215 protein-coding genes, 2 tRNA genes and 1 riboswitch (2 of these 218 cut by a window edge) are annotated in these 229,557 nt (G+C 53.7%); of the genes, 136 read left to right on the forward strand and 81 right to left on the reverse strand.

The genetic code is table 11. The features are described 5' to 3' along the window. The 6 genes from CULFRC11_RS03465 to rpmB all read right to left on the reverse strand — a co-directional run. Positions 1-72: the 5' end (the start) of a TetR/AcrR family transcriptional regulator gene (locus tag CULFRC11_RS03465; RefSeq protein ID WP_013911081.1), read on the reverse strand. 612 nt of this gene lie to the left of the window's left edge; the window shows 72 of its 684 coding nt (coding positions 1-72); its start codon is at positions 70-72; its stop codon lies off the left edge, out of view. Positions 73-246: 174 nt separating this feature from the next. Further along, positions 247-1,143 carry a putative nucleotidyltransferase substrate binding domain-containing protein gene (locus CULFRC11_RS03470; protein WP_031270136.1) on the reverse strand — a complete coding sequence of 299 codons (897 nt, stop codon included), beginning with the start codon at positions 1,141-1,143 and terminating at the stop codon, positions 247-249. A gap of 226 nt (positions 1,144-1,369) precedes the next feature. Then, positions 1,370-1,618, reverse strand: coding sequence for a 30S ribosomal protein S18 (gene rpsR, locus CULFRC11_RS03475; protein WP_013911083.1), 249 nt, complete (start codon positions 1,616-1,618; stop codon positions 1,370-1,372). 14 nt (positions 1,619-1,632) lie between these two features. Beyond that, the gene (rpsN, locus tag CULFRC11_RS03480) at positions 1,633-1,938 is read right to left on the reverse strand and encodes a 30S ribosomal protein S14 (RefSeq protein ID WP_013911084.1); all 306 of its coding nucleotides are present in this window, start codon (positions 1,936-1,938) and stop codon (positions 1,633-1,635) included. Positions 1,939-1,941: 3 nt separating this feature from the next. Continuing rightward, positions 1,942-2,106: a 50S ribosomal protein L33 gene (gene rpmG, locus CULFRC11_RS03485; protein ID WP_003858439.1), complete on the reverse strand. Its 165-nt coding sequence runs from the start codon at positions 2,104-2,106 to the stop codon at positions 1,942-1,944. Positions 2,107-2,109: 3 nt separating this feature from the next. Next, positions 2,110-2,346: a 50S ribosomal protein L28 gene (rpmB, locus tag CULFRC11_RS03490; protein WP_013241513.1), complete on the reverse strand. Its 237-nt coding sequence runs from the start codon at positions 2,344-2,346 to the stop codon at positions 2,110-2,112. A gap of 578 nt (positions 2,347-2,924) precedes the next feature. Here rpmB and CULFRC11_RS03495 point away from each other — a divergent pair. The 7 genes from CULFRC11_RS03495 (at position 2,925) to CULFRC11_RS11005 (ending at position 8,348) form a co-directional block, all read left to right on the forward strand. Then, positions 2,925-3,191, forward strand: a complete 267-nt coding sequence (locus CULFRC11_RS03495; RefSeq protein ID WP_013241514.1) for a type B 50S ribosomal protein L31 — start codon at positions 2,925-2,927, stop codon at positions 3,189-3,191. An 18-nt stretch (positions 3,192-3,209) separates the two neighbouring features. Beyond that, positions 3,210-3,383, forward strand: coding sequence for a 50S ribosomal protein L32 (gene rpmF / locus CULFRC11_RS03500; RefSeq protein ID WP_013911085.1), 174 nt, complete (start codon positions 3,210-3,212; stop codon positions 3,381-3,383). A 143-nt stretch (positions 3,384-3,526) separates the two neighbouring features. After that, on the forward strand, positions 3,527-4,219 hold the full coding sequence (locus CULFRC11_RS03505) for a response regulator transcription factor (protein WP_013241516.1): 693 nt from the start codon (positions 3,527-3,529) through the stop codon (positions 4,217-4,219). After that, on the forward strand, positions 4,216-5,760 hold the full coding sequence (locus tag CULFRC11_RS03510) for a HAMP domain-containing sensor histidine kinase (protein ID WP_038620434.1): 1,545 nt from the start codon (positions 4,216-4,218) through the stop codon (positions 5,758-5,760). Before CULFRC11_RS03505 ends, CULFRC11_RS03510 begins: the two co-directional genes overlap by 4 nt. A 199-nt stretch (positions 5,761-5,959) precedes the next feature. Continuing rightward, on the forward strand, positions 5,960-7,429 hold the full coding sequence (locus CULFRC11_RS03515) for a S1C family serine protease (protein WP_023635380.1): 1,470 nt from the start codon (positions 5,960-5,962) through the stop codon (positions 7,427-7,429). A gap of 97 nt (positions 7,430-7,526) precedes the next feature. Continuing rightward, the gene (locus tag CULFRC11_RS03520; RefSeq protein WP_014836156.1) at positions 7,527-8,126 is read left to right on the forward strand and encodes a MogA/MoaB family molybdenum cofactor biosynthesis protein; all 600 of its coding nucleotides are present in this window, start codon (positions 7,527-7,529) and stop codon (positions 8,124-8,126) included. Positions 8,127-8,141: 15 nt separating this feature from the next. Then, a complete protein-coding gene (locus CULFRC11_RS11005) occupies positions 8,142-8,348 on the forward strand; it encodes a hypothetical protein (RefSeq protein ID WP_080669058.1) in 207 nt (68 codons plus the stop codon). Positions 8,349-8,418: 70 nt separating this feature from the next. On the opposite strand, the gene mscL is transcribed toward CULFRC11_RS11005, so the two are convergent. From mscL to CULFRC11_RS03535, 3 genes are all read right to left on the reverse strand, one after another. Further along, positions 8,419-8,832, reverse strand: a complete 414-nt coding sequence (gene mscL / locus CULFRC11_RS03525) for a large conductance mechanosensitive channel protein MscL (protein WP_023635381.1) — start codon at positions 8,830-8,832, stop codon at positions 8,419-8,421. Between the two features lie 84 nt (positions 8,833-8,916). Further along, positions 8,917-9,669: a hypothetical protein gene (locus tag CULFRC11_RS11450; protein ID WP_023635382.1), complete on the reverse strand. Its 753-nt coding sequence runs from the start codon at positions 9,667-9,669 to the stop codon at positions 8,917-8,919. A gap of 15 nt (positions 9,670-9,684) precedes the next feature. Beyond that, a complete protein-coding gene (locus CULFRC11_RS03535) occupies positions 9,685-10,293 on the reverse strand; it encodes a 5-formyltetrahydrofolate cyclo-ligase (protein WP_031270141.1) in 609 nt (202 codons plus the stop codon). 130 nt (positions 10,294-10,423) lie between these two features. On the opposite strand from CULFRC11_RS03535, the gene CULFRC11_RS03540 reads away from it, so the two are divergent. The 6 genes from CULFRC11_RS03540 to CULFRC11_RS03565 all read left to right on the forward strand — a co-directional run bounded on the left by CULFRC11_RS03540 (position 10,424) and on the right by CULFRC11_RS03565 (position 16,058). Beyond that, entirely contained in the window at positions 10,424-11,353 is a 930-nt protein-coding gene (locus CULFRC11_RS03540; protein WP_023635384.1) for a UTP--glucose-1-phosphate uridylyltransferase, read from the forward strand. 255 nt (positions 11,354-11,608) lie between these two features. Continuing rightward, complete coding sequence (glp, locus tag CULFRC11_RS03545) at positions 11,609-12,874, forward strand: molybdotransferase-like divisome protein Glp (RefSeq protein WP_013911094.1); 1,266 nt, start codon at positions 11,609-11,611, stop codon at positions 12,872-12,874. Between the two features lie 19 nt (positions 12,875-12,893). Then, positions 12,894-13,610 (forward strand): GNAT family N-acetyltransferase, encoded by a 717-nt coding sequence (locus CULFRC11_RS03550; RefSeq protein WP_023635385.1) that lies wholly within the window; start codon positions 12,894-12,896, stop codon positions 13,608-13,610. Positions 13,611-13,771: 161 nt separating this feature from the next. Further along, positions 13,772-14,950, forward strand: coding sequence for a divisome protein SepX/GlpR (gene sepX / locus CULFRC11_RS03555; RefSeq protein ID WP_031270144.1), 1,179 nt, complete (start codon positions 13,772-13,774; stop codon positions 14,948-14,950). Positions 14,951-14,974: 24 nt separating this feature from the next. Next, complete coding sequence (locus CULFRC11_RS03560; protein ID WP_023635387.1) at positions 14,975-15,388, forward strand: DoxX family protein; 414 nt, start codon at positions 14,975-14,977, stop codon at positions 15,386-15,388. Beyond that, positions 15,375-16,058: a zf-HC2 domain-containing protein gene (locus CULFRC11_RS03565; protein WP_023635388.1), complete on the forward strand. Its 684-nt coding sequence runs from the start codon at positions 15,375-15,377 to the stop codon at positions 16,056-16,058. Before CULFRC11_RS03560 ends, CULFRC11_RS03565 begins: the two co-directional genes overlap by 14 nt. Positions 16,059-16,116: 58 nt before the next feature. On the opposite strand, the gene CULFRC11_RS03570 is transcribed toward CULFRC11_RS03565, so the two are convergent. Continuing rightward, the gene (locus CULFRC11_RS03570) at positions 16,117-17,844 is read right to left on the reverse strand and encodes a protein O-mannosyltransferase (RefSeq protein WP_023635389.1); all 1,728 of its coding nucleotides are present in this window, start codon (positions 17,842-17,844) and stop codon (positions 16,117-16,119) included. A 396-nt stretch (positions 17,845-18,240) separates the two neighbouring features. On the opposite strand from CULFRC11_RS03570, the gene CULFRC11_RS03575 reads away from it, so the two are divergent. The 14 genes from CULFRC11_RS03575 (at position 18,241) to ppk2 (ending at position 34,825) form a co-directional block, all read left to right on the forward strand. Further along, on the forward strand, positions 18,241-20,232 hold the full coding sequence (locus tag CULFRC11_RS03575) for a BCCT family transporter (RefSeq protein ID WP_023635390.1): 1,992 nt from the start codon (positions 18,241-18,243) through the stop codon (positions 20,230-20,232). 151 nt (positions 20,233-20,383) lie between these two features. Beyond that, positions 20,384-21,913 (forward strand): YkvI family membrane protein, encoded by a 1,530-nt coding sequence (locus CULFRC11_RS03580; protein WP_023635391.1) that lies wholly within the window; start codon positions 20,384-20,386, stop codon positions 21,911-21,913. 136 nt (positions 21,914-22,049) lie between these two features. Beyond that, positions 22,050-22,955 (forward strand): 16S rRNA (cytidine(1402)-2'-O)-methyltransferase, encoded by a 906-nt coding sequence (gene rsmI, locus CULFRC11_RS03585; RefSeq protein ID WP_023635392.1) that lies wholly within the window; start codon positions 22,050-22,052, stop codon positions 22,953-22,955. Between the two features lie 20 nt (positions 22,956-22,975). Next, positions 22,976-24,808: a methionine--tRNA ligase gene (metG, locus tag CULFRC11_RS03590; RefSeq protein WP_023635393.1), complete on the forward strand. Its 1,833-nt coding sequence runs from the start codon at positions 22,976-22,978 to the stop codon at positions 24,806-24,808. A 67-nt stretch (positions 24,809-24,875) separates the two neighbouring features. Beyond that, positions 24,876-25,718: a TatD family hydrolase gene (locus CULFRC11_RS03595; protein ID WP_023635394.1), complete on the forward strand. Its 843-nt coding sequence runs from the start codon at positions 24,876-24,878 to the stop codon at positions 25,716-25,718. Positions 25,719-26,055: 337 nt separating this feature from the next. Further along, positions 26,056-27,207 (forward strand): resuscitation-promoting factor, encoded by a 1,152-nt coding sequence (locus tag CULFRC11_RS03600; protein WP_013911105.1) that lies wholly within the window; start codon positions 26,056-26,058, stop codon positions 27,205-27,207. A gap of 192 nt (positions 27,208-27,399) precedes the next feature. Then, positions 27,400-28,272: a 16S rRNA (adenine(1518)-N(6)/adenine(1519)-N(6))-dimethyltransferase RsmA gene (gene rsmA, locus CULFRC11_RS03605; protein ID WP_023635395.1), complete on the forward strand. Its 873-nt coding sequence runs from the start codon at positions 27,400-27,402 to the stop codon at positions 28,270-28,272. A gap of 8 nt (positions 28,273-28,280) precedes the next feature. Further along, entirely contained in the window at positions 28,281-29,240 is a 960-nt protein-coding gene (locus tag CULFRC11_RS03610) for a 4-(cytidine 5'-diphospho)-2-C-methyl-D-erythritol kinase (protein ID WP_023635396.1), read from the forward strand. A gap of 13 nt (positions 29,241-29,253) precedes the next feature. Beyond that, complete coding sequence (locus CULFRC11_RS03615; protein ID WP_023635397.1) at positions 29,254-31,068, forward strand: ABC-F family ATP-binding cassette domain-containing protein; 1,815 nt, start codon at positions 29,254-29,256, stop codon at positions 31,066-31,068. Positions 31,069-31,117: 49 nt separating this feature from the next. Beyond that, complete coding sequence (locus CULFRC11_RS03620; protein ID WP_013911109.1) at positions 31,118-31,441, forward strand: putative quinol monooxygenase; 324 nt, start codon at positions 31,118-31,120, stop codon at positions 31,439-31,441. Positions 31,442-31,596: 155 nt separating this feature from the next. Beyond that, positions 31,597-32,034 (forward strand): hypothetical protein, encoded by a 438-nt coding sequence (locus CULFRC11_RS03625; protein ID WP_023635398.1) that lies wholly within the window; start codon positions 31,597-31,599, stop codon positions 32,032-32,034. Between the two features lie 143 nt (positions 32,035-32,177). After that, positions 32,178-32,693: an RNA polymerase sigma factor gene (locus tag CULFRC11_RS03630; protein WP_031270148.1), complete on the forward strand. Its 516-nt coding sequence runs from the start codon at positions 32,178-32,180 to the stop codon at positions 32,691-32,693. Then, the gene (locus CULFRC11_RS03635) at positions 32,690-33,916 is read left to right on the forward strand and encodes a hypothetical protein (RefSeq protein WP_023635400.1); all 1,227 of its coding nucleotides are present in this window, start codon (positions 32,690-32,692) and stop codon (positions 33,914-33,916) included. Before CULFRC11_RS03630 ends, CULFRC11_RS03635 begins: the two co-directional genes overlap by 4 nt. 45 nt (positions 33,917-33,961) lie before the next feature. Next, complete coding sequence (gene ppk2 / locus CULFRC11_RS03640) at positions 33,962-34,825, forward strand: polyphosphate kinase 2 (protein ID WP_023635401.1); 864 nt, start codon at positions 33,962-33,964, stop codon at positions 34,823-34,825. 77 nt (positions 34,826-34,902) lie between these two features. Here the strand turns inward: ppk2 and CULFRC11_RS03645 are convergent, their stop codons facing one another. After that, positions 34,903-35,613 (reverse strand): nicotinamide mononucleotide transporter family protein, encoded by a 711-nt coding sequence (locus CULFRC11_RS03645; RefSeq protein WP_038620437.1) that lies wholly within the window; start codon positions 35,611-35,613, stop codon positions 34,903-34,905. A gap of 27 nt (positions 35,614-35,640) precedes the next feature. Next, the gene (locus tag CULFRC11_RS03650; protein WP_014525523.1) at positions 35,641-36,459 is read right to left on the reverse strand and encodes a Cof-type HAD-IIB family hydrolase; all 819 of its coding nucleotides are present in this window, start codon (positions 36,457-36,459) and stop codon (positions 35,641-35,643) included. Positions 36,460-36,643: 184 nt separating this feature from the next. On the opposite strand from CULFRC11_RS03650, the gene CULFRC11_RS03655 reads away from it, so the two are divergent. Continuing rightward, on the forward strand, positions 36,644-37,714 hold the full coding sequence (locus CULFRC11_RS03655) for an enoyl-CoA hydratase/isomerase family protein (RefSeq protein WP_023635403.1): 1,071 nt from the start codon (positions 36,644-36,646) through the stop codon (positions 37,712-37,714). Here CULFRC11_RS03655 and CULFRC11_RS03660 read toward each other — a convergent pair. The 3 genes from CULFRC11_RS03660 to CULFRC11_RS03670 form a co-directional block, all read right to left on the reverse strand. Beyond that, entirely contained in the window at positions 37,711-38,961 is a 1,251-nt protein-coding gene (locus CULFRC11_RS03660; RefSeq protein ID WP_023635404.1) for a DUF6882 domain-containing protein, read from the reverse strand. The two genes, CULFRC11_RS03655 and CULFRC11_RS03660, sit on opposite strands and share 4 nt — an antisense overlap. A 349-nt stretch (positions 38,962-39,310) precedes the next feature. Continuing rightward, positions 39,311-39,477, forward strand: a riboswitch (cobalamin riboswitch). Further along, a complete protein-coding gene (locus CULFRC11_RS03665) occupies positions 39,475-39,696 on the reverse strand; it encodes a hypothetical protein (RefSeq protein ID WP_023635405.1) in 222 nt (73 codons plus the stop codon). Its footprint overlaps the riboswitch before it by 3 nt. 334 nt (positions 39,697-40,030) lie before the next feature. Beyond that, on the reverse strand, positions 40,031-41,461 hold the full coding sequence (locus CULFRC11_RS03670) for a glyceraldehyde-3-phosphate dehydrogenase (RefSeq protein ID WP_023635406.1): 1,431 nt from the start codon (positions 41,459-41,461) through the stop codon (positions 40,031-40,033). 564 nt (positions 41,462-42,025) lie between these two features. Between CULFRC11_RS03670 and CULFRC11_RS03680 the strand changes: the two genes are divergently transcribed. Next, entirely contained in the window at positions 42,026-42,679 is a 654-nt protein-coding gene (locus CULFRC11_RS03680; protein ID WP_013911121.1) for a membrane protein, read from the forward strand. 80 nt (positions 42,680-42,759) lie between these two features. Then, the gene (gene pip / locus CULFRC11_RS03685; RefSeq protein WP_023635407.1) at positions 42,760-43,779 is read left to right on the forward strand and encodes a prolyl aminopeptidase; all 1,020 of its coding nucleotides are present in this window, start codon (positions 42,760-42,762) and stop codon (positions 43,777-43,779) included. A 62-nt stretch (positions 43,780-43,841) separates the two neighbouring features. Here the strand turns inward: pip and CULFRC11_RS03690 are convergent, their stop codons facing one another. From CULFRC11_RS03690 to pth (CULFRC11_RS03700), 3 genes are all read right to left on the reverse strand, one after another. After that, the gene (locus CULFRC11_RS03690; protein ID WP_013911123.1) at positions 43,842-45,476 is read right to left on the reverse strand and encodes a peptide chain release factor 3; all 1,635 of its coding nucleotides are present in this window, start codon (positions 45,474-45,476) and stop codon (positions 43,842-43,844) included. Between the two features lie 100 nt (positions 45,477-45,576). Continuing rightward, positions 45,577-46,431, reverse strand: a complete 855-nt coding sequence (locus CULFRC11_RS03695) for an SDR family NAD(P)-dependent oxidoreductase (RefSeq protein ID WP_023635408.1) — start codon at positions 46,429-46,431, stop codon at positions 45,577-45,579. A gap of 13 nt (positions 46,432-46,444) precedes the next feature. Beyond that, positions 46,445-47,092 (reverse strand): aminoacyl-tRNA hydrolase, encoded by a 648-nt coding sequence (gene pth, locus CULFRC11_RS03700; protein WP_023635409.1) that lies wholly within the window; start codon positions 47,090-47,092, stop codon positions 46,445-46,447. A gap of 29 nt (positions 47,093-47,121) precedes the next feature. Here pth (CULFRC11_RS03700) and CULFRC11_RS03705 point away from each other — a divergent pair, with 29 nt between their 5' ends. Together CULFRC11_RS03705 and CULFRC11_RS11455 are read left to right on the forward strand one after the other, a co-directional pair. Next, a complete protein-coding gene (locus tag CULFRC11_RS03705; RefSeq protein WP_023635410.1) occupies positions 47,122-48,144 on the forward strand; it encodes a nitronate monooxygenase in 1,023 nt (340 codons plus the stop codon). 58 nt (positions 48,145-48,202) lie between these two features. Further along, complete coding sequence (locus CULFRC11_RS11455; protein WP_013911127.1) at positions 48,203-48,382, forward strand: hypothetical protein; 180 nt, start codon at positions 48,203-48,205, stop codon at positions 48,380-48,382. Here CULFRC11_RS11455 and pth (CULFRC11_RS03715) read toward each other — a convergent pair. From pth (CULFRC11_RS03715) to glmU, 5 genes are all read right to left on the reverse strand, one after another. After that, positions 48,360-48,920, reverse strand: coding sequence for an aminoacyl-tRNA hydrolase (gene pth / locus CULFRC11_RS03715; protein ID WP_023635411.1), 561 nt, complete (start codon positions 48,918-48,920; stop codon positions 48,360-48,362). The genes CULFRC11_RS11455 and pth (CULFRC11_RS03715) overlap by 23 nt on opposite strands. 76 nt (positions 48,921-48,996) lie before the next feature. Next, positions 48,997-49,620, reverse strand: a complete 624-nt coding sequence (locus CULFRC11_RS03720; RefSeq protein ID WP_013911130.1) for a 50S ribosomal protein L25/general stress protein Ctc — start codon at positions 49,618-49,620, stop codon at positions 48,997-48,999. 268 nt (positions 49,621-49,888) lie between these two features. Next, positions 49,889-51,766: a type I pullulanase gene (pulA, locus tag CULFRC11_RS03725; protein ID WP_023635412.1), complete on the reverse strand. Its 1,878-nt coding sequence runs from the start codon at positions 51,764-51,766 to the stop codon at positions 49,889-49,891. A 97-nt stretch (positions 51,767-51,863) separates the two neighbouring features. Continuing rightward, a complete protein-coding gene (locus tag CULFRC11_RS03730; RefSeq protein WP_013911132.1) occupies positions 51,864-52,844 on the reverse strand; it encodes a ribose-phosphate diphosphokinase in 981 nt (326 codons plus the stop codon). 11 nt (positions 52,845-52,855) lie between these two features. Beyond that, the gene (gene glmU, locus CULFRC11_RS03735) at positions 52,856-54,319 is read right to left on the reverse strand and encodes a bifunctional UDP-N-acetylglucosamine diphosphorylase/glucosamine-1-phosphate N-acetyltransferase GlmU (RefSeq protein WP_023635413.1); all 1,464 of its coding nucleotides are present in this window, start codon (positions 54,317-54,319) and stop codon (positions 52,856-52,858) included. 274 nt (positions 54,320-54,593) lie between these two features. Between glmU and CULFRC11_RS03740 the strand changes: the two genes are divergently transcribed. From CULFRC11_RS03740 to mfd, 4 genes are all read left to right on the forward strand, one after another. Then, complete coding sequence (locus tag CULFRC11_RS03740) at positions 54,594-56,162, forward strand: multicopper oxidase family protein (RefSeq protein WP_023635414.1); 1,569 nt, start codon at positions 54,594-54,596, stop codon at positions 56,160-56,162. A gap of 94 nt (positions 56,163-56,256) precedes the next feature. Then, the gene (locus CULFRC11_RS03745; protein ID WP_038620441.1) at positions 56,257-57,411 is read left to right on the forward strand and encodes a TDT family transporter; all 1,155 of its coding nucleotides are present in this window, start codon (positions 56,257-56,259) and stop codon (positions 57,409-57,411) included. A 288-nt stretch (positions 57,412-57,699) separates the two neighbouring features. Continuing rightward, the gene (locus tag CULFRC11_RS03750) at positions 57,700-58,347 is read left to right on the forward strand and encodes a TetR/AcrR family transcriptional regulator (protein ID WP_014525535.1); all 648 of its coding nucleotides are present in this window, start codon (positions 57,700-57,702) and stop codon (positions 58,345-58,347) included. Between the two features lie 125 nt (positions 58,348-58,472). Continuing rightward, positions 58,473-62,222: a transcription-repair coupling factor gene (gene mfd, locus CULFRC11_RS03755; protein WP_181878575.1), complete on the forward strand. Its 3,750-nt coding sequence runs from the start codon at positions 58,473-58,475 to the stop codon at positions 62,220-62,222. A 140-nt stretch (positions 62,223-62,362) separates the two neighbouring features. Here mfd and CULFRC11_RS03760 read toward each other — a convergent pair whose 3' ends face one another. Further along, on the reverse strand, positions 62,363-63,853 hold the full coding sequence (locus CULFRC11_RS03760; RefSeq protein ID WP_023635416.1) for an amino acid permease: 1,491 nt from the start codon (positions 63,851-63,853) through the stop codon (positions 62,363-62,365). Positions 63,854-64,115: 262 nt separating this feature from the next. Between CULFRC11_RS03760 and CULFRC11_RS03765 the strand changes: the two genes are divergently transcribed. The 11 genes from CULFRC11_RS03765 (at position 64,116) to CULFRC11_RS11425 (ending at position 72,687) form a co-directional block, all read left to right on the forward strand. Further along, positions 64,116-64,721, forward strand: coding sequence for a MazG nucleotide pyrophosphohydrolase domain-containing protein (locus CULFRC11_RS03765; RefSeq protein WP_014525537.1), 606 nt, complete (start codon positions 64,116-64,118; stop codon positions 64,719-64,721). 96 nt (positions 64,722-64,817) lie between these two features. After that, on the forward strand, positions 64,818-65,603 hold the full coding sequence (locus CULFRC11_RS03770) for a lytic transglycosylase domain-containing protein (protein WP_023635417.1): 786 nt from the start codon (positions 64,818-64,820) through the stop codon (positions 65,601-65,603). A 232-nt stretch (positions 65,604-65,835) separates the two neighbouring features. Further along, the gene (gene eno / locus CULFRC11_RS03775; protein WP_023635418.1) at positions 65,836-67,113 is read left to right on the forward strand and encodes a phosphopyruvate hydratase; all 1,278 of its coding nucleotides are present in this window, start codon (positions 65,836-65,838) and stop codon (positions 67,111-67,113) included. Between the two features lie 182 nt (positions 67,114-67,295). Beyond that, positions 67,296-67,838, forward strand: a complete 543-nt coding sequence (locus tag CULFRC11_RS03780) for a septum formation initiator family protein (RefSeq protein WP_013911142.1) — start codon at positions 67,296-67,298, stop codon at positions 67,836-67,838. A gap of 62 nt (positions 67,839-67,900) precedes the next feature. Next, positions 67,901-68,467, forward strand: a complete 567-nt coding sequence (locus CULFRC11_RS03785; RefSeq protein WP_013911143.1) for a DUF501 domain-containing protein — start codon at positions 67,901-67,903, stop codon at positions 68,465-68,467. Then, positions 68,464-69,435 carry a Ppx/GppA phosphatase family protein gene (locus CULFRC11_RS03790; protein WP_023635419.1) on the forward strand — a complete coding sequence of 324 codons (972 nt, stop codon included), beginning with the start codon at positions 68,464-68,466 and terminating at the stop codon, positions 69,433-69,435. The genes CULFRC11_RS03785 and CULFRC11_RS03790 overlap by 4 nt, the downstream gene beginning before the upstream one ends. Positions 69,436-69,488: 53 nt before the next feature. After that, positions 69,489-69,562: transfer RNA gene (locus tag CULFRC11_RS03795), tRNA-Leu, on the forward strand. 248 nt (positions 69,563-69,810) lie between these two features. After that, a complete protein-coding gene (locus CULFRC11_RS03800) occupies positions 69,811-70,023 on the forward strand; it encodes a hypothetical protein (protein ID WP_052099791.1) in 213 nt (70 codons plus the stop codon). A gap of 281 nt (positions 70,024-70,304) precedes the next feature. Next, positions 70,305-71,306 (forward strand): helix-turn-helix domain-containing protein, encoded by a 1,002-nt coding sequence (locus CULFRC11_RS03805; RefSeq protein ID WP_023635421.1) that lies wholly within the window; start codon positions 70,305-70,307, stop codon positions 71,304-71,306. Positions 71,307-71,423: 117 nt separating this feature from the next. After that, on the forward strand, positions 71,424-72,245 hold the full coding sequence (locus CULFRC11_RS03810) for a Bax inhibitor-1/YccA family protein (protein WP_023635422.1): 822 nt from the start codon (positions 71,424-71,426) through the stop codon (positions 72,243-72,245). Positions 72,246-72,552: 307 nt separating this feature from the next. Then, entirely contained in the window at positions 72,553-72,687 is a 135-nt protein-coding gene (locus tag CULFRC11_RS11425; protein WP_258863418.1) for a hypothetical protein, read from the forward strand. Positions 72,688-72,819: 132 nt separating this feature from the next. Here CULFRC11_RS11425 and greA read toward each other — a convergent pair whose 3' ends face one another. After that, a complete protein-coding gene (gene greA, locus CULFRC11_RS03815; RefSeq protein ID WP_013911150.1) occupies positions 72,820-73,341 on the reverse strand; it encodes a transcription elongation factor GreA in 522 nt (173 codons plus the stop codon). Positions 73,342-73,608: 267 nt separating this feature from the next. After that, on the reverse strand, positions 73,609-74,070 hold the full coding sequence (locus tag CULFRC11_RS03820; protein ID WP_023635424.1) for a DUF4307 domain-containing protein: 462 nt from the start codon (positions 74,068-74,070) through the stop codon (positions 73,609-73,611). Between the two features lie 212 nt (positions 74,071-74,282). Here CULFRC11_RS03820 and mca point away from each other — a divergent pair, with 212 nt between their 5' ends. The 4 genes from mca (at position 74,283) to CULFRC11_RS03840 (ending at position 77,159) form a co-directional block, all read left to right on the forward strand. Continuing rightward, on the forward strand, positions 74,283-75,173 hold the full coding sequence (gene mca, locus CULFRC11_RS03825; RefSeq protein WP_013911152.1) for a mycothiol conjugate amidase Mca: 891 nt from the start codon (positions 74,283-74,285) through the stop codon (positions 75,171-75,173). A gap of 334 nt (positions 75,174-75,507) precedes the next feature. Beyond that, positions 75,508-75,795: a hypothetical protein gene (locus CULFRC11_RS03830; RefSeq protein WP_014525544.1), complete on the forward strand. Its 288-nt coding sequence runs from the start codon at positions 75,508-75,510 to the stop codon at positions 75,793-75,795. 69 nt (positions 75,796-75,864) lie between these two features. Further along, complete coding sequence (locus tag CULFRC11_RS03835; protein ID WP_023635425.1) at positions 75,865-76,662, forward strand: isoprenyl transferase; 798 nt, start codon at positions 75,865-75,867, stop codon at positions 76,660-76,662. Beyond that, positions 76,659-77,159, forward strand: a complete 501-nt coding sequence (locus tag CULFRC11_RS03840; protein WP_023635426.1) for a flavodoxin domain-containing protein — start codon at positions 76,659-76,661, stop codon at positions 77,157-77,159. Before CULFRC11_RS03835 ends, CULFRC11_RS03840 begins: the two co-directional genes overlap by 4 nt. Here CULFRC11_RS03840 and coaA read toward each other — a convergent pair. After that, on the reverse strand, positions 77,156-78,082 hold the full coding sequence (gene coaA, locus CULFRC11_RS03845; RefSeq protein ID WP_013911156.1) for a type I pantothenate kinase: 927 nt from the start codon (positions 78,080-78,082) through the stop codon (positions 77,156-77,158). The genes CULFRC11_RS03840 and coaA overlap by 4 nt on opposite strands. A 250-nt stretch (positions 78,083-78,332) precedes the next feature. Between coaA and glyA the strand changes: the two genes are divergently transcribed. Beyond that, positions 78,333-79,622: a serine hydroxymethyltransferase gene (glyA, locus tag CULFRC11_RS03850; protein WP_023635427.1), complete on the forward strand. Its 1,290-nt coding sequence runs from the start codon at positions 78,333-78,335 to the stop codon at positions 79,620-79,622. A gap of 81 nt (positions 79,623-79,703) precedes the next feature. On the opposite strand, the gene CULFRC11_RS03855 is transcribed toward glyA, so the two are convergent. From CULFRC11_RS03855 to CULFRC11_RS03865, 3 genes are all read right to left on the reverse strand, one after another. Next, the gene (locus CULFRC11_RS03855) at positions 79,704-81,410 is read right to left on the reverse strand and encodes an MDR family MFS transporter (RefSeq protein WP_023635428.1); all 1,707 of its coding nucleotides are present in this window, start codon (positions 81,408-81,410) and stop codon (positions 79,704-79,706) included. A gap of 63 nt (positions 81,411-81,473) precedes the next feature. Continuing rightward, a complete protein-coding gene (locus CULFRC11_RS03860; protein WP_029974991.1) occupies positions 81,474-82,103 on the reverse strand; it encodes a TetR family transcriptional regulator in 630 nt (209 codons plus the stop codon). A gap of 268 nt (positions 82,104-82,371) precedes the next feature. Beyond that, complete coding sequence (locus tag CULFRC11_RS03865) at positions 82,372-82,803, reverse strand: DUF5997 family protein (RefSeq protein WP_031270159.1); 432 nt, start codon at positions 82,801-82,803, stop codon at positions 82,372-82,374. On the opposite strand from CULFRC11_RS03865, the gene CULFRC11_RS03870 reads away from it, so the two are divergent. The 3 genes from CULFRC11_RS03870 (at position 82,802) to CULFRC11_RS03880 (ending at position 84,911) form a co-directional block, all read left to right on the forward strand. After that, on the forward strand, positions 82,802-83,497 hold the full coding sequence (locus CULFRC11_RS03870) for a LysR family transcriptional regulator substrate-binding protein (protein ID WP_031270161.1): 696 nt from the start codon (positions 82,802-82,804) through the stop codon (positions 83,495-83,497). The genes CULFRC11_RS03865 and CULFRC11_RS03870 overlap by 2 nt on opposite strands. Positions 83,498-83,633: 136 nt before the next feature. Then, positions 83,634-84,272 (forward strand): LGFP repeat-containing protein, encoded by a 639-nt coding sequence (locus CULFRC11_RS03875; protein WP_023635432.1) that lies wholly within the window; start codon positions 83,634-83,636, stop codon positions 84,270-84,272. 78 nt (positions 84,273-84,350) lie between these two features. Further along, entirely contained in the window at positions 84,351-84,911 is a 561-nt protein-coding gene (locus CULFRC11_RS03880; RefSeq protein WP_013911162.1) for a GNAT family N-acetyltransferase, read from the forward strand. Positions 84,912-84,979: 68 nt separating this feature from the next. On the opposite strand, the gene CULFRC11_RS03885 is transcribed toward CULFRC11_RS03880, so the two are convergent. The 4 genes from CULFRC11_RS03885 to glpX all read right to left on the reverse strand — a co-directional run bounded on the left by CULFRC11_RS03885 (position 84,980) and on the right by glpX (position 90,008). After that, entirely contained in the window at positions 84,980-86,554 is a 1,575-nt protein-coding gene (locus CULFRC11_RS03885) for an MDR family MFS transporter (protein WP_023635433.1), read from the reverse strand. Then, positions 86,551-87,201 (reverse strand): TetR/AcrR family transcriptional regulator, encoded by a 651-nt coding sequence (locus tag CULFRC11_RS03890; protein ID WP_023635434.1) that lies wholly within the window; start codon positions 87,199-87,201, stop codon positions 86,551-86,553. Before CULFRC11_RS03890 ends, CULFRC11_RS03885 begins: the two co-directional genes overlap by 4 nt. A gap of 139 nt (positions 87,202-87,340) precedes the next feature. After that, positions 87,341-88,744: a class II fumarate hydratase gene (locus CULFRC11_RS03895; RefSeq protein ID WP_023635435.1), complete on the reverse strand. Its 1,404-nt coding sequence runs from the start codon at positions 88,742-88,744 to the stop codon at positions 87,341-87,343. 253 nt (positions 88,745-88,997) lie between these two features. Then, a complete protein-coding gene (glpX, locus tag CULFRC11_RS03900; protein ID WP_014525554.1) occupies positions 88,998-90,008 on the reverse strand; it encodes a class II fructose-bisphosphatase in 1,011 nt (336 codons plus the stop codon). Positions 90,009-90,308: 300 nt separating this feature from the next. Here glpX and CULFRC11_RS03905 point away from each other — a divergent pair, with 300 nt between their 5' ends. Further along, positions 90,309-90,878 carry a DUF4245 domain-containing protein gene (locus tag CULFRC11_RS03905; RefSeq protein ID WP_029974982.1) on the forward strand — a complete coding sequence of 190 codons (570 nt, stop codon included), beginning with the start codon at positions 90,309-90,311 and terminating at the stop codon, positions 90,876-90,878. Between the two features lie 24 nt (positions 90,879-90,902). Here CULFRC11_RS03905 and CULFRC11_RS03910 read toward each other — a convergent pair whose 3' ends face one another. Both CULFRC11_RS03910 and xseA read right to left on the reverse strand, forming a co-directional pair. Beyond that, positions 90,903-91,193 carry an exodeoxyribonuclease VII small subunit gene (locus CULFRC11_RS03910; RefSeq protein WP_023635437.1) on the reverse strand — a complete coding sequence of 97 codons (291 nt, stop codon included), beginning with the start codon at positions 91,191-91,193 and terminating at the stop codon, positions 90,903-90,905. A gap of 51 nt (positions 91,194-91,244) precedes the next feature. Continuing rightward, the gene (gene xseA, locus CULFRC11_RS03915) at positions 91,245-92,486 is read right to left on the reverse strand and encodes an exodeoxyribonuclease VII large subunit (protein ID WP_023635438.1); all 1,242 of its coding nucleotides are present in this window, start codon (positions 92,484-92,486) and stop codon (positions 91,245-91,247) included. A 98-nt stretch (positions 92,487-92,584) separates the two neighbouring features. Here xseA and CULFRC11_RS03920 point away from each other — a divergent pair, with 98 nt between their 5' ends. Continuing rightward, on the forward strand, positions 92,585-93,610 hold the full coding sequence (locus tag CULFRC11_RS03920) for a 4-hydroxy-3-methylbut-2-enyl diphosphate reductase (protein WP_014525557.1): 1,026 nt from the start codon (positions 92,585-92,587) through the stop codon (positions 93,608-93,610). A 71-nt stretch (positions 93,611-93,681) separates the two neighbouring features. On the opposite strand, the gene CULFRC11_RS03925 is transcribed toward CULFRC11_RS03920, so the two are convergent. Next, positions 93,682-94,569 (reverse strand): phage holin family protein, encoded by an 888-nt coding sequence (locus tag CULFRC11_RS03925; RefSeq protein WP_023635439.1) that lies wholly within the window; start codon positions 94,567-94,569, stop codon positions 93,682-93,684. 75 nt (positions 94,570-94,644) lie between these two features. Further along, positions 94,645-96,219: an AI-2E family transporter gene (locus CULFRC11_RS03930; RefSeq protein WP_031270167.1), complete on the reverse strand. Its 1,575-nt coding sequence runs from the start codon at positions 96,217-96,219 to the stop codon at positions 94,645-94,647. A gap of 136 nt (positions 96,220-96,355) precedes the next feature. Here CULFRC11_RS03930 and ychF point away from each other — a divergent pair, with 136 nt between their 5' ends. After that, complete coding sequence (ychF, locus tag CULFRC11_RS03935; protein ID WP_014836193.1) at positions 96,356-97,441, forward strand: redox-regulated ATPase YchF; 1,086 nt, start codon at positions 96,356-96,358, stop codon at positions 97,439-97,441. Positions 97,442-97,564: 123 nt separating this feature from the next. Here ychF and merB read toward each other — a convergent pair whose 3' ends face one another. After that, positions 97,565-98,104, reverse strand: coding sequence for an organomercurial lyase (merB, locus tag CULFRC11_RS03940; RefSeq protein WP_023635441.1), 540 nt, complete (start codon positions 98,102-98,104; stop codon positions 97,565-97,567). Between the two features lie 131 nt (positions 98,105-98,235). Here merB and CULFRC11_RS03945 point away from each other — a divergent pair, with 131 nt between their 5' ends. Continuing rightward, a complete protein-coding gene (locus CULFRC11_RS03945) occupies positions 98,236-98,622 on the forward strand; it encodes a zinc ribbon domain-containing protein YjdM (protein ID WP_014525562.1) in 387 nt (128 codons plus the stop codon). A gap of 65 nt (positions 98,623-98,687) precedes the next feature. Here the strand turns inward: CULFRC11_RS03945 and CULFRC11_RS03950 are convergent, their stop codons facing one another. The 4 genes from CULFRC11_RS03950 to CULFRC11_RS03965 all read right to left on the reverse strand — a co-directional run bounded on the left by CULFRC11_RS03950 (position 98,688) and on the right by CULFRC11_RS03965 (position 105,528). Further along, the gene (locus CULFRC11_RS03950; protein WP_031270170.1) at positions 98,688-100,328 is read right to left on the reverse strand and encodes an amino acid ABC transporter ATP-binding/permease protein; all 1,641 of its coding nucleotides are present in this window, start codon (positions 100,326-100,328) and stop codon (positions 98,688-98,690) included. Between the two features lie 14 nt (positions 100,329-100,342). Then, complete coding sequence (locus CULFRC11_RS03955; RefSeq protein WP_023635443.1) at positions 100,343-102,037, reverse strand: ATP-binding cassette domain-containing protein; 1,695 nt, start codon at positions 102,035-102,037, stop codon at positions 100,343-100,345. Positions 102,038-102,081: 44 nt separating this feature from the next. Next, positions 102,082-104,406 (reverse strand): ATP-binding cassette domain-containing protein, encoded by a 2,325-nt coding sequence (locus tag CULFRC11_RS03960; RefSeq protein ID WP_023635444.1) that lies wholly within the window; start codon positions 104,404-104,406, stop codon positions 102,082-102,084. Positions 104,407-104,601: 195 nt separating this feature from the next. Next, positions 104,602-105,528, reverse strand: coding sequence for a DUF808 domain-containing protein (locus tag CULFRC11_RS03965; RefSeq protein ID WP_038620451.1), 927 nt, complete (start codon positions 105,526-105,528; stop codon positions 104,602-104,604). Between the two features lie 99 nt (positions 105,529-105,627). Between CULFRC11_RS03965 and CULFRC11_RS03970 the strand changes: the two genes are divergently transcribed. The 13 genes from CULFRC11_RS03970 to CULFRC11_RS04030 all read left to right on the forward strand — a co-directional run bounded on the left by CULFRC11_RS03970 (position 105,628) and on the right by CULFRC11_RS04030 (position 120,040). Then, a complete protein-coding gene (locus tag CULFRC11_RS03970; RefSeq protein ID WP_023635445.1) occupies positions 105,628-106,512 on the forward strand; it encodes a 2-dehydropantoate 2-reductase in 885 nt (294 codons plus the stop codon). Between the two features lie 151 nt (positions 106,513-106,663). Then, positions 106,664-107,278: an ECF transporter S component gene (locus CULFRC11_RS03975; protein WP_023635446.1), complete on the forward strand. Its 615-nt coding sequence runs from the start codon at positions 106,664-106,666 to the stop codon at positions 107,276-107,278. A gap of 298 nt (positions 107,279-107,576) precedes the next feature. Then, positions 107,577-108,977: an ABC transporter ATP-binding protein gene (locus CULFRC11_RS03980; RefSeq protein WP_023635447.1), complete on the forward strand. Its 1,401-nt coding sequence runs from the start codon at positions 107,577-107,579 to the stop codon at positions 108,975-108,977. Further along, the gene (locus CULFRC11_RS03985) at positions 108,974-109,729 is read left to right on the forward strand and encodes an energy-coupling factor transporter transmembrane component T family protein (protein WP_014525568.1); all 756 of its coding nucleotides are present in this window, start codon (positions 108,974-108,976) and stop codon (positions 109,727-109,729) included. The genes CULFRC11_RS03980 and CULFRC11_RS03985 overlap by 4 nt, the downstream gene beginning before the upstream one ends. Then, positions 109,726-110,193: a nucleoside/nucleotide kinase family protein gene (locus CULFRC11_RS03990; RefSeq protein WP_013911184.1), complete on the forward strand. Its 468-nt coding sequence runs from the start codon at positions 109,726-109,728 to the stop codon at positions 110,191-110,193. Before CULFRC11_RS03985 ends, CULFRC11_RS03990 begins: the two co-directional genes overlap by 4 nt. Continuing rightward, on the forward strand, positions 110,190-110,576 hold the full coding sequence (locus CULFRC11_RS03995) for an NUDIX hydrolase (protein ID WP_014525569.1): 387 nt from the start codon (positions 110,190-110,192) through the stop codon (positions 110,574-110,576). The genes CULFRC11_RS03990 and CULFRC11_RS03995 overlap by 4 nt, the downstream gene beginning before the upstream one ends. 252 nt (positions 110,577-110,828) lie before the next feature. Continuing rightward, positions 110,829-112,409 (forward strand): peptide ABC transporter substrate-binding protein, encoded by a 1,581-nt coding sequence (locus tag CULFRC11_RS04000; RefSeq protein ID WP_014525570.1) that lies wholly within the window; start codon positions 110,829-110,831, stop codon positions 112,407-112,409. Between the two features lie 92 nt (positions 112,410-112,501). After that, positions 112,502-113,428, forward strand: a complete 927-nt coding sequence (locus CULFRC11_RS04005; protein WP_023635448.1) for an ABC transporter permease — start codon at positions 112,502-112,504, stop codon at positions 113,426-113,428. After that, positions 113,421-114,380 carry an ABC transporter permease gene (locus CULFRC11_RS04010; protein ID WP_013911189.1) on the forward strand — a complete coding sequence of 320 codons (960 nt, stop codon included), beginning with the start codon at positions 113,421-113,423 and terminating at the stop codon, positions 114,378-114,380. The genes CULFRC11_RS04005 and CULFRC11_RS04010 overlap by 8 nt, the downstream gene beginning before the upstream one ends. Positions 114,381-114,385: 5 nt before the next feature. Next, positions 114,386-116,062 (forward strand): dipeptide ABC transporter ATP-binding protein, encoded by a 1,677-nt coding sequence (locus tag CULFRC11_RS04015; protein WP_023635449.1) that lies wholly within the window; start codon positions 114,386-114,388, stop codon positions 116,060-116,062. A 167-nt stretch (positions 116,063-116,229) separates the two neighbouring features. After that, a complete protein-coding gene (locus tag CULFRC11_RS04020) occupies positions 116,230-116,766 on the forward strand; it encodes a PadR family transcriptional regulator (protein WP_023635450.1) in 537 nt (178 codons plus the stop codon). Beyond that, a complete protein-coding gene (locus CULFRC11_RS04025) occupies positions 116,763-117,449 on the forward strand; it encodes an ABC transporter ATP-binding protein (RefSeq protein ID WP_023635451.1) in 687 nt (228 codons plus the stop codon). Before CULFRC11_RS04020 ends, CULFRC11_RS04025 begins: the two co-directional genes overlap by 4 nt. After that, the gene (locus CULFRC11_RS04030) at positions 117,449-120,040 is read left to right on the forward strand and encodes an FtsX-like permease family protein (RefSeq protein ID WP_023635452.1); all 2,592 of its coding nucleotides are present in this window, start codon (positions 117,449-117,451) and stop codon (positions 120,038-120,040) included. Before CULFRC11_RS04025 ends, CULFRC11_RS04030 begins: the two co-directional genes overlap by 1 nt. A 74-nt stretch (positions 120,041-120,114) precedes the next feature. Here the strand turns inward: CULFRC11_RS04030 and CULFRC11_RS04035 are convergent, their stop codons facing one another. The 4 genes from CULFRC11_RS04035 to CULFRC11_RS04050 are packed head-to-tail and all read right to left on the reverse strand — an operon-like array spanning position 120,115 to position 122,440. Continuing rightward, entirely contained in the window at positions 120,115-120,855 is a 741-nt protein-coding gene (locus CULFRC11_RS04035) for a S1 family peptidase (protein WP_023635453.1), read from the reverse strand. After that, complete coding sequence (gene arsC / locus CULFRC11_RS04040) at positions 120,856-121,200, reverse strand: arsenate reductase (glutaredoxin) (protein ID WP_023635454.1); 345 nt, start codon at positions 121,198-121,200, stop codon at positions 120,856-120,858. Then, positions 121,197-121,730 carry a ribonuclease FAU-1 family protein gene (locus CULFRC11_RS04045; protein ID WP_023635455.1) on the reverse strand — a complete coding sequence of 178 codons (534 nt, stop codon included), beginning with the start codon at positions 121,728-121,730 and terminating at the stop codon, positions 121,197-121,199. Before CULFRC11_RS04045 ends, arsC begins: the two co-directional genes overlap by 4 nt. Next, positions 121,730-122,440 (reverse strand): Rv1157c family protein, encoded by a 711-nt coding sequence (locus CULFRC11_RS04050; RefSeq protein ID WP_014525574.1) that lies wholly within the window; start codon positions 122,438-122,440, stop codon positions 121,730-121,732. Before CULFRC11_RS04050 ends, CULFRC11_RS04045 begins: the two co-directional genes overlap by 1 nt. Before the next feature lie 371 nt (positions 122,441-122,811). On the opposite strand from CULFRC11_RS04050, the gene typA reads away from it, so the two are divergent. From typA to CULFRC11_RS04085, 7 genes are all read left to right on the forward strand, one after another. Next, positions 122,812-124,722, forward strand: a complete 1,911-nt coding sequence (typA, locus tag CULFRC11_RS04055) for a translational GTPase TypA (RefSeq protein ID WP_023635456.1) — start codon at positions 122,812-122,814, stop codon at positions 124,720-124,722. A gap of 10 nt (positions 124,723-124,732) precedes the next feature. Beyond that, the gene (locus tag CULFRC11_RS04060) at positions 124,733-126,289 is read left to right on the forward strand and encodes an ABC transporter family substrate-binding protein (RefSeq protein WP_023635457.1); all 1,557 of its coding nucleotides are present in this window, start codon (positions 124,733-124,735) and stop codon (positions 126,287-126,289) included. Further along, positions 126,289-127,173 carry an N-acetyl-1-D-myo-inositol-2-amino-2-deoxy-alpha-D-glucopyranoside deacetylase gene (gene mshB / locus CULFRC11_RS04065; protein ID WP_023635458.1) on the forward strand — a complete coding sequence of 295 codons (885 nt, stop codon included), beginning with the start codon at positions 126,289-126,291 and terminating at the stop codon, positions 127,171-127,173. The genes CULFRC11_RS04060 and mshB overlap by 1 nt, the downstream gene beginning before the upstream one ends. Positions 127,174-127,177: 4 nt before the next feature. Continuing rightward, positions 127,178-127,579 (forward strand): hypothetical protein, encoded by a 402-nt coding sequence (locus CULFRC11_RS04070; RefSeq protein WP_023635459.1) that lies wholly within the window; start codon positions 127,178-127,180, stop codon positions 127,577-127,579. A 48-nt stretch (positions 127,580-127,627) separates the two neighbouring features. Then, positions 127,628-127,945 carry a ferredoxin gene (fdxA, locus tag CULFRC11_RS04075; protein WP_013241627.1) on the forward strand — a complete coding sequence of 106 codons (318 nt, stop codon included), beginning with the start codon at positions 127,628-127,630 and terminating at the stop codon, positions 127,943-127,945. Between the two features lie 22 nt (positions 127,946-127,967). After that, a complete protein-coding gene (dapC, locus tag CULFRC11_RS04080) occupies positions 127,968-129,062 on the forward strand; it encodes a succinyldiaminopimelate transaminase (protein WP_023635460.1) in 1,095 nt (364 codons plus the stop codon). Between the two features lie 213 nt (positions 129,063-129,275). Further along, the gene (locus CULFRC11_RS04085) at positions 129,276-129,833 is read left to right on the forward strand and encodes a GtrA family protein (protein WP_023635461.1); all 558 of its coding nucleotides are present in this window, start codon (positions 129,276-129,278) and stop codon (positions 129,831-129,833) included. 1 nt (position 129,834) lies between these two features. On the opposite strand, the gene CULFRC11_RS04090 is transcribed toward CULFRC11_RS04085, so the two are convergent. The 5 genes from CULFRC11_RS04090 to CULFRC11_RS04110 form a co-directional block, all read right to left on the reverse strand. Further along, the gene (locus tag CULFRC11_RS04090; protein ID WP_023635462.1) at positions 129,835-131,007 is read right to left on the reverse strand and encodes an HNH endonuclease signature motif containing protein; all 1,173 of its coding nucleotides are present in this window, start codon (positions 131,005-131,007) and stop codon (positions 129,835-129,837) included. Between the two features lie 77 nt (positions 131,008-131,084). Next, complete coding sequence (locus CULFRC11_RS04095) at positions 131,085-132,494, reverse strand: amino acid permease (protein ID WP_014836206.1); 1,410 nt, start codon at positions 132,492-132,494, stop codon at positions 131,085-131,087. A gap of 94 nt (positions 132,495-132,588) precedes the next feature. Continuing rightward, a complete protein-coding gene (dapD, locus tag CULFRC11_RS04100; protein WP_023635463.1) occupies positions 132,589-133,563 on the reverse strand; it encodes a 2,3,4,5-tetrahydropyridine-2,6-dicarboxylate N-succinyltransferase in 975 nt (324 codons plus the stop codon). 10 nt (positions 133,564-133,573) lie between these two features. After that, positions 133,574-134,938: an amino acid permease gene (locus CULFRC11_RS04105; RefSeq protein WP_014525582.1), complete on the reverse strand. Its 1,365-nt coding sequence runs from the start codon at positions 134,936-134,938 to the stop codon at positions 133,574-133,576. An 84-nt stretch (positions 134,939-135,022) separates the two neighbouring features. Continuing rightward, entirely contained in the window at positions 135,023-135,937 is a 915-nt protein-coding gene (locus CULFRC11_RS04110) for a DapH/DapD/GlmU-related protein (protein ID WP_031270176.1), read from the reverse strand. An 82-nt stretch (positions 135,938-136,019) separates the two neighbouring features. Here CULFRC11_RS04110 and dapE point away from each other — a divergent pair, with 82 nt between their 5' ends. The 7 genes from dapE (at position 136,020) to CULFRC11_RS04140 (ending at position 140,931) form a co-directional block, all read left to right on the forward strand. Further along, on the forward strand, positions 136,020-137,093 hold the full coding sequence (gene dapE / locus CULFRC11_RS04115; protein WP_023635465.1) for a succinyl-diaminopimelate desuccinylase: 1,074 nt from the start codon (positions 136,020-136,022) through the stop codon (positions 137,091-137,093). A gap of 8 nt (positions 137,094-137,101) precedes the next feature. Further along, entirely contained in the window at positions 137,102-137,893 is a 792-nt protein-coding gene (locus CULFRC11_RS04120) for an LOG family protein (RefSeq protein WP_038620456.1), read from the forward strand. Beyond that, positions 137,886-138,743 carry a dihydropteroate synthase gene (folP, locus tag CULFRC11_RS04125; protein ID WP_023635466.1) on the forward strand — a complete coding sequence of 286 codons (858 nt, stop codon included), beginning with the start codon at positions 137,886-137,888 and terminating at the stop codon, positions 138,741-138,743. Before CULFRC11_RS04120 ends, folP begins: the two co-directional genes overlap by 8 nt. Beyond that, positions 138,740-139,474, forward strand: a complete 735-nt coding sequence (locus CULFRC11_RS04130; protein WP_023635467.1) for a glucosyl-3-phosphoglycerate synthase — start codon at positions 138,740-138,742, stop codon at positions 139,472-139,474. Before folP ends, CULFRC11_RS04130 begins: the two co-directional genes overlap by 4 nt. A 28-nt stretch (positions 139,475-139,502) precedes the next feature. Then, positions 139,503-139,790 (forward strand): DivIVA domain-containing protein, encoded by a 288-nt coding sequence (locus tag CULFRC11_RS04135; RefSeq protein ID WP_023635468.1) that lies wholly within the window; start codon positions 139,503-139,505, stop codon positions 139,788-139,790. A 77-nt stretch (positions 139,791-139,867) separates the two neighbouring features. Beyond that, the gene (locus CULFRC11_RS11020; RefSeq protein WP_013911214.1) at positions 139,868-140,035 is read left to right on the forward strand and encodes a DUF3117 domain-containing protein; all 168 of its coding nucleotides are present in this window, start codon (positions 139,868-139,870) and stop codon (positions 140,033-140,035) included. Positions 140,036-140,064: 29 nt separating this feature from the next. Further along, positions 140,065-140,931 (forward strand): methyltransferase domain-containing protein, encoded by an 867-nt coding sequence (locus CULFRC11_RS04140; protein WP_023635469.1) that lies wholly within the window; start codon positions 140,065-140,067, stop codon positions 140,929-140,931. Between the two features lie 79 nt (positions 140,932-141,010). On the opposite strand, the gene CULFRC11_RS04145 is transcribed toward CULFRC11_RS04140, so the two are convergent. From CULFRC11_RS04145 to glgA, 3 genes are read right to left on the reverse strand one after another with little or no spacing between them, the layout of a single operon-like run. Further along, the gene (locus tag CULFRC11_RS04145; protein WP_023635470.1) at positions 141,011-142,462 is read right to left on the reverse strand and encodes a glycoside hydrolase family 32 protein; all 1,452 of its coding nucleotides are present in this window, start codon (positions 142,460-142,462) and stop codon (positions 141,011-141,013) included. Between the two features lie 11 nt (positions 142,463-142,473). Beyond that, a complete protein-coding gene (budA, locus tag CULFRC11_RS04150) occupies positions 142,474-143,214 on the reverse strand; it encodes an acetolactate decarboxylase (protein WP_023635471.1) in 741 nt (246 codons plus the stop codon). Positions 143,215-143,262: 48 nt separating this feature from the next. After that, positions 143,263-144,435 (reverse strand): glycogen synthase, encoded by a 1,173-nt coding sequence (glgA, locus tag CULFRC11_RS04155; RefSeq protein WP_023635472.1) that lies wholly within the window; start codon positions 144,433-144,435, stop codon positions 143,263-143,265. A 42-nt stretch (positions 144,436-144,477) separates the two neighbouring features. On the opposite strand from glgA, the gene glgC reads away from it, so the two are divergent. Then, complete coding sequence (gene glgC / locus CULFRC11_RS04160) at positions 144,478-145,755, forward strand: glucose-1-phosphate adenylyltransferase (protein WP_374188453.1); 1,278 nt, start codon at positions 144,478-144,480, stop codon at positions 145,753-145,755. A gap of 49 nt (positions 145,756-145,804) precedes the next feature. Here glgC and CULFRC11_RS04165 read toward each other — a convergent pair whose 3' ends face one another. Further along, the gene (locus CULFRC11_RS04165; protein WP_023635474.1) at positions 145,805-146,461 is read right to left on the reverse strand and encodes an O-methyltransferase; all 657 of its coding nucleotides are present in this window, start codon (positions 146,459-146,461) and stop codon (positions 145,805-145,807) included. A gap of 161 nt (positions 146,462-146,622) precedes the next feature. On the opposite strand from CULFRC11_RS04165, the gene sigE reads away from it, so the two are divergent. The 3 genes from sigE to tatB are packed head-to-tail and all read left to right on the forward strand — an operon-like array spanning position 146,623 to position 148,175. Further along, positions 146,623-147,264, forward strand: a complete 642-nt coding sequence (sigE, locus tag CULFRC11_RS04170; protein WP_013911221.1) for an RNA polymerase sigma factor SigE — start codon at positions 146,623-146,625, stop codon at positions 147,262-147,264. Between the two features lie 35 nt (positions 147,265-147,299). Beyond that, entirely contained in the window at positions 147,300-147,731 is a 432-nt protein-coding gene (locus tag CULFRC11_RS04175) for an anti-sigma factor family protein (RefSeq protein WP_013911222.1), read from the forward strand. 9 nt (positions 147,732-147,740) lie between these two features. Then, the gene (gene tatB, locus CULFRC11_RS04180) at positions 147,741-148,175 is read left to right on the forward strand and encodes a Sec-independent protein translocase subunit TatB (RefSeq protein ID WP_023635475.1); all 435 of its coding nucleotides are present in this window, start codon (positions 147,741-147,743) and stop codon (positions 148,173-148,175) included. Here the strand turns inward: tatB and CULFRC11_RS04185 are convergent. The 3 genes from CULFRC11_RS04185 to CULFRC11_RS04195 are packed head-to-tail and all read right to left on the reverse strand — an operon-like array spanning position 148,172 to position 151,215. After that, a complete protein-coding gene (locus CULFRC11_RS04185; RefSeq protein ID WP_023635476.1) occupies positions 148,172-149,314 on the reverse strand; it encodes an Mrp/NBP35 family ATP-binding protein in 1,143 nt (380 codons plus the stop codon). The genes tatB and CULFRC11_RS04185 overlap by 4 nt on opposite strands. A 5-nt stretch (positions 149,315-149,319) precedes the next feature. Then, a complete protein-coding gene (locus CULFRC11_RS04190) occupies positions 149,320-149,919 on the reverse strand; it encodes a DUF1003 domain-containing protein (RefSeq protein ID WP_023635477.1) in 600 nt (199 codons plus the stop codon). Between the two features lie 3 nt (positions 149,920-149,922). After that, a complete protein-coding gene (locus CULFRC11_RS04195) occupies positions 149,923-151,215 on the reverse strand; it encodes a magnesium transporter MgtE N-terminal domain-containing protein (protein WP_023635478.1) in 1,293 nt (430 codons plus the stop codon). A gap of 162 nt (positions 151,216-151,377) precedes the next feature. Between CULFRC11_RS04195 and CULFRC11_RS04200 the strand changes: the two genes are divergently transcribed. Further along, positions 151,378-152,040, forward strand: coding sequence for a hypothetical protein (locus tag CULFRC11_RS04200; protein WP_023635479.1), 663 nt, complete (start codon positions 151,378-151,380; stop codon positions 152,038-152,040). A 63-nt stretch (positions 152,041-152,103) separates the two neighbouring features. Here CULFRC11_RS04200 and CULFRC11_RS04205 read toward each other — a convergent pair whose 3' ends face one another. The 4 genes from CULFRC11_RS04205 to CULFRC11_RS04220 form a co-directional block, all read right to left on the reverse strand. Then, entirely contained in the window at positions 152,104-155,790 is a 3,687-nt protein-coding gene (locus CULFRC11_RS04205) for a multifunctional oxoglutarate decarboxylase/oxoglutarate dehydrogenase thiamine pyrophosphate-binding subunit/dihydrolipoyllysine-residue succinyltransferase subunit (RefSeq protein ID WP_013911228.1), read from the reverse strand. 161 nt (positions 155,791-155,951) lie between these two features. After that, a complete protein-coding gene (locus tag CULFRC11_RS04210; RefSeq protein ID WP_023635481.1) occupies positions 155,952-159,644 on the reverse strand; it encodes an ABC transporter ATP-binding protein in 3,693 nt (1,230 codons plus the stop codon). A gap of 20 nt (positions 159,645-159,664) precedes the next feature. Then, the gene (locus CULFRC11_RS04215; RefSeq protein ID WP_013911230.1) at positions 159,665-160,492 is read right to left on the reverse strand and encodes a membrane protein; all 828 of its coding nucleotides are present in this window, start codon (positions 160,490-160,492) and stop codon (positions 159,665-159,667) included. A gap of 181 nt (positions 160,493-160,673) precedes the next feature. After that, complete coding sequence (locus tag CULFRC11_RS04220) at positions 160,674-161,489, reverse strand: shikimate 5-dehydrogenase (protein WP_023635482.1); 816 nt, start codon at positions 161,487-161,489, stop codon at positions 160,674-160,676. Here CULFRC11_RS04220 and CULFRC11_RS04225 point away from each other — a divergent pair. Genes CULFRC11_RS04225 through CULFRC11_RS04235 form a run of 3 tightly spaced genes read left to right on the forward strand, consistent with a single transcriptional unit; the run spans position 161,488 to position 164,720 of the window. Beyond that, the gene (locus CULFRC11_RS04225; RefSeq protein WP_023635483.1) at positions 161,488-163,107 is read left to right on the forward strand and encodes a carboxylesterase/lipase family protein; all 1,620 of its coding nucleotides are present in this window, start codon (positions 161,488-161,490) and stop codon (positions 163,105-163,107) included. The genes CULFRC11_RS04220 and CULFRC11_RS04225 overlap by 2 nt on opposite strands. After that, complete coding sequence (locus tag CULFRC11_RS04230; protein ID WP_023635484.1) at positions 163,104-163,898, forward strand: (2Fe-2S)-binding protein; 795 nt, start codon at positions 163,104-163,106, stop codon at positions 163,896-163,898. Before CULFRC11_RS04225 ends, CULFRC11_RS04230 begins: the two co-directional genes overlap by 4 nt. 33 nt (positions 163,899-163,931) lie before the next feature. Continuing rightward, complete coding sequence (locus tag CULFRC11_RS04235) at positions 163,932-164,720, forward strand: hypothetical protein (RefSeq protein ID WP_023635485.1); 789 nt, start codon at positions 163,932-163,934, stop codon at positions 164,718-164,720. A 51-nt stretch (positions 164,721-164,771) separates the two neighbouring features. Here the strand turns inward: CULFRC11_RS04235 and CULFRC11_RS04240 are convergent, their stop codons facing one another. Further along, a complete protein-coding gene (locus CULFRC11_RS04240) occupies positions 164,772-165,341 on the reverse strand; it encodes a hypothetical protein (RefSeq protein WP_023635486.1) in 570 nt (189 codons plus the stop codon). 350 nt (positions 165,342-165,691) lie between these two features. On the opposite strand from CULFRC11_RS04240, the gene CULFRC11_RS04245 reads away from it, so the two are divergent. The 8 genes from CULFRC11_RS04245 to CULFRC11_RS04280 all read left to right on the forward strand — a co-directional run bounded on the left by CULFRC11_RS04245 (position 165,692) and on the right by CULFRC11_RS04280 (position 174,166). Then, entirely contained in the window at positions 165,692-166,579 is an 888-nt protein-coding gene (locus CULFRC11_RS04245; RefSeq protein ID WP_023635488.1) for an aldose epimerase family protein, read from the forward strand. A gap of 39 nt (positions 166,580-166,618) precedes the next feature. Continuing rightward, the gene (locus tag CULFRC11_RS04250; RefSeq protein WP_023635489.1) at positions 166,619-168,277 is read left to right on the forward strand and encodes a sodium:solute symporter family protein; all 1,659 of its coding nucleotides are present in this window, start codon (positions 166,619-166,621) and stop codon (positions 168,275-168,277) included. A 32-nt stretch (positions 168,278-168,309) separates the two neighbouring features. After that, positions 168,310-168,618, forward strand: a complete 309-nt coding sequence (locus CULFRC11_RS04255) for an LPXTG cell wall anchor domain-containing protein (RefSeq protein ID WP_023635490.1) — start codon at positions 168,310-168,312, stop codon at positions 168,616-168,618. Next, entirely contained in the window at positions 168,618-169,733 is a 1,116-nt protein-coding gene (gene galT, locus CULFRC11_RS04260; protein WP_023635491.1) for a galactose-1-phosphate uridylyltransferase, read from the forward strand. The genes CULFRC11_RS04255 and galT overlap by 1 nt, the downstream gene beginning before the upstream one ends. Continuing rightward, positions 169,734-170,957, forward strand: coding sequence for a galactokinase (gene galK, locus CULFRC11_RS04265; RefSeq protein ID WP_023635492.1), 1,224 nt, complete (start codon positions 169,734-169,736; stop codon positions 170,955-170,957). A gap of 201 nt (positions 170,958-171,158) precedes the next feature. After that, on the forward strand, positions 171,159-173,192 hold the full coding sequence (locus CULFRC11_RS04270) for a DEAD/DEAH box helicase (protein WP_023635493.1): 2,034 nt from the start codon (positions 171,159-171,161) through the stop codon (positions 173,190-173,192). Between the two features lie 86 nt (positions 173,193-173,278). Beyond that, positions 173,279-173,698 carry a hypothetical protein gene (locus CULFRC11_RS04275; RefSeq protein WP_023635494.1) on the forward strand — a complete coding sequence of 140 codons (420 nt, stop codon included), beginning with the start codon at positions 173,279-173,281 and terminating at the stop codon, positions 173,696-173,698. Between the two features lie 21 nt (positions 173,699-173,719). After that, a complete protein-coding gene (locus CULFRC11_RS04280; protein ID WP_031270185.1) occupies positions 173,720-174,166 on the forward strand; it encodes a VOC family protein in 447 nt (148 codons plus the stop codon). A 60-nt stretch (positions 174,167-174,226) separates the two neighbouring features. On the opposite strand, the gene CULFRC11_RS04285 is transcribed toward CULFRC11_RS04280, so the two are convergent. From CULFRC11_RS04285 to putP, 3 genes are read right to left on the reverse strand one after another with little or no spacing between them, the layout of a single operon-like run. Continuing rightward, positions 174,227-174,697: a hypothetical protein gene (locus CULFRC11_RS04285; protein ID WP_023635496.1), complete on the reverse strand. Its 471-nt coding sequence runs from the start codon at positions 174,695-174,697 to the stop codon at positions 174,227-174,229. Positions 174,698-174,736: 39 nt separating this feature from the next. Continuing rightward, positions 174,737-175,324, reverse strand: coding sequence for a GmrSD restriction endonuclease domain-containing protein (locus CULFRC11_RS04290; protein WP_038620463.1), 588 nt, complete (start codon positions 175,322-175,324; stop codon positions 174,737-174,739). Positions 175,325-175,358: 34 nt separating this feature from the next. Beyond that, complete coding sequence (gene putP, locus CULFRC11_RS04295) at positions 175,359-176,918, reverse strand: sodium/proline symporter PutP (protein ID WP_023635498.1); 1,560 nt, start codon at positions 176,916-176,918, stop codon at positions 175,359-175,361. Between the two features lie 78 nt (positions 176,919-176,996). Between putP and CULFRC11_RS04300 the strand changes: the two genes are divergently transcribed. From CULFRC11_RS04300 to CULFRC11_RS04315, 4 genes are read left to right on the forward strand one after another with little or no spacing between them, the layout of a single operon-like run. Beyond that, positions 176,997-180,092, forward strand: a complete 3,096-nt coding sequence (locus CULFRC11_RS04300; RefSeq protein ID WP_023635499.1) for a DEAD/DEAH box helicase — start codon at positions 176,997-176,999, stop codon at positions 180,090-180,092. A 1-nt stretch (position 180,093) separates the two neighbouring features. Then, the gene (locus CULFRC11_RS04305) at positions 180,094-180,879 is read left to right on the forward strand and encodes an SWIM zinc finger family protein (protein ID WP_023635500.1); all 786 of its coding nucleotides are present in this window, start codon (positions 180,094-180,096) and stop codon (positions 180,877-180,879) included. Between the two features lie 48 nt (positions 180,880-180,927). Then, complete coding sequence (locus CULFRC11_RS04310) at positions 180,928-182,046, forward strand: exonuclease SbcD family protein (protein WP_023635501.1); 1,119 nt, start codon at positions 180,928-180,930, stop codon at positions 182,044-182,046. 6 nt (positions 182,047-182,052) lie between these two features. After that, entirely contained in the window at positions 182,053-184,626 is a 2,574-nt protein-coding gene (locus tag CULFRC11_RS04315) for an AAA family ATPase (RefSeq protein WP_038620466.1), read from the forward strand. Between the two features lie 49 nt (positions 184,627-184,675). On the opposite strand, the gene CULFRC11_RS04320 is transcribed toward CULFRC11_RS04315, so the two are convergent. Then, positions 184,676-185,203, reverse strand: a complete 528-nt coding sequence (locus CULFRC11_RS04320) for a YceI family protein (RefSeq protein ID WP_031270189.1) — start codon at positions 185,201-185,203, stop codon at positions 184,676-184,678. Positions 185,204-185,401: 198 nt separating this feature from the next. Here CULFRC11_RS04320 and CULFRC11_RS04325 point away from each other — a divergent pair, with 198 nt between their 5' ends. Then, a complete protein-coding gene (locus CULFRC11_RS04325) occupies positions 185,402-185,878 on the forward strand; it encodes a MarR family winged helix-turn-helix transcriptional regulator (RefSeq protein WP_023635504.1) in 477 nt (158 codons plus the stop codon). A 102-nt stretch (positions 185,879-185,980) separates the two neighbouring features. After that, positions 185,981-186,178, forward strand: coding sequence for a PspC domain-containing protein (locus tag CULFRC11_RS04330; RefSeq protein WP_023635505.1), 198 nt, complete (start codon positions 185,981-185,983; stop codon positions 186,176-186,178). 52 nt (positions 186,179-186,230) lie between these two features. Here CULFRC11_RS04330 and CULFRC11_RS04335 read toward each other — a convergent pair whose 3' ends face one another. Next, positions 186,231-186,590, reverse strand: a complete 360-nt coding sequence (locus CULFRC11_RS04335; RefSeq protein ID WP_023635506.1) for a hypothetical protein — start codon at positions 186,588-186,590, stop codon at positions 186,231-186,233. 124 nt (positions 186,591-186,714) lie between these two features. On the opposite strand from CULFRC11_RS04335, the gene CULFRC11_RS04340 reads away from it, so the two are divergent. Continuing rightward, complete coding sequence (locus CULFRC11_RS04340) at positions 186,715-187,485, forward strand: DeoR/GlpR family DNA-binding transcription regulator (protein WP_014525611.1); 771 nt, start codon at positions 186,715-186,717, stop codon at positions 187,483-187,485. Positions 187,486-187,499: 14 nt separating this feature from the next. On the opposite strand, the gene CULFRC11_RS04345 is transcribed toward CULFRC11_RS04340, so the two are convergent. From CULFRC11_RS04345 to CULFRC11_RS04370, 7 genes are all read right to left on the reverse strand, one after another. Beyond that, on the reverse strand, positions 187,500-187,805 hold the full coding sequence (locus tag CULFRC11_RS04345) for a hypothetical protein (protein ID WP_023635507.1): 306 nt from the start codon (positions 187,803-187,805) through the stop codon (positions 187,500-187,502). 1,107 nt (positions 187,806-188,912) lie between these two features. After that, complete coding sequence (locus CULFRC11_RS04350) at positions 188,913-190,001, reverse strand: type I restriction enzyme HsdR N-terminal domain-containing protein (RefSeq protein WP_023635509.1); 1,089 nt, start codon at positions 189,999-190,001, stop codon at positions 188,913-188,915. Next, positions 189,950-190,297, reverse strand: a complete 348-nt coding sequence (locus tag CULFRC11_RS11475; RefSeq protein WP_115236729.1) for an ImmA/IrrE family metallo-endopeptidase — start codon at positions 190,295-190,297, stop codon at positions 189,950-189,952. Before CULFRC11_RS11475 ends, CULFRC11_RS04350 begins: the two co-directional genes overlap by 52 nt. A gap of 455 nt (positions 190,298-190,752) precedes the next feature. Then, positions 190,753-190,825, reverse strand: a tRNA-Arg gene (locus tag CULFRC11_RS04355). 103 nt (positions 190,826-190,928) lie between these two features. Beyond that, positions 190,929-191,558, reverse strand: coding sequence for a LutC/YkgG family protein (locus tag CULFRC11_RS04360; RefSeq protein ID WP_014525613.1), 630 nt, complete (start codon positions 191,556-191,558; stop codon positions 190,929-190,931). A gap of 2 nt (positions 191,559-191,560) precedes the next feature. Next, complete coding sequence (locus CULFRC11_RS04365) at positions 191,561-193,105, reverse strand: LutB/LldF family L-lactate oxidation iron-sulfur protein (RefSeq protein ID WP_023635510.1); 1,545 nt, start codon at positions 193,103-193,105, stop codon at positions 191,561-191,563. Further along, entirely contained in the window at positions 193,102-193,887 is a 786-nt protein-coding gene (locus tag CULFRC11_RS04370; RefSeq protein ID WP_013911259.1) for a (Fe-S)-binding protein, read from the reverse strand. Before CULFRC11_RS04370 ends, CULFRC11_RS04365 begins: the two co-directional genes overlap by 4 nt. Positions 193,888-194,298: 411 nt before the next feature. Here CULFRC11_RS04370 and CULFRC11_RS04375 point away from each other — a divergent pair, with 411 nt between their 5' ends. From CULFRC11_RS04375 to thrB, 5 genes are all read left to right on the forward strand, one after another. Then, positions 194,299-195,951: an L-lactate permease gene (locus CULFRC11_RS04375; RefSeq protein ID WP_013911260.1), complete on the forward strand. Its 1,653-nt coding sequence runs from the start codon at positions 194,299-194,301 to the stop codon at positions 195,949-195,951. Positions 195,952-195,962: 11 nt separating this feature from the next. Then, positions 195,963-197,615 (forward strand): arginine--tRNA ligase, encoded by a 1,653-nt coding sequence (argS, locus tag CULFRC11_RS04380; protein ID WP_023635511.1) that lies wholly within the window; start codon positions 195,963-195,965, stop codon positions 197,613-197,615. Positions 197,616-197,617: 2 nt separating this feature from the next. Next, positions 197,618-198,949, forward strand: a complete 1,332-nt coding sequence (gene lysA / locus CULFRC11_RS04385) for a diaminopimelate decarboxylase (protein WP_023635512.1) — start codon at positions 197,618-197,620, stop codon at positions 198,947-198,949. Positions 198,950-199,249: 300 nt separating this feature from the next. Beyond that, entirely contained in the window at positions 199,250-200,599 is a 1,350-nt protein-coding gene (locus CULFRC11_RS04390; RefSeq protein ID WP_023635513.1) for a homoserine dehydrogenase, read from the forward strand. Between the two features lie 9 nt (positions 200,600-200,608). Beyond that, a complete protein-coding gene (thrB, locus tag CULFRC11_RS04395) occupies positions 200,609-201,532 on the forward strand; it encodes a homoserine kinase (protein ID WP_023635514.1) in 924 nt (307 codons plus the stop codon). On the opposite strand, the gene CULFRC11_RS04400 is transcribed toward thrB, so the two are convergent. Together CULFRC11_RS04400 and CULFRC11_RS04405 are read right to left on the reverse strand one after the other, a co-directional pair. Then, the gene (locus CULFRC11_RS04400) at positions 201,529-202,188 is read right to left on the reverse strand and encodes a helix-turn-helix domain-containing protein (protein WP_038620469.1); all 660 of its coding nucleotides are present in this window, start codon (positions 202,186-202,188) and stop codon (positions 201,529-201,531) included. The genes thrB and CULFRC11_RS04400 overlap by 4 nt on opposite strands. A gap of 218 nt (positions 202,189-202,406) precedes the next feature. Further along, positions 202,407-204,143, reverse strand: a complete 1,737-nt coding sequence (locus tag CULFRC11_RS04405; RefSeq protein WP_023635516.1) for a long-chain fatty-acid--CoA ligase — start codon at positions 204,141-204,143, stop codon at positions 202,407-202,409. A 365-nt stretch (positions 204,144-204,508) separates the two neighbouring features. Between CULFRC11_RS04405 and rho the strand changes: the two genes are divergently transcribed. The 17 genes from rho (at position 204,509) to CULFRC11_RS11025 (ending at position 220,407) form a co-directional block, all read left to right on the forward strand. Then, positions 204,509-206,671, forward strand: a complete 2,163-nt coding sequence (gene rho / locus CULFRC11_RS04410) for a transcription termination factor Rho (RefSeq protein ID WP_031270192.1) — start codon at positions 204,509-204,511, stop codon at positions 206,669-206,671. Next, positions 206,671-207,741, forward strand: a complete 1,071-nt coding sequence (gene prfA / locus CULFRC11_RS04415) for a peptide chain release factor 1 (protein ID WP_013911268.1) — start codon at positions 206,671-206,673, stop codon at positions 207,739-207,741. Before rho ends, prfA begins: the two co-directional genes overlap by 1 nt. A 9-nt stretch (positions 207,742-207,750) precedes the next feature. Further along, positions 207,751-208,569 carry a peptide chain release factor N(5)-glutamine methyltransferase gene (gene prmC, locus CULFRC11_RS04420; RefSeq protein WP_023635518.1) on the forward strand — a complete coding sequence of 273 codons (819 nt, stop codon included), beginning with the start codon at positions 207,751-207,753 and terminating at the stop codon, positions 208,567-208,569. 72 nt (positions 208,570-208,641) lie between these two features. Next, a complete protein-coding gene (locus CULFRC11_RS04425; RefSeq protein ID WP_014525621.1) occupies positions 208,642-209,292 on the forward strand; it encodes an L-threonylcarbamoyladenylate synthase in 651 nt (216 codons plus the stop codon). Then, positions 209,293-210,447 (forward strand): MraY family glycosyltransferase, encoded by a 1,155-nt coding sequence (locus tag CULFRC11_RS04430; RefSeq protein ID WP_023635519.1) that lies wholly within the window; start codon positions 209,293-209,295, stop codon positions 210,445-210,447. It begins immediately after the preceding gene. Positions 210,448-210,580: 133 nt separating this feature from the next. After that, positions 210,581-211,015: a Cg1360 family ATP-synthase-associated protein gene (locus CULFRC11_RS04435; protein WP_038620471.1), complete on the forward strand. Its 435-nt coding sequence runs from the start codon at positions 210,581-210,583 to the stop codon at positions 211,013-211,015. A 608-nt stretch (positions 211,016-211,623) separates the two neighbouring features. Continuing rightward, entirely contained in the window at positions 211,624-212,409 is a 786-nt protein-coding gene (gene atpB / locus CULFRC11_RS04440) for a F0F1 ATP synthase subunit A (RefSeq protein ID WP_013911273.1), read from the forward strand. Positions 212,410-212,498: 89 nt separating this feature from the next. Next, positions 212,499-212,738, forward strand: a complete 240-nt coding sequence (locus CULFRC11_RS04445; protein WP_013241700.1) for an ATP synthase F0 subunit C — start codon at positions 212,499-212,501, stop codon at positions 212,736-212,738. Positions 212,739-212,771: 33 nt separating this feature from the next. Beyond that, on the forward strand, positions 212,772-213,338 hold the full coding sequence (locus CULFRC11_RS04450; RefSeq protein ID WP_013911274.1) for a F0F1 ATP synthase subunit B: 567 nt from the start codon (positions 212,772-212,774) through the stop codon (positions 213,336-213,338). 5 nt (positions 213,339-213,343) lie between these two features. Next, on the forward strand, positions 213,344-214,165 hold the full coding sequence (locus CULFRC11_RS04455; RefSeq protein WP_013911275.1) for a F0F1 ATP synthase subunit delta: 822 nt from the start codon (positions 213,344-213,346) through the stop codon (positions 214,163-214,165). A 61-nt stretch (positions 214,166-214,226) separates the two neighbouring features. Then, on the forward strand, positions 214,227-215,855 hold the full coding sequence (atpA, locus tag CULFRC11_RS04460) for a F0F1 ATP synthase subunit alpha (RefSeq protein ID WP_013911276.1): 1,629 nt from the start codon (positions 214,227-214,229) through the stop codon (positions 215,853-215,855). A 55-nt stretch (positions 215,856-215,910) separates the two neighbouring features. Continuing rightward, positions 215,911-216,891, forward strand: coding sequence for a F0F1 ATP synthase subunit gamma (locus CULFRC11_RS04465; protein ID WP_023635521.1), 981 nt, complete (start codon positions 215,911-215,913; stop codon positions 216,889-216,891). Positions 216,892-216,894: 3 nt separating this feature from the next. Continuing rightward, the gene (gene atpD, locus CULFRC11_RS04470; RefSeq protein ID WP_013911278.1) at positions 216,895-218,340 is read left to right on the forward strand and encodes a F0F1 ATP synthase subunit beta; all 1,446 of its coding nucleotides are present in this window, start codon (positions 216,895-216,897) and stop codon (positions 218,338-218,340) included. 13 nt (positions 218,341-218,353) lie between these two features. After that, positions 218,354-218,725: a F0F1 ATP synthase subunit epsilon gene (locus CULFRC11_RS04475; RefSeq protein ID WP_014525624.1), complete on the forward strand. Its 372-nt coding sequence runs from the start codon at positions 218,354-218,356 to the stop codon at positions 218,723-218,725. Positions 218,726-218,926: 201 nt separating this feature from the next. Continuing rightward, a complete protein-coding gene (locus CULFRC11_RS04480) occupies positions 218,927-219,421 on the forward strand; it encodes a DUF2550 domain-containing protein (RefSeq protein ID WP_023635522.1) in 495 nt (164 codons plus the stop codon). Positions 219,422-219,439: 18 nt separating this feature from the next. Then, the gene (gene nucS / locus CULFRC11_RS04485; RefSeq protein ID WP_013911281.1) at positions 219,440-220,123 is read left to right on the forward strand and encodes an endonuclease NucS; all 684 of its coding nucleotides are present in this window, start codon (positions 219,440-219,442) and stop codon (positions 220,121-220,123) included. Continuing rightward, entirely contained in the window at positions 220,123-220,407 is a 285-nt protein-coding gene (locus tag CULFRC11_RS11025) for an Rv1322 family protein (protein ID WP_013911282.1), read from the forward strand. Before nucS ends, CULFRC11_RS11025 begins: the two co-directional genes overlap by 1 nt. Positions 220,408-220,460: 53 nt before the next feature. On the opposite strand, the gene mce is transcribed toward CULFRC11_RS11025, so the two are convergent. Further along, a complete protein-coding gene (gene mce, locus CULFRC11_RS04490; RefSeq protein ID WP_023635523.1) occupies positions 220,461-220,919 on the reverse strand; it encodes a methylmalonyl-CoA epimerase in 459 nt (152 codons plus the stop codon). A gap of 132 nt (positions 220,920-221,051) precedes the next feature. Between mce and CULFRC11_RS04495 the strand changes: the two genes are divergently transcribed. Continuing rightward, entirely contained in the window at positions 221,052-221,369 is a 318-nt protein-coding gene (locus tag CULFRC11_RS04495) for a thiamine-binding protein (protein WP_014525625.1), read from the forward strand. Positions 221,370-221,472: 103 nt separating this feature from the next. Next, entirely contained in the window at positions 221,473-222,366 is an 894-nt protein-coding gene (locus tag CULFRC11_RS04500) for a tetratricopeptide repeat protein (protein ID WP_023635524.1), read from the forward strand. Between the two features lie 62 nt (positions 222,367-222,428). Here the strand turns inward: CULFRC11_RS04500 and glgB are convergent, their stop codons facing one another. Together glgB and CULFRC11_RS04510 are read right to left on the reverse strand one after the other, a co-directional pair. Continuing rightward, complete coding sequence (gene glgB / locus CULFRC11_RS04505) at positions 222,429-224,627, reverse strand: 1,4-alpha-glucan branching protein GlgB (RefSeq protein ID WP_023635525.1); 2,199 nt, start codon at positions 224,625-224,627, stop codon at positions 222,429-222,431. 29 nt (positions 224,628-224,656) lie between these two features. Next, positions 224,657-226,672, reverse strand: coding sequence for an alpha-1,4-glucan--maltose-1-phosphate maltosyltransferase (locus tag CULFRC11_RS04510; protein WP_023635526.1), 2,016 nt, complete (start codon positions 226,670-226,672; stop codon positions 224,657-224,659). 94 nt (positions 226,673-226,766) lie between these two features. Here CULFRC11_RS04510 and CULFRC11_RS04515 point away from each other — a divergent pair, with 94 nt between their 5' ends. The 3 genes from CULFRC11_RS04515 to CULFRC11_RS04525 all read left to right on the forward strand — a co-directional run. Next, positions 226,767-227,615: an ABC transporter ATP-binding protein gene (locus tag CULFRC11_RS04515; RefSeq protein WP_038620957.1), complete on the forward strand. Its 849-nt coding sequence runs from the start codon at positions 226,767-226,769 to the stop codon at positions 227,613-227,615. A gap of 101 nt (positions 227,616-227,716) precedes the next feature. Continuing rightward, positions 227,717-228,523: an NUDIX hydrolase gene (locus tag CULFRC11_RS04520; RefSeq protein WP_023635528.1), complete on the forward strand. Its 807-nt coding sequence runs from the start codon at positions 227,717-227,719 to the stop codon at positions 228,521-228,523. A gap of 17 nt (positions 228,524-228,540) precedes the next feature. Beyond that, positions 228,541-229,557: the 5' portion of a THUMP-like domain-containing protein gene (locus CULFRC11_RS04525; protein WP_023635529.1), read on the forward strand. The gene runs 195 nt beyond the window's last position; the window shows 1,017 of its 1,212 coding nt (coding positions 1-1,017); it begins with the start codon at positions 228,541-228,543; its stop codon lies off the right edge, out of view.

The raw sequence follows: 229,557 nt of genomic DNA on the forward strand, positions 1-229,557 counted from the left end.
AATCTCTTCGCGTGCCGTACTGCCACGGCGACGCGGACTATTTTTCCGAGGGCGTCCAACAGCTCCTGCCATGTGATTACCCACTCTCCTTCCTTTTCCCTTGACTCTGCGTCTCTGCGGCACAGAACCAACAGGTTAGTTTATACACTAAGCCGAAAATAAACCTAGTGGCATAACTGATTCTGGCTAGTTTATTTTTGGTAGAGGATGCTCACAGAGCCTTAAGACCTTTCTAGCATGCAAAAACTAGACTAGTTGCACATTGTGGTCTGCGGCGAGCGCGCGAGCTACATCTGCGACCATTCGAGAAGAAGCTCCGAAAATGCTGCGCTGAATAGCCGGGAGACTATCCACCGTTGCTTTATGAGAATGCACGCGATCAGTCCACCGCCTGAACTGAAGGTCAAGGCCGCTTTCCCATGCTTGACGGAGGAAATCTGCTTGGGTTTGAGACAAGAATCCAGCTTCTACACCAGCATTGATGCGACGGCGGGTGGAGAAATCTGTAGAGCCTGCGGCAACACCTGCCCAACGCGCAATGGCAATGATGGGATATAAGAGGTCTTGCCGTACGTCGACAGGTGCATCTTTGTCAGGGAGCCCCTCGTGGAGGCGTAGCGCTGGTGGACGCTGGTTGATGGCGTCGATAAGCAAAAGCTTGTGGTCTGCGTGGGCGATAACTTCTTGCAAACACCAGGATCCCGCGTCTGCAAAAAGTGCTAGTTCCGGGCCGTCTGCGTTGGAGATCATTCCTAGCCATTCGCTCTTAGTGCGGGGCTGAATTCCAAAACGGGTGTGCTCGGTAACTAGGCCGACATCGGCGAGCAGGGAGTCGAGTGCTGTCGTAGAGACTTCAGCAGGGCCAACAGTCAGCCACTTGATTGGGGAGGATGGGAGTGCGTCGCCACGTCCGATAGCGCCAGTGAGAATAATCTCGGCGCCTCCAGTGATTTCTGCTATTCCCTCGCTGTGAAGGACATCGGAGACAAGCCGGGAGAACCATTCGACGAGGGCTTGCGGCCGTTCACCGTGCGCCACTGCGTTACGCACTAGATCTTGGCTTTCCGTTAACACGCCTCGTGCTGTAGGTGTGTCAGCGCATTGTGGCGCTAACTCGGAAAGCTCGGTTAATGACTCGTGCAACAAGGGGCCTCCCAACATGTAAGAACTACACAACTAAAATACCAGCTGCAAGCTTTACGACGTTCTTGGGCAGAACTTCCTAGCAATGGTATCGGCTTTTTCCGTGCTAGAGACCGGTATTGTCTATACGACGAAGCGCCCATCCGAATACACGGACGGGCGCTTAGGCTGTCATCGCACTAGGGGAGAAAACCCCAGAGCGTGTTTGTTTGTTCTCCCAGTCGATTTAGCGGCTGGTGAACGGCAGGAGAGCCATCTCGCGGGCGTTCTTAACCGCAGTTGCAACCTGACGCTGCTGCTGCGGGGTAAGACCGGTCACGCGACGTGAACGGATCTTGTGGCGATCGGAGATGAACTGACGAAGGGTGTTGACGTCCTTGTAGTCCACCTTCTCGATGCCTGCGGCCTTGAGAGGGTTCTTCTTGGGGCGGCGGGACTGCTCCATCCGCGCCTTCTTCATGTTATTGCGCTTCATTGAAAACTCCCTGATTACCAGCTGGACTTACGGACGCCCGGAAGCTCACCGCGGTGAGCCATCTCGCGCATACGGACACGGGATACACCGAACTTACGGAGGAAGCCACGAGGGCGTCCATCGCGTGAGTCGCGGTTGCGGACGCGTGAAGGAGAAGCATCGCGAGGCTGACGATTCAGCTCGAACTGTGCATCCATACGGTCCTCATCAGAGGTGTTCGGGTTCTTGATGATTGCCTTGAGCTCGTTACGGCGCTCCGCGTAGCGGGCGACGATTTCCTTGCGCTGCTCGTTCTTGGCGATCTTGGACTTCTTAGCCATAGATTATCGCTCCTCGCGGAATTCGACGTGCTTGCGGACCACCGGATCGTACTTCATCAAAGAGATGCGATCGGGGTTGTTTCGCTTGTTCTTACGGGTGACATAGGTGTAACCGGTGCCAGCCGTAGACTTCAGCTTGATGATCGGACGGATATCGTTACGTGCCATCTTTTAGATCTTCTCCCCACGTGCGCGAATCTTTGCAACCACGGACTCAATGCCATCGCGGTCGATGACCTTCAGGCCCTTGGTGGAAACATTCAGGGTGATGGTACGGCCCTCAGAGGGCAGGTAGAACTTACGACGCTGCACGTTGGGGTTCCAACGGCGAGACGTGCGTCGGTGCGAGTGCGAGACCGACTTGCCGTAACCCGGCTTGCGTCCCGTAACCTGGCAAATAGCCGACATAGGTTTCTTTCTCCTAGCCGCCCACGTTCAACCTGCGGCTGCGCCGCTCCATGAGAAATGGGGCGCTGCCAGTGCTGACGGGGCGATAAACGAACAATTTCGACAACAGCAAGAGACAACCATACCGGTCTGGAGCTGAATTACCTAATTTCCTGCAGAGTAGGCAGCGTGAATCACATCTCTCGCGTATGAAGTGCTGTTTTGCGGGCTTCTTTTGTTTAGAGTGTGTTGCGCGATAAATGGCTTATATATATAACTGGTGTTCCGGCTAGCGGGATGGGGCCCTGGGGTTGCTGTGGGTTGTATTTTTTAACCAGTGTTGCCTATGTGAAAGATCTGTAGGGGATTGGCTCTGTACTGGCATAGCTCATGTTGGAAAATTTCCTATTTTTTGGTGGTAACGGGTACAGTGTTTCAAGTTGTCCTACTCCTTTGTGGAGATGGCCGATATCGCGAACCCAACTCAGGCACGATCCCTGCCGGGCGGGCTGTCATTGCAATGGGCAATGATGATGCCTTTGGCCAGTGAAGATGTAGGGAACCGACCTGAAGTTTCAATCCTGAGGGAATCGAGAGCTATGAAGAAAGACATTCATCCTGACTACCATCCGGTAGTTTTCCAAGATGCAGGTACTGGTCACCAGTTCCTGACTCGTTCGACCGCTTCAAGCGACCGTACGGTTGCTTGGGAAGATGGTAACGAGTACCCGCTGATCGTCGTAGACGTTACCAGCGAGTCCCACCCCTTCTGGACCGGTGCACAGCGTGTCATGGACACCGCTGGCCGCGTCGAGAAGTTCCAGCGTCGTTTCGGTGGCATGGCCCGCCGTAAAAAGAAGGCTTAAGAGGAGGGTTAGAGAAAAATGGCAGTACCAAAGCGTCGTATGTCCCGCGCAAACACACGCTCTCGTCGTTCCCAGTGGAAAGCTGATAACGTTGCTCTTCAGGAAGTGAAGATCGACGGCCAGACCGTACGTATTCCACGTCGTCTGGTAAAGGCAGCTCAGCTTGGTCTCGTTGAGGTTGAGCAGTTCTAGTAGAGCTGTTGGGTCAGTCTTTTGACCGCTTAGAGCCGACTCCAAGTTCCGGAAGTCGGCTCTTTTTGCATATATAAAGATTCACAGGTGGTTCTAGGTGAGGCTTAAGCATCACCCTAAGACGGAAAGGCACAATAGGACACATGAAAATTGTTGTGGTGGATGACGAACAAGCGGTTCGTGAATCCCTGCGTCGGTCGTTGTCCTTCAACGGGTACGACGTATTCCTCGCTGAAGATGGTGTTCAAGCTCTCGAAGTAATCGAGAAAGAACAACCAGAACTGGTCATTCTTGATGTCATGATGCCTCGGATGGACGGGCTTGAAGTTTGCCGCACTCTGCGCAGTGCAGGAGACGACCGTCCTATCTTGGTCCTCACCGCCCGGGACGGAGTCTCTGACCGCGTGGCTGGCCTTGACGCTGGAGCAGACGATTACCTTCCTAAGCCTTTTGCTTTGGAAGAATTGCTTGCGCGTGTTAGATCCCTACTACGTCGCGCAGCTGCTGACGCTGTCGGTGGCCCGAGCCAAGGGGAACTCACTTTTGATGACCTCAAACTGAACCCTGACACCAGGGACGTAACTCGCGGAGGGCGGCACATCAGCCTAACCCGTACCGAGTTTGCTCTGTTGCAGCTGTTGATGGCTAACGCACGTCGAGTTCTTAGCCGCTCCACAATCCTTGAAGAGGTATGGGGTTATGATTTCCCCACTTCAGGAAATGCCCTTGAGGTATACATCGGTTATCTGCGTCGCAAGACTGAATCTGAGGGCGAGCCTCGTCTGATTCACACCGTGCGCGGCGTTGGCTATGTTTTGAGGGATACTGCACCGTGATCCTTCGGCGCCCCGAATACGGCCTGGGGACCGATTCCTCAGGCGTTCTGGGCGTAGATGACCGTCCTAAGACTGTCACCGGAAGTGATACTCCGCTGAAGTGGCGGATCACTCTGCTCACGGCCTCCATGGTGGCGATCGCCGTTGGAATGATGATGATCGCTGCCTATTGGAGTGTGTCTGCGGCACTGCGGGGATCAGTAGATAACTCGTTGGACGCCAAGGCATCTGCGATGCTTGAACGCTCTACGGATCCTGCTTTCTTTAATTCCTTAGAAGCTGAAGTTGAACGGTTCAAGGATTACAATCCTGATACCCGCATTTCTATTTCTGCTCCAGGATGGACCCATGCTGTGGGCGATAATCTCCCTGTTCTTTCTGAAAAAGCACAGACAGAAGGTTATCGAGTAAGCACTGTGAGCGGAGAACGCGTACTGGTCAAGCGTTCTAATATAGGCGCAACGGTAATGCTAGCGCGAGACATGACGCAGACTAACCGAATGATCACGACGTTGGGCATTGCCCTGTTAGTTGTGGCAGGTCTTGGAGTACTCCTTGCCTTTGGCACGGGAGTAGTGGTGTCTTCGACTGTGTTTCGTCCGATTTCTCGGTTGCGCAATGCTGTTCGGTATATCACGGAAACGGATGATCTACGCCCGATTGAGGTCTCAGGTAACGATGAGATTGCACAGTTGGCCAACAATTTTAACGAAATGCTAGAAGCCTTACGGCGGTCAAGGCAACGGCAAACGGAGTTGGTTGCAGATGCTGGGCACGAACTGAAGACTCCGCTTACCTCCATGCGCACCAACATCGAATTATTGATGATGATGCAGAATTCGGATAACCACCGGATCTCTTTGGAAGATAAGCGAGCGCTTCAAGAAGACGTGATTGCTCAAATGGAGGAGCTTTCTACGCTCATCGGAGACTTGGTGGACTTGGCACGTCAAGACACACCAGAAAAAGCTTTGGAAGAAGTGGATCTGGTTGACGTTATCGATGCCTCGCTGGTGCGTGTTCGACGTCGACGTTCAGACGTTGAGTTCGAGATGTCCACGATTCCTTGGTATCTGGATGGTGATAGCTTCGCTTTGGGACGAGCCATTATTAACCTTCTGGATAACGCGGCTAAGTGGTCACCGAACGGTGGCACGGTACGTCTGAAGATGGAACAGCGTGACGCGCATACGGTGTGCATCATGGTTGCTGATTCTGGACCTGGAATACCTGTTGAAGATCGTGAGAAAGTATTTGACCGCTTCTATCGTTCAGTGCAGGCACGATCGACTCCTGGATCGGGACTTGGTCTAGCTATCGTCCAATCAACGATTGAGCGTCATGGTGGAACGATCGTTGCTGGAGAATCGGACGATGGCGGAGCGTTGATGACGGTCCTTCTCCCCGGATTCCCAGATGATGAAGAACTCTCTGAGTGCCGTAAACAGCTGATCCAATACTCGGGTAAAGTGCCGTCGACCCTGGAAGAAATGCGTCGGCTACGGCACACAAAACATTCAGAACGTCGGGGGAAATGCTGAAAATCGGTAAAACCTAAAGAAAAATGACGTGGCTTAGTAGGGCTTGGTGTAGAGCATCAAGTCCTACTGTCGTATTTTGGATACGATTTTTTTTCGATGTTCGAGGGATATTTTCTCACAGCCAACTCGCAGGATTTCTAGATTCTTTCACCAGATAGGTACCAGAGACAGCGCAGTTTATGGTTGCATAGTTATCACCATGACTAATCAATTTGGCACCGATAACACCAATAGCTTTGGCAAAGATTTCAACTCTGCAGCGAATAACAGTGAGCAGAGCCCTCAGCCTGGGCAGGATACTGGACAGAATAATAGTTACCAACATAATCCTTACGTTGGGAAAAACTCAGAGACTCCAGTGTCTGAGACCCGACAGTTTGATCAGGTTCAGAATCCTTATGCGATGAATACTTCTTCTACGGCTGAAGAGTCCGTTATGCAGGGGACTCCGTCACATGGCGTTGGGCCTCAAGAAGCGAATCCCACTTACACGCAGGGGACTTCGCAGCCACCCCAGCAGCAGATGCTGGATGGTGAGGCACTGGTCGCGGAGCAACCTGTTAAGGAGAAAAAGAAAATCGGATTGGGCGCTGCAACAGCGCTTGCACTGGTTGCAGCGGTAGCCGCCGGTTCTATTACAGGCGTGTATGCCTCAAAGGTGAGCACCAATAACACTAAGTCGACGGTTGTCGAATCACTGAAACAGCCTGTCGCAGATACAACAAACAAGACCGCTCCGGCAGGTTCGGTGCAATCGGTAGCTGCTAAGGTGTTGCCTTCCGTGGTGTCGATTACCGTTACAACAGAAACTGGATCCTCCGAAGGCTCGGGTTCCATCATTTCAGAAGACGGTTATGTCATGACCAATAACCACGTAGTGGCAGAAGCTAGCTCAGGCCGAGCAAAGGTTTCTGTGGCCATGAATGACGGCTCGACGCATGATGCTGAGTTTGTTGCTGGAGACCCGAATACAGATGTGGCTGTCATAAAAATTAAGGGAGCTTCAGGGCTGCCAGTGATGAATTTTGGTGATTCCAGCAAACTACAGGTAGGCCAACAGGTTGTTGCTATTGGTTCTCCTCTTGGATTGTCCGCGACGGTGACGTCGGGCATCGTATCGGCCCTGAACCGGCCTGTCCGTGCTGGCGGGTCTGAGACGGGGCAGTCTTCACTCATAGATGCAGTTCAAACTGATGCTGCGATCAACCCAGGTAATTCCGGTGGTCCTTTGGTGGATTCGGATGGAAATCAGATCGGTGTGAACTCTGTTATCGCTTCTTTAAGTCAGCGCCAGCCACAAGCGGGTGCGCCGCGGGCAGGTTCCATCGGGCTTGGTTTTGCTATCCCCTCTAATTTTGCACGACGCGTTGCCGCACAGTTGATTGAGACAGGCAAAGCCACACAGCCTATGATTGGCATCCAACTCGTCTCTAACGCTCGAGTGAAAGGCGCAGTTATCGCGGATGTGACGGAAGGTGATCCGGGCAGCAAAGCAGGTTTAAAGCCCGGCGAGATAATTACTAAGATCAATGGCCGCGTCGTGGATAGTGCCGACGCGCTTATCGCAGCAGTGCGCAGCAGCGATTTCGGTTCCACCGTTAAACTGACTGTTGTTAATGAAAACGGCGAGAATCCACGAACTGTAGACGTCACGTTGACTAGTGAGTAGTTTTAAAACAAGAGTCATGAGAGGACAATGCCTCGCCTCTTTCCCCTTAAAACGCTAGCTATCTGCGTTGAGTGTTTTTGCTGCAAGAAAGGCCATGATGAGCACATCTATTGACGGAATACCCACGCCGGAGCTCATTGATCGCGATATTTTAGATATCGGCGAGCCTGATGAGGAGTTTTTTCGTGCTCATGAGGCCGAAGAGACAGTGCTTTTCGACGCTCCCCGCCGCGCTCTAATAGTTCTAGTCAGCGACCACACGATTAGTTCGGGTGAGGATACTGATCGACTCCTTACGGAGTTGCTGACTGAAGCTACGTTTAGCGTCGATGGAGTAGTGGAGGTGAAATCAAAGGAATCACAGATCCGCAAGGCTATTGAGACTGGGGTGGTCGGTGGCGTCGATTTAGTGCTTACCGTGGGCGGTACTGGGGTGGGTCCTCGCGATAGAACGCCCGAAGCTACACGAGACGTATTGGACCAAAATGTTCCAGGTATTGCTCAAGCTTTACGTTCTTCTGGCTTGGCGTGTGGGGCAGTGGACGCCTGTGTGTCTCGTGGCATTTCTGGAGTATCGGGCTCTACAGTAATCGTGAATCTTGCACCTTCCCGCGCGGCGATTCGGGATGGTATGGCAACCCTGGCTCCTCTTGTTCATCACCTTATCGATCAGTTGCGTAGCTATTCTGTTGACTAGGTGGAAGAACTAATAATGACGACCAGGAAACGACGGCGGGTTTTTAAAGAGTCTTCGGCGAAAGATTACGATAGATCCGCAGACTCTGCGCCCCAGAACGTTAGTGTAGCCAGTAGCGCTGACGATGAGCGTTTTGTAGCACTGGATGGAGAGCCAATTCCTCCTAGCCATGCCGATGTATCTTTTTGGAAAGAACAAATGCCGCCGCATTATGGGGCGTAATAATGACAATAAAAGTGGAGCCGACCTGCTGAAGGTCGGCTCCACTTTTATGCGCGGTATTTAACCTCTTTTAGAGGGTACCGTTTCTCTGGTTCTTCAGGAGATCGCGGATTTCTTCAAGCAACTCTGCCTCGATGGAAGCAGGAGCTTCCTCTTCTTCCTGGATACCCTTGCGCTTAGCAGCCATCTCATTGAGCTTGTTCATAGGAGCAACCAGGATAAAGTACACAACGGCTGCAATGATGATGAAGTTAAGTGCTGCGGTAATGACGGCACCGAAGTCCAAGAAAGTGGCTTCATTGCCGGAGCGGATGTGGAAACCGAGACCGGAAACATCTGCACCACCGAGGGAAGCAATCAGAGGGTTGATGAGGTGGTTGGTGAATGCGGTAACGATTGCGGTAAAAGCGGTACCAATAACGACGGCGACTGCCAGCTCGACTACGTTTCCGCGGAGAATGAAGTCTTTAAAACCTTTGAGCATAATTCCTCTTTTCAAAACTTGACTCTGCTCAGGCTAATGGAAATACCGATAGTGTTCTAGCGCATATGCTTGATGGAAACTCTTTTACCGGGTTTGGGTTCGAGTTCCGGTGATAATAACTGACATGGGCTTTAGCAATGTTGCTGCTGCGACTAGCTGGGCCTCAGGTTTTGGAAAAGCGATAAGAGCGCTGTGTTCACGATTCGTTTGCTTATCTGGCCCTGATTCCGGGACGAATATTACTAATCCACCTGCAGCTACTACGGAATCAGAGTCGGGTGTGGACTCGGACGTAATGAGGTCTACGCGGTCTCCTGGGTGCAATAGGCGGCTGAGATTCGGCTGAGCAAGCCGAACAGGCACTAAGTTAAGTGCCTCTCCCTGATCTTTTGCTGTGCTATTTATCACACTGGCTATGTCTTGGGAGGGTGGTAAAAAGTCGGTCTGCACCGCAATTGCGCCGCGTGGACGTGCGGAAATGGCAATTCTGCGAGTGCTTTTCTCCGGGCCTAAAGGAAAAATATCCGGGGGTGGTGTGGGTGCAGTGTGTGATGGGTTGGAATTTGATTGGTGTGAAACTTGTGCGGATTCCGCTGGCGTTAATGCGTTCTCGGGGAGGAAGCGCGTGGGAATGGACATGGGTTGGAGGTCTTTGTGTTCAATAAGATCGCCCAGATGAATATCCCGGCTGTAGCGAAACACCGTTGTGTGAGGTTCATGGTGTTGGCGCACTGTTATGGCAGCGGCAAGCAGGCAGAGGATACCTGCAAAGAAACGGCGTAAAAGTATGCTCCGTCGAAAACTCGGAGTGCGCAATGTCGTCAAAAAGGATGTCATGTCCTATTTGACTGTTTATCGGTGGGTGCTGGTTCCTGAGGGGGTGATGATGAAGTCGGTGAGTGCGTCGTGGGCTTCATAAGGGATAGTGGGGTCTATCTCCGAATCGAAGAGGAGGAGAACGGTGGGGGTGTGGGAGCCTTCTAACGCTCGATCGTAATAACCAGCGCCTTTTCCGATCCGTATTCCCTCAGGAGTAGCTCCGAGGGCTGGAACCACGATGAGATCCAACGTGGGCAGCACATCGCGGCTAGGGCGATACGGTCCCGCAGGCTCGAGAATGCCAAAAGCTCCGGGTTTGAGTGAGTCTGGATGCGTGTAGAGGCCCCATTCCAAGATTCCTTGAGGTCGTGAGACTGGTAGCCATAGGGACATGCCGAGAAGAGAAAGGGTCGGGACTAGGTCAGTGCCGCCTGGTTCCTGAGGGTCTGCGCAGTAGGCAGCAACCTTTGTAGCATCGAGCTTCTTTATTAAAGCGGTGAGGTGCTTCATGATTGTGTGGTTAAAACTTGCCAGTTGCGAGGGCTGGAGTTGCTGACGTGCGCGGGATAGCTCCCGGCGTTTTTGTTGTTTTAGGGAAGCAAGCTCTTGTGCTTTGTAAGCATCGAACTGTCCAGCTGACATGGGATACATGCTAGCGCAGAGGCGTCGAGAAGCTATACGCTTTTGGCAAAACAGTGAGAATGCAAAGAAACTTCTTTATCTCAGGTGGCGGAACTGGGGAGAACTAAGCGCCGGATGTACTCTTGTCTGCATGAAGCAGCCTCAAGAAGCTCAAGACAGTACGCGCGCCGCGGTAAAGACTGTCATCGTTCCTGCTGCTGGCATGGGAACGAGATTCCTTCCGGCCACAAAAACGGTTCCTAAAGAGCTGTTGCCAGTGGTGGATACTCCAGGCATTGAACTGATTGCAGAAGAAGCAGCTCAGTTGGGTGCGACTCGACTCGCAGTGATTACAGCTCCTAATAAACAGGAAGTTATGGAGCACTTTAAGCGATTCCCCGTGCTTGAAGAGACCCTGCAAAGTCGGGGAAAAACGGAACAATATGAGAAAGTGGTCCACGCCTCTGAACTTATTGCTCCGGTATCTGTAGTGCAGGAAAAACCACTTGGCCTCGGGCACGCCGTCGGTTTGGCGGAATCAGTCCTTGATCCGGATGAAGATGCCGTAGCCGTCATGCTTCCCGATGACCTCGTGCTCCCGCGTGGCGTTGTGGAAAAGATGGTTGAGGTACGAGAACAACTAGGCGGATCTGTCCTGTGCGCCTTTGAAGTTCCGGAGGAAGAAGTCTATAACTACGGTGTTTTTGAGATTGATGAGAGCACATACGAGGGGCCTTATCACGTCAAAAAAGTCAAAGGAATGGTGGAGAAACCTTCTGTAGATGAAGCACCCTCAAATTTTGTAGCGACTGGTCGCTATCTGCTGGACCGGGCTATTTTCGACGCCCTACGCAGGATTAAGCCAGGCGCTGGCGGTGAATTGCAGCTCACGGATGCCATCGATTTGCTTATCGACGAAGGCCATCCCGTACACATCCTCGTGCACGATGGAAAGCGACATGACCTTGGTAATCCTGGTGGATATATACCGGCTGTCGTTGACTTTGGGCTGAGCGACCCAGTGTATGGTCCCCACTTAAAAAAGGCTCTCCGAAAGATCCTGGAAGAACACGGCGCCTAACCTATCGGGTAAAACCGTGCTGTTGACGGAAAACTGATTGCCTGAGCGAAGAAGCACGTTGAGGCAATCAGTACGACTTCTTAAGTCAGCGTCAACTAAAGTTGTAAGGATGTAAAAGAATATTCCGGCTAGCTTTGAGCTTTCGCACTTAAGATATGGTGAAACGCTACGTCTGCGGTAAAGAATTGCGCATGCGTAGTTTGACGGCCACATGGTATGGGGAATATTTGCAAGTCACGGTGCTAAGGAGTAGATGTGCGCACAGTTGAGCAGCAGCTAGCCCTCGTCACGGAGGCCGCAGTTGCGCCTGAGCCGGTGCGAATTGCTATCGCTGAGGCCTTGGGACTCATGTGCGCCGAGGAAGTGCAAGCAACTCGGGCGCTACCCAACTTCAACCAAGCAGCTATCGATGGTTATGCGGTGCGTGCCGTGGATGTCGGTGGTGAGCGCGGCCTTGGCAGAGCCCCAGAGCCCAGGCCAGTGCCCACGGAAACGTCCCTTCCTGTGGTTGGTGAAGTAGCCGCAGGCTCGCAGCGTCCGCTACGCCTACAACCCAAACAAGCAGTGCGAGTACATACGGGCGCACCACTTCCTACGCTTTCGGATGCCGTGATCCCATTAGAATGGACTGATCGCGGACGAAAGCGAATGATTGCGAATCGACCTGTGCGTTCGGGGGAATTTGTACGCAAAGTGGGCGACGATATCCGCCCCGGAGACGTAGCCGTAAGCTCTGGTGCGATCCTTGGCCCAGCTCATATCGGTCTTCTAGCTGCCGTCGGACGCTCTAAGGTGCTCGTTTATCCGCGCCCCCGCATGTCGGTTATTTCTGTGGGTCATGAACTTGTAGATATCGATAGAGAACCTAGTCTCGGCCAGGTCTTTGATGTCAACTCGTATGCACTTGCCGCTGCAGGGCGTGATGCAGGTGCCGACGTACACCGCGTGGGCATTGCAGCAGGGGAGCCTCGACGACTACGTGACATCGTGGAGTCTCACATGATGCGCAGCGAGATCATCGTGATCTCGGGTGCAGTTGGCGGATCCGGGGCAGAAGAAATACGCAGGGTTCTCAGTGACTTAGGTGATATTGATACGACGCGAGTGGCTATGCACCCAGGTTCTGTTCAGGGGTTTGGACTGCTCGGTGATCATCAGATTCCAGTATTCCTTTTGCCCAGTAACACCGTCTCTGCACTCGTGATTTTTGAGATGTTTATCCGTCCGGTGGTGCGGTTGAGCCTAGGCAAGCGGAATGCTCAGCGTCGGACAGTGAAGGCGCGCGCGTTGAACTATGTGGGCTCAAAGCTTGGGCGCAGAGGGTTCATCAGGGCACGCCTCATGCGTGACGCAGAAACGCAAGACTATCTGGTAGAAGGTCTCGGTGGCGCCGATGGTACTCCTGCGCATCTGCTTGCAGGATTGTCTGAGGCTAACGCCATGATCAAGATTCCAGAAGGCGCAGCCGACGTGAGGCCTGGCGATATCGTTGAAGTCATCTTTCTTTCTCAGAACCGCTAAGAAATAGCAGAACCCGCACATGTCCTTTTTGCTTAACCGCTTTGGGCGCCAGCCCCGTCCAGCGCGCGGCCCCGTCGACCCAGTGCATCCCGGCTGGGGCGAATACACAGAGACTCTTATACTTCCCGGCACTTCTGCGACTCAAGAAAAGTCAGTGCGGCTTCGACCATTGCAGCTTAGCGACGGCGCTTCCTGGCGCATGATGCGACTTTCCGATCGAGAGATCCTTGAGCCGGTAGAACCTACAGTTGTGGACTCGTGGGAAACCGCGCATTCGTCGCGCATGTGGCGGAGTTTTTTCTTCTCTATAAGGCAGCTTGCGGATATGGGTAACGCAGTACCTTTTGCGATCGAGCTTGAGGGAAAATTTGTGGGACAGCTTACGCTAGGCGGGATTCAGTACGGTGCTATTTCTGAATGCTGGATAGGTTACTGGGTCCATAGCTCCTACGCGGGGCAAGGAATCGCCACTGCAGCATGCGGTTTGGGAGTGGATCACGCTTTTAAACGAGTGGGTCTGCATAGGGTGACGGCTACTTTCTTGCCGGAAAATGTGGCTTCTCGCAAAATTCTTGAGGCTAATGGCTTCAGAGAAGAAGGATATCTGCAACGCAACCTGCATATTTTTGGGGAGTGGCGCGATCACTTTCTTGTCGCTCTCACTGATGATGAATTTCATCAGGATGCGGTTACCCGCCTGATGAACAAACGTGGTTACCGGCGCGCCTCCTCCTAGCGGCTAGATAAAGCGATACTCTGAAGGACTACAAGTTGAACGTGGGCTTACTTTGATCTGCGATCATCCTTTTGGTCGCTCCCTCTATCGTTGTGTACTACGCGCAGGGTAGAGAATGGCCTATCGCTGCACATCGTCCAACTCATCGAAAGGCAAACCCCGTGTCCGGAACCGTGGTCATCGTCCTCATCGTCTTGGTGTGGTTGTTTGTGCTGGCACCGTGGCTGCTCCGCGGCCAAAAACCCATTAGAAAGGCCGGCGAGGCCTTCGACGACACCCGAGTGGTGTACGAGGGGGGAAGCGAAGAGCTACAGGGGCGACGCCGTCCCCGCGTAAAGTCCAGCGACGTGCGAGCGCATCATTTTGACTCCCACGAGGATGAAGAAAAGTACGAACTCGTTCAAGTGGATGACGTCGAGGATGCCTTGATCGACGAACCCTCCGATAAGACGCTGGGTTCTATTTTTACTAACGCTGCCGGGAAATTTTCTTCCAAGCAGAACAAGACGCATGCAGCGATCGTGGACGGCGAGTTGGTCAAAGAAATTCCAGCCGCAGATGATTCTGCTGTAGCGCCGGCAGATGAGGCGGAAGAAGCCATAGAGGATGCTGATACTGCAGCTGGCTTAGCCAGCGAAGTCGCAGAAACCTCTGAGGGCTTTGAGGATGAGAACGAGCGCTACGAGATCGATGACTCCTATTATTCTCCTGACGATCTCATGTACCCGACGGAGACGCCACAGTCTGCTCCTGCTCCCGTGGACGTGGAGGATGAGGAATACCTGCTCGTTGAGCACGATACTGCGGAGACTTTCGCGGATTCCGAGGACTACTTGGTAGCTGGCGATTCTGAGCTGACTGAGGAAGAAATACAGTTTGCTGCTCATAGAAGTGCCCGCGGCGGATGGGACCCACAAGCTGATGCACGTAAACGTGCTGATCTCTATCAGAGGCGACGCCGCACCATAGGAGGCCTGGGAGTCGCCCTGGTATTGGCGTTGGTCCTTTCTGTCTCAGTAGGAGGGTGGGCATGGGCCGCTACTGCGGTGGTTGTTGCGCTCACTTCCTTCTACCTTTGGGCGTTGCGGCAGCAAGTCAGGGCTGAGCAGCGTTTGAGGCAACGGCGTATTCGACAGTTGCGTAGGGCACGTCTAGGTGTTCGGAACGTGGCTGATGAGGAACTGGGTATACCACACCGTCTGCGTCGCCCGGGAGCTGTTGTACTAGAAATCGATGATGACAGCCCAGATTTTGAATTCCTTGAGAGCATTCGCTCGCCCCTTAATGATTCCGATCCTTCGGGACTCAATCATTATGAGCAACCGCGCCGCGTAAGCTAATTTGACCCCAAAGGCACTCTGGTAATGGATCAACCGATAGTTAGAGATATAGCTCTTTTACTGCTAAGACTCGTGCTAGGACTCGTTTTTGTAGCCCATGGCTTTGACAAGTTTTTCCGCACAGGGATTGTAGAGACAACAGGGCAATTTAGCGCGGCCGGGGTGCCACAGCCTAAGTTATCTGCCTATCTCACCGCGGTCAGCGAGTTGGTGGGTGGCTCACTATTGGTCGTGGGTATGTTGACCACTTTTGTGGCGGGTGCCCTGGCTTTGCTGGTGTGCGCTGCTCTTTATTTTGTTCATCTCACCGAGGGGCTCTTTGTTGTAAACAACGGGATAGAGTATCCGCTCGTCATGGTTGTGGCGCTGTTTATGATTGTCGTCTTTGGCGCTGGACGCGCAAGTCTTGATGGGGTTTTGACCCGTGCTGACCTGTGATCAAGTGCAAGCGGCGCTGTCCGCTAGGCTCGATGGCGAACCCACTGGGATCGACGATGACGTTATCGATGCACATCTATCTACGTGCTTAGAATGCCGTGCGTTCTATGAGGAAGCTGCTCGCTTTAATCGTTCGCTCGCTTTCGGGGATGCGACAGAACGAGAGAGTGCCCCTGACTTATCTGAAGCCATTCTGGCTGGTGTAGAGCCTATGTGGCGCCAACAAGCCGCGACGAGAGCCTGGAACTTAGCTTTAGCGCGAGTTGCCATGGTGCTAGTAGGCGTGGGCTGGGCCGCATGGGCAATAGTGTTGCTTGTCCAATCAGGAGCACATGCTAACGATGCATTAGGGCAGATCGATGCCGTGCATGAAAGACTCTTGTCGGAGGCTGCCGCTACCCGCTGTGCCTTAGCTTTTGGTCTTTTCTTTGCAGCATGGCAGCCGCGTATCACAGGAGGGCTGCTACCATTATTCGGTGCATTATGGACTTTTAGCTTTGGATTGAGCGCTAAAGAGCTAATACTTGGCGAGCTTTCTGGTTCTTCTGCGTTGCAGCTGGGGCTTCTTTTCTTGTCCGTGCTGTGTTTGTTGTGGTCATGGTTATCGCATAAAGGCTGGGCGATAGTCTCACAGGGGATACGATCGCTCACGGCTTCGCCGCATTCCTAAAAAGGAAGACCACCCGTACTCCTACTGGTAGTAGGAGTACGGGTGGTCTTTTATTGTCTTATCGCCAGCTGTTTAACCACATGATCTGGTTAAAGTAGCTGTCAGAGATGCGGATTCCGTAGATGATAGGGGAGAAATAGCAGAACATAGCTACGGCGAGGGCTAAGTAAAGAATTACTGTGAGTGACCCGACCGTGAGGTGGGGGATGCCGATGCGTTGTAGCTTTCTCCACTGAAGCTCGGCGCCTCGACCATAGACCGTACCCAAAGTAAGAGAAATGATAACGATGGTAAAAGGCACGAGCGCTGTGGCGTAGAAGAAATACATTTGTCGGTCATAGCTTGCTACCCATGGGAGGAACCCCGCTTGGAACGCCACAAAAGGAATGAGGAAGCGCAGATCTTTGTGGATCACCATGCGCCAGAGAGCCCAGCATAAAATCGGCACCGTCAGCCACCAAATTACAGGCGTTCCAAAAAGATAGATCATCCGACGACATGTGTTTTCTCCACACTGAATATTTGTGGAGGAGTAATACAAAATCGGGCGTGTTGCCGCGAGCCAGGACCAGGGTTTGGAATCCCAAGGGTGGCTGTGTCCGTTGGATGTGGTGAGCGAGGCATGGAACGCCAGGACGCTCTGGTGGTAATACAACCACCCTGCGATGGCTTCAGGAAGATGGTGAAGCCAGCTCGACGTCTCTATGGTGCCATCAGTAGCAGCGTGTCTGTACACAGAAGTTTCGGATGCAAACCAGGCCCTCCAGCTCCACACGTATAGCGCTACGGGAACTATGACCAGCGATAGGAAAGAGGGGATGGCGTCGAAAAGCGTAGCTTCGCTCCAGGGGTGACGCACCCCGTAGCGGCGGCGTCGAAAAGCATCGAGGATAACTATCATGACACCAAAGAAAGCCATGTAGTACAGGCCGGACCACTTTACTGATAGCGCACAGCCTAGGAAGACGCCTGTGGCGAACCGCCACCAGCGAAACCCCGACCGGACTCCAGGTTCGGTGAGCAACCCTGCAGACCAGGCTTGATACATGCGATCTTCCATTTGCTGATGATCGCGAATCAGCGCCCAGGCAGCGGCCACGATAAAGAGAACCTGGATGATGTCGAGCATTCCAAAACGTGAGGTGACAACGAGCACACCGTCCACAACTGCAAGGAGGCCTGCGCAAAAAGCGACAAAAGGAGAGCCGCTCAACTGCCGAGCGATAGCCATAGTGAGAAGTACCACAGCGGTGCCACAGAGCGCAGGGATGAGGCGCCAGCCCAGGGGTGAGTAACCAAAAAGCCATTCGCCGATAGCTATCAGTTGCTTTGCTAACGGGGGATGCACTACGAGCCCGTAACCGGGGTTCGACTCGATGCCACCAGTGATGGGGTTAATCCAAGATTCCACTATGTCCCAGGCCTGGGGCACGTAGTGTTTCTCATCAAACACCGGGGTATGGGAAGCAGTGGCGGTAGTGATTCCTAAAAAACGTGTCACCAAGGCTAAAACAGCAATGATGAGCGTTGAGATCGTATCGATCCTTCTCCAACGATATCTGCGCCGCGGAGAGGGAGCGGGAAAATGCGTAAACCTGCCGGGAAAAAGAGCTTTTCGACGTTGCCTCGGAGGCATTGAACCAGTTGTTATCGGTGGATCGCTATCGAGCACTCCTGTGGCAGTCGCATCGTGTTGACAGCCCGTATCGTCGTGTGGAGAAGTTCCTGACGGAGGATGCGGTGCTGCAGAGTCGCGATCATCTGCATGATTTCTAGGAGAGGTCACGGGGACATTCTATTGCGCATGGGTAACAGAACTAAAGGTCGCCTGTTCATCCCAGTCTGGGATCGTGTCAGGTTCATGCCAATAACTAAGGGGTGGGAAAGTAGGAGAACTGGTATGAACTTCTTGGGATTATGGCTGTGCCCATGAGAAAAGAAGTGTTGGGTGGTCCCCAAAAAAACGACCGGGTTTGCCCGGAAAACGGGCTTTTCTTAGAGCCGGCAAGAATTGTTACCATTTTGTAATTTGTGAAAATGTCATAACCGCTGTTTTTTAGGTGTCTTGCTGGGGCTTTGTAGTGGTGCGGAGAGAGGCCCTTTGAGGCCTATCGTTCGCGTAAGTCCGGGTATTACGGCCCTATGCATTTGATTCGAAAAATTTAACAGACATGATGGATATATGACCGATTCCGAACATTTTGATCCAAAGGATAGCGCTGTTGATCACAGCAGCGCACAGGGTTCTGCGAGTACTTTGGCGCAGAGTCCTGATCCAGAGGAGACATCAGGTGCTTCGGTGGATCACTCAGATTCATCCATCACTGCTGATTCTTCCGACCAAAACCACAACGTCACGAATCCAACAACAGAAGAGGTTGGGCGTGGTAGCGGAAAGGATAACGAGTCGAACTCCGCAGGCGCTACTAGTGCGACCGCACAGTTAGCAGCGATGATCTCGGGTGAAGACAAAATCAGCGCGGCCTCGAACCTACCCGAAGAAAAAATCACATTTGAGGGAGAAGATTCTGAGGCCCGAATTGACTGGAAGGTCACCATCCCGGCCTTTGTCATCGTCCTTGCCGTGGTGCTGTGGGGCATCTTTGGCACCTCAAGCTTTTCCACCTTTGCCAGTGACGCGCTGAGCTTTGTTGTGAGCGACTTTGGCTGGGCCTTCATTTTCTTCACCACAGTTTTCCTTGTTTTTGCCATAGTGATTGCAGTCAGCAACTTTGGCACGATCAAACTAGGGCGTAACGACGAAGCCCCAGAATTCTCTACCGTTTCATGGATAGCCATGATGTTTGCAGCGGGTATGGGAATCGGTCTGATGTTCTATGGCGCTTCGGAGCCTTTGGGCAATTACCTCAACGGTGTTCCCAACCATGAGCCGCGCCACGTGGGGCACGCTATGAGCACCACGTTGCTGCACTGGACTCTGCATCCTTGGGCCATCTACGGCATTTTTGGTCTGGCGATTGCTTATAGCACGTTCCGACTAGGCCGTAGGCAGCTGTTGAGCTCTGCCTTCACCCCGTTGATTGGTGAAAAAGGAGCAAAGGGCTGGGTTGGAAGAATCGTAGATATTTTGGCGATTATCGCCACGATCTTTGGTACAGCCTGCTCTCTAGGAATTGGTGCTACACAGATTAGCGCTGGTCTAGACGCCGCGGGCGTGATCACTAATCCTGGTATGAGCACCATTATCGCTATTGTCTCCGTGCTTACCTTGGCATATTTGCTCTCTGCGATGTCTGGCGTAGGCAAGGGCATCCAATATATTTCCAACACAAATATGGTGTTGGCAGCCTTAGTAGCACTTTTTGTATTCGTACTGGGGCCAACGGTTACTATTCTTAACCTTATTCCTGGATCGATCGGTGCTTATCTATCTAATTTCTTTGAGATGATTGGGCGCACTGCAGAATCCGCCGACGGTACAGCAGGAGAATGGCTAGGATCTTGGACCATCTTCTACTGGTCCTGGTGGATTTCATGGAGCCCGTTTGTGGGAATGTTCTTGGCTCGTATTTCTCGCGGACGCACGATTCGTGAGTTCATTTTTGGCGTCACGCTCATCCCATCTGCGGTGTCCATCGTCTGGTTTGCCATTTTTGGTGGCACAGCTATTCACATGGAGCAGCAGGGTAAATCCATCTATGGTGACGGCTCTGCGGAATATCAACTTTTTGACCTACTGCATTCTCTTCCAGGCGGTCAGATCGCCGGAATAATTGCAGTGATCTTGTTGGCAACCTTCTTTATTACTTCTGCAGATTCCGCGTCTACCGTTATGGGGTCCATGAGTCAGAGCGGACAGACCGATGCCAATAAGTATGTATCTGCTGCCTGGGGCATTTTGGTCGCATTGATCGGAATGACTATGTTGATCACCGGTGGCGACGATGTGTTGAGCAATCTGCAAAACATTACGATTATCGCTGCTAGCCCGTTCCTGATCGTCATAGTGTTGCTTATGTTTGCGATCCTCAAAGATTTGCGCAACGATGAAATCTACCTTGATTATCGTGAACAGCAGCGGTTTGCTTCGCGCCTTGCCCGCGAGCGTCGAATTCACCTTGAGCATGAGAAGAAACGACGTGCACAAGTGAAACGCAAGGTGCGCCATGATAAAAAGCGCACACCTGCTGCCAAAGCCTCCAAAACCTCGTAAAACCCATTGTGCAGGGGGCGGCATGAACGATAGAGTTTGCCGCCTCCCACGCCTGCGCGCATATAGTGCCGCACTAAGAATGCTTTTCCGATGCACATACAGCATGTGAGCGGAAATTTTTATCATTGTTGAAAGGAATGAGCACTTCACCATGCTCAAAAAATCAATCACCATCGCTATGGCTTTTGTCGGCATCGTTATCGGTGCGGGATTCGCCACAGGGCAGGAAGTACTTCAGTACTTTGTGGCCTTTGGAACGATGGGAATCATAGGTGCGGCACTCGCTGGACTGATCATGGCGCTGACTGGTATGGCCTCTATCCAGCTGGGTAGTTACTTCCTTGCTAACGACCACGGTTCAGTGCTCACCAGCATTTCGCACCCCATTATTGCCCGTATCCTCGACATTTCGGTGCTTATTACGCTGTTTGCCACAGGCGTGGTGATGTTTGCAGGTTCAGGGTCGAACCTCAACCAGCAGTTTGGACTGCCCATCTGGGTGGGAACTGTACTGATGCTGGTACTAGTGCTGCTAGCTGGGCTTCTCGACGTAGACAAGATCACCAACGTTATCGGTGCGATTACCCCGTTGATTATTATCATTGCGGGCATTGCAATCGTCTATGCATTGGCCACTAGCGACGCTGATACGGAGTCACTCAATGCGGCTGCCTCCACTATTAACGGTGCTACGCCACACTGGACGTTGTCTGCGTTGAACTACGTCGGCCTAGCTCTCATGATGGGTGTTTCTATGGCCATCATCATTGGTGGCAATAGTTTTGACACCCATGCAGCCGGTCTTGGCGGTCTGCTTGGTGGCCTGGTCTTTGGCGTTATGCTGACGTTCGCTGCGCTGGCACTGTTCCGTTCCGCAGACAAGGTTGCGGGCGACGACGTCCCTATGCTCACCATTGTTAATGAGATTCATCCGATTCTGGGCACGATCATGTCCTTCATTATCATCGGAATGATTTTCAATACCACGTTGGGCTTGTTCTATGCCTTTGCCAAACGCCTGACGGCTAAGCACCAGAAGCGGTTCTACCTGTTCTACGTGCTATCTTGTCTCGTCGGTTTCGGTATGTCCTTCCTAGGCTTTAAAAAGCTGGTTGGTTTGGTATACCCCACGCTGGGATACCTAGGAATTCTTCTTGTGGTTGTTGTTGCTGGTGCATGGATACGCGGGTTTGCCAAGATCCGTGAGGAACGCGAGCGTCGTGAAAAAATTCATGACCTGTTCCGTAGGAAGCTGGACCCAACTCAGCGATTTAGTTCCAAGCAAGCTCGCTTGTTGGATCGCTACACCACCGAATCCAATCTGGAGCGAGAAGAGCTCACAGAGAGCCTTCGGGATGAATTTGTGGATGAATCCGCCCCAGATTCCGAGACACCTGCAGAAAAGCTGTTTGAGGAAAATAACGAATTTTCTTATCAGCCAGTGGAATTTACAGATTCCACTATCAGCGTGGAAGAGACCACTTTGGGATTGCCATCGCATGCTCGTCCCATGAGCGAGCTGGAAGACCTGAGTACTTTCCACGAACCGGAGCAAGAAGCGGACAAGGAAGATTCCCAAACAGAATCGTCTGTGGAGGTTCCGGCAGAACCAGCTGCTGAGGATTCACCTCAAGAAACGCCCGAAACTGATGCTCCAAAAACAACGTTGCCTACGGTATAAAAGCGCAGGACACTAAAAGTCATTGGCCTCATCTGATCTTCCTATACGGGATCAGATGAGGCCGTTGCTGTATGTACGGGGAGAGCCTCAGTAGGAAGAAGCGGAAAAATCTGTGGTTTGTGCGAGACTAAGAAGCATGAGTATTGAGGAACCGACTTCTCAGATTGCGTCGAGTGCATCAGCTATATGGGATGCTCTAGCACCGTTACCTCGTGGGATTATTGTGGTGGCTACTCCTCTGGGAAACATCGGGGATGCCTCATTTCGACTTATTCAGGCATTGGCTCACGCTGATGTGATTGCAGCAGAAGACACTCGGCGGACTCGCGCTCTAGCAGCGGCACTAGGGGTAGAAATTACCGGCAAAGTCGTGAGCAATTTTGACCACAATGAGTCGGATCGTGCTCAATACCTTGTCGATCTAGCTCGAACGCAGTCAGTGGTGGTGGTCACAGATGCGGGGATGCCTATCGTTTCAGATCCCGGTTTTCCCGTCGTGGAAGCAGCACATGAAGCGGGGATTCCCGTGACATGCTTCCCCGGACCTTCGGCTGTTCCTACGGCCTTAGCGCTATCGGGACTGCGCGTGGGGCACTTTGCCTTTGATGGTTTTGCTCCACGCAAGCAAGGGCAGAGAAAAGCCTGGTTAGAGTCATTGAAAAACGAAAAACGATCGGTGTGTTTCTTTGAGTCTCCACACCGCATTGCAGACACCCTCGCCGCTGCAGCAGAGATTCTTGGCGATGATCGTCGTGCAGCCGTGACACGAGAACTGACTAAAACATATGAGGAAGTGAAAAGAGGCGGGCTAAGGGAGCTTGCTCAGTGGGCTAGCGCTGGTGTGAAAGGAGAAATCAGCGTTGTTATTGAGGGAGCTCGGCAGAAAGAGATAACGGATGTTCGCGAGATCGTAGATCTCGTAGAAAGTCTTGTTAGCGCAGGTAAACGGCTAAAAGAAGCAAGCGCAGCTGTGGCTCAGGAACACGGTGTGAGTAAGAAAGAACTCTATGATGCGGTCCTCGAATCACGCGGACGGGCATAGATAAATTAAGGTAAGTAACCATGACTAACCGTGTGCTCGTTTCTGTTGCTTGGCCTTATGCCAATGGACCTCGCCACATTGGACATGTGGCAGGGTTTGGTGTCCCCTCCGACGTTTTTGCTCGCTATCAGCGAATGTCCGGAGCAGACGTCCTCATGGTCTCAGGAACGGATGAGCACGGTACGCCACTTTTAGTGCAGGCAGATAAAGAGGGAGTGTCTGTCAAAGAGCTCGCTGATCGGTATAACCGCCAGATCGTTGAAGACCTCGCGGGTCTGGGGCTATCCTATGACCTCTTTACTCGTACCACCACGCGAAATCACTATGCGGTTGTGCAGGAGCTCTTTAAAGGGCTTTATGAGAACGGCTACATGATGAAAGAGACCACCATGGGGGCGGTTTCTCCTTCTACTGGGCGTACGCTTCCTGACCGCTACATTGAGGGGACATGTCCCATCTGTGGAGCAGACGGAGCGCGTGGCGATCAGTGCGATAACTGCGGCAATCAATTGGACCCGGCAGATCTGATTAACCCAGTCTCAAAAATCAACGGCGAAACTCCACAGTTTATTGAAACTGAGCACTTCCTTCTTGATCTTCCTGCGTTGGCAGATGCCCTGGCCGATTGGCTTAAGGAGCGCCAAGATTGGCGCCCGAACGTGCTCAAATTCTCTTTGAACCTCTTGGAAGATCTGCGTCCACGAGCCATGAGCCGCGACATCGATTGGGGAATTCCTATCCCGGTGGAAGGCTGGGAAGACAACGGCGCTAAAAAGCTCTACGTGTGGTTCGACGCGGTTGTTGGTTACCTCTCTGCGTCGATTGAATGGGCTTATCGCACTGGAAACCCAGATGCGTGGAAGGCATGGTGGACAGATCCCGCGGCCTCAAGCTATTACTTCATGGGCAAAGACAACATCACTTTCCACTCTCAGATCTGGCCGGCTGAGCTTCTGGGCTATCAAGGAAAGGGTGCGAGGGCCGGTAAGGTGCATACCTTCGGGGAGCTTAACCTTCCTACGGAAGTGGTGTCGTCTGAGTTCCTCACCATGTCCGGTTCTAAGTTCTCCTCATCTAAAGGCATCGTCATCTATGTCAAGGACTTCCTTAAAGAGTTTGGTCCGGATCCACTGCGATATTTCATCGCTGTTGCAGGCCCAGAGAATAACGACACTGACTTCACATGGGATGAGTTTGTTCGTCGCGTCAACAATGAGCTAGCCAACGGCTGGGGCAATCTTGTTAACCGCACTGTTTCCATGGCTCACAAGAATTTCGGAGAGGTTCCAACCCCGGGAGAGCTGAGCGAATCGGATCAACGGATCCTTAACCTTTCCGCTGAAGCCTTCGATATCGTCGGGGAAGCCCTCGCACACTCGCGTTTCAAGCAGGGAATTACTCATGCGATGCATGTGGTGGGCGAAGCGAATGCCTACATTGCGGAACAAGAACCGTGGAAACTGGCTAAAGACGAAACTCAGCGCGAGCGCCTGGCCACCGTTTTGTGGACGGCGTTGCAGGTGGTTTCAGACTGCAACGTGCTGCTGACCCCTTATCTGCCGCATATTTCCCAGCAGGTGCACGAGACATTGGGTCGCGACGGTGTGTGGGCAGCAAAGCCGCAGATCGTAGAGGTCACCGACGACATGCCAGTGGAACCGGTTGGCGTGGGCATTCCTGCTAGCGGTCAAACATATCCCGTGATTATGGGTGATTATGCGTCGCAACAAGCGCGCTGGGCACGCGTAGATGCCGTCCCAGGGACCGCTTTGTCTAAGCCTAAGCCGCTGATCGCTAAATTGGATCCAGAGCTAGGAGAGACTGGCCCAGAATGGGCACCGATCGCTCACTAGACCAGTAAAGGCGCCCATCATTCGCAGAACCGCGGGAGGTGGGCGCCTTCGTCGTAAACTGGTGCGCATGGGTAAAAAGAAACCTCGTCCAGTACCAGTGCCGGTGGAAGGCCTTGAGGGGCTTATCGACGCCCACACGCACCTTGCTTCTTGCGGAGCCCGCACGTCTGAGGAAGTCGATGCGATTGTGGCTCGGGCGGTGGCTGGCGGCGTCGATAAGCTATGCACCGTAGGGGATGGGCTCGCTGAGGCCGAACTGGCGCTGAGCGCTGCACAGTCGCATGAGCGAGTGTTTGCCGCCTGTGCGATTCATCCGACCCGTGCTAACGAGTTGGATGAGGCGGCGCGCGAGCGTCTTACTCAGATGGCTCAGGATCCCCGGTGCGTGGCTATTGGAGAAACCGGAATTGATACATATTGGATAACCCATGCGCCTGAGACCACAGCAAGTCTGGAAGTGCAAGAAGAGGCGTTGCGTTGGCATATTGATCTTGCAGTTTCCAGCGGCAAGGCGTTGATGATTCATAACCGGGAAGGGGATGAGGAGTTGTTGCGTATCCTTGCGGACGCGCCCACTCCACACGAGACCATCTTGCATTGTTTTTCTTCGCCGCTTGCTGTGGCGCAGGAAGCATTGGACCGGGGTTATGTTCTCAGTTTTGCGGGGAACCTGACGTTTAAACGAAACGATGAATTACGAGAAGCTGTGCGACGTGCGCCGCTAGCGCAGATCCTTATTGAAACGGATGCGCCCTATATGACGCCAGAGCCTTATCGCGGGGCTCGGAATGAGCCGGCGTTTATTGGGCATACGGCACTGTGCGCTGCTCAGTCTAAAAACATGAGCGTGGAAGATTTCGCTGCCGGAGTGCGGGAGACTTTTCACCGTGTCTATGGAATCCCCTCCTAGTGAGGCGCAGAACATAGCGGTGGCTTTTAAGTGAGCTAGATCTTCTGATAGGGCGGGTAGTGGGGTATCGATGGGGGAGGTGTGAACTATGTGGTTTGATTTTTGTGAGTTGAATCAACTAGTTCACACTTTTTTGTCGTTTTAGTTCGACAAGCTGCGCTTGTTACCGTATTGTTATTTTTCGTGTGTTGGATCGATGCTGACTGAAACGTAGCCCGATCGATGTGCTTCGCCCCCGATGGAAAATTTCCATACATACAAAATATGTGCGGAGTGCTAAGTAAAGCCGGCTGTGGCTGGTGCGAAATGTCGTCGAAAAGCAAAGAGAAGTGAACACGTGGGAACCCGCCAAAAGTCGAGAATTAATCGAGTCAATTCTTCGAGATCCATTCCGCTGCGCCTAGCAACGGGTGGTGTTCTGGCCTCCCTGGCAGTAGGGGGTGTCGCCGTCACTCAAGTGAAAAAGGACATCACCGTCGACGTCAATGGCGAACAACTTTCTCTTGCCACCATGTCTGACACGGTAGAAGAAGCGCTAAGTAAAGCCGGCGTAACCGTTGGTGACAAAGACATCGTTTATCCTGGGCTGACTGAGAAGATCAGCAATCAAGACACGATTACGGTTCGGACGTCCAAACAGGTCTCGGTAGCCATTGACGGCGTGGAAAAGGACCTCACCACAAACGCGACGACCGTCGAAGAGCTCTTTGAGCAGTTGGATGGAGTCAACGCCACGCTTTCAGCTGCCGCGCTGAACATGGACAAGGATTCCAAGATCCCTCGCGAGGGATTGTCTTTAGACGTAGTGACGCCAAAGATCATCTCCGTGACAGATGCGGGAAAGACGGTCTTTACCCAGATCGCGGCGGCAACTGTCAAGGACGTTCTTGCAGAACGTGGCATCAAGGTTGATAACGATGACATCGTGACTCCAGCTTTGGATGCGCCCGTGACTAAGAACATGGACGTCAAAATCGACCGCGTAGATATCCAAGAAGTCGTTGCCAACGAGCCTTTTGGTGAGCCTGCGAACTACGTTGATGATGCGGAACTTCCAGAGGGGGAGGAAGCTGAAGTCTCTGCTGGAACGCCAGGCGAGCGCACTGTAACCCGCAAAGTGACCAAGGTTAATGGTGAGGAGACCGCCAACGAGGTCATAGATGAAAAGGTCATTACCCCAGCTGTTGCAGCTACCATTAAGCGAGGAACCAAGAAGGCAGCGTCGGCTCCTGCGGTAGCCAACGGTTCTGTGTGGGACCAACTTGCGCAGTGCGAGTCCACTGGTAACTGGGCCATCAATACTGGCAACGGATTCTCTGGCGGACTTCAGTTCACCGACTCCACGTGGGCCGGTTTTGGCGGCACAGCTTATGCACCGCGAGCTCACCTGGCTACCCGCGAACAGCAGATTGCCGTTGCGCAGAAAGTGCAGGCTGCTCAAGGTTGGGGCGCATGGCCTGCCTGCACTTCCAAGATGGGTCTGCGCTAAGGTAGAAAAATAGATTTTACAACGTGCACGCCACTGTGCGACTCAACGTCGTCGGTTTAGTCTTCTGGTTATAAGAAGCACGAACCGGCGGCGTTGGTGCGTTTTCACTGGCGCGTTTTAGTAGCAAGGGCATGCCTTGCATACAGGGAGTATTTTCCTGTGACCAAACATCGGAAGGTAAATTGTAGGACCATGGGAGAAAACGATCACGCGCGCCTTCTCGGCCCCGCCGAAATTAGGCATTTGGCAGAGAAGCTTGATGTCACACCAACAAAAAAATTGGGGCAGAACTTTGTGCATGACCCCAATACTGTTCGGATGATCGTTTCTGCAGCCGACCTTACTGCCGATGACCACGTTGTAGAGATTGGCCCTGGCCTAGGGTCGTTGACCTTGGCATTACTTGATACGGCACGTTCCGTGACCGCCGTGGAGATAGATCCGCGCTTGGCGGAACAACTTCCCATGACCGTGGCAGAACGCGCCCCGATGTTCGCAGACCGTCTTACTCTGGTGCACAAAGACGCTTTACAGATAACTCCGGAAGAGATCGATCAGCCTACAGCGTTGGTGGCAAACCTTCCTTATAACGTATCTGTACCGGTGCTGCTACATTTCTTGCAGATTTTCCCATCGATCCAGCGCGTATTAGTGATGGTTCAAGCTGAAGTCGCCGATCGCCTTGCAGCACAACCCGGCACCAAAGTGTATGGCGTTCCTAGCGTGAAAGCATCGTTCTACGGTGCTGTGCGGCGTGCCGGGTCGATCGGGAAAAACGTTTTTTGGCCGGCTCCCAAAATCGAATCCGGACTCGTGCGCATTGATGTTTTTGCTCAAGATGAGCAGCCTTGGCCGGTCGGCGATGAACTACGCTCGCAGGTTTTCCCGCTTATCGACGCCGCCTTCGCTCAGCGTCGCAAGACTTTGAGGGCCGCACTTAGCGGGTACTACGGATCCGGAGCTGCAGCAGAAGAAGCCCTCCTAGGTGCCGGGATTGACCCGACTCTGCGAGGCGAGAAGCTCGATGTATCCGATTTTGTTCGACTAGCGCAGCACCGAGGGTAAGGAAACTCATGCTAGAAGAGAATCCTGATCTCATATACGGCAGGCGCATCTCGGCGACAGCACACTCAAAAGTGAACCTGCATCTTGGCGTGGGGCCGCTACGCCACGATGGTTATCACGAGCTTGTCACCATTTTTCAATCCTTAAGTCTTAAAGATGAGTTGGACTGTGTAGAGCTCCGAGGAACTGCCACCGATCAAACGCCTGGAATCGTAGCTGAGCTTGATGCCGGTGGAGCTGAAGGAGTTCCCACCGACGCCAGTAATCTTGCGTGGAAAGCTGCCAATATGGTCTATGCTTTCCATCGTTCTGGAGGCGGTCCACCTCTGAATAAAGTACGGATGCATTTAAAAAAGGGGATTCCTACTGCCGGCGGTATGGCAGGGGGGTCTGCAGACGCTGCCGCAGCGCTTCGACTCATGCAGGAATACGTTACGGTAAAACCAACCGATAAGCAGTTGCTCACCATGGCCAGTGCTTTAGGATCAGACGTACCTTTTACTCTTTTAGGCGGCACACGACTAGGAACTGGGCGTGGAGAAAACCTGGTCCATGTTATGTCGCGAGGTCAGTACCATTGGGCATTGGCTTTTTCCGCGCAAGGCCTTAGCACGCCTGCGGTCTTTGCCAAGCTAGATCAGATGCAACGCACGCCGCATCTGTCCGTAGATGACTTGACTGCAGCGCTGATCAGCGGAGACCCGCATCATGTAGCCGAGCATCTGCACAATGATATGCAGCCGGCAGCCCTCTCTCTCCAGTCAGGTTTACGAAAGACCTTGGAGATAGGTAAAGCCTCAGGTGCATTGGCAGGGATTGTTTCCGGATCCGGCCCCACCTGTGCCTTTCTCTGCCCAGATGCCCAAAGCGCCGAGGACGTAGCTGCGGAGCTACGACTTGTGGGAGCATCCGCGACCGCAACTGGCCCAGCGCTAGGCGCTACCATGTCCACCACAACGAGCCCATAGGAAAAGAAGACTAGTGGCAAACCTGATAAACCTGGAAAATGTCTCTAAATCGTTTGGACTTACCACTCTTCTCAAAGACGTGAGCCTGGGTATTCAAACCGGCGATCGCATCGGCGTTGTGGGCCTTAACGGCGGAGGAAAAACCACACTGCTGGAAGTGATTACCGGAATTGAACCACCAGATTCTGGGCGTGTGAGCCACAACTCCACTTTACGAATGGCAGTGGTGACACAACGGGCTGAGCTGGATCCTGAAAAGACCGTAGGCGATGTGGTCCTTGGCCCATTGGGACTCCAGACCTTTGAATGGGCCTCGAATGCTCAGGTCCGTGAAGTGCTCGGTGGGATTGGAGTTATCGATTTAGGTCTTGATACCCCAGTTGGGCAGCTATCGGGTGGCGAACGCCGTCGCGTTAATCTCGCAGCCGCACTCGTGCGTGACCTTGACCTTGTGGTGCTTGACGAGCCAACCAACCACCTAGACGTTGAGGGCGTTCAATGGTTGGCAGAACATCTCCTTGCACGAAAGATAGCCATAGTCGTGGTCACCCACGACCGTTGGTTCCTGGACACCCTTGCTACTCAGACATGGGAAGTACATGACGGAACTGTCGATTCCTACGAGGGCGGCTATAACGACTGGACCTTTGCGCGCGCAGAGCGTTCTCGTCAGGCTGATGCCATGGAGCAGCGGCGGCAGAACCTTGCCCGGAAGGAGCTTGCTTGGCTGCGTCGAGGAGCCCCGGCGCGCACATCAAAGCCGCGATACCGAATTGAAGCAGCCGAAGCCTTGATCGCTAATGTTCCTGAGTTACGCAACAAAGTAGAGCTCATGGCGTTTTCTAAGCAGCGCCAAGGAAAAGTGGTTGTGGAGCTGGAGGATGCCACTATTGCGACGCCTGATGGCACAACCTTGGTGCAGGATCTCACATGGCGACTCGCGCCGGGAGAACGTATTGGGCTTGTGGGCGTCAATGGGTCGGGGAAGACCACGTTGCTGAGGGCGCTAGCCGGAGCCTATGAGCTCAGCGAAGGCAAACGCATTGAGGGGCGCACTGTTCGGCTCGGTTGGTTGAAACAGGAGCTGGATGATCTGGATCCTACCCTGCGCCTTCTCGACGCAGTGGAGGAGGTGGCTTCTTATATCCAACTGGGAAAGAAGGAGCTTTCTGCTTCTCAGCTAGCCGAGCGCCTTGGGTTTTCCGCTAAGCGGCAGCGAACACCGGTCGGTGACCTTTCTGGTGGTGAACGCCGTCGTTTGCAGTTGACTCGAGTGCTTATGTCCGAGCCGAATCTCTTGCTTCTCGACGAGCCCACCAATGACTTGGACATCGACACGCTTCAGGAACTTGAGTCGCTTCTTGATTCCTGGGCGGGAACCCTTGTGGTGATCTCGCACGATCGGTACCTTATCGAGCGCATTGCGGATTCCACGTGGGCACTTTTTGGTGATGGAAAACTCACTAATCTTCCTGGTGGGATTGAGGAGTACTTGGAACGTCGTCAAGCTATGGCGGCGCGGGAGACTCGCGGTGCTGTGGATCTGGGAAACGTATCTGCTGGTTCTCAAGAAAATAAGGCCGCCCCTACGCGCACGTTGACCTCTCAACAGGAGCGGGAGATCAATAAGAAGATGGCGTCTGTTGAGCGGAAGATGGCCAAGCTTGATCCGCAGATTGAGAAGATCACAAACGCTATGGCGGTAGCCGCAGAAGCAGTGGACACCGCCAAGCTGACTGAACTTGATTCCCAGCTGCGGGCGCTCAATGAGCAGCGAGAAGAGCTGGAAATGGAATGGATGGAGCTTGGCGAGCAGCTGGAAGCATAACGTGGAACTTTTCTGCAGACACGTGATCTGATGGCTACACTGGGGCACCATGATTTTGATTAACGTGAAATTTAAGGTTCGCCCCGAATACGTGGATACTTTTCTTGATGAGATGCAGTGGTACACGGATGCGTGCCGAGCAGAAGAAGGAAACCTCTTTTTCGATTGGTTTAAAAACCCCGAGAAGGAAAATGAATTCTTGCTGGTAGAAGGATTCAAAGATGGCACCGACGTTGCTCACGTGGAGTCAGATGCTTTTAAGAAGGCTTGTGAGGAGACCCCTAAGTACCTCATCGAGACCCCGGACATTATCAATGTTCATATTGATGGCAAGACCGAGTGGGACAAGATGGCGGAGTTCCGGGTGGAGTAGCCTGAGGTAGAGGCCTTTTGTTGAGCGGTAGCTGTGGCTATCGCTCTTCTTTTTTTAAAAAACCGCATTGTTGTGTAATGCACAGCCGGTTTGAGACACAAACATAGTAGATGCGGGAAAGCCTTCCGCTGTATTCAAAGAATGGAGTTTCTACTATGTCAAAAGCCTTCCTAGGCATCGCCCTTAGTGCTGTAGCCGTAGCAGGACTATCCGGAGGGGCACTTATTTATCACAACGCACAAAACTCGACTGCTGACGCTGCCGTACACAGGGATGCTCCAGCTATGACTGCAACTTTTCCTATCACCATCGATGGACTGTTAAAACCTAACAGCGAGATCATGATCGCAGCACCATGTCTTCCTGGTGACACAAAAGCAACGGCTAAAACCTCTTTTGGTGCAGAGACACACCTTAGCCCAGCGGCTGATATGGGGCAGCTCATCGGATATATTACGGCGCCTAACGTTATCGGTCCGGGGCCTGCGGAAGGCTATCACACAGTCACTGTGACCTGTGAATCTGGTGTAAGCAGTACGACTACTTTTCCTGATTCAGGAAACAGCGCTTCTATGGCCCCGACTGCTCTTTAGGAGAAAACCCGCGCGCTGTGAAGATGCATTGGAAAGCTTGTTTATACGGTGGAATGAACCGAGGAGTTCTTTTGTGCTCTTGGAACGGCACACGCACGATTTCAAGGACACAGTGAAGTATTGCCATGGCCTATGGGAATGACATGACCACGCAGTGCAGGCGTGAGGCTTTTAGCGCGACGTATCGCAGCTGTTATTCCGCAGTGTTGTCTTATATACGGCGGAGGACAGACGGCGACAACGCAGAAGATCTGACCGCAGAAGTGTTTACGCGAGCGTGGAATCGATGGGATAGCAGGGAAGGGGCAGAGCTGCCTTGGATTTATGGCATAGCACGCCATGTGGTCTTGGAACATTATCGCGTACGTGACAAAAACGCGGCGATTGAAAAGGCAGTGCAAGAAACTTCCACGGAGGCTGCTACACCGATGCAAGAAGTTGATGCGCGTTTTACTATCTGTGCAGCTCTAGAGCGGTTGAACCTATCCGATCGAGAAATACTTGCGTTGCATGCGTGGGAAAATCTGGAGCCTGCAGAGATAGCTCAAGTGTTGGGAATATCCGCTAACTCGGCGCGAGTCCGGCTACATCGTGCTCGCCATAGACTTGCGAACCTTTTATACAGTACTTCTGGTAGTTCTCGGGGAGAGTGCTCATGACTCGCGATTTTCATCCACGGGGTGTCCCGGACGAACAACTGGTTTGGCAGCTCTCGGATGCTCTGAAGAAAGCAGATCCTGCGCCAGATCATGGTTATCACGCTCTTTCCGCGGCAGAAAAAGCTACCGCAGAACATAACCTTGCTCGCATTATGCATTCTGAAGATGCTGCTGGAGATAACGTGCGTGAACTATGGGGGAACAGGCAGCGAAAGTTTATTGCTGTCGCGGCCGCAGTCATTGTGATTGCTGTCGGTGGTCTATCCTTGCCCAGCCTTATTGATACCCACCCGGCGCAGGCTTCGGCCGCAGAAGTTTTACGAACAGCCGCGGCTAACGTGGGCCAACAACCAGAAGCTGCAGCTGTAGCAGTAACCAGTAACGATTATTTGCGTCGAGTAGACAAGAACGACTCGGGGGAAGTCGTCACTCAGTATGAGGTAGCACCGTCAGGAGACGTCACTCCTACTGTCACGGTTAAAGGCACTATCGACGCCGCACTTACCGCCATTGCAGATAATCCGACCCCGGCGGTCTCACCGGAGAGCGTTAATACTCGGCCCCTTGAACCGTTGATCCGAGAGACTTTTGGCAGCAGCGATGGAGAAAAAGTTCGTGGTGCGTTATCCCTTTTGTTAATTCCGGGCGTACATAGCCACGTTAAGCAAAAACTTTATGAGTATTTGGCAGCCATCCCCGGTAATGAGCTCGCCCATGTTAAGTCTTCACAGACCGGGGTGCGAGGTGATGATGAAATCGTGTCGGTTATCCGAGAACGTGATCAGCTGAGTTTTGACCTCTTACCGGCAACCGGACAACTTGTTCGCGTCACAGGTTTATATGCTGGTGTGGAAACTACCGTTGACGCTGCCGGAATTCTCGATTGTGTGCGGGTAAGCGGTCTCGACGGCCCAGAAAATCTGTCGTTGAGTTGCGCCGACGGGAACTACACGATTAATGACATTTCCTGGAATAAATGGGGAGGAGATCAAGCGATAGGGCACGGCACTGCGTGGATTAATGATTGCACAGAGACGTGTGCCGAAGGAAAATTTCATAGTTTCCCCGTCACCCTCACCGCACACGATAAGCGGCGGTGTGGCTACAACTTGGATGTTTATACAAAATTAGATCTGGATTATGGGCAGCAAGAATCAGCCCCGGACAACGAGACTATTCCCATCACCTGTGCCGCAGATTTCCTTAACCAGGAAGAACACTGATTTTTATTGCACACATTGTAGTGATAGAGCAGTATTCTGGGTCACATGGCAAAAGAACGCTCAGAAGAGAAAACTACCAAGGTGCCCAGAAAGCTTTCCAAGAAAGCCTACGAGAAAGAACTCAAAAAGCTGCAGGCTGAACTTGTAGATATGCAGCAATGGGTAGTAGAAACAGGTGCTCGCGTTGTCGTGATTATGGAGGGACGCGACGCTGCGGGTAAAGGATCTGCCATTAAGCGGATAACACAATACTTGAATCCCCGCACTTGCAGGATTGAGGCGCTTCCCGCACCTAACTCGCGAGAACAAGGGCAATGGTATTTCCAGCGGTATGTGGAAAAGCTCCCCACCGCTGGAGAGATCGTTATCTTTGATCGCTCATGGTATAACCGTGCTGGCGTGGAACGGGTGATGGGCTTTTGTGATTCGCAGGAGTATCGTCGCTTTTTGCACCAAGCGCCTATCTTTGAGCGTCTTCTGGTAGAAGACGGTATTATGCTGCGGAAATACTGGTTCTCCGTATCTGATGAGGAACAGATTAAGAGATTCGAGTCGCGTCGTAGCGATCCTTTACGGCGATGGAAACTCTCGCCGATGGACCTCCAGTCCATTATGCGGTGGGAGGAATACTCGCGCGCCAAAGATGAGATGTTTATTCACACGGACATTCCCTCAGCACCGTGGTACACCGTGGAATCAGAGGATAAAAAGCGCTCGCGTATCAACGTGATCAGTCACCTTCTCTCCACTATTCCTTATGAAAAAATTGACCGACCGCTGCCGGAGATTCCCACGCGTCCGCCTCAAGATAAAGACTATATTCGGCCACCACGCTCTGACTTCCGTTATGTTCCCGACGTAGCCGTGAAACTAGAAGAGAAAAAGACAAAGCGTAAAAAGAAGAAATAGTTCGCCTTTGTTAAAGCACCCGCACTTATATTGCACCGATGGCAAGCTTAAGCTTGCTGTCGGTGCTTTTTATGGAACTAGCGGATAGAAGCGGGGCGGGACTGAACCTTGAGCCACACAAAGAACCCCCACAGGACAAAGGCCCCATAGACCAGATACAAGATAGCCGAAGGATAGTAACCTGCAGCGAGTAGGAGAGGGACGCCGACAACATCGACCCCAATCCAGATAAGCCAGAATTCCGTCCAACCACGGGCCATCCCATACGTGGCTAGCATTGAGCCGGTGAAAATCCATGCATCAGCCCAGGGCACCCATGACCCGAGGGCCGTAAAGACCCACGCAAAGAAAACGGTGCCGACGACGGCCACCCCCACCATCATCCAGCGTTCTGTGCTGCTCGCCCAACGCGGCTGAACAGCAGAAGACTCCTCGGCAGGCTCGCTCACGATGGAACGCGAGGGGTCTGTTTCAGTCGATTCACGCATGCCGCGTTTCTTAGCCCGAGACCATTGCCACCACCCGTACGTGCTCACTACGAGGAACATGATCTGGCGGCCAGCTTGGCCATACAGGTCTAAGTTCTGCGGAGTATGAAAGACTCCTCCCAAGAAGACTGTGAACAGCAATAGGTTGCCCAGTATCCCAATTGGCCATGCCCAGACGACGCGTTTCATGCCTCCATATGCGGAAGCTAAACCAAAGAGGTTACCGATGATCTCGCGCCAGAGAATGGGGACTCCACCGATGAAGAGGGTGGCGTCGAGAAGCTGTGATAGAGGGTTCATAGTAGGAGGAGAGTTCCTTGGTCTCGCCTAGGCGCTAGGGGTGCGGGCTTCCAGGGCATCGAGAATGCCCGATACAACGTGGATCACACCCTCATCTGCATGAGAGGGGGCCACCGCATCGGAGATGCTTTTGATCGTGGGATGCGCGTTATCCATGGCGTATGAGGTGCCAGCTGCTTGCAATAACTCAAGGTCGTTGAGGAAATCACCAAATGCGAGGGTATCGCTCATATGGGTGCCAGTGGCTTCCGCGAGGGCCTGTAAAGCGACTCCCTTGTTGGCCTCGGGGTTCATCACGTCAATCCAATGACGGCCAGAAACTACCACGTTGAGTTCTTGAGCGGCTGAGCGGATAAGCGGGGCGGCGATTGACTCGGCATCAGCTTCAGTAAAAATAGCTAGTTTTACCACGGTATCGTCGACATAAGAATGTAGGTCATCGACCTGCTCTAACCGCGCGTAGTATCGGATGCTTTCAGCCAAAAACTGTTTGTGTTTTTTATGCATAAAAGCGCCGTCGACGCGGCAGAGGATGAGACCCCACGGAAGATCCGTGGTATCCATCATCGCAATGACCGCGTGAGCCAGATCCCGATCAATGGTGGTGACGGACACAATGGAACCCTCGTGGTAGACAACGGTTCCATTTTCAGCGATCACAGAGAGCTGCTTGGTGCTGCGTTCAAATTGATTCAGAAGCGTATACAGTTGCCTCCCGCTTGCAGGAGCAAAAATGATCTCGTGCTCATGCATCCGTTCGAGGAGCGGCCAAAAAGACTCGGGGATTTCATGCTTGTGATTGAGCAGAGTTCCGTCCATGTCCGTGGCGATAATGCGAGGGGTCATCTGTTCCTTCTAGCGTTGTTAAACCGCACGACTGCGTCTTTGCGGGACTACGGGCGTGCAACCCGCAGAATGTGCGTTACTAGCCTACCGCTGACTACCGTCGGACACATTTTCGCCGTCAGTCTGTATCACCTGATTGGAAAACCTACTGCAATTATTCAAGTGATGTGCAACACTGGGGGTTATGAATGCAATAGACGCCACATACCACGATCGGGGAGTAGTCAACGTCTACGTGGAAAACACCACGGGAATTATCGAGCTGAACCGACCCAAAGCCCTGAATTCTTTGAACCAAGAAATGATTGATCGGATCGACCAGGCCCTAGACGCATGGTGGGACGATGATGCCGTCCACAGAGTCGTTGTGTATTCCACCTCGGAAAAGGCATTCTGTGCTGGCGGTGACGTGCGCACTAGTAGGGAACAGATCCTCGCGGGGAACGGCTGCGCAAGCGACCAGTTCTTCGCCGACGAATACGAGATGAATAACAACATTGCGTTGTTCCCCAAGCCCTATATTTCGCTTATCGACGGCGTAGCTATGGGCGGGGGACTCGGAGTCTCCGTGCACGGCTCCCACCGCGTTATTAGCGAGAAAGCTTTTGCTGCGATGCCAGAGATGGCTATCGGATTCAACCCCGACGTGGGGGTTCCCTTTATGCTTCAGCGGATGACAGGCCTCAAGGGCTTTAGCTCGTTGCCCCTAGCCAATTTCCTCGTCTTAACCGGCTGGCGCATGAGCCCTGCAGACATGATGTGGGCAGGAGTGGCGACCGACTTTGTGCCAAGCGCTGCATTTGCTGAGTTCCGCGAAATGATAATCGCCGAATCCTTGGATGAAGCCCTGGACGCTTTTTCCACAGACGCGCCGGGAGAATCGGAGCTAGAAAAGCTCTACCCCAACATCGAGAAAACCTTTAACTTTGATACCTGGCCTGAAATTGAGCATGCCCTAGGCGCACATCCTGATCGGGTATTTGCTGCTCAGGTTGCTGAATTGCTCAAAGGGGCAAACCCGGAGTCGCTTGTAGCATCCACCCTTTTGATGCGAGCATCAGCGCTGTGTTCAACGTTGCGGGAAGAACTCGACCACGAAGTCGCTTTGGGTGAGCACATGCGCGCAAACCCCAATTTCGCAGAAGGGGTCCGCGCAGTGCTGGTAGATAAAGATAGAGAGCCTCACTTTGACCCCAAGGACACAGAGGCTGTTGACCCGGAGCCTTTTGAAAGAATCCTTGGCTTTCTTGACTAGTTCACCCCGACGATAGCTCCATTGGCGTCGAAAGAGATGAGCACGCTTCCATCCGAACAACTGAGGCGAATCGTATAGCCATCAAACGCCGATGGGGCGATGCCGCGGAAATGTGCATAGGTGGAGATAGATCTCTGAGTATTCACCATGGAGGGGAGAGGACAGCTAAGGGTGGCTGCGATAGAAGCTTTTGTTGCTGCTGGCAATTGGAGCCGGGGTGACTGTAATAAGAGCATGACGCGGCGACCGTCCGGTAAGGAAGCCACTGTGTGGACCCACTCTCGGAGGATGGGTTTTGATACGGACTCAAGCGCGAGTTCTTGGGCGCGGTGCAGCGGAATGGGTTGTCCTAGTAGCTCAGGTATACCGTTATCCATTGCGAAAGCCTTGAGGCCTAGTGCTCGCGTTACGCTGGGGGAGTGCATGAGCTGTTCATCGTTCCACGCCCATGTCCAGTTGTCATCTACTACGGCCAGAATCGTGGCCTCTGCGGTTGCTGATTCTCCATAAGCAGATTTGATGGTTGCGGTAGCTGTACGTGGATCTACGGTCACATGCGCGTCGGGATAGGTTCCTTCAAATAAAAGCTGATGTTCGGCGGATACCAGCGCCGCATCTGATTGGACGTTGGAGAGTGAGAGATTCTTTCCGTTCCATTCGGGGCAGCTTACTGCGCCTTTGGCGATATCTATGCACGCGGCCTCTCCGCTAGGGGAAGATACCTCAAGATGATCGGAATCTTCGTGAAAACTGAGTCCTCGCTGGGCAGCGTATGCCAGGACGGCTCTCTTGAGCGTGTCCGGGTCAGCGGCAAGTAGTCTGCCCAAACCTACGGTTAATGCTGCAGATATGGATAAACGAGGGAGCACGTCGGTCAGGACTACTACGTCTAGTGTGCCGTCGTCGAGCGGCACCAAATATGCAGGACCATTGCCGTTGAGAGTTCGTGCGGCCGCCACAAGCTCATCGCTTGCCGGTTGTGCTAAAGAAAGCTCAGGGATATCAAATGTGTATTCCTGGGCCCATGTCCACACACGTTCAGAATCGATATGGGCAGCTAGGACACCTTCATAAGTGTGTAGTCCACGTCGAGTATGGAATTGGACTTGGTAACCGGTAGGCGTGGCATTGAACTCATATTCGTGTACGTACCCGAGTAGTTGAGTGAATGCTTCAGAAATTTCAGCTTGGGAAATAACGCCGTCGATGATCACATCGTTGAAATCTATGGGGGCAGGTAAAAACATTCGCAACAACCTTTCAAGATAGGGAGACATAGTGACGGGTACGCCAAGGTGAAGCGGGGCGTTTTACTGTTAAGAGGGATACTTCACGGGATACAAGGGGCTACGGCGATTCAATTCCCCGTGAAAGATGAATGATCTTCAGCTCATCCTAGCGAACCTAAGAAAAACAGGTCCGGTCAGGTGGTGAAACTGCCGATTCTTGTGCACTCGCAGTAGAGAAATACGTTCACATGCGGGGCGTTAAGTGGAACAAGTGCAAGCACAAGGAACATAAACATCGATGAACACTTTTAGGTGTGGTTTCCCACGATTTTTTTAAAGTGGGTGTCCTTTGAGTGAAGCCTTGCTAGAGTGAGGACTTAGCTGAAGTGATCGGGAATGCCGGTGAAAATCCGGCAGCGGACCCCGCCACTGTAACTGCACAAGAAAGCCTCGTGTTCTCACTGCGCTAAGCGGGAAGGGAACAGAAACAACGGCAGCAGTAGCCAGGAGACCGGCTTCAGCACATGTATATCAGGCTTGCGGGGATTCGAGCCCAGAGAGAAAGCAGTATGCAATTATGCGCTTGAGTGTGGCTTCCAAGGGATTGAGCCGAATACGGTTCTCCCATCGATATAGTCCGCCGTGGGGATATAAGACTTTGTCGTCCGCTTCCGTATAGCGCTTCCTTAGTGCGACAAGGAGTAGCTGGTTGTAATCCCAGATGAGGTTCTGGGATATAAAGACGGCGTTCACCCGCTCCTACATTGTTGTAGTTTTCTTTTCCTAAAAGAAGGTGAAGGTCTCCCCGGAGTCGAGGTGTGAAAAGATGTCAGCTTTTCACACGTGGCACAATCTCGGCTAAGGGATCTTGGGCACCGATCTTCATTAACTCTTTAAGGAAAGAGGGCTATGCATAGGGCAATGGGGTTGAGGGCATGTGTTCATGTCTCGCAGCAGTCCTCACTTCTCGCGTGGCCGTGGCAGTCCGCGCGTGTATTGCCTGTATGGGCGGGTGGCGCACCACATAATTGAAAAACTCAAGGTGCGGACTCCGAGGAGTCCGCACCTTGAGTGCTTGTATGAGAGCTTAGATCTGATCTGAAGGAATACGCTCGGGGAGAACCTTGGGGCGTGCGCCAGCTACATGCTCAACAATGCGGATAACCTGGTTTGAATATCCGAATTCATTGTCATACCAGACATAGAGCACAAGGTGTTTCCCGTTAGCAATGGTGGCAAGGCCGTCGACGATACCTGCATGGGTGCTGCCCACAAAGTCGGAAGACACGACTTCGGGGGAGTTGATATAGGAAATTTGCTGACGCAGATCCGAATGCAGTGCGACTTTGTCCATGAGCTCGTTTACCTCATCGCGCGAGGCTTCCTTCTCCAGGGTGAGGTTGAGCACCGCCATGGACACATCGGGGGTGGGGACTCGGATGGAGTTTCCGGTGAGTTTGCCTTCGAGTTCAGGGAGGGCCTTTGAGACTGCCTTTGCCGCTCCTGTTTCCGTTAACACCATGTTCAGGCCAGCGGCGCGCCCGCGACGAGCTCCCTTATGGAAGTTATCGATCAGGTTTTGATCGTTGGTAAAGGAGTGCACGGTTTCTACGTGACCATTTTCGATGCCATAGTGATCGTTGATCACCTTGAGGGTAGGTGTGATCCCGTTGGTGGTGCAAGAAGCCGCGGTGACAATCTGATCAGAATCGGAAATGTCGTTGTGGTTGATGCCATAAACAATGTTCTTGAGATCACCCTTGCCCGGGGCCGTGAGGATGACGCGTTGGACGCCTTTAGCGCTAAGGTGCTGGCTAAGACCCGCGCGATCACGCCAGACTCCGGTGTTGTCCACCACGATAGCGTTGTTGATGCCATAAGAGGTGTAGTCGATGGTGGCGGGATCATTGGCGTAAATCATCTTGATTGCGGTGCCGTTAGCCCAGATGACTTCATTGTCCTCATCAACCGTGATGGTGCCGTTGAATGCGCCGTGAACGGAATCGCGTCGTAGAAGGGATGCGCGCTTGATGATATCGCCATCGCCCTTTTTACGAACCACAATGGCACGGAGTCGAACCCCACCATGAGCGGCTTCACGCGCGATAAGGATTCTGGCTAGGAGACGACCAATTCGACCAAAGCCATAGAGAACTACGTCGGTAGGCTCCTGCTCGGAGTTGGCGCCAATGACAGAAGCAAGCTCAGAGGAGAGGAATTGCTCCAGTTCACCACCCTGCTCGCGATAAAGCACGGCGAGGCGACCTAGATCGATTGATGCAGTTCCCAGGTTCAGGTGTGCTACTGCTTCCAGGATTGGGAGAGTGTCGGCGGGAGAAAGTTCTGTTTCTGTAGCTAAGCGTGAGTAGCGGTGTGCCTTGACGATGTCGATGTCGGTGACGTCGATAAGCAACCGGCCAAAGACAGAGACAACCACGTTGTTGTTGCGGTGTAGCTGCCCAATCAGGGGCAGCATCTTTTGTGCGGATTCGAGCTTATCGTTCCAGTCCTGTGCCATGGGAGGTAGAGGTCCTTAAGTAGTGTCGAAGTGTGAAATCGAGCGGCGACATCCAAATCAGTCGCACACCCCCGCAATGTTAGTGAAAGAAGCGGATAGTGCAGATATTTCCTGTGAACTTTTCCACTTGAGGCACACCCTAATGGGGGAAGGGCTTACTGCTTTGTAAAGATTCTTGTGGAAATTGGTGTTATGTAAAGGTGGGTCAGGGTGGTGTGTGACGCATGCCACTTAATGTTTGTTGTTCTATGAGGGGTGCGGATAACGGAGAATCTGAAAGACCTTTAAGAACCAATGAGCGAGCTTCCGGAGGTACAGACGTGCGGATGCCGTGTAAGGGGAAAATCTCACGAGGCGAAATCCTGGACAAAGAACATAAAAGTGGCCCAGGTGATTCAGATCTTCTTGGTGCTTTGGAAGCGAAAAGAGACCCGAGTCAGGCCTGGTATCAGCTCACAATTCGCGGCGACGCGTTGCGTAAGTTTGACGGAAATCCGTACACTCGTTAAGGCTGTGATCAATGATCACACTGTCAGTGATTTTTAAGACGAGGGAGTCTTCATCGTGTTGCACGCTGTGAGCTACGCTCTCATGGACTCCGTTAACGTTTTGCTCATCGGAGTCATTGTTGCGGTGGCTCTCCTAGTGCCTCGCGGGGGGCGCTACGGAAAAATAGTATCGCTTTTGATCTTGGGGGATTGGCTAGGTGTTTTTCTTCTTTCAATCCCCACTCTGGCGCTGTTTCATTCGATAGAAGATAAGGTCCGCGCTTTCATAGATTCGCCTGTGTTTGGTGTGATCTTGATAGTGACAGGTATCGCCGGAGCAATTCTTACATGGCGAGGTGGCGACTCAACAGGATTAGTGCAACGGTTACTTGAACCGCTGCGTACGCCAAGCCTGAAAACGATGGTGGTGGGTTTTGTCTTGGGAGTGGCGCAATCGATCACGTCGATTCCATTTTTCACAGGGCTGGCCTATCTTGCCACCGGCGATTACAGCAGAACATTCAGTTACATCGCATTGTTCCTTTATGCGTCCCTTGCCCTGAGCCTTCCGTTTTTCTGCGCAGTAGGCGTGGGATTTGTGCGTGCGTTCCCAGAGAGCCCCTTGGGTAGAGCTTTTGAGTGGGCGCGGTGCAATAGTGACCGCGTAGCCCTGTGGGCCGGTTATCTGGTGGCTATCGCCCTGGTGCTCATGGGAGTTTCGCATCTATAGCGGGCTTTTCGACGCCCACGTCATAACACAAACTCCCCAACCCCCTTCCTACGCGCGGTTGCATAGCTAGGCTGTGAAGAATGAAAACTCTTTATCCGGTAGCTGACCCAATTGGCGAATCACATATTGAACGCGACGGACAGCGTATTGCCTACACAGAATATGGAAATCCGCAGGGCATCCCAGCAGTTTTTATCCACGGCGGTCCTGGTGGCGGAACGACAAAAGAAAACGCAGGATTTTTTGATCAGAACAAGTATCGGGTCATCTTGATCGACCAGCGCGGCTGCGGAAAATCCACTCCACATATTGCAGATCCGGACATTGATCTAGAAGCCGCCTTGGCGGTGAACACCACGCACAAGCTAGTCGAGGATATAGAAGCAATACGCCAGCAACTCGGAATAGATAAATGGCTAGTCTTTGGTGGTTCGTGGGGGTCTACTTTATCCCTGAAATACATTCAAACGCATCCAGACCGTGTGCTTGCTGTGGTGCTTCGGGGAATCTTTATGCTGCGAAAGACCGAGTTGGATTGGTTCTATAACGGGGGCGCCGCACACTTATTCCCTGACAAGTGGGAACGGTACCTCTCTGTCATCCCAGAGGATAAAAAGCCTGCCGCAGATGATCTATCAGGAGCGACCCACCTTGCTGGCGTGGACTTGATCGCGGAGTACCACAAGCTTCTCCATTCGAGCGATCGCACCGTGGCGCTCGAGGCTGCTCGTGCGTGGAGTGTCTGGGAGGGATCGACGTCTTTCCTAGAGATTCGAGACACTCAAGACCATGAGGATGAGCGCTTTGCCTTGGCGTTTGCACGCATTGAGAACCATTACTTTGTTCATCAGGGCTTTATGCGCGACGGTGAACTGCTAGAACCTGCCAATATCGAACGCATCCGGGATATCCCCGCGGTGATCGTCCAGGGGCGTTACGACGTTGTCTGCCCGCCCGTTACCGCATGGAATCTGCACAGGGCATGGCCAGAGGCCGAATTCCATTTCTCACCGACGTCCGGGCATGCTGCGAGTGAAAAAGAAAATGTTGCCGCTCTCGTAGCCGCAACGGATCGTTTTGCAGAAGAACTATCGAGGTAAGCGCAAAGGAAAGTCCGCAGTTCATTTGAACTGCGGACTTTCTGCTTATCGTGAGCGCGTGATTAGTCTGCAACCATGGGAAGAAGCTCGAACTCGGGATGCTCTTTTTCTATGAAAGCGAGTTTCCACTTATCTCCAAAGAGGGCTACGAGCTCACCGTCGGTTCGCTGGAATACTTCCACACCGCGCTGTTTGGAAAGCTCTGTTGCGGTTTCTGGCGTGGTACGCCGAGCAACGGAGTAGGGGATGGGATCCGAGATGGTCTCCACGTTATATTCGTTTTCCATCCGGGCCATCATGACCTCAAACTGCATGGGGCCAACCGCAGCCATGACCGGGGCGGCATCGCCGCGGGCATCATTTTTAAGGATTTGAACAACGCCCTCGGCAGCAAGCTGGTCCAATCCTTTGCGGAATTGCTTGTATTTTCCTAGAGACTTGGCCCTGAGGATGCGGAAATGTTCTGGGGCGAATTGCGGCATTGGAGGATATTGGACTTTCCGACCCTCAAAGATTGTGTCGCCGGGTGCTAGAGCACCAGCGTTCACGAGACCGACGATGTCACCTGGGTAGGCGGTCTCCACAGTGGAACGGGTCCGTCCGAAGACCGTCAGCGCGTATTTAGTGGAAAAACTACGCCCCGATTGCGCATGGGTAACCTGCATGCCACGATCAAATTCCCCAGATACGATGCGCATAAACGCTAGGGAGTCACGGTGGTTTTTATCCATGCCAGCCTGGACCTTGAAAACTACGCCGGAGAAGTCATCGGTGACGTCGCGTGACTCGTCGATTGCTGTCGTCGCATCGGAGATCGCTTTAGCGTCGGATGCTCGGCCGCTAGGAGAGGGGGCGAGGCTACAGAGAGTGTCCAAAATCTGATGGACACCAAAGTTCAGCATTGCAGACGCAAAAATAAGTGGAGAGGTAGTGCAATCGAGGAAGAGATCCTGGTCGTGTATGGCTCCGTCTGCTGCAAGAAGCTCAGCTTCTTCCACCGCGGTTTCCCATGCGCTTTCTTCGCGTTGCTCTGCTTCTTCCGGAGCGTAGTGCTCCTCAGGCGCAATGGTGGAGCCGCCGGCCGTGCGTAGGAAGTGGATGTATTCTGCGGCTTCACCATCTGCATTGATGCGAGCAAGCCCACGGAAGTCTCCGGCATCTCCTACTGGCCAGAAGAGTGGGGTTGGCTGGAGGCCGATTTCGTTGACGATCTCGTCGACAAGCTCTAGTGGCGTGCGACCCGGGCGGTCCCACTTGTTAATCACGGTGACAATGGGGAGGCCGCGGGCTTTACAGACGCGGAAGAGCTTGAGGGTTTGTGGCTCAAGGCCTTTGGCGGCGTCGATAAGCATGACTGCGGCATCGACGGCGGTAAGTACTCGATATGTGTCCTCAGAAAAATCTGCGTGACCGGGAGTATCCACCAAGTTGATCACAAAGGGCTCGCCTTTGTGCCCCTCAGGAGCGTACTCAAACTGCAGTGCCGAGGAGGCAATGGAGATACCGCGGTCTTTCTCCATATCCATCCAGTCGGAGACAGTCGCCTTCCTACCGGCTTTGCCGTGCACAGCGCCAGCCTCTGCAATGACGTGCGCATGCAGTGCGAGGGCCTCCGTCAGCGTGGACTTACCTGCGTCTGGGTGGGCGATGACTGCAAAAGTTCGGCGACGTGATGCTTCGCTGGAAAGAGTACTCATGGTTGATAAGGATAATCGCCTTGGCGCAATGTCCCGAATCCACCTGACCCCTCCTACTCACGGACAGGAGTATGGAGGGGCGGGCGAGCTCGGCGAAGGATTAAAGAGTGGCGTCTGGCTGGCCGAAATGGATGCCGAGCATGGACTCCGTGCGCGCGAAAAGTGTGTCTGCGGCTCGTTGTGAACGCGCCAATGGATTGACCACACCAGGTCGGAGTTTGTCGTTGTAGTAGACGCCCGATTGCCACGTGATAGTGGGAGTTCCATCAATAAAATACGCCAGGTTTTTCCCACCTTGGTCTGCAGAGATACTCAATTTGCTTGCCAAGGGGTTCTTGTAGAAGCGGCTGAGGAAGCCATGGGACTCTTGGGCGAAGTTGGTGAGCACTACACCTGGGTGAAATGAGACCGAGCTGATTCCGCGATGCTGAAACTTTTGATGCAGCGATCGCGCAAACAACAGATCTGCGAGCTTACTGGTTCCGTAGGCACGGTTTGTCTTGTAGTCTTTGACCCCCATGAGATCATCAAAATCCAGGCGGCCAAAGAGCACATTGGCCAGGCTAGAAGTCATAATAATGTGAGCGTTTGACTTCTCAAGGAGCGGGAACAGCTCGTGGGTGAGCAGAAAAGGTGCCAGGTAGTTGATCTGGAACGTTTGCTCAAAACCGTCTTCAGTGATGATGGGGCCATCGAAGATACCTCCAGCATTATTTGCAAGCACATCGATGCGATCGCAAGCAGCTAAGAGATCATGAGCTAATCGACGGACATCGGTGAGCGAGGAATAGTCCGCGCAGAAAAATTCGGCCCCGACAGCTTCCGCTATAGCTGCTGTTTTCTGTGGGTTTCTTCCCACTAACACCAATCTATCGTCTGGGTGCTGCGCAGCTAGTAGCCGTGCAGCAGCTGCACCGATTCCATCACTTGCACCGGTAATCACGATTGTTCGCATGTTTTTAGCTTAGCTATGCGGAGTGGATTGTGTGTTGGGCCTGTGCGATTCCGGCGCTAATAACAAGTCGCACCGCTTCTGCAGACCGTGAGATCATGGTCTCAAGAGCTTCGTCGTGCTCAACATCGCCGAGGACATAATCTGGCACAGACATCCCCTTCGGAGGGCGCGAAATTCCCATGCGTATCCTCAGGTAATCGCGAGTATTTAACAACGCGCTGCTTGATTTAAGGCCATTGTGGCCATTTTCATTTCCTCCCTTTTTGATACGAACAGTACCGTGGGGAAGATCCAACTCATCATGCAGAATAATGATGTGATCGGCAGCAATGCCGTATTCTTCTGCGATCGGTGCGATCGCTTCCCCCGAGTTGTTCATATAGGTAGTGGAACGTAGTACAGCGATTTCGTGTTGGTCAATCTTAAGACGTGCTTCCTCGACAGGAAGACCTCGCCGTTGAATGAGCGGGGTACCCTCTAGCAGAGCGTCGACAGCCATATATCCCACGTTGTGCCGATTTCTGGCGTACGTGTTGCCCGGGTTACCAAGCCCGATCACGATCCACTCGGGGGTCGGGCGATCAACGGCTGCGTCTGTACACGGCTGGTTGACCGATTCCTTAGGCGTGAAGATACGCTGCAAAAATTCTCTAAACGTCATACATTTCGTCTTTCCACTAGCATGCGACTATGACGTCGCGGATTCTGGAAAAGCTTAGCTGTCCTATCATCGGTGCTCCAATGGCAGGTGGCCCATCGACTCCCGCGCTTGCGGCAGCTGTTTCTAACGGCGGTGGATTGGGATTTTTGGCCTCAGGAAACAAAGATGTCGCGTTACTCGTACAAGACATACGAGACTGCGCTCAGCTGACAGCGGGAAAACCCTATGGGGTTAATTTTTTCTACCCGCAGTCTCATCACACTGACCCGGATGCGATCGATCGCGTTCATCAGCTTGTGAAAAAAGAATGTGATGCAGTGGGGATAGAACAACCGGCTATGCCTACTGTTGATTACTCGAATGACTTTCTTGCAAAGCGTGAGGCAGTCTTTACTGCGTGCTCAGAAGGCTACGGGCCCACAGTAGTGTCTAGTTCCTTTGGGTGCTTTACTGCGGAAGAAATACGGCAGTTTCATAGCGCGGGCGTGGAAGTATGGGCATCAGTAACCAGCGTGAGGGAAGCGGAAGAGGCTCTTACTCGTGGCGTTGACGCCCTTGTTGTGCAAGGACATGAGGCAGGGGGACATCGCCTGACATGGGATGCTCGTGAAACCCCAAACCTTTCATCTACCGCAGAACTGTGTTCTGTGCTCCATGCTCAGCATCCCGATGCAGTGCTGATCGCGGCAGGCGGAATCAGAACACCCAAGGATGTGAAAGCCGCTTTGTCTTTGGGGGTTAGTGCGGTGAGTTGTGGTTCGGCCTTTCTCCTTACCTGCGAGGCAGGAACGAGCAAGGCAAACAGAGCGATGATCAGTGCAGGTGGGCAAACACTGAGTAGTCGAGCTTTTTCTGGGCGGATGGCGCGCGGGATCGCAACCAATTTTTCCCTTTCCCATCCCGACCTGCCATGTTCCTATCCCGAGCTTGGAATCATGATGTCTCCATTAAGGAATAAGAAAGGTTATGAATATTGCCTTGTCGGTGAGCGCACCAAACTAATTCATCCAGGTACAGTGCAAGAGGTACTGGATTATCTCACGGGAAAATAAGCCTTCCACTTCGCGCCATGTACTTAGGAAAGGTTTAGCTCTTATATAGTGGTCGATTATGGGCATGGATAAAATTAGAAAAGCTGCACGGAAAGGCAAGCACAAGAAGAAGTGTTGCCGAGACAATCCGCGCTGCAAAACCTGTGCGGTGGTACTCAAAAGGCTAGATAAGCAGGGAGCATTTGAGCTAGACGACGCTGCCCTGGCTAAAGCGCTTAAGAAAGCCCGTCGTTGGTAATAATCCGCTCGACTTCGTCTGCTGCATCGGCACACGCGATAGGAATTTCCACCAGTTCCTTCTTGCTAAAAGGCTTGAGAACAAATGCTTTGGGTTCCATGCGGCCGGGCGGGCGTCCTATCCCTATTCCTACTCGGATGTAATCTTTAGTGCCCAATGACTGGGTAATGGAACGCAAGCCATTGTGCCCATGATCGCCGCCTCCACGTTTTGCTTTGACTTCGCTGAACCCGAGTTCGAGGTCGTCGAAAAGCACTATTACCTGGGAAGCAGGAACGTTGAAAAAATTTGCGATTGAGCGCACTGGGCCGCCGGAGAGATTCATAAAGCTGCGCGGCGTAGCAAGGATGACTTTTGTAGTTCCGATCCTAGTCTCTGCTGCCATCATGTTGGTTTTTTTATGTGCACTGAGCTTTGCCGGCATAGGGGAGGCGCGGGTGAGTAACTCATCGATTGCCATATAACCGATGTTGTGGCGAGTTGTTGCGTATTGCGGGCCGGGATTGCCAAGGCCAACGACGAGAAAAGGTGAAGTCACGGTTTCTTATTGTGGCAGTAAAAAACCAGCCCACAAAAATGCGAGCTGGCTTTTTAAGTAAGTAAGCGAAAAAAGTTTACTCTTCGCCCTCAGCCTCAGCTTCTGCGGACTCAGCAGCTTCGCCCTCAGCAGACTCCTCAGGCTCTTCAGCAACCTCTTCGAAGGAAACGGTAGCGATAACGAACTCAGGATCAGCAACCAAGGTGGTGTTTGCTGGGAGGGAAAGATCGCCGGCGAGAACCTTGGAATCAACCTCAAGGCCTTCAACGGAGAAAGCGATCTCTTCAGGGATGGAGAGAACGTCTGCTTCAACGAGAACGGTGTCAGCATCCTGGATCAGGGTGGTGCCTGGTGCGGTCTCTCCCTGGAGAGCAACAGGAACCTCGACCTCAACCTTCTCGCCACGCTTGATGGCTAGGAGGTCGACGTGGTCAGCGTTGAGGGTCAAAACGTTCTGATCAACGTGCTTGACCATAGCGAGGTGCTTCTCGCCTTCGATGTCAAGATCGAGAACAGCGTTGGAGCCGTGTGCACGAAGCAGTGCGTGGAGCTCAAGGATGTCTACGGAGAAGTGAAGTGGTGCTTCAAGATCGGTGCCGTAGATAACACCAGGAACCTGGCCAGCAACACGCAGGCGGCGAGCAAAGCCCTTGCCAAACTCGGTACGTGGCTGAGCTGAGATGGTTGGGTAGTTAGCCATGAAATTCTCCTCAAAAGTTTTATGAAGGTGAAAACTTCGGCCGCACCAAAAGAAAATGGCCTGCGGCCGACTCGAATGTCTTGGTCGAGTCTTCGCAGGCTTAAATAAGCTTTAAAAACAATCGCGTCGATAACGGCTCCTTACAAGGCGCCCTCGCCGAGACTCGGCTACGATACCACCAATGCCGCCGCGGAATCAAGCTGAAAAATGTACATGATCAGCGTGGCTGAGGCATAACTGAGGTAGGTGACTAGGAGCTTATCGTTCCCTAGTCCACGATTCGCCAGATACTTACGCTCAAAGGTGCAACACTAAGTTTTCCCTCGCTTATTGCAACAGGAGGGTTTTCTTCCCCCACGTAATGATGACGTGCAAAGATCTCCTCGTAGCTACCGGGTTCCACTGGCGCGTGAAATTCTGTGTTGGCAAAGTTGATAGCGACTAGGAAGGGGGGTGTGGCAGTATCGGATGCTTCCACCGTGTACACCAACTGACGTGGGGTAATAACCGTGGCCACGGTGGTATGCCGGATCTCCTCGAAAGAGTTGAGTCGCATAAAACCGTGGTCGTTACGCATGGCTATGAGTTCGCGAAGCAGATCGACAGAACTATGCAGGCGCCCCGCGCGGTCATAATCAAAGTGGTTGATGTGGTCTGGGGATGCGTAGGAATTTTCGTCGCCATACTTGGTGCGAGCAAACTCTTGTCCTGCGTGGATGAAGACAATGCCCGCAGCAAGGAACTGGACCTCCATGGCTAACTGGCATCGCTGGATCAACTCGGCTTCTTCTGCCTCAGGCAATGCGATGCGGAGGCGATCAAACAACGTGTGATTATCGTGTGCTTCAACGTAGGCAACCGATTGCTCTGGCGCAGTAAAAGAGATTCCTGGTAGGTGCTGGCCACCTTTGATGTTGTTAAAGAGTGTCCACATGAGCTGGGGATCGTGGGATCCGGTAAGTAGACCGGGGCGTTCTTCTCCAAAAGTGCTGCCCTTGAGAGTGTCTCGGAGGGACTCATTAAAGTGTGCAATCCTTGGCATATGCTCTGCATTGCCCTGGTGTGCGGGAAGAACCCCCTCGGGGTGGTTTCCCATGGGCCAGCCTTCTCCCACGATGATGATAGAGGGGTCGATACTATCCAGGCGCTCGCGCACCAGATTCATGGTTTCTACATCGTGGATTCCCATGAGATCAAAGCGGAAACCATCGAGTGCGAATTCCTTGGCCCAGTATTCAACTGAATCGAGGAGGAATTTTCGCATCATGGGTTCTTCTGAGGCGGTTTCATTGCCACAGAAAGTTCCGTCGTAGAAGGTTCCCTCTGGAGTCATCCGGAAATATCGGCCGGGTGCTGTGCGCTCTAAGGGTGACGATGACGTGGAGTAGACGTGGTTGTACACCACATCCATGATCACGCGTAAACCAGCTGTGTGGAGGGCGTCGATAGTGCGCTTAAGCTCTGTGATTCTGCAGGCAGGGGCTGTGGGATCGGTGGAGTATGATCCCTCGGGAACGTTGTAATTTAATGGGTCGTAGCCCCAGTTGTACTGGGCATCAAAACTAAGGTCGCCGGTTTCATCGATCGACTCGAAATCAAAAATTGGCAGCAGCTGTACGTGGGTCACTCCAAGGGAACGGAGATAATCGAGACCACTGCGGTTACCTAACGCCGTGCGCGTACCGGGTTCTACAAGCCCTAGAAAAGTTCCTTTGTGCGTGATTCCGTTGTCTGGGCCGATAGTGAGATCACGAATGTGTGCCTCGTAGATGACTGCATCTAGCGGGGAACTAAAAGCAGGCATTCGTTGCAACGGGGTTCCGGGGGCAAGAACAACACCTTGATCGCCGTTTGCGGTGACTGCCCGCGCATAGGGATCAACAGATTCGACGACCTTACCCTGGTCAAACTCAAGGCGATACATATAAACCGCGTTCTCGCAGTCTCCCGAGACGATGGTTTCCCATGTGCCTTTGCTTATCGACGCCATCGCGATGCGCTGACTACCCGATTCCCGGTTAAGAATCAGATCTACCTTGTGAGCTGAGGGAGCCCATACTCGGAAAGTCGTGGCAGTCGGGGTGTAGAGGGCACCAAGCTGCCCGTCGTATGTATCAGAGGCTGGTGAGGGGAGGGAATCGTGCATCAGAAATCCAACGAAAAATCAGGGGAGAAAGTCAAAAGGGCGACGGGCATGGCTAAGGCCTGGTACACGAGGCCGCGTACCAGGCCTTGACGTGGTTTTAGGCTTCGCCTTCAAACAGAGTGGTTACGGAGCCGTTTTCAAAGATCTCATGGATCGTCTTTGCCAAGAGTGGGGCAATGGACAATACCGTGAGGTTGTCCCAGCCCTCATCGGACTGCGGCAGCGTGTCAGTGGTGATCACTTCTTTTGCACCGCACTGGGAGAGGCGCTCGCGGGCAGGGCCGGAGAACACACCGTGGGTACAAGCGATGATGACGTCTTCAGCACCAGCATCGCGGAGGACTCCCACGGCACCGGCAATGGTTCCACCAGTATCGATCATGTCATCGAGCAAGATTGCAGTCTTACCCTTCACATCGCCGACCACGCGATTAGCCACAACCTGGTTGGCTACGTCCACGGAACGAGTCTTGTGAACGAAGGCGAGGGGGGCATCGCCAAGCGTATTAGCCCACTTTTCTGCGACCTTCACACGGCCGGCATCAGGGGAAACAACCACGACGTTTTCTAGGTCGTACTTGCCCTTGATGTAATCGGTCAGGATCGGCATAGCGTGCATGTGATCGACGGGGCCATCGAAGAAGCCCTGGATCTGATCGGTGTGGAGGTCGACTGCAACGATGCGGTCAGCGCCAGCAGTGCGCAGCAAGTCTGCGACCAAGCGGGCGGAAATCGGCTCGCGGCCGCGGTGCTTCTTATCCTGGCGTGCATAAGGATAGAAAGGGAGAATTGCGGTGATGCGCTTTGCAGAGCCGCGCTTGAGCGCATCAATCATGATGAGCTGTTCCATGAGCCACTTGTTGAGCGGCTGTGCGTGGGACTGCAAAACAAAAGCATCGCAGCCGCGGACGGATTCTTCAAAGCGGACGAAGATCTCGCCGTTAGCAAAGTCGCGAGCTGTTGTCGGAGTGGTGCTGATACCTAGTTCATTAGCGACGGCGTCGGCAAGAGCAGGGTGGGCGCGACCAGTGAACAGCATCAAATTCTTCTGGTTTGCAGTCCAGTTGTGCGAAGTCATGGGGTTTTCGCTTAACCTTCCTTGGATTGGTGGTCAGATGCCCTACGGGCGGCTTCAGCTGCGGGAGTTCCTGGGCGTCTCTTCTCCACCCATCCCTCAATATTGCGCTGCTTGCCTCCGGAGACGGCAAGAGCTCCCGGAGGAACGTCTTCTCTGATTACTGTACCTGCTCCAGAGTACGCACCATCACCGACCGTCACTGGAGCGATAAACATCGTGTCAGAACCTGTTCTGACGTGGGAGCCTATGGTTGTGTGGTGCTTTTCCACGCCGTCGTAGTTTACAAAGACACTTGAGGCTCCAATATTGGAATATTCACCTACTGTGGCGTCACCGATATAGGACAAATGAGGCACTTTGGAGCCACGGCCAATCTGCGCATTCTTGGCTTCCACAAATCCACCCAATTTACCTTCTTCGCCGACGACGGTTCCGGGGCGAATGTAGGTGAATGGGCCAACAGAAGCACGCGCTTTAATCTCTGAATCCATGGCGTGGGTTCGTATGACGTGAGCTCCTTCTCCCACCACCATGTTGATGAGGGTGCTATCCGGGCCCACCTCCACGTTGTCAGCGATTGTGGTGCTGCCGCGTAGCTGAGTACCCGGGTAGATGGTGACGTCTCTGCCCACGGTCACGTCTACGTCGATCCACGTGGTAGCGGGATCGATGACGGTAGCGCCACCGCGCATGGCTTCCTCTACGGTGCGGGTGTTGAGCCTTTTAGCGGCTTCAGCAAGTTGTACGCGGTCGTTGACTCCGCCGAGCTCGTGAGGGTCTGCCACCGGGTAAGCCCGGACGGTATGCCCCTCGCTTCTTGCGATGCCGAGGACGTCGGTCAGGTACAGCTCGCCTTGTGCGTTGTCCGTGTCCAGCTGTGTCAAACTATGCGCGAGGATGCGTGCGTCGAACGCAAAAACACCCGAGTTGACTTCCTGGATGCTGAGGGTCTTGCTATCGGCATCTTTTTGCTCGACGATGGCTGCAACAGAGTGCGACTCGTCGCGGACAATGCGACCATAGCCGGTAGGGTCATCCAAACGCATCGTGAGCACCGTGACCGCGGTAGGTGCCTCGCGGTGGAACTCCGCTAGCTCAGAAAGTGTTTCCGGGCGCAGCAGAGGAACATCTGCATTAGTAACCAAAATGGTGCCCGAGAAATCTTTGAGCTGATCCATAGCACACTGCACGGCGTGTCCAGTGCCCTTTTGCTCTTCCTGGACCGCGATGCTGATCTCTCTGCCTAATTCCGATGCAACATGTTCTACTGCAGGGGCAACTTGGTCTCTCCCGTGACCAACCACAGCGACTATGCGTTCGGGGGAGACCCCCGCTGCTGCATGTAAGGAGTGGGAAAGCAACGATCGTCCGCCGATCGAATGCAGAGTTTTCTGCAGCTCAGATTTCATTCGGGTGCCGGCCCCAGCCGCTAAGACGACTACCGCCACCGCCTCGGCAGGTGTAGGTGTGCTCACAGGTGCACGTTCTCCTTGATCGATCACATTGAGTATTACGTGTAAAGAGTCTACTTGCTCATCTTGTCAGCACAACGTTTTTTGCCGCTAGCGGATATACGGTGCAGAAGCGACAGAGGACGAAAACGAAAAGATGGGTTGTGTTCTACAAGGGTCCCTATCACTGTTTCTGTGCCACGAACAGACGACAGCTCTGCGACGCAGCGGTATTAGCAGCTACGATGAGGTGCTGAGCTTCCTCAACTTTATTGACGGTATTGGATGAAAGGCGCTTATGCAGCTGAATCGACGGTCCTTCCTAGCGCTCGGCGGCCTGGCAAGTGCAACAGCTGCTGGCATTAGTCTTTCTGGGTGCGGGAAAGAAGAACGAGGGCGTGAGAAGACTAGGAAGAAGTTACCGAGTCCACGGGGTTGGGACGGGCAAACTCGTGCATTACCTATTCCGCCGCTGGCACCGGCCCAAGAATCTGGAATGCAACGAACCTTTACTTTGACCACGCAACGAGGAGAATCAGAGATTCTTCCGGGGATTAAGACTCCGACATGGGGGTTTAATGGATCGCACCTTGGTCCAACAATCCGCGCATCGCGAGGCTACGCCGTATCTCTTACGGTGCTCAATGAACTCACCGAAGAAACCGCTGTGCACTGGCACGGCATGCTTTTACCCGCTCGTGCTGATGGAGGTCCGCATTCTCCCATTGCGCCAGGGAAGAAGTGGACTGCGAGCTACACAGTAGAACAGCCTGCCGCCACACTGTGGTACCACCCTCATCCGCATGGGGAAACTGGGCTGCAGGCATATCGTGGCTTGGCTGGAATGATCATCCTTGAAGACGACGTTTCAAAGTCTCTTGATCTGCCTCAGGAGTATGGGGTAGACGATGTGCCCTTGATTCTCATGGACGCGAATTTTACGGAAGCCGGCGTTCTCGACGAGACGATCGATGACACGGTAGGGCTTTTAGGCGACGTTCCCTATGTCAACGGCATAACTAATCCACACTTCCAGGCAACAACGCGCCGGGTTCGCTTTCGAATTTTATGTGGTTCGACGATGCGGTTTCATAACCTTGCGCTTTCCGATTCACGCTCGTTCCATATCATTGCCTCTGACTCAGGGCTTTTAGAGTCTCCCCAAGAAGCAACGAGTGTCATGCTTGGCCCTGGTGAAAGAGTGGAAATAGTTGTAGATATTGCCCCGGGGGAAGAAGTATCGTTGCAGTCCATCGGCTTTGCGGATCATCTTGGAGTTCCGCAAGACGAGTACACGGCTAAATTTCGACTCCACGATGCACATGAAGTCTTGTTGATCAAGGGGCCTGAAAGCAGCGCTTCTGAACCGCAACAATTGCCTCAGGTACTAGATACCTCGGCCGGTGAGTTGCCTAACACAGAGCATTCGATCGAGCGCACCTTTGTTCTTAACACGTTTCAGATAAATGAGCAGTCGATGGACATGCATCGAGTGGACATTGCTATTGCGCATTCAGATCCAGAAAAATGGGTTGTGACCAACGGAAATTCCGATTGGATACACAACTTTCATATACACAACTGTGCGTTCAAAGTTCTGAGTTTAAACGGCACAGATGCCGTCGTAACAACGCAAGGCTGGAAAGATACCATCACCCTGCCTCCAGGAGCTACGGCGACTCTTGCCGTGGTCTTTGGACAGTATAGGGATAATCATTACCCCTATATGTATCACTGCCATATGTTGTTCCATGAGGATCAAGGGATGATGGGGCAGTACATGATGCTTAATAAAGGGGAAATGCCCGATCTGCGTACGGATTACACGCTGACACATCCGGCAGGAGAACACGGACATAGCCACTAATACGCGGCGTAGCGACGACCTGGTTACCCAAAAATAGCTAAGTAGTGAATGCTATACGCAGTAATACGTTTTATCAGCAATAAGGACAACAGTAGTGTCTTTGGAATCTCGTCGTTCTGTTTCTACCGATGCTCGGAATTCTCCCATGCACGGCAACAAGCCTGGTCATGGTTCGAGTATTCCTCTTCCGCCAGCGGGTCCTGCATGGTTTCCCTCTGTGATGGGAACCGGGCTTTTGGCAAACTTGCTTCACACTCATGCGTCCCATCTGCCCGGCGCGCATATCCTTTCTGCTGTTGTTCTGGGGATTGCATGGGCGCTGTTGGTTGGTTTGACCTTTGGCTTTGTGTTTCGCGTTGTGCGTAATCCCAGTGTTTTTAGTCGTTCGATAACAGATTTCTCACAAATGCCGTTTTGGGCGACGGTCTCTATGGGGTACCTCTCAGTGGGATCTGCAAGTACCGTAGTCGTTCCTTCTTTCGCCCCAGGATTATTAGGTTTTGTGTGGGGACTTAATACTGGAATGTGGGTGTTTGGCACTGTTGTGGGCGTGTGCTCAGCGTTTGGATTTGCGACCCGTTTGATAGGCGTAGACCGTGGCGCACCTACAACCATTTGGGGCTTGGCCGTAGTGGGGCCCATGGTTTCTTCCACGACGGGAGCCAACTTGGTGCCGCATGTGTCGGAGACCCTTGATCCCTACGTGCAGGTTGTCTCCATCGCATGCTTTTTCCTCTCGCTGTTTGTCGGCTCTATCATTTTCGCTTGTTCCTACAACCATCAATGGCGGGTAGAACCCATCCCTGTTGTTGCGTCCGTATCAGCATGGATACCCCTGGGCGTTGTGGGACAGTCGACAGCTGCAGCACAAGCGATGGCCTTTCAGACTGATCACCTTGTACTCCCGGGGACTCAAGCAGCCATGCATAATCTGGCCAATCTTTACGGCTGGATCATGCTCATTGTGGGGATTCCTCTCGTGATATTTGCCGTGGCGATGACCATACGAGGGTTCTACCTGCGGATGCCTTTTACCCCGGGATGGTGGGCGATGACATTCCCCCTTGGCACTTTGGCGCTGGGAGCCACGCTGTTTGCCCGAGGTACCGGGTTAAGCTTTTTTACGTGGCTGGGTGCTTTTGGCACCGTCTGTTTGGTGGGGACGGTGACGCTGTGCTTGGTGACGTCGACACGCGCGGTGATTATGCAGTCGCGAGGAGACTTCGCAAAGAAATCCTTGAGGGTGTAATCCTAAAATTTCCAAAGGAGAGAAAATATTGTATGATCTCCTTCGGTGGTTCCGCCTAATGCTTTAAGCATTATCGGTGGCCTCATCTTTCCCCATGGTGTAATCGGCAACACTACGGTTTTTGGTACCGTCATTCTAGGTTCGAGTCCTGGTGGGGAAGCATTTTTACCCCGTCTTCACACCCGTTGTGGAGTCGGGGTTTTGTGTATAGAAAACCTGTGTGACGATTTTCAGTAGTTGTTAGATGGCGTGAACAGCGTTTGCGTAGGACACGATAAGGTAGTGAATATGGTCCGAAAGCGAATGACTGGAAAAGAACGTCGAGAACAACTTATTGTGGTTGGGCGCAGCGTGTTTTCTGAGCGCGGTTTTGAGGGGACGAGCGTAGAAGAAATTGCTGCTCGTGCGGGGGTGTCTAAGCCAGTGGTCTACGAGCACTTTGGGGGCAAAGAAGGGCTCTACGCTGTAGTCGTTGACCGTGAGATGCTTCGGCTGGAAAAAGCGATTACCGATTCTTTGCAGACTGGTCGTTCGCGAGCGCGCATCGAACAAGCCGTGCTAGGGCTACTTACATATGTGGAAGAAGATACTGATGGCTTCCAGATTCTAGTACGGGATATGAAGGCGGGCCAGGCTCGTAGCTATTCCACGTTGCTTAACGACGCCGTCGTGCAGGTCTCGTATCTTCTGGAACAGGCTTTTGAACGATCAGAGCTGGACCCCAAAAATGCTGTTCTGTACGCCCAGGCGCTTGTGGGAATGGTCTCCATGACTGCTCAATGGTGGTTGGATCAAAAAGAAGAGCTCGGTGGGCCCACAAAAGAAGAGGTCGCGGCTCATATAGTGAATCTTTGTTGGAACGGTCTGGCAGGTATGGAGCCTGAACCGTCCTTGTCAGAAATCGGAAACAAGCCGGAGACTTTAGGGTCCCACTAAAAGCTTTGTTTTCACCGGCTCTTCTGTGAGCAATCGGGGATAGATCGCCCGAGTCTTTGTCGTAGTTTTTGAGGAGTTTCTTGTTGTCAACTGATAACGCAGCCGCTAACAGCCACCATCCCGCCATGCTTGCGGGGCTACTCAAAGTTGCGGCGACAGACCCCAAAATCAAGGGACTGCTGGAACACGTTGGTGACCCAGCGCTGCATATTACCGGCATAGATCAATCTCGTCCCTGGGCTATCGGAGCGTTATCTCACCGAGCCCCAGTACTGGTTATCACGGCGACCGGGCGTGAAGCCGAGGATCTCACTGCGGAACTTCGGGCAATGCTGGGGGACTCTGTAGCCTGGTTCCCCGCATGGGAGACTCTTCCTCACGAGCGTCTTAGCCCAGCCGCCGATGTGGCGGGTCAGAGGGCTAGGATCTTGTCACATCTGAGTGATCTGCGCGTGGTTGTGACAGCCGCACGCGGCATTAGCCAACCGATTCTTCAGAACGCAGAGGGGCGTAATGCCCTCCTCCTCGAGGCAGAAAAAGATTATGACTTAGAAGAGCTCACTCGACAGCTCGTTTTTAGGGCTTATCAACACGTTGATCTTGTGGCTAAGCGCGGGGAGTTTGCTACCCGAGGCGGAATCCTCGATATATTCCCCACGACTATGGATCGACCTGTTCGCTTAGAATTCTGGGGAGACGAGATTACGGAGATCCGGGAATTCTCAGTGGCTGACCAGAGGGCAATCCCGGATTCTTCCCACGAAGCTGTGGAAATTTTCCCTGCTCGCGAACTCCTCGTCACACCCGGAGTAGCAGAGCGCGCCGGCGATTTAGCGTTGAAGTATCAGGGAAACCCCACGCTGCAAGAACTCTTATCCAAGCTGGCGGAGGGCACCCCTGCGGACGGTATGGAAGCGCTTATCCCAGCGCTCGTAGATACCCCTTTGGTTACACTCCCTGAGCTCATGCCACAGGGCACACATGTGATAGCAGTCGGCCCAGAAAAAATTCGCACCAGGGTGGCGGATTTGCAGGCCACCGACGCAGAGTTCCTTGCAGCGGGGTGGGAGGCCGCAGCAATGGGGGCCGCTGGGCCGGTTGCTGCCCAAGGACTAGATCTAGAAGCTAGCTCCTATCGCTCGTATGAGTCTTTAGAAATATCCGCGCGCCAGGCGGGGTGCTCATGGTGGACCTTTGCGCCTTCTGGCATGTTTGAAGCAGACGATGCGGACACTCTTCCCCTCGACTTTGAAGCAGGACCCACCCCGCGCGGTGATCTCTCTCAGATTGAAGAGATGATGTCCCTGCTGCTAGCCCATACCACCGCAGGCGGTAGGGCTGCCTTTATCGCCCCAGCTAAGGGTGCGATCAAGCGCATGGTGGATAGGTTCAAAGAAAAAGGCATCCCCACAAAGGTAGCCACACCGGGCTGGGAGCCCACGCCGGGAGAAGTGACTCTCTACCAGGCGCTTAGCCACGCGGGCCTCGTCTTTCCCAAAGTCCGTAAAAAAGCTGGAACCGAGGCATTGCCTCTTGTCGTCGTCACAGAGACCGATCTCACTGGTAACCGCGTGGGCGATATCGCAGGAGCAAAGCGTCGTCCAGCTAAACGACGCAACCGCGTAGATCCGCTTGCGCTGAAGACCGGCGACTTTGTGGTGCATGAAACCCACGGCATTGGTCGATTCCTCAAAATGACCGAGCGCACGATTACGTCAGGGGACGAGACCTCGCGACGGGAATACATCGTTCTGGAATACGCACCGGCAAAACGCGGGCAACCTGCAGACCAGCTTTTTGTTCCCATGGACTCCCTTGATCTCCTGAGCAAATACGTGGGAGGCGAGAAACCCTCGTTATCCAAGATGGGGGGCTCCGATTGGAAGAACACTAAGAAAAAGGCTCGCGCTGCAGTTCGGGAAATCGCCGGTGAACTCGTTGAGCTTTATGCCAAGCGACAATCCGCGCCGGGACACCCCTTTGCACCTGATTCCCCCTGGCAACATGAGATGGAAGACAACTTTCCATACGTTGAAACTGAAGACCAGATGATGGCCATCGAGGCGGTCAAAGCGGATATGGAAAAACCCGTCCCCATGGATCGCGTCATTGTAGGAGATGTGGGGTATGGCAAGACAGAAGTTGCTGTGAGGGCCGCTTTTAAGGCTGTTCAGGATGGCAAACAAGTGGTGGTCCTCGTTCCTACCACGTTGCTAGCGCAGCAGCATCTGTCCACGTTTGATGAACGTATGGCCGGATTCCCGGTGAATCTGCGTGGCTTAAGCCGTTTTACCTCCACGATTGAAGCAAAAGAAACCATAAAAGGGCTTGCCGACGGCACCGTGGATATCGTGATCGGTACGCATCGCCTGCTTCAAACAGGAATTCAGTGGAAGAACCTCGGATTGGTCATCGTCGATGAGGAACAACGTTTTGGTGTGGAGCATAAAGAACACATCAAAGCACTGCGTACCCATGTCGATGTGCTGACAATGTCTGCCACACCGATCCCACGAACTTTGGAAATGTCTATGGCTGGGATCCGCGAGATGTCGACCATTTTGACTCCTCCCGAGGATCGCCACCCCATCTTGACGTATGTTGGCGCACAAGAAGATAAGCAAATTGCTGCAGCTATCCGGCGCGAATTGTTGCGAGACGGCCAGGTGTTCTTTGTGCATAACAAGGTCTCCGATATTGAAAAGAAAGCTAGAGACCTGCGAGACTTAGTGCCGGAAGCTCGTATTGTTGTTGCGCATGGTCAGATGAGTGAGGAACTGCTGGAACAAACTGTCCAGGGGTTCTGGGATCGTGAATTTGATGTGCTGGTGTGCACCACCATCGTGGAGACTGGTTTGGATATTGCCAATGCCAATACCCTCATCGTGGAGAACGCACATCATATGGGACTTTCGCAGCTTCATCAGCTGCGCGGACGCGTAGGGCGTTCCCGGGAACGTGGTTACGCGTACTTCCTGTATCCCAAGGGACAAACACTGACGGAAAACTCCTACGACCGCCTGGCCACCATCGCTCAGAACAACGATTTGGGTGCTGGTATGGCAGTGGCCATGAAAGACCTGGAAATGCGAGGCGCCGGTAACGTACTTGGTGCGCAGCAATCTGGCCATATCGCAGGCGTAGGATTTGATCTTTATGTGAGACTTGTCGGTGAAGCCGTGGAGGCCTACCGAGCCCTTGCAGACGGAAAAATCATCGATGCCACCGATGACGGGCCAAAAGAAATCCGCATCGATTTGCCGGTGGATGCGCACATCCCAGAGTCGTATATCAACGCAGAACGACTCCGGCTTGAGGTGTATAGGAAGCTGGCGGCGTCGCAAAGCAATGCCGATCTGATACTCGCAGTAGAAGAGATGGAGGATCGCTACGGACCATTGCCTGAAGAGGTCAAACGCCTCCTGGCTGTGGCTCGGCTACGGCACCTCGCCAGATCCGCGGGCATCAGCGACATTGGTGTGCAGGGAACGCGGATCAAGATCCATCCGGTGGAACTCCCAGATTCCAAACAAGTCCGGCTTAAACGGCTACTGCCTTCCGCGACATACCGAGCTGCGGCTAAGGCTATCCAGCTGTCCTTTCCTAAGGAGGGGCGCAACGTTACCGATAAGCCGCTTCGCGACGTCGCCCTCCTCCAATGGGTAGCAGACTTCCTATCGGAAATGTTTGAAATACCACGCATCTCAGTTACGGGGGAAGCCGTGCCTGAAAAAATCATCTCCGTGGGGGAATCACCCAGCCCTGGGCGGGCGCGCACTGCTCAACGTACCGTTACTAGACGGAGCGAGCGTAATGACGACGAGGACTATGAGGACAAACGTGAAGCGCGTAGGAGGAAGTATCGGATGCGTTGATAACGCTGTGAAAGCACCAGCGCAGTAAGTTTCGCTCCGGAATATACACGGGAGTAGTTCTTATCCCATTAAGTTGTACGAGCTAAAAAGAAAGGCCACACTGTTCTAGAGAAAACAGTGTGGCCTTTGGAAATGGCTTTTTAGAGAGACATAGTCCCAGTGATAATGCCGTAGATTCCGTAGCACCCTGCAACTGCGATGAGCGAAACCACTACCCACTCGAATGCGTTGAAAACAGGTTCCTTTTTATAGAGGCGGGTCCCTACGTAGGGGATAAGGCCGGGAAGAACCGCCAAGGCCCCGAAGAGCACGTACTTCAGATCCGCGGCGTAGAACAGCCACAGCGAGTACACAAAGGCAAGGAGCGCCACAGCGAGATGGCGACGATTCTCTTTATGGCTGACCTCTGGGCCAGAATCATCAAAGCGAGTGCCTGCTGCAGGGTGCGAAATCCCTTTGCCTCGAGTCGCTAACAAGATGAGATAGAACGCTGAGAAAACATAGGGGACGAGGTATAAAACAGTGGCGAGCTGAACCATAGACACGTATGTGGTCTGGTTGATAAAGAAGACGATCACCCAGAGTTGAATTACTGCTGTAGAAATTAACTGGGCTACCCAAGGTGCACCGGAGGCATTGATTTTTCCAAGCTGTCGGGGGAGTAGTCCGTCGAAGGCCATCATGGCTACTGGTTCCGCGCAAAGCATCTGCCAGGAGACATACGCGCCGAGAACACTCAGGCACAGGCCAATGGAGACCAGTCCTGCGCCCCAGGGACCGACGACAGCCTCCAACACATAAGCCATCGAGTTGTTAGGAAGGGCTGCGAGCTCTTCACGTGTGAGCACACCATAGGACAGGGTTGCTACGGTGACGAGCAAAAGTAGCACTGTAAAGAAACCGAATACGGTAGCGCGTCCGACGTCGGCACGCGTGCGGGCTTGCTTGGAATACACTGAGGCGCCTTCAACACCGATGAATACCCATACGGTGAAAAGCATGATGCCTTGGACCTGGTCAAAAACGGAGGCTCCGGTGGAATTGCCCCAGAAATCAAAGGTGAATTTATCCCAGCTGAAGCCCAAGAACATGACCAATATGATAAATGCCAGGATAGGAAGCAACTTGGCTACCGTGGTGACCGCATTCATAAAAGCGGCCTGCTTAATTCCTAGAGACAGAACACCAAAGATAAGCCATGTCATCAGAGACACTGCAATGGCAGAGGCCAGGCGATGGTCCGTATTAAAAAGCGGAATGTAGTGTCCTAGCGTGGAGAAGAACAACGTGGCATATCCAACTTGTGCGATGACACTGCCTAGCCAGTAGCCCCAACCCGAGGTAAACCCGATGAAGTCGCCTAATCCTGCGCGCACATAGGAGTAGACACCGGAGTCAAGGTGTGGTTTGCGATGCGCGAGTATCTGGAACACAAAGGCCACTGCCAGCATGCCTACACCTGCGATGACCCAGCCGATGAACATCGCTCCCGGTGCTGCCACTGATGCAATATTTTGCGGCAAAGAAAAGATTCCTGAGCCGACAGTCGAACCGATGATTAGGCCGATGAGAGTCCAGATGCGAACCGTGTGCTGTGATTTCTTGTCAGCGCTGGAGGCTGCAAGGCTCATGGATACCTCATTACGTATGAAACAAAATAACTAGGGACTTGGGGGAACACACTGCACTCAATTAACGAGAGGACTAAGGCTGAAAACAAAATACATGTATTCACTCAGTAGAAAAGTAAGGCTTTTCAGTCCTACGAATCTTACACTCTGCGTGAACTACTCAATATTGAAGCAACTGAACCAGGCTTTGGTTGCTCATCGATTGTTGGTCCTTATTCAGTAACGAGTTGTAGGCAGGGGTGAGGGCTTAGGATTATTGAACATGATGGTTCTCCTCCTAGACCCGCGCTGGCCCACAATGGTTCCTGTAGAAATATTAAAGAAACTCTCAGGAAAAATCACATTTACAGATGACGTGCCGGTACAGGCTCAAAGAATTCTTGCGAAATGTGTGCAAGCGGGGACAGAAGAGATCGTTGCGAGTACCAACGAAGCGGATCCTGTTGTTGTTAAGACAATCGACCGTGGTGCGCAAATACTCGAGGTTGCTTCCCGGAAAGAAGCCGTGAGGCAGGCGCGAGTTGTGATGGCTCACGCACTACGCCGCGGAGAATGGGAACAGATGCAAACCCATCATTCCCTCATCCCTTATCTTGAGGAAGAAAGTGCGGAAGTAATCCACGCTATCCGTGAGGGGGCTTTGGATGAAGAACTGATGGAGGAGCTCGGCGATGTGCTGTTGCAGGTGCTATTCCACGCGGAGATAGCGGCTAGGAGGGGATCCTTTGATTTTGAGGATGTGGCAGCCAGTTTTGTTCAAAAGATGAAAAAGCGTCAGCCCTATCTTTTTGACGGTTCCACGGGCGTGGTTCCTGTCTCTGAGCAGGAGCGGTTATGGTCCGCTGGGAAGCGAAAAACTGGGAAGTAACGTTAGCTTATCGACGCAACCCGTAGGTGGGGTGTGAAGTAACCGTAGAGTACTGCCTTAGTCCTCCGAAGGCCTTTTTCTGTAGAATAACTCGCCATGGGTTCAGGATTTCGCCGCGCAGCAGGATGCGGGATGGGTGTTGTGTTGTCGGTGATCCTCGTTATTTCTCTTGTGGGATGGGCTCTTTCTTTCTTAGAGGGAGAGTCTCCTGTACGGCAGCTACAAGACGTTCCAACGTCGGTGCCGCCAGCTAGAGCGGCGGAGGTTCCTCGGATAGATATACATGCTCCGGGGCGAACATCTGACAAGCTTGCTTTTTGGGCCGATCCTATTGCGGCTGATACGTCGATAAGCTCTGCAGCTATACGCGCGTATGCTAACGCGGAGCTTATCGCTGCAGAGTCTTGGCCGGAATGTCATTTAAGCTGGGGGACGCTTGCAGGACTGGGGTATGTGGAAACTCGGCATGGGACATACTCAGGTCATCTGTTTGAAAGTCGAGAAATAGACTCCAACGGTTTTGTTCTGCCTCCGATTATCGGAGTTCCGCTTGATGGATCACCCGGTTTTGCTAAGGTCCCTGATACGGATAACGGACGTCTTGATGGAGACACCGTATATGACCGAGCGGTTGGTCCTATGCAATTCATCCCTGAAACATGGAAAAAGTACGGACGCGACGCTAATGGCGACGGTGTAGCGGATCCCAATCAGATCGACGACGCGGCTCTGAGTGCTGCGAATATGCTATGCGACGGTCGGGATTTAGCCACTAAAGAAGGATGGACGTCGGCGTTGCATGCATACAATATGTCTAATGACTATTTAATTAAGGTGCGAAACGCTGCAGCTTCCTACGCGTTGCGTCAGCCGGCTGTGTAATAACTCACGTCTACTGCCCGCCAAAATTTCCGAATTGTTGGCATAATTGGATATGTACGCGTGATTCGGACAGTTAATGTTTGATTGGTCAACATTTTTGCAAAGAACGTTTTTCCATGGTGGAACTTCTTTGAAGGAAAAGATCATTCTTATGATGTGCTGGGACCAGCATCACGTGATTAACTTGCAAAGCAAGAACAACTTGCATCCACAACGCATTAGGAGCTAAACAGTGGCTGACATTATGCACGTTTTCGCACGCGAGATCCTCGATTCCCGCGGTAATCCCACCGTCGAGGCAGAGGTTTTCCTTGATGATGGGGCTCATGGCATCGCTGGTGTCCCTTCGGGTGCATCGACAGGCATCCATGAGGCACATGAGCTTCGCGATGGCGGCGATCGTTACTTGGGTAAAGGCGTTCTCAATGCCGTCAATAACATCAACGAGGAAATCGCTGACGCTATTGCGGGTGCAGAGGCTGACGATCAGCGCCTTATCGACCAAGCCATGATCGCTCTCGACGGAACTGAGAACAAGTCGCGTCTGGGTGCTAATGCCATCTTGGGTGTTTCCATGGCTGTGGCCAAGGCTGCCGCAGAGTCTGCAGGCCTTCCGCTGTACCGTTACGTCGGTGGCCCAAACGCACATCTTCTTCCTGTTCCGATGATGAACATCGTCAATGGTGGCGCACATGCTGACTCTGGTGTGGACGTTCAGGAGTTCATGATTGCGCCTATCGGTGCTGAGAGCTTCTCCGAGGCGTTGCGGATGGGTGCAGAGGTTTATCACTCACTCAAATCTGTGATCAAATCTAAGGGCCTTTCCACAGGGCTTGGCGACGAGGGCGGCTTCGCTCCTTCCGTAGAGTCCACCAAGGCTGCTCTTGACCTTATTGTTGAGGCAATTGAAAAGGCTGGCATGAAGCCAGGTACGGATATAGCTCTGGCTCTGGACGTTGCTTCCTCGGAATTCTTCAAAGACGGTAAGTACCACTTTGAGGGCGGCGAGCATACCGCCGAGGAGATGGCGAAAGTTTATGCAGATCTCATTGAGCAGTACCCAATTGTGTCTATCGAGGATCCTCTGCAAGAAGACGATTGGGAGGGCTACACCAATCTCACCGCGGCTATCGGCGATAAGGTACAAATCGTTGGTGACGACTTCTTTGTAACCAACCCTGCTCGCCTGCAGGAAGGCATTGATAAGAAGGCTGCTAACGCGCTTTTGGTGAAGGTCAACCAGATCGGCACCCTGACTGAAACCTTCGATGCTGTTGATCTTGCTCACCGCAATGGTTACCGCACAATGATGTCTCACCGTTCCGGAGAGACGGAAGATACCACGATTGCAGATCTTTCGGTTGCCCTCGGATGTGGTCAAATTAAGACCGGAGCACCCGCTCGCTCCGAACGTGTGGCAAAATATAATCAGCTGCTGCGAATTGAGCAGGAGCTAGGAGACGCTGCTGTGTATGCAGGTCGTTCTGCATTCCCGCGTTTCCGCGACTAAACATAGGGACTAAATATAGGTCAGGTTAAAGGTCGCATGGGTATCAAATATATTTGATACCCATGGTAGGCGCCGTAGGTTTTCTTAAAAGACAGGAAACCTACGGCGCCTACTCTATTGTTAAAGATGTTTTGTGTGGCGTTAAGCGGTGGAAGCGCAGATAGCGCTAAACTGTTGCTCCTATGGTGATTAAGAAAAAGCGTGCGGTTCCGGTAGTCAACCGCCCTGAGCGAACGCGTGGGTTCAAACTACCGCGGAAGCGTATTCACCTGCACGCCAGAGGCCTGATCATTGTGGGGATAGTCCTAGTGATCCTTGTTGTGATGATTTTTCGGCCCCTTCACACATACATGATGCAGCGGGCCGACATTGCTCGTCTCACCTCTTCGATCGAACAGAAGCAGCAAAAGAAGGACGATCTGCTCTCGGAGTTAGACAAATACAAGTCCGATGCTTACATCAGGGAACAAGCGCGTACACGACTTGGCGTCATTGCGCGTGGGGAACGTGCGTACCGAGTGCTGACCCCAGAACTCGAAGCTAAAGAGCCCATGGGGGGAGGGGAGAACATCAACCATGATGACTCACGCCCGTGGTTTGAAAAGCTGTGGGATTCCGTGAGTATCCCGGAAGCATCTGAGGAAGAAACCGGAGGAGCGGATGGTCCAGAAATGCACCTTCCCCTTATCCCCACAGAAGCTCCGGCTCCGCCTGTCACACCTTAACCCTATGCGCATTAGGTGATCCAAAATCGAAGTTTCACGTTTGGCGTGAGACAATACACCTTATGAGTGTTTCCCAAGCCGATCTTTCTGTAGTTGCCGAACAACTGGGCCGTATGCCGCGCGGAGTGATAGAAATTTCTTATCGCACGCCCGATGGGGTTCCTGGAGTCGTGATGACTACGCCTAAGCTTGACGACGGTACCCCCTTTCCTACTCTCTACTACCTCACTGAGCCTCGTCTTACCGCAGAAGCATCTCGCTTAGAAGTCGCTCATGTAATGAAGTGGATGACCGATCGTCTAGAAAACGACGAAGAATTGCGTGCTGATTACCTCAAGGCTCATGAACATTTCTTGGCTAAAAGGAATGCAATTGAGGATTTAGGGACAGATTTCTCTGGTGGAGGCATGCCCGATCGGGTAAAATGCCTGCATGTTCTTATCGCCTATGCATTAGCGGAGGGACCGGAACACTTCAGACTAGGTACGGAGGCCGTAGCTATGGCTGCCGAGCACGCTGGCTTGCGTGGAAGTGCTATCCCAGAAGATTGGCCCACATGCTCCGATCTGGGAATCAACCTTTCGGATTTTGATTTCAGTCACGCAGACGTTCCTGGAGGAGCCCAGTGACCAAGTTTGCCGCTGTTGATTGCGGTACAAACTCAATCAGGCTGCTGATCAGCGAAGTACATAATGGTGTTGCTACCGATGTATGCCGGTTGATGGAAATAGTGCGCCTAGGTCAGGGCGTGGATGGTACTGGTGAATTAGCTCCAGATTCTATAGAACGTGCTCGTTTGGCTCTTGCTCGTTATGTAGAACTCATGAAAGAACACGGTGTACAGGCCGTGCGTATGGTAGCTACTTCTGCAACTCGGGATGCACGGAACAAAGATGATTTCTTTACTATGACCGGCACCCTCCTGAGTCAGATCACTCCTGGAGCAAGGGCGGAAGTAATTAGCGGTGAGGAAGAAGCTTCCTTGTCTTTCCGTGGTGCGGTTTCGGATCTAGATGGTGAATCTGGGCCTTTTTGTGTCATTGACCTGGGCGGAGGCTCTACGGAATTTATCGTAGGGGATTCTGAGGGTGAGATTTATGGTTCGCATTCTGCTCAAATGGGTTGCGTGCGGCTCACAGAGCGCATTATGCGGGCAGACCCTCCTACGGACACCGAAATTGAGATAGCTCGTGATTACGTAACCGAGCGTATTGAGCAAGTAGAGAAGATCGTCCCTATTGAGAAGGCTTCTACGTTTGTGGGGTGTGCAGGTACGTTCACTACGCTTGCTGCCATGGCGTTAGGGCTAGAATCTTATGATCCTGGCGCCATACACGATGCTCGACTGCGCTTGGACGCGCTTCAGGTGATAACCGCGCAGTTGATTGCGGAAACAGCTGCGCAGCGAGCGGCACATCCTGTGATGCATCCGGGGCGTGCAGATGTTATTGCGGGTGGTGCCGTGGTAGTGGATGGCGTTTTAGACATGCTTCGTCGTAAGGCTGTAGTCGACCGAATTGTTATTTCTGAAAAGGATATTCTGGACGGAATTATTGCTGGATTAGCAGAAACGCATGAACAGGCGCCCCCGGCGTGAGAACCTAGGTTTTGAGTACGTGCCACATTCGGTCTAAACTAAGCAGGCGCGTTGCCCCCATAGCCCAATCGGCAGAGGCAGTCGACTTAAAATCGATTCAGTCTGGGTTCGAGTCCCAGTGGGGGCACAGCAGGAGCATCCCAGTTGCGACCTAATTTGCTGGGATGCTCTTTTTTTGCATTTATGGGGCGGGGATTGCTGATGCAATACAGCGGGAAACCGATTGGAAGGAAATACACAGCGGATTGGCAGCTACGCCCGAGGGGTTTGCAAGGGACCGGTTTTAGCATGGGGTCATTGAAAAAAAAGATGTAGTGCCATCAAGTATGGCTCTACATAAAAATCGGTCCTTTACCATCCTTGAAAGGCAGAGCTATGACTTACGATAACGTTCGATTCCAATCTTCAGCTGCGGCGAAAAAGGAGTCTTTTGATAGCGCTGTGTATCATCTCGGTGTGATTGATCCTTATGCAGATTCCGCATGGACGTATGTTCTAGAAAATCGCGGTGAACGACATACTGGTGTTACCTCGTTGAGGCCTCTTTCTTATGACAGTTCATATAGAAAGTCTCGGCTCACTGTCTAGGAAAACTACCTGCTATTTTCTCTTAAAACCACCGGTGCTGTGATGCGTCCGGTGGTTTTAATTTTGTGTGAAGTATATTTCTCTATCAGCCTATGGAAGTATGCTTAGGGAAACCTATGTTGTAGTATGTGGCATAAAGGCACCTTTATGGGGCTATATAAAAGATTGAGGATATCGAGGAAGTATCTCATCACGTATCACGTGTGGCTTTGACTTTTCTCGATGATTAATGATGCGCAAAAGTATTGCATTTTACGTTAGATGCAATAGAAAGGGTTAGCGTGACTTCCCATACTTCTAGGTTCGGTAGCACGGTATTACTTTGGTGCGATCAAGGCACTGCGACTGTCAACGCGCCGGATCGGGTAGTTGCAGTGATGGCTGGGGATATAGTGGTGGCTCCAGTAGGTGCTTTTGTCTCGGGGCATGGAGTGGTACTGCCAATTACGTTCCCAGATTTTCATTTCCAAGGAAATACTAGGCGTTTGCACTTAGGATCCCGTTGGTCTCATCGTATGGTGTATGAGTTTGCTCGGAGCCTGATGGGGGAGAAGAACTTATCCCCGGAGATAGCAAGCCTTTTTAGTGAGCGTGCATGCCCTCCCCCTGCTCCGCAGGCCGGTGCTGCAAAAATGGTCGCTCAATTACTTGTTGCTAACCCAGCAGATCAGACTTCACTCGTTTCATTTGCTCAACGTTTTCACGTGAGCTCACGGACATTGCAGCGTCAATTCTTGCAGGGAACCGGCTTCACCTTTAGTGAATGGCGTGCGGCTCATCGGGTTTCTGTTGCGGCTACTCTTCTTCCTCATGATTTTACGATTTCAGTGGTCGCAAATTTGGTGGGATTCAGTGCAACCTCATCGTTGACGCGAGCTTTTAGAAGGCATACTGGATTGACACCATCTGCTTTTACAGGCAGTGCAACGGGGATGGGAAGCGTAGGGGAGCCTCCACACATTCCTGCGACAACCACCTTTGCTCGTGCTGAGCAGGATCTAGCGTTGTGGATTTATAAAGGTACTGCAACTGTGACTACTCCTGGATATTGTCGTTTTGTGGGCATGGGAGAAACAGTGACTATCCCTTCTGGGACTCACACCAGAGTTGATGTTGCGGCGGGCTCGATAGCGCTGCCGATTCCGTTGGCACATGCTAACGAGGGGTTGACGCTCATGGATGCGCTAAAACACTGTTTAAATCCGGCAACCACAGCGGAATTGCGCCCTCTTGCGGCAAACGAGAGAGTTGCTGCGGAAAAGCTTTTGATCCCCAGCCCATAAACGCTCTAGGAAGTAAAGAGCGAGGCATTTTTTAATTACGGGAACAAAAGTGTTACCTGTATCGTTTCTAGGTAGTACATAGAAAATGAATCGGTGCGAAAGGAAAAGTGTCGCCCCATGCGCAGTAGCAATCCGGTCTTAAATTCTCTGACGGGTTCCCGCCAACGACAGACCCAGGCGGGCTACCAGCAGCAGATCGATAACCCCTATGGGGGATATGGTTACAATCAGCTTGATCCGCAGGTTAACGATCGTCCCATGACCGTGGATGATGTTGTCTCTAAAACGGGAATTACCCTTGGAGTCATCATCGCGTTTGCGATCCTTAACTTCGGAATTGCCCAGGTGAATTCCGGCATTGCGTTGATGCTGACGGGCGTCGGCGCTATCGGCGGTCTGATCACTGTTCTGATCTCTTCCTTTGGTCGTAAGTTTGGCTCTGCGCCTATCACCTTGACCTATGCGGCATTTGAGGGATTGTTCGTAGGCGGTATCTCGCTTGTCTTGTCTGGTTGGCTTGTCGGCGGGCAAAACGCTGGAACCTTGATCGGTCAGGCAGTGCTGGGCACTGTTGGCGTTTTCCTGGGAATGCTGTACGTGTACAAGACAGGCGCAGTGAAAGTGACGCCTAAGTTCAACAGGATTCTCACCTCCTGCATCATCGGTGTTCTCGTTCTTGTGGTGGGTAACCTGGTGTTGAGCCTCTTCGGTGTGAACCTCGGACTTTATAATGGCGGCCCTATCGCTATTATCTTCTCGCTCGTGTGCATCGGACTAGCAGCGATGAGCTTCTTGCAAGATTTTGATATCGCTGACCGTCTCATCCGTCAGGGAGCTCCCTCCAAGAATGCATGGGGCGTGGCACTCGGCTTAGCTGTGACGCTTGTGTGGCTGTACACGGAGATTCTCCGTCTCCTGAGCTACTTCAACCAGAGGTAAATACGAAATACGCATTTTAAGGTGGCTGCTTCCTAGGAAGCAGCCACCTTTTTGCGTTATAAGGGAATTATCATTCCATCGATATAAACATCAGCGAAAACGATAGCTTCTGCACTTTGTAGTGGATTTCTTAAGGTGACTGTCACCGGTGTACGAGTGGCTTTTTCCATTTCTCTGAATCCAGTGCCAACGGCTTCAAAAGAATTCCACCAAGACCACGTGATATCAACAACGCGGTTGTTTTTATCAGTGCATGATAAAGAGATTTTGCGAGGTTTAGTAGTCGGAGAACCAACGCAGTCAATGAATGATGGAACCTGACCAGGCGCTAGGAGAGGGGGTGAAGGCGAGAGAAAAGGCTCGCTGGTTACTGCCGTACTGGAACGTGATGAGCTACTGCGATGTTGAGGTACTCGAGTTGATGGTGGCGTCGTCACGCTAGCAGTTAAGCGCGCGCTCGTTGCCGTAGCAATCTTTTTAGGTGAGTCCACGTGGGAAGCAGGTGTGCACGCTAGTGAGGAAAGGCAAAAGCCCGCTGCAATAAGGGAATAAAAGCAGCGGGCGATGCAGCGCATTAGTTTTTACGCATGGTAGCGGCCTTGGTGGAGTCGTAAGGCTCTGCAGTAACTACGGTCACCGTGATGGTTTTGCCATTGGGAGCAGTGTACTCGCGAGTCTCGCCTTCCTTAGCGCCGACAACTGCAGCACCGAGGGGAGACTGCTCAGAGAAGGTCTCCAGGTCCTTGTTATCGGAGGCTGCCGCACGGGTACCGATGAGGAAGGTTTCCTTATCGTTCTTATCACCGTTGTAGTAAACGTGCACTACGGAACCAATGTGGGCGACACCTTCCACGATACCTACACGCTCGGTGGTGGAGTTAGCGAGGATTTCGGAGATCTGCTTGATGCGAGCTTCTTCTTGATCCTGCATTTCACGTGCAGCGTCGTAACCGGCGTTTTCCTTGAGATCGCCTTCCTCGCGGCGCTCGTTGATCTCAGCTGCGACCTCGGGGCGGTGTGCAATAAGTGCATTGAGCTCTTCTTCGAGCTTAGCCTTGGTTTCCGGGGTGATGTACTGCTTTTGGTTTTCGGCCATAATCCGTATCCCTCTACACGTTGGTAATCGAGGCAATCCGCAATGTAAATCAATGGCAGCGAGGAACCTAAGAGGCGAAAGACGCTTCAAGGTATCTTCTGTTGCCATGATGATGGCCCCGAATAAAAGAATTTACGTGCGGTTTGGCACGGCAACACTTACGTTTCGGGGCCGAATCACGCGGATAGCGCGCTTTTGCTGGGATTCTACCACAGATGTTGTGGCTGGGAGATCCTGCTAAGAGGCTGTGCGTGTCCTTTGATGTGGTTAGCTACGGTTCAGGTAGAAAGGGATGGAAGAACTACAGCCATAGAGATTTCCGGATACGGCGCCCTTAGACGTCTTGATAGGGACCTCGATACGCTGAGTTTTATCCCCTCCACTGGGCAAAAAGAATTCGCGACGTCCTACTTCGGCCATCTCGTAGTCTAGGGCCGTAACGATGCAGTAATGATCGACGTCCGTATTGTCCCTGGTTACGTCGACAGTGAGAGCGAAATTGTTGTCATCAACCTGCATAACATTGGCGATCTGCCCAGAAATCTTTGTTTGGCGATCTTGCTGTACAAATTTGATGAGCGCAACCGCGATTGCAGCGGTGATAACGAGGACCAGAATGGCAAGGAGCTTGCCGCTTAGGTTAGATGATTTTTGTGGTTTCTGGGGATCCGAGTAGCGTGCGCGGGCGGTATTACTGCTGCTTGATGACGAAGGCTCTTGTGGTGCCATCTCTTACGCTCCTCGGTGAGATCCTGTACCCGCCATCTCGCTTATTGCTCCAGCATCTGCGGCGAAGCGCGGGTAGCGTGGGCGACTTCTCGACGCCTCCTGTGCACACATCATAGTATCCGATCAGTAACTCACCCCTGCACTAGCAACTCCGACTAAACTGCGGCTTTATAGTTGAAGAACAAATGACTAGCTAGGAAAGGACCACTCCTATGCGCGGGTTGCGTCTTCTCGCTATACATGCTCATCCAGATGATGAGGCCAGCAAAGGTGCCGCTACGATGGCAAAGTACGCCGCTGAAGGCTGCGACGTGCTCGTTTTGACCTGCACTGGTGGCGAGCGGGGAGCCATCCTTAATCCGGCCATGGATAAACCTGGAATCCTAGAAAATATGGCGCAGGTGCGTAGGAAAGAGATGGCGGAGTCAATTCGCGCCATAGGTGCTCACCATTGTTGGCTGGGTTACATCGATTCAGGGCTGCCTGAAGGAGATCCTTTACCTGCGTTACCACCCGGATGCTTTGCGCTTGCGGACACCGAGGAAGTAGTGGATAAGGTCGTTGCAGTGATTCGAGAGTTCCAGCCACACGTGATCATTACCTACGACGAAAATGGTGGTTATCCTCATCCTGACCACCTTAAGGTCCATGAAGTCTCTATGCTTGCTTGGGATCGTTCAGGGCAGACAGCTTATAAACCAGAGCTTGGAGCTGCGTGGGAGCCGCTCAAACTGTATTACACACATGGGTTTATCCGACAACGTATGCAAATGTTCCACAACTTGCTGATTCAAGAGGGGAAAGAAAGCCCTTACGTGGACATGCTTGAGCGATGGCAGATTCATCGTGCGGACATCATGGCGCGTGTAACCACCCAAATTCGATGTGAAGAATATTTTGAGCAGCGTGATGAGGCTTTGCGTGCCCACGCCACGCAAATAGATCCTGCAGGGGCTTTCTTTGGTACTCCGGTGGAAGACCAACAGCGTTTATGGCCTACTGAGGAATTTGAGTTGGCAAGAACACGCGTAACTACTGCCATTCCAGAAAATGACCTCTTTGCTGGAATTGATCGAGAGTATAAAGACCTGAATCGCCCATAATGTGAAGTGTTGGTTAATTCACAGCTAAGTAAAAGCGGTACGAGCTGATGGTCGGGCAACTGAACTTTTCTTGGCGTTTCCTGCGTTTTTAACCACTCTAAGTGAAGCAGAGTGGTGCAGCATGGGGAGCGAGAGCAAAAACGAGACCTTATTTAATAAAAGTGTGTTTTCTCTGAAAGTGAGTCCGCGCTAGAATTTATCAGTTCCCCTGTAGCGCAGCATCGCCGGCATACGGGAACGCGTATGTTGAAGTAATGCAGAAAAATTCTCAGCGGACGCAACTGGTGAGGATGACGTAACAGTGACTAGCAGTGACTATGAGGAGAACTCTTAGATGAATACGGTTGATCCAGCCAACGCGATCACCTACCTCGCTCAAACCATCACTGGTCCGGTGGGCTCTGAGTTTGGAAAAGCATCCCCAATCGGGTGGTTTGTGCTGATCGCGTTGCTTGTTGCTGTGCTCTACATTGGTTGGGCATTTCGACGTCGCTATACGCGCCTTCACCGGCGTCGGTTATTTGCGGAAGCACACGGGATCGACCTTTTTGATACCGAGACGCTGGATAAAGCTATGGCAGAGGCCGGAGTGCTTGATCGAGGCAAGAAGTACTGGTTCTAAGCTGACACGTTGTCGGTAGTGCGCTACTGCGTTAGATGGCGCCCTTGCATAAGAAGGCGGAGCAACAACATGAAAGAGACCCTTACATCGCCGCTTAAGGCGGCGCTACAGGCGGTGCTCTATCCATTTTATGAAAAGCGCTTACTGGGAGAGATCGCAGGCGCTAAGCAACCTTCGCACGTTGCCATCATGTGCGATGGCAACCGCAGGTGGGCGCGTGAGGCAGGGTTTGCCGATGTTACCCACGGGCATCGTGTAGGTGCTAAAAAAGTCGGTGAAATGGTCCGATGGTGCAAAGACACCGATGTGGAGTTGGTGACAGTCTATTTACTCTCCACAGAGAATCTAGGCAGAGCTAGCGACGAGCTCGATATGCTTTTTGACATCATCGGGGATGTAGTAGACGAGCTTGCCGACCCAGAGACCAACTGTAGACTTCGCTTGGTGGGGCACTTGGATCTACTTCCTACGGAAGTTGCGGAGCGCATGAACTACGCCCAGGAGAAGACCGCTCATAATACGGGTGTGGCCGTGAACGTAGCGGTAGGCTACGGAGGTCGTCAGGAGATCGTTGATGCGGTACGTGAGCTCATCTCCGGAGAGGTCGAGTCTGGTACTGCAGCGGAGCAAATAGCCGATAAAGTTACCGTGGATTCTATCTCTAAGCACCTTTACACCTCGGGGCAGCCCGATCCCGATCTAGTGATTCGTACTTCGGGGGAGCAGCGATTGTCTGGCTTTCTCCTGTGGCAAGCAGCGTATTCAGAGATTTGGTTCACGGACACGTACTGGCCAGCGTTCCGTCGCCTCGATTTTCTCCGCGCGCTCAGAGAATACTCCAAACGAAGCCGCAGGTTTGGAAAATGATTCACGTCAGATTCCACTCTGTGTATGGCTCGACCAAACACTATGCGGAATCACTAGCGCAATCGGTAGACGCCCTGAGCATCGGAGTGCTCGACGTCCCCATTCCTAGCGACGGACACCCCGTGGTGATACTCAGCCCGGTTCATGGCCCGAGTATCGCCGGCATCAAAGTCGCGCAGCGATACCATGAAACTCATCCGATTGCGCTCGTAGCGGTAGGGATGACGCTTCTCGACGCCGCCCAGAAACGCGATCAAATGCGAAGCTCTGCTCCTGAAAGCTGCGCGCGTTTTTACCTCCCGGGTAGGTTGGACTATTCGCAGCTCAGTTCTACTCATAAGGCGGCAATGACGTCGCTTGTGGCATTTTTAAAGGCTAAACCATTGAAAAATGCGAATGATAAGAGCATTATCGCTGGTTATAACAAGGTTGTGGATCAGGTGGACGTCGACAAGCTACAACCTGTCATAGAGTGGGCGCGCAGCGCAGCCTCCTAGATTTTGCGCATTCTTACGCGCCGCACTTTATGGTTGGAATCTTTACCAAGCACCAAGGAAGCACGTACCCGCGTAGGAAGGATGTGCTCGACCAGGTTGGGGAGATTGATGGTCTGCCAGATCATGCGAGCCTCATTGACCGCAGCAGTGTCGGACATGTCGGCGTAATGAGAGAAGTGCGCATTTGGGGCACGGAATGCTGATTGTCGTAGGTGGAGGAATCGATCGATATACCATCTTTCGATGTCTTCGATGGCGGCATCCACGTACACACTAAAGTCAAAAAGATCGCTGACCGATAAGGTCGGACCGGTTTGGAGTACGTTGAGCCCCTCCAAAATTAAAATATCTGGTTGGCAGATCGTGGCCACCTGGTTTTCCACCCTGTTATAGAGAGTGTGGGAGTACACAGGTGCCGTAACGTGGTGTTTTCCGGATTTTACGTCGGTGACAAAGCGCAGCAGTGCCCGTTGATCGTAGCTTTCCGGATAACCCTTCCTACCCAAAATCCCACGCTTTTTCAGCTCATCCGTGGGATAAAGAAAACCATCTGTGGTGACCAGATCGACTCGCGGATGCTCTTCCCATCGTTGCAAAAGTACCTGGAGTAGACGCGCTGTGGTGGATTTTCCCACAGCCACAGAACCCGCAACCCCAATAATGAACGGAACATGGGCGGCATCTTCGCCTAGGAAGGTTTCTGTTGCTGCAGTCAGCTCTTGACGCGCTTGAACCTGTAGATGAATGAGACGGCTCAGCGGCAGATACACCTCTGCGACTTCTTCCAAATCAATGTTTTCACCGATTCCTCGTAGCTCAATGACCTCTTCCTCAGTGAGAACTTGGGGCATGGACATACGAAGACGCCGCCAGGAATCACGGTCGAAGTCAAGGTATGGGCTGGAATCTTTCGGGCGAGCCATGACGTCTATTGTGCATGGCGGTGCTTGCCTCCCCGAAATTGGTGGGGGCGTAATCTCAAAGTGTGTTCATTTGCACATAATGGAGCTCGTGTCTACGGGGGTGCAACAAACCCAAGGCTGCAGCTGCTTTTCCAACCGAAAGCTGTTGTGGGTCTTGTGATTAGTTAGAATTATTCGCGTAGTGCCCCTACCGGCCACACTTATGCGTTGTTGGTCGGCTACATAATGAGAAAGGTGAAGTGGTCCAGCAATGACAGATGACATCCGCAACCAGTCGCTGAGCGAATTGGATCCCGAAGTTGCAGGTGCTATCGCAGGCGAGCTTGATCGTCAGCGATCCACCCTTGAGATGATCGCTTCTGAGAATTTTGTGCCTCGTGCAGTTTTGCAGGCACAAGGCTCCGTATTTACTAACAAATACGCAGAAGGCTACCCAGGCCGTCGTTACTATGGCGGCTGTGAAAACGCGGATATCGTAGAAGACCTGGCGCGCAATCGCGCAAAAGAGGTCTTTGGTGCGGAATTTGCAAATGTTCAACCACACGCAGGTGCACAGGCAAATGCCGCTGTGCTCATGGCGTTGGCTAACCCAGGCGACAAAATTATGGGGCTGTCGCTGGCACACGGTGGGCACCTGACCCACGGTATGCACCTGAACTTCTCCGGCAAGCTTTATGAGGTTGCCGCATACGAGGTTGACCCCGAGACATTCCGGGTTGATATGGATAAAGTGCGGGAGCAAGCACTAGCGGAGAAGCCACAGGTATTGATCGCTGGTTGGTCTGCATATCCACGTCAGCAGGATTTCGAGGCATTCCGTTCGATCGCAGATGAGGTCGGTGCCAAGCTGTGGGTGGACATGGCTCACTTTGCGGGGCTGGTTGCTGCGGGCTTGCACCCAAGCCCGGTTCCTTATGCGGATGTTGTTTCTACCACGGTGCATAAGACCCTAGGAGGTCCGCGCTCGGGCATGATCCTGGCCAAGCAGGAGTATGCGAAGAAACTCAACTCTGCAGTCTTCCCAGGCCAGCAGGGTGGCCCTCTCATGCACGCTATCGCGGCCAAGGCCGTGGCCATGAAGATTGCTGCTACTGAGGAGTTCAAGAATCGTCAAGAGCGTACTCTTGAGGGTGCAAAACTCATTGCTGAGCGCCTCGTTTCGGCAGACTGCAAGGCTGCAGGCGTGGACGTTTTGACTGGTGGTACCGACGTTCACTTGGTTTTGGTGGATCTGCGTAACTCCCAGATGGATGGACAGCAAGCAGAGGATCTGCTGCACGAGGTAGGCATTACGGTTAACCGCAATGCTGTCCCGTTTGATCCTCGTCCGCCAATGGTCACTTCCGGTTTGCGCATTGGTACTCCGGCACTGGCTACTCGTGGCTTTGATACCGCTGGCTTTGCTGAGGTTGCGGATATCATTGGTACGGCGCTGGCTCAGGGAACAAACGCTAACGTTGCTGAGCTGCGGGCACGCGTGACCAAGCTCGCTGAACAGTACCCGCTGTATGAGGGTCTAGAGGATTGGAAGCTGCTCTAATCCACACGAGGTAATACGAGAAAGCCCCCGGCACCGTGCGTCTTTGTGACGCTGGTGATCGGGGGCTTACATGTTGAGATTTTAGGCCTTGGTAGCAGGTGAATCGGATGCGGGTTCTTCTGTTTCAGTCACGGCATCGGAATTGTGAGGCTGCTGCGAGATAGTGGTGTCGCGAAGCTTCTCATGTTTGATGAGTGATACCAGGATGAGTGCCAGAACCACGATCGGCATGAGAATCACAAAGACCGGAGTAAGCGCGTCGTTGTAGGAAGAAACGAAAGCATCGTGCACAGGGCCAGGCAATTGGTGGACAAGAGCAGGGGTGATTTCATTGGAATCAAGTCCGCCTTGCGCAGCCATAGCTTGTTGTTGCTCAGGAGGAAGCTGCTGGATAGCACCCGGGAGTCGTTCAGCCATGAGAGAGGAAAGGTTTCCAACAAAGATGCCGCCGACAAGGGCAGAACCCAGGGAAGCGCCGATTTGACGGAAGAAATTGTTCACGGCGGTTGCAGAGCCAACGACGTCCATCGGGAGCGTATTCTGCACGATGAGAATCAGGACTTGCATAGAGAATCCCAAGCCAACGCCGAGGATGAAGAGGTAAAGGCCGATCTGCCAGAGAGAGATATCGGTGTGAAGCGTGTGGAACAGCGCGAGTGCGCCGAGCGTGACCACCATGCCGATGATGGGGAAGTGGCGGTACTTTCCAGTTTTAGCGATGCGTGCACCAGACCAAATAGAAAGTCCCATCATGCCGACCATCATGGGGATCATCATGTAACCGGCCTCGGTTGCAGAGATGCCGGAGACCATCTGCATGTACGTAGGAAGGTAGCCTAGGACGCCAAACATGGTGATTCCCAGGACCAAGCCAGCAGCAGTGGTGAGCGCAAAGTTACGGTTGGTAAAGAACGAGAGCGGGATGAGCGGATCAGCTGCTTTGAGCTCAACGAGGATTAAGAGACCTGCGGAAATGACCGTAGTGATAATCAGGCCGATGATCAGCGGATCAGACCACTCATATTGAGAGCCGCCCCAGGTGGTCACGAGTATCAGGGAAACCGTAGCGATGATCATAAAGACAGTTCCCAGGTAGTCCCACGTAAAAGGTTTCTTTTCATGGGTGGGGATGCGGAGGAAGTAGATCGCAATAGCAACTGCGATTGCCCCGAGGGGGAGATTCATCCAGAATGCCCATCGCCAGCCAATGCCCTCAGTAAACCAACCGCCTAGGAGAGGGCCGAGAACAGCGGAAAGGCCAAAGATTCCGCCCATCCAGCCCATATAGCGGCCGCGTTCACGGGCCGGGATGATGTCGGCGATGATCGCTTGAGAGAGGATCATGAGTCCGCCGCCGCCGATGCCTTGAATCGCGCGTCCAGCGATCAGCATGGTCATGGTGTTGGCTATGCCACCAAAGATGGAGCCGATGAGGAAGATGAGAAGCGCTCCGATGAAGAGCCCCTTACGGCCGATGAGGTCTCCAAGTTTGCCGTAGATCGGCAGCATGACGGTCTCTCCGACCATGTAGGCGGTGATAACCCACATCATGTGGTCTACGCCGCCTAGTTCGCCGACGATGGTAGGAAGTGCTGTGGAGAAAATCATTTGGTCCAGGCTGGAAAGCAGCATGGATACCATGAGCGCAGAGAGCACCCACCAGGCGCGTTTTTGTTCCTCGGGAGTCATGCTCGATTCCCGTTTTGCTTTGGGCTTGGTGCGACGTCGAGAAGCTTTGTGCTTTTCTTGCTTTTCGACGTCCACCGAATCGATATCAATGGTGTTCATGGGAAAGTCCTAGATTATAAAAGGGCGTCTTGATGCGGGCTGGTAAGACGCAAAAGGGGAATTTTAGGGAGTTGCTCGGAAAACATCTTGGAATGCGGAGAACATTCCTTCACAAGCGTCACGGAGCTGCTGTGGTGAGGGATAGTCGTTATTAAAAGACTGGAACCCGAGCTTGATGGTGGTGAAAGCAATTCCACAGAGCACTGTGGCCTCACGTTGTTCTTCGAGCTTTGTTTTTCTTGCAGCTGGGTGGGTGCGAAGATATTTGGTGATGAGTTTTTCTAACTCTGAATTTGTTTGGTGAAAACGACCAAAGTGCTGTTGCATGAGCACGGGGTCCTTCTCCCAGATTTCCCTACGGCGTTTTTGCGTCGAAGCGGAAAAATATTCATCACGGGTGGGGTCAAAGATGAGTTTCACCAGCATGCTGAGGACTGCGTTGGGGAGGTCCTCATGCTCAGTTGAGAGGAAAGCTTCCTTTTCTTGTTGTGTAGGTTTTCGCGGGCCTGTGCCTAAGACAGCGTCGTCTTTTGTTGCGAAGTAGTTGAAGAATGTTCGTTTGGACACTCCGACGGGTTCACAAATTTCCTCGACAGTGACGTTGGAAAAACCACGTTCTAGTACAAGGCGCGTTGCGCTATCTTCGATAGCTTGATGAGTACGGATTTTTTTTATTTTTCTGTGGGATTCCATCGGTACTGCACGGTTCCCGCAGGCGTTTCTGTTGATTCTCGCCATGGAATGTGAGAATACGCCCGAAACTGCACAAAGTGCAAAAATTCATCAAGTGAATTTGTTGGCAAATAAGGGCTTTGGTGACGTGTCACACTTCTTACTGGAGCTTAATGTCAAAACGGTGCATAAAAGCAGGTAGGAGCACTGAAGAAAGTTAAAAAACGGCTGAAAAACGGGTAAGGTTACCCATTTTCAGCCGTCGGTACGAGCGGAGAAGCCGTAGGAACTAGTCCCGGTTATTGTTATCCTCATTGCTTGAAGTCGCATTATTGGTGGACTCATTGCGTGAGTTGGCCAGGGTAGTGCGTGCAGCACGCAACCACTCTGGTTGATTTTCCAAGAGAGCTTTGATTTCCGCCGTGGTCAAAGCCTTGTCCATATCATTGCGTTTAAGCGCGGTGATGGTGACACCGAGTTTTTGTGCGACAACCGGACGTGGGTGCGGTCCCGTACGACGCAATTCTTGCAGCCACTCAGGGGGATTGCTTTGAAGTGCCACAAACTCCTCATGGGTGAGGGCGTTAGCTTGGAACTCCTCTGGAGTGGCGGGCAAATAGATGCCCAACTTCTTCGCAGCGGTCTGGGGCTTCATTGCAGTGCCAGACGGCTTACGTACAGATTCTTCATTCACGCGTTCAACGGTAGCATTGTTTTCCATGATGAGCTTAAGTTTTGTCATTGGCACCGAGCCGGACAAGTGGCTGCGCCGATTTGATGACCGCACCCAGCACGGCGGAATCCGTAGCGCTGCCTCACCTGATCCTGTGACACAACTGCTCGAAGATTCCGTGGATATAGCCCTGGTAAGACTGCCTGATTCCCGCATTGATGGCAGTGCAGATCTCCATGTGGTGCGGTTATATCAAGAAAGCATGGGGATAGCGCTGCCCAAAGAGCACACGCTCACGCTCCTGGATAAGCTTTGCGACGCCGACCTAGAAGACGAGATCTGCAATTATCGAATCAGCGACGCCTTGGAACTAGACATCGATGAACTGCGCTCTGCCTTGCAAGTAGTGGCTGCAAACGTCGGCTACGCAATCGCGCCCCGTCCGCTTATCAAGGCTATGAGTGGAAAGCTTATAGAGCATCGAGACTTTGCCTCTCCTACTCACGTGGGGCAGACTTCCATAGCTTTAGCATGGAAAAAGGACCGCGATGCTGAAGACGTTCAAGATTTTGTGGGAATAGCCAAAGGCCGAAAGCCCAATTCTTCTCGGCAATCGGGTGAAAAGAAACTCAGTGCCAGGGAGAAAAGCTTGGCTAAACAACAACGCAGAGAATCTGGCAAAAAAGCAAAGGTGCAGCGGCAGAACGTGGGGAGAAAAACAAAACCACGTGGGCGTCGATAAGGCGCCACAGAGATGTAACCATCGGGTCTCGATCTGCTAACGATTAGCGTAGGCGGTTGCTAAAAAGGTCGGTTCGCCCTCACAATCGGCTCCGCAGTATGTTTGCACTACGGCTTAACACACAGAGGGTGATTTTATGTCTAAAGACAGTCTTCTAGCGAGGAATGGGGCAAAAGCCTTAGCAGCTAGTGTGCTCCTTGCTACGGGGCTAACGGCATGTTCATCCGCAACGGATAAAGCTAGCAATGCGGGACCAGCTTCGAGCTCTTTGCTTCCTACTGATGCTCAAACGCACGATACGGTGTCAGCTGATGCGCCTTCGGAATCTGGAAACTCGGTGGAAAGCACAGCTGGTGCTTCCAAATCGCTTTCTCAGCTGGCAGATTTTCCTCAAGGTGACGATGACAGCGCATTGACCCAATTCTTCCTACCCAACGGAACCGCTATACAGATTCCCTCAGAGTTGGCGGAAAAAATAGGTAAAGCCCGAAACTTTGGGCCTCTCACGGGCGTCGAACACGTTGGCGGGGGTGCATATATGGCCTCATTTGAGGGCGGGAAGTACCTCGTTTATAAAAACGATGACGTTGAGCCCGTGATAGGCAAAATCGCGGAAACGTGGATCGCGCAAGGCGGCGTGAACTCTGATCTCGGGGCGCCGCTCGACGACGAGGAAGCTATTTCCCGCGGTTGGAGTCAAACATTTGAAAAAGGCACTATTTCATGGATCCGGGATGAAAAAGGGGAATACTCAGCGGAGATCCGGAAGAAATAAGGGTCTCAATCCCACGATTCTTAGGAAAGCTGACCTTCCGAGTGGCTAACAAGGTCCTAATTAGACAGAATTGAACACATGCACACAAAGGATTTCTATATCCGACCGTTGCGTCGGACAGACTTTGGGCAGGTTCAACAGATCTATCTCCTCGGGTTGAACACTGGACATGCCTCTTATGAGATTGAGGCACCCAGTTGGGAAAAGTTCTCGGGGACTAAGATTCCCGAGACACTTTTTGTTGCCGTAGATGCGGAAGACGACTCGAAGATCCTAGGGTGGGTATCCGCAGCTCCCATCTCCTCGCGCTCAGTATTCCGCGGGGTTGTGGAAGATTCGATCTATATTCACCCGGATGCCAGAGGGCGGGGAGTCGCCGGGGCTCTCCTAGATAAGCTTATCGACGTGTGCCAAGGGCTAGGAATATGGTCTATTCATTCGTGGATTTTTCCAGAAAATGAAGGCTCTGCGGGCTTGCACGAATCGCGCGGGTTTGAAAAAGTAGGGACCCTCGGACACCTGGCAAAAATGACATATGGCGAAATGGCGGGACAATGGCGTGACACCGATATTTGGGAAAAACTACTTCCTAAGCCGGAAATAGATGATCATACTGCCGCTGCACTAGACCTCAGCTAAGACGATACAAAAGACTGCACTCCGTTGTGAGTGCAGTCTTTTGCTATGGGGTGATAAAACGGTTGGGGCTAGGGCTTGGACACCGTTGTCTCGACTGTCTCGGCAAGCTTCTTTTCCTTTATCAAGGAGAGAAGCACTACCGCAATCAGGGAGATCGGTGCAAGAAGAAGGAAAACGGGCGTGAGGGCATCGTTGTAGGACACGGCGATGGCGTTTTTAATAATGTCTGGTAGCGCGGCGACGGCTGCTGGAGTGAGTTTGCCGCTGCTTTCTACAACGTGGAATTGTTCTGGATCCCCTCCTAGTCGCACTGCGTGTTCAACTGCAGAAGGAAGGTTCATCGACATCTGGCGACCAAGGTTGCCTAGGAATATGGAACCGATAAGTGCTGCGCCTATTGTGCCTCCCACCTGGCGGAAGAAGTTGTTGGCGCCGGTGGCTGTTCCTACTACGGATAGCGGGAAGGAGTTTTGGACGATGAGCACCAAAATCTGCATGGTGCTTCCTATCCCGATACCAAAGGCACAAAGATAACAGCACACCCGCACCAGGGAATCGTCGAAAGCAAGGGAACCCATAAGAACAAGTGCTATAGAGGTAGTGATCTGTCCGGCGAGCGGAAAGACCTTATATCGGCCGGTCTTTGCTACCAGATTCCCCACGGTGATCGATGCGGCAATGAGTCCACCCATCATGGACATCATGGTAAGGCCGGCTCTTGTGGGACTCATGTGGTGAACCATCTGAAGATAAGTGGGCAGATACGCCATAGAACCGAACATGATGACGCCAACTGATAGCCCTGCTCCGGTGGTGAGGACAAAGTTCCGATTTTTAAAAAGCGTAAGGGGAATGATCGGCTCTGGAACCCGTAGCTCTATGAAGATAAGTAGCACGACGAGTAGGAGAGTGCAGAGGAGAAGCCCAATGATCACCGGGTCTGTCCATGCATAGTCGTGTCCGCCCCACGTAACGGAAAGAACTAAAGACGTTGTGGCTAAAGCCATGGTGGTCGCTCCCCACCAATCAAAACGAAACTCTCGTTTCTTGGAAGGGAGTTTGAGCAATAGAGCAATCGCCGTTATGGATATTGCCCCGATGGGAAGGTTAAACCACAAGCCCCAGCGCCAGCCGGGGCCGTCTGTAATCCAACCTCCGATGACAGGCCCTAGGACAGAGGAAACTCCGAAGACCATTCCCATGAGACCCATATATTTTCCGCGTTCTCGCGCGGAAGTAACTTCCGCAGTAATGGCTTGGGATAACACCATTGACGCGCCGCCGGCCACTCCTTGGATTGCTCGTGCTGCGATAAGAACGGGCATGGAGTGTGCCAGCCCTCCTAGTAACGAGCCTGCCATGAAGAGGGCGTTGGCAAAAAGGAAGAGCGGTTTTCTGTTCATGAGGTCGCCCAGTTTTCCAAAAAGCGGCATCGCGATGGTCTGCCCTAGGAGGAAAGCCGTGATGACCCAAGACATATGATGGACACCGCCGAGGCTGCCAACGATTGTGGGTAATGCAGTGGAGAAAATCATTTGACCGAGCGAGCCCATGAGCATGCTGAGCATGAGCGCGCCGATGATCCATCCTATGGGGCGATCGCGTGGTGGCTGCTGTTTGGGGGATGTCGTTGAAAAAGTCATGAGCTTTTCTTGGCAAAGGCGATGAGGATGTCGAGGGCGTGGAAACAAGCGCGGACTAGATCGTTGTAACTTCCGGTTTCGTCGGAGGTCCATTGGTGGTATCCCATGAGAATTGCAGAGATAACGATCCGAACCATGGCTTCTGCTTCAACGCTTGCAGGTGTTTCTAGGACGCGTAGATCGGGATGCTGGGCGAAATAATCTACGACGATTGCAGAGAGTTCTCTTTGGAAGAGAGTGATCTTTTGTTTTGACCAGCTGACATGCTCTGGATTATTTTGGCTGATCGTTTTTCTGCGTCGAAGCAACTCGGCTCGAAGTACTGCGTCTGTGTGCTCTCCGGAAAACGCATTATTAAGGGCTAACGACATTAACGCGTGGGGGAGTTTGTCGTGCTTTGTGTGTAGAAACTCTGAAATCTCTTCTGGCTGGGGAGAACGGGGCGTATTGCCAAAAACCGCGATGTTTTTTGATTCAACATAGTTGAAGAAGGTGCGTCTAGAAATGCCGACTGCAGTGCAAATATCCTCTACTGTGACGATCTCTAAGCCTCGCTCAAGGACGAGCCTGGTTGCATGGTCCTCGATGGATGCGTGTGTTTGTCGGCGTTTCCGCTCGCGTAGGGGGAGTTCAGGGTCGTTCGCCATAAAAGTAAACTTAGTGCAACAATTTACCCTGTGCAAAATTTTGGTAGGAGAGTGGAGCCTAGGTTTTCTCCTAGAAAAGACGAAGAGCTGGGAAGGCATGCGGATGCCTTCCCAGCTCTTAAGCGTGGCTACTAGTTACTTATTTATCGCGATCTGTGTTGCACATCGCGAGGACGTCGAGACGCTTGTCCATCTCTTCTTCTGTGAGGTTGTCACCATCTACAAAGCCAAGATCAATGACCGTCTGACGGATAGTCTTGCCTTCCTTTAGAGCGGTCTTGGCGACCTTAGCGGCGTTTTCATAGCCGATAGCGGAGTTGAGTGGGGTCACGATGGAGGGCGAGGACTCTGCGAGGGTCTTCATGCGCTCTTCATTTGGCAGAATGCCGTCAACCAGGCGGGTGGCGAAGATACGTGCCGTGTTAGCTAGGAGGCGAGAAGACTCAAGCACGTTACGTGCCATCATCGGGATGAAGACGTTGAGCTCGAATGCGCCCTGAGCACCACCGAATGCAACGGCGGCGTCGTTGCCTATAACCTGGGCAGCTACTTGGGTGGCGGTCTCACACAGGACCGGGTTGACCTTGCCAGGCATGATGGACGAGCCGGGCTGCAGGTCAGGCAGGTGAATCTCGCCGAGACCGGTGAGTGGGCCGGAACCCATCCAGCGGATGTCGTTGGCGATCTTAGTCAGCGATACGGCGATGGTGCGCATTGCACCGGAGAACTCCACCAGGCCATCGCGGGCTGCTTGTGCCTCAAAATGGTTGACGCACGGACGCAGCTCTTTAACACCGGTCAAGCTTACGAGTTCTGCAGTGACCTTGTCGCCGAAGTCGGCGGGAGTGTTAAGGCCTGTGCCAACGGCGGTTCCACCGATAGGCAGCTCTCCTAGTCGCGGAAGCGTAGCCTCGACGCGTTCGATACCAGCTTCGATCTGGCGTGCATAGCCGGCGAACTCCTGGCCCAAGGTGACGGGAACGGCGTCCATAAGGTGCGTGCGGCCGGACTTAACCACGCTTTCCCATTCCTTGGCTTTCTTCTCTAGGGACTCCTGGAGAACTTTCAAGCCGGGGATCAGGTCGGTGACAGCGGCCTCTGTGGCTGCAACGTGGGTAGCCGTGGGGAACGTATCGTTGGAGGATTGTCCCATGTTGACATGGTCGTTGGGGTGTACCTCAACGCCGGCTGCATGTGCAATGGAGGCGATGACCTCGTTGGCGTTCATATTGGAGGAAGTGCCGGAGCCTGTCTGGAACACGTCAATGGGGAACTGTGCGTCGTGTTTGCCTTCTGCAACTTCTTTAGCAGCAGCGATGATGGCATCTGCCTGTGCTGCGTCGAGGAGGCCACGATCCTTATTTACCTGTGCGCAAGCTGCCTTGAGCAGTCCCATTGCGCGGATCTGCGCGGATTCCAGTCCACGACCTGAGATGGGGAAGTTCTCCACAGCGCGCTGAGTTTGTGCTCGCCATAGGGCATCAATCGGAACCTTTACTTCACCCATGGTGTCGTGCTCAATGCGGTACTGCTGCTCAGTCATGAATGATCCACCTTTGTAGATACGAAGTTTCTCTTGGTCGTGGACATCGCCCCTCCCATGCATAAGCTCTGGAAAAGGTAAGACGATGTACTCACACGACTACAAGTATGCCGAAAAAAGCTGCCGTATGTGGCTAGGATATGGGGCCGGCGGGTAATGTGACGCACTTCAATGCGGGAATGCCGCAGCGCGGGGGTAAACCCAAGGTGGCCTCACTACATATTTGGTCAGGCCACCTTGGGTTTAAGGAGTCTTATTTGGTTACTTTGGAGTAATCGACGACCGAATACTCCTGCAGTTTTTGTAGCTTGTGGGAAGACTCGATGTAACGGATTGTCCCGGACTTGGAACGCATAACAAGGGAGCGCGTGGTCGCGCCGTTCGCGCGGTAGCTCACGCCGCGGAGCATATCTCCGTTGGTTACGCCGGTCGCCACAAAGAAGCAGTTATCGGAGCTGACTAGGTCATTAGTGAGAAGGACCTGGCTGAGATCGTGACCCGCGCTACGTGCGCGGTCAGCCTCGGCATCATCGCGAGGAGCGAGCATGCCTTGGATCTCTCCGCCCATACATTTCATTGCGCATGCAGTAATGATGCCCTCGGGGGTGCCACCCGTGCCCATCATGATGTCCACGGAGTTGGTCTCCTGGGCTGCTGCTACGGCGCCGGCGACGTCACCATCGCGAATGAGTCGGACCTTTGCACCTGCCTCGCGGATGTCTTTAATAAGGTCTGCATGACGAGGACGGTCAAGGACCACAACAGTCACCTGATCAGGCGCGATGTTCTTTGCTTTTGCTACAGCATTGATGTTGTGTGCGACCGGAGCCTCGATGTCGATGGAGCCGGCAGCCTCAGGGCCCACCGCGATTTTCTTCATGTAGAACACTGCGGATGGGTCATACATGGAACCGCGTTCTGCAGCGGCAAGCACAGAGATAGCATTGGGGCGACCCTCCGCCATCAAGGTGGTGCCGTCGATAGGGTCTACGGCGATATCCACCTCAGCGCCTTCACCGGTTCCCACGTTTTCACCGTTGAACAACATCGGAGCTTCGTCTTTTTCACCTTCTCCGATAACCACGACGCCACGCATCTGGACCGAATTGATGAGTTTGCGCATTGCATCGACGGCAGCGCCGTCACCTTCGTTCTTCATTCCACGACCGACCCATCGCCCTGAAGCCAAAGCTGCGGCCTCGGTGACACGCACGAGTTCAAGGGCTAGGTTACGGTCTGGAATTTCTGGATGAAGGTTGGTCATGAGGGTGGCCTCCTGTGGCGCCTGTATATTCTGCAGAAATTTAACGAGGTCCCTCGCCGAGGGTTGTTTCCTAGCGGGGGATTCTTGATACCCATACATTCTTGCACCCTCGTGGCCTATGGTGGTTGACCAGCACACCCGAAAGTGTGGAAATGTGACCTCTCGCGCAGAATTGAACTAGTGAGAAGGGCATCGCACTACGGCTGTAGGGGGAGTCTTCCTAGGAGAAAAGCGGAAAAGAAGCGGCTAGGAAAGGACTTCTTCGCACGGTCGTGGCTTAGACGTGCCATACTGTTGTGCGTGGCTGTGGAGAAACCTCGTATTTATCAGAACGGCAGAGACATCGTGTTGTCTCTTGGCGTGATCCTTCTTGTTGCTGCTCTTAGCATTGGTTTTACCGGGATGTGCAGTTTTAACAAAGGAGCGCCGGAAAATGGCCCCGTCCATGCCGTCGACGCAAAGACGTATCTTCACCTGGAAGCCCGCAGCATGGGGTTTCCAGTGCGCTATCCAGGGGAGATACCTGGATGGGTAGCTAATTCCGCGCGCCGGGATGATTTGGGGGGAACTCCTGCGCCGGTTGTGGGCTGGGTGATTAATGGGGCTTCCTTTATTCAGCTGGAACAAACTGGGTTGGGGGAGAAGGAAGCTGCTGCAGCATTTGACTCACATGTTCGCGAAAAAACTGGTTCTCACACCGTAGAGGGCGTCACCGTTTCGGAATACAGTTCCGAGGAAAAAGGAGTGCGTGCGTTGTGGATCGCAGACTTGGGAGACTCCCGCATCCTAGTCAGCGGCGCTGCACCCAAGGAAAACTTTGATGAGCTCATCTCTCGGGTGATAAAAGCAGAGCCGATATCCACGCAATAGGAACAAAAAGCTTTACGACGCCACTCAGAAGGCGTCTTCTCCGTCGTCGGCAGGGTGTTTGGCGGCGGTTTTTTCTGTTCCTTGTGCCAGAGCTTGCTCTACGCGGTGTGCTGCTCCGGCGAGATGTTCCTCGCATCGTTTGGCAAGAGCTTCGCCGCGTTCCCAATAGGTGAGGGACTCGTCTAGGTTCATTTGACCGAGTTCCAGGATGCGAACAATCTCAGCTAGCTCGTTGCGGGCTTGCTCATAGCTGAGTTGTTCGATGGCGGTGAAGGAGTCTTCGCCGGTTCCGCGTCCAATCACGTCGCTATTCATCAAAGTTGTCCTTGTTAGTTGTTGATTGAGATAAGAGCGTTGTGTGTAAAGCTAATCAGCAGGTGAGGTCTGCATGCTTGCGGCAGTGATCGAGCCATCGGCAACCCTAATGCGCAGCTGGCTGCCGGGTGGGGATTGGTCGATCGTTGTCACCACCTCTGGTGGCGTCCCATCCCGTGGAATAACTTGAACTACTGCGTAACCACGGGCCAGCGTGGCAGAGGGACCAAGCGCGGAGACCTGACTGCGCAAAGCACCGACGGTAGCTCGCTCATTATTGAGCTGATAGGTGATCTCACGACGAATACCGGTGAGCATTCTGTTCAGGTCATCGGTGTGCGCACGAACCATGGATAAAGGATCCGCAAGAACAGGGCGGGAACGCAAAGCTTGAATCATATGCTGCTCGCGTTGCACCCAACTACGCAGCGCCGCCGCACTGCGGGAGCGCAGTTCTGCAATCAATTCTCGCTCTGCGATCACATCGGGAACTACCCGCTTGGCTGCGTCGGTAGGCGTTGCAGCACGAAGATCCGCAACGTTATCTAGGACTGGGTTATCGGGTTCATGACCAATCGCAGAGACCACAGGAGTGGTGGCTGCAGCAACCGCGCGTTGGAGGGCCTCCTCAGAAAAAGGCAGAAGGTCCTCCACCGAACCGCCTCCGCGCGCGATGATGATGACATCCACAGTGGGGTCAGCGTCGAGCTGATCTAGTGCCGCAATGATTTCGCTTACTGCGCGGGCTCCTTGGACCGCAGTGTTTTTGACCGTGAAGGTGACTTCGGGCCAACGAGATTGGGCAACAGCAAGGACATCGCGCTCCGCAGCGGAACCTCGGCCAGTGATCAAACCGATGTTTCTGGGTAGGAAGGGGAGGGAGCGTTTGAGGGCGGCGTCGAAAAGCCCCTCCTGCGCGAGCTGCTGGCGCAGCCGTTCGATGCGAGCGAGTAGCTCTCCTATACCTACGGGGCGAATGTCGGTGACCCACAGGGAAAAAGAACCGCGACCCGTATAAAACGCGGGTTTTCCGTAGACCACAACTCTGTCGCCGTCGGACAGAGGGGTGGCGAGTGAGCGGATAAGTTGGGTCGGACAGGTGAGCTGGACGCTGGCCTCGGCCTCAGGGTCGCGCAGCGTGATATAGGAAAATTTCCAGCTTGGCTTCACGTTGAGCTGCGTGATCTGACCTTCAACCCACACGTGGCCTAGCTTTTCAATCCAGCCCTTTACCTTGGCGTTGAGCTCGCGAACCGGCCATGCTTGTTCCGGTGCACTCGGCGAACTAGCCACGTACGGCCTCCATCCTCGTTTCACTGCAAAAGATATGTTCTCGTAAAGCATACGGCACAGTGTCTCGGTACATCGCGCAGTAGTTTAAGCTAGTCGTCATGACCTCACCCGACCAACGCCCACATGACGTCACTACTTCCAGCGCGAGCCACAGCCACAGCGACGGTAACACCGAAGGCAAGCGCGTCCTAGTAGCGGCTCCTCGCGGATATTGCGCCGGAGTAGACCGAGCCGTAGAAACCGTTGAACGCGCTCTGGAAAAATACGGCGCGCCCGTGTACGTGCGTAAAGAAATCGTCCACAACCGCTACGTGGTTGACATGCTTGCCGATAAAGGCGCCATCTTTGTCGACGAGACCGACGAAACCCCCGAGGGAGCTCACCTCGTCTTCTCCGCGCACGGGGTTAGCCCGGCTGTTCACGAGGAGGCGCGTCAACTCAGCCTGAAAACTCTCGACGCAACATGCCCGCTTGTGACCAAAGTTCACAATGAAGTGAAGCGTTTTGCTCGCGACGGCTACCACATTCTCCTCGTCGGCCATGAGGGCCACGAGGAGGTAGAAGGCACTGCAGGTGAGGCTCCTGATGTCACGCACCTTGTCGACGGGGTTGAGGGTGTGGACGCCCTTCCAGATTTTTTGGACAACGAGAAGCTGATCTGGCTATCGCAAACCACGTTGTCAGTTGATGAGACCATGACGATTGTGAATAAGCTGCACGAGCGGTTTAGCCACCTCCACAACCCTCCTAGCGACGACATCTGCTACGCCACCCAGAATCGCCAGGTAGCGGTCAAGGCTATTGCTGAGGAATCTGATCTAGTGATCGTGGTTGGCTCGCAGAACTCATCCAACTCAAAACGATTGGTCGAGGTGGCACTACAGGCAGGAGCTAAAGCCTCTTATCTGGTGGACTACGCTCACCAGATTGATCCCGAATGGCTCAATGACGTGACCACCGTGGGAGTGACCTCTGGGGCATCTGTTCCGGAGATTCTGGTCCAGGGAGTCTTGGAGTACCTCGAACCATTCGGTTTCACCGATGTCAGCGAAATTACCACTGCCGCAGAAAAGATCACTTTCGCGCTTCCTCGCGAGCTGCGTCCGCCTCGCGTTAAAGACTAAAGACATAAAAATCCCCCCTTCCTAGTCACAGTTCAGTTCTGTCTGTGACTAGGAAGGGGGGAATTTTATTGTTAGCTATAAAGATCGTCGTCAAAACGCCGGGTCTTGCGGCGCGATAGCTCAGGATCGATGAGCTTGCGTTCCGGCATGGGGCGCTCGGGGGCCACCCTCCTGGGCTGGGGATGCGGCGCCTGGCTTCGCTGAGGCATGCGCTCGGAGCCTGGGCGGCGTGGCTCTGCGTGAGGAACCGGGCCTTGTGCAGGTGCGGATCGCGGACGAGGTGCATATGTGCGAGGCACACGCTGTTCCGGGTCGTTGAGCGAAGGGCGCGACGCCCGTGGCTTGTGGGGTTGTTCGCGATTACGACGCATGAGCTCGTCGACAGTGACTCGCGATCCCGTGGCCTCGCTGCGGTTGCGTTGGGCCTGAGCGCGTGCTTTTCTTGCCGCGCTGCGGCTGCGATTGTTGGCTTCAGTCTGGCGTATTCTGTTGCTCGTCTTGACGTCGGTGATGCGTTTTTCCCCACGACGCAAAAGCATGATGCGCACAACAGCGATGAGCGCCGCCCCCACGGTGACCGAGATAAGCAACGGAAAATGCTGCGTCAACGGATAAGCCGCTGTGATGACCTGAGATCTGCGGATAGGAGCCCCGTCTGCTGTATTAGCTTGCACGAGGAACCATCCGGTAGCCAGGACCGCTATGGAATAGAGCAACGGAATGCTCGCGACCATGAGGAAGAGGCCTCGTGGTTCTGTAAGCAGCGTAAAAACGATAGCAAAGATGGCAAAAAGCGCTAGGAAAGGCCAGCCAATGACACCCGTAGATAGCGTGATCAATAGTCCAGTGATCAACGCTGCCGCGAGGATCGACATCGATGACCACACAGAGATGCCGAAAAACTTCCCGGACGCTTGCTGCGTCTGGGATTGATGGCGAGTTTCGGACGTTTGTGACACGTTTGTTATCTTACGCAACGAGCGCGATCTTAGGAATTTAATAAGGTTGTGTCGCGGGAGCGTCGAGAGGCATTTTTATTTATGTTTGCCAAAGAAGTGAACAAGATCGTTGAGCTTATCCAACGGAGAAATAGCTCCTGTCCTGGTATCTGTCCCCTCTACGGAGGCATGATGAGTAGCGTCGGTTTTTTGCTCTTGTTGCTCGCGGCGTCGCTTTTCTAAGAGTTCTTTTCCGCGGCGTTCGCCAAATTTTCCGGTGATGGAACCGGCGGTAGTAACAAAAGTGATCTCATCGGCTGACTTCTCTCCAGCCCGTAATGCCGTCATGTCTTGGAGGTAACGGAAGAGGACGGCGATCATTGCGGCAGTGGGAACGGCTAGGAAAGCGCCCATGATTCCAAACAGCCCGCCGCCCACAGTCACAGACACCAGAACGACCACCGGGTGCAGATTCATTGCTCGCGATTGAAGCAGGGGAGAAAGCACGTTGCCCTCTAGCTGTTGCACCGCAAGAACGATGGCCAGTGTGATGATTGCCTTGGTAAGCCCCAGCGATACAAGTGCCACTAAAACGGCGAGGGCTCCGGCTACAAACGCTCCGATGATGGGGATGAAGCCAGCGATAAAGGTGAGCACGGCAAGGGCTAAGGCCATAGGAACGCCGAGTAGGATGAGGCCTGCTCCGATGAAGATGGCGTCGACAAGCGAAACCAGAGCCTGAGCGCGGACGAAACCCCCGAGCGTGATCCAGGAGCGAGTAAGTAACTCTGTGAGATGCCAGCCTGCGCGCTTGCCCACGATGTTGCGCAGCCAAGGCAAGAATCCTTCTCCGTCTTTGAGGAAGAAAAACGTAAGCACCAAGACCACACCGATGGTGACTAAGGCCGAGGTAGCTATGCCGATACCTGAGAAAATTTCGCCTGCGATGGTCCCGCTTTGGCGTTGGAACCATTGCACCGCAGTATTAATGCGATTGCTGAGCTCATCTGAGTCGAGATTAAAAGGGGGGCCCTGAAGCCACAGCTGTACCTTTTGAATCCCTTCAAATGCTTGGAAGTACAACGTCTGTGATTGGCGAGCTATATCGGGGGAGATAACCCAGATGAGGCCGCCGAAAAAGCCAAAACTGGCAAGGATGCTCACGAGTGCAGCAAGACCGCTGGGGACTCCTCGCTTGCGCATCCATGCCGTGGGACCCCACAACACTGTGCAGACGATCAACGCCAAAATAACTGGGAGAAGGCCTCGCCAGAATTGTTTAATCACGTACCAGCCGGCAAAGCCCGTCGCCGCGATGATCAGGATGCGGATGCACCATTGGGCTAAGACTTTGACGCCGTCAGCAATAATTTCAGAGCGGTCAATATGGGTGCGCTCGGAGCTTGGTTCGAGTTCCTCGAAGATGGCTGTTGCTTCCTCGTCAGGCAAGGAGCTTGTCGACGATTCCGTGCGCGGCTCTACAGGTTCGGTGTTCCCCGGAGTCGCCGTGGGCTGCGAAGACGCGGGGCTGGCGACGTGCTGGTTCATCCGGTTATCCTCAGCATCGAATAGCGCCCCGAGCTCTTCTGGCAGGGGATTTGTGGCCGAGTGGTCGTGGGGCGAAGTATTCGAAGTCACAACAACATTGTGCCTTATACGCACGGTATGCATCGGTAGCGACTGTCGCAGCCACCCCGCCCGAATGAACTCATAGCGCTATTGATCAGGAACTCCCATGTATAAGGCATAGGGGTTTCCGGGGCGTGTGCGTTTGGGCTTAAGAGCGAGGTTGCTAGGATGTGAGCCTGTGAGCCTAACACTTGGAATCGTCGGCCTGCCTAACGTTGGCAAGTCCACCCTTTTTAACGCCCTGACCCGTAACGACGTCCTCGCCGCAAACTACCCGTTTGCCACCATCGAGCCGAACGTCGGCCTCGTCGAGCTTCCCGACGTCCGCCTGACCCGCCTGGCCGAGATTTTCGGCTCCGAGCGCATCCTGCCCGCGACTGTCTCCTTTGTGGACATCGCCGGCATTGTGAAAGGCGCATCTGAGGGTGAGGGAATGGGCAACGCCTTCCTAGCCAACATTCGCGAAGCCGACGCGATCTGCCAGGTCGTGCGAGCATTCGCCGATGACAACGTGATCCACGTCGACGGCAAGGTCGATCCCATGTCGGACATCGCCGTGATCAACACTGAGCTGATCCTTGCAGACCTGCAGACCATCGAAAAGGCCCTGCCGCGTCTGGAAAAGGATGCGCGCAAGAACAAAGACTTGGCCGAGGTGGTCGAAGAGACCAAGAAGGCACAAGCCGTGTTGGAAGATGATCGCACGCTGTTCAGCGCCGCAAAGAACGGCGAGTTGGACCTGACTAAGGTGCGCGAGCTCCACCTGATGACGGCAAAGCCTTTCCTCTACGTCTTCAACTCCGACGAGGAAGTGCTTACCGACGACGCCCGCAAGCAAGAACTCGCCGCCCTCGTGGCCCCAGCGGACTGCGTCTTCCTAGACGCAAAGACCGAAACCGAGTTGCTTGAGCTCGAAGAGGACGAGGCTATGGAGCTTCTCGAATCCGTAGGACAGACCGAGCCCGGATTGCATTCCTTGGCCAAAGCCGGGTTTGCCACCCTCGGATTGCAAACTTACCTCACCGCAGGCCCCAAGGAATCCCGCGCCTGGACCATTCACCAGGGCGACACTGCTCCTCAGGCAGCCGGCGTGATCCACACCGACTTTGAACGCGGCTTTATTAAAGCGGAGATCGTTTCTTTCGCAGACCTCGATGCCGCTGGTTCTATGGCTGAGGCAAAGGCTCAGGGCAAGGTTCGCCAGGAAGGCAAAGACTACGTCATGGTCGACGGCGACGTGGTGGAGTTTAAGTTCAACGTTTAGTCGGACTGCTCCGCGCCACAATGGCCACAATGGCTTCTGGCTTTTCGCCCCCCCGGCATCGTTTTCCATCGGGAGATTCGATGCCGGGGCGTTCTTCATCGCGGTGCTATCTTTGCGCATGTACTAGTGCGAGACGATTGCCAGGGGAAGCACGTCAGCCCTTTCGTAGCTATTGTTGTGCGCCCGTATATCCATGGCGAAATCGGCTGCGATGGAGTGTGCGTGACTGACGCTGATGGGGACGGTGGGGCGTGGCTGTCGGGGAGCCCAATGATGATAATGCTCTATCGTCGGAAAGAGGTTTGCGTAGGGGCAGAACGCCTCCGTGAAGTGGGCGCCGTTTTCGTCGCAGGTAAGAGGGAAAGAAACGACGAAGTCTGGGTTGGCGGTGAGCGTGTCGTCGATAAGCGAAATACTCAGAGGTGTTGCTGCTGACGGGGGTCGGCTTTCGATCTGGACGTCGCAGGCGAAGAGTCCGGCCAAGATGAAGGTGTCTAGGAGGCACCAGGTGTATGCGCTGACCCCTGTGGATAGGTGCGCCAGGTGGGGTGTGGGATTCGGTGAGATGAGACGATCGGCGAGCTGCTGGATACCGCCGTCTGTATGGCCTTTGAGCAGGATATGCAGGTCGCGCGCGGAGGGGGAGGACGAGTTTGAAGACACTCGGCGATGGTACCACTATTAGCAATGATTATCAGTAGTGAGTGTTGTGTAGAATCCGTGTCACACAGTCCTGGGACATCGGCTATAAGCAGCTGCTATGGCGATCCCTGTAGAAGTTAAATTCCAGCGGAATGTCGTGTAATTTAAGTTCAATGTTAGATCAACTTCCTCCGTGTCCTGAATGCTCGGAGCCGTACACCTATGAACAAGGTGCGCTCCTCGTGTGCCCGATGTGCGCTTATGAATGGACCCTCGTCGCGGACAACGACGACGAATCATCGTCTGCAGAAGACAAAGGCATCCGTGATGCCGTGGGTAATCTGCTTGCCGACGGCGATTCCGTAACTGTGGTCAAAGGCCTGAAAATCGCTGGCAGTGGCGGTGGAACCATCAAGGTCGGGACAAAAGTTAAGAGCATCCGACTGCTCGATCAGCCTGTCAATGGCCACGACATTGATGCCTCTGTGCCCAGCCTCGGGCGGATCTACCTGAAATCCTCGGTGGTCAAAAAGGCTTAGGCTGAGGTGCTGTGGAGGGATCAGAATAATCTGGTCCCTCCTTCTGCTATTCCGCGCATTTCTCGCTAGGAGGGTAAAGAGATAACCCGCTGGTCATCACCATGCTCGTGCGCACGATGTGAGATTTCGATGATCGTAAGCTCTGGATAATTCTCCTTAAGCGAGCTTCTGATTGCCTGGTCCAGCTCTGCGTTGACGTTGGCGGTGAATTCGTCGAGAACCAGCACCGATGGTTGGGTAAGCAGGGCTCGTGCCAAGCATAAGCGCTGCATTTGTCCACCGGATAGCCCCGCAACCTCGGTTCCGGTGAGTGAATCCAGGCCCTGTGGTAGGCGATGAATCTCTTGATCTAAGTGCACCACACTAAGCACATGCCACATGGCTTCTTCGGTGGCATCGGGGCACGCGAGTAGGAGGTTGGATTTGATGCTTGCGGTTAGCAACTCACTGCGCTGCGGCACAAGCGCAATGGATTTGCGCAGTTCTGTCAACTGATACTGAGACACGGAAATTCCGTTGAGTAGGATGTCGCCGCTGCTGGGGTTATCAAACCTGAGTAGGAGATGGACTGCCGTGGATTTGCCACTTCCTGACGGCGCAACAAAGACCACATGCTCACCGTTTGTGATGGTGTGCGTAAACCCCTGCAGTATCGGCTTTTCCGGGGCGTCGGGATATGCATAGCTAACGTTGTCCCAGGTGATCGTGACGGGTTGCGTGCGATCAACACTAAGAGTGCCGTCGTTGACCGTAGCTGGGAGGTGACAGATGTGGTGGAGTCTGCGTGCGGCAGCAAGTGAGTGATCGAGCGCACCGGCGGCGTCTTCTAGGCCGCGTGGGGCGTCGAAAAGCAGAAGGCAACCGCCCATAATGAACGCTATGTCGGCGGGGTTTGCGTTGCTTGCGATTCCGACGATGAGCACGCCGAGCACACACGCGTAGGTGAGTCCGAGGTTGATTCCACGCCGAAGCGCACGATAGTGGGCGGCGGGCATAGCTAGCTTTGCGACGTCCCCCGCAATTCCCCAACTCTGCTCAAGCCGTTCCTGCTGCCGTCCGTAGGAGACGATTTCCTCGGCGCCGAACACCGAATCCGTGACGTGCTGCGCCAGCTCACGGCGCCTGATCAATACTTTTTGCGTGGAATCAAAGGACTGCTTCGCCCCAATTAACGGAACCACAAGCGCAGAAAACAAGCCAAAAATAAGGGGAACTGCAGACAGCTGCCAGCCATAAAGTAGACCCCATGCAACACCGAATCCTAGGGGAACGGTGACTCCCGCAATCGTGGGGGCGATAGTGTGGGCATAAAGAACCTCAATCCGGTCGATGTCCCTGGTAAGCGAGGTGACCAGGTCGCCAGATTTAGTAGAACGCAACACCCCGGGGGCCTTGGGCCACAGTCGGGAAAAAGCGGCACCGCGGAGCAACTCAAGAGCCTTAAACGCGACATAATGACCGGAAAACTGCTCGAGATAGTGAGCGAGCGCTTTGATGCAGGCCAACACCGCCAACGTGATGAGGACAAGGGTGATCTGCCCAGTGCCCACAACGATTTCTACTACGCCCTGTACAGCCAACCCAAAGATCATAATTCCTAAGCTGAGCTGGATAATGCGCATGACGATGGAAAAATAGAGCGGAGCGTGGACGGGTCGGGTGATCGAAAGCACCCAACGCACAACCTCTCCTAGTGACGGTGGCATCGTAGTTGTCGCGGTCATCGCAGCTCACCTGCTTCCATTGTGTAGACGGTATCGGCTGCGGCTAGGAGGGCGGGGCGGTGAGTGACCATGATGGCTGTGATGTTCTCGGGGAGTTGTTGGATCGCAGAGACGATGAGCGCCTCGGATTCGAGGTCGATGTGGCTGGTGGGTTCGTCGAAAAGCACAATGTCGCGGCCGGATAATAAGGCGCGGGCAAGGGATAGTCGTTGCGCTTGGCCACCGGAGAGGAAGGCCCCGCGCTCGCCGACGTCGGTGTCTAGGCCATGGGGCATACTGCGTACCTCATCGGCTAGGTTGGCGCGCGAAAGTGCTTCCCACATGTCGGCTTCTGAGGCATCGATGCGCGCGATGCGCAGGTTGTCAGCGATCGAACCGCTAAAGAGCCAGGTGTGCTGCGCTACGGTCGCGGTGGCGGTGCGGATGTTGTTGAGAGGCGTTGTTGCTGCGTCTAGGCCTCGGATAGTAATCGCGCCGGGAGTCGTGGGGAGGAGACCGCGAAGGAGGTGGAGCAGCGTCGATTTGCCCGATCCAGAGCGGCCAACGATAGCTATTTTTGCCCCATGTGGAACCGTGAAACTGACGTTGGTGAGTACCGGAGTCTCTCCGTAGGAAAAGTTCAGCGAATCGACGACGATAGCGTCGCAGGAGCTGCCATGCTCCATCGAACCGGCGTCATCGTTATCTACGGCCTCTGTGCGTTCGTGCGTGTGAAGGTACTTCTTGATCGCTCGCTGCGCGGCGATGCCTCCCATGCCGACGTAGAAAAAACCAGCGACCTGGGCTAGCGGTGCGAGTAGGAGAACCAACAAGAAGACGGACGCTAAACCGTGACTAGGAGAGAGGGATCCGCTGGAAACGCGCACAGCGATAATCGCAACGGTGGTGCAGATAAGAACAAGCGAAACCGCAAGATCCATAACGATGATCACCACTTGATTGCCTGCCAGCAATTTCATGGTGGCGCCACGGTTGCGTTCGCCTTCTGCGCGTAGTTGCTGTTCCACCCGACTGCCAGCAGTGATGATGCTGATCGTGGTGAGATTTCTGATGGCGTCGAGATATTTTTCTGAAAGTCCAGCTCGCTTGCGCCGTGAATCGGCAGAACGGCTCCGGAACAATCGCATGAAGCCGCGTAGGAGGAGGGGGACAAGGATGAATTGGCCGAGCATACTAAGCCCCAAAAGCCAGTCATAAGCAACGGCAATGTAGACGACGACAGCGATGGGGAAGACCATGGCTGCCAGTGCGGAACCTAAATAAGCATGGCGAAATTCTGCAGCTCGCTCGACGTTATCGGTCAAGAGTGCGACGAGTTTTCCGGGATGAAATTCTTTTCGATCCCGATTAGACATGGTTGGCGCAGAGTAGAGCGCTGCTAAAAGACGATGCCGCGTATGGCGTTCGTGGTCGCGCGCAGTGCGTGCACCGGTGCGAATATCTAAGGCGGTGAACAAGCTCGCGGCGAGGATGGCCGCGCCGGCTGCTGCGTAGGAGAGGGGATGGGCCTCCTCCTCGTGAATATACCGAGTAAGCGCAGAAGCCATAATGACAAGAGCAATGCCCGCGGCGAAGTAGCTCAGCACCGCATATATCGGCACAAGCCAGGCAGAAAGTGGACTCATCCCACGGTGGCTGGTGGGGGATGAGCCGATATGGGTATCAGGCAACATAGTTAGCAATGTTAGCATTGCCTAACATGCCCCTCTCCTAATGGCGCGATGAGTAGGAGAGGTTAGCTCACATAAGACTTCAGGTACTGCGCAGTGAGAGTATGCGCCTCGCCGATCATCTCTTGCGGCGTCCCAGAAAAAGCAACGCGCCCGCCGGCAGAACCTGCTCCGGGACCCATGTCTATCACGTGGTCAGCGTGGGCGATCACTCCCAAATGGTGCTCTACGCAAATCACGGTTTTGTGCGCGTCAACGAGGCTATCCAATAGGGCAAGGAGCTTATCGACGTCCGCCAGATGCAACCCCGTGGTCGGTTCGTCCAAGATGAAAGTGGTGGCTTTCTCGGCCAGATGCGATGCGAGCTTGAGGCGTTGACGCTCGCCACCTGACAACGTGGTCAACGGTTGACCGAGCGTGATGTATCCGAGTCCGACGTCGACAATCCGCTTGAGAATCTTGGCTGCGGCCGGGACTTTGGCTTCTACTGAGGAGAAGAACTCCAAGGCCTCTTTGGCAGGCATAGTTAAAACAGTGGCAATATCTTTGCCGCCAAAGTGATAGCCCAGGACGGAGTCGTCGAAACGCCGCCCCTCGCAGACCTCGCAAGGAAGGTCAACGCCAGACATAATCCCCAGGTCGAGGTACACCACGCCCGCACCCTTGCAGTTGGCGCACGCGCCTTCGGAATTAGGAGAAAATAGCGCGGGTTTTACGCCGTTGGCTTTTGCAAAGGCCTTCCTAATGGGTTCCAGGGTGCCCGTGTACGTGGCGGGGTTTGAGCGGCGGGAACCGCGGATAGGGGACTGATCGACCATGACGATGTCATCGTTTTTGGGCAGCGATGCGATCAAAGAGGATTTTCCCGACCCAGACACACCCGTAACCACGGTGAGTACTCCCAGCGGAATATCTGCATCAACGTGGTCGAGGTTGTTCAGTGTGGAATCGCGGATCTCGATGACTCCGCGAGAAGCGCGGACGCTGGCTTTGGTGGTGGTGCGGTCGTCGAGATGCTTGCCAGTGATCGTTCCTGATGTTTTAAGTCCTGCCAAGCCCCCCGCATATTGCAGTATGCCGCCTTCGCTACCTGCGCCTGGGCCTAGGTCAATAATGTGGTCGGCGATCGCGATGGTTTCAGGCTTGTGCTCCACAACGAGCACGGTGTTGCCTTTGTCGCGGAGCTCCAGGAGCAGGCGATTCATCCGCTCGATGTCGTGCGGGTGCAGGCCGGCGGTGGGCTCATCAAAGATATATGTGACATCGGTGAGCGCGGAGCCTAGATGGCGCACCATCTTTGTCCGCTGAGCCTCACCACCAGAAAGACTGCTTGCTGGGCGATCCAAGGTGAGGTAGCCCAGGCCGATGTCGACGAAGCTCTCTAAATTGTGCTGGATCGCTTCCAACAATGGGGCAACGGATTTATCAGTGACACCGTGCATCCACTCCGCAAGGTCTTTGATCTCCATCTGGCACAGCTCGGCAATGTTTTTTCCATTGATCTTGGATTCCAAGGCATGGCGAGCCAACCGCGTGCCGCCGCATTCGGGGCAGGCAATGAAGGTTACGGCGCGGTCGACAAACTCGCCTATAGCCTTTTGCATCGACTCGCGATCTTTGCTCAGAATAGACTTTTTCACCCTAGGAACAAGGCCCTCATAAGTGTAGTTGAACCCGTTGAACTTGACCTTTGTTGCCTCCTGGTAGAGCAGCGAGTGCTTTTGTTTTTCAGTGAACGCATCGATGGGCTTGTCTGCCGGGTACAGCCCTGTTTCCGCGAAAGTCTTCCACACCCAGGACCCCACTTTGTATCCTGGGACTAGGAGGGCGCCGTCGTTAAGCGACAACGACGTATCCACCAACTCAGACATATCAATGTCGCTCACTCGGCCCATGCCCTCGCACGTGGGGCATTGTCCGCCGGTGCGCTTGAAGTTGACGTGTTCTTTCTTCCCTCCTCCTACGGAGATCGCGCCGGAGGCCTGGACGCTAGGAACGTTGAACGAGTATGCCCCAGGCCCTCCTACGGACGGTTGTGCGATTCGGGAGAACAGAATGCGAAGCATCGCGGTGGCATCTGTTGCCGTTCCTACTGTGGAACGTGAATTGGTGCCCATGGGTTCTTGATCCACCACGATGGCCGTGGTGATACCTTCCAGTCCGTCTACGTCTGGACGCGCTAACGTGGGCATAAAGCCTTGTACGAAGGTGGAGTAGGTCTCATTAATGAGCCGTTGCGACTCCGCGGCGACCGTGCCAAACACTAACGACGACTTTCCTGATCCCGAGACACCTGTAAAAACGGTGAGTTTGCGCTTGGGGATGTCTACGGTAATGCCGCGAAGGTTATTTTCATGTGCGCCGATGACTCGGATGAATTCTTGGGACATGAGGCAGTTGCTCCTAGAGTTAAGGCACTGAGTGGGGGGGGAGCCGGATCGGCAAGAGGGGCTAATGAATCTGGGGTGAAAATACGAAGAATCAGCATACGCAGTGAATTATGTTGACGCATCACGAAAACTGACCCCGATAAGAAATCTTATCGGGGTTCTACACAATAGGGGTAGGCGCGGGCCTAGAAGCGGTTAATGCTTTTTCTTGTGCAATGCACGGTGAATCGGCTCGACTACGGCCACGATGATGCCGCCTAGGAGAAGGCCGAAGATCAATGAACATGTTGTTTCCACAACCCACCGGACAAACTTGCCTAAGTGCTCCACATGGTGAACAAGATCGTGGATCACGTCATGCGGAAGATGCCACCACCCAAGCTCCGCAAGCCCGGCAACCACGATATGACCGCCCACCCACAACATGGCCAGCATTCCGATAACGGAAATAGCATTGAGTACCTTGGGCATTGCCGTGACGAGCCCTCTGCCGAGCCGCTTGGCACCAGCTGAATCGCGTGTGCCAAGTTTTAGTCCAAAGTCATCCATCTTGACTAGGAGGGCAACCGCTCCGTAGACAATTGCGGTAATAAAAATTCCGACAGTAATAAGGACTGCGGCTTCCATCCAGATGCTCTTATCGGCTACCTCATTCAGCGAGATAACCATGATCTCTGCAGAAAGGATGAGGTCGGTGGTAATTGCGCCGCGGACGAGAGTGTTTTCGTCTTTATCGCCGGCTTCTTCTTCACTCGCGTGCTGCTTGCCGGAGACCATTTCCCAGACTTTTTCTGCCCCCTCAAAGCACAGATAAGCGCCTCCAAGCATGAGGATGGGAGTAAGCAGGCCCGGCGCTATGGCGTTGAGCAGCAACGCAATAGGCAAAATAATGAGCAGCTTGTTAACGATGGAGCCTTTAGCAATACGCCAGATGATAGGAAGTTCCCGGGCAGGTGCCACCCCTTTGACATATTGTGGGGTCACTGCGGTGTCATCGACCACTACGCCTGCGGCTTTGGCACTCGTTTTTGCAGCTGCCGCTGCAACATCATCAACGTTGGCGGCAGCTGCTCGGGCGATAAGGGCTACGTCGTCGAGAAGGGCAGCGAGGCCACCAGCCATGAGAAAATCCTAACGTGAGAGGGAAATATAGAAATTCCATCGTAGCGGGGATCCAGTCATCTCCCCAACAAGAAAGCACTGTGGCATAAGGTCTAGATCATGCACATCGTTATTATCGGCGCCGGGGCGGTTGGCGGATACTTCGGCGCTTTGCTTCATGAGACTGGGACAGATGTTACTTTTGTGGCTCGAAATGAGAGTCTGCAGGCACTAAAAAGCAGGGGACTGCGTATTCACACGCCCGAGGGGCTTCGCGACGTTCCCGTGCAGGCGGTGTCTTCTCTTTCAGAAGTAGAGTCGGCAGACATCGTTCTCCTAGCCACGAAGACTCTTTCAGCCCCCGAATTGCCAGAAGCGCTGCCCCGCGGCGCCGTGCTGGTGACCACACAAAATTCTGTGGAAATGCCACAGATAGCCATCGATACCTTTGGTGCTGCTGCAGTGATCCCAGGTGTGGTGCGCAGTTTCCTTACTAGGAAGGGGCCTGCGGAAGTCGAATTCACTGGAGGTGTCCTGAGCTTTACCTTTGGTTCGGTAGACCCCGCAACGCAGGACACTGTCAATGAATTGCAGCAGGCTTTAGCTAAGGCGGGCATTGAGCCCATTGTTCATCCCGCAGTAATGGAAGACATTTGGGCAAAGGCTATGTTTGTCACGTGCTTTGGTGCGCTAGGCGCTCTTGTGGAGAAGCCTTTGGGAGATATTCGCACAACATACCGAGCGGATTTAAAAAACCTGATGCGGGAAGTCGAAGAGGCCGGGCGTGCATTAGGGATTAATCTTCCCGCAGATATTGTGGACGCCACGCTTGCATTCGCTGATAGTCAGGCTGCTCATGCGACTAGCTCGATGCAAAGAGATATTCTCGACGGCCTTCCTAGCGAGCTGGATGCTCAAGTAGGAGCTGTGGTGCGGATGGCGGAGCGCGGGGGTAGAGAAGCACGAATGCATCGCCTGATCCTTGATGTTCTTTTACACCGATAGAGGTAAACTGTCCCGCGCACATAATTGTACAAAGAAAACGGGTGCTTAAGGGGCTATACGCCTTGAGCTGAGATGGGTCGCTATACGGTGCGTCGTAAAGCCCCAAACCGTAGGAACCTGATCCGGATAATGCCGGCGATAGGGAGAAAACATGAGTACATCTGTATCTTCATCTGCTTCCGCGCGCGCGTCGTGGCGCGTTGTGGATATTGTTATTGCTTCAGTCCTGGGCATCGCCTGCGGATTGATCTTCTGGGCGTGGAACTCCGTTGGATACGCGTGGTACCAGGCGGCTAACGCACTTACTCCTGGTCTGGGAGGCATCGCCACCGGCATTTGGTTGATGGGAGGCGTGATCGGTGGGCTTGTGATTCGCAAGCCTGGCGCTGCGGTATTCGTGGAAGTTCTGGCAGCTGCGGTCTCCGCAGGAATCGGAAATCAATGGGGGATTGAAACACTGTATTCAGGCCTGGCGCAGGGCTTGGGCGCAGAACTGATTTTGGCTGCCTTCTTGTATAAGCGCTTTGGTGTGGTCGTCGCGATGCTTGCGGGTGTGGGTGCTGGAGTTGGCGCATTCATCCTCGAGCTCTTCCTGAGTGCCAACTACGCCAAGACACTTGCGTTTAACCTGACGTATTTAGGGGCGATGGCAGTCTCCGGTGCGATTTTGGCGGGACTCGTAAGCTACCTCTTGGTTAAAGCGCTGGCCTCAACTGGTGCTTTGGACCGCTTCGCCGCAGGCCGGGAGGCTCGCGCGCGGGTTTAGTGCTCTCGCTCGGCTCCCACTCAGCTCGTGCCATGGATTTTCCGCGCGTGGCACGTAGCTGGTTATGCGACTAGGAAGGGGAAATGTCGTTTTTGAGAACACAAGAAAAGCTTTCCTGGGCTTTTATCAGTGGCGTACGCTCTACCGTTCTCAAAAACGATAATTATGGCCTTTCCTGTGTCATCTATCCGCGCGCCACAAAGATGAGAGGCGGTCGCTGCGTCGGCTGGGCTGGGCCGTATGCGACTGGACTAAAAATACTGTTCCCAGCACCACCTTGTTGAATAGGAAGATAGGAATGCCCCCTCAGATTTATGCACGGGATTTTGGGTACCGTCACTCAAGTCGTATCAAGCATGCTTTGCAGGGCATCAATCTTGAGGTGGACCGTGGGGAACGCATCCTCCTACTCGGGGCGTCGGGTGCCGGAAAATCCACGTTGCTTTCTGCGTTGGCGGGCGTGCTAGGCGCCGATGAAGGGGAAGGCGAAGGTTTCCTAGAGGTCCATGCGACGCCTGGGATGGTGCTGCAGGACCCGGATTCACAGGTTATCTCCTCGCGAGTAGGAGATGATGTGGCGTTTGGCTGTGAAAACCTCCGCCTTCCTAGGGACGAGATATGGCGTCGCGTGCCTGTTGCCTTGGACCACGTTGGTCTGCAGCTGCCTCTGTACCATCCCACGGCGTTGCTGTCGGGAGGTCAAAAACAGCGACTCGCACTTGCTGGAGTGCTCGCTATGGGCGCGGATTTATTGCTTCTCGACGAACCCACCGCCAACCTGGACCCACAAGGAGTCCGCGACGTGGTGGCAGCAGTGGAAACCGCCGCGGATGCCACGAACGCCACTGTAATAATCATCGAGCACCGCGTGGATACGTGGCTCGCATTTGTGGACCGCATTATCGTGCTAGGCGATGACGGAAGCATCATCGCTGATGGCCCAGCCGATACCGTGATTTCTCAGCATGGAGAAGAACTCGCTCAAGGCGGCGTGTGGGTGCCGGGCAACGATCCCCTCCTACCCGCGGCACAGCCAGTGAGCGCATCAGCGGAATACGCGCTGACCACGCATGATTTGGCCGTGGGCTGGGACTCTCCACTACATGACTCGCTGAACCTTGCTATACCTCGGGGTTATTCGACTGTACTTACCGGGGCCAACGGCGCTGGAAAGACAACAACCTTGCTCACCCTCGCAGGATTACTTCCGTCCCTAGGAGGGGAAGTGCGGGTAGCCCCGGCAATCGCCGGAAAGCTCGGCCCCCACCCTTATACCTGGTCCTCGACAGCGCTTGCTGCCCGTATGGGGTACGTCTTCCAAGATCCTGAGCACCAGTTTGTGGCTAAAACGGTGCGCGAGGAACTCCTTGTTGGAGCACGAGGGGCGAAAACGTCCCAAGACGAGGTGCGTCGTCGCACTGACTCTCTCCTAGCGACGCTCCGCCTGGACCACTTGGCGGAAGCGAATCCTTTTACGTTGTCCGGGGGTCAAAAACGACGTCTTTCTGTGGCTACCATTTTGGTAAACACACCTCACGTGGTGTTTTTAGACGAGCCAACTTTTGGTCAGGATCGCCGCACTTTTACGGAGCTTGTTCTACTACTGCGTCAGCTCACGGAGGACGGGACCACAGTGGTATCCATTACCCATGACCCGCTGTACCGCGCGGCGCTAGGAGACAAGGAGATTCAGCTGTGAACCTCATCAAGGACGTAAACCCGGTCTCCCGCGTCCTCGGCCTGGCACTGTTTACCACGCCTCTTTTGATCAGCGTGGATATCGTGTCGGCAGCGATTGCAGTGATGTTTACAGTGGTGTGTGCGCCCTGTGTTGGGGTGCGCTGGCGAGTGCTGGCGCGGCGAGGCCTTCCCATTTTTATTGCCACGCCGATAGCCGGGCTCTCGATGGCCCTATACGGCAGGCCCGAAGGGCATGAGTATGCGTCTTTCCTTTTCGCCCATGTGACGGATAATTCTTTGAGTCTCGCCGCCGCAATCATGGTGCGTGTCTTGGCCGTAGGGCTACCGGTCATTGTGCTGCTCACGGCCATCGATCCCACGGAACTCGGAGATGGGCTTGCTCAGGTGCTCAAGTTGCCGTCTCGGTTTGTGATCGGGGCAGTGGCCAGTACCAGGCTTATTTCACTGTTTCGTCGGGATTGGCAGTCGCTGCGCCGGGCGCGCCGGGCGAGGGGATTGGATGACAAAGGCCGCATGAAGACAGCTTTTTCTGTGACGTTTGGCCTGCTTGTTTTAGCGTTGCGACGCGGTGCGAAGCTAGCCACGGCGATGGAGGCTCGGGGGTTTGGCCGGTATCCGGATAGGACGTGGGCGAGAACCTCAACCTTTGGGCGTCGTGACGCCCTCCTACTCGCGGCATGCGGCGCGATGTCGACAGTGGCGATTGCGGTTTCCGTGTACACGGGAAGTTTTAGGTTCTTGGGCGCATGATTGTGCTTATCGACGGCCCCTCCGGTTCCGGAAAAACCACACTCGCTAGGAAGCTGGCGGGGATCTTGGGGTTCGAATTGGTTCATCTCGATGATATTTATCCAGGGTGGCATGGCCTTGCTGAAGGTTCTCGGATCGTGGCTGAGGAGGTCTTGGGTGAGGCCTCTGGGTACTGGCGGTGGGATTGGCAGCACGACCGGCGGGGTGAGTGGGTGCCTGTGCAAGCTAAGAACCTGGTGATCGAAGGCGTTGGGGCGATCACGAGGGAGACAGTGGCGGCGTCGAGAAGCAAGGGTTATGTTTTTAGCGTTGTTCTTGACGGCCCGGAAGCGTGGCGGAAGGCGCGGGCCTTGGCGCGTGACCCTGATTACGAGCCGTGGTGGGACATATGGGCGGCTCAAGAGCGGGCTCATTGTGCAAAGCTCCCGGATGTGGATGTGCGGTTATGGCTAGGAGAGAAATGATTATCAGAATCGCGGCAGTTGTGTTTTTTAACGACGGAAAAGTAGCGAGTGTTCGCAAGCGAAACACTGACTTTTTTATGCTGCCTGGTGGGAAATTGGAGAAGGGGGAGGATCCCATGGCAGCGGCGATTCGGGAGATCGCTGAAGAGCTACATATCCATATGGGCACTGATGAACTAGAAGCAATCGGGCGTTATCAGGCACCAGCTGCCAACGAGCCGGGGGCGACCGTTGATTGTGACGTGTTTCTCTATAGCGGAGAAGAAAAACCGCACACCGTGTACGAAGAAATTGCGGAAATCGCGTGGTTTGGGCTCGACAGTGATTCCGAGAGGTTAGCCCCGTTGTCTCGGGATGTGGTTTTTCCCGCCTTAAGGGGGTAAGAATCTCACCCCCATTTGGTAACAAGATAATAACTTTAAAATCATATGGGGAAACTCACCATTCGTCTGACGTGCAGGTAGGAGGGGCGAAATTTTTACAGAAACTATAAGTGGACAGTTTTAGTGACCTGGGCACGTCTGTAGCCCTTATGAATGACATGCGTCACGGACTAGGATTTCGTGCAAGCAATGACCACGTTTCCGGTTGGAGACTATTGCGAAAGATGTCCGTCATCCCCTGGGAGGTCGTAAATGACGCTTAAGAAGACTCTCGCCGTTGGTATGTCCGCGGCCCTTGCTGTGAGCCTCGCTGCTTGCTCCTCGGACTCCTCTGGTAGCAAGTCCGGTAAAAATTATGTTCTGGCTAACGGCTCGGAGCCGCAGAACCCGCTGATTCCCGCCAATACCAATGAGACCGGTGGCGGACGCATCGTGGATGTTATTTACTCGGGGTTGGTTCGCTATGACTCGGATGGCAAGGCACATAATGAGCAGGCCGAGTCCATCACCCTTGAGGGGGACCGAACTTACAAGGTCACCTTGAAAGACGGACTGAAGTTCTCGGATGGAACTCCCATCAAAGCAGAGAATTACGTCAAGACCTGGAATTACGCTGTGGCCAACGATCAGCGCAATGCGTCCTTCTTTGAGCTGGTGAAGGGCTTTGACACCGGCGTAAAGGAGCTTGAAGGGCTGAAGGTTATCGATGATAAGACCTTTAGCATTGAGCTTTCCCAGCCCGTGTCGGATTTCCCTGCTCGCCTAGGATATAGCGCGTACTTTGCGCTTCCAGATGTGGCGTTTGATGACATCGCGGCCTTTGGTGAAAAGCCCATCAGCTCCGGCCCTTACAAGGTTGCGGAGTGGAACCACAACGAGTCCATCACCCTGGTGCCCAATGAGGAATACACCGGGGACCGTAAGGCTAAGAACGACGGCGTGAAGTTTACGTTCTATTCTTCTCAGGATGCTGCGTATTCCGACCTCCTGGCTGGTAACCTCGACGTTCTCGACGCCATTCCGGATTCTGCGTTTGGCACCTTTAAGAGCGAGCTAGGCGAGCGCGCTGTTAACCAGCCGGCTGCGGTTTTCCAATCCTTCACTATCCCGCAGAAGCTTGAGCACTTCTCGGGTGAGGAAGGCGTGTTGCGTCGCCAAGCTATCTCCCTGGCGATCAACCGCGAAGAAGTGACCAAGGCTATCTTCCAAGAGACCCGTACTCCGGCCAAGGACTTCTCATCCCCAGTTGTCGATGGATATAAGGAAGGGCTGCCCGGAAGTGATGTCGCCAAATTCAACGCTGCTAAGGCTAAGGAACTGTGGGCAAAAGCCGACGCTATCTCGCCATTTACCGGTGAGTTCACCATTGCCTACAACTCTGACGGCGGACACCAGTCGTGGGTTGATGCGGTAGCCAACCAAATCAAGAACAATCTGGAAATTTCCGCATCGGGCAAGCCATACCCGGACTTCAAGTCTTTGCGTGACGAGGTCACTCACCGCACTATCAAGGGCGCATACCGCACCGGATGGCAAGGCGACTACCCGCTTCTAGGCAACTTCCTCAGCCCGATTTACGCCACCAATGCTAGCTCCAACGACGGCGACTACTCCAACCCTGAGTTTGACAAGAAGCTTAACGATGCTGCCGCAGCTTCCTCCGTGGAAGAAGGAATCAAGCTTTACCAGGAAGCAGAAGAGATCCTGTTTAAGGAACTTCCCGCTATTCCTCTGTGGTACTCGAATGTGACCGGTGGCTACTCGCAAAACGTAGACAACGTGGTCTTCAGCTGGAAGTCCGTTCCTGTGTACGAACAAATCACCAAGGGCTAAAACCCACCGTCATATAAGACGTTTGTTGCTTGGCCCCGCGTGGTCTCTGCGCGGGGCTCAGCCATCGTTAACAAGCTTTAAGGAAATTGCATATGTTGCGCTATGTTGGGCGCCGCTTGCTCCAAATGATCCCAGTGTTCTTTGGGGCGACATTCCTGCTCTACGCACTCGTATTCCTCATGCCGGGCGACCCCGTCGCAGCCCTCGGTGGAGACCGTGGTCTGACGGAAGCTACCCGGGCACGAATTGAGGCAGAATACAATCTAGATAAGCCATTTATCGTCCAATATCTGCTGTATATCAAGGGTATTTTCTCCCTTGACTTTGGCACCACCTTCTCTGGTCGCCCTGTCGCGGAAGCTATGGCACATGCCTTCCCCGTGACCATAAAACTTGCCGTCATGGCGCTTATCTTTGAAGCTGTCTTTGGCATTTGCTTTGGCGTGATCGCAGGAATGCGGCGCGGCGGAATCTTCGACTCCACCGTGCTCGTCATGTCGCTCATCGTCATTGCCGTTCCATCGTTTGTGATTGGTTTTGTTTTCCAGTTCTTTGTCGGCGTGAAGTGGGGGATTCTTCCGGTAACCGTCGGATCGAACACATCAGTCAAATCGCTTCTCATGCCGGCTATCGTCCTAGGAGCGTTGTCCTTTGCCTACGTGGTTCGCCTGACACGGCAATCAGTCTCAGAAAACCTGCGGGCAGATTATGTACGCACCGCTCGGGCGAAAGGTCTACGCGGGAGAAGCGTGACTATGAGGCACGTCTTGCGGAACTCGCTGATCCCCGTAGCCACCTTCCTAGGCGCTGATCTTGGTGCACTTATGGGTGGAGCTATTGTGACCGAGGGAATCTTTGGCATCAACGGTGTCGGTGGCACCATGTACCAGGCAATTCTTAAAGGCGAGCCCACCACGGTCGTGTCCTTTACCACGGTCCTCGTGATCGTCTATATCATCGCTAACCTCGTCGTGGACTTGATCTACGCATTGCTTGACCCGAGGATCCGCTATGCATAATCACAATATTTTCCAGCCCCGCCCCGGGCAGGAGCACTTTATCGCAGATGTAGATGAGACAGGTTTGGGCGCCGTCGATGCCGTTGCCGACGAATCTGCGCCCACCTCCACGTGGGGCGAAGCGTGGAAGTACCTGCGCCGACGTCCACTGTTCTGGTTCTCTGCTGCGTTGATTCTCACCGCAGTGCTTCTCGCTGTCATTCCGCAGATGTTCACGTCCACGGATCCAGGTTTTTGTGAACTCTCCAAATCCTTGGCAGATCCGACCGAAGGACATCCCTTTGGCTTTGATCGCCAAGGCTGCGACATCTATGCGCGCATGATTTACGGTGCGCGGGCATCCGTCGCAGTAGGAGTGTTTACCACTCTTGCAGTAGTGATCATAGGAACCGTTATTGGAGCTGCCGCTGGTTTCTTTGGCGGCATCTTGGACACCTTGTTGTCTCGGCTTACTGATATTTTCTTTGCCGTCCCCCTCGTCCTAGCGGCGATTGTGGTTATGCAGATGTTTAAGCAGGAGCGCACAGTTATGACGGTCGTGGTGGTGCTCGCTATGTTTGGATGGACCAACATTGCCCGTATCACTCGAGGTGCCGTGCTGTCGGTTAAAAACGAGGAATTCGTTACTGCCGCGCGTGCAGTGGGTGCATCTAAGTGGAAGATCCTGAGCAGCCATATTCTGCCTAATGCTGCGGCCCCGATTATCGTGTACGCGACGGTGGCGCTAGGAACGTTTATTGTGGCGGAAGCTACCCTCTCCTTCCTAGGTATTGGACTCCCACCGAACATTGTCTCGTGGGGCGGGGACATCGCTAAGGCCCAAGTATCGTTGCGCACTCAGCCCATGGTGCTGTTCTATCCGGCGGTAGCGCTTGGTGCGACAGTATTGAGCTTTATCATGATGGGCGATGTAGTCCGTGACGCCCTTGATCCGAAGTCTAGGAAGCGATAAGAGCAATGAGTGAAAATAATAATGCGCCGCTTCTAGAGGTGAAGGACCTACAAATCTCCTTTACGTCCTCAACTGGCACTGTCGACGCCGTCCGAGGCGTCAACCTGACCATCTATCCCGGCCAGTCGGTGGCTATCGTGGGTGAATCTGGCTCGGGTAAATCCACCACCGCAATGGCAATCATTGGTCTGCTCCCCGGAACTGGAAAAGTAACGGGCGGACAAATCTTGTTTGACGGAAAAGACATTACAAAGCTTTCCGATAAACAAATGCAGGCTTACCGAGGCTCACAGATCGGTCTTGTCCCTCAAGATCCCATGAGCAACCTCAACCCTGTGTGGCGCATTGGCACGCAGGTAAAGGAATCACTGAAAGCAAACAATGTGGTCCCGGGTTCTGATATGGATACTCGCGTCGCAGAGCTTTTAGAAGAAGCAGGGCTTCCCGACGCCCACCGCCGCGCAAAGCAATATCCGCACGAATTTTCCGGCGGCATGCGTCAGCGAGCTCTCATCGGTATCGGTTTGGCTGCGCGTCCCAAGCTGCTCATTGCCGACGAACCCACCTCGGCTCTGGACGTGACGGTACAAAAGCGCATCCTGGATCATTTGGGTGGGCTCACTCAGGACTTGGGAACCGCAGTTCTTTTTATTACCCACGATCTTGGTTTGGCTGCTGAGCGTGCCGAACACCTCGTGGTGATGCACCGTGGCCGCGTCGTCGAGTCCGGCCCCAGCCTCCAGATTCTCCGCGACCCGCAGCATCCATACACCAAACGGTTGGTTAAAGCTGCGCCTTCCTTAGCCTCTGCCCGCATTCAATCGGCGCAAGAGCATGGGGTGGAAAGCTCCGAGATCCTTGCTTCTGAAAAGACGGACAGCAAAGAGATCATTCGAGTAGAAAATCTCACCAAGGTTTTCGATGTTCGTGGCCAGCGTGGTAAAAAAGCCGAGCTGCGTGCTGTCGACGACGTCAGCTTCTCCCTTAAGCAAGGAACGACCCTCGCGTTAGTAGGAGAGTCAGGGTCCGGTAAATCAACTGTGGCCAATATGGTCCTCAACCTTATTGACCCAACCTCAGGCAAGGTCTACTACAAGGGCACGGACCTATCCACGCTAGGGAAGAAGGAGCTCTTTGCGATGCGGCGAAAGCTGCAAGTGGTGTTCCAAAACCCCTATGGCTCGTTGGACCCAACGTATTCAATTTTCCGATGCATCGAAGAACCGCTTGTCGTGCATCAGGTAGGAAATCGCAAAGAGCGAGAGAAGCGCGTGGCCGACCTCCTAGACATGGTGGCTATGCCGCGTTCAGCTATGCGACGCTATCCCAACGAACTCTCCGGCGGTCAGCGCCAACGCATCGCCGTAGCTCGCGCGCTGGCGTTAAACCCTGAAATCATCGTCTTGGATGAGGCGGTTTCAGCCCTGGACGTTCTGGTGCAGAACCAGATTCTGCAACTGCTGGCCAATCTGCAGTCCGAACTCAATTTGAGCTATCTGTTTATCACGCACGATCTTGCCGTGGTGCGTCAAACAGCGGATGAAGTTGTGGTGATGCAAAAAGGGCGCGTGGTGGAGCAAGGAACGACTGACGAGCTCTTCCTATCGGCGAAGGAAGAGTACACGCGTAACCTCATTGATTCTGTTCCTGGCTTGGGTGTGGAGCTCGGCACCGGGATGTAGTGAGCACTACTAGTTCTCGTTGTCACTAGGAGAGGGGATTCTTTGCGAATCTCCTCTCTTTTTTCATGCAAAGCTTGCACTCTTAAAGGTTACTCGGTAACTTTTAATCATGGTTACCGAGTAACCATCTCTTTGGTGATAAGAAACTCTACAAAGAAGGCAACTGTATGACCATTAGGCATTCGCTACTCAGCCTCCTAGCGGCTAAGCCACGGCCAGTAGGAGAGTTGCGGACACAATTTCATGAACTCACGCAACACACCTGGCCCCTCAACATCGGTCAGGTATTTCAGACAATCCAAAGGCTGGAGCGCGACGGCTTTGTCGAGTCCCTAGGAGAAGTAGAGGGCAGCACAGGTCATACTGCGCAGGTATACGGCATTACCGCTCACGGGCGGGACGAATTGGAGGCATGGTGGAGCACTCCCACGCTGCTTTCTAAAAATCAGCGCGATGAGCTCGTTATCAAAATTGCGATGGCTCAAGCCACCAATGCTTCGGGAGTAGGAGAGATGGTGCAGCGGCAGCGGGAAGCTGTGATGTGGGAACTTCGCGACGTCGTGAAGCAAAAAATGGCACTCGCACCGCAGCGAACCGCAGCCCGCCTCCTACTGGAGAGGCGAATATTCAATCTTGAAGCAGAGTCGAGATGGCTTGATCACATAGAGACTCTAGAGATCCCCGCAGAAGGACAACAACAATGATGACTCAACCAGCAGCATTGATCCTGGATAATATCGGCAAAATTCATGATGACGGTTCTCGCACAACGATGACTCTCGAGTCGGTGTCGCTTACGGTAGAAGCCGGCGAGCTCGTCGCGGTTATGGGACCATCGGGGGCGGGAAAATCGACGCTCCTTAATATTGCAGGGACCTTGGACACTCCTACTCGTGGGCGAGTGCTTATCGACGGCTGCGACACCAGCGGATTCAGCGCCAAAGAACGCGCCCGCGTGCGACGCGAATCCGTCGGCTTCGTCTTCCAAGACTTCAACCTCATTCCGACTCTTACCGCCTCCGAAAACGTAGGACTCCCGCTTGAACTCGGCGGCATGGCTAGGAAGGAGTGCGAGGCACAAGCTGCCGCAGCGTTGGAAGCCATCGGCCTTCCTAGCGTGGGCGACTCTTTTCCCGCAGAGCTCTCGGGCGGCGAGCGCCAACGTGTTGCCATCGCGCGTGCTCTCATCGGCGATCGTCGATTATTGCTTGCCGACGAACCCACTGGCGCCCTAGACACCACCACCGGGGAAGCCATCATGACTGTGTTGCGGTCGCGCATCGACCAAGGCGCAGCCGGCCTCCTAGTGACGCATGAACCGAGGTTTGCCGCATACGCAGATCGCACGGTGTATTTGCGTGACGGACGATTGCAGGGGGCTCAATAGTGACTTCGCTTTCTAGACGTCTGGCATGGCGCGAGCTATCGACACACAAAATCCGATCGGGCGTAGCAATTGCTCTTTTCGCGCTGCCGATCATGGTGATATGCGCATTTACCAATGCGATGCTGGGATTCTCGGCTCAGTCCTACGATAGGGGCCGTCTTCCTAGTACTTATGCGGACATCAGCAACACCGTCTGCTCAGAAGACGAGGAAAAAGACGCAACCTGGTGCGTGCGAGACCGCGAGGAGCTGGAAAAGCCGGATATCGAGCGCATTAAGAACCTTGTTCCCGAGATCGCCGATACCTTTATCCCGGTGTGGCAACTCGAGACCTCGGTTGCTAGCTCCTATGGCGCGGATATTCGCCTTGCTCTGAAAACATCTCCGCAGGCGAAGAATGAGCCACAAGTGCCAGCGCGCGGTGAGATCGCTCTTAGCGACAACGCCCTCTCTCTCCTAGGCAAGCGAGTAGGAGAGAAGGTGAAGTTTACCCCGTGGGCAGGCGCGCAACCTTTGACTTTGACCATCGCAGAGCGAACCGATGATCGCTCCACCAATGTGATGGACGGTGTGGCTAAAGCGGTGGGGGTCTTGAATAAAGAAGACATTAATGTGGCTCAGTTTGGCAGGGACTCGGAGTTAGTAAGTGCGCGGCTTCCTCAAGGAGTCTCTGTGGAATGGGAGTCGCCGCGCATAGTGGATCAAGCCGTAAGCCAAGAGGAGAAAGGAGTCTCGATTCATAGTGTGGAGCGAGTGATCCCATCGAGATACTCGTCCTTTCTCGTTTCCTATGTAGACGTTGAATTCCTTATGTTTGTGTCCGTGGGGGCGCTCGCGGTTATTTTGGTCTCGAGTATCGTCGGCACAGTTTTTGCGGTTGCTGCACGGCGATCAATTCGTTCAACTGGTTTGTTGGCAGCAGTCGGTGCCGATCCCCGGCAACTGAGGAAGATTATGCTGTGGCAGGGGGCACTCGTCGGCTTGCTGGGCTCCTTACTAGGAACGGTGGCTGGCCTATTCCTTGGGATGCTTCTTCCGTGGGGCATAGAAGGCGTGTATGTCTTCGGCTTTGCCTGGGACATTGCACTTTTGTCGGTGGCTGTAGCTGTCATTGCTGGCCTTTGTGCAGCGATGCTTCCTGCGATACGCAGCGCCTCGATGGAGCCTGTTCAAGCGCTGGCGGAGGGGGCGTCGACACGCATTGTGAGGTTGAGGCCGCTCTACTTTGTGGGGCCAGCACTTGGCATTCTGGGATTGATAAGCATTGTGCTCTCGAAACCCGAGCAGCCTATTGGGGTATGGGCAGTGATGGTCATTATTGGTGCGATTATATCGGCGCCGGCCACAATCCTCTTCCTAGCGAAGCTCGGTCGTCGAATGCCTCTGAGCATGAGACTGGGGCTCCGCGATGCCCTCCGAAGCATGTCCAGAACAGGGCCTGCGGTTGGCGCGATCACTGGAACGATGATGATATGCGTCTTTTTCTTCCTAAGCGTCACAGGTTCCGCTGATCTAAGGCCGCAGGTCCATGTCAACGCGATTCGGATAACAGCCAACGAAGCAGTGGCTTCGGACTCGAGTCCTTATGAAGCAGCTATTCGTAAAAAGCAAGCACAGCATTCCGCACCATTGCGTGTCGACGAATACGCTTCTTATTACTCCTCGCAGCGGGGGAGCTTCAGCGAAATTAACGTCCTCCCTCCTAGTAAGGAAGTGCCAGATTCAGACTCTACGTTGTCGCTATTGGATTCCTTTAGCTCCTTTAACAACTGGGATAACGAAATTTCTGTTTATGTGGTGACGCCATCAGTTATAAGCATGCTGGCCGACAGCGAGCTGAAAAGTCTCGACAAAAAAGTAATCGACCGCTTGGAGCAGACAATTGTCCACGGCGGGGCAGTGGCTTTTAATCCGGATCTCGTTGAATCAGGAAAAATCAGTGTGGATATTAAGGGGAAAACGACTGACAAAGACGGCAACCATCATGAACTTCTTGCGATGGCTGTGCCAGGCGCTCGTACTAACGCCGTGGTCGTCTCTCCAGAGACCGCGCGATCTTTGGGCGCAGAAGCAGTATTCCGGGCTTCTTACTTAGTAGGCGGCTCGGAGCTTAGCTGGTGGGAGAAGCTGAACCCAGACTACTCTGGGGATGACTTTGCCAATGTCATGGTGTCGAAGCAGTCAACGTCACATGATCGGTTTGAAGTGGCAGTAGTTTTGTTCCTATCGTGGGTGCTGTGCTTTGGCCTCATCCTCCTCCTAGTGGCGTTGGCCAGCTTTGAGACTCGTCGTGAAGTCACCACGATGTTCTCCCTAGGAGGGGAGAAGAAGCTGATTCGACGATTCAGCGCGATGCAAGGACTATTTGTAGCCTTGATCGGCGCAGTGGGAGCTATGGTTTGGCTGTTCGCGTTAGAGCGTGCAGAGCTTATCCGTTTACCCGTCGAAGATGATCCGTTCAGGGGGTTTGATATCCCTTGGATAATGGTTGCTGTCTATGCAGTAGGCGTGGTTTTTGTAGGGTGGTTAACGGGATATGCTTACGGGATAAAGCGGGGTCGTGATTATGATTCTTTAGTCCCTAGGAGATAGAAAAAGCGAGGTCCTCACCAGTTCTGGTGAGGACCTCGCTTTATGTGTGAGCTACAAAACCAACCCGAGATGTTTTAGCGGCTGCCGAAGGGGAGCGGAAAACTCGGAAGTGGGATGACGGTGGGGAAAGCAGTGGCGTCGATAAGCGGGCTAGGAGCGTCGGCAGCGGGCGGTTTGGACGCTCCGCTTATGGCTGAAATCCACTCGGTGTGCTCCGCGACAGGCGTGTACCAGCCGACCGTACCTGTGTGACTGGTCATGCTGAGAACGCCGACCACAGCGTTGCCCTCCATCAACGGGCCTCCGGAATCGCCTTGGCGGAGGATTCCGTGGCTGATCCATTGCTCAATTAAGACGGCCTGGCGATCAGGGCCAGGGACGTTGGTGACACGGCGCTGTGTTGTAGCCTCCGCCCACTGCGCGTGGCCGTGGGTGATCCCGCCCCAGCCTGCAGCGATGGTTTTTTCACCAAAAGACAGGTTGTTGCTGGAAAGCGTCATCGGTGCTGTGCCAGATGGTCGATCGAGTTTGATTAACGCGATATCTGCGGTGGGGTGGGGAATTTGTTCGACAGCACGGAAGACCTGGCCGCCGACGCCGATAGTTGATGGGCCGGCGCCAAGGCAATGCCGAGCGCTCAATACCCATTCAGGAGTTACAAGAGCGCCTGTGCATTGCTGCTCTCCTAGTCCCACATAAGCGAGACTGGGTTGATTGGTTGCAGTGCCGCCGACGACTGCGTGACTAGGAGCAACTATTCCTAGCGAGAGAGCGACGGCGGTGGTGACAGCAGATAATCGGCGAAAAAGCCGCATTTAGAGAATCTCCTCTATTACTTCCGTGGGACGTGCAAGGCGTACGCCTTTATCCGTGGATACGATCGGCCGTTGAATAAGCCGGGGGTGTTTTACCATCGTAGCAATGAGATCGTCGTCGGAAGTTTCTGGCGAGAGGCCTAGGTCTTGGTAGAGCTGCTCGTTTGTCCGTATTGCCTCGTGGGGGCTTAGCCCTGCTTTGCGTAGGAGGTCGCGAAGAGTGTCCTCGCTAGGAGGGGAAGAGAGGTAATTAATGACCTGCACATCATCATGCCCCCGCTCCTGTACGAACTCCAGTGCGGCGCGCGACTTAGAGCAGTGCGAATTGTGATAGATGGTGATCATGGTGCGGGTTCCAGTTTGACGGTGTCGGCCCATTCTAGGTCGTAGCCTAGGGAAGCAAGCCAGCTCATGGGATCGTCGTTGTAGCGGGTTATTCCTTCGACGGCGAGGAGGGTCGCGTCAATTGCGCGTTCGGCTTCTTCAGCGGTGATGATGCCAGCTGAGGTCGCTGCTGCGAGTTCATCGATGTCTACCACTTTGACTGGTTCCCCGGTTACAGAGATGAGGTCCACGTACAAGTCGCGGGTGACCCACATGTTGTCTTCGCGGGAAATATCGGCGACATCAAAGTAAAAATCTTGCCGCTCGTTGACACCTTCACGGAAATGGAAGATGTTTGCTCGTAATCCCAAGCTGGGTAGGAGCCATGACTCTAGATAGCCAAATTTGGGATGATCCGCGCCACGGGCCATGTATAGGCCGAAATCGGTGGAGTGAAAGTCGTCTACGCGTCGCTGAAAACCTTTGGGGTCGATATTGGTCATCGACGATGGGTCGAAGGTTTCCTTTTTCACTGGATGCAGGTCAACCATTATTTCACCTCGAAGAGTGCAGCCGTGGGTAGGAACGTGCAGGGGCTTGCCTCTGTGGCAATAGTTCCCTCGATGAGTGCAATGACGCGTCCCTTCCCTGTGTCAGCAGTTCCAGATACGGTGCTAGGTCCATCCGGGTTGATCCCGTGGCCGACGAGTCGAGTACTTCCGCCCTGCAACGTGGAAAGATTAAACCAGTGGACATTCATTGCTTGATGCTCGTTGGGGGCGAGTTTCCCGGTCCCTAGCGCAGTGAAAACAAAGGCGGTTTCGCCTTCTTTTGCTCCTGGTGCTGGAATTTCTGCAGGTCCGGGAACGGCGATTGCTGACCCTGTGGCAGTCAGTTGCCCGCTGATGCAGCGTCCCGCGATGCTGGGCCAGAGGAACTGGTTGAACTGGGGACCATTGTCGGGGACTTTAATTTCCCCCTGCCCGGTTCCTTCTATGAAGGCCACGGCTGCGAGCAGTTGGTTGCGGATTGGTTCAGGCAGGGTGTTGGCAAAGTCTTTCGCTTTGCTGAGGGTTTCGGCATTCGGGCGTCCGAGTTGGTCCAGGGGGAGCCAGGAGGAGAGGTCAACCGTCGACGAGGACGACAAAAGCGGCGCTGCCGGCAGGGGTTGTGCAGGCATAGCGGTTGCACCACCGATTGAGGTGAGAGTGCAAGTAGCCGCGAGAAGCGTCGCGGTGATGGCGTGGGTAATTCGGCGCACGTACAGCCTTCCTAGCTATTGGATTTGCTATTGCCGTGTAGAGAGACGTGTTTATTGGGCGAGGGAAGCCAATAAATACAATAGCAAGTCACAATAATCACAAGAGTTTACTCGAATAACAGTAGTCACTGCTTTAATAGTGTCAAGGGTTACTAACTAATATTCTCAATGTGGGGGAACGGAAAAATTCCTCTCTTGATACACGTCGCTCATCGTGATCTTTTTGTTACATGTTGCTGTATCTACGTTTCTAACGTGCACAGTTGTGGGTAAGTGGAGTAATGTAACAGCGCTGTACTATGCGCCCGGACTCTTCGCATGATTCGGCGACGTGATTTTACCAGGCGCATCCAATTTTTCAGGAGACACTTTTGACCCGTCCAGAGTTTCGCAATGTAGCCATCGTTGCGCACGTTGACCACGGAAAGACCACCCTTGTAGACGCTATGCTGCGTCAGTCAGGCGCCTTCGATGAACACGCAGAGCTCGTCGACCGCGTGATGGACTCTGGAGACCTAGAAAAGGAAAAGGGCATCACCATCCTGGCCAAGAACACGGCTATTCGTCGTAAAGGCGCGGGCAAAGATGGTAACGATCTCGTTATCAACGTGATCGATACTCCGGGCCACGCTGACTTCGGTGGCGAGGTTGAGCGCGCCTTGAGCATGGTGGACGGCGTCGTTTTGCTTGTCGACGCTTCCGAAGGTCCGCTACCACAGACCCGATTCGTTCTGGGCAAGGCACTCGCCGCCAAAATGCCGGTGATCATCTTGGTCAACAAGACTGACCGTCCGGACGCACGTATCGACGAAGTCGTCGAGGAGTCCCAGGACCTCCTCCTAGAGCTGGCCTCAGCTTTGGACGACCCCGAGGCTGCAGAAGCCGCAGAGCAGCTGCTCGACCTGCCGGTTCTCTACGCTTCTGGCCGTGAAGGCAAGGCATCTGTGGAAAACCCCGGCAACGGAAATATCCCTGAGGCTGAAGATCTACAAGCGCTTTTCGACGTCATCTACGACGTCATGCCAGAACCCACCGTCAATGTTGATGGGCCTTTGCAGGCACACGTGACCAACTTGGACTCTTCCTCCTTCCTAGGCCGCATCGGCTTGATCCGCGTGCACTCCGGTACGTTGAAGAAGGGACAACAGGTTGCCTGGATTCACTACGATGAGGACGGCAACCAGCACACCAAGAGCGCTAAAATCGCCGAACTGCTGCGCACCGTTGGTGTGACTCGCGTGCCTGCAGATGAGGTAGTGGCAGGAGATATTGCTGCTATCTCTGGCATTGATTCTGTGATGATCGGCGATACCCTCGCTGACCCAGAAAATCCTGTTGCGCTTCCACGTATCACCGTTGATGAGCCTGCGATCTCCATGACCATCGGTGTCAATACTTCGCCTTTGGCTGGCCGTGGTGGCGGCGACAAGCTGACTGCTCGTGTGGTGAAAGCACGCTTGGATCAGGAATTGATCGGTAACGTGTCCATCCGTGTCCTTCCTACTGAGCGTCCAGACGCATGGGAAGTTCAGGGCCGTGGTGAAATGTCGCTGTCGGTCCTCGTGGAGACGATGCGTCGCGAAGGCTTTGAGCTGACCGTCGGCAAGCCTCAGGTAGTCACGCAGACTATCGACGGCAAGCTCTACGAGCCCTATGAGCACATGGTCATTGATATTCCATCGGAGTACCAGGGCAACGTCACCCAGCTGATGGCTGCGCGCAAGGGGCAGATGCTGTCTATGGACAACATCTCTGATGACTGGGTCCGCATGGAATACAAGGTTCCTGCACGCGGCCTGATCAGCTTCCGTACCATCTTCCTCACCGAGACTCGTGGTACCGGCATCGCCAACTCCTACTCAGAAGGCATCGACGTATGGGCAGGTGAAATCAAGGGTCGCGCCTCCGGTTCCCTCGTGGCGGACCGTTCTGGTCAGATCACCGCTTATGCTCTCACCCAGCTTTCCGACCGCGGCAACTTCTTTGTCGAGCCAGGCATGGAAGCTTATGAAGGCATGGTCGTTGGTGCTAACAACCGTGATGAAGACATGGATGTGAACATCACCAAGGAAAAGAAGCTGACCAACATGCGTTCAGCTACTGCTGATGCCACCGTCACCCTGGCCAAGGCGCATGTGCTTTCCCTCGATGAAGCCATGGAGTTCTGTGGGCAGGATGAGTGCGTGGAAGTGACCCCAGACGTCCTACGCGTACGCAAGGTTATTCTCAATGCCACCGAACGTGGCCGTGCCCGTGCACGTGAGAAAGCACGCAACAAGTAAGATAGCTCGCATGATGAACAAGCACCGCGTTTTCCTAGCAACAGTCTCGGCCGCGGTGCTTGTGTCATGTTCGGCAAACCCTGGTCCCGCGCCGGTGGAAAAGGAACCAGAATCTACTCCTGTCAGTAGTGCTGCCAGCAGTACCTCGGTGGCACCGAAGCCGGAAAAGAAAACCAAAAAGTCGGTGTCTATAGGCATAGATCCGATTACCGGAGGATTAAATCCACACGTCTTATCGGATGACTCTGTGTTTGTTCGTGCGCTTGCCTCCCTGGTCCTTCCTAGCGCCTTCGTAGGAGGGGAGATTAATGCTGACCTTCTTACCTCCGCGCAGGAGATAGCTCCTCCTACCGGCACGGGCGCTGTTCAGACGGTGCGGTATACCATTCGCTCGGAAGCTCAGTGGAGCGACGGAACCCCCATCACAGTGTCCGACTTCCAATATCTGTGGGAGGCGAAGTCGACAAACCCGGGTGTTCTGGGAGCATCAAAGTATCGAGCAATAGCTGGCATTCGTTCTTCTAATGGTGGGCGCACGGTAGACGTGGATTTCTCTGCAAAAGTAGCCGATTGGCACACCCTTTTTTCCTCGCTGCTACCCAGCCACCTATTGCGAGATAGCGACGCTAGCTTCACCTCAGTAATGGCCCACAGCATTCCGGCTTCTGGATGGAAGTATTCGCTGGCGAGCGTCGACAAGCAACGAGGAATCCTCACGCTGAATCGCAATGATCGCTTCTGGGGCAAAAACCCTGCGAAAAATGAGACGATTACCTTCTCCGAGGTTCGCGACGTAACCCAAGGTGCTGAGATGCTGCGGACGGGGCAAATCCATTACCTTGACATCACTCCTACGGAGGTCGCCCGCGAGGCGTTTGAGCTGATGCCGAACACCCAGGTGCGCACGCAGGAAAGCCCCCTGGCGCTCCAGCTGATTGCCAACCTTAATCTGAGCGAGGCCCAACGGGCTGAGCTGCAGTCGTTGGTGGACCGCCGACTGATTGCCAAGCTGGCTATGGGGCGTTCTAGTGATTTGGTGGTGGCGTCGGAAAGCTATGAGCCCCATGCGGAGCTGCTTGCGTCCCTAGGAAGGGATGTGAGGATCGGCGTTGACCCCGCGGATCCACACGCAGAAAACGCCGCCCGCGCGCTTGTGGATCTTCTCGCGCGCCATGGAGTGGGTGCGAAGCTTGTGACGACGGACGCCACCTCTCTCCTAGGCACGAAGCTTATCGACGGCAGCGTGGACGCCATCATGACGTGGAATTCTGCGAACAATCTTGATCGCTACCAATGCTCACGGCCCAAACCAGCCACCAATTTCACCAACTGGTGCAACAAACAAACCGATGTTGAAATCAGCGAAGTGCTCGCTGGAGTTCGCACGCCAGAGGACTTCAATGCGATTGCGGCCAATATCGAAACAAGTCAACATTTTACTACCGAGATCACCAAGGACCTGCGCCTACAAGTGCGCGGCAGCGGTATCGTAGGACCGGATCCACAGCTAGATCAGTGGCCAGAAGACCTTGCAGCTCTGGCCACTTGGACACCCAAAGAGGACTAATGCGCGATCTTATCGGCAAAAAAGTAATAGCCGTTCATGCCCACCCCGACGATGAAGCCATTTGGACTGGCGGACTCATCGCAGAACTCTCGCTCCGTGGTGCTGACGTCACCGTGGTGACATGCACGCTAGGAGAACAAGGGGAAGTTATCGGCGAACCCTACCAAGGGCTCGTCGCAGACTCGGCCGATCAGCTGGGGGGATTCCGGATTGGGGAGCTGTCACGCTCCCTCTCTCTCCTAGGCGCGCGAGGGAAGCACCTTGGCGGGGCGGGATATTGGCGCGACTCGGGAATGATCGGCGATAAAGCAAATGAACATCCCCGCGCATTCATCTCCTCCGGTGAGGAAGCAGTAGAGCAACTCGCCGAGATTCTGGTGCAGACTAATCCCGACCTCGTGATCACCTACGGCCCCGACGGGGGATACGGGCACCCAGACCACATTCAAGCGCATAAGATCACGCATGAAGCCGTCCGGCGAGTGCCCGTCACCCGCATCCTCTGGGCCGTCACGGATAAAACAGATCTTGACGCCGGACTCGATGCCATCAGCGCCGTCCCCGAAGCTTGGCGACGCCCGCGCCCAGACGAAATAGCGTGCGTCGAGAACGTTGACATCCGTATCCTACTGAGCGACGAGGCCTTCGCTAGGAAAAAGGAAGCGATGAAAGCCCATGCAACCCAACTCTGGATTGCAGACGGATCCACAACTGCGACCAACCCCCATGCGGCCATCGCTGCCGTTAGCGATCCGAACGCGGCGCCGGCTGTTTTTGCGCTAAGCAACCTGATCGCCCAACCTCTCCTACGCACGGAGTGCTACCAGATGGGCCAAGGCCCCCTTCCTAGTGGCCTCGACATTGTTGCAGAACTAGTGAGATAAAAGAGTGGCTGAGCACATAACAAGCGATGACAACCGCTCCTACGTGTACCAAGAATTCAGTAGGGGAGAAGCGGCATGGGGACTTTTCTGGCTCTCCCTAGGAGGGGTTATTTCCGTCCTCCTAGAAATCGTCTATCTCAACACTTGGGTCGGGCCAGTGCCTGTGCCTTATACCGTCGCAATTGCATTCTTATTCAACATGGTTCTGACAAGAACGGCGATGTTGTGGACTAAAAAATCAGCCATTGCGCTTATCCCGATGTATGCGTGGGCGTTGGGATTTTTTGGGCTCATGGTGGCGGGAGGCGTGACGGGGGACCAGTTGCTTGGGGCAAGCCTTCGCCCCCTCCTACTCATGATCGCAGGTTTTGTAGGAGGCGGTTGGCCTCTGCTGCGCGGAAAGTGACATAATGAATCGAATCATCCGAATACGTGAAGTGGAGATCTATAAGCAATGACGTACACAATCGCACAGCCCTGCGTTGATGTCATGGATCGAGCATGCGTTGAGGAATGCCCAGTCGATTGCATCTACGAGGGAAAGCGTTCCCTGTACATCCACCCTGATGAGTGCGTCGACTGTGGAGCCTGCGAACCTGCGTGCCCGGTCGAAGCAATTTTTTATGAAGACGACGTTCCAGATGAGTGGCTGGATTATAACGACGCCAACGCTGCATTTTTCGACGACCTCGGCTCCCCAGGTGGTGCGGCCAAACTCGGCCCACAGGACTTCGACGCCAAACTTGTAGCCGACCTCCCTCCACAGGCGTAAAAACATCTTCAAAGGACGGACCATGAGCCGCAGCCCGCTAGGAACAAAGCTTCCCGACTTCCCCTGGAACTCCCTCGCAGAAGCAAAAGCCAAGGCGCAATCGCACCCAGACGGAATAATTAATCTATCTGTGGGCTCGCCTGTCGACGAAGTATCTCCAGGCATTTGCCTCGCACTAGCGGAGGCCGCTGCAGCTCCTGGCTACCCTCAGACCATCGGGACGCCCGAACTTCGCGACGCCATAACCGCATCCCTAGCCAGGCGCTACAACGTCCCCTCCGTAGGAGGAGTGCTGCCGGTTATCGGAACAAAAGAAGCTATTGCGCTCTTACCCTCTCTCCTAGGGATCAACTCCACCGTAGTAATCCCCGAGGTGGCATACCCAACTTATGAGGTCTCCGCTCTTATTGCCGGTGCCACTCCCACGCGCAGCGATGCCCCCCACACCCTTCTTAGTCCCGAAGACATCGACCTTGTTTATCTCAATTCTCCATCCAACCCCACCGGCAAAGTCCTCAGCATCGAGACACTGCGCGAGATCGTGGCATGGGCGCGCGAAAACAATGTCATCATTGCTTCCGATGAATGCTATTTAGGGCTGACCTGGGAAGGCGAAGCGGTATCTATCCTGGATCCGCGCGTCAACGATGGGGACCAAACAGGCCTCCTAGCGATCCATTCGCTCTCAAAGACCTCCAACCTCGCTTCCTACCGAGCAGGTTTCTTAGCCGGCGACGCGGAGCTTATCGCTGAACTCACTGAAGTGCGCAAGCATGCAGGCCTTATGATTCCTGGCCCAATCCAAGCCGCAATGACCGCAGCGCTCAACGATGATGATCAAGAAGCCTTCCAGAAGTTACGCTACGCACGTCGCCGCGCAACTCTCCTACGCGCGCTTGTCGACGCTGGCTTTACCGTCGAAAGCTCAGAAGCAGGCCTTTATCTGTGGACGACACGAGGAGAAAACTGTCGTACCACAGTGGAATGGTTTGCTGATCGGGGCATACTTGTCGCGCCTGGAGATTTCTATGGCCCTAGCGCTGAAAAACATGTTCGTATTGCGCTGACAACCTCTGATGAGCGAGTGGCAGCGTTTGCGGCGCGCTTGCAAGACTAAAGATTAGTGGCGCTGCTCTCGCTATCTTCTTGTTCCAGGGCACAGAACTAGGTGAGAAAACTTTTTAGTGCCACATAGGAAAAGTGTCTTTTACAGCCACTAGAGCGTTATGTGACATACAGAGAGTTTATGAATCTTGTGTCGGGAGTTTTGAGAAGTTTCGATTACCGCTACAATCAACAAGGTTAATTGCCCACTAGGAGGAGAGACTCGGTGTCCGAGAATTCTAAAATACGGATGACTAGGAGCCTACGACAGTTCATCCAATTCGGAATCGTTGGCGGATCCGGCACCGTAGTAAACTTGGTGGTCACAGTCCTGGCCAAGAAAATTGCTTGGTGGGTAGGAGAGGTGTCCGAGCATGACGCCTTCTACAATCTTTTAGGCTCTTCTTTCCACGTTCGTTGGTACCACGTTTTTATGACGATTGCGTTTATCGTTGCTAATACCTGGAATTATCAGCTGAATAGGATGTGGACGTTTAAAGCTGCCCATATGACGTCGTGGTGGCGAGGTTTTTTCCCCTTCCTACTCACGGGAGTAGGAGCGTTTTTTGTGAGCCAGGTGGTGGCCACATTGCTGATGAATCCGACGTCGCCGATTGCGTTGTCGCCAGTGATTTTCGACGACTCTTCGGGATTGCGCACAAAGTTCTACTGGGCAAGTGCTATTTCGATTGTGGTGGCAATGCCAGTGAACTTTATTATCAATAAGGTGTGGACTTTTAGGAAGCCAAAGACGGTGGTCGTGCAGGTGGCTGAGCCGGTATAGGCTAGACAGCTACCCCAAAATGCTGGCAGGCCCAATAGCGGCCAGATTTTCTGGCAAGAGGCAGGATGCTGGCACGCGGTCGTGCAGTGTGGGATGGGGGTTGTAAGCCGGCTCGGCCGGTATGGGGCATGCGGATATAGTGTCCGTTGGTGGGTAGGAGAGGGTTGTCGTCGTTAAGCTTATTGTGCGTTGAGCAGCAAGCGACGAGGTTTTTGAGGTTTGTTTCTCCGCCGAATTGCCACGCTTGGAGGTGGTGAATTTCGCAGTTGTTAGCGAGCCTGTGGCAGCGTGGGTCGGCGCAGGTGAGTTGATCTGCGGTGAGGATGAGGCGCTGCTTTTTGTTGGCGTAGCGTTTGGTGCGGAAAAGGTCGACAGGCTCAGGGACGCCGTCCTGATTAAGCGCGTAGATGACGGCGTAGCCGAGATCCGCTAGGAGATGCTCTGCAAGGTCTTTAGCAGGAATGAGGGCGCCGTCCGTGGTGGCTAGCATGCCGTCGCCAATGTGTGTGAGACCATCAGCGGGTAGGAGGATGAGGCCTTCACGACGCGGAATGTTTGCAGCATCATGCTGCAATATGCTCTGTTTCAGCGCCAGCGCCAAGGCATGCGAATATGTGAGCGTGGGGTTATGGCGTCGTAAGTGCCGTGCCAGCGAGTTAAGTTTTTCGCTGATGGCGCTGGCATCGTCGTCGTGAAGCGAAGCATGCACATGGCGCATCCCATCTGCATCAGTGTTGCGCGATATGCGAGCAGCCGGCGTCTGCTGTGGTTTCCCGCATTCGCTATTGAGCGCGACGACTTGCGCCGCTGCCTCCGCTTTCGCTTCAAGCACAGTCTTGCCCCGAGCCCACCGATACAACCGCTTGCGGAGGGTCTCCCTGCTTATCGACGCCTCCCCGGACAGCTTGCTCAACGCAGCATTGGTAACTCGCAGGATCTCTATGCCCAAGTGATTGGCCTCAGCTATAGCAATAGCTTCCTGACGCTGTTTCGACGCCCTTTTCTCCCCAAACAAATCGCGGCCCAACTTCAGCACTGACCCTAGCCACTGAGGATGGAAACCAAACTGTGCGGCGATATCCTCCCTGGAGGTCGTCGCGCTCAGCTCAAATAGAAACTTGGCAATCTGAATGCCGCTGGTGGAATAGACGGAGAAAGCCCCTTCGATGTTCATAGCGATGAGGCTAAAACATGGAAGGGGCTTCCCTCTTTCTCCTAGGGACTGAGCGCCACAAACCTGTGGAATATGTCTTAGTCTGTTCCTATATCTGTGGAATTCTCGCCAGGCAGTTGCGCTTTTTCAAAAGGTCGTCTAACAGCAACCAAGCTCACTAGGAAAAGTACTGCGACCATCGTTAGCGCAGACAACAACTCAATCCGCGCATGTGCGTCGCTGAGCATAAGTGCTCCGAGGCCGGCGAGGATGATGAGGGTGAAGCTCGTTAACCATGGGTAGGCCCACATCCTCACTCCTAGGGACGGAACCAAAGCCTCAAGCCTACGACGCAGCTTCAACTGGGAAACCGCAACGAACGTCCAAACCGTAAGCAACGATGCACCCGCAGCATTGAGTAGGAAAGAGAGCAACCAACCGGTATCGAGGTAGTTGAGCACCACCATGACAACACTGAGAATCACCGATAAAAGGATCGCGGTAGTCGGCACGCCACGTTTGTTCACCCGTGCAAACATCCGAGGCGCTTGTCGACGCTCCGCCAAAGACATCATCATCCTAGAGCTGGCATAAATCTGAGCGTTGAACGCAGACAACAAAGCTAAAACAATGACAACTTCCATCGTCCCTACGACACCAGGGATGCCGGCGATCGCTAAGACCTGAGAAAACGGACTCTCAGCGGCGCTCTGAGCCTTTCCTAGCGATGAGTAGGGTAGGAGGAGGACGATCACGGCGACGGATCCAAGATAGAAAATACTGATGCGAGTAATCGTGGTTCGTACGGCGTTGACCAAAGATCGTTGCGGATCTTCAGATTCAGCGGATGCAATAGCCACGACCTCGATGCCGCCAAAACCGAAAGCAACCGCTAGGAGAGCCGCAGCGATGCCACTGACACCATTGGGCATAAACCCTTCGTTTTCGATCTGATTGAGTCCTACAAAGTCATGGCCGGGTAAAAGACCCGTGACTAGGAGGAAGCCGACGGCCAAGAAAAGAACCAAGACTGCAACTTTGATAAAAGCGAACCAGAACTCGAATTCACCGAAGGCTCGTACGCGTAGGAGATTAATGGTGCCAAATACCAAAACAAAGAAAAGTGCTGGTAGCCAAGGTGACACTCCTAGCCACGATGCAACAAATCCCGCAGCACCGGTTATTTCTGCGCCTAGGACAGCGACGGTGGCGAGCCAATAAACCCACCCTTGGATAAAACCTGCCCAGTGGCCAATTCCAGCGTCTGCATATTCAGAAAAAGAGCCGGAAGCTGGTACTACGGATCCCATCTCGCCGAGCATGCGCATAATCATGACAGCGATAAATCCTGCGATGATATAAGCGACAATCACAGCGGGGCCCGCGGCTTTAATACCAACGCCTGTCCCTAGGAAGAGGCCGGCGCCGATTGTTGATCCAAGTCCCATCATTGTGAGATGTCGGACTTTCAGTCCACTTCCTAGTCGCGTGGTGTTTTCGCTTGTCATGACAGGGGGTCTTTCCGAGGCAAGAGGGGAGAAGAATAGCGACGCCGTCGTTCTTTTCCCCTGCTAGATAGTCGTTAGGTGTGATGCGGGAGGGTTAGTTTGAGTGCAAGTCAGTATTGAGCTCGACTGCCTCAGTTTTCCATGCAGTCGCTTCAATAGCACCGCTGATGGAGTTGCGGCGGAACAAAACGTTGTTTGCGCCTGCGAGTAGGAGGGCTTTGGTGCTGGCGCCGTCGTCAAGCTTCATCGCTTCAGCGACAGCACCGCGGACGATGACTTTGGAGCCTGCAGTGACGTAAAGGCCTGCTTCGATGACGCAGTCGTTGCCGAGCGGAATGCCGCAGCCAGAGTTAGCGCCTAGGAGGCAGCGTTCGCCGAGTGAGATAACGTGCTTCCCTCCACCAGAAAGCGTTCCCATGATGGATGCGCCGCCACCGACGTCCGAGCCATCTCCTACCACGACGCCGGCAGAGATGCGGCCTTCCACCATGGACGCGCCTAGGGTTCCGGCGTTGAAGTTAACGAATCCTTCATGCATAACGGTGGTTCCTTCGGCCAGATGAGCGCCGAGCCGGACCCGATCAGCATCACCGATGCGCACGCCGCTAGGAAGGACGTAGTCGACCATGCGTGGGAATTTATCCACGAGATGGACAGTGACTGGGCCGCGAGCCTGGAGCTTCGCACGGGTCATCTCGAAGTCGGCGATCTGGCATGGACCGTAGTTGGTCCACACAACGTTGGTGAGGAGCCCAAAAATCCCATCGAGGTTTTGACCGTGTGGTTTAACTAGCCGATGCGAAAGCAAATGCAGGCGCAGGTATGCGTCGTAGGCGTCGGTAGGAGGGGTGGAGAGATCTGAGATTCCGGTGCGGATTGCTTCACGACGCACACCTCTATCCGCATCCTCGCCAACGAGAGCACGGAACTCGGCGGGAATATCGTCGCCATGGAGTATGACGGTTTCGGTGTCGGTGGGGGCGTCGAGACGCGGAGCCGGGAACCATGCGTCTAGCACGGTTCCATCGTTGGTGATTGTTGCAAGTCCAATAGCTAGTGCAGAAGTCATGTGTGGGAGTCTACTTACTCTTTTTCCTAGTGAGGAATGACAGGATAACCAGGGTTGTAAAGACAACGGCTACGGAGGTGATTTGGCTGCGGGAGGAGTCGTCGGAAAGCATGAGCGCGGTGAGTCCGATAAAGCCGACAACAGTAAACCAGCCGAGCCATGGATAACACCACATGCGGACCGTAGTGATCTCTTTCTTTTCCACGAGCTCAGGGTGCAGCTTGATGTAGGACAACGAAATCATGACCCAGATGACAATAAGGCACCCTCCTACTGCGTTGAGTAGGAAGCTGAGGAGGCCTGCGGGGTTCCAATACTGAAGCCCAACGGACGCGAAGGCAAAAAACATACTGAGGAGCACTGCCGCAATAGGAACACCCTCGCGATTTGTCGACGCAAACATCCTAGGGGCGTTTCCTCGTTGCGCCATGGAATGCACAAAACGAGAGGTTGCGTAGATCTGCGCGTTAAAAGCGGAGAGCAGAGCAACAACGATGATGGCCTCCATGAAACCAACCACACCTGGAATATTGGCCATTCCCAGAATGATGGTGAAAGGCGACTGTGCCGCGGTCTGCGCCCCGCCGATTTGGTTGTACGGGAGTAGGAAGCTGATGACGAGCACCGAGCCTAGATAGAACGTAGAAATTCGCCAAATGACTGATCGTACTGCCGTGGCAATGGCGGTTTTGGGATCTTCCGATTCTGCTGCTGCGATCGTGACGATTTCGGTACCGCCGAACGCGAAAGCCACGGCTAGGAGACCAGTGGCGACTCCTGTGATTCCGTTGGGCATGAATCCGTCGCCAAGGAAATGCTGCGTTCCTACGTAGTCGTGTCCCGGTAGGAGGCCAAAGATAAGCAAAATGCCAACGACGAGGAAAATGATGATGACCGCAACTTTGATAAACGCGAACCAAAACTCGAACTCGCCGAAGCCGCCAACTTTGGCAAAGTTAATCACTGCAAAAAATACAACGCACACTAGCGCTGGGATCCATGGGTCGATACCAAACCATTGACCCATAATCGCTGCCGCGCCGGTCATTTCTGCGCCGAGGACCATGGTGAGCATGAACCAATAAAGCCAACCTAGGCTGAAACCTGCCCAGTGGCCGAATGCCTGTTCCGCGTAGATGGAAAAGGAACCGGAGGCAGGACGTGCTGCCGCAAGCTCTCCTAGCATCTGCATCACAAAAACGACGAAGATACCGGAGATGATATAGGCGATAAGGACAGCAGGGCCGGCAGCCGCAATTCCTACGCCCGTCCCTAGGAAGAGGCCGGCGCCGATCGCCGATCCTAGTCCCATCATCGTGAGGTGCCGGGTCTTAAGTCCGCTTCCGAGCCCGGTCTCGGAGGTTGCTTCAGTCATGAGAAGACCTTAACCCCACATGCGCTTGGAATATAATCAACCACTAGTTAATTTTATGTCCCTACCCTCGTGCAGGTGCGCTGACTAGGAGAAGGAGTGGATTACCGGCTCCGGATGCCCGAACTCCATCTGGACACAAAAATTGGATTTTCCGCGCAGTGATTCGGCCGTGCACCGCTGTTGTGAGGAGGCATCGTAGATTTGTGTTGCCGGGTCGAGCACGATGTTGTTGCAGATGGTTACGTTGTCGCCAAGGTCGATCCCGATGACGGCGGCACCAAGCCCGAGCCTGCAGTTATTTCCTACTCGGAGGCGTTTAGTGCTTTTGTCTGGAACTAGGGAAGCCGAGATCCCGAGGTCGAGGTCGTTGCCTACGACGGTTCCTGCGTAAAGACGACCTTCGACACGTCCTGATCCCAGGGTTCCTGCGTTATAAGAGACGTAGCCTTCGCGTAGAACTTTGGTTCCCGGGGCGAGATGCGCTCCTAGTCGCACGCGTTCGGCTTCAGTGATTTCTACGCCGCTAGGAACGACGTAGTCCACCATGCGAGGAAGTTTATCGATCCCGTAGACATGGATGAGTCCACGGGAACGCAGGGACGTGCGGACGTTTTCAAAGTCATCAGGCAAACAAGGACCTTTGTTTGTCCATGCGACGATCGCTAGGAGGTCGGTGGCGTTGTCCATGTTGATGTCATGGGGCCGCACGATGCGGTGGGAGAGCAGGTGGAGTCGGAGGTAGACGTCGTGAGCATCGATAGGAGGGGAGGAAAGGTCCGCAATAGTGGTGTGCACGGCGATTTGTTCGACGCGGCGGTCTTCGTCGATACGCACGAGATTGAGGAGCTTGGGGGATATGTGGTGTGCCCCTAGGCGGGTGGTGCCTGTGGGGTGCATGGGGGAGCTGGTGAGTCTGGGTGCGGGGTACCAAGTGTCGAGGACTGTTCCGTCCATGGCGATGTTTGCTATCCCTGTGGCGTCGGCGCCGTGGTGAATCATGGTGAAAAGATTAGTAGCCACGTCAACGTTTCACTAACTTCATTGAGTCGCCTTGCCACGGCGGGCTGTATTCTGTGTAGTCATGTTGGACTTGACTGCTAACCCCATTGAACTCACCCGCGCACTCGTGGATATTGAAAGCCCTTCTCACCACGAGAAGCACATTGCGGATCTGATCGAACAAGCCTTGAAGTCCATTCCTAACGTCGAGGTGCTACGCCATGGGAACACCGTGGTCGCTCGCACGCATCGGGGACTAGGAAGCAGAGTTATCCTCGCCGGGCACATCGACACAGTCCCCACAGCAGATAACGTCCCTTCCACTCTCATCGACGACGTACTCTTTGGCTGCGGAACCGTCGACATGAAATCTGGCATGGCTGTATATCTGCACGCTTTTGCCACACTCGCCAACGCCGAAGGCTTAACGCAAGACCTGACGATCGTTTGCTACGAGGGTGAGGAAGTCTCCAGCGAATTCAACGGATTAGGCCATCTGCAACAATCGCATCCTGAGTGGCTCCAGGGTGACATCGCGTTACTAGGAGAGCCATCAGGTGCCGTCATCGAAGCCGGCTGCCAAGGATCCATCCGCCTCCGGATCACAGCACGCGGTGTGAGGGCGCATTCGGCACGTTCGTGGCTAGGAACGAATGCCATGCATCTCCTAGCGCCGGTTATCTCCCGCATCGCCGAGTACGAGGCGCAGGAAAAGCTTGTCGACGCCTGCCTCTACCACGAAGGCCTCAACATCGTGCACTGCGAATCTGGCGTGGCCACCAACACCATCCCCGATGAAGCCTGGATGTTTGTGAACTTTCGTTTTGCTCCGGATCGCAGCCTCGATGAGGCGATGGCGCACTTGTTGGAAACCCTCTCCCTTCCTAGCGACGTCAGCTATGAGGTAGATGATGCGGTTCCAGGGGCGCGCCCTGGGCTGGATCGTCCGGCCGCTGCTGCTCTCCTACGCGCAACAGGTGGAAAATTCCGTGCTAAATATGGTTGGACTGATGTGTCGCGTTTTTCTGAAATGGGAATCCCCGCAGTTAACTTTGGTCCTGGCGACCCTTCCTACTGCCATAAGAAGGACGAGCAGTGCCCGGTCCACATGATCACAGATGTCTCCAACACCTTGTTGGCTTACCTACGCGCCTAGGAGAGAGAATGAACGCAGAAAAACTACCCTCAGCAGAAAAACGACGCCTCTTGCGCGGCCCCGTTTTGATCCGTGAATCCAAAGACGAGCAAGCCGGGACCTACGATCAACGCCTCCTAGAGTTCCCTGCCAACAACAGCTGGCTTCACGACGACCCTTGGCGCGTCCTACGCATCCAAAGCGAGTTCGTTACTGGCTTCGATGCGCTTTCCCAACTGCCTCCCGCCGTGACGGTGTTCGGCTCTGCACGAATTGGCTCCGACCACCCTTATTACGACATGGGCGTGCGCCTAGGAAAAGAACTTGTCGATGCCAACTACGCCGTCATCACAGGCGGCGGCCCCGGACTCATGGAAGCAGCTAATAAAGGGGCTTGTGGGGCAGATGGCCTCTCCGTTGGTCTGGGCATCGAACTTCCACACGAGCAAGGCATTAACAAGTACGTCGACTTAGGCCTCCACTTCAGGTACTTCTTTGCACGCAAGACGATGTTCCTCAAATACTCTCAAGCTTTTGTCTGCCTACCCGGCGGTCTAGGGACACTCGATGAGCTATTCGAGGTTCTCTGCATGGTTCAAACCGGCAAAGTGACCAACTTTCCCATCGTGTTACTAGGAGAGGGGTTCTGGGGCGGCATGGTCGAGTGGCTAAAAGACCACCTCGTTGCAGAGGGAATGATCGCGGAGAAAGACTTAGACCTCTTCCTAGTCACGGATTCGGTGGAAGAAGCCGTCGCTCATATTGTTGGCACGCACACAACGTTATTTGAACCCGTGAAGGATAAAGCCCAAGATGCCTAGGAGCGCTTTCCTAGGCACTGAAGGCTTGGCCACGGTAATGGCGATCGTGAATAGGACACCCGATTCCTTTTACGATCACGGTGCGACCCATGCTTTCGACGCCGCAGTCGAGCGTGCTGGCGAGGTGATTGCGGCCGGCGCCGGGATCGTGGATATCGGTGGGGTCAAAGCTGGACCGGGCGAATTCGTATCAATCTCTGAAGAAATAGACCGTGTAGTGCCGGTGATCGCTGCGGTGCACGAAGCCTTCCCTGAGACGACCATCTCGGTGGACACGTGGCGTGCGGAGGTCGCCGAATTGGCTGTCGACGCAGGAGCATCACTCATCAACGACACATGGGCAGGCCACGATCCAGAGCTCGTGGAGGTCGCTGGCGATCGTCGAGTTGGCTATGTCTGCTCGCACACCGGCGGAGTGGTCCCTAGGACAAGGCCGTATCGCGTGCATTACGACGACGTGGTGTCCGCAGTTATCGACGAAACCACGCGGCAAGCGGAACACGCGGTGTCCCTAGGAGTGCCAGAGAACAAGATATTCATCGACCCCACGCATGATTTCGGTAAAAATACTTTTCACGGGCTCGAACTTTTACGCCGAATCGATGAAATCGTGGCGACCGGCTGGCCAGTCCTCATGGCATTGTCCAATAAGGACTTTATTGGGGAAACGCTTGAGCGGAGCGTCGATAAGCGTGTCTCTGGAACCTTGGCGGCAACGGCGTGGTCTGCGGAACGAGGCGTGGCGGCGTTTCGTTCGCATCAAATAGAAGAGACAATCGACGTGATTAGGATGACGGCGGCGATTCAAGGAACGATTCCTCCACGGAAAACAACCAGAGGTCTGGCGTGAAAATCTCTGTGGTGATTCCTGCGCTCAACGAGGAAGCGACGGTAGGAGATGTTGTGCGCGTGGCTGCTACAGCGCAGCCATGGGAAATCCTCGTCATCGATTCTGATTCCACCGATGCAACTGCGGCCGAGGCGCGCCGGGCAGGAGCTCGCGTCCTGAACTGGAAAGAACCTGTGGCGCTGCCACCGCGAGTAGGAAAAGGGGAGGCCCTTTGGCGAGGAGTAGCCGCCGCCACCGGCGACGTCATCGTCTTCCTAGACGCTGATTTAACAGAGATCGCGCCCACGATTGTGACCGATCTGGCGGAACCTTTATGCGACCCGGGCATTCACCTAGTCAAGGCCGCGTACCAGCGGGCTTTCGCTTCCTCTCCTAGCGGCGGCGGGCGCGTCACTGAACTAACGGCAAAGCCACTGCTGCGCGCTGTATTCCCGGAACTCGCAAGAATTACTCAGCCACTAGGAGGGGAATATGCGATCCGCGCTGACACCGCCCGCAGCCTGCCCTTCGTTGATGGTTATGGGGTGGAAGTTGGATTGCTTATCGACGTCGCCCGCCTCCACGGTTCGGCCGCGATAGCAGAGGTGAACGTTGGCAGGCGTGCCCATCGCAATCGGCCGCTGGAGGAACTTGCTCCGATGGCTGACGTCGTGGCGGAGACCATCCTGAGCCGTGCTGGTGTGGTGAAGCCGCGAGTAGGAGAGAGGCCTGCGCTAAAGTCCTTATCCTAGGGAGCAAATAGAAAGGACTCGTGCTGCTATGGTGTCGTGGATTGTGCTCATAGTTTTATTAGTGATCTTCGTCGCTGTGCTGTCGTGGCTTCTAGGAATGTTGTTTGGGCGTGGGGAAGCCGTGGAGCCGTTGGCGGCGTCGATAGGCTTGACGAGTCAGAATGTGGATGCTGTGCGCCGTGGCGACCTGGAATCGGTGCGATTTGATACGGTGCTGCGTGGGTATCGCCAAGATCAGGTGGATGCGGTGATTGGGGAGCTCGAGCAGCAGGTGAGAGAGCTGCGTAGTCAGACACTTCCTAGGAGAAGCGAGTAGACTGGTTGGATGTGATGGTCGATAGTTTTATCGACAAAGTTTTTCAATGCAATAGAGTGTAAGGGATCGGTGATTGCATGGCAGCCATGAAACCTCGTACAGGTAATGGGCCGATGGAAGCTGTTTTCGAGAGCCGCAAGATTGTGATGCGGATTCCTACCGACGGTGGTGGCCGTTTGGTCATCGAGCTTAACAAGGAAGAAGCCGCCGAACTTGGTGCTTTACTGACCGAAGTATCTCAATAAAAATTATTTGATCAAGGAGCCCATGTAGCGTGCTTTCACATGTCATTGATGTTCTTGCCGATCCTACTGACGGAACACCACTGAGCTTGGTCGACGACTCCACGCGGCTAGTGTCCGAATCAGGACACAGCTTTGATGTTGCACGTCAGGGCTATGTGACACTCGCCGGAGGCGCTGGTCTGCGTTACTCCGGCGATGATACGTCGATGATCCGCGCCCGCGAAACCTTCCTATCCAGTGGGCACTTTGCACCATTCGTGGAAGCCGTAAGCGCTGCGGTTCATACCGTCCTCGACGAGGCCGGCGTTGCCGACGACGCCCGCCCCACAATCTGCGAGATCGGCGCCGGAACGGGATACTATCTAGCGCACACGCTTGACGACGTCGACAACTCCGTCGGGCTCGGCATCGACGTATCCGTCCCCGCCGCCAAACTTTTGGCAAAATGCCACCCGCGCGTAGGAGCCGTAGTCGCTGACGCCTGGTCCCGCCTTCCTATCCAAGACGCCTCTATAGACGCCATCACCGTCATCTTTGCGCCCAGGAATGCTTCCGAGTTTGCCCGTGTGCTTAAACCAGGTGGCCAAGTCATCGTGCTCACCGCCGATACCGGCCACCTTGGCGAGCTGCGCGATCCTCTTGGCATCATTGATGTGGAGCAAGGGAAAGTGCAAAGGATGATCGATCAGGCCGCCGGTCACCTTACGCCAGTAGGAGAGCCGGAACCTGTCCAATTCACTATGCGCTTAGATCAGGACTCTATAGCCACCCAAATTGGAATGAGCCCCTCGGCTCGGCACATCCACCCAGATGTTCTGGCTGAGAGGATCGCAACGTTGCCACCAGTGATGGACGTGACGGCGAGGGCTATGATTACGCGTTTTACAAAGGCCTAACTCCTTTTCCTACGGACGCAAAAGCCGGACCCAGGAATTTTTCATTCCCGGGTCCGGCTTTTGTTTGCGTGCCGTGAGATTAACGCACGGGTCCTTCCTCGTCTTCGTCTGTGAAAAGGACGCTCTTCATCGGACGGATTTCGTCGGTGTGAGAGATGCTTGCACCCTCGCTAGGAACAACCGCGAACTCCTCGCAGTGTCCGTTGAAGTACACACGGCTGGCCATTGCCACCTGCCCTCCATCGGCGAAGACCTCTACGGTGGACCCATCCACAATGATTGTCATCGAGTCTGTATCGCCTTCAGTCAGCGGAGCGATAGCAATATCATCGCCGAGATGCTGGGGGTTCATAGACCTGTCTAATTCAAGTAAATCGCCACGGTGGGTGATAGTAGCTGCGACTTGGCCTGTGGAGTCGTGCAGCTCGATGGTAATTTCTTCTCCTTCAGGCACATCCATGATGGACGTCCACATGGAGGCGTAGTCGGAGCTTTTAACGGCGCTAGGAAGGCCGGTTACTGGCGTGTGGTAAATCTTTCCGCCCTGCAACGTCATCTTCCTAGGGAATGACAAGCAGTTGGCCCATTTTTCTTCGAGGAAGCTTAAGTGCTTGCTGGGGTCGTCGAGACGCCCGATTCCATTCATGAGCCCAAACACATAAGCAGTGTCGTAGCGGTGCTCGTCGAGGTCGTTGAGTGCCTCGGCGGTGTAGTTGGTGTTGCGTGGTCGGGTGAAGTCGTGCCCGTAGTCGAGTCGTTCAAAGGGAGAGTCGACGGTGAAAATGCGGCCGCTGAGCGTTCCGACGAGGTACCCCGAGCGGTCGATGCCGCCGGTTTCTACGGTAACGATGAGGATGTCGTAGATGTTGTTGTCGACTTCGTCGCGAAGCCGGATAATGCGTGGAGCTACGAGTCTTTCGCCCTCAACACCGGAGTCCCCGACGATTTTTAGCGGGCCGCGCAAGGACCAATCGATTCCGTCGCGTGAGTCAAGGATGGCAAGAGTAGGAGAGGCTACGTCGCCTGTCACGGCAAGCATGATCCAACCTTTATGTCCCTCCTCGCGATCGTCTTCGGTAGCCCAGTTAGGGACCACGCAGGGGGAGCGGAAGTTGTTGAGCCCCTCGCGGTCGTCGACCACCCTTCCTACGCGGCGCACATGCGGGTCGATCATGGAAGGGTCGTCGCTGATGTCAGCGGCTGTACTGTCGATTTCTGCGATTTCTGCTAAGTGAACGGAGTCGCCGCTAGGAGAGACGGAAGTGAAATAAAGATGGGCAGTGTTATCCGTAGACGTCACTGACCCGGCACGCACTCGGATTTCGTCGTTGTCGGGGGCTAGGACGTCGTCGCAAATATCCCAGTCGAAAGGAGTTTCGTCTGCCACAGTGTGAGCCCATCGAGCCCCGGAGTCTAATTTGGGGCGGAACTGGTGGAAGACATGCCACGTTTGGCCGTCGAAAAGTGCTCCCGCTGGGGCGTCGAGGACGCCTGTTTCCGGAGTGACATGTAGTTCGGGGCGGTGTGCCATGAATTATTCTCCTAGCTCTTTACTTCCGTGGCGTGGATTTGTTGGTCTAAGTCATCTGGTGCCAAGGACGCCATACTGAAATCGTGGGTGAGAGGAAGCCTGAGCTGTAGGTCAGTGCCAGGGCATACCTCTATGGTTCCGTGGGTCATGGTGAAATCAAGGACGTGCCCGCCGGCAGTACGCGCATCGTCTACATAGTGGACATGGCAACCAGGGACACCGATGCCTTTTTCATAAACAGGAGTCCTAAATCCCGCGATAGTTCCGGTTGTGTCGTGGAATACGAGTTCGGCGTCATCGCAGGTTGCTTCCGTCATGGGGCGGTAAGGGCGTTCCTGTTTGGTGACAGTTCTTACCGACACATGACTGAACGTTCCTCTGATGCGGACGGCGTACATGTAGTTCTCGCTAGGAAGGAGGGAAGAGATGAACCTGCTGAGCTCTTCCCGTTTCATCCCGTGTGGTGCATCTGCGCTGATTCGTGGCACAAAGTTGGTTGCTATGGCGAAAGGGCTGCGTTGATCGAGTGTAGCTACGCGTGCTGAGCCATCTCCGCGTAGCTGGTAGCAGACCCCGTCTAGAATGACCATTTCTCCATCGAGTGCATCGAACGTGCCGATGCCAAAGTTTCCGTGGCCGAGAAGCTCGCTGATGGAGATTTCGCCGTCGTAGATGCCGTCGAGAAGCGCGGTCATCAGTGAACTCTGAAAAATAGTGTGGCGCTCAGTTAACAGAGCCTTATGGTCACTCATGCTCGCCTAGAATAGTCGCGCTTCCTAGATCTTGCAGGGGACGTGCGACTAGGAGAGGGAACGGTAAACATCAATGGTCTGCTGCGCAATCGACGCCCACGAGAAATCATTGACCGCGCGGGTTCGTCCGATGCTTCCATATGCCTCGACTAGGTGGGGACGCGCGATGAGTTCGTTGACCGCGTGCGCTAGGTCGCGTTCAAAGCCCTCGGTGTCGGTCTCGTCATAGTGGACTAGCGTTCCGGTGTGTCCGTCTACAACGACCTCGGGGATGCCCCCGACATCTGAGGCGATGACGGCTGTACCACAGGCCATGGCCTCTAGGTTGACGATCCCTAAGGGCTCGTAGATCGAGGGGCACACGAAGACATCCGCGGCGCTAAGAATTTCTTGGATCTTCTCCTTGGGCAGCATGTCCTGGACCCATATGATGCCGTCGCGTTCGCTTTGTAGCTTCTCGACGAGACCACGGATCCGTGCAGCAATCTCCGGAGTATCGGGGGCACCGGCGCAGAGGACCAGCTGAATCTCCGGGTCAAAATGGCGTGCGGCTTTGATAAGATGCTCGACGCCTTTTTGCCGTGTGATCCTTCCTACAAAGGCTGCGATCGGGCGGTGGGGAGATACCCCAAGCTCCATCAGCACAGAGTTTTCTGCCTGGCTGAACGTGGGGCGGGGACGCCACAGATCGGTGTCTATACCGTTAAGTACGACTTTGACCTTGTCGGCGTCGATACGCGGGTAGGCAGCGAGCACTGATTCTTTCATTTTCGCGGAAACCGCGATGATGGCATCAGCATTTTCCATGGCGTTGCGCTCAGACCAGGAAGAGATGTCGTAGCCTCCTCCTAGCTGTTCGCGTTTCCACGGGCGGTCTGGTTCGAGCGAGTGCGCGGTGACCACATGCGGGATACCGTTCAAAAGTCCCGCGAGGTGCCCTCCTAGTCCCGCATACCACGTATGAGAGTGGACAACATCTACGTCGCGTATTGCATTGGCCATGCGAAGCCCAGTGGATAACGTGGCAATAGCTGCGTTGGAATCAGCTAGGGCTTCGTCGACGCCGTGGACGTAAACATCAGGTTCCGTTCGGGGTGCCCCCATGCAATGCACCTGGACAGGGACGATTTGGCGCATAAAGCGGGTCAACTCGGCGACGTGAACGCCGGCGCCGCCGTAGATCTCTGGTGGGTATTCCTTAGATAACATCGCAACTCTCATACTGTTGAGAGTAACTATGTCGCCGACATTTTGTTGAGTGTTATGTATCCCAGTGCTGAAGATTTCCTGCGGAACTCATCATTTACCATTACATTGGGCAGTGTGAGGAGCCAACAGAACGTCTTAGCAATCGTGCTCGCCGGAGGAGAAGGTAAACGCCTTTATCCCCTTACAGAGGACCGGGCAAAGCCTGCAGTCCCATTCGGCGGCACCTACCGACTGATCGACTTTGTCCTGTCTAACCTGGTTAACGCGGGGTATCTGAAGATTTGCGTGCTCACGCAGTACAAATCGCACTCCCTTGACCGTCATATTTCACAATCGTGGCAGTTTAGCGGTCCGACCAGCCAATATATTGCGTCTGTCCCAGCCCAGCAGCGCTTAGGAAAGCGCTGGTACCAGGGTTCGGCAGACGCTATTTTGCAGTCTCTGAACTTGGTGTACGACGAGATGCCGGATTACGTGATCGTTTTTGGGGCAGATCACGTCTACCGAATGGACCCTGAGCAGATGGTGGCTGACCACATTGCGTCGGGCAAGTCTGTGACAGTGGCCGGAATCCGGATCCCACGCAACGAGGCAAGCGCTTTCGGCTGTATACAGGCAGATGAAAACAACAACATCACGGAGTTCCTCGAAAAGCCCCAGGACCCGCCGGGGACCCCCGACGACCCAGAGATGACCTATGCCTCCATGGGCAACTATGTCTTTAGCACCAAAGCGCTTATCGACGCCCTCAAGGTAGACGAATCCAATGTCGACTCCGACCATGACATGGGTGGGGACATAATTCCGTACTTTGTGTCTTTGGGTGAGGCCAACGTCTATGACTTCAATAAAAACGTAGTCCCGGGGTCAACGGAACGAGACCGTGGCTATTGGCGAGACGTCGGAACAATTGATGCGTTCTATGAGGCCCACATGGACCTTATATCCGTGCATCCTATTTTTAATCTCTACAACCAGCAGTGGCCTATTCGCTCTACCGATCTTGGCGATCTCCCACCAGCGAAGTTCGTGCAGGGAGGAATTGCGCAGTCGTCGATGGTGGCACAGGGGTCGATTATTTCTGCAGCAACAGTGAGAAACTCTGTGTTGTCCACAGACGTTGTTATCGAGGAAGGCGCCACAGTCGAGGGGTCAGTTCTCATGCCGGGCGTAAGAATCGGAAAAGGCGCAGTGGTACGCCACTGCATCTTGGACAAGAACGTTGTGGTCTGTGACGGAACGCTTATCGGCGTGGACCGCGACCGGGACTCGCAACGCTTCCAAATCAGCCCCGGTGGCGTGGTCGTTGTAGGTAAAAACCAAGTGGTCTAAAAGGCCGCCATACGGCTGGGTGTGCGACTATACAAAGTCGCGCACCCAGTTATTTTTTGGTGACCAGCGTGATTCCGGCTCCTAGCGGGAGGCGCGCGACGATCACGTTATCGAGGGAAGAGATGTACTCGTCTGCTTCTCTCGCTGCGACGGTATCCCGATCCTTCCTAGTCGCGTCGGCAAGCGTGCCGTCGAGAAGCGAATCAGCGAGCACCAGTACGCCGCCAGTGGCTAGGAGGGGGAGAGCAGCATCAGTGAAGGCCTTGAGGTCCACGGGGGAGACCTCGCCATAAACAATGTTGTAAGAATCTGTGGCCAGTCGTCCCATGACGTCGAGCGGGCGGGAGGGAAGGAAACGAATACGCGATGGCGAGTAGCCAGCGTCGCGGAACGTTTGCTTGGCTCGTTTTTGATGCTCTGGCTCGGGGTCGATGCACGTTAAGATCCCGGAGTCGCTTAAGCCGGCGAGAAGATGAAGCCCAACGACACCCGCAGCAGGGGTGACAGCGATAGCCCCCTGAGCACGTGCGGTAGCGGCTAGCGTGGTGAGGAGAGTGCCCGTCATCGTATCGGGAAGTGCAAGGCCGAACTCTTGTGCATCCTCACACGCAGCGGCGAGGACATCGCCGACGATGGCGGTCGACTCAATGTAGTCGCGGAGGTAATCGTTAGAAGCATTCACAATGGTTAAGTCTAGGTAAAACATCGGGGAAATAGTGCACAACGCGCAGGTTGTGACATCTGTGGCGTATGGGAATTGTTACCAAAAGCCATGTTTGATTACATTTTGGGAAAGATTAGGTTTTGACAGCGTTTTTCCAGTCTTCTAGCTGGTTTTCCCCAGAAGAGTCGGGCACAATACGTTTCATGACATCGAACAGCGGTTCCCTTTCACTTACCTCAGGCCTGGATCAGACACATGAGACGGCTGAGCTGAATGGAACTGCTGCATTTGATGCTGGTACTGGGGCAATGCCTACGTGGGGAGAACTCGTTGCAGAGCATGCGGACAGTGTTTATCGCTTAGCGTTTCGACTTTCCGGTAACCAGCACGACGCAGAAGATCTGACACAAGAAACCTTTATGCGTGTCTTTCGTTCGCTGAAGAATTACCAACCGGGCACCTTTGAAGGATGGCTGCATCGGATCACCACCAACTTGTTCCTAGACATGGTCCGGCATCGCTCCAAGATTCGGATGGAGGCTCTGCCCGACGATTACGAGCGCGTGCCAGGTACCGACATGACCCCGGAGCAGGCCTATAACATCTCCAACCTGGACCCAGCGCTGCAAAAGGCCCTCGATGATCTTGGCCCGGACTTCCGCGTCGCAGTGGTTTTGTGTGACGTCGTGGGCATGAGTTACGACGAAATCGCGGATACGTTAGGCGTGAAAATGGGCACGGTTCGCTCACGGATTCACCGCGGACGCTCCCAACTGCGTGCGAGTTTGGAGGCTGCGGCGGCGACTAATGAGGAAGCCCAACTCCTCCTACCGATGTCTCACTAAAAACAACGGTAGAGTACGAGGCGGAGGTGGAAAGAGTGAACCATGAACACCGCAACAGTAGGGTCGAAAAGATTCGGCACTTTGCCTCGGTTGAGCATCTTAACCCGGAAGCCGTAGCCGCGCTTGTCGACGATGAACTCAGCAGCGTCGCAGCCCATCGCGCAAAAATACATCTCGTGCATTGCAAAGAATGCCGCGACGAGGTAGATCGGCAGCGTCGTGCTGCTGACCGACTCCGCGGTTCCACGCATTCAGAAATGCGTGCTTCCTCTGATCTCCTAGCCAAGTTACAGGGCATAGCTCACTCCTGCCCGGAAGGGCCCAACGCAGAGGACATGGTGGTTACCCCACAAACCTTCCTAGACAAGATTGACGGTATGGCCCGAAACATTAGGAAAACAAGCCAGAATCTGCGCAACGCTCGAATGGCCGCACTGAAACACCTTGATGAGCCCAACTCCCGCTAAGGTATAAGTGTGTTTTCTTCCATCGGTTGGCCCGAGATCATCACTCTCCTAGTGCTGGGCCTCATCATCATTGGGCCCGAGCGTCTTCCCAAAGTCATCGAAGATGTTCGCGCCGCTGCCTATGCGGCAAAGAAGGCGATCAACAACGCCAAAGCCGAGCTCAACGGAGATTTTGGCGCTGACTTTGAAGAGCTTCGGGAGCCGATTAACAAATTGGCTTCTATCCAGCGCATGGGACCCAAAGCCGCTTTGACAAAAGCGCTTTTCGACGGCGACCAGGAATTCATGGACACCTTTGACCCGAAAAAAATCATGGAAGATGGCACTGCAGGACAGGCGTACCGCGAGAAGCAGGGGGGCGTCGAAAAGCCTCAAATTCCGCCGCCATCAGAAACACAAAAAGCCCAGCCAAAGCAGGGCTTTAGCTGGGACGACATTACTTAACCTTTCCTAGTGACTCCTAAGCCAAGGGATTTGCCGGCAAGGGATTCCCTTCGGACTACGAGTTTGTCTGCAATCGCATGGATCGCTTGGCCAGCAGGAGAATCCGGAGCTCCTAGAGCAAGAGGCACTCCAGCATCTCCGCCTTCGCGCAGTCGTGGATCGAGGGGCACGCTGCCTAGGAGGGGGACGTTTGCGCCGGTGAGCGTCCGCAGTCGCTCGGCCATCGCTTCGCCGCCGCCGCTACCGAAGACATCCATGACGGTGCCGTCGGGAAGCACCATGGCAGACATATTCTCGATGACTCCGACGATGCGCTGATGCGTCTGGATGCTTATCGACCCAGCACGTTCAGCCACCTCCGCCGCAGCCGCCTGCGGTGTGGTGACGACGAGAAGCTCGGCGTTAGGAACGAGTTGGGCCACCGAGATAGCGATATCACCTGTTCCTGGGGGGAGATCGAGTAGGAGAATGTCCAGATCGCCCCAGAAAACATCTGCTAGGAACTGCTGTATCGCACGATGCAGCATAGGGCCACGCCAAACCACTGGGGCGTTTCCTTCCACGAAGTGAGCGATCGAAATCAGCTTCACCCCATGAGCCTGTGGCGGCATGATCATGTCGTCCACAGCATGCGGACGGTCTTCAGAGCCCATCATGCCGGGGACAGAATGACCGTAGATGTCTGCGTCGAGAACACCTACTTTTAAGCCTTTCGACGCCAAAGCCGTGGCAAGGTTCACCGTCATAGACGACTTTCCTACGCCGCCCTTGCCCGACGCAACTGCAAAGACGCGGGTAGTAGAGTCCGGTTGTGCGAAGGGAATGACAGGTTCTTCGGTGCTGCCGCGCAGCGTTTGGCGAAGTTCCCGGCGTTGGTCATCGGACATGACATCGGTGCTGACACTCACCTCTCCTACTCCCGGAAGCTCCTCAAGAACAGCGCGAGTATTTTCAGTGAGAGTGTTTTTCATCGGGCAAGCGGCGATGGTCAGGTAAATCTCGACGTGTATGTCGTTTCCGTTGATCACAATGGATTTCACCATTCCGATCTCAGTGATGGGACGACCAATCTCGGGGTCTTCGACACGTGCGAGGGCTGCGCGCACGGTGGATTCAGAAAGGTTATGTTGAGTAGTCATTATTTTTATTTGTAGTCGTTCTTCTCGTCGTCGTAGAGATCGCCTTGAGTAGGATCAGATATTTCCTCGTGGCCGGTGTCGTTAAGCTCGTGGATGAGGGCGATGCGGGATGCGGCTTCGTCGTCAAGCTTTGCTTCAAGGCGTTCGAGCATGTTGTGAAGATCTTCAAGTTCATGTCTTAAATAATCGCGGGAGACCATGTCGCCAACTGCTAGGCGCAAGCCAGCAAGCTCTCGCGTGATGAACTCGGTATCGGCCTTTGTTTCGAAAGCTCGTCGACGATCCTCGTTCAACGACACGCGGTCCCTATCTTCTTGCCGATTCTGCGCTAGGAGGATGAGAGGGGCCGCATACGCAGCCTGCGTAGAAAACGCGAGATTGAGCAAGATGAAGGGATAGGGGTCCCATTGCCAGACAAAAACTCCGCAGTTGAGCACCACCCAGACGGCCACGAAGATGGTTTGCCACATGAGGTAGGTGCCGGTTCCGAAGAACCGCGCGACTTTTTCGGCATAGGCGCCGACGGTGTCGTCATCAAGCTTGAAGAATCTGCGGCGCTTCTTTAAAAAGGGCGTGTCAAGGTCAGTGCGATTGTATTCTGCCATGGGCTAGCCCTCCTTAGAGATCGGTGCTACGGGACGGATACCGGTTTCTCGCCAGTCATCCGGTAGGAGGTGGTCGAGAAGGTCATCGACAGCCACCGCGCCTAGGAGGTGGTTTTCATCGTCAACCACCGGGCCGCACACCAAGTTATATGTGGCGAAGTATCGCGCGGCAGTTTCCTGCGAATCGCTGGCGTAGAGCGGCGGAAGATCAGGATCGAGGATGCCGGAGATCAGGGCGCTGGGGGGTTCTCTTAAGAGTTTTTGCAAGTGCACGCATCCGAGGTATTTTCCGGTGGGCGTGGCAGTAGGAGGGCGGACGACGAACACTAAGGATGCCAAGGACGTCGGGAGATCGGGATTCCGTGCAAGGGCGAGAGCTTCCGCGACTGTCGTTTGGGGAGCAAGAATCAGCGGCTCGGGAGTCATAAGAGCGCCCACAGTGTCGGGACTAAAGCTCATGAGTCGGCGAACTGGAGCAGATTCTTCTGGATCCATGAGTTCCAGGAGCACATCGGCCTTGTCATCGGGGAGTTCGCCTAGGAGGTCGGCGGCGTCGTCAGGATCCATCTCCTCAAGAACGTCTGCGGCTCGTTCGATGTCCAGGGTCTCAATTAGTTCGGCTTGTCGATCTTCCGACATCTCTTGAAGTACGTCGGCGAGGCGATCGTCGTCAAGCTCACTAGCCACAGTGACACGCTGGCGCTCTGGAAGCTTATAAAGCACCGTGGCGACGTCCGCAGGGCGCATGTCCTCAAAGCCCGCTATGAGCTCGGCCGCGGCATCGGAAAGGCCAACACCGGCAGCGGAGATACCGTGTACGTGGGACCACGGGACGGTAAACAGATCAGGTCGGCGGCCAAACTTAGGACGCTCTCCAATCACCGCGACACGCGAGATAGCCCAGTCACGCGTTCGTGTGCGTTCTAACTCTACGTCGGCGACTTCAACAGGGCGCCCATGCAATTGATCAAGCTCGGGATCGTCAACATGGATTTTGGAGCCGATGATGTCACCAACCACCGCTACTTCACCATGCCGAGGCTTATAGCCACGTAGTGAAACCGAACCAGAAACAAGGTTGATCTCTTGAGGCTCGATAGCCGCGACGCGCAGCATGGGCAGAAAGATTCTTCGATTATTCATCATTTCCACCACAAGTCCCAGGACTCGTGACATCTGGCCGCTAGGACGAACATTAACGACCACGTCACGGACTCGACCAATAACATCTGTGTCTGGTCCGCGCACTACCATTCCGGCGAGGCGGCCGGCGTACACTCGTGTCACTTGACTCATGGTTTACCAGTCTACGTGCTTAAACGAAGTCGACAACTTCAAGGGTGCTCTAGGGTTCTTGTGACTAGGAGAGGGGCGGGGCTGGGATATTTACTAAAGCAAGCTAAACTCTCCCAAAGCCCCCTTTCCTAGTCACGTGGATGAAAGGCACCCTGAACAGACATGAGCCGTCGAGCAGCATTAATTGGATCGCTACTGGTGGGTGGTATCGCCTTAACCGGATGTGCCCGTTTTGAACCGACCGCGGATCCTGTACCGGACCAGAACAAAGTGATAGTGATTGCAGTCGATCCTGGCTCTTGGGAACAAGTAGTGTTGGGGGAAGCTTATAGTCAGGCGCTTCAGCATGCTGGACGAGAAGCTGTGATTAGGGTATCCGCGACTACGTCGCAGACGGACCCGCTTAGGTCAATCTCACAGGGGGAAGCTGATTTGTATATCAGCTGTACTGGAAAGATTCTTACCTTAGCTAATTCGCATCGGGCACGGGAGCTTTCCAACGAATACGTCAAAGACAAAGCGGCCTCCACTACCGATCAGTGGCGGGAAACTGTGTACTCGGAAATGATGGCGTCGCTAGGAAATAATGTGAATGCCACCGATCCTAGTAACACGATTGGTTGCGAGAGCGAAACCCTAGAGCTGCCTCAGAATCTTGTACCGGTGTACCGCGAACCAGTGTTTACGAGGGACAATCGTAATATTTTGAATCTAGTTTCGGGTTCGCTGTCTACGAGCAAATTACAAAAGCTTGTCGAGGAAGCAGAACAAAGTATGAGTGCTTCAGCACCGGTGGAGAAATTCCTCAAAGACGCCAAGCTTTAGGCCGAGATCAAAAATAAGGGGTGAGGTACAACGTTGTACCTCACCCCTTATTGTGCTTTGCGGCTAGTCGGCGAAGGCTTCGTCGAGAAGCTGGCTTTGCTCAACTGCATGGACTTTGTTCAATCCGGTTGCCGTTGATGCCTGAGCGCGACGGGAGACTCGCTTCATTGGGGGCATGCCTGGGATGAGCTCAGGAAGATGCTCGTGAAGGAATGGCCACGGCCCCTGGTTAGCGGGCTCGTCCTGGCAGAAGCGGATTTCTTCGGCATTCGGGTAGTAGTTGAATGCGTCGCGGAGACGGTTGAACGGAATCGGATGCAGCATTTCGATGCGGACGATTGCCACGTCTTCGCGCTTATCCTTTTCTGCGCGCTTGGCCAGGTCGTAGTAGAGCTTGCCGGAAACCAGCATGATCTTCTTGACCTTGGATGGGTCAAGGTTGCCGTCGGTAAACCGCGGGTCGTTGATCACTGACTGGAATTTCTTTACCTCGGTGAAGTCGGAGACATCAGAGGTAGCAGCCTTCATACGCAGCATGGACTTGGGGCTGAACACGATCAACGGACGCTTAAGTCCGCCAAGTGCGTGACGACGTAGCAGGTGGAAGTAGTTAGCCGGGGTAGTCGGCTGAGCTACGGTCATGGTTCCTTCGGCGCTGAGCTGCAGGTAGCGCTCGATTCGCGCAGAAGAGTGATCGGGGCCTTGGCCCTCGTAACCGTGTGGGAGTAGGAGGATCAATGAGGATGTTTGGCCCCACTTTGCCTCGCCTGAGGAGACGTACTCATCGATGATGGTCTGTGCGCCGTTAGCAAAATCGCCGAATTGCGCTTCCCAAGCAACTACTGCTTCGCCATTTCCTACGGAGTAGCCGTACTCAAAACCCATACCTGCGAATTCGGTGAGGGCGGAGTTATAGACGAGGAATTTACCGCCGTTGCCCTTACGCTCTGCGAGTTCATTGAGTCCGTTGAATTCTGTGCCGTTGCGAGGGTCAGAGACCACTGCGTGGCGCTGGGTGAAGGTGCCGCGTCGGGAGTCCTCACCCGTCAACCGCACAAATTTTCCGCCGGCAGCGAGAGAACCGAAAGCGATGAGCTCTGCCCAACCCCAATCGATTCCACCGTTGTGCGCCGAGTCCAGGCGCTTTTGGGCTACTGGTGCCACGCGTGGGTGGAACTCAAAGCCCTCTGGGGCAGTGGCGTAGGCCTGCGCGATCTCCACGAGGTCTTCGCGCGAGATGTTGGTTTCCAAACCGTGAGGAACCTGCTGAGAAGCGGTAATGCCCGCTTGTGCCTCAAAGGGCTTCTTCTCAGATTCTTTGACATCGTTGAAGATGGATTCCATCTGGTCGTGGAAGTCGCGCTGGACCTTTTCTGCGTCCTCGGCAGTGAGTTCGCCGCGGCCAAGAAGATTTTCCTTGTACTGCTCACGGACGGTCTTACGAGCGTCGATAAGCTTGTACATCTCAGGCTGCGTCATCGATGGATCGTCGGCTTCGTTGTGTCCGCGTCGGCGGTAGGAGATCATGTCGATGAAGACGTCTTTGCCAAACTCGCGACGGTATTCGGTAGCCAGCTTGCCCACCCAGACGACTGCCTCGGGGTCGTCGCCGTTAACGTGGAAGACGGGGCAGCCATAGGCTTTAGCCAAGTCCGTGGCGTAGTGGCTGGAACGTGCGGAATCTGGCGTGGTGGTGAAACCGATCTGGTTGTTCACAACGATGTGAACGGTGCCTCCGACGGTGTAACCGCGCAGTTGTGCGAGGTTCAAGGTCTCCTGGACAATGCCAAGGCCTGCAAAAGCTGCATCGCCGTGGAGCATCATTGGCATGACGGAATATCCGTCCTTGCCCTTGTCTAGGATGTCTTGCTTGGCGCGAGCGATTCCCTCCAAAACCGGATCGACGGCTTCAAGGTGTGAAGGGTTGGCTGCAAGCGAGACCTTGATCTCGTTGTCGCCAAACATCTGAATGTGGTTGCCCTCTGCACCAAGGTGGTATTTGACGTCACCTGAGCCACCGGCAGCTTTAGGCTCGATGTGTCCTTCAAATTCGGTGAAGACAGTTGCGAGTGGCTTTCCAACTACGTTGACGAGGACGTTGAGGCGGCCACGGTGTGGCATGCCAATAACGACTTCGTCCAGGCCCTGGCCCGCAGCGGTGTCGATAGAGGAGTCCATGAGCGGGATAAGAGCTTCTGCACCTTCGAGGGAGAAACGCTTTTGTCCGACGTACTTGGTTTGCAGGAAATCCTCAAAGGCCTGTGCGGCATTGAGCTGCTGCAAGATGTATTTCTGCTCCGGCTGGGTGAACTTAGGCATGCCGGCTTCGATGCGATCTTGGAGCCAGAGGCGCTCGTCGCGATCGAGGATATGGGTGTACTCGGACCCAACTTTGAGTGTGTATGCGGCGTGTAGCTTGCTGAGCACCTCACGCAGCGTCATGCTTTCCTTGCCGCCAAAACCGCCAACATTGAATGTGCGGTCGAGGTCCCACAACGTGAGTCCGTGGGTAGCAATATCGAGATCGCGGTGATCTGGTACTGGCATACCCGGCTGGTGCCAACGCAGTGGGTTCGTGTCTGCGATGAGGTGACCGCGGGAACGGTATGCCTCGATAAGCTGCATAACGCGGGTGTTCTTGTCCACGCCGGTGTTGGGGAGATCCTGAGCCCAGCGCATAGGGGAGTAGGGGATGCCTACGGACTCAAAAATGCTGTCCCAGAATGCATCGTCGATAAATAGCTGGCTTAGCGTACGGAGGAACTCACCGGACTCAGCGCCCTGGATGATGCGGTGATCGTACGTGGATGTAATAGTCACGAGCTTGCCCACACCAAGTTCGGCGAGGCGATCTTGGGAAGCTCCCGCAAACTCTGCTGGGTAGTCCATTGAGCCGACGCCGATGATCGCGCCCTGTCCTTGCGTGAGACGAGGCACAGAGTGGCGGGTACCAATTCCACCGGGGTTAGTCAGGGAGATCGTCACACCGGAGTAATCATCCATGGTGAGCTTGCCCACACGAGAGCGTGCGACGATGTCCTCATATTTGGCGACGAACTCAGAGAAGGAGAGCTTCTCTGCCTCCTTGATAGCTGCTACGACGAGTGCACGCGTGCCATTCTTTTGCTGCACATCGATGGCGAGCCCCATATTGATGTGTTCAGGCGTATGTAGCGTGGGCTTGCCATCAACAACTGAGTAGTAGTTGTTCATATCGGGATGAGCCATGGTCGCCTTGACCACCGCATAACCGATGATGTGTGTGAACGAGACCTTTCCGCCCTTGGTGCGCTTGAGGTGCTCATTAATGATTGCCCGGTTTTCAAACATGAGCTTGACAGGCATATCGCGAACCGAGGTTGCCGTGGGAACCTCGAGCGACTCATCCATGTTTTTGGCAATAGCCTTGTAGATGCCTTTTAGTGTTTGTTCGCCGGCTTGGGGCATCTCACCTGTGCGCTCCAAGGGGGAAGGTTGAGTTTTCTTCACTTTTTTCTCGGGCTTAGGATCTTTGGCAGCCGCCTGAGCTGGTTTATTCTCGCTCTTAGCTGCGACTTCGGCGGATTTCTTCGCCGAAGGGGTGGGCTGAGTGGACGTGTTCTCTGTGGGAGTGCCCGATTTCTTGGGTGCACCCTGCTCTTCAAAAAGTTCGCGCCATTCCTTATCTACGGACTGCGGATCCTTCTGGAACTGCTGGAACATCTCGTCTACCAGCCAATCATTCTGGCCGAAAGTACTAGCGCTGCTCACTGCAGGTGCTCGCCTCATTTCTTTGTGAGATTACTTACGTCTATTCACACTGTAATAGCTTTTATATAGGCTAACCGGTTTCTCCCCCCAACGACGAAATCCACAGGAAAGTTTTTCGTTCTTAGGAGGAAACTGCTGGAAAGTTCACCGCATAAAGGCCTCTAACTGCGCAATTCTCCTTCGCCATGCGCCCACATTCGGGAGTAAATACCCCCAAACGTGCGGAGTTCTTCGTGGGTTCCTTTCTCCACAATTGTGCCCTTGTCAACAAGTAATATCTGGTCGGCCTTTGCTGCCGTCGCAAGGCGGTGCGCGATGATGATGGAGGTTCGGTTGCGAGTAAGGCGTTCCGACGCTTTCAGGATCGTTGCCTCCGACGCCGGATCTAACGTTGCGGTTGCTTCGTCGAGGAGCAAGACGTCAGGCTCGATCATCTCTGCGCGTGCCAGTGCGATGAGCTGACGTTGTCCAGAAGACAAACCTCGCCCTCGTTCCCCTACGCGCGCGTGGAAACCTCCCGTGATGGCGGCAATTGCGGTGAGTGCTCCCACCCGTCGTGCCGCGTCGGTGATCTCTTGTTGTGATGCGTCGGGACGCCCGTATGCGATGTTATCGGCCACTGTTCCTGTAAAGAGATGCGCTTCTTGGGGAACAAAGCCCACTCGTTGCCGCCATTGGGCAAGCGGAAGTTCCCGCAGATCAGTCCCCGAGGAAGAGACGGATCCCCGGGTGGGATCATAAAAACGTTCCACTAATTTGATGGCTGTGGATTTACCCGCCCCGGTCGGCCCGACCACAGCGACTGTGCTTCCTGGCTCAAAGCGAGCATGAAAATTACGTATGACTTCAGTATCTGGCGAGTAGGAGAAAGAGACATCAGAGAACTCGATCGGCCCCGCCGCCGCGACGCGCTGATCCCCTCCTAGCGACACAGATGGTTGTGTCGCTAGGAGGGAGGAGATGCGATGAAAACCAACTTGGGCCTGCTGATAAGAATCAAAGACCTGTGATAAGTGCTGGATAGGCGTATAAAGCCTGTCCAGGTAGAGCAGGAAGGCAACAAGTACTCCAGCCTTGATCTGTCCACTCACAACAAGCTGCGTACCTACCGCAAGAACGGTTGCCTGTAAGAGTTCGCTGACTGCATTGATGCCAGGAAAATAAACGGCGACGGCAGTCTGCGCCTGGATACGGGTACGTCGATAAGCTGCTGCGCGACGGGCAAAACTTGCAATGGTGTATTCCTCCATGCCTGCCATCTGGGACGCTTTGAGGCCGTTCATGGCTTCTTGGAACATAGCGTTGACACTGCTGATTTCCTCGCGTGCCCTGGTGTAGAGCCGTGATGAGATGCGTCGGAAGAAGAACGTGGCGACGGCTACCACCGGCACTCCTACTAACGCGATAAGAAAGAGCGTGACGTTGGTGAATCCCAGTAACACGAGGATCCCTATCAGCGTGGTTAGCGAGACGACAGTCTGCGCCAAACTAGTCTGTAGGAAAGAATTGAGCGCGTCGATGTCGGTGGTCATCCTCGTCATGATGGTTCCCGACATCGTGGTCTCGTAGTAATCCATCCCCAGTTTTTGCAGGTGTGCGTAGGAGCGGACCCTGAGGTGGTACAGAAGCCGTTCTCCCGTACGTGCGGTAAGAATCGTGGTGGCTCTATCTGCACCCCACGCAATGACGACGACCGTGAGACCAATTGCGATGATTTCCCAGAGCACGCTCGCATTACCCTGGGTCACGCCATCGTCGATAGCTCGGCGCACCAGCGTTGGAATAGCAAGGCCTGCGGCAACCCCAACAACATAAAGCCCAATAACAAGGAGGATGAGCGTCCGCACCGATCCAAAAAGGTGATGTGCAGATACCTGGCTTAGTTCTTCCGTAGGAGGGGGACCGGGGCTTTCCGACGCCCGCGGCAACGCATCAACTCGAGCAAGCAGCTCCGGGGTCGCTGGCATAGCTGCCGCAGCAGATCGGCCCCCTCTGCCTCCTGGCTTAGCCCCTGCCAAGGAAGCAGCAGCGCGAATAGCCGAGGAGCTCATCGTCAAACGTGCATCTGTCTCTGCCGCGAGGACCGGCCACAATGAATCCCAGTGAGGCTCAGCACCGGAATCAAAGGGAACACTACCCTCCTCGCCGCTTTCGTCCGTAGGAGGGGAGAGATCCATCAAATGCGCAAACTGCGGATCCCCGCGCATTTCCTCCCCATCTCCTACGCGCGTAACCCGACCATCTTCCACGAGTGCGATGCGATCAGAAAAAGACAGAGTGGAATGGCGATGCGCCACCGTAATAATGGTGGTGTCGGATAGTTCTGTGCGGATGGACTGGAAGACCGCGCGTTCTGTAGAAGCGTCGATGGCCGACGTGGCGTCGTCGAGAATGAGCACGCGTGGGCGGGTGGCCAAGGCGCGGGCTATCGCAATGCGTTGTCGTTGCCCACCAGATAGCGTCAGGCCGCGTTCGCCGACAACCTGGTCAATGCCCTGGGGGAGCGCGGAAATGAAATCTTTCGCTTGAGCCCATTGGATTGCTTGAAAGATGTCCGCATCGCTTAACCCACGTCCCATGTCGATGTTCTCGCGGATGGTTGCAGAATAGAGGAAAGGTTCGTCAAAGACGCAGCCTATGGCGGCGCGGAGGTCTGAACGGGAAATGGAAGAATAATCCACCCCTCCTACTCGCAGAGATCCGACGGCGGGTCTGTAGAAACCTGTGAGTAGCTGGACAAGCATCGTTTTACCGGACCCCGGGGGACCGACTAAAGACACCGTTTCTCCAGCAGCTACAGATAAGGAAAAGTCTTTGAGAATCCCTTCAAAGCTGACGGATTCGCACTCTATCCCTAAGGGGCCCTCGGGGACGGCAACGGGATGATCTGGTTCTGCGATTTCCGGCTTTAAATTAATAACGTCCATCACTCTGTCAAAAGAGCTAAGTCCAAGCTGGACCTGGATCACCATCCCGGCAAGCATGGACACGACTGCGGTCATGGAAGTCAGATAAGCGCTGAACGCGAGAAAAGATCCGATAGTGATGTGGCCGCGCAACGCGAGGAAACCACCGAGACCAATGCCCAGCACTAGCGCAATGTTGGGCAATTGTTGGACGAGAGGTTTAAAGCGAGCAGTTAAGCGGGCAGAGCGCATTTGCTCGGAATAAACCCTCCTACTCAGCGCATCTAGAGTGGCGACTTCGCGGTCTTCTTGTGCAAAGGCTTTGACCACGCGAACGCCCGTGATGGTTTCTTCTATGTGCGTGGCCAAGTTGGCCACCGACTGTTGTGCCGACCATGTCGCGGCAAAAAGCGTGGAGCGGGAGCGAAGCGACAACCAAATCAGTGGAGGAATGGATACCACAGCGATAAGCATCAGCCACGGGTTAATACACGCCAGGATGATTAATGTAATGGCAATCTTGAGGAAGTGGCCCAGGAGGATCGGGAACATAGCCACCATGGCTTGCACCAGGTTGAGGTCCGAGATGGATCGAGAAACTACTTGCCCGGTGATGAGTTGGTCTTGGCGGGGGCCGTCGAGAAGCTGAAGCGAGCGCAGCACATCGATGCGGAGACCGTGCTGGACAGCGTTGGACAGAACACCCGCAAAATAACGGCGGCCGAATTGGAACACGTACCGAGATAACGCCACAGCAACCAAAATCCATACGACCGCAGACACAGAGTGTCCTGCGGAGCCCGTAGCTGCATCGACTGCAGAGCCGGCTAGGAGGGGGATGGTGGCGTCGAAAAGCGTAGTAAACACCGTCGAAAGGATCGCCGCGACCACAACGACGGGTTGACGCCACAACGTGGCTAGGAGAGTGCGGCCAACGTTGGGTGTCATAGGCGTGGGTCCTTTGTGCGTTAGTCCTTCAACGCCGCAGCTGCAATTTCTGTGGGTTCTGGAACTGAATCTTTGCTCGGAGCAGGGGAGCTAAAAGTCGCGGGGAGCGGCCCCAGAGACTCATTGGTGTTATTTACCACTTTGGAAGCAAGTTTGCGATTAGCCACGGTGCCAAGTACCGCTCCTACACCCATGGGCATGATCTTTCCGATCCATGCTGTCCTGAGCCGTTTGGATACCTGGTTAAGAGCCATGCGCAGAAGTTGATTGTTCACTTCTCCCAGGTTGCGAACCGATAAGCGCGAGATCGCAGCGACGGAGTTACCGGCATTGATGGAGGCGTCGGCAAGGGCAGAACCTGAAGAGCCCAGGATTGCTACGAGGATAAGAGCTTTTCGACGTTCAGGATCGCGGATATCGCCGCCGCGCAAGTATGCGGATGCCACAGTGTAAAAAGCAGCTGCGTCGAGGAAAACGAGCGATTCCGCACTCACTGCCACCGCTCCAGTGATAAAACCAATGCCCGGAACAGCGGCTGCGGTTCCCGCACCGGCTCCAGTGCCAGTCGCGAGCCTCATGAAGTGTTTATCCATGAGACGCTGAATCTCTTGGGGACTTGCCTCAGGGTTACGTGAGCGCAGCCAATCTACATAGCCAGTAATAGCCGAGGACTGTAAGTGCACCGCTTTGTCGAGGGTCTTAATGAGGACGCGTCCTGCGGGACCGGCTTCGCTGGCCAAGGCTTGGGGATCGGAGCCATAAGTATCAGTGATCGGCTGGTCGCTATCCTTACCTCTGAACAGCACCTTATCGGTGACAGAAGTAATGGCTTTGTTCACAATTCCCATTGATTCCAATCCTTACAATATATGGGCGAAATACGGATTAAGTATTCATTGTTTTTAACGACCAGCGCAGCGAGATGTTCCAAAAACTAGGTCACGATATAGCCACAATTGGGACAGAAACCGTTACCTGCACATGAGAGTGGCTACGTATGGCCTGAAAGTATGTCGCTTGCAAACACCATCAGGCAGGCGACTGCGCGTACCGCTCGGCTTCTGCGACATCCTCAAAACTCGGCTGGATTCCTGTGTACAGAGCGAACTGCTCGGCAGCCTGAAGCGCGACCACCTCGCCGCCGTTGATTACCCGCTTTCCTAGTCGCTGTGCAGCGAGCACTAGAGGGGTCTCAACCGGATAGGCAACGACATCAAAAATAAGGGAGGCGGCACTGATTTCCTCATCCGTGAAAGCTTGTACATCGTGGTCGTCGCCCGTCATCCCCAGCGGTGTCACATTAACTAGCATCTCGCTATCGTGCGGAACACTTTCGGCATAGCTCCATCCGTATTGCTGAGCGAGAGCCTCGCCAGTGACAGAGTTACGCGCGACTACGGTGCCCACCATGCCATGATCAGCAAGAGCAGCAACAACAGCATTAGCCATACCGCCAGAGCCTCGGACAGCTACCGACAAACTAGGAGAGACTTCGTGCGAACGCAGCAAGGACGCGGCCGCCACATAGTCGGTGTTATAGCCGGTAAGAACCCCGTTGTCGTTGACGATGGTATTAACTGCATTGATGCGCTCGGCGGATGGGTGGAGAGAATCAATAAGCGGAATGACATCTTGCTTATAAGGCATGGAAACACCAGCCCCACGAATATCAAGGCCCCGGATACCTGCCACGGCAGCAGTGATATCCAAAGGAGCTATCGCCTTGTACACAAAGTTCAGCCCCAACCGCTCATAGAGCCAGTTGTGGAATCGCACACCGTGGTGAGACGGACGCGCAGCGAGGGAAATACACAGTTTTGTATCGCGGTCGACGTGATTAACCATGTCCCCTACTGTAGAACATATGAGTGCAGCCAGCGCCCAGCGTCTCCGAGTCGATGTTTCCTCCGGAACGATTATGGGAACAACAACTATCGGTGTGGAAGAAGGGACGGGCGTGTTGACGTGGCGCGGTGTGCCTTACGGAAAAGCCGAAAGATTCCGTGCACCTCGACCAATGGACTCGTGGACAGGGGAACGCGAATGTGTGGCTTATGGCAACGTCGCTCCGCAACCAACGTATGGTCCCTCGGATAAAATTCGAGGCGACGAAGATTGCCTCAACCTCGATATTGTTCGTCCTGACTCTCCACAGGTGCTCCCCGTAGTTGTCTACCTGCACGGCGGATCGTTCATCGTAGGGTCCTCCCACGAACAACTTCTAAGAGGACACGTCCTCGTCCAATCCATGAACGTTGTCTATGTATCCATCAATTTTCGCTTAGGCGCTTTGGGATACCTTGATATGCGGTCGCTAGGAGACGACTGCGTTGCCAACCCCGCAATATTGGACCAACTCCTTGCTTTGAAATGGATCCGTCACAACATCGAACGTTTTGGTGGCGACCCCAACAACATCACGCTTATGGGAGAATCAGCGGGTGGGGCAGCGGCGCTGACCCTCATGTGTGTGCCGTCAGCGGCTGGACTCTTCCACCGAGTAATCGCACAATCCCCTCCTATCGCCGCCATACATTCACGCGCCCAGTCCGTCCTATGGGCAAACGAACTTGCTTCGCGACTAGGAGGGGAAAAGACCCTCGCTGGCCTGCGACAGCGACCAGTCGCAGACATCGTGCGCGCCGGGCAATCCATGATGTGGCGAACGAGGGAGCTTTTTTATCTCAATTCTTGTTACGCGCCCACTGTCGACGGAACTACGTTGTTTGCACACCCCCTGGACGTTTTTGCTTCAGGGCAACAACATAAAGTTCCTTTGATCGTCGGAACGAATGTGGACGAAACCTCTTTTGCTAAAGGCTTTTATCTACGGTCGACAGCACGCGCCCGAGCAGCTGATCGCTTCCTACGCGTTTTCGATCCTCAAGGTGCCGACGCAGTACTTGCTGCATATGATTACGGGGCACGCCGCAGTGACTTTGCTCGGTTGCTTGCCGACGGCATCTTCTGGGCGCCCAGCCTGCGGGTAGCAGAGACACATCAACAGGTGGCCGCTACGTGGATGTATCGTTTTGATTTCGCTCCGGCACTTTTACGCTGGTTGGGGTTGGGAGCCATGCACTCGAGTGAGCTCACATCTATTTTCGGGGATACTAGCGCCTCAAGGATGTCAGGTCTTACTGTGTTTACCCCACGTGCAGAAATAGAGGCTCTACGGGATCACATGCAAACGATGTGGGGAAATTTCATACATCAAGGTGACCCCGGAGCTACATGGCCGCAGTACCGTCTTGCCGGAGATCATTTACCAGGGCGCGCCACTATGGTTTTTGACCGAGAAAACCGACTGATCTATGACCCGGAACAGAACTATCGGCAAGCATGGTCCGGATACGATATGACCGAGTGGGGAACTGGCCGGCCTGATCTCTTGCACGCTCTGGGTTTGGACACAGGTCCTACGCGCTTGGGCCCGTTGGAAATAGAAGGAGGAACGCTGTGACGCCATCGGTGAGTAGGAAGGTGGAGGGGGCGATTGACCGAATCTGCGCCGAACACCCTAGACTCATTCCTTCCGTGAGTCCGACAGAACACCAGATCACGTTTTCTGAATTATGCTCGCCATCCACTGTGTGTGACGCATTAACTGCAGCTAAAGACATTTTTACGCTTACAACACCCAAGCACTGTGGGCAGCTATGGCTTTATACATTGATGGGGGACATAGTGGCCCCTTCAGTGATGATGATGGTGTCTACAGGCATGGCGGTGAACTTGGAACCAGATAGTGGCATTCTTTTTCGCCGTGATGACCCGGAGTTCGCACCGGGCTATTGGTATGGGTGGCGCCCTCAGACATGTACGGAAAGTTATCGCGCGGCGGGTGCAGCGCTAGGAAAGGCGGTAGCTCCGCTCGTCGACACGCTGTGTCAGCACGCCGAGCTACGTCCGGCGCCTTTGTGGGCGGTGATTGCTGACGGTCTGATACAGCCAGCTATGACTGTGGGAAACGATGAACTGGAAACACGTCGTGCGGTGGCCATAGCTACGGAATTAGTAGCAGGACTCAGCGAGGGGGCAGGAGTTATTGTCCCGGCTGTGCGAATAGAACAGATTGTGGATAGTCAGATCTGCTCGCTAGGAGAGGAAGAGCCAGAGTATCTGGTAGCCCACAGAAGTTCCTGTTGCATGATCTTTCATTCTCCCATCGCAGGAATGTGTACCTCGTGTCCACACCACAACAAAAACGAGAGAGAAGCTGCTCTGGTCGCTGCAGCGGAATTCTTTAGCTAGGCTTGGAGCAAGTTCAGAAAGGTGGACCAATACATGAGCTTTTTCGAGGATATTGCTGCGGCCCTAGACAAAGAGGGTTTGGAGTCTCGAGTACATGACGACGTCATGTTTGTACCAATTACCTCCGATCTGGAGATTCAGTTCGTTGAGATTGATCCGCTAATGCCAGCAGCCAACGTGTATATTGCTGCAGCGGATGTTGATGAGGACGATGAGAACTTTGAAGCGGCTCTTGTCTCTGTTGTCTTTTCCGTCAAGGACGCCGTAAAAACTGTGGCTGAGCATGTTGCTACCGATCAGATCGTTACTGTTTTGCGTGATCTGCTCGATGCAACAGATGAGCGTATTGAGGACCTTGATTTCTTCCAAAATCCTCAAAATCCCCATATGGTTCATGCGGAAGTCGCTGCAAATTCTGAGCTTCAGGTGGTTGTTGAAGTCGTTGACGGTGAGCCGACGGCCATGGTGACATTCGTTGCTTTTGGTGAAAGCTTTGATGAGCTCGTAGATCAAGCCATCGAAGAGCTGTGGAGTCCCAACGGCGAAGATGCTTTGTCTGAGGAAGACCATGAGCGCCTCTTTTTCGACGTTGCTGCTGAGTTAACTGAGGAAGCTAGCGAAATACTCGAGTTGGGCACGTTCACCGACTTTGACAAACTTTTCGACGTTCTTAGCCTTGCCGCAGATCAAGCCGATGACTGGGAAGAACAATTAGTGCCACTCGACGACGAAGACGCGGATAGTGTAGATGTGTATGACATTTTTACGGAAGAAGACGATGAAGAATTTGATCTCGACGATTCCGATGCTACCGACGACTAATCGGGATAACGTTTCCTTTTCGCGTGAATAATGGCAGGGGGGGATGGCTGTCTACGCTGCTTTCGACTCGCCTTGAAATATGGAGGCGGGAGAAATCATCGGTTGAAAGTCGCCGTCAACGAACCATAGGAAAGTGGGAGCTGTTTTTTCGGTGAGTTCATGCACACATGCAATGCACTCAGGTGGGATAATGGCTCGAATCCACCCCTCGGCAATCTCGGGCGAGACAGGGAAACCCTGCGGGTTGGTAATACGTACTTGAACCAGGTATGCAGGGGATTTTGGTGCGCCGTAGCCCTGCAGAAGGTTGCGGGCTCGTGGCCCTACGCGGTGACGTGTGACTGCTATATTAAGTTCTTTTTCTTCCAAGGGTCTGATGGACTTGTTCGCTCCGGCGCTAATGACCTTGATCGAAGGTGGCCTCCAGGAAGGCAATGATCGGGCTAGCGATCGTGGGTGCCGAATAGTGCTACAGATAGCGGCTAGCGTCTCGGGGTGGGAGCGCCTTATATGCACTGCTCGTTGCTCAGCGGAGTAACGAGGCATTGGAATGGGTGCGGGGATCATACGAAGGCGGGGGAGTTTCATGTGGGCAATATTATTAAGCTGAGGGAACATCATAGCTCACAAAATAGCACACTTGTTCTAATTTTAGATAGGGGGTGTTCACTTTTCCTTTCTTTGAGGGGGAACGTTATTTTCTTTGCCCTCTCCTGTACCCGGATACCCGAAACTGTGGCAACGGTAAGTGATCGAGCAACGACAGGGTCTTGTTGGGCGTGGAGGGTGTGGAGGCAACACAAGCAAAGATGCTTGATAAGTCCCGAATGCTTAAACAAATGAAAGGAAAGGCATACGCATCACACGGGGAAAACCTATTCGGGGGAAAAACTAAAAAAGTGATTGACGGGTGATTGCGCCGGCGGTAACTCTGGAGGTAGAACAGTCGCTTAGCGAAAGGGGGGATCCTCATGCCAAGAGGTGGTTCTGGTCGCTGCGAGGTCCTTACTATTGCACAGGGTCGTTATAAAGCAGAGATAAACACCTTTGGCGGTGGGATTAAATCTTTGTCTTTTGACAATAAGCCCCTTACTGAGACCTATTCCGACAGTGATAACCCTCCGCTGTCTTCCGGGGTTGTCTTGGCGCCGTGGCCAAACAGAACAGCTGACGGAGCTTTCGTTTATTCGGGACAACGGCATCAATTAGAGCTCACTGAGCCGGCCCGCAATAACGCTATACATGGGCTTGTTCACAATCGGTTATGGACTGTAGCGATGCATTCGCAGGACAGCGTAGTGCTAAAAATTTCGCTTGGAATGGATCAAGGCTGGCCTTGGCCCGTGGAGATAGAAGCAAAGTATCTGTTAAAAGACGATGGATTACATGCGCATTTTAGAGCGTTCGGTACTGGTCCATTTGGGTGGGGATGGCACACATATCTTTCTCCGTTAGGGGAGGAGGTAGATCGTGCTGTGCTCACCCTAGGGGTGGATCAAGAACTTCCACTTGGAGAACGCAATCTCCCCGTCGGAGAACTTACATCGTTATCACTTCCCTTAGACACCGGACTACCTATTGCCGGACACCTTCTGGATAACTGCTATTACGCATCCAGCGGTCCGGTTCGTACAACTGTTGTCGTTGATGGCCGTGGCGTAGCTATGGAATGCAGCGATAATGTGCGCTGGTTTCAAGTCTTTACTCCCGATTCTGCCTGGGGTATGCCATACCCCGGACGAGATAGGGCAATAGCCATCGAGCCAATGACTGTTCCGCCCAATGCTTTAAATACAGGTATTAACTCCATCGACGTGCATGAGCCTTTTGAGTGCTCGGTGCGAATCTCGGCTTTATAAAAATCTTCCCTCATTTACTACGAACAAAGGATGCCCATTATGGAATCCGCATTGAGACTAGACGCAAGTTGGGTCGACTACTCCCTCGTAGCGATGTACTTCGTCTTCGTCCTAGGTATTGGTTGGGCCGCAAAGGCCCGAGTTTCCTCGTCCATTGACTTCTTCCTTTCTGGCCGGGGGCTCCCGGCATGGGTGACAGGTCTAGCCTTTGTCTCTGCCAACCTGGGAGCGGTTGAGATTATTGGCATGTCTGCTAATGGTGTCCAGTACGGGTTCCAGACCATGCATTACTTCTGGATCGGTGCTGTTCCTGCGATGGTGTTCCTAGGCATTGTGATGATGCCGTTCTACTACGGATCAAAAGTTCGTTCTGTCCCTGAGTTCATGAGGCGTCGTTTTGGTGATGCTGCGCACCTTGTCAATGCGTTGTCGTTTGCCCTTGCGCAGCTACTGATCGCTGGCGTAAACCTCTTCTTACTGGCAAAAGTGGTCAATGCATTACTTGGCTGGCCGCTATGGGTGGCGCTTGTGCTTGCGGCTGTGATCGTGCTGTCCTACATCACTCTGGGAGGCCTATCTGCGGCAATTTATAACGAGGTTCTTCAGTTCTTTGTGATCTTGGCTATGCTTCTTCCGATCACGATCATTGGAATGAATCGGGTTGGTGGCTGGCAAGTCCTTAAGGGGCTAATTACTGCGGAAACGCACTTTCATACATGGCCTGGCGTAGAAATCTCGGGATTCCAGAATCCGATTATTTCAGTTTTAGGTATTACGTTTGGTCTGGGTTTCGTTCTTTCCTTTGGCTATTGGACAACGAACTTCGTAGAAGTGCAACGCGCGATGGCATCAGAATCTCTTTCGGCGTCTCGCAAGACTCCGATTATCGGAGCTTTCCCCAAGATGTTTATCCCATTCCTGGTGGTCTTGCCTGGAATGGTTGCTTCCGTGACAGTTGCAGAACTAATGGGAGACGCTCCCGCGGGTAAGCCTAACGACGCCATCTTGTACCTGATGCGCGATCTCTTGCCCAACGGTCTTCTTGGCGTTGCAATCGCCGGTTTGCTGGCCTCATTTATGGCAGGCATGGCAGCAAATATTTCTGCATTTAATACTGTCATCTCGTATGACATCTGGCAGACCTATGTGATTAAAGACAGAGAAGACGACTACTACCTCAAATTCGGGCGGCTTGCCACGGTGGCAGCAACATTGATTGCCGTGTTTACTGCGCTTCTTGCACAGAACTTTGGCAACATCATGGACTACCTACAAACCCTCTTCGGCTTCTTTAACGCCCCATTGTTTGCCACTTTCATATTGGGAATGTTCTGGAAGCGCATGACCCCCCATGCTGGTTGGTCGGGATTAGTGGCAGGAACGGCATCTGCAATCATCTATTGGTATCTGGCTACATTTACCGATTCTGCCGCCACGCTTTTCAACCTCCCGGGTCAAGGAACCGCCTTTGTAGCAGCAGGCATCGCCTTTGTGATGGACATACTCGTATCCGTTATCGTCACATTCTTTACTCAGCCTAAACCGGACGCTGAGCTCGTGGGATTTGTAAAGTCGGTTACTCCAAAGGACCACTTCCAGGACGATTCGGAAGAAAATCAACCATGGTATCGCCGTACCGTTCCTTTGGGAATAGTCTGTTTAGTCCTTGTTGTTGCCCTCAACGTCGTCTTCGCGTAGTGCTGCGAACAAAATAGCTTAAGGAGAATTCAATGTCACAGAATACTTCGACTCCGCGTACGCCGAAGGCAACGAGTCAACACCTGGCCGGAGCTTTTGATATCCGTAACGTTATTGGTGCTCTTATCGGCCTTTATGGGCTTATCCTCGTCATATGCAGCTTTGCGCTCGACCCTGGCATTAACCCGGATACTGGCGTAGCAAAGAGTTCCCAAGACAACTTATGGTCGGGTCTCGCCATGCTTCTTGTCGGCGCTATTTTCTTCCTATGGGCGAAGTTACGTCCGATTGTTATTGATGAAACAAAAATAGACGAGTCGGTTCTTCCCGGTGGTCATTAATGAATATCATTGAGTCCAAGCTTTCCGACGGTCGCGACATCATTTATTACGATGACCACGAGGTACGCGTCGGTGAACGGGTTCTTCACGATCCCCGCGACCTCCCCGTGGCACAGTCGCTGTCTGAAATACGTCGGGATCCGTTGACCGGGAAATGGGTGGCATACGCAGCCCATCGGATGAATCGCACTTTCATGCCTCCAGCTCATGAGAATCCGCTGGCGCCCTCGTTGCCGGGAGAAAATCCCACAGAAATCCCTTCCCCTACATACGATGTTGTTGTCTTTGAGAATAGGTTTCCTTCTTTCTCTATGAATATCGAAGTGGGGGAGGACTGGGAGCATTCCGTTGACGGGATTGATCTTTTCCCGCGAAAGCCAGCGCTTGCGCGTTGTGAGGTTGTGTGTTTTACAGAGGACGCGGACACATCATTCAAAGATTTGCCGGTTAATAGGATCCGGACGGTCATAGATGTGTGGGCACATAGAACAGCGGCTTTATCTGCCTTGCCTACGGTCAAGCAGGTTTTCCCCTTTGAAAATAGGGGAGAAGAGATAGGAGTGACGCTGCAGCATCCCCATGGGCAAATTTACTCATATCCATTTTTGAGCCCGCGTATTGCCGCTATAACAGAACAAGCACATGATTTTGCCACTAAAAATCCCGGCAAAGAGCTTTTCGCAGAAATTCTTTCCGCTGAAAGGGCGGCACAGACTCGGATTATCGCGGAAACGGAATATTTCACGGCCTTTGTCCCTGCAGCAGCTCAATGGCCTGTGGAGGTTATGGTGTGGCCTAACCGGCATGTAGCTGATTTTACTGAGCTAACAAGTGTGGAACGTAACGATCTAGCGGTGCTGCTCAAGCGGTTGTACACGTCTATTGACAGGTTTTTCGATGGCGTAGAAAAAACCCCATATATCGCTGGGTGGAATCAAGCGCCGGTAGACCCCGATCAGCGCAGCCTTGTCCGCTTGCATCTACAACTATTTTCTTTGATGCGGTCCCCGCACCGCATGAAATTTTTAGCTGGCAGTGAGTCGAGTCAGGGTGTATGGATTAACGACACCACGCCAGAACGAATCGCCGAAAGATTCAGAGAGGTTTGGGATTAAATGTCAGAGCTACGTTGGGTCCAGACTCGAAGCCCGGAACATATTGCTCAAGACGCAAGACAATTGTTCCAGACGCATTACCATTACGATCCTGCAGGAGTATGGGGAGCACCAGGGCGCGTCAACGTTATTGGTGACCATGTGGATTACGCAGGAGGTATCTCCATCCCCTTTGCGTTGGAGCAGCTTACTGCTGTTGCGATGTCTCCGAACACTACCGGAATATTTAACCTGGTGTCTTTGTCACCAAACAGAGAAACATTAACTAAAAATATCAACGTTGACTCGGTAGGCCCACTCAATCCTAACGATTGGGCCGGTTACGTTGTGGGCGCCATATGGGCTGGCACCGAGTCGGGTGTTATCCATAAAACTCAGGGATACGATATAGCTATCGTTTCTGACGTTCCCTTGGGCTCTGGGCTTTCTTCCTCAGCAGCTTTGGAATGCTCCACGGTAGTAGGTGCATTTGAGCTCGCTAACGGCAGACCTCCTAGTCATGAGGAGTTGCCACAGCTTGTCGACGCCTGTGTGAGGGCCGAGAACGATGTTGTTGGGGCATCGACCGGGGGCTTGGATCAGCGCTCTAGTTTGTTTGGTCAGCAGGGCAAGGCGCTTGTGATTGATTTCCGTTCAGGGATAACCACACCAGTGCCCTTTGATTTAGCGTCCAAAGGGCTAGCCCTTTTGATCGCAGATACCAACGCGCCGCACACGCTTAATGATGGGCAGTATGCGTCGAGACGCGGCCTTATCGACGCCGTGACTGCCGCGTTGGGCGGTGCCGGCGAGACACTGCGAGACATTAATGATGCCCCTACTCGGGCGCGTCAGTGGGCAGAAGTCGGTGGTTTAAATGGCGAGGAAGCATATCGACGCGTCAATCATGTCGTGGAGGAAACTCTGCGTGCACAGCAGGCTGCTGCTGCTCTTGAGGAAGAGAATATGGATGCTTTCCGTCGCTTGATGCAGGAGTCGCATGAGTCTCTTAGAGATCAGTATGAGGTAGTCACTGAGGAGCTGGAATCTGCGTTTCAAGCAGCTGGGTGTTACGGATCACGTATGACTGGTGGGGGATTTGGAGGCAGTGTTATTACCCTTGTGGACGCGGACAAAGTTACTGAGACTGCAGAACGGATAGCAAAAGCTGCTTGTCAGCGCGGCTTTCCCTCTCCTACATTCCTTATTGCTCGGCCAGGGGAAGGGGCTAGGAGGTTGCTATGAACAAGGGAAAGGACATAGATGGGGCTGGCTAGAGCTTCCATAAGCTAGGAAAACTTTTAAAAAACCCAAAGATTGTGGGAGGTATTTATCTAATTACGAACTTAAGTGATAGTGGTCGCATCTGGCGAAATCGGCTATAGTTATCACCTTTGAGCGTATAACTAGGAAAATCGTGCTGCGTAGCGTAAGTTTAACTGAGCAATGAGCATTACCGATGACGCCACCGGCGGCGCTAACGAGCCGGATGAGAAGATTTTGTCGGAATCTCAGGACAATTCGCAGGTAGACGAAGGCAGCATCACACTTGATGATGTAATTGCCGATGTAGACGACTCCAGGGTTGCGAACACTTCTGAGGACACCGGCTCCGCACAAGAAGCGGACAGTGACAGTAACGATGGCTTTGAGGCTTTGGGCCTCCCAGACGCAATCCTTAAGGCAGTCGCCAAGGTTGGCTTTGAAACGCCGTCGCCTATTCAAGCGCAGACCATCCCAGTCCTCATGGAGGGACACGATGTGATGGGTCTGGCACAGACGGGTACGGGTAAGACCGCTGCGTTTGCCCTCCCGATCCTTTCCCGTATCAATGTGAAGAAGCGCCACCCGCAGGCGCTGGTCCTTGCTCCTACTCGTGAGCTTGCACTTCAGGTTGCTGACTCTTTCCAGTCTTTTGCAGACCACCTCGGTGACATTCATGTCCTACCGATTTACGGTGGACAGGCATATGGTATTCAGCTGTCAGGCCTCCGACGTGGTGCGCAGATTATCGTGGGTACTCCAGGTCGTGTTATTGACCACCTGGAAAAGGGCTCACTCGATATTTCCAACCTGAACTATCTCGTTCTTGACGAGGCAGATGAGATGCTCAGCATGGGCTTCCAGGAAGATATTGAGCGCATTCTTGAGGACACTCCTGCTGATAAGCAGGTTGCCCTGTTCTCTGCAACGATGCCTAATGGCATTCGTCGTTTGAGCAAGCAGTATATGAAGGATCCTCGTGAGATTCAGGTGAAGTCCGAGACTCGGACCAACACCAACATCACACAGCGATTCTTAAATGTTGCTCACCGCAACAAGCTGGATGCTTTGACTCGTATCCTTGAGGTTACAGAGTTTGAAGCGATGATCATGTTCGTACGCACGAAGCATGAAACCGAAGAGGTTGCAGAAAAGCTGCGCGCTCGTGGTTTCTCTGCTGCTGCCATCAATGGTGACATTGCACAGGCGCAGCGTGAGCGTACTGTGGACCAGCTTAAGGATGGTCGCCTAGACATTCTTGTGGCTACAGACGTAGCAGCGCGTGGTCTAGACGTTGAGCGTATTACCCACGTATTCAACTACGACATTCCTAACGACACGGAGTCTTATGTTCACCGCATTGGACGTACCGGCCGTGCCGGGCGTAGCGGCGAGGCGATTCTCTTTGTTACCCCACGCGAGCGTCGTATGCTGCGTTCCATCGAGCGTGCTACTAACGCAGAGCTCATCGAAATGGATCTTCCTACGGTCGATGAGGTCAACGAGTCTCGTAAAGCAAAGTTTGCAGACTCGATCACGGAATCGCTAGAAGATTCCCAGGTTGCGATTTTCCGGAATCTGATCAAGGCCTACGCAGAAGAGCATGACACTCCGCTTGAGGACATTGCGGCTGCTTTGGCTACTCAGGCCCGTGCGGGTAGCGAGTTCTTGATGAAGGAACCGCCACCGGAGAAGCGTCGTGAGCGTCGTGACCGCTTTGAGCGTGATGATCGTCGTGGCGACCGTCGCGATCGCGGTGAGCGTCGTGACCGTGGCGACCGAGGTGACCGTGGTTCTCGCTTTGAGCGTTCCGGTGATATGGCTGTGTACCGCCTTGCGGTAGGCAAGCGTCAGCACGTTCGTCCAGGCGCTATCGTTGGTGCACTGGCGAACGAGGGTGGACTTAGCAACAAGGACTTTGGTCGTATCACCATTGCTGTGGATCACACTTTGGTGGAGCTTCCTAAGGGGCTTCCACAATCCGTCTTTGATAATCTGCGCGACACCCGTATCTCGGGTCAGCTGATTAACATCGAGAAGGACAACGGACGTCCGGGCCGTCGCGATGACTACCGTGGTGGCGACGACCGTCGCGGTGGAGATCGCAGGGACGACCGTCGTGGTGGCTACCGTCGTGATCGCAGGGACGACCGCCGTGATGATCGTCGTGGCGACCGTCGTGATCGCGGTGACCGTCGTGACCGCTACCGCGGCTAGGATAGACGCTTAAGGTCTAGTACAAATAGGAGGGTACGGAATATATTCCGTACCCTCCTATTGTCTTACATATCGGAGCTTCCGCTATGAACAGAAACTTCCTAGCCGTGCTTTTTGTGGTGACTACGTTGGTTATCCTTGGTGTTTTTATGGTATGGCTTGTGAAAAATGACTTGCTAGAGCAAGCGCTGAAAAACCAGGAATCGCCTGTGACCATTGATGTTCATGACACTTTTGGCGATGAATGGCAATATCTTGCTGCTGTCTGCCCTGGTGATACCCGAGAAGCTGCGGAGAAAAGGTTAGGGCTTCCTTCTCTGGATACTCCAGAAAATGGCCCCGAACCAGGTGACAATTACCTAGTCTTGCTCGATGACAAGGGCGCATATGAGTCTAAAAAGTATCACCGCGACGCCATCGATTTGTGCAACCAAAAAGCCGAGCCTTCTTCCCGCGTTACCTTCGCTAGGAAGGGGGATGGGTGGGAGCTAGCGACTGCTCGCTAACCCTATACCTCTCTGAACCACATGAGGCGTATGATTGCCCACATGATTGCTGACGTGACACCATACAGACATTTCCGCGGACAAGCGAAGGAAGCTCTCGAATTTTATCGAGATGTTTTTGACCTTGACTTGACGCTGATGACCTACGGCGAATCTGGTTTCGCGGATCAAGCAGGCGGCAGCGAATGGTCCAACGACTGGATTATGCACGGTGAGCTTCGCGACGCCGGCAGGAAAGTGCTTTTCGGCGCAGATGTGCCCCCGGAGCGCGAGCTTGTCGCAGGCGACGATACCGTCATCGCACTTACCGGGGGCGTCGACGCCCGCACCGAGATTGAGGCCCAATGGGAGGCACTCTCGCAGGGCGCCGAGATCCATATGCCGCTAGAAACGGCTCCGTGGGGAGCATCCTTTGGACAGCTGCGCGACCGCTTTGGCACGTTGTGGATGTTTAACATCGAAGGATAAAAGGTAAGAAGGCGGGTCTCACATGAGCTGATGTGAGACCCGCCTTCGTGTGCGTTGTGTTTAAAGAACCATCAAGACGGCGATAATGACCCATAGTAGGGAGAAAATTCCGCCGAACATGGAGAGCTGACCTTTAGCCTTATTCCAATCTGCGACTTCAAAATTTCCAGCTTCAAGCTCGTCGGCTTCAAGGAGCCCAAGTGCGCCAACGAGTTTCTTTTGTCGAGGCATAATGAGGAAAATCAAGATAGCCCAAGCGACGACTGCCAGGGCAATTGATGCGTGGAAGCGTCCATCTGACCAGTAGCTATCATTGGTGAACATCACAGCGAACCCGATCAGCGGAACCAACAGCGAGAGCATGCCGTAGGTTTGCGTGATCTTGTAGAGCGTTAGCGCAGAGCCTTGAGCGGTAGCGTTTCCGTTGTGAGCTTCTACAGCACGAGACTGGAAAGAAGAAACCGCGACAGTAACAGGGCCGAGGAAGAGAACGGCCGTGAGCACGTGGAGAATAATTAGTAAAGTTCCCACTGGAAGCCTTTCGCAAAAAATTGGGTGAGAAATACCACACTAACATTGTCTACGCATGACCGAGACATCCGACCGGCTAAGCGGCAACTGGTATTTCTGCGCGACCGCCGCTAATCGACGTACGTACCAGCATCGATGACCTCGTTGAGTAGGAAGCCATTCTGAGGGTAATTTGTCTGATTTCTGCTGGTTCTGTTCTTTAGAAGCAACCACGAGATTCAGCGGATCATTCGCAAAAGCAAGACGCTGCTCTGCACTCCACGCGTGGGCGCCCATGTCCCATGCTGCGGATAGTGGGAAAACATGGTCGAGCTCGATGGGATCTGCGGTGCCGTCGACAGAGATCTTTCTTCCAGAATAAGGATCGAGAGTCCACCCCGAGCTTAACGAGCACGAAGCTGTGAGGTGGACGTCGTTAAGCGTGGCGGCTAAAACCGCGACTCTCGTATTGCACCGTGAATGAGGGGCGGGGCCCCATGAGGCTCCGAAATACTCTCGTTTGTAACCGAGGACCGTCGTTCTTTGTTTGACGGTGGGGAGGTCCGCGAATTCCCGCGAATGGGGAATCGTGAAAGCAATCAGCAATAGTGTGGCTGTCGCTAGGAGAAAGAAAAGAAGGCGCCGCATTCCTTTTAGACGGAACGCGGCGCTCGTTCGGTTCCTACGCAGATGTAGCGTGGGAAGCTGCCAGGGTGGGGTTTTCTTCGGTATGAGTTGTGAGGTCTTTGGCTTTATCAAATGTGGACAGCACCTTGGCTTGTGGCGGAGGTGTTGCAAGGGATACCACAATCATGACGATTCCTCCGCCAAAGAATCCAGGGACGATTTCGTAGAGGACATCTCCTAGCGGCGACATTCCCCATGCGAAGCACACGACAGCGCCTGTCACCATACCGGCGATTGCGCCTGGAACGTTGAGGCGTCGCCAATAAAGCATGCACAAGACGAGGGGGCCAAAGGCTGATCCAAAGCCTGCCCACGCAAAGCCTACGAGGCCGAGAATGGAATCGGAAGGGTTAATGGCAAGTACTCCGGCGACAACGGCAACCCCAACCACTGCAGTGCGAGAGAGGTTGATCATCACTGACTCACTAGGAAGGGTTTTCTTGAACGCCTTGAAGAGGTCTTCGATCAAAGACGTAGACGTGACCAAAAGCTGTGAAGCAATCGTAGACATGATGGCGGCAAGAACGGCCGTGAGGATGAGACCACCGATAAGAGGGTGGAAAAGTACACGACCCATGTCGAGGAAGATTGTCTCGTAGGATTTCTGATCCACGATGGAGAAGTTTTTGTGCTGTCCAAAAAACGCTGTGCCGATTATTGCTGTGAATGTGGCCCCGGCGATGGACAACACCATCCAGCCCACACCGATCCAGCGTGCGCGTCGCGCATCGGAAGGCGTCCGTAGTGCCATAAAACGGACGATGATGTGCGGTTGTCCAAAGTACCCCAATCCCCAGGCCAGATTGCCGATTAAGGCTGCCGCTGACACACCGGAGATCATAGAAAAGTAGTGGGGGTTGCCGATGCCGTCGGTGTGCGGACCGTAATCATTATGAGATGCCCATGACCAGATTGAGGAGGGGTCGTCTAGGTAGATAAGCGCCATAACTGGGACGATGACCAGCGAGACAAACATGATGGTTCCTTGCACTGCATCTGTGTAAGAAACCGCAAGAAAACCACCGACGAAAGTATAAACAACCGTGATGCAAGCAACGATCATCATGCCGTCGATATAGGCACTTCCAAAGGTGGACTCAAAGTAACGTCCCCCCGATACCATCCCCGAAGATACGTAGAAGGTGAAAAATACGATAATAACGATGGAACTGACAATGCGTAGAACGCGGGATTGATCCATGAGACGGTTCTCAAAGAACGAAGGCAGCGTGATGGAATTGTTAGCAACCTCGGAATATGCGCGTAGTCGCGGGGCAACCCATCTCCAGTTAGCCCACGAGCCGATGAGTAGCCCCACTGCGATCCATAGTTCAGACATACCCGTTACAAACAAAGCTCCTGGCAAGCCCATGAGTAGCCAGCCAGACATATCTGAGGCGCCAGCTGATAAAGCTGCTACAAAGGGGTTAAGATCGCGCCCGGCTAACACAAAGTCGTCGTATTGGTCAGTTTTTCTATAACTCCAATAGCCAATCGCGAGCATCGCGCCCATATATATCATGATGGCAACGATGAACCACGTATGTTCAGACACCACAACCTCCAAAAATTATTCTCTCAAACACTACCTGACCGTTACGGAATATCTTCACAAGCTGGTAAGACTAAGTAGATGACTACCCACCTGCTCCATGGACTTTGGCTCAAGGCCTCTGGTCTGCATTTGTGGATAGAACAGGTGGAAGGCCACAAAATTGTGACAGCTGATTCTGTGCCGGAGGGGACATTTCCCCCGCAAATTATGGGGATTCTTGCAGGAAAACGCTTTAACCATAGGGTGCGTACTACGTTGCTTACCCCCAAAGGACGAGAGGTTACTCTTCCTCTTCCTACTGTGGCGTTTACCCCCGAACAAGCGGTGAGCACTCTAGCCACCATCGCTGCAGTTACCCCCATGACGGCTACTGTGGATCAGCGCTCAAGTATTGCTCCCGACCTTGTGTGGTTAGTCCGTATGTATGAAGGACTGACGCAGTTTGTCAGAGCTGGGCGAGTCACCATCAAGATGAGTTTTGTCGACCATCAGTGGTGGCCCATGTGGCAGCTTTCTTCCGGGCTTTCGGAACGCGGATGGATAGCACAGATGACAGCTGCGGCGCCCGGTGTACTAGTGGCAAACGGCGGGACTGCCGTTGCTGAAGATATTGCAGATGAGCTTCCCCATTGGATTGCGCATTCGCTGTTGCAGGAACTAGCTGCCGAGCCGCGGCCCACAGAGTGGCACAATTTCTCTAGCGCTTTGCTCCACAGCACGGCGCTGCGTAAAGGGACCGCCCAGTTGGTTTCTGCGCTTAATTCCTGGAAAGACTCTATTGCCTCTGTAAATCTACAGATCGTTTTCCTCGTTGAGGAGCCACCTAAAGAAGACGACTCTGTCATGGACCCCATAGACATCCTCTGGCCAGTGCGTGTCCAGGTGCGGTCTGGCGTAGATTCTCCGCAACCCATCGTGGTCAGTAAGTTCGATCGAGCGACGGTGGAAAGACTCCAGGCGCTTGTGCGGGAAGCGATTGTGGTTACGCCTCTGCTAGATCCGACGAGGGAACACGCAAACTCTCTTCAACGGTATGCGCTTCAACGGGCGGAAAACGCAGGGGACTGGGATTGTTACCTCTCTACGGACGAGCTAGTCGAGTTCATCGGTTCCGCTGTGAGCACGCTGAAGTCTCGGGGTTTTGCCGTTATGTTGCCCAGGGCATGGAGCCAGCAGGAGACAAAAGCTCATATCGCCATCGGAGATCCGGCAGAATCATCGACGCAGGCCAAGATCGGCCTAGATAAAATCGTTGATTATAACTGGCGCATTTCGGTAGGAAGTGTTGAGCTCAGCGATGAAGAAATGAATGAGCTGGTGCGTTCTAAATCCGGGCTTATCCGTCTTCGCGGCGAATGGGTCATGGCAGATACCGCGGCAGTGAAACGAATCAGTGAGTACATGTCTGAACTGGCTGCGCAGTCTCGGAAACGTAAACGCGCAGAGCTGGATCACGCGATGATGGTGGCTCAGCTAGCTAAAGCGAATGATCAACCTGGATGGCAGCAGTTGGAGGCTCATGCTGAAACCCTTGCTGAACGCTTTAATAACGAATTCGCCGATTTTGGGCAGGTGACTCTCGCTGAGCTACGCGAAATCGCTATAAAAGCCGCGGAAAAAGAACCAGTCGAATTTCAGGGATCAACGTGGCATACAGCCCTGGTTGGTGGACTTGTTTCTCAAGACATTCCCGCGCCTCAGCGTATTGAGCTACCGGACACCGTGCATGCAACCTTGCGTGAATATCAACGTAGGGGCGTCGATTGGCTAGCGTGGATGTCTCATAATGGCCTTGGCGCTGTGCTTGCCGACGACATGGGGTTGGGCAAAACACTACAGTTGCTGTCACTGGAGGCCGCGGAGCGAGCAGAACAATCAGAAGGACAGCGCGGTCCTACACTAGTCGTAGCTCCCACATCAGTAGTGGGAAACTGGGCTCGGGAAGCTCACAAGTTCGTTCCTAGCCTGCGGGTTCTTGTCCATCATGGTTCGTCCCGCTTGTGCGACGCGGCCTTCCTAGAAAAAGTGCAGGCAAGCGACATCGTAGTGACCAGTTATGGAACGATTGCACGAGATCATCAGCTTCTCTCCCAAATACAGTGGGAGCGCGTGGCTTTAGATGAGGCGCAGCAGATTAAAAACTCGGCGACTAAGGTTTCCAAAGCCGTGCGATCGATGCCATCAAAACATAGGATCGCGTTGACTGGCACCCCGGTAGAGAATCGTCTTTCTGAGATGCGATCAATTCTTGATTTTTGTAATCCGGGTGTCCTAGGCTCTGCGTCTTTCTTCCGAAACCACTTTGCCAGGGCTATTGAGCGTGAGCAGGATGAGGCTATGACGGAGCGGCTCCGTGCATTGACTGCGCCTTTTGTCCTGCGGAGATTGAAAACTGATCCTAGTATCGTCGATGATCTGCCAGAGAAGACCGAAATTATCCTGACTGTGGACATGAAACCCGAGCAAGCCGCCTTGTACCGGGCTTATGTGGAAGACATACAGAAACAGATTGACCAGGCAGAGGGAATCTCTAAACGCGGTTTAGTGCTGTCTGCTTTAACCAAAATTAAGCAGATCTGTAATCATCCGGCGCATTTTTTGGGTGATGATTCCGACATCACCGTAAAAGGTAAGCATCGATCAGGGAAAGTAGAAGAGCTTATGCGTCTGGTCTCGGACGCCGTGGAATCGGAACAGAAGCTCCTCATATTCACACAGTATCGGGTTTTTGGAGAAATTCTCGCTCCTTATCTTTCGGATTACTTTGGCACGCAGATTCCTTTCCTACACGGCGGTGTAAGCAAGATCGGGCGTGACCGCATGGTGGAGAATTTCCAGAGTCCGGAGGGGCCGCCGGCTATGATTTTGTCTCTTAAAGCAGGTGGCACCGGTTTGAACCTTACGGCTGCATCCATAGTTGTTCATATGGACCGTTGGTGGAATCCTGCAGTAGAAAACCAGGCAACCGACCGTGCTTTCAGGATCGGGCAGCGCAAAGATGTCACCGTTTATAAAATGATTACCGCAGGTACGTTGGAAGAATCGATTCAGGATATTCTCGACGGCAAAACTGAGCTGGCCTCCGCCGTTGTCGGCGAGGGAGAAGGCTGGCTAACAGAACTTTCTCCTGAAGAACTCGCCATGCTCATGAGCTATAGAGGAAGGGACACCTAACATGCCTCAGCGTCCTTCCAAAGATAACGTCATCTATGCAAACTTCGGGGCAAAGAAGCGAGTATCTTCTCCCAAGGAGCTACCGGCCTTACGAGAAACCACGCAATTTAACGCGGTGGCGCGCAAAGTGCGCGATCTTGTGCACCACCATACAGACCAGGGTCGTTTGAAAAGGGGGCGCGATTACGCCAGAAATAGCAATGTTCTTAACGTGAAACTCGATAACTCGACGATTTCTGCTGATGTAGTTGGGTCCCAGAATGAGCCATTTCGCGTGGCTATTTCTCTGCCGTATCGCGATACAGATGACTTAGCTGCTGTTACTGCCGAGCTAGCTGAATTGCCTAACGGAATCAAGCGAGCAAAAGAGGGGAAACTCAGCGAGGATGCAGCTGAGATCTTGATCGGGTCAAATGCACAGTTTTGGTGTGATTGCCCTGATCATGTGGTGTGTTGCAAGCATGCTGTGGCAGTAGCCTATGCTGCGGCGGATCGGCTTGAAGCAGAACCACTTTTAGCTTTTGAATTGCGCGGTTTGGACTTGCTCAAACTAGAGCAGTCGCTCACGATGCAAGCGCGTTCCATTAGCGAACGCGACGTTAAAAGCCATTTTTGGGACGGAAAAACCTTGCCAGATCTTCCTACTCCTAAAAAAGCACCAGCTTTAGAGGACTCGGACGAATCTTTGTTGCGTAAAGCCATGCGTTTAGTGTCTTTGACCTCTATCGACGAGCTCAAGGCCGTCGCGGATATCGAAGACCTGTACTATCATCTCACCCGCGAGTAGGGGTGGCTGGGTGTCTTTAGTGTTGAAGGAGCATGGTAGATAAAGTTCATGACCGTCACCTTTTTGCACACATCGGACCTTCAGATCGGAATGATCAGATGGTTTCTTGATTCCGATGCCCAGGCGCGTTTCGACGACGCCCGCATCAACGCCATCACTCGTCTAGGCGCTATTGCGGAAGAGATGAACTGTGAGTTCATTGTGATGTCAGGCGACGTTTTTGAACACAATTCTCTAGAGAAGAAAACATCGGGTAGGGCTTTGGAAGCATTAAAGAAACTTCCAGTGCCCGTATATCTTTTATCGGGAAATCACGATCCACTTATTGCTGATTCGTTGTTTTACCAGGCAGAAAATATAGAAAACGTCCATGTATTATCCGATTCCAAACCAGTTGAGGTGCGCAGAGGCGTTGAGGTTGTGGGCGCACCGCTGAAAACCAAGCGTGCTACATACGACGTTCTAGGTGATGCTTTAGCAACGCTGGCGCCTACTGATGCCATTCGAATTGCAGTGGGGCACGGACAAACTGAAGCTAGAACAAATGACATCATTCCCGATTTAATAAACCTAGATTTAGCGGAAAGCAAACTTGCTGACGCGTCCGTGGACTATATTGCGCTGGGTGACACACACTCAACCCAAGCAGTAGGGGAGACAGGTCGAATGTGGTACTCGGGAGCACCAGAAACGACCGATTTTTATGAAGCAGCAACTGGTGGCGGTGAAGCTGATTCCGGAAATGTATTAGTGGTAACGGCAGGGAAAGGTACCGCCACGGTGACAAAGGTTCCCTGCGGGTCGTGGGTTTTTGAGGCGCTTACTGCGTCTATCAACTCCCAAGAAGAAGCGGAAGCTTTCATTTCAGCGCTTGAGGCATATCCAAATAAGTCCACAACCGTAGTCAAATATGCGCTGCAGGGCACTGTTTCACTGACTACAATGAAGTATCTTGAACAGGAGATAGCACAACTTCAACCCATCTTTGCGGCGTTGTATGAGAGGCCTAGGCTCATGGATTTTCATGTCGAGCCATCCGAGGAAGAACTCTCCGATCTAGGCCTTTATGGTTTTGCCAAAACTACGTTAGAGGAACTCGCAGCAGCGGATAGTCAGACTGCTCGCGATGCGGTCAATCTTTTATTCCGGCTGAGCAAGGAGCAATAATTCACGATGCGTATTCATAACATACAAATCCAGGATATGCGTTCCATTGAACATCTGGAATTGCGTGATCTCCCAGAAAAAGGCGTTATTGTGATCGCTGGTGATAATGAGTTGGGCAAGTCCACCATTATGGAGGCGATCTCGATAACTTTGGGAGAACAATACTCTACGGGTAAAAAGAACATTCGTGACATTAAACCTGTGGATAAGGATGTCCCTACTAAAACTTCTTTGACTGCCACCATCGGCCCATACACTTTTACAATTTCTAAGACATGGAATAACTCTCGGGCCGCTGAACTTGTGATTCATGCTCCCATTCCTGGAAACTATGCAGGTAGAGAGGCCGAAAATAAGCTTTCTGCGATTCTTGATGAGCATCTAGACGCCCATTTACGTGATGTTTTGTTCATGGAACAAGGAAAGTACGACGTTACATTTGCTGCTGCAGGAATTCCTTCACTAAGTGCCGCATTAGGAACTGGGGAGTCAATTAACAAAGCTGAAGATAATGAACTGATTGCTGCCGCTGAAAAGGAATTCAAGCGCTATTATTCGGGACAGAAAATAAAGAAAAATGGTGAGTTAGATAAAGCTCTTAATGAGCTGAATAAAGCACAGAGTGACCTTGACGAGGCGACTCGTAGGAGCAGTGAACTCGAAGGCCGAGTTAGCCGTATTAGTGCCACCACTCAGCGGAAAGCCATAGCGGAGGAACAGCTTCCTTATGCCAAAAAAGAATGTGCAGAAGCACAAGAAAAGTGGGAAGCGGTACAAAAGCACATACAAGAGGTTGCATTGGTGCAATCAGAAGTTGATCGACTGTTTGAACAGGTTGAATATAGTGATCGCTTACTTCTTCAGCGGAAAGAGAAGATTGAGTACCAGGCAACTGAGGAAGCTGAGTTGGCTGCGTCGAAGCAAAGTTTAGTGGAGGAACAAGCCAAGGCTGAGCTAGAAGAAAAACATATTTCTGAGTTGAGTAAGGAAAAACAAGAGGTACAGCAGCAGCTAAAAGAGGAACGAGAGCAGCTGACTTCTCTTCGGAAGGAGAGTGCCTTAGCAAAAGCTTTTCAACATCAAGAAGAGCTAGCCGCAGCTAAGGACGAACTAGCAGCTCTGGATAAAAAACTCGCTGCAATTACGAGTTTTCCTCGTGTGACAGATACCCAACTGGAAGAGGCTGAACATGCCTACGCACAGCATCGAGTTGCGGTGGAATTACGAGATGCAAGCGCTGCTTCTATTCTGATTCGCTCAGATGAGCCCGCCTCTGTAACGCTGGATGGCGTCTCGATTCATGCCGATGATGTAGCTCAAAGTTTTGCTATTGGTACAGAAACTATGCTCAAAGTCGGTTCCGTGGAAGCAACTTTTTCTCCAGGATCCGCGGCGCGTGTGGGCAATGCTGAAGTTGAAGAGTCAGAAGCTGCATTAAAGGTGACACTTGGTAAAGCCGCTGATTTGGAAGAACTTCGGAACTGGCACAGGCAAGGCCGGATTGAAGAAAACAAGACGCAACAGCTCCTGCACGAGAAACAACGGAAAACAATGGAGGTAGAAAACCTCCAACGGCAGAGTACTGTGCTTGAAGATGAGCTAGAAGAAGCACACAAGCCGGACAAGACTGTAGCTCAGTTTGAAGAACTTATAGAGTCAGCCCAAACCCGAATTGAAGAACTCGGGCATAACATCGCGCACATAGAAATCTCATTGGCGCCGTGGATCGACGGCAACGCGAGGAAAAACGCGGCGGTGAAGCGTGCTGTGGTAGAGGAGTCAGAGAAGAGAATTTCTGCGAATCGTGAAGCTCTGGAGCAGGAAGAAAAGCAAGCTCCGCTTGAAAAACTTGAAAAAGACCTTGCTGGCGTGCAGAAGAGACATGAAGAAGCGGTCGTAAAACTTGAAGCGCTATCTGCTGATGTGGACGCATCGTTACCCAAGGGACTCTTTGAAGGGGCACAAGCGAAAGTAGCTGACTTAGAGCGAACCATCTTGACCAGCGATGCTGATCTTAGGGCTCTGGAAGAGATGATTTCTTTATCTACAGGGGTAGCAGAAAAAGTAGATGTGGCCACTGCGGCTGTTGAAGTGGCGGAACGTCGACTGAATTCGATACAACGCAGAGCTGAGGCAGCGAAGCTGCTTTTTGAGACGTTGGTTCGTAACCGAGAAGAAGCTCGGCGACAATATGCGCAACCTTTTGTTGAGCAGCTAGCGCGGTTGGCTGCCCCCGTGTTTGGTACCGAGGTGAGCTTTAATCTGGATGAGAACTTAGCAGTGGTTGCTCGTACTTCCGGAAACAAGACTGTTGCCGTCAAAGATCTTTCAGGAGGGGCGCAAGAGCAACTGGCAATTCTGACTCGGTTTGCAGTGGCTGGGTTGGTAAGCGATGAATCCGTGCCGGTGTTTGTTGATGATGCCTTAGGTTCCACAGACACAACACGGCAACGGCTTATGGCTATGCTGTTTAGTGAGTTAGGGAAAAACACGCAGGTCTTCGTTTTAACATGTGTGCCTGATCGGTACTCTTATGTTGTAGGAAAACACCAGTACGATATGGCGGAACTATTGACATAAAGCAAAAGGCGGCAGCTGAAAGATAGCTGCCGCCTTAATGCGTATGGGCCTATGCTTGTTTGATTGCAGAGCCTTCGATCTCAATCTTTATTTCTTCAGAAAGCAAAACGCCACCGGTTTTAAGAGGAGCGTTGAAGTCCACACCGAAATCAGTTCGATTGATCTTGGTGCTGGCTTCAAAACCCAATCGCGTATTACCAAAAGGATCTTCTGCGATCCCATCGATGGATACATCAAGATTTACTTGCTTGGTCACACCTTTAATCGTTAGATCACCTGTGACCGTGGCTTTGTCGCCAGACACGGAAACGCTGGTGGAAGCAAAAGTCATTTCGGGGAACTCTGCCACATTAAAGAAGTCGGAGCCCCGTACGTGGTTGTCGCGATCGTCATTGCCAGTGGTAATCGATTCGGTTTGGATAGTTGCATTAACAGTGCCGGTCGACTCATCCACGATGATTGTGGAAGCGAAATCGCTAAAGTGACCCCGAACTTTTGTAACCATGGCGTGACGTGCAACGAAACCGATAGTGGTGTGCGCGGGATCTAATACATAAGTTCCATTCAGATGGCTCATGGGGTGCTCCTGTCTAATAAATTTATTTTTTGCTGTCGTATCAACAATCTCAACCATACATTACTTTGGTGATATGTCAACTAAAGCCCTAAAGAAATTTTCCGATCTTATTATTGCAGGTAATTGGCCCTAAATTCTAGTGTCTGTCGCACTTTCTCTATTTTCATTTAGCTGGAAATGGGTCTAGTCTTTACACTCATGACAACTCCGAGGTGGCTCAATGATGAAGAACAATCCCTGTGGCGTCTGATGCTTGCTGCAAATCGAAAAGTTAGTAGGGGAATCGACGATACGTTGCAGGCGGGGCCAGGGCTAACTTCTCCGGAGTTTGCGGTTCTAGTAAACCTTTCGGAAAGTCCTGATCATATTATCCGCCTGCGCGACCTGTGTGTCTCTCTCAACTGGGATCGAAGTCGCACGTCTCATCAGATCACAAGAATGGAAAAGCGTGGTCTGGTAGCTAAGAAACGGTGCCCGGACGATGCTCGGGGTGTTTATGTACAGCTGACTCGCGAAGGGGAAGAGCGGTTGCGTTCTGCGGCACCTGGCCATGTAGAAGTCGTTAGGAAACTAGTATTTGACGCGATGACTCCAGAGCATGCAGTGGTCTTGCGCGATTATTTTGAAAAGATCTCGGCTGTGGATTTTGACCCGGATGAGTATGTGGGCGGATAGATCGGGGATTTTTCAGGGGTTTCCCTGATGTGGGGGTCTTGCTGATTGCGTCATTATGAAGGGGTAAGGCAATCGGATATTCGACAGAGAAGGACTTTCAACATGGATGCACATTTTTATGGGCGACGCCTCGTCCGGAGCACTACCCAGAATTGGGTGGGCGGAGTCCTCAGTGGTATCGGGGAGACCTACGGAATTAATGTCACTCTCCTTCGGCTTCTCTTTGTTGCGAGTATTCTCCTGCCCGGACCACAGGTTCTTCTTTATATTGTTGCTTGGTTTATCATGCCCAGGTACTAGGACTTGTCAAAAGGCGGTCATGATCGATAGTGATCATGACCGCCTTTGTGTATTAAGCGGCCAACCTTCCTAATTCGGTATCCACATGAGCGGAGAACTTAGCTAGGACGTCGACAAGCGCACGTGAGGAAGACTCCATGACTTTAACTCCGTGACCGCGTAAGTTGTCGGCGTGGAAGCTGTCTGTGTCACCGATAATAAGCACCGGTTTTGCCTGCAAGGCGGCGATGGCTTCGCGCGTGATCCCCTTGCTGACGTCGATAATGGCGCATTCCACAGTTTCTAGCTTTGCGGCTTGTGACGTGGCATTTGCTTCCCAGGGCACTGTCACTGCGGCTAACTTTGGTGGAAGATTGCGGAGGATGTCGTGGGCGAGGTCTGTGCTGGCATAGATTCCTGTGGTGCTGATCATGGTGATTCGTCTCCCGAAAAGGTTCCTGAGGTGGGCTCTTTTAATTCTTATGTAAAAGGATAGGAACCATATCGATCATTGTCGACGATTGTTTATGATCGAAATTGGGGCCTAGAATAAGGGGATGGAGCAGCATGAACGGCACAGGGTCATCATTCGAGCAGTGGACTCTGGAGGGAAAACGATCGCGCAGTTATGCGAAATTACGGGAGCCTCTGCGGTGACAATTAGACGCGATTTGTCTGAATTGGATGCATTGGGGGCAGTGGACAGGGTTCGTGGTGGGGCTCGGCCAGCACATCGACGTGGTGCGCACTACCCGCTGGAGGTTCGTAAGCATGAACAACCAGCCGCTAAGCGGGCGATAGCAAAGGAAGCGGCGAGAATGGTTGATTCGGGATTTAGCGTGCTCGTGGATTCTGGCACGACTCCGTTAGAAGCTGCGAAGCTCTTGGCTGGAAAAGACATACACGCGCTAGCACTATCCCTTTATGCAGGGGCTGCGTTAGCGCGTGGGTCGGAAACATCTGTTTTGATACCCGGTGGTGACGTGAATAATGAAGATTTAGCGATCTGGGGTGCAGCAGCTGTGGAAACTGTGCTCTCTATGCGCTTTGATCTTGCTTTTATAGGCGTTTGTGCCTGTGATCCGTCGGTCGGAGTTATGTCTCCAAATCTCAACGAGGCGACGCTTAAACGTGCGGTCTTTCAAGCGTCGCGACGCGTCGTTGTCCTTGCTACTCCGGAAAAATTTTCCCGAGTCTCATCGCACAGGGTTGCCACTTTTGACCAGGTGGACACGGTGATCACGACAAACGATATTGATATGGACATCGTTGAGCGCCTCACCGAGTTGGGGACAAATGTGGTGATGGTTCCCGCTTTTGATGAGTGAACTTTTCCGGAAGATTACTGCGCTTGATGCGGTATAGGGATTGGGTTCTTGCCTCCATCACGCAGTAGGAGAAGGGTGTGTCTGATATCTGCTTGTAATGCCTCAAACAGCTTAAGGTCTCCTTTTCGTAGTGCTTCTTCTGCTTGGGTGTGGATGCTGTCCATGTATTCGCAGAGGTTGATCTCCTTAGGGAACTGCCGTTTGCACCATTCGAGGTTGGACTTGCCATAGGATGCGGCGTTGGCTACGCCTACCCCCGAGGTGAGTCCGACTGCGATTGCTGCTACCGCCAGTTTTGTGGTTATTTTGCGAATCTTCAAGAGGTTTCCTTTCGGTAAAAGGGGTGGTTATTTCATCTACAAAATTAGCTCAGATTAATTTATTTATTAACTAATTTTGTTTTAAATCACACTTATAATTTTTTACTTTTGTCGGTGGTGAAAGGGGGTGTTGGGGTGTGGAGGGGTGATTGTCGTTTTTGAGAACGCTAGAGGGGATCTGTGTGTAAAACGCCAGGTGGAATTCTCTAGCGTTCTCAAAAACGACAAACGGGCAATATTTTCTCGGATAAGGCAATGAAAATGGCGCTCAATCCTGCCTCAATCCTGCATTTCCATAGACAAAGTCCTCATACCGTGCGGCAAAAGGGCCTTTTGTCTATGGAAATGCAGGTTCGGGGTGTTGAGGATGGGCTGCAGAAGGTTGTGTGTCAAAAGCAAGAGTAAAACCTTCCCACTAGTGGCTAGCTGGTTTGCGTCGATTGAACTAGTGGGGCGGATTAATCTGCTGGTAGACAGACATTTTTAAAATTATCTCCGACAGATCTAAAACCTCATCAAAAAGGTCCACGTATATACCCACCGTTATCTTGGTCGATGTGTGTTTCAGTTGCCGCTGCGCTGTCTTCGCGTTCTCCCTGCGGACATTGTCAGGCCAAGCATCGCATGTCGCAACTTGTGCAGGGTAATGAAAAGGGAAATCCGGGTTAACTCTCCTACGGCTCTGGGCACCTTATGATCAGTCCTCCCAGCTATGATGTCATGAGAGGCGGATCCATATTCAGTTGAACTCTGTTTTCCTGTTCGACAAAGGAACGAGCATGTCTATTATGGGCATCTGATGTGATAACCACGCGACGCTCATGCGTTTTGAAAGTCCGAGAGAAATGACTGATCTGACGATCATAGTATTTCGATTTATTGTGGTACGACGCTGCAGGCCTTCACATCTTGGATGTAGAGGCCTGCAGTTTCCCCACCCTGGAGGCTACTTCGTTGAGTATCCAGATGAGACAGTTGTTTTGTAACGGGAGAGTAGCGGAGCGGGTAGTTTGAAGGCCCAGCGCTTGGGGGCATTTGCGGTGCTTTTCATATAAGTGGTTATAGGTTACCTTTGGTAGCGTTGCGATATTTGTATGCTACGTGGGCCTAGTCGCCCTTGAGCGCGCGACAACGTTCCCTTAGAAGGTCTGTGTGCTCGTAGATTTCATCTACGGCGCCCAGATCGAAAAGATGCTCCTCGCGTACTGCGTCAAAAATGCCGATACGCGGGACCCGGCGGTCGAGATAAAGCCGGGCGATAGGATTCCGGTTGTTGTCCTTGTAAAGAATCGCGCAGTACGTCTTGGCATCGCGCATGACGATATCTGCTATTGGGACTTCACTGCAGCAAATGGCGCGGATGATGCCAAATGCTTGGAGTTCTTCCTCAGTGGTTACGATGCCGGATTCGTCTCCCTCTGAGGAGAGCTCGGGAGAGGCTTCCGTGCGCTCCGGAGTAGGAAGAGTACCTGAGATTTCGTCAAAGTCCTGTGCGGATCGAAGTCGCCTGTTAGCTTCATCTTTCAGAAACTGCGTCTGAGCAGTCGCTACAAGTCCCGTGAAAACTTCAAGGTTCTGCGCCGTCATTCTGCGGGTTGTGACACGTGAGGCAATGAGCTTCACCCAATCTACATCGGGTTCCTTGAACTGAAGGGCGAGAACTTTCCGGATCTCGGAGATGTATTTCAGTTGTTCAGCACTTGCCGCAATGGTTTCTGAATCGAACCTTGTTTTGGTGCACATTTCCAGATGCGGGAACACCCGTGCATCGATGTTTGCTAGGTCGATGGTCATAAAGGGCTTCTCGTCCATGCGGTTGGCGGCATCAAGTTGCGCATAAAATTCGTAGACCTCACCATTGGTCAAGATCGCAAATTCTGTATCGGTGACATTGAAGTACCGCACCAGTTGGTTCGCGTGGTCGATGCGGAGGGGTTCGCCAACCTTTTTGCACTCGATAAGAAACCGGAAGTCATCCCCTGATTTGATGGCAAAGTCCACTTTTTCGCCTTTTTTGACTCCGATGTCGGCAGTGTATTCGGGGATGACCTCCCGGGGGTCGGTTACATCGTAACCAAGGACATTACTGATGAACGGGATGATGAAGGCGGTTTTTGTGGCTTCTTCCGTTTCGATGATTGGTTTTAGTTCGCGCACTTTGGAGGCAAGCGTTTGGATTGCTTGGTCGATGCCCATTCTGTCTGTTTCCTTTCGTAGAGGTTTTCCAAATGATAAAGGGGGTGAAGTACTCCTAGTTCATATGTTATTGCGCCTGGGTGCCTGTTGTGGGGCGTTTCGTCGAGGAGGTATTTGGTGGGGGTGATCAGTATTCGCACGGCGAATTGATCAGCATGCCTTCCTAATTGTGGATCACCGTCAGTGTCGTCGTCATAAAACGCATGTCCGAGTTCGTGGGCTCGGGTGCTTTCTTGGCCTAAGAGTCGAAGTCGTGTTGGTAGCAGGATGATTCGCCTGTGGGGGGGGGAGATAATGCCCCGTTGACCTTATCGCCGAGGTGAGAGGTTTCTGCGATGGCTACGCTGAGGGCTTGGGTCAGTTCTTCAAGCTTTGTAGTCCTAGGGAAAACATGTTCTGACAGTTCTTCGGTGTGGTTTTGTACAGCGGCGCAGTGTTACCCAAGCTCGTTGTTCAACGAGATCAACGAGTTGTTCTCGTTGATGCCTGGTGAGAGAACTTCGTGCTTTCAAAAAGAAAAGCTCCCTGTTAGATGGCGTCTGCTTTCTCAAGCTAGCCAATGAGGAGCGGTTTAGCTGTGACTGGTGGGGGACTTTTATGTTTTGTGATGCTGGTTTGATGGTGAAAAGCCCACGACATTTCCACGACAAGAGGCCAAGAAACATCCAAAAAACAAAAATCTACGCTCAAAAAGATAAAGCAAAACCTCCTCCCACCAAGAACTTTGCTGGTAGGAGGAGGTTTTTAAAAGTGTCCCCGACAGGATTCGAACCTGCGACCTTTGGTACCGGAAACCAATGCTCTATCCACTGAGCTACGGAGACGCGCTGAATACAACGGATGTAATTCTAACTCATAATGCTCAAAAATACGAAGACGCCCCCTATCGACGGAGTCAAAGGGGGCGTGACGTGGGGGTTATGGAGACTAGTCTACAACCACGCAAATGAGGGTACGAGGACCGTGCACACCTTCAACACGGTTCAACTCGATGTCTGACGTGGCGGAAGGGCCGGAGATCATCGTGTTGGGGCGCGTGTGATCAAGCTGTGCAACCATCTCTGGAACGCCATAGACTACGTTGTCCATACGGACGATGCAGACGTGGCAGTCAGGCACGAGAGTCAGCGCGCGGCGCCCACAAACCTCGTTGGAGACCAGGCAAATGGTACCGGTTTGAGCGGAGCTCACGTGGGAGTCGGTGACCACAGCGTCGACGTCGTTAAGCAGGCGGGGATCGCTTGCATGATCGTCGGCTACGGCCTTGCCCTCAAAGTCCGCGAACAGTGCGGCATCAAGACCTTCTGCGTAACGGATCTCTTTGGCTCCACGGGAATTCAGGACCTCTGCGATGCTGTCAGCTAGCTCGGCGTCAGTGGTCTGAACAACCTGTGCCTTGTAATCCAGGAGGCGATCAATAAGCAGCTCTTTGAGCTCTTCGCGGGGGAGCTCAGTCTTAGTGATGTATTCACGGACTACTGGATAAGCACCCTCGGGAACACCAGCAAGTTTGTTGGCGTTGCGGATGCGCTCGAGGATCTCAGTTTTGGCATCCATGGTTAGTTCTCCTTCTTCTGGTTAGCAGCAGGATCGTTGGGGCGGATGCCTTCGTTGCGGGCGTCGGCAAGCAACTGTTGTGCTTCCTCGGAATCGAACCACTGGCGGAAGGACTTCTTTGGTGGAACAGCGGTGTCGCGAACATCAGTCCATCCGGACAAGAAGCTCGGCAGGTGGGTGATCTTGCCTTTGGAGCCACCAAGGATGCGGCCCATAAAGACCATGCGGGTGATCATGTTCCAGAGCTTCGCATTGCCCCATGCGAGCTGCATGCTGCCCATGAGGGCCTTCTCGATCTTCGGAGCATCTGTCTCGACCTTCTTGTGGCGAAGCTCCAGCAGGATGTCCGTGAATGGGATCTTGACGGGGCAGACCTCGTTGCATCGACCGCACAGGGAGGATGCGTAAGGGAGATAGGCGTTTGGATCGTGCTTATCTTTCATGCCGGTCATCTGAGGCGACAGGATCGCTCCGATGGGGCCTGGGTAGGTCGAGCCATAGGCATGGCCACCGGCGCGTTCGTAGACCGGACAAACGTTGAGGCACGCAGAACAGCGGATGCACTTGAGTGCTTCGCGGCCGAGTTCGTCAGCAAGAACTGCGGTTCGTCCGTTATCGACAAGGACGATGTGGAAGTTCTTCGGGCCGTCGCCTTCGGTCACACCGGACCATGTGGAGACATAAGGTGCCTGGCGCTCGCCGGTGGAGGAACGGGGGAGGAGCTGCAAAAAGACCTCAAGATCCTTGAAAGTGGGGAGGATCTTCTCGATGCCCATGACTGAAATCAGGGTCTCCGGGAGGGTCAGGCACATGCGGCCATTGCCTTCGGACTCCATGATGGTGACGGTTCCGGTTTCTGCAATGCCAAAGTTGGCACCAGAAATAGCAACCTTTGCCTTCATGAACTGTTCGCGCAGGAAGGAACGCGATGCCTCTGCGAGCTCAGCAGGCTCGGAAGAGAGGGAGTCGTCAGTGTTGGGCATCTCGCGGATGAAGATGTCGCGAATCTCCGCACGGTTACGGTGAATAGCCGGAACCAGGATGTGAGATGGCTTGTCCTTACCCAGCTGAACGATGAGCTCTGCAAGGTCGGTCTCGCGTGCGGAGATGCCGGCCTCGCGGAGGCGGGAGTTGAGGCCAATTTCCATGGTTGCCATGGACTTGATCTTGACCACGTTCTTCTCGCCGGTCTCCTGAACCAGCTTGGTCACGATGTTTCCGGCCTCTTCAGCGTCGCGGGCCCAGTGGACGTGTCCACCGCGTGCGGTGACAGCCTCTTCAAACTGGACCAGGAGCTCGTCGAGACGCTGTCCCACGTCGCGCTTGATTCCGGAACCTGCTTCACGGACAGCTTCCCAGTCGGGCATTTCTGCCGTGACGTTGAGGCGCTTACCGCGAATCGTGGTGGTTGCCTTGGTCAAATTACGACGCTGGGTTGCGTTGTAAAGCTCATGGTGCGCGGCATGAACAAAGTTCTCGTCGCCACGAAGCTGGCTAATTTCCGATGCGCGAGGTGGCATCGTGGGGGTTCCAAGTGAGACGCTCACAGCATTACCTCTCGGGAGTAGGCGGCGGAATCGGGAGTCCAAGGGTGCTCCTTGGTGGAGGCTAGGATCTCTGCGATATGGATGGCACGAATGCCCACGTGTTTGCGGGACAGGTTTCCGGCGATGTTCATCAAGCAAGAAGAGTCGCCACCGGTGATGTACTCAGCACCAGTGATCTCGATGTTGCGAGTCTTGTCGGAGACCATTGCAGCGGAGGTTTCGGCATTCTTCAGGGAGAAGGTGCCACCGAACCCACAGCATTCTTCCTTGTTGGGAAGTTCCACAAGCTCCATGCCTGCCACCTTGGAGAGTAGGCGGTAAGGGCGGTCACCCAGTTTGATAAAGCGGAGACCGTGGCAGGAAGGGTGGTACGTGACCTTGTGTGGGAAGAATGCTCCGACGTCTTCCACTCCAGCGACATCAATGAGGAACTCGGGGAGATCAAGAGACTTCTTAGCTGCATCACGTGCGCCAGCTGCCAAAGTCTTATCGCCATACCTATCTGCGATGTGCTCGTGTTGTTCACGGACTGCGCCGACGCAGGAGCCTGAAGGGGCGACAACGTAATCGATGGAAGGATCGGTGAACGCATCCACATAGTTACGAATCAGTGGGATGGCTTCCTTTTGGTAGCCGGTGTTGACGTGCATCTGGCCGCAGCAGGTCTGGTCTTTAGGAAAGACGACCTCATAACCAAGTCGGGACAATACGAGTGCAGTTGCTTTGGATGCATCGGGGAACATGGCGTCGCCGATACAAGTGGAAAAGAGCGCTACTCTCACGGTAATTGCTCCTTGCTTCGAGGGAAACGTGGCAGTTTGTTGTGGCGTTCCAAATAATCGGAAGCGTTACGCGCCACTGGACATAACAAATACTAGCGGGTGTATCTCTGAAATAACATCTGAATAACCCCGGACTACCAGCGCTTATTAACGAAACGTTAGTGTTATCAAAATATGGGGAAAGAGGGGTCGGATTGGGGTGTGGTGCATGTATGCGCACTGAGGCGCGTTCTGCCACAAAATGTGGTGAAAAATACAGCAGAAAAAGTGTGGTGATAAATACACGGAAGCGGTGGTTGAAAATCAACCAAAGGTGTGACCTACTGCAAAAAGAACGTAAATTATGAGTTGGTAGCTATTTCATCGCAGAATAGTAGTGACCCAAGTCCCTCGAGATGGGAGAAGCAACTAGTGTTTTCACCTGTAACGGATGCTGTAGGCGGAAGCCTTGGCCTCTCGGCGCTGTGCGCCATATTGCCGCTCATTGGCTTCTTTGTGTTCCTGATGGTGCTCAAGTGGAAGGCCCACTGGTCCGCGCTTGCGAGCGTGGTAGTGGCCCTTCTAGTCGGCATCATCTTTTTTCACATGCCTGCCAACCTGGCGGTACTCGCCTTTTCTCAAGGCGTAGCGTTTGGTATTTTCCCGATCGTATACATCATTTGGATGGCCGTATGGGTCTATGACCTCACGGTTATTTCTGGACGTTTCGACGATCTTCGTACGATCTTTGCCAAGATTGGTCGGGGCGACATGCGCGTTCAGGCAATGTTGATCGGCTTCGCCTTCGGCGGTCTCCTAGAGGCCCTCGCCGGATTCGGTGCCCCTATTGCTATCGTTGCCGCAATGCTTCTGGCTATCGGCCTTAAGCCAATCAAAGCCGTTCTGGTGACCTTCGTGGCAAACTGTGCTCCCGTTGCCTTCGGTGCTATGGCTATTCCGGTGACTACGGGTGGTCTGCTTACTCAGATCCCGGGTGAGCAGGTAGCTGCGATGGCTGGCCGCCAGGTTTCTTTGATTGCCCTGGTTGTTCCGTTTATTTTGGCACTGATCATGGATGGCACACGAGGCGTACGCCAGACATGGCCAATGGCACTTTTGCTGGGCGTGGCTTTCGGTGGTGGACAGTTCCTCGGGTCCAACTACTTCTCCTATGTGCTCACAGACGTCGTCGCTTGCCTCCTTTCCCTCACGTGTGGCGTTCTGTTCCTCCGCGTATGGAAGCCAACTACCCCCGAAGATCAGGCATCGTCCATCAACGCTGATGAGCTCCACCTGACAACGGAGCGGACCGTTTTGGCGCTGTTCCCGTACCTTCTCATCGTCTTTGTCTTCTCCTTCACCAGCCTCTGGAAGATCGGCGTCAACATCCCTGCAGCTTTGAAGTCCACGGATATGAAGATTCAGTGGCCAGGGCTGCACGGGCACATCGTTAATGCTGCGGGTGAGCCGGTTAATAACACCATCTTCAACTTCAACTGGCTGTCCACCCCAGGCACAATCATGTTCTTCTGTGGCCTGATCACGGTCGGCGTGTACACCGCGTTCTCGCGTGGCGGAAAGTACCCAATGAACTTTGGTACAGGTCTGGCTCAGCTTGGCAAGGGCGCGTATAAGATGCGTTACTCGGCCCTTACCATCGCAGCGGTGATGGGCTTGGCATACACCATGAATATGTCCGGTCAGACTGCCTCTATCGGCGCTTTCTTGGCAGCAACAGGATCGGTATTCCCGCTGCTATCTCCGCTGTTGGGCTGGATCGGAACGTGGGTTACTGGCTCCGCTACTTCTGCAAACGCTCTGTTCGCTCAGATGCAGGCCACGACGGCCTCTCAGGTGGGTGTGAGCCCGACGCTCTTGGTGGGTGCCAATACCGCTGGTGCAACGCTGGGTAAGATGATGAGCCCGCAGACCCTGACCATTGCCGCTGGCGCTGTTCAGATGGAAAACGGCGAGCGCAAGATTATGGCTCAGGCGTGGAAGTATTCCCTCGGTTTGCTGGTTTACTTGTGCATCATCATTTACTTGCAGTCCACCCCAGTTCTCGGATGGATGGTTGTGGGCTAAACTGCTAACCCATGACACCAGCGGATCTTTCACACCTCATTAAGCGCACTGCTACCACCATCCTTGAATCACGTGGCCTCGATGCTTCGGTTCTGCCTGAGACGGTGGTCGTGGAGCGCCCGCGCAACCCCGAACACGGGGACTATGCCACGAATGTTGCCCTTCAGGTAGCTAAAAAGGTGGGAATGAATCCGCGTGAGCTGGGGCAGTTGCTTGCCGACGCCCTAGCTCTTGATGAAGCCGTCGATGAGGCCGGTATTGCCGGCCCGGGCTTTATCAATATTCGCCTTGCTGCGGCGGCTCAGGGGGAGATCGTTGCTAAGATTCTTGCCGCAGGCGAGGCCTTTGGTCATTCAGACCTCTATGCGGGGACTCGTGTAAACCTAGAGTTCGTTTCCGCGAATCCGACAGGTCCAATTCACCTAGGCGGTACCCGGTGGGCAGCGGTTGGAGATTCTCTAGGCCGTGTCTTGGAGGCTTCAGGTGCTGACGTCACACGGGAGTATTACTTCAACGATCATGGGCGCCAGATCGACCGATTCACTAATTCGCTCATTGCTGCGGCAAAGGGGGAGCCTACGCCAGAAGATGGCTATGGCGGAGACTACATCCATGACATAGCAAAAGCTGTGGTTGCAGCGCATCCTGATGTTCTTTCTCAGGAGTCGGCAGAGATGGCGGAGACGTTCCGCGCTGCTGGCGTAGAAATGATGTTTAGCCATATCAAGGAATCACTCCATGAATTTGGCACGGACTTTGATGTCTTTTTCCATGAAAACTCATTGTTCGAATCGGGTGCCGTGGATAAAGCGATCGAACGTCTCAAGGAAAACGGAAACCTCTATTTCCAAGACGGAGCATGGTGGCTGAAGTCTTCCGATTATGGCGATGACAAAGACCGCGTTGTGATTAAATCAGACGGTGACGCAGCCTATATTGCTGGTGACATCGCATACGTGGCCGACAAAATCGAACGCGGACATGACCTGTGCATTTACATGCTCGGGGCCGACCACCACGGATATATTTCTCGCTTACGTGCGGCTGCGGCAGCGCTAGGCTATGAACCCAGCAGCGTAGAGGTCCTCATCGGGCAGATGGTGAATTTGGTTCGCGATGGACAAGCAGTGCGCATGTCCAAGCGTGCTGGCACCGTAATTACCTTGGATGATTTGGTGGAGGCCATCGGCATTGATGGCGCCCGTTATTCTATGATTCGGTCCTCGGTGGACTCTAGTCTTGATATCGACCTTGCGCTGTGGGAATCGCAGAGCAGCGATAACCCGGTTTACTACGTCCAATACGGGCACGCACGTCTGTGCTCGATCGCTAGGAAGGCCGGCGATCTGGGGATAACTGCTATTGACCCCGATCTTGCGCTACTGACCCACGATCGCGAAGGCGATCTGATACGTACGCTGGGAGAATTCCCTGCAGTAGTCAAGGCTGCGGCTGAGCTGCGCGAGCCACATCGCGTGGCGCGCTATGCGGAAGAACTGGCAGGAACGTTCCACCGGTTCTATGACTCATGTCAGATTCTTCCTAAAGCTGGCGAAAGCGCACAGCCCATTCATACTGCACGTCTAGCCTTGGCTAATGCCACCCGCCAGGTTCTTGCTAATGCTTTGGGATTGGTCGGTGTTACAGCGCCGGAGCGTATGTAGCCGTGGAGAGCTTTAACGCACTGCCATCGCATGTATGGCCTAGAGGTGCGCGTCGAGAAGCTAATGGTGAAGTTTCCGTTGCGGGAGTTTCTTTATCCGATATAGCTAAGCAGTACGGAACTCCGGTTTTTGTTGTAGACGAAGACGATTTCCGTAGCCGCTGCAGGGACATGGCCGCTGCCTTTGGTGGAGCCGAAAAGGTCCACTATGCGTCCAAGGCGTTTTTGACTCGCCGGATTGCTAAGTGGGTGGAAGAAGAAGGCCTCAACCTTGACATTGCTTCTCTAGGGGAATTCCAGGTTGCGTTATGCGCTCAGTTTCCTCCTGAGCGCATAACGGCTCATGGCAACAACAAGAGCGAGGAATTTCTTCGCCTCTTGGTAGCTAACCGAGTCGGGCACATCGTGATTGACTCGATGACGGAATTGGAGCGTTTAGAAAAGGTCGCAGCTGAGGCAGGTGTTACTCAGCCGGTGATGGTGCGCGTCAAGCCCGGCATTGAAGCACATACGCATGAGTTTATTGCTACGAGTCATGAGGATCAGAAGTTTGGATTCTCTTTGGCCTCTGGATCAGCGTATGCAGCCGCAAAGCGTGTTATTGAATCTGAACCCTTGTACTTGATTGGCTTGCATTGTCATGTGGGTTCGCAAGTTTTTGATGCTCAAGGATTCAGCTTGGCGGCCCAGCGGGTACTGACGCTGTATTCAAAGATTCATGCAGAACTGGGTATCGACTTAGAACAACTAGATCTAGGCGGCGGCTACGGGATTGCCTACACCGAAGATGAGACTCCTCTGGACGTAACTTCCGTGGCTCAAGATTTGTTGGGGGCAGTGAATGAGGTTGCCCGTAACTTGGGCATTGATGCCCCCGAGGTATTAGTTGAACCTGGTCGGGCTATCGCGGGACCGTCCACTGTGACGGTGTATTCCGTGGGAACTGTGAAAGACGTCCATGTGACGGATAAACAACTGCGGAGATATATCGCCGTAGACGGTGGTATGAGCGATAATATTCGCCCAGCGCTTTATGAGGCTGAGTATGACGTTCGGGTAATCAATCGTAACGTTGGGGGAGACCTTGTCCCCAGTCGGGTCGTAGGATCGCATTGTGAAGCGGGGGATATTCTGATCAATGATCGGGAGCTCCCACGTGGAATTGCAGAGGGCGACCTTATAGCTTTGGCAGCTACTGGAGCTTATTGTTTTGCAATGAGTAGCAGGTACAACATGATGGGGCGCCCAGCAGTAGTGAGCGTTAAAGCGGGAGAGCCTAGCGTGATGGTTCGACGCGAGACCATCGAGGATCTACTTGCTTTGGACGAGGGATAGTAAGTGACCGCTGTGGGTGCACGGCGGTCGCGGCGGTAGCAATACAAGAAAAATAGCTGGACATGCTTTTGCGTTAAAGACTTTTATGGTGAAGACGCTAACAAGCATGTTCAGCTATTTTCTTTCCTTTTTAACCGTCTCGATTGCGCTAAAGAACTCACAGCGTTCGGTTCCTCAACGCGGGGACCTTAGGCTGGGAGGAAACAGAGCGTGGGTCCCCTGAACGGGAACTTACCGGTAAGGGCGCTGCTACAATGCTTCGAAAGCTAGTGTTCCTACTTTTTGCCTTAAAGGAGTCTCATGTCGACTGAACAGCACATCAGCGCCACGTTCAACCCTGGAAAAGGGGAGGGGGCCCCGGTAGGTATTGCCATTTTGGGCTATGGAACAGTTGGCAGCCAAGTGCTGCGACTTCTCACTGAGAACGCTAGCGACTTCAAGAGCCGCTCTGGTGGGCCACTTGAAATCAAGGGCGTGGCTGCATCAAGCAAAGAAAAACACAAGGGCTCCCTGGCCGATGAGCTAGGGGTGCTTACCGACGACGCTCGTTCGCTCATTGAGCGTGACGACGTAGACATCGTCGTAGAAGTCATCGGTGGCATTGATTACCCGCGTGAGCTGATCCTCAAAGCCTTGCGCTCTGGAAAATCGGTCGTCACTGCCAACAAAGCGCTGGTAGCTGCGCATTCCGCTGAGCTTGCGCAAGCTGCTGATGAGGCAGGCGTTGACCTCTACTTTGAGGCCGCTGTAGCTGCAGCGATCCCGGTAGTCGGGCCTCTGCGCCGTTCTCTGGCTGGTGATCAGGTGCAATCTGTTGCCGGAATTGTCAACGGCACGACTAACTTTATCCTGGACGCGATGGACTCCACCGGCGCCTCCTATGACGATATGCTCGCCGAAGCCACACGTCTGGGGTATGCAGAAGCCGACCCGACTGCCGATGTTGAAGGCCATGACGCCGCAAGTAAAGCGGCTATTTTGGCTTCCCTAGCATTCCATACCCGAGTTACTTCAGATGATGTGCATTGCGAGGGCATCTCTAAGATCACTGCGGAGGACATAGAGGCAGCAAAGCAGGCTGGTTACACCATCAAACTCTTAGCTATCTGTGAGCGGCTGCAGGGAGAAAACGGCGAGGAAAAAGTTTCTGCTCGTGTCCATCCAACTCTGGTTCCTCGGAGCCATCCTCTGGCAAGTGTGAGTAAGTCCTTCAATGCCGTATTCGTTGAAGCTGAGGCAGCAGGTCGTTTGATGCTTTACGGAAATGGCGCAGGTGGTAACCCCACTGCGTCGGCAGTGCTTGGCGATATCGTAGGCGCCGCCCGCAACAAAGTATTCGGAGGGCGCGCTCCAGGAGAGTCAACGTACGCAAACCTACCGATTGCAAGTTTTGGAGAAGTTCTCACGCGCTTCCATATCGATATGGAAGTGGAAGACCGCGTTGGCGTTCTTGCGGACCTCGCGCAGATTTTTGCTAGCAATGGGATTTCGCTTAGTACGATCCGGCAGGAAGAAAAAGACGGACACGCACGGCTTATTGTAGTCACACACACGGCTCTTGAGGCGGACTTGGAGAAAACCGTTGAAAATATCAAGAATTCCGATGCCGTTAAGCAGATCAGCAGCGTGATTCGTTTGGTGGGGGAGTAAGCGTAACTTATGAGTATTGAGCTTGAAGTAGGTAAAAAGGTCTCAGTCACCGTCCCAGCCTCCTCCGCCAACTTAGGCCCTGGTTTTGACACATTAGGGCTGGCGGTGTCGTTGTATGACACGGTTGAGGTAGAAGTTGTCGCCTCGGGTCTTAGCGTGGAAGTCTTTGGCGAAGGGCGGGGGGAGCTGCCATTAGATGGTTCGCACCTCGTGGTGAAAGCACTACGTGCTGGGCTTAAAGCAGCGGATGCACACGCTCCCGGGCTGAAAGTGGTGTGCCATAATTCCATTCCACAGTCTCGTGGCCTGGGGTCTTCTGCAGCCGCAGCTGTGGCTGGAGTATGCGCTGCTAATGGTCTAGCCGGTTGTCCTCTAAGCAATGAACAATTGGTACAGCTGTCGTCTGCTTTTGAAGGTCATCCAGATAATGCGGCGGCGTCTGTGCTAGGGCAGGCTGTGGTCTCATGGACTGAGATTCCAGTTGATGGCAGGACAGAGCCTCAGTATAGGGCGGTTACTATCCCTGTTGCCGAGTCGATTATGGCGACTGCACTGGTACCAAACTTTCATGCATCGACAGAGGCTGTCCGTCGCGTCCTTCCTACGGATGTGACTCACGTGGACGCACGATTCAATGTGTCCAGGTGCGCGGTGATGACTGTTGCCTTGCAACATCACCCAGAGCTCTTGTGGGAGGGAACACGCGACCGGTTGCACCAGCCATATCGCGCCGACGTATTGCCCGTAACTGCGGAGTGGGTTAATCGGCTGCGCAATAAGGGGTACGCTGCGTATCTCTCGGGCGCGGGCCCGACCGTAATGGTGCTATCCACAGAGCCGGTCGATGAGTCCATGCTTAACGACGCCCGCGAGGCCGGCTTGCGCGTGCTCCCTCTGGAGGTTGCTCAGCCGGTGTCCGTCACTGTTTCCTAGCGGCGCTCAGCGTCATTATTGATCTTGACGGCGCAGTATGTGGGATCCTCGTCCGGCTCGAGGCTCACATCAAGGTCTGTATTAAGGACTAAAGCCTGGAGCATTCCGTCGTGAACGGCGCAGAGAAAGCTGGTGGGTTTTTCATTACCTGTGATGAAGGGGCATGAGTAAAGGCGTAGCTCATCTTCATGCTCAATAGGGTCAAAACCCATGAGGCGGAGGCGTCGAGCGAGGATCGCAGGGGTTTTTCGTGGGTTACAGGTCTTGTGCATGACCTGTCCCCATTCAAGACCTATTTCCCTGGCTAGTTCCAGGGAAGCATTATCGTCTGCGAGACGCTGCGCGAGAATTCTGATGAGAGTTACGTATTCCGAGGCCACAGCCCTATTGTCGGGGATCCTGGATCGGTAGACTAGCGAGGGACGTCCTCTGCCCTTACTAGGAGCGGGGACAGTTTGTATCGCCTTGCGTTCTAAAAGCTCATCTAAGTGGCCGCGAGCGGTATTGATATGCATGCCAAGGGTGGCGGCGAGTTCTTGGATTTTGGCGCCGTCTTCAAAACTTGCGACGGTGTCTAATACATCGCGTTGTCTTTGGCTAAGGCTTAGGGCCTCGGGGAAAAGTTCTGTGGTAGGGCGGGGCGCTCGCTGGCTCATGGATTGTCCTCATCTAACAAACCTTGACACAAATGGAAATGACGCACCCTAGCTGAGAATGCTCTTGGTGCGTGGTTTGTAACGTCTATTTCTAGCATAAAAGACGTCTTGTATCACTTCCACTTACATCTATGGCACAGGTCACATAACTTCGGGGTTGGTAAGGCCCGGTGGTTGGCTGCTGGCTCCGCCCAGCGAACTCATGGGCTCTGATCAGATTATTGAGGGGAATCGTCCTCGGAATGGCCTGGGCCGAGTAGCGAGATGATTTCATAATCGCCGTCGGCAACGTGCTTCCGTAGGTCGATTTTGTCAAACTTGCCTACGGAAGTTTTGTCGATGGAGTCAACGAAGGCCCAATATTCCGGGACCATCCAGTTAGGGAAGGTATCGCGGAGTCGTGAGCGGAGGCGTTCTGCCGTTTCGTGATTGCGGGGAATTTCTGGGGAGACCACAGTGACAGCGAGGGGGCGTTCGCCCCACTTGGGGTCTGGGTAACCGATGACTGCGGCTTCGACAACCACGGCTGCTGCCATAATTTCATTTTCGAGCATTGCGGAGTAAATCCACTCGCCGCCTGATCGAATAACATCCCTAGCTCTGTCATGAATGGTGAGGAAGCCGTCTCGGGTCACAGAACCTACGTCACCAGTACGTAACCAACCATCGGAAGTAAATTGTCCGGGGGCGTCTTCAACGTGGTGGTCCCGGAACATTGAAGCGGGACCTGTGCCTTCTTCAGAATGTGAATGATAATAACGGGTTGTCACCCAATTTCCGCGCACCTGGATTTCTCCCTGGTTGCGGTCGGTAGCGCTCATAACTTCGCCATCGTTAACAACGCGATATTCCAAGGAGGCAGGGAAGCGACCCTGACTTACTCGATAACTTCGCCGCGTTTCGCCAGAAACACCTGATGGCGGGCGCGCAACTGTCCCTATGCCGAGTGTTTCTGTCATTCCCCAGATATGCACTACATCAACGCCGTAGCGTTCTTCCCACAATTTGATCAGAATAGGAGGCACTGCGGATCCTCCAACATAGATCTCTTGTAAGCTCATGCGCTCTGGAGAATGGCGCATATAGTGCACCATGAGCTGAATCCACAGAGTTGGCACTCCATGCGCGACTCGAGGAAGAGCTGTGGCAATGATCTTTGCTAGAGAAGGACCGGATACATCTGCGCCAGGGAACACTAATGGCGTTCCGGACATAAAAGCAGCGACAGGAACACACCAGCTTAGGATGTGATAAAGCGGCACACAACAGAGAAACGATTGTCCGTGCGTAACTGCTAAAGAATCTGTCGTTCGTAGATTCATGCATTGCAAGTAAAGGGCACGGTGAGAGTAAACAACTCCTTTGGGGGCTCCAGTGGTACCGGTGGAGTAACAGATGGCAACCGCATTATTTTCTTCGATGACTGGCCAATCATAAATTGTACTTCGGCCATCTAAAAGGGCTTCGTAGGAGTAGCATGTGATGTTATTAGGAATAAAGCGCGCTGCTGCTGCAATATCGTCACGGCCGATAAAAATTACTGAACGGACTGAAGGGCAGCCTTCGTTCAAAATAGTGCCTAACTGTTTGGCTAGCCGTTGATCGGCGACAATAACCTGATCTTCTGCATGGTTGATGATATGGCGAATTTGATCGTTCATCAGTTGCTTGTTGAGCGGATTAAAGACAGCTCCCATGCAGCCCACTGCGAAGAGTGTCTCTAGATGCTCTGCGCAGTTATACATCATTGATGCTATGCGTTGGTCAGCAGTAATCCCCAGCTCATCGTGGAGGGCGTGTGCAAGGGCTGCGGCGCGAGCCGCAATCTCAGCAAAGGTGGTTTCTTGCATAGCGTCGCCCTCAAATGTGGACACTTTAGTTTCGGCATGAATCTTCGATCCGTAGGTGAGGATTTGAGCAAGGTTGAGCGGAATAGGCTGCATCGTACTGAGCATGACTTACACCATAGTTGCGAAAATTGCCTCGAGTTCACCTCACACGCATTTATGCGTTAGACTGCGTTACGAGCTTCACATAATCTTTTGTGCTGACCGCGTTTCGCTGAGTAGTAACCCGAGACGCAGTGCTCAGTTCCCGCTTTAGAAGTTCACCACCGAATTGCTGCCAAGGCCGCGCCGGCGGGGCAATGCTTCCTCGTATGTGTGCGTTCTTAACGCATTCGGTAGGGATTCTCGGGCATCTACGCCATCAGTACCTGAATCCAGTTAATTCCACAGCATGCTTTCCAGTGGTGGTTACTTGGTTGAACATTTTCCCGGTGACTTCTTTTTCCGCTGGTAAAGGCGATGAAAGGACATCTGTGACAACAACAGATAACGGCGCACAGCGTAATCTTGCTGCATTGCGTCTGCCCGAGCTGCGCAAGATCGCCGCTGAAATGGGCCTGAAAGGCACCTCTGCACTACGCAAAGGTGATCTCATTGCCGCGATTAGTGGCGCGCAGGGGGGAAAGGCTGCACAAGGCGGACGTAGTACCGCATCTGCAGCAAAGCACACGACGGAAACAAAAACTGCGCCAAAGGCAAAGAAGGATTCTGCGCCTGCAGAAAACTCAGCCGCAGAGGCTTCTAATGCCCAACAAGAAAAGGCTGATCAGGCTCCGGCTAAAGAGCCAAAGGCACGTCGTCGTCGAGTTCTGAAGACAACGGGAACCACCGCGGCAACAAATGACGCGGTTTCCAATGAGTCCATTGCGCAGGCGTCTGCGCCCGTGGAAGAAGAAAAGCCGCGCCGTCGTCGCGCGACTCGTCGTGTAGAAACCCCTTCAGAGAAGCACGGCTCTGCAGAAAGCTCCTCACAGGACAAAGCGGGCATGTCCGCTGACGTGAACGATGGGGCAGCGGGATCCGTGGAACATGGCGATGCTGATGATGAAAACCGCTACGAATCGCGCTCGGCTGCTCGACGCGCTCGTCGTAACCGTGCTCGACGGGAGCACCGCGAGGACCGGCAGGTTTCTCAGCGAGAAGATAATCGCTCTGAGAATGATCAGGCTTCCCACGATGGGGAACGACGTAAAGACGCACCTGTTGATAGCACGAAAGCAGAGGAACGTCGGGAAGCTCCTGAGCATCAAGCTACAGATCAGCAGCAGACTCGGGAATCCCGTGAAGGTTCTGAAAACGAGCATCCTCGTCAGCGCAATGGCCGCCATCATGAGCGGGGCGAGCGCGGTGACCGAGGCGATCGTAATGATCGTAATCGCCGTAATCGCCGTAACCGACGTGGTCGTGATCGCGACGATAACCGGGATAACACCAACATTGAGCCTCGTGAAGACGAAGTTTTGCAGAACATCGCCGGCATCCTCGACATCGTGGATAGCAATGTCGCTTTTGTTCGCACGTCGGGCTACCACGCTGGTCCCGCAGACGTCTATGTAAATAACCAGATGATTCGTCGCTTGGGCCTACGTGCCGGCGATGCCATCGTTGGCCAGGTCCGGATGAATGGCGATAATAGCCATGGCGGACATCATGGACACAACCGTGGACGCAACCGTCAAAAGTACAATCCGCTGGTTCGCGTTGAATCTGTCAACGGCATGTCCATAGAGGAAGCTAAGGCCCGTCCGGACTTCTCTAAGCTCACTCCGCTGTACCCGAACCAGCGACTGCGTTTGGAAACCGAACCAAAGATCCTTACCACTCGTGTGATCGACTTGATCATGCCTATTGGTAAAGGTCAGCGTGCGCTTATCGTGTCTCCGCCGAAAGCTGGTAAGACGACGATTTTGCAGAACATTGCTAACGCCATTGCTACCAATAACCCTGAGTGCTACTTGATGGTAGTGCTTGTCGACGAGCGCCCCGAGGAAGTCACCGACATGCAGCGCTCCGTCAAGGGCGAGGTTATTGCCTCCACCTTCGATCGTCCACCAAGCGAGCATACCGCTGTAGCTGAGTTGGCAATCGAGCGTGCTAAGCGACTCGTTGAACAGGGACAAGACGTTGTGGTGCTTCTAGACTCCATCACACGCCTTGGTCGTGCTTACAACAACTCTTCTCCTGCTTCAGGCCGTATCCTGTCCGGTGGTGTGGACTCGAATGCCCTCTACCCGCCAAAGCGTTTCCTAGGCGCAGCTCGTAACATCGAAAATGGTGGCTCCTTGACCATCATCGCTACTGCAATGGTAGAAACTGGCTCTGCAGGCGACACCGTGATCTTCGAGGAATTCAAGGGAACCGGTAACGCAGAACTCAAGCTGGATCGCAAGATCTCCGAGCGTCGCGTATTCCCGGCAGTGGACGTTAACCCGTCAGGAACTCGTAAAGATGAGCTTCTTCTGGTTCCTGAGGAAGCCCGCATTATGCACAAACTACGCAGGATTCTTGCAGCCTTGGACAATCAGCAGGCCATCGATCTGCTGATCAAGCAGCTCAAGAAGACTAAATCCAACGGTGAGTTCTTGATGCAGATTGCATCGAGTGCTCCGATGGCTGCAGACGCCGAGGAGGAGTAATGGCCCAGGTATCAGCAGTCGATGACATCGTCTCGGAGTACCAGGGAATTGAAGCTCAGATGGCTGACCCAGAAACCATGGGCGACCAGATGCTGTTCCGGAAACTATCCAAGCGTTACTCCGAGCTGCAGCCGATCATCAATGTGAATAACAAACTGGTGCAGGCCAGGGATGATCTGGAAGTAGCTAAAGAGATGGCTCACGAGGATCACGAGTTCCAAGACGAGGCAGCTCGTCTGGAATCTGAAGTTGTGGTTCTTGAGGAACAGCTCGCCGACCTTCTCGCGCCTCGCGATCCGCATGACGGAGATGACATCGTCATGGAAGTGAAAGCAGGCGCGGGCGGCGAAGAAGCTGCTTTGTTTGCTAGCGAGATTGTGCGTATGTATCAGCGCTATGCGGATAAGCATGGTTTTGCCGTTGAGGTTTTGGACTCCTCCGAATCTGATCTAGGAGGCGTGAAGGATATGACTTTGTCTATCCGATCAAAGACGCCTTCTCGTGATGGTGCCTGGAGTGTGTTCAAGTTTGAAGGCGGAGTTCATCGCGTGCAACGCGTTCCGGTTACTGAGTCGCAAGGTCGCATCCAGACCTCTGCCGCAGGTGTGCTGGTGTACCCAGAGCCTGATGAAGTAGCGGAGATTGAGATCGATGATAAAGATTTGCGTATCGACGTCTACCGTTCCTCCGGTAAAGGCGGTCAGGGCGTGAACACGACTGACTCTGCTGTGCGTATTACCCACCTTCCTACGGGCCTTGTTGTTACGTGCCAGAAGGAGCGCTCGCAGATTCAGAACAAAGCTCGAGCCATGCAGGTTCTTGCTGCACGACTTCAGGCTATGGCTGAGGAACAAGCAGAGGCAGAAGCTGCTGAAGGACGTGCTGCTCAGATTCGCACGATGGATCGCTCCGAGCGTATCCGCACCTATAACTGGCCAGAGAACCGGATTTCAGATCACCGCATCGGATTTAAGGCAAATAACCTTGATTCAGTACTTAACGGTGAATTGGACGATTTGTTCACTGCACTGCGGGCCGCGGAACGCGCGGAACGCTTGGAAGCTGAGTAAAATAATTTCGTGTTATTTACTTCTCTGAGAGACGCCGAGGCCACCCTGGAAGCAGCCGGGGTGGCCTCCCCGCGTAACGACGCTCAGATCCTAGCTGCGCACCTGCTGCGATGCACCCCTATGGAACTGGGGTTACGCATGCGCGAGCCGACTCCGGATCAATTCGAGGCCCTTGTTGCACGACGCGCGCAGCGTGAACCTTTGCAACACATCGTAGGAGAGGCATGGTTTGGCCCGCTTACTCTGAAGGTGGGGCCTGGGGTGTTTATCCCACGTCCAGAAACAGAAGTTCTTGCCGATTGGGCGGTGCAGCAACTCAGCGGTGGGGAAAACGTCGTAGACCTGTGTACCGGGTCGGGAGCTCTAGCGGCTTACGTCGCAACGCTTGTTCCTACGGCGAAGGTGACCGCAGTGGAACTTTCTCCTGCTGCAGCCCACTATGCGCAGCACAATCTTCCTACTAACGTGAATCTGGTCATTGGTGACGCAACAGATTCGGGCCTGCTGAGGTCGCTGGCCGGGACAGTAGACGTAGTGGTGAGTAACCCTCCATATGTGCCGGAAACTCCTGATCTTGCTCCCGAGGTTTATCACGATCCTGCAATGGCTGTGTTCTCCGGCGCAGACGGGATGGACACGATCAAACTGTTGATTCCTGTTATCCATGAACTCTTGGTTCCCAATGGGCGAGTAGGGATAGAACATGATGATGCAACGTCTCTAGCCGTACTCCAAGAATTTCACAAACATGGAGGATTTGGAGAGATTGCCGTTTTGGAAGATCTGACGGGTCGAAATCGATTTGTTACGGCGAGTAAGCTTCCTTAAAAAGAACGGTTGTGCCAGAAACGACGGAAGAGATTATTTACCTCTACACCGTAAGACGAAAGAAAATATATCGTGAGCAGAATTTATGACTGCAGTGACGCAAATATTCGTAATGCTGCACTCAAAGTAGCAAGTGATGCCGTCAAAGACGGCCGCCTTGTTGTCATGCCAACGGACACTCTTTATGGCATCGGCTGCGATGCGTTTGACAATAACGCGGTGGCAAAGCTTCTTGCGACTAAGCATCGTGGCCCCGATATGCCTGTACCCGTGCTTGTGGGAAGTTGGGACACAGCCCGTGGGCTTGTTCACTCTTACTCGGAACAGATGCGAACGCTTATAGAAGCTTTTTGGCCAGGTGCCTTGAGCATTGTGGTTGCTCAAGCCCCGAGCCTGCAATGGAACTTGGGGGATACTCGCGGCACAGTAATGCTGCGCATGCCGCTTCATCCCGTTGCCATCGAGCTACTGCGAGAAACTGGTCCGATGGCTGTATCCTCGGCCAATATTTCGGGGCAAAAGCCGCCGACTACGGCTTTAGCTGCTCAGGAACAGCTTGGCGATGCTGTGAGTGCCTACCTTGACGGCGGAGCAACGCCGGTAGGGACCGCCTCAACAATTATTGATCTTTCTGGTCCTACACCTCGGATTTTGCGCGAAGGCGCAATCAGCGCTGAGCGCATTGCAGAAGTGCTGAGCCTCGACGTGGAGACGCTACGCTAAATGGGCGCAGGTGTTGCTGGTGTGCCGATGAGGGAATTGGCGCTTGTCATTTTGGTGGCCGCTGCGCTGACATACCTCACCACGGGCATCGTTCGTTACTCCATGGTCCGTTCAGGTCGCATGGGGGAAATACGTGAACGTGATGTTCACACCCAGCCGAAGCCACGGTTGGGTGGAGTTGCAATGTTTACGGGATTTCTGGGAGCGGTATTTCTTGCGGACCAGCTTCCTGCCTTGACTCGAGGGTTCCAGCCGATCACGCCGGAGATGAGTGCAGTGATTTGGGCTGGGGTAGTCATTGTTACCGTTGGGATCATTGATGACCTCTATGAACTTGATGCCATAACCAAACTATTCGGGCAGATTCTCGGGTCGGTTGTAATGAGTATCCTCGGCCTGACCTGGTCATTGCTTTACGTTCCCTTTGGCGGCGGTACTACTGTCATCCTTGACCAAGTGGCGTCAACCATAGTTACGGTGATGTTTACAGTTACGCTGATCAACGCCATAAACTTTGTGGACGGCCTTGACGGTTTAGCAGCGGGACTCGGTATGATAGCCGGACTTTCTATCTTGGTTTTCTCCATGACGGTGCTTCACGACCAGGGAGGCATGGTATCGGCTTATCCGCCAGCCATTATTGCAGCAGCGCTTGTGGGAATGTGTGCAGGTTTTCTTCCTCATAATTTTGAACCGGCGCGGATTTTTATGGGGGACTCAGGCTCTATGCTGATCGGACTTCTGCTTGCTGCAGCATCCACCTCAGCGAGTGGAAAGATCGATATGAGTCTGTACGGGACCGTGGATGTTATTGCTCTTATGTCTCCGATTATCGTGGTAGCTGCCGCTGTTTTTGTTCCCATGCTCGATCTGGTTATGGCCGTCGTCCGCCGAGTGCGTAAAGGACAATCTCCCTTTTCTGCGGACAAGATGCACCTGCACCACAGGCTGTTGTCGCTGGGGCACACTCATCGTCGCGTAGTGTTGGTTCTCTACTTATGGGTCTCCGTTGTGGCCTTTGGGGCTGTCTCATTTTCTGTGGTGCCGCCCATTGTTGCGGTCATCGGAATTGTGATCGCTATGTTTATAGCTTTCCTAGCCACGCGAGGCCCAGTGCGCCGGGCCAATGAACTGGGAAAAACGACACAGAAATAAGCCTTAATGGCTAGCAGGTTAGATTTGTTATAGAGCTCTCACCTGAGGTCAAGCGGGCTTTACATCAGCAAGGTGGCCCCACAATGGACTGTAGTTTTCCTAATAGTTAGTGATCTCGATAGGATTTCAACTCGTGACTAATCTGAACCCCAGCCAAAGCACTTCGCCTTACGACGATCACCGGCGCCCATTATTGCGAGCCCTGAAGTATGGTTTCGGTGCACTAATACTCATAACGTTGGTTTCGCTGGCCGCATGGGGCTGGGCTCGGGAGCTTCCCGGTATGTGGGGGGTGTTGCTCGGTGCGTCCATTGGTGGAGGTTTTGTTCTTCTCACAGCTCTGAGCGTGCTGGCTACGTCGAATACCTCGGCTGCGACTACTGGAGCCATAGTGCTAGGGGGATGGTTGCTCAAGATCGTTGTTCTTATTATCGTGCTTGTTGGCATCCGCAATCTGGAATTTTATGACAAGTACGCGTTTCTTGTCACGCTCGTTCTTGCGTTGGTTGTGGTGCTCGCTTGTGAAGTCTGGGGAGTTATTACCTCAAAGGTGACGTATGTGAGCTAAGGGGGTGGGGCCTAGAGGGCCTTCACCCGTTCGTTTGTTCGCTGGGCTATGCCTTGGTAGGAGAATTTCTATCGGGGGATAGCCCCGTTCTGCTGTGTAACCAAACAACATTTTGTTTGGTGTGCAGACTTTTGGCGCCTCGGCTAGCCGATGGGCTAGGGAGAAACTCTCTTCAGGGGACTTGGTAGGAAAGATAAAAGACGAGGAAGTATCCGTTTTTTATCTGAACCTGGCGGTGTGGAATCTGGTGAGTATGTGAGGGTGGGGGACAGGGGGTAGTACCCCTAAGTATGTACAGTGATTGACGTCACAATTCTGTATTTTCCCCGCTCATTGCCTTAATTAAGGTTTCTGGCATCAAGGGGGTGTCCATAGGGCTGGGCTGTATGGGAAATTCGGTGAACTGCCTGATAGGGTAATCCGCGGGTTGCTTAAGTTTGCGATTGTAAGCTTTTAAGCGAGATCCCCTGCGATCGCCATGCTGATGTGCGACGGAGTCCGTGGTGGTCGCAGAGAGTTTTCAGACGTCCATCGCACCGCGCACTCGCTTGAGCGGGTAATATGCGGCCCGAACGCGGGAGAGAACGCTGAGCGTTACAACATTGGCCATGAAGGGTGAATTTCATGCACCCTCCTTGGATCACGAATTTTTCCCGGATCCCATCTGGTTCGCCGACGTGGCGAACGGCTGGTTCACAATCGACCGTCTGATGTTCGTCCGCCTGCTTATGGCGCTTGTCCTCGTAATATTCTTTGCAGTTGCTATGCGTAACCCGAAGCTGGTTCCTTCTGGTCTTCAGAACTGCGCTGAATATCTTTTGGACTTTGTCCGAATCCACATTGCAGAAGACATTTTGGGAAAGAAGGAAGGTAATCGGTTCCTGCCGGTTATCGCCACCATCTTCTTCATTGTCTTGTTCTGCAACCTTCCTTCGGTCATCCCGTTCCTAAACATCTCGCCGAACGCGCGCATTGGTATGCCGCTCGTTCTGGCACTGTTTGGTTACGTTGCGTTTATTTATGCAGGTGCGAAGCGCTACGGCTTCTTCAAGTACATCAAGTCGTCGGTGGTTATTCCTAACCTCCCTCCGGCCTTGCACCTACTTGTCGTGCCTCTCGAGTTTTTCTCGACCTTCGTTCTGCGCCCGGCCACGTTGACCCTGCGTCTTATGGCCAACATGCTCGCAGGACACATCATTTTGGTTCTGTTGTTCTCTGCCACAAACTTCTTCTTCTGGCAGCTGAATGGCTGGACCGCGCTGTCCGCCGTGACAATCGTCGCGGGGATTGCGTTCACGCTGTTCGAGCTTTTGGTGATTTTCCTTCAGGCTTACATCTTTGCCCTGTTGTCCGCCGTGTACCTCGAACTGTCGTTGCACGCCGACGAACACTGACCCCGCGGAACCGCGGATCATAATTCTCGAAATATTGACACTCCGCCCTGTGAATTCCATGGGGCACTTAGAAAGGGAACGAACCTCTCATGAACGAAGCCATCCTCGCTGCATCTGACACCGCAGTTTCCGGCTCCATCGCAACCGTTGGTTACGGCCTTGCTACCATCGGCCCGGGCCTCGGCATCGGCATCCTCGTTGGTAAGGCACTCGAGGGCATGGCTCGCCAGCCCGAGATGGCCGGCCAGCTCCGCACCACCATGTTCCTCGGTATCGCTTTCGTTGAGGCTCTTGCCCTCATCGGTCTGGTTGCAGGCTTCATCCTTTAATTCCTCCAACCACCCGACACGAAAGCCGAGATTATGACGAACGTCATTAATTACCTCGCTGAGGCACAAGGATTGCCGCTGGAGGAATCCCCCAGCGTTCTTTTGCCTGCCAGCTACGACATCGTCTGGTCGCTCGTCGTGCTCGTAATTGTCTCGATCCTATTTAAGAAGCTTGTTCTTCCTAAGTATCGAGAAGTCCTGACCGAGCGTGAGGACCGGATCAAGGGTGGCATTCAGCGTGCAGAGGCTGCACAGGCTGAAGCTAAGGCAGCTCTTGAGAAGTACAATGCTCAGCTCGCAGAGGCCCGCGCCGAAGCAGCAGAAATCCGCGAAGATGCCCGAGCAAAGGGCAAGCAGATCGAAGCTGATATGAAGGCAAAGGCCACCGAGGAGAGCAACCGCATCATCGAGTCCGGTGAGAAGCAATTGGCCGCTCAGCGTGAGCAGGTCGTTGAAGAGCTTCGCCGCGAGATGGGCCAGAACTCGATCAGCCTTGCCGAGCGTCTTCTTGGAGACCAGCTCTCCGATGACGTGAAGCGTTCCGGCACGATCGACAAGTTCCTGGCTGAACTCGACACCGTGTCTCCGGCAGGGAAGTGAGCACCATGCACGCAGCGAGCCGCGACGCACTAGCACGCGTGATCTCTCACCTAGACGTAGCTCTGTGGGAGGCCAAAGAAAACGCAATCGCTACTGCAGCGCAGACTGGCGCTGAGCTTTTCGACGTCGTCGATGCCTTGGACAACGAGCGCGGATTGCGCATCGCCGTCGCAGATGCATCCACGACTGCCGACCAGCGTACCGGTTTGGTTTCTGCTGTGTTCGCCGGAAAGGTTTCGCCTGCCACTCTCGAAGTGCTGATTTCTGCAGCACGAGAGTCGTGGTCTAACCCCCGCGAATTCCGCGCAGGCTTGATTACCTTGGGTCGCCGGGCACTCCTGAGGTCCGCTGAGGGACAAGGACAGCTAGCACAGGTCGAAGACGAGCTCTTCCGCCTGTCTCGGATTCTGGAAAAGGAATCTGAATTGACGCTGCTTCTTGATGACCGCAGCATAGACCGCGCGAGGAAGCGCGAACTGCTGGCGAAGGTGCTATATGGCAAGGTCACCGCTGTGACTGAGGCCCTTGCACTTCAGGTTATTGGTCGCCGTGAGTCCAACGCCATCGATGACATCAATGCATTGTCCAAGGAAGCGGCTGCATTGCAGGGCCGTTCCGTTGCACATGTTGTCTCTGCTGGCCCGTTGAACGACGAGCAAAACCAGGCACTGGTACAGAAGCTAGAGCGCATTTATGGTCGTGCGATGAGCATCCACTCTGAGGTTGATCCCAGCCTCCTCGGTGGACTGGTCATCCGAGTCGGCAACGAAGTCATCGATGGGTCTACCTCGGGCAAGCTCGAGCGTCTCCGTGCGAACCTCGTATAGCCAGACACGACGAAACAACTAATTAATAATGCTGGAAGAAACAACCGAGAGCAGGAAGAACATGGCGGAGCTTACGATCTCCTCCGATGAGATCCGTAGCGCGATTGCGAACTACACCTCGAGCTACTCCGCGGAGGCCTCCCGTGAGGAGGTCGGCGTGGTCATTTCCGCAGCTGATGGTATTGCCCAGGTATCTGGTCTGCCTTCAGTCATGGCAAATGAGCTCCTTGAGTTCCCCGGCGGCGTCATCGGCGTCGCGCAGAACCTCGATACTGATCACATCGGTGTTGTGGTTTTGGGTAACTATGAATCCCTTAAAGAAGGCGACGAAGTAAAGCGGACGGGCGAGGTTCTCTCGATCCCTGTCGGCGACAACTTCCTTGGTCGCGTTATCAACCCCCTTGGCCAGCCGATTGATGGACTCGGCGCCATTGAAGCAGAAGAGCAGCGCGTTCTTGAGCTTCAGGCACCTTCTGTGCTGCAGCGTCAGCCAGTTGAGGAGCCGATGCAGACTGGCATCAAGGCTATCGATGCGATGACTCCGATCGGCCGTGGCCAGCGTCAGCTCGTCATTGGCGACCGTAAAACCGGCAAGACTGCCGTGTGCATCGACACAATCCTGAACCAGAAGGCAAACTGGGAGTCCGGCGACAAGACCAAGCAGGTCCGTTGTATTTACGTCGCTATTGGTCAGAAGGGCTCCACCATCGCAGCCGTCCGTAAGACTCTTGAAGAGCAGGGCGCTTTGGAGTACACCACTATTGTGGCTGCTCCGGCTTCTGATTCTGCGGGCTTCAAATGGCTCGCCCCATTCGCAGGTGCCGCTCTAGGCCAGCACTGGATGTACCAGGGCAACCACGTCTTGGTGATCTATGATGATCTGACCAAGCAGGCTGAGGCATACCGCGCAATTTCGTTGCTGCTTCGCCGCCCTCCGGGACGTGAAGCTTACCCAGGCGACGTCTTCTACCTTCACTCTCGCCTCTTGGAGCGTGCTGCAAAGCTTTCCGACGAGATGGGTGCAGGTTCGATGACCGCACTTCCGATCATCGAGACCAAGGCTAACGACGTCTCCGCCTTCATTCCTACCAACGTGATTTCGATTACCGATGGTCAGGTATTCCTTGAGTCCGACCTGTTCAACCAGGGTGTTCGCCCCGCTATTAACGTCGGTGTTTCCGTTTCTCGTGTTGGTGGCGCAGCGCAGACCAAGGGCATGAAGAAGGTTTCTGGCTCTCTTCGTCTCGACCTCGCCGCATACCGCGACCTCGAGGCATTCGCTACCTTCGCATCTGATCTTGATGCTGCCTCCAAGGCACAGCTGGATCGCGGTGCACGCCTTGTTGAGCTGCTCAAGCAGGCTGAAAATGCTCCGCAGCCGGTTGAACACCAGATCGTCTCCATCTGGCTTGCAGGCAATGGGCACTTCGATAACGTTCCCGTCGAGGATGTCCGTCGCTTCGAGTCCGAGTTGATTGAGTACTTCCACAGCACCACTCCGCAGGTCTTTGAACAGATCGCGGGCGGTACTCAGCTGTCAGAGGAATCTCAGGCAACCTTGGTTTCCGCAACAGAGACGTTCAAGCGTACGTTCCAGACCACCGCCGGCACAGTCGTGATCAACGAACCTGAGGTCGAGGCTCTGCCTGCAGACCAGGTTAAGAAGAACACGCTGTCGGTCAAGAAGTAAGGCGTAAAGGCCTGAACCATGACCACACAAGGAAAAGAAGGGAGGCGAAAGACCCATGGCTAATCTTCGTGAGCTACGTGACCGAATTCGGTCCGTCAACTCCACTAAGAAGATCACCAAGGCCCAGGAGCTGATCGCAACTTCGCGCATCACCAAAGCCCAAGCACGGGTCGAGGCTTCACAGCCTTACGCCACCGAGATCCACAAGGTGATGGAACGCCTGGCCGCAGCTAGCTCTTTGGATCACCCGATGCTGCACGAGCGTGAAGACGGCAAGCGCGCCGCTGTGCTCGTGATTTCGAGTGACCGCGGCATGGCTGGTGGCTATAACTACAACGTGTTCAAGAAGGCAGCTGAGCTTATCAAGCTGCTGGAAGATAACGGCTACGAAGTAGTTCGCTACGTTACTGGTAACAAAGCTGTTGGCTACTACAAGTTCCGTGGCGAGGACGTCGCAGGCGCATGGACCGGTTTCTCTCAGGATCCGTCTTGGGAAGAGACCCACAGCGTGCGTCGCCACCTCATCGATGGCTTTATTGCCGGATCGAAAGGTACTGCAAAGTATCGCGAGGGCTTGAACACGGGCGAGGGCGATCCTATTCAGGGCTTCGACCAAGTTCACGTGGTGTACACCGAGTTTGAATCCATGCTGGTTCAGACCGCACGTGCTCATCAGCTGCTTCCGATCGAACCGGTCATTGAGACCGAAGAAATTCAGATCAGTGATGAGGGCATCTTGCAGAATGCAGGAGAACCTACTCCAGACGTTGAATTTGAGCCAGACGCAGACACGCTGTTTGAGGCTATGCTTCCGCAGTACGTCTCTCGTAGCCTGTTTGCTATGTTCCTCGAAGCAGCAGCTGCTGAGTCGGCGTCCCGTCGAAACGCAATGAAGTCTGCAACTGACAACGCAACGGCCCTTGTTAAGGACCTATCGCGTGTTGCTAACCAGGCGCGTCAGGCACAAATCACCCAGGAAATCACAGAGATCGTCGGCGGCGCTAGCGCGCTCGGCGATAGCGGAGAAAGTGACTAGATTATGACCACAGCTCTTGAAGAGCAGAACACGCAGCAGGCGGCTATCGCCGGCCGCGTCGTGCGCGTCATCGGTCCGGTCGTCGACGTGGAATTCCCGCGTGGCGAGTTGCCGGCACTGTTCAACGCGCTGACTGTCGAGGTCACCCTCGAAGCAGTCGCTAAAACCATTACCCTTGAGGTTGCTCAGCACCTCGGCGACAACTTGGTTCGTGCCGTGTCCATGGCACCGACCGACGGTCTCGTCCGTGGCGCTGCTGTGATCGACAGCGGTAAGCCGATCTCAGTTCCCGTTGGTGACGTAGTCAAGGGACACGTCTTCAACGCTCTGGGTGATTGCCTCGATGAGCCAGGTCTTGGCCGTGACGGTGAGCAGTGGGGCATCCACCGCGATCCGCCACCTTTTGACCAGCTTGAGGGTAAGACCGAGATTCTGGAAACCGGTATTAAGGTCATCGACCTGCTGACCCCGTATGTTAAGGGCGGCAAGATCGGCCTGTTCGGTGGTGCTGGTGTGGGTAAGACCGTTCTTATCCAGGAAATGATCACCCGTATCGCTCGCGAGTTCTCCGGTACCTCGGTGTTCGCAGGCGTGGGTGAGCGTACCCGTGAGGGCACCGACCTCTTCCTGGAAATGGAAGAGATGGGCGTTCTCCAGGACACCGCTCTTGTGTTCGGCCAGATGGACGAGCCTCCAGGAGTTCGTATGCGCGTGGCGCTGTCCGGCCTGACCATGGCGGAGTACTTCCGCGATGTGCAGCACCAGGACGTGCTTCTGTTCATCGACAACATCTTCCGTTTCACCCAGGCAGGTTCCGAGGTTTCCACCCTCCTAGGCCGCATGCCTTCTGCCGTGGGTTACCAGCCAACGCTGGCAGACGAGATGGGTGTTCTGCAGGAGCGTATTACCTCCACAAAGGGTAAGTCGATTACGTCTCTCCAGGCCGTTTACGTGCCTGCCGACGACTATACCGACCCGGCTCCAGCTACCACCTTCGCTCACCTCGACGCGACGACGGAGCTCGACCGTGCTATTGCTTCCAAGGGTATTTACCCTGCAGTGAACCCGCTGACATCTACGTCTCGTATCCTCGAGCCAGGTGTTGTTGGCGAGCGTCACTATGAGGTAGCTCAGCGCGTTATCCACATCCTGCAGAAGAACAAAGAACTCCAGGACATCATCGCCATCCTTGGTATGGACGAGCTGTCTGAAGAGGACAAGATCACGGTTCAGCGCGCACGTCGCCTTGAGCGTTTCTTGGGTCAGAACTTCTTCGTGGCAGAGAAGTTCACCGGCATCCCAGGTTCCTATGTCCCGCTGGCTCACACCATCGAGGCATTCGAGCGTATCTGCAACGGCGACTTCGACCACTACCCAGAGCAGGCCTTCAACGGCTTGGGTGGCTTGGATGACGTCGAGGCTGCTTACAAGAAGATGACCGAGAAGTAGGGGAGACAAGCACATGGCTGACATCACCGTGGAATTGGTTTCCGTGGAGCGTATGTTGTGGTCTGGTCAGGCCAGCATCGTCACCGCGCAGACCATCGAGGGTGAGATCGGCGTGCTGCCAGGTCACGAGCCCATGCTCGGCCAGCTGGTCGACAATGGCGTTGTGACCATCCGTCCTGTCAACGGCGACAAGCTTGTTGCCGCCGTGCAGGGTGGTTTCCTCTCCATCTCCAAGGAAAAGGTCACCATCCTCGCGGAGTATGCAGTATGGGCTGACGAGGTTAACGTTTCCGAGTCTGAGTCTCATCTGCACGATGACGATGCAATCGGGAAAGCTCGTGCTCAAGCCGAGCTCAAGGCGCTTCGTCGTAAGGAACAGTCCTAGGATGTAGGGCAGTAGCCCTCCTCACTTAAGTTTTATGGCCTCTCCGATTAATCGGAGAGGCCATAATTCTTTGTATAGAAACTTTCTTATAAAGCTCTTGAGCTGGTAATAATTTAGAGTTTCTGTCCTTCACAAGAGACTCAGTTTGTACAGGATTTGAACCGTTGTAGGATGTTAAACAAAACTCAGACGTAGCGCTGTGTGGTAGTGACAGATGTGGAGCGTATGATGTCGGTCGTCCTGTGGATTATCTTGGTGGTCATCGTTCTCGTCATGCTGCTTGCCGCATGGCGTTTTTTGGTTGTCCGGAGTGAAGGCTCGGCGGTTGTCATCAGGAGGCTTCCCGCAGACACGGGTCGCCGCTGGAGGCATGGATCGATGCGCTACAGGGGAGAAACCCTTGAGTACTTTAAATTGCGTTCTTTGGTACCTAAGGCAGATTTAATTATTAATCGTCAGGACGTGGATTACATGGGGTCGCGTGAGCTAGACCCAAGTGAGATCCGTCTCTTGGCTGATGATGCGACTGTGCACTCTTTGAAAGTCCGAGGGGTTCGCTATGAGATTGCACTTGATAATGCATACTCTATGGGACTCGTCTCGTGGTTGGAATCTGCCCCTAGTCGCAGGTTAGAGCGCATGGACCATACCATCTTACAGAATAAGATTGACCGGAGTAAGCGTCGCGATCGGTGACAGGCTAGTCTATGGAACATGCGTTTAGTCATAGCCCGTTGTTCGGTTGATTATATTGGTCGATTAGAAGCACATTTGCCTCTAGCCGACCGTCTTTTAATGGTAAAGGCCGATGGGTCTGTGTCTATTCACGCGGATGATCGTGCATACAAGCCGCTCAACTGGATGACACCCCCGTGTACGTTGACGGAAACAATAGTCGAGGAAGACGGCGCGAATGTCGCGTTGTGGATCGTAGAGAACAAGAAGGGGGAGCAGCTTCGCATCACCGTAGAGGCTGTTCATTCCGATTTGTATTACGAGCTTGGTGAGGACCCCGGCTTGCAAAAAGATGGTGTTGAGGCGCATCTACAGGAACTTCTGGCGGAGCACATTGAGACCCTAGGAGAAGGCTACTCTCTTGTGCGCCGTGAGTATCCCACGCCGATCGGCCCGGTGGACATTCTATGCCGGGACTCTGATGGAATGAATGTTGCTGTGGAGATTAAACGCCGTGGGGGAATCGACGGGGTGGAGCAACTTACACGTTATTTGGAACTGCTTAACCGTGATGAATTGCTTGCTCCTGTTGCCGGAGTTTTTGCTGCCCAGCAGATTAAGCCACAGGCCCGGACTTTGGCAGAAGATCGTGGAATCCGATGCGTTGTCTTAGATTATGACAACTTGCGTGGAATTGAATCTCCAGAGCTCAGGTTGTTCTGATGGGGCGACGGAATCGACGCGTTGTCTCCGAGGTTCGTGCGTTACCCAGAGATGGCGCTAGCTTCTATGGGACCCAGGCTGTAGAGGGGCCATCGTGGACACACGGTGAGACTTATATGATGCGCCACATGGGGTCGCACGCGGCGACGAAGTTCTATGTTTGTCCTGGATGTAACCAGAATATCCCTCCAGGGATAGCTCACATCGTTGCGTGGCCTAAAGACTCCGGGCGTGGGGCCGATGATCGTCGGCATTGGCATAGGGCGTGCTGGGAACGTCGATAAGCAAAAGAGCTAGGCGTCAACCTAGCTCTTAAACCATACGGAAGTGGATGGGTTTACTTTTGCGGCTGGGTCAGCTCGAGGAGGACGCCGCCAGCATCCTTGGGGTGGACAAAGTTAATGCGAGCCCCAGCAGTACCAGTCTTTGGTTCAGGGTAGAGCAGTCGCACGCCCTGTTCACGAAGATACGAGCACAGCGCGTCGATATCGCTGGTGCGTAGGCACATCTGCTGGAGACCAGGGCCCTTTTTGTCGATGAATTTAGCGATGGTGGACTCCTCATTCAACGGGGCCAACAGCTGAATCATGCCATCGGTTTCTTTGAGGTTCTTGGGACCCACCATAGCCTCAATAACGCCTTGCTCTTCATTGGTTTCCTGGTGATGATTGACCCAACCAAATGCAGAGCGGTAGAACTCTACCGCAATATCCAGGTCCGGAACCGCGATTCCGACGTGGTCGAGGCATGTGACGAGCTCATGAGGAATGTCGATGGAGCTGATATCGGTACTCATACTTTCTCATCATAGTGATGTGGGTGATGCCATGTTTCGGTTTGAAATGTGACGTCCTCCATGCGTTAGGGAAGAGCCTCGAACTACCTCCTATCAGTCGCATAGTGCAGCGATCCGAGTAGTCTTAGAGGCATGATTCTTGCGTTTTCCGTTGCTCCCACAGAAGTTCCTAATTCTGAAGCTGAGATGTCTCTCGCAGTTTCGCGAGCCGTTAAAGTCGTCCGCGACTCTGGTCTGCCCAATGAAACAAACGCTATGTTCACTTTGATAGAGGGAGAATGGGACGAGGTTATGGCGGTAGTGAAAAAGGCTACCGACGCAGTCCTGGAGGTCTCGCCTCGTGTTGGATTAGTCGTCAAAGCAGATATTAGGCCTGGCTACACCGGGCAGATTCGTTCCAAAGTGGAATCTGTGGAGCATCACCTTGCAGAAGGCCTAGAAGGGGCCTAAAAGCCACAACATCAGCGCTGGTGGCACGCAGTCATGCGACACAGATGGCTTCGTGGCATCCTAGAAAAGTTGCTGCAGAAAGAAACTACAGGAGGATATGTAAGTGACTAATCCGAACTCCACACCGCATCGTTTTGTGGCTGGCGCGATCGATTTGGGCGAGGTGAAGTCGCGCGCGGAGGCACGGCAACAAGCGGCTCAATCACCGGGCGGTATTCCGGCTGTAGTCGTGGTTACTCGGGACAACGTTGAGACAGAAGTACTGCTGCGCTCTCAGCAAGTACCCGTCATCGTCCTCCTAGGGACTGCGCGCAGTCCTGAATCCGAACAACTCAAGACTGATTTCTCGCAGCTTGCGGAGGCCTCGCAGAAGAGCTTCATCTTTGCTTATGTAGATGCAGACTCGACTCCAGAGATCGCGCAGATGTTTGGGATTCAAGGCTTGCCGACGGTCGTCGCGCTTGCTGCAGGCCGCCCGCTAGCTAACTTTGAAGGCGGACAGCCTCTCGACGCTCTCAAGCAGTGGACCGACGCTGTGGTCAAAGCCGTAGCAGGCCAGTTAGAGGGCCTAGCCCAAGAACCGGAGGAAGACGTATCCGATCCTCGGTTTGATGCAGCGACTGACGCATTGAATAACGGTGACTTTGAATCCGCGATTGCTGTGTATGAATCGATTCTTGCTCAAGAGCCTAAAAATCAGATGGCCCTGCAAGCCCGCGATAATGCACGGTTGCTTGCGCGATTGCATACAGCTCGTGGAGACGTGGATCCGATTGCGGCTGCAGATGCAGCACCACACGATGTTGATTTGGCTTTTGCGGCTGCAGACGCAGAAATCGCTGCGGGAGTGCCTGAATCAGCATTTGATCGGCTCATTTCCATTGTCAAAGGGCGCGATGACGTTCGCGCCCGGTTATTGGAACTGTTTGCGCTTTTTGAGCCCACAGATGCACGGGTGATTGCAGCGCGGGGAAAGATGGCCAGCGCGCTGTTCTAGATGTAAAAATTTGGGATGCTCAACCCCAGTCTGCCGCCGCATATGCGGCGGCTTCGTGTTTTTTAACCTATCCAGCGATAAAACTGCCCACTCATCGCAGGAATATGAACCGTGAGGGAATGCTCGTATCCGTCCCACTCGGTGTCCCATGCAGTGATGGTGTGTTCCAGAAGGTTGTTAGCTCCTTCATATACGCCAGCATCGGTGTTGAGTATGCACTCCCAACGCCCGCCTTCTGGCACACCCAACTTGTAATGCGGCTGAGAGCTGCCGCCAAAGTTAAATACTGCAAGAATCTTTTCGCCGGCGGATCCGTATCGGATGAACGACAAGACGTTATTGTCTGCATCATTAGATTTAGACCAGCTAAAGCCCTCAGGACCATTGTCCTGGGTATAAAGCGCAGGATTATCTTGGTACACAACGTTGAGATCGCGGATGAGCTTGATGATTCCCTCGTGATACTCGCCTTCCCAACCGACGAGGTTGTCCCAGTCAAGAGAGCGCCCTTCGGACCACTCCATCACTTGACCGAACTCTTGCCCCTGGAACAAGAGTTTTTTGCCTGGATGCGCATACATATAGGCGTAGAGGGTGCGTAGTCCGCTGGCTTTATTCCATGCGTCGCCAGGCATCCGCGTCCACAGTGATCCCTTGCCGTGGACTACTTCATCGTGGCTAAAGGGAAGCACAAAGCGTTCCGAATAGGCATAGACCATGGAGAACGTGATCTCGTTATGGTGATAAGACCGGTGTATGGGGTCTAGGGAGAAATATTCGAGGGTGTCGTTCATCCAGCCCATGTTCCACTTCATGCTAAAACCAAGACCATTGTGGTCAGTAGGAGTGGTAACACCGGGCCATGAGGTGGATTCTTCTGCGATGGTAAGAACGCCAGGGAACGTCTTATGCACAGTGGCGTTCATTTCTTGCAAGAATTGCACGGCCTCTAGATTCTCCCGGCCCCCATAGATATTGGGCAGCCATTCGCCGGCCTCGCGGGAGTAATCAAGATAGAGCATGGATGCAACGGCGTCTACGCGCAAACCGTCGACATGGAATTCATCTATCCAATACAGGGCGTTAGCTACAAGGAAATTGCGGACTTCATTGCGCCCAAAATCAAAGACGTAGGTGCCCCAATCCTTTTGCTCTCCTCGACGCCAGTCGGGGTGCTCGTAGAGCGGCTGGCCGTCGAAGCGTCCGAGGGCAAAAGAGTCTTTGGGGAAGTGCGCGGGGACCCAGTCCATGATGACTCCGATACCAGCGCGGTGGAAGGCGTCGATAAGCATACGAAGCTCATCGGGGGTTCCCCATCGCGACGTGGGAGCATAATAGCCGGAGACTTGGTATCCCCAAGATCCACCAAAGGGATGCTCTGCGACCGGAAGGAACTCTACGTGGGTGTATCCGAGAGAGGAAACATAGTCGACGAGTTCTGATGCGAGGTCCTTATAAGACCGATTTTCTCGCCACGAACCCAAGTGGCATTCGTAGATGCTCATCGGTTGAGCTGCATGGTCGCGAGTAACACGTTGGGCTATCCAGTCGGCGTCTTGCCACTCGTAGCCAGAGTCCGCGACGATGGAACCCGTAGCGGGTGCTACCTCTGCGTGGCGTGCTAGCGGGTCGGCTTTGTCGATCCGGTGCCCCTCCCGAGTATGAATGGCATACTTGTACACTTCTCCAGCCTGAATGCCGGGGATGAACAGCTCCCAGACTCCCGAGTCTCCTAGCGAGCGCATGGGGTACTGATTAGGGTTCCAACCACAGAAATCGCCGACGACAGCAACTCCCGTGGCATTGGGAGCCCATACGGCAAAGGAAGTGCCTGTGACGTCGCCTAGCTCCGTGCTAACAGTACGAACGTGCGCGCCTAGGACATCCCAGAGACGCTCGTGCCTTCCTTCTCGGATGAGGTGGATATCAAGTTCCCCCAGAGTAGGAAGGAAATGATAGGGATCGGCGGTGGTTAACGTCTTATCCCCGGCCCACGAGACGTTGAGGCGATAATCAGTGGCCAATGATGCGTCTACACTTGCCGCGAAGACGTCATCGCCGATGGGGGATAGTACGTGCGTTGACCCGTCTGTCAGCGTGACCGTAACAGCCTCTGCCCCAAGCTGGCGGGTGCGAATGACGGCGTGGGAGTCGTCGATATGATGGCAGCCGTAGACCGCGTGAGGATCGTGGAATTGGCAATACCGCAGCCGACCGAGAACATCATCGTCGATACGGACGGGATCGGAAGAAGAAATCATGGGATAGTGGATCCTTTCAACGATGAGAATTAGTTGGAATAGTCGGTAGGGGTGCGCCAGGAGAGTGCTTCACGTTTACTTTCATCAACAACGGGAAGCTGCAGGATGTGGGCGACATCTGCGCAGGGATCTAGCCGGACATAGGTGCGTTTATTCCACGGGAACTGGGCGCCCGTGACTAAATCGGTGACGGTGAAGTGATCGGTGTCTTCACATCCGATAGCGCTCATGGTGAGATCCACGGTGGCTGCATGGGCGTGCTCAGGGTCCAGGTTGACCACTACGAGGACGGCATCACCAGAGACTGGATCGACTTTGCTATAAGCGATGATGTTGTCATTATCGGTGCTGTGGAAATCAATGATCCGAAGTTGCTGTAAGGCAGGATGTGCGCGCCGAATGGCATTAAGTGCACCGATATAAGGCTCTAGGGAGTTTCCCTGTTCAAGGGCCGCAGCGAAGTCGCGTGGCCGAAGCTCATACTTTTCAGAGTCCAAGTACTCCTCGCTGCCGGGGGAGACTGCCTCGTGTTCGTAGAGTTCAAACCCGGAGTACACGCCCCACAGCGGAGACAAAGTGGAGGCAAGAGCTGCTCGGATTGCAAACATGGCGCGTCCGCCGTGCTGCAGACTCTCATGCAATATGTCTGGGGTATTAACAAAGAGGTTGGGGCGGGAGGAGTCTGCCATTGCGGCTATCTCAGTACCAAATTCTTCCAGCTCAGATTTGGTGGTACGCCACGTAAAGTATGTATAAGACTGGGTGAAACCGAGCTTGCCAAGTCCATAAAGTCGCGCTGGGCGGGTAAAGGCTTCCGCTAGGAAGATGATCTCAGGATGCGTTTCATGGATGGTGCTGATGAGCCATTCCCAGAAGTTGGCGGGTTTTGTATGCGGATTATCAACGCGGAATACTGTGACCCCTTGGGCAATCCAGAACAGAACGATGCGCTTGAGTTCTGCGTAGATAGCTGATTTATTGTTATCAAAATTCAGCGGATAAATATCCTGATATTTTTTGGGAGGATTTTCTGCATATGCGATTGTGCCGTCGGCAAGTACCGTAAAAAAGTCCTGGTGGGTACGCGCCCAAGGGTGGTCTGGAGCTGCCTGCAACGCGAGGTCAAGAGCAATGCTAAGACCGAGTTTCTCGGCCGTGGCCACTAGCTCCCGAAAGTCTTTGAGCGTTCCTAGTTGCGGATGTACTGCGTCGTGTCCGCCGTCAGCAGAACCGATCGCCCATGGCGAGCCAACGTCGTCGGGCTCGGCGATCAAGGTGTTGTTTTTCCCTTTACGGTGGACCGTTCCAATGGGATGGATAGGAGGGAAATAGACGGTATCAAAGCCCATGGCCGCTACTCGCTTAAGTGCTTGAGCCGTGGTAGAAAACGTGCCGTGCACGGGATTTCCATCAGCATCCCAACCTCCAGTAGAGCGTGGGAAGAGCTCATACCATGAGCTGAACTGTGCATCGCGACGTTCTACCAGTACTGTATGGCTTTGTCCTCGGGTGAGCAGCTCCCGCACGGGGTGCTCGCGGAGAATCGAGTGGATTTCCTTGCTCAGCGCTGGTGCGACCCTAGCTCGTAATGGTTGGCTAGAACGCAGAGAATCAGCTACTGCGAAGAGCTTTTGAGCAGTAGGTTTCGGCGCGTTTGCGGCAGCTTTTTCAAAGAGCTGGGCCCCGTGCTCTAGATCATTAAAAAGATCGTCTTCATCTTGGCCCACTTCAATTTTTGCTATCACGGCATGACGCCAGGTGCTCATAGGATCGGACCACGCATCGACCCGGAAGCTCCACGTTCCAAGAACGTCAGGGACAAAGCTAGAAAACATTTTGTCTTGGTCGAAGGGGGTGGTGGTCATGATCGTGCGAGTCACCTCGCCACTAGGAGAGGTGACGTTGAGTGTTGCCGACACTGCGTCGTGGCCTTCACGCCATACGAGGGCGCTCACGGGAATCATCTCTCCGACTACAGCTTTGGAAGGCTGCGATCCTCCCGATATGCGTGGGCGTACGTCTTCGATGGCAAGTCTTCCTGTCACTTCAGCAGTGCTCGCTTCCTGGTTTCGATGGGTTACCTATCTTTAAAGCGTAGTTCACCTGTGTCACTTCCACATGGACAGTGAGAAATCCGTCATGATGGAAGGCATGACAAACGCTGAGATCGAGCCCCGTAACCCTGATCTACTCCTCGACTTTTCCGAGGTGGAATTCAAACGTGGCGGTAAAACATTGGTTGGCCCTGTTGAGTGGCAGGTTGAGCTCGATGAGCGATGGGTGATTTTGGGACCGAATGGTGCTGGAAAAACCACGTTGATTCGTATGGCTGCCGCCGAGGAATTTCCTTCCAAGGGAAAGCTGTGGATTATGGGGGAACAACTCGGCCGGACTGATATGCGCGATCTACGTGCAATGATCGGCGTTTCCTCGTCCGCTCTGGGCAACCGAATCCCCGCGGATGAGAAGGTGTCTGACCTGGTTATCTCCGCAGGCTATGCGATCTTGGGGCGCTGGCGGGAAGAATATGAAGAGTGGGATCTGGGGCGAGCCACGGAAATTTTAGAACAAGTCGGCGCCTATTACCTTGCAGATCAAACCTGGGGAACGCTGAGCGAGGGCGAGCGTAAGCGAGTCTTGGTAGCCCGCGCGTTGATGACTAACCCAGAGCTTTTGCTTCTCGACGAACCAACTGCTGGCATGGATCTCGGCGGCAGGGAAGACCTGGTGGCTTATCTTGGCGAGCTCGCGATGGACGCCGATGCCCCGGCGATCGTCATGATTACTCACCATGTGGAAGAAGTTCCTCCTGGCTTTACCCATGCGTTGCTTCTCGACGAAGGCGCAGTGGTGGCACAAGGCCTTATCGACGATGTAATCACTAGTGAAAATCTGACCAGGGCGTTCCACCAGCCAATTGCTGTGGATAAGATAGATGGTCGGTATTTTGCCCGACGGCAAAAACGCGCAACGAGGCATCGCAAGTAGACTTGTTGCTAGACCATTCAACAACTGGCGGTAAACAGCAGTAATGCGTTGTTTGTTCACAGGTGACGAGAACGATTGCAGAGCGCATCGTGGGGGTGACTATGCACGAACCTGAGGAGATATTGGGCCTCGGTGGCGCCAAGCTTGCTGTCACCGTATTGATGGTTCGCGATTCGCCGCTAGGCATGGAAGTGTATGTGCAAGAGCGCGTGTCTTCTATGCCCACGTTCCCTAACACCACCGTCTTTCCTGGCGGTGGCGTTGACGCTCGCGATTTTGAGCTGAGCCATGAAGACGCCCTCTATGACACTTTTGACGGTCCAAGTTTGATGCATTGGGCCCGAGTACTCGGAACTAATCGCAATAGAGCCCGAGCATTATTATTTGCTGCGGTACGTGAACTTTTTGAGGAAACCGGCACCCTTCTTGCCTCGCACGCAGATGGCCGCCCGATTTTAGACGCCACCCCCTATCACTCGCAGCGCTTGGCGTTAGAAAGCCACCGACTTTCTCTCTCCCAGGTGCTAGAACGCAACGGGTTGATGCTGAGATCAGAATTGCTACGCCCCTCGACCCGGTGGGTAAGCCCCGATGAGGATGAACGCCGATTTGATATGTTTTCCTTCGTCGCTGTCCAACCCCCAGGACAAGAACCTGACGGAAACACCAGCGAGGCGGCATCCACCGGATGGTTTTCCCCTGAGCTCATCTTAGACGGATGGAGGGCAGGACTCCTACGCCTAGTCTTTCCCACATGGGCGCAGCTATGGACCCTGAACCAGTTCGACTGTGTGACCGACCTACTCACACATTTGAGAAAAGCGGATATGAAGCCTTATAAGGGCATCCCTGAGTACGATCCTCTCTACGAAGAGTTTTTCACGTATGTCCCTCCCAAACGTTTTTAAGAAAGATAGCCCTACACGTGAGTTTTCATCCCGCTGAGGTGCGCTTCCTCGTTGCCCACGAGGAAAAGATCGCCGATGCAGAACGCCGTCTGACAGCAGACCACCCCATGACTAAAGCAAGCGCCATCAAAGACAGCGCTTTCTTTCGTTCTGAATTTGGCGACTATGGGCGCGCGGCGATGGAACTGGTGAGTTCCCGATCTGCTGCTAAAGGAAAACTTCCTAGCCAGTGGCTTATGTGCCACGAATCGGCACAACAAGCAACTCCGCTCGTGGTAGCCCAACGCAGAGCTGAAAGAATTGCTGCCCATTGTCCCCAAAGGCTAGTCCACGATGTCACGTGCTCGATTGGCACGGAGGGCGCTGCAATTACCGAGGCCGGGATGGACTACCACGGTAGCGATCTAGACCAGGCTCGCTTGTTGATGGCCCAGTTTAACGAGCCGCGAGGTCTCTACTCGCGAGCAGATGCCCTCAGGCCGGCGTCGACAAGCGAAAGCATCATTGTGGCAGATCCTGCGCGCCGGGCCGGTGGGCGAAGAATTACTTCTCCGGCGCAACTTATTCCGCCACTTCCCAGTCTCGTAGAGATCTGGCAGGGACATGAGTTGGCTATCAAATGTGCCCCGGGTCTTGACTTCTCAGAGTGGGACGGACTGGTGAGCGTGGCAAGCGTGAACGGGGGAGTAAAAGAGGCCTGCTTATACACAGCCGGACTGAGTGGCGGGGAAACCCGTGAGGCGCTTGTTATAACCACATCTAAAACAGAATGCCTTACCGATAGTCACCGCATAGACAAAATTACTGATCTTATGCCTTCCGACGTCGGGGCAGACTCCCCAGGGAAATACCTCATCGATCCAGACGGTGCGGTCGTGAGAGCGGGTCTAGTGCGTCATTATGCCCGGCGCGAGGGCTTGTGGATGTTGGATGAGAGAATCGCATACCTGACGGGTGATGCGATCCCAGCGGGACGTAGCGGTTTTAAATTTATTGAATCCGTGCCGTTGAAAAAGCTCAAAACTGCGTTAAAA

Origin of the sequence: Corynebacterium ulcerans, from assembly GCF_000767685.1 — a bacterium.
Taxonomy (GTDB): domain Bacteria; phylum Actinomycetota; class Actinomycetes; order Mycobacteriales; family Mycobacteriaceae; genus Corynebacterium; species Corynebacterium ulcerans.

Excerpts from the sequence above, each read along its gene's own strand:
- CULFRC11_RS03970 (WP_023635445.1), top strand. The coding sequence starts at position 105,628 with ATGCACATCGTTATTATCGGCGCCGGGGCGGTTGGCGGATACTTCGGC.
- CULFRC11_RS03975 (WP_023635446.1), top strand. The coding sequence starts at position 106,664 with ATGAGTACATCTGTATCTTCATCTGCTTCCGCGCGCGCGTCGTGGCGC.
- CULFRC11_RS03695 (WP_023635408.1), bottom strand. The coding sequence starts at position 46,431 with ATGCGAACAATCGTGATTACCGGTGCAAGTGATGGAATCGGTGCAGCT.
- CULFRC11_RS03960 (WP_023635444.1), bottom strand. The coding sequence starts at position 104,406 with ATGTCCCAAGAATTCATCCGAGTCATCGGCGCACATGAAAATAACCTT.
- CULFRC11_RS03515 (WP_023635380.1), top strand. The coding sequence starts at position 5,960 with ATGACTAATCAATTTGGCACCGATAACACCAATAGCTTTGGCAAAGAT.
- CULFRC11_RS03560 (WP_023635387.1), top strand. The coding sequence starts at position 14,975 with ATGGATCAACCGATAGTTAGAGATATAGCTCTTTTACTGCTAAGACTC.
- CULFRC11_RS03650 (WP_014525523.1), bottom strand. The coding sequence starts at position 36,459 with ATGACCCCTCGCATTATCGCCACGGACATGGACGGAACTCTGCTCAAT.
- CULFRC11_RS04360 (WP_014525613.1), bottom strand. The coding sequence starts at position 191,558 with ATGGATGCCAAAACTGAGATCCTCGAGCGCATCCGCAACGCCAACAAA.
- CULFRC11_RS04000 (WP_014525570.1), top strand. The coding sequence starts at position 110,829 with ATGACGCTTAAGAAGACTCTCGCCGTTGGTATGTCCGCGGCCCTTGCT.
- thrB (WP_023635514.1), top strand. The coding sequence starts at position 200,609 with ATGAGTATTGAGCTTGAAGTAGGTAAAAAGGTCTCAGTCACCGTCCCA.
- CULFRC11_RS03760 (WP_023635416.1), bottom strand. The coding sequence starts at position 63,853 with ATGAGCCTTGCAGCCTCCAGCGCTGACAAGAAATCACAGCACACGGTT.
- metG (WP_023635393.1), top strand. The coding sequence starts at position 22,976 with ATGACTAACCGTGTGCTCGTTTCTGTTGCTTGGCCTTATGCCAATGGA.
- rsmI (WP_023635392.1), top strand. The coding sequence starts at position 22,050 with ATGAGTATTGAGGAACCGACTTCTCAGATTGCGTCGAGTGCATCAGCT.
- CULFRC11_RS11025 (WP_013911282.1), top strand. The coding sequence starts at position 220,123 with ATGGGGCGACGGAATCGACGCGTTGTCTCCGAGGTTCGTGCGTTACCC.
- CULFRC11_RS03780 (WP_013911142.1), top strand. The coding sequence starts at position 67,296 with ATGGTGATTAAGAAAAAGCGTGCGGTTCCGGTAGTCAACCGCCCTGAG.
- CULFRC11_RS03660 (WP_023635404.1), bottom strand. The coding sequence starts at position 38,961 with ATGTTTTTACCTGCCCCCATAGATTTCAACGATGTGATCATCGACGGC.
- CULFRC11_RS03820 (WP_023635424.1), bottom strand. The coding sequence starts at position 74,070 with ATGGCACCACAAGAGCCTTCGTCATCAAGCAGCAGTAATACCGCCCGC.
- CULFRC11_RS04300 (WP_023635499.1), top strand. The coding sequence starts at position 176,997 with ATGACTACCCACCTGCTCCATGGACTTTGGCTCAAGGCCTCTGGTCTG.
- CULFRC11_RS11450 (WP_023635382.1), bottom strand. The coding sequence starts at position 9,669 with ATGACATCCTTTTTGACGACATTGCGCACTCCGAGTTTTCGACGGAGC.
- CULFRC11_RS04310 (WP_023635501.1), top strand. The coding sequence starts at position 180,928 with ATGACCGTCACCTTTTTGCACACATCGGACCTTCAGATCGGAATGATC.
- CULFRC11_RS03505 (WP_013241516.1), top strand. The coding sequence starts at position 3,527 with ATGAAAATTGTTGTGGTGGATGACGAACAAGCGGTTCGTGAATCCCTG.
- CULFRC11_RS03835 (WP_023635425.1), top strand. The coding sequence starts at position 75,865 with ATGAAAGAGACCCTTACATCGCCGCTTAAGGCGGCGCTACAGGCGGTG.
- CULFRC11_RS04335 (WP_023635506.1), bottom strand. The coding sequence starts at position 186,590 with ATGATCAGCACCACAGGAATCTATGCCAGCACAGACCTCGCCCACGAC.
- CULFRC11_RS03860 (WP_029974991.1), bottom strand. The coding sequence starts at position 82,103 with ATGGAATCCCACAGAAAAATAAAAAAAATCCGTACTCATCAAGCTATC.
- CULFRC11_RS03535 (WP_031270141.1), bottom strand. The coding sequence starts at position 10,293 with ATGTCAGCTGGACAGTTCGATGCTTACAAAGCACAAGAGCTTGCTTCC.
- budA (WP_023635471.1), bottom strand. The coding sequence starts at position 143,214 with ATGAGTGACCATAAGGCTCTGTTAACTGAGCGCCACACTATTTTTCAG.
- CULFRC11_RS04245 (WP_023635488.1), top strand. The coding sequence starts at position 165,692 with ATGCCAAGAGGTGGTTCTGGTCGCTGCGAGGTCCTTACTATTGCACAG.
- CULFRC11_RS11020 (WP_013911214.1), top strand. The coding sequence starts at position 139,868 with ATGGCAGCCATGAAACCTCGTACAGGTAATGGGCCGATGGAAGCTGTT.
- CULFRC11_RS04290 (WP_038620463.1), bottom strand. The coding sequence starts at position 175,324 with ATGCGGCGCCTTCTTTTCTTTCTCCTAGCGACAGCCACACTATTGCTG.
- CULFRC11_RS03955 (WP_023635443.1), bottom strand. The coding sequence starts at position 102,037 with ATGCTAACATTGCTAACTATGTTGCCTGATACCCATATCGGCTCATCC.
- CULFRC11_RS04145 (WP_023635470.1), bottom strand. The coding sequence starts at position 142,462 with ATGGCACACCGCCCCGAACTACATGTCACTCCGGAAACAGGCGTCCTC.
- glpX (WP_014525554.1), bottom strand. The coding sequence starts at position 90,008 with ATGACCAACCTTCATCCAGAAATTCCAGACCGTAACCTAGCCCTTGAA.
- CULFRC11_RS03550 (WP_023635385.1), top strand. The coding sequence starts at position 12,894 with ATGTCCTTTTTGCTTAACCGCTTTGGGCGCCAGCCCCGTCCAGCGCGC.
- CULFRC11_RS03965 (WP_038620451.1), bottom strand. The coding sequence starts at position 105,528 with ATGGCTGGTGGCCTCGCTGCCCTTCTCGACGACGTAGCCCTTATCGCC.
- CULFRC11_RS04025 (WP_023635451.1), top strand. The coding sequence starts at position 116,763 with ATGATGACTCAACCAGCAGCATTGATCCTGGATAATATCGGCAAAATT.
- CULFRC11_RS04520 (WP_023635528.1), top strand. The coding sequence starts at position 227,717 with ATGCACGAACCTGAGGAGATATTGGGCCTCGGTGGCGCCAAGCTTGCT.
- CULFRC11_RS03670 (WP_023635406.1), bottom strand. The coding sequence starts at position 41,461 with ATGGCACAGGACTGGAACGATAAGCTCGAATCCGCACAAAAGATGCTG.
- pip (WP_023635407.1), top strand. The coding sequence starts at position 42,760 with ATGAAAACTCTTTATCCGGTAGCTGACCCAATTGGCGAATCACATATT.
- CULFRC11_RS04135 (WP_023635468.1), top strand. The coding sequence starts at position 139,503 with ATGGTGTCGTGGATTGTGCTCATAGTTTTATTAGTGATCTTCGTCGCT.
- CULFRC11_RS04495 (WP_014525625.1), top strand. The coding sequence starts at position 221,052 with ATGATTCTTGCGTTTTCCGTTGCTCCCACAGAAGTTCCTAATTCTGAA.
- CULFRC11_RS03930 (WP_031270167.1), bottom strand. The coding sequence starts at position 96,219 with ATGCATACCGTGCGTATAAGGCACAATGTTGTTGTGACTTCGAATACT.
- CULFRC11_RS04090 (WP_023635462.1), bottom strand. The coding sequence starts at position 131,007 with ATGAACATCGAAGGGGCTTTCTCCGTCTATTCCACCAGCGGCATTCAG.
- dapE (WP_023635465.1), top strand. The coding sequence starts at position 136,020 with ATGTTGGACTTGACTGCTAACCCCATTGAACTCACCCGCGCACTCGTG.
- CULFRC11_RS03720 (WP_013911130.1), bottom strand. The coding sequence starts at position 49,620 with ATGGCTAACTACCCAACCATCTCAGCTCAGCCACGTACCGAGTTTGGC.
- CULFRC11_RS04465 (WP_023635521.1), top strand. The coding sequence starts at position 215,911 with ATGGCTAATCTTCGTGAGCTACGTGACCGAATTCGGTCCGTCAACTCC.
- dapC (WP_023635460.1), top strand. The coding sequence starts at position 127,968 with ATGAGCCGCAGCCCGCTAGGAACAAAGCTTCCCGACTTCCCCTGGAAC.
- CULFRC11_RS03980 (WP_023635447.1), top strand. The coding sequence starts at position 107,577 with ATGCCCCCTCAGATTTATGCACGGGATTTTGGGTACCGTCACTCAAGT.
- CULFRC11_RS03625 (WP_023635398.1), top strand. The coding sequence starts at position 31,597 with ATGTCAAAAGCCTTCCTAGGCATCGCCCTTAGTGCTGTAGCCGTAGCA.
- CULFRC11_RS03520 (WP_014836156.1), top strand. The coding sequence starts at position 7,527 with ATGAGCACATCTATTGACGGAATACCCACGCCGGAGCTCATTGATCGC.
- CULFRC11_RS04325 (WP_023635504.1), top strand. The coding sequence starts at position 185,402 with ATGACAACTCCGAGGTGGCTCAATGATGAAGAACAATCCCTGTGGCGT.
- mscL (WP_023635381.1), bottom strand. The coding sequence starts at position 8,832 with ATGCTCAAAGGTTTTAAAGACTTCATTCTCCGCGGAAACGTAGTCGAG.
- CULFRC11_RS03870 (WP_031270161.1), top strand. The coding sequence starts at position 82,802 with ATGATGAGCTTAAGTTTTGTCATTGGCACCGAGCCGGACAAGTGGCTG.
- CULFRC11_RS03890 (WP_023635434.1), bottom strand. The coding sequence starts at position 87,201 with ATGGCGAACGACCCTGAACTCCCCCTACGCGAGCGGAAACGCCGACAA.
- CULFRC11_RS03770 (WP_023635417.1), top strand. The coding sequence starts at position 64,818 with ATGGGTTCAGGATTTCGCCGCGCAGCAGGATGCGGGATGGGTGTTGTG.
- CULFRC11_RS04240 (WP_023635486.1), bottom strand. The coding sequence starts at position 165,341 with ATGATGTTCCCTCAGCTTAATAATATTGCCCACATGAAACTCCCCCGC.
- CULFRC11_RS03920 (WP_014525557.1), top strand. The coding sequence starts at position 92,585 with ATGACCTCACCCGACCAACGCCCACATGACGTCACTACTTCCAGCGCG.
- CULFRC11_RS03765 (WP_014525537.1), top strand. The coding sequence starts at position 64,116 with ATGATGGTTCTCCTCCTAGACCCGCGCTGGCCCACAATGGTTCCTGTA.
- CULFRC11_RS03730 (WP_013911132.1), bottom strand. The coding sequence starts at position 52,844 with ATGACTTCGCACAACTGGACTGCAAACCAGAAGAATTTGATGCTGTTC.
- CULFRC11_RS04215 (WP_013911230.1), bottom strand. The coding sequence starts at position 160,492 with ATGGGAATTGTGAACAAAGCCATTACTTCTGTCACCGATAAGGTGCTG.
- pulA (WP_023635412.1), bottom strand. The coding sequence starts at position 51,766 with ATGCACGATTCCCTCCCCTCACCAGCCTCTGATACATACGACGGGCAG.
- argS (WP_023635511.1), top strand. The coding sequence starts at position 195,963 with ATGACACCAGCGGATCTTTCACACCTCATTAAGCGCACTGCTACCACC.
- CULFRC11_RS04190 (WP_023635477.1), bottom strand. The coding sequence starts at position 149,919 with ATGGCAGAATACAATCGCACTGACCTTGACACGCCCTTTTTAAAGAAG.
- CULFRC11_RS03645 (WP_038620437.1), bottom strand. The coding sequence starts at position 35,613 with ATGAACCCTCTATCACAGCTTCTCGACGCCACCCTCTTCATCGGTGGA.
- mca (WP_013911152.1), top strand. The coding sequence starts at position 74,283 with ATGCGCGGGTTGCGTCTTCTCGCTATACATGCTCATCCAGATGATGAG.
- CULFRC11_RS03910 (WP_023635437.1), bottom strand. The coding sequence starts at position 91,193 with ATGAATAGCGACGTGATTGGACGCGGAACCGGCGAAGACTCCTTCACC.
- CULFRC11_RS04200 (WP_023635479.1), top strand. The coding sequence starts at position 151,378 with ATGAGCCGTCGAGCAGCATTAATTGGATCGCTACTGGTGGGTGGTATC.
- CULFRC11_RS04220 (WP_023635482.1), bottom strand. The coding sequence starts at position 161,489 with ATGGTTAATCACGTCGACCGCGATACAAAACTGTGTATTTCCCTCGCT.
- coaA (WP_013911156.1), bottom strand. The coding sequence starts at position 78,082 with ATGGCTCGCCCGAAAGATTCCAGCCCATACCTTGACTTCGACCGTGAT.
- CULFRC11_RS03610 (WP_023635396.1), top strand. The coding sequence starts at position 28,281 with ATGCTAGAAGAGAATCCTGATCTCATATACGGCAGGCGCATCTCGGCG.
- CULFRC11_RS03785 (WP_013911143.1), top strand. The coding sequence starts at position 67,901 with ATGAGTGTTTCCCAAGCCGATCTTTCTGTAGTTGCCGAACAACTGGGC.
- atpB (WP_013911273.1), top strand. The coding sequence starts at position 211,624 with ATGAAGGGTGAATTTCATGCACCCTCCTTGGATCACGAATTTTTCCCG.
- CULFRC11_RS03830 (WP_014525544.1), top strand. The coding sequence starts at position 75,508 with ATGAATACGGTTGATCCAGCCAACGCGATCACCTACCTCGCTCAAACC.
- greA (WP_013911150.1), bottom strand. The coding sequence starts at position 73,341 with ATGGCCGAAAACCAAAAGCAGTACATCACCCCGGAAACCAAGGCTAAG.
- glyA (WP_023635427.1), top strand. The coding sequence starts at position 78,333 with ATGACAGATGACATCCGCAACCAGTCGCTGAGCGAATTGGATCCCGAA.
- sigE (WP_013911221.1), top strand. The coding sequence starts at position 146,623 with ATGACATCGAACAGCGGTTCCCTTTCACTTACCTCAGGCCTGGATCAG.
- CULFRC11_RS04390 (WP_023635513.1), top strand. The coding sequence starts at position 199,250 with ATGTCGACTGAACAGCACATCAGCGCCACGTTCAACCCTGGAAAAGGG.
- CULFRC11_RS04235 (WP_023635485.1), top strand. The coding sequence starts at position 163,932 with ATGAGCTTTTTCGAGGATATTGCTGCGGCCCTAGACAAAGAGGGTTTG.
- CULFRC11_RS03950 (WP_031270170.1), bottom strand. The coding sequence starts at position 100,328 with ATGCCACCGTCACTAGGAGAGGTTGTGCGTTGGGTGCTTTCGATCACC.
- rpsR (WP_013911083.1), bottom strand. The coding sequence starts at position 1,618 with ATGAAGCGCAATAACATGAAGAAGGCGCGGATGGAGCAGTCCCGCCGC.
- CULFRC11_RS04350 (WP_023635509.1), bottom strand. The coding sequence starts at position 190,001 with ATGGGCATCGACCAAGCAATCCAAACGCTTGCCTCCAAAGTGCGCGAA.
- CULFRC11_RS04095 (WP_014836206.1), bottom strand. The coding sequence starts at position 132,494 with ATGACAAGCGAAAACACCACGCGACTAGGAAGTGGACTGAAAGTCCGA.
- rsmA (WP_023635395.1), top strand. The coding sequence starts at position 27,400 with ATGGGAGAAAACGATCACGCGCGCCTTCTCGGCCCCGCCGAAATTAGG.
- prfA (WP_013911268.1), top strand. The coding sequence starts at position 206,671 with ATGGCCCAGGTATCAGCAGTCGATGACATCGTCTCGGAGTACCAGGGA.
- rpmF (WP_013911085.1), top strand. The coding sequence starts at position 3,210 with ATGGCAGTACCAAAGCGTCGTATGTCCCGCGCAAACACACGCTCTCGT.
- CULFRC11_RS03690 (WP_013911123.1), bottom strand. The coding sequence starts at position 45,476 with ATGAGTACTCTTTCCAGCGAAGCATCACGTCGCCGAACTTTTGCAGTC.
- glgA (WP_023635472.1), bottom strand. The coding sequence starts at position 144,435 with ATGAGAGTTGCGATGTTATCTAAGGAATACCCACCAGAGATCTACGGC.
- CULFRC11_RS03990 (WP_013911184.1), top strand. The coding sequence starts at position 109,726 with ATGATTGTGCTTATCGACGGCCCCTCCGGTTCCGGAAAAACCACACTC.
- CULFRC11_RS04110 (WP_031270176.1), bottom strand. The coding sequence starts at position 135,937 with ATGATTCACCACGGCGCCGACGCCACAGGGATAGCAAACATCGCCATG.
- nucS (WP_013911281.1), top strand. The coding sequence starts at position 219,440 with ATGCGTTTAGTCATAGCCCGTTGTTCGGTTGATTATATTGGTCGATTA.
- CULFRC11_RS04455 (WP_013911275.1), top strand. The coding sequence starts at position 213,344 with ATGCACGCAGCGAGCCGCGACGCACTAGCACGCGTGATCTCTCACCTA.
- CULFRC11_RS03945 (WP_014525562.1), top strand. The coding sequence starts at position 98,236 with ATGTCGTGTAATTTAAGTTCAATGTTAGATCAACTTCCTCCGTGTCCT.
- rpmG (WP_003858439.1), bottom strand. The coding sequence starts at position 2,106 with ATGGCACGTAACGATATCCGTCCGATCATCAAGCTGAAGTCTACGGCT.
- CULFRC11_RS04250 (WP_023635489.1), top strand. The coding sequence starts at position 166,619 with ATGGAATCCGCATTGAGACTAGACGCAAGTTGGGTCGACTACTCCCTC.
- CULFRC11_RS04185 (WP_023635476.1), bottom strand. The coding sequence starts at position 149,314 with ATGACTACTCAACATAACCTTTCTGAATCCACCGTGCGCGCAGCCCTC.
- folP (WP_023635466.1), top strand. The coding sequence starts at position 137,886 with ATGCCTAGGAGCGCTTTCCTAGGCACTGAAGGCTTGGCCACGGTAATG.
- CULFRC11_RS03880 (WP_013911162.1), top strand. The coding sequence starts at position 84,351 with ATGCACACAAAGGATTTCTATATCCGACCGTTGCGTCGGACAGACTTT.
- CULFRC11_RS04270 (WP_023635493.1), top strand. The coding sequence starts at position 171,159 with ATGAGCATTACCGATGACGCCACCGGCGGCGCTAACGAGCCGGATGAG.
- CULFRC11_RS04105 (WP_014525582.1), bottom strand. The coding sequence starts at position 134,938 with ATGACTGAAGCAACCTCCGAGACCGGGCTCGGAAGCGGACTTAAGACC.
- arsC (WP_023635454.1), bottom strand. The coding sequence starts at position 121,200 with ATGATCACCATCTATCACAATTCGCACTGCTCTAAGTCGCGCGCCGCA.
- CULFRC11_RS03635 (WP_023635400.1), top strand. The coding sequence starts at position 32,690 with ATGACTCGCGATTTTCATCCACGGGGTGTCCCGGACGAACAACTGGTT.
- mce (WP_023635523.1), bottom strand. The coding sequence starts at position 220,919 with ATGAGTACCGATATCAGCTCCATCGACATTCCTCATGAGCTCGTCACA.
- CULFRC11_RS04045 (WP_023635455.1), bottom strand. The coding sequence starts at position 121,730 with ATGGTTGACCTGCATCCAGTGAAAAAGGAAACCTTCGACCCATCGTCG.
- fdxA (WP_013241627.1), top strand. The coding sequence starts at position 127,628 with ATGACGTACACAATCGCACAGCCCTGCGTTGATGTCATGGATCGAGCA.
- CULFRC11_RS04060 (WP_023635457.1), top strand. The coding sequence starts at position 124,733 with ATGATGAACAAGCACCGCGTTTTCCTAGCAACAGTCTCGGCCGCGGTG.
- CULFRC11_RS11425 (WP_258863418.1), top strand. The coding sequence starts at position 72,553 with ATGATGGAACCTGACCAGGCGCTAGGAGAGGGGGTGAAGGCGAGAGAA.
- CULFRC11_RS03895 (WP_023635435.1), bottom strand. The coding sequence starts at position 88,744 with ATGACTGAGCAGCAGTACCGCATTGAGCACGACACCATGGGTGAAGTA.
- CULFRC11_RS03595 (WP_023635394.1), top strand. The coding sequence starts at position 24,876 with ATGGGTAAAAAGAAACCTCGTCCAGTACCAGTGCCGGTGGAAGGCCTT.
- CULFRC11_RS04275 (WP_023635494.1), top strand. The coding sequence starts at position 173,279 with ATGAACAGAAACTTCCTAGCCGTGCTTTTTGTGGTGACTACGTTGGTT.
- CULFRC11_RS03495 (WP_013241514.1), top strand. The coding sequence starts at position 2,925 with ATGAAGAAAGACATTCATCCTGACTACCATCCGGTAGTTTTCCAAGAT.
- mfd (WP_181878575.1), top strand. The coding sequence starts at position 58,473 with ATGCTTGCGGGGCTACTCAAAGTTGCGGCGACAGACCCCAAAATCAAG.
- rpsN (WP_013911084.1), bottom strand. The coding sequence starts at position 1,938 with ATGGCTAAGAAGTCCAAGATCGCCAAGAACGAGCAGCGCAAGGAAATC.
- CULFRC11_RS11455 (WP_013911127.1), top strand. The coding sequence starts at position 48,203 with ATGGGCATGGATAAAATTAGAAAAGCTGCACGGAAAGGCAAGCACAAG.
- CULFRC11_RS03740 (WP_023635414.1), top strand. The coding sequence starts at position 54,594 with ATGCAGCTGAATCGACGGTCCTTCCTAGCGCTCGGCGGCCTGGCAAGT.
- CULFRC11_RS04305 (WP_023635500.1), top strand. The coding sequence starts at position 180,094 with ATGCCTCAGCGTCCTTCCAAAGATAACGTCATCTATGCAAACTTCGGG.
- CULFRC11_RS03705 (WP_023635410.1), top strand. The coding sequence starts at position 47,122 with ATGACGTCGCGGATTCTGGAAAAGCTTAGCTGTCCTATCATCGGTGCT.
- CULFRC11_RS04320 (WP_031270189.1), bottom strand. The coding sequence starts at position 185,203 with ATGAGCCATCTGAATGGAACTTATGTATTAGATCCCGCGCACACCACT.
- CULFRC11_RS03655 (WP_023635403.1), top strand. The coding sequence starts at position 36,644 with ATGAATGCAATAGACGCCACATACCACGATCGGGGAGTAGTCAACGTC.
- galK (WP_023635492.1), top strand. The coding sequence starts at position 169,734 with ATGTCAGAGCTACGTTGGGTCCAGACTCGAAGCCCGGAACATATTGCT.
- CULFRC11_RS03995 (WP_014525569.1), top strand. The coding sequence starts at position 110,190 with ATGATTATCAGAATCGCGGCAGTTGTGTTTTTTAACGACGGAAAAGTA.
- CULFRC11_RS11005 (WP_080669058.1), top strand. The coding sequence starts at position 8,142 with ATGACGACCAGGAAACGACGGCGGGTTTTTAAAGAGTCTTCGGCGAAA.
- CULFRC11_RS04195 (WP_023635478.1), bottom strand. The coding sequence starts at position 151,215 with ATGAGTCAAGTGACACGAGTGTACGCCGGCCGCCTCGCCGGAATGGTA.
- CULFRC11_RS04445 (WP_013241700.1), top strand. The coding sequence starts at position 212,499 with ATGAACGAAGCCATCCTCGCTGCATCTGACACCGCAGTTTCCGGCTCC.
- CULFRC11_RS03800 (WP_052099791.1), top strand. The coding sequence starts at position 69,811 with ATGACTTACGATAACGTTCGATTCCAATCTTCAGCTGCGGCGAAAAAG.
- CULFRC11_RS03865 (WP_031270159.1), bottom strand. The coding sequence starts at position 82,803 with ATGGAAAACAATGCTACCGTTGAACGCGTGAATGAAGAATCTGTACGT.
- CULFRC11_RS04005 (WP_023635448.1), top strand. The coding sequence starts at position 112,502 with ATGTTGCGCTATGTTGGGCGCCGCTTGCTCCAAATGATCCCAGTGTTC.
- CULFRC11_RS04010 (WP_013911189.1), top strand. The coding sequence starts at position 113,421 with ATGCATAATCACAATATTTTCCAGCCCCGCCCCGGGCAGGAGCACTTT.
- CULFRC11_RS04315 (WP_038620466.1), top strand. The coding sequence starts at position 182,053 with ATGCGTATTCATAACATACAAATCCAGGATATGCGTTCCATTGAACAT.
- CULFRC11_RS04330 (WP_023635505.1), top strand. The coding sequence starts at position 185,981 with ATGGATGCACATTTTTATGGGCGACGCCTCGTCCGGAGCACTACCCAG.
- CULFRC11_RS04400 (WP_038620469.1), bottom strand. The coding sequence starts at position 202,188 with ATGAGCCAGCGAGCGCCCCGCCCTACCACAGAACTTTTCCCCGAGGCC.
- glgB (WP_023635525.1), bottom strand. The coding sequence starts at position 224,627 with ATGATTTCTTCTTCCGATCCCGTCCGTATCGACGATGATGTTCTCGGT.
- CULFRC11_RS04165 (WP_023635474.1), bottom strand. The coding sequence starts at position 146,461 with ATGTTTTACCTAGACTTAACCATTGTGAATGCTTCTAACGATTACCTC.
- CULFRC11_RS04225 (WP_023635483.1), top strand. The coding sequence starts at position 161,488 with ATGTCCCCTACTGTAGAACATATGAGTGCAGCCAGCGCCCAGCGTCTC.
- CULFRC11_RS04255 (WP_023635490.1), top strand. The coding sequence starts at position 168,310 with ATGTCACAGAATACTTCGACTCCGCGTACGCCGAAGGCAACGAGTCAA.
- CULFRC11_RS04210 (WP_023635481.1), bottom strand. The coding sequence starts at position 159,644 with ATGACACCCAACGTTGGCCGCACTCTCCTAGCCACGTTGTGGCGTCAA.
- galT (WP_023635491.1), top strand. The coding sequence starts at position 168,618 with ATGAATATCATTGAGTCCAAGCTTTCCGACGGTCGCGACATCATTTAT.
- rpmB (WP_013241513.1), bottom strand. The coding sequence starts at position 2,346 with ATGTCGGCTATTTGCCAGGTTACGGGACGCAAGCCGGGTTACGGCAAG.
- pth (WP_023635409.1), bottom strand. The coding sequence starts at position 47,092 with ATGACGTTTAGAGAATTTTTGCAGCGTATCTTCACGCCTAAGGAATCG.
- CULFRC11_RS03540 (WP_023635384.1), top strand. The coding sequence starts at position 10,424 with ATGAAGCAGCCTCAAGAAGCTCAAGACAGTACGCGCGCCGCGGTAAAG.
- CULFRC11_RS04020 (WP_023635450.1), top strand. The coding sequence starts at position 116,230 with ATGACCATTAGGCATTCGCTACTCAGCCTCCTAGCGGCTAAGCCACGG.
- CULFRC11_RS03810 (WP_023635422.1), top strand. The coding sequence starts at position 71,424 with ATGCGCAGTAGCAATCCGGTCTTAAATTCTCTGACGGGTTCCCGCCAA.
- atpD (WP_013911278.1), top strand. The coding sequence starts at position 216,895 with ATGACCACAGCTCTTGAAGAGCAGAACACGCAGCAGGCGGCTATCGCC.
- CULFRC11_RS04280 (WP_031270185.1), top strand. The coding sequence starts at position 173,720 with ATGAGGCGTATGATTGCCCACATGATTGCTGACGTGACACCATACAGA.
- CULFRC11_RS03630 (WP_031270148.1), top strand. The coding sequence starts at position 32,178 with ATGACCACGCAGTGCAGGCGTGAGGCTTTTAGCGCGACGTATCGCAGC.
- CULFRC11_RS04475 (WP_014525624.1), top strand. The coding sequence starts at position 218,354 with ATGGCTGACATCACCGTGGAATTGGTTTCCGTGGAGCGTATGTTGTGG.
- atpA (WP_013911276.1), top strand. The coding sequence starts at position 214,227 with ATGGCGGAGCTTACGATCTCCTCCGATGAGATCCGTAGCGCGATTGCG.
- CULFRC11_RS03580 (WP_023635391.1), top strand. The coding sequence starts at position 20,384 with ATGCTCAAAAAATCAATCACCATCGCTATGGCTTTTGTCGGCATCGTT.
- CULFRC11_RS03875 (WP_023635432.1), top strand. The coding sequence starts at position 83,634 with ATGTCTAAAGACAGTCTTCTAGCGAGGAATGGGGCAAAAGCCTTAGCA.
- CULFRC11_RS03750 (WP_014525535.1), top strand. The coding sequence starts at position 57,700 with ATGGTCCGAAAGCGAATGACTGGAAAAGAACGTCGAGAACAACTTATT.
- CULFRC11_RS03885 (WP_023635433.1), bottom strand. The coding sequence starts at position 86,554 with ATGACTTTTTCAACGACATCCCCCAAACAGCAGCCACCACGCGATCGC.
- CULFRC11_RS04515 (WP_038620957.1), top strand. The coding sequence starts at position 226,767 with ATGATGGAAGGCATGACAAACGCTGAGATCGAGCCCCGTAACCCTGAT.
- CULFRC11_RS03855 (WP_023635428.1), bottom strand. The coding sequence starts at position 81,410 with ATGAACACCATTGATATCGATTCGGTGGACGTCGAAAAGCAAGAAAAG.
- ppk2 (WP_023635401.1), top strand. The coding sequence starts at position 33,962 with ATGGCAAAAGAACGCTCAGAAGAGAAAACTACCAAGGTGCCCAGAAAG.
- mshB (WP_023635458.1), top strand. The coding sequence starts at position 126,289 with ATGCGCGATCTTATCGGCAAAAAAGTAATAGCCGTTCATGCCCACCCC.
- CULFRC11_RS03840 (WP_023635426.1), top strand. The coding sequence starts at position 76,659 with ATGATTCACGTCAGATTCCACTCTGTGTATGGCTCGACCAAACACTAT.
- CULFRC11_RS04120 (WP_038620456.1), top strand. The coding sequence starts at position 137,102 with ATGAACGCAGAAAAACTACCCTCAGCAGAAAAACGACGCCTCTTGCGC.
- CULFRC11_RS04015 (WP_023635449.1), top strand. The coding sequence starts at position 114,386 with ATGAGTGAAAATAATAATGCGCCGCTTCTAGAGGTGAAGGACCTACAA.
- CULFRC11_RS04405 (WP_023635516.1), bottom strand. The coding sequence starts at position 204,143 with ATGCTCAGTACGATGCAGCCTATTCCGCTCAACCTTGCTCAAATCCTC.
- CULFRC11_RS04340 (WP_014525611.1), top strand. The coding sequence starts at position 186,715 with ATGGAGCAGCATGAACGGCACAGGGTCATCATTCGAGCAGTGGACTCT.
- CULFRC11_RS03620 (WP_013911109.1), top strand. The coding sequence starts at position 31,118 with ATGATTTTGATTAACGTGAAATTTAAGGTTCGCCCCGAATACGTGGAT.
- CULFRC11_RS04450 (WP_013911274.1), top strand. The coding sequence starts at position 212,772 with ATGACGAACGTCATTAATTACCTCGCTGAGGCACAAGGATTGCCGCTG.
- dapD (WP_023635463.1), bottom strand. The coding sequence starts at position 133,563 with ATGACTTCTGCACTAGCTATTGGACTTGCAACAATCACCAACGATGGA.
- CULFRC11_RS04035 (WP_023635453.1), bottom strand. The coding sequence starts at position 120,855 with ATGCGGCTTTTTCGCCGATTATCTGCTGTCACCACCGCCGTCGCTCTC.
- CULFRC11_RS04430 (WP_023635519.1), top strand. The coding sequence starts at position 209,293 with ATGGGCGCAGGTGTTGCTGGTGTGCCGATGAGGGAATTGGCGCTTGTC.
- CULFRC11_RS03575 (WP_023635390.1), top strand. The coding sequence starts at position 18,241 with ATGACCGATTCCGAACATTTTGATCCAAAGGATAGCGCTGTTGATCAC.
- glgC (WP_374188453.1), top strand. The coding sequence starts at position 144,478 with ATGTATCCCAGTGCTGAAGATTTCCTGCGGAACTCATCATTTACCATT.